A 173,342-nucleotide genomic window follows, 5' to 3' on the forward strand; every position below is an offset into this window, starting at 1 on the left:
AACTCCAAAGCGGGCTGCCTGCTATAGGGTTGTCGCCGGGGATGCTTCCATCCAGGTTTATACGCTGAATTTTACCGGCGGGGTTTGTTTTATCCTGCGCCCTTGTGTTTACCGAAGCATCGCCGCTGGTGATGAAAAGCTTTTTATCGGGCGAGATAGCCAAACGTGTGCCGTTATGAATATTTGATGCCGGGATGTTATCAAGCAAAACTACAGGATTGATCAGGGTGCCTCCGCTGTAAGTAAATTTTACTATTTTTTTAGTGTAGGTACCGCTCTTTTCATAATTGTAGGCCACAAAAACTTCGGGTGTGGTAGCAAAATCCGGGTGAAGAACCATGCCGAGCAAGCCACCTTCGCCACGCGAAACTACCTCGCTTATGGTTTTTATTGGGGTAATGGCCCCGGTAGCCGGATCAATGCTGCTTATTTTACCGCCGCGCTCGGTTATCCATAACTGGTTGTTTGGTCCCCACAATACTTCCCATGGATAGGTGAGTTTATCGGTTACTACTTTATCGGTAAGGTCGGCAGTATTGCCGGGGTTATTAGGGTTGTTGGGGTTGTTTGAAGACGAACTTTTTTTACAGGTACTCAATAATAAAAGACCCGCTATAGCTGCCAATGTTATGCATGTTTTCATATCCTTATTATTAGTGGGATAATAATTAATAACATGAATATCAGGGAATTGTTGTATTGCCAGTCCCTTAAAAGGGCCGGTAAATCTATTTGTAACCCTCTTTTATCCAATCGCTTTTGTCGATGGCATTTGTATCTACTGAAGTTTCCAATTTAAAAAAAGGAGTTATTGGCCGTTTAAGTACAATTTTATAATCGCCGGGTTCTGTACCACCACCACCAGCCCCCAGGTCTATATAGCGACTAACTATTTTTACCTCCGGGTTGTTCTTTTGATAATATAATGTACCCCTATCAACCCATACCGCCAAAATCTTTGTTAAGGTAATAAACCCAAAAATCAAAATAGATAAAGACATTATGCAGACGGTATAAAAGGTTGTGCCAATCCGATTCTTTTTTTGAGGCGAATAAAGTTGGTGGACAGAGGTAATTGTGACAGTAATAACGGTAACTGCAAATAATGTAAAGTAATAAGGAATAATAAAGCTGTGGAAAGTAAAATATATGGGAATGAATTGGCCGACAGTAAAGCAAAATACGCACAATAGCATCACCAATAGGATGATCTTAAAAAATATCTGCGATTTTGGAAGGTGTTGGCTCATGACATCAAAAATGGGAAAACTTTAAGAGATATTAAGTTACCCCAAACTTTTAAACTCATACCCCTCCTTACTCCAGTACTCCATTGCCAAAGGCAATGCGTATTCCAGCTTATGAAATGCTTTTACACTATCGTGGAATAATACTATGGAGCCATCCTGCGCATTCTTTAATACGTTCTTTAAAGCCTCTTCGGGCTTAAGGCTCAAGTCAAAATCTCCGCTTAGTACATCCCACATAATTATTTTAAGGTCGGGACGGGCATTTTTTAGTAGTTTTATCTGTTCCCTTTTAATGCGCCCATACGGCGGGCGAAACAGGGGGGTGTCCAATATTTTGTCAGCCTGTAAAAAATTTTCCAGGTAGGTTTGGCTGTCGGTTGCCCAGCCTTTAAGGTGATTAAAAGTATGGTTGCCAATAGCGTGGCCGTCTTTTTTTACTTGTTCAAATACATCGGGGTGCTTGCTTACGTTATCGCCAATGCAAAAAAATGTGGCCTTTGCGTTGTGCTGTTTTAAAATATTTAACACAAACGGTGTAACAATGGGTATAGGGCCGTCGTCAAAAGTCAAATAAATGCAACGGGCACCTGGTTTAGCATCCCAAATTAATTCGGGGTATAATTTTTTAAGCAACCAGGGGGTTTTTACCAGGTACATTTAATAAACTTATAAAGGTTTTACCATTAACACAAAATAGAGCTTGCAAAGTAATTACCAGTTACTTACAATTGTATACATTTTATTATGAAACTAAACTTACAGATCACAAAAGTAACTATTGCTTGCATCATATTACTTTCAACAGTTAACTTAACTGTAAAAGCACAAGAAGTTATTACTCTGCAAAAAGCCATAGACCTTGCTCTTGAACGTAACTTAACTATAAAGCAGGCGCAATTCAGCGAGGCTTTATCAGAAGAGAACCTAAAGCAATCTAAATATAACATGCTGCCAAATTTAACTGCAGGCCCACAGGCTTCATTTAACTTTGGCCGTAATATTGACCCTTCTACCAACCAGTTTACCAATCAGCGTATTTTTGCATTGAACGGTACCCTTAGTTCGCAGGTAACCCTTTTTCAAGGCGGGCAATTACGTAACCAGATCATAGAGAATAAGTTATTGCTTGGCGCGGACCGCAGCTATACAGCTAAAATTAAGAATGACCTTATATTAAATGTAGTTACCCAATACCTGCAAATATTAACAAACCAGGATCTGGTTACCGCAGCACAACAGCAAATTGATATCGCCAAAATAACATTAGACAGGTCTCAAAAAAGCTTTGATGTAGGTAACCAAACCCAGGCAGATCTATCGCAGGCAAAAGCATCGCTATCAACTGCCGACTTGAATTATACCAATGCCGAAAACCAGTTAGAATTATCGATACTCACCTTAAAGCAATATATGGAGATGCCATCGGCAACAAATATTACTTTTGAGAAACCGGATATCAGCAAGTTTAAAAATGTAAACACCCTTTATAACGCCGAAACTGTTTTACAAACCGCTTTAGCCGTTAACCCCGACGTAAAACTTGCGGAAATAAGGCAAAAAGCTGCCGAGCAGGATATTAAAGTTGCACGAGGTAACTACTTCCCAAGTGTTGTATTGTTTGGGCAGGTAGGTACAAATTATTCTGATGCACGCCGTTTACAGGGTGCGCCATTTGCCACCGGCAGAGTAGATACAGTAGGTTTTGTACAAAATAGCGGCAATGCTGTTGTAGTGCCAAATTACAGCGCGCCTATATTGCATTATCCTATTGGTAAGCAACTAAGCGATAACTTTAACCAGTCGGTAGGGATAAGCTTGCAGATCCCTATTTTTAACCGCTTTAACTCGCGCACTTTAGTACGTAAAGCAAAAATTACTAACGAGAACGCTATTGTTACCGCGCAACTGGCTAAGAACAACTTAAGCAAAATTATATACCAGGCAGTGTGGGATGTAAAAGCGGCCGACAAAAAATACCAGTCGACCCTGCAAACTTATAATGCCAATAAAGATGCCTTTAATGTAATACAACAAAGGTATAATGTAGGTTTGGTGAACTCGCTTGATTACAACACATCATTAACCAACTTAAACAAGTCGCAATTTGACTTGATACAGGCACAATACGAAGTTGTGTTCAGAAGCAAAGTAATTGACTATTATCTCGGAAACCCTATAACACTTTAAACACAAAAACAATCCTGAAAATCATCATGGGAAAAACTACTAAATATATTCTGATAGGCCTTGGCGCACTTATAGTCCTATTAATTATAGGCAAGGCAACCGGTATAATAGGCAAGCCGCAGTTAACGCAGGTTGCTGTTGAAAAAGCCGAGAGCCGCGACATAAACGAAACAGTATCGGCCAGTGGTAAAATAAAACCACACGTAGAGGTTAAAATAAGCCCGGAAGTATCTGGCGAGGTGGTTGAACTGCCAATTAAAGAAGGCGACGTGGTTAAAAAAGGCCAGCTGTTATGCCGTATCCGCCCGGATATTTTAAAATCTGGGTATGACCGCGCGGTGGCTTCATACAATACACAAAAAGCAAGTGTGGGTAATTCATCACAAATGCTAAAACAATCCGAAGCTACTTTTATCAACCAGGAATCGATATACAAACGCAGCAAGGAACTTTTTGATAAAAAAGTACTTACAGTAGCCGAGTTTGAACAAGCTAAAGCTAACTATGAAGGTGCAAAAGCATCTCTTGAAGCAGCCAAACAAAACGTGGTAGGTTCAAGATACGGTTTAGAGCAATCACAGGCATCAGTAAAAGAAGCGCAGGATAACCTGGCTAAAACAACAATCTACGCACCGGTTGATGGTGTGGTATCAAAATTGTCGATAGAGCAGGGTGAGCGTGTTTTAGGTACCCAACAGTTTGCCGGTACCGAGATCATGACCATATCTGACCTTACCAAAATGGATGTGAATGTTGATGTGAACGAGAACGACATTAACCGTATCGCAATAGGCAACCAGTCGCAAATTGAGATTGACGCGTTTTTGGGTAAGAAATTTACAGGTGAGGTTATTGAAATAGGTAGCTCTGCCAACGTAGTAGGTACCAATGCTGATCAGGTTACAAACTTTACAGTGAAAGTTCGCATTACGGCGCAATCATATATTGATCTGCTTAAAAAGAATGCAGCCAACCATTCACCCTTCCGCCCGGGATTAACGGCTACGGTTGATATACAAACCAACCACGTAAAAGCATTATCGGTACCTATCCAATCGGTTACCACCCGCGACGAGAAAAAACCTGCCCCGGCAACAGGCGATACACAAAAAGACGATAAGAAAACTACAACAACCGCACCTTCAAAAGAATATGTATTTGTTTTGCAAGGGAATAAAGTAAAACAGGTTGAAGTTAAAACCGGTATACAGGATGATACCTATATCCAGATACTATCGGGCCTGAAAGGTGGCGAAGAAGTTGTATCGGCACCGTTCGCGGCTATATCAAAAACATTGAAAGATGCTATGATAGTTGAGAAGGTAGATAAATCGAAGCTATTTAGTGGCGATGCCAAGAAATAAACCTTTTTAGATAAAAAACTTACTGAAAAAGGACAAAGGATTAAAAGCCTTTGTCCTTTTTTGGTTTTGTGGGCCTGTCATGGTGAGCCTGTCGAACCATTAGCCGCTTTGCAGATCTGTTGACAGCATGATATTTATCTTTTGTCTTTATTCTTTCCATCCTTTCTCTAAAACACCTTTCATCTTTTCGCATAATATTTCATTAATTTGTACCACCGGGAAAACCAATTACCGGCTGGGACATTTACTACTTAATGCTTAAGCAAAAAAACAAAATTGCTGTTGTGGGCGGCGGAAGCTGGGCCACCGCTAATATTAAAATGCTTACCGATAACACCGTCGAAAAAGAGATTTTTTGGTGGATGCGCAACGGTGAAGCTGTAGAGCACATTCGCAAATTTGGGCACAACCCTAATTATCTGAGTTCGGTTGGGATAAAAGTACCGGCACAAAACATATCTACCGATCTTAAATCGCTTATACAGGGTGCAGATTATATACTGCTAAACGTACCCGCGGCATTCTTAAAAGAAGCCCTGGAAGGTATAACCCCCACTGATTTAAAAGGCAAGAAAATAGTATCGGCCATAAAAGGCATAGTACCCGATGAGAATAAGATCATTGGCGAATTTTTGAATGAGAACTACGACGTGCCCTTTGATCATTTCCTGGTAATTAGCGGCCCCTGCCACGCAGAAGAGGTGGCGTTAGAGAAACTTTCTTACCTGACCATAGCATCGCAGGATGCGGAACTGGCGGCCGAATTTGCCGGAATGCTGAGTACACGCTACATTAAAACTATAGTATCTGACGATATATACGGTACCGAATATGGTGCAGTATTAAAGAACGTTTACGCCATTGCCAGTGGTATTTGCCACGGTGTGGGTTATGGCGATAATTTTCAATCGGTGTTAATATCAAATGCTATCCGCGAGCTGGAACGTTTTGTTGACGAAGTGCACCCTATAGACCGCGACATAAAAGAATCGGCCTACCTGGGCGATCTGCTGGTTACCGCCTATTCGCAGTTTAGCCGTAACCGTACTTTTGGTAATATGATAGGGAAGGGCTACACCGTAAAATCGGCACAGCTGGAAATGAACATGATAGCAGAGGGATATTATGCAGTAAATTGCCTACACCAGGTAAACAGGCAGTACAAGGTTGATATGCCCATTTGCGAGGCTGTTTATGCTATTTTATACAAAAAAAGCTCCCCAACTATTGAAATGCAGAAACTGGCAGAGAAATTGAGTTAGTTATTATATACTAAACAAAAAACTGCCAGATGAAAAAGCTATTTAAATCGGCAATGTTTGCTGCATCGTTATTTGCAGCGTCAGTAAGCTACGGCCAAACGCATAAAGACACTACAGTAGGCCAAAAGGTGGGCACTACGGCCAAAAAGGGTTGGCATGCAACCAAAAAAGCTGCCAGCACAGTAGGGAATAAAACAGCAGAGGTGGCCTCAAAAGGCGCATCGGCTGTGTCTGATAAAAAGTATGATACCAAGGTAGGCCCGCAGGGCCAAACCATTTATATCGATAAAAACTCTTATTACTATTACGTAAATAAAAAGGGCCGCCACATTTATGTGCCAAAAGCCCAGCTGGTTGATAAACCTGTTAAATAATATTTTATTAAAGCACCTGCAAAACAGGTGCTTTTTTATTACCTTATCAGCAATGAAAATGAAAAGATACAACTTAATATTTGTGCCGGTACTGGGGGCATTTATGCTGATTGCTGCCTGCGATAAAAAAGAGTCAAATACCAAAATTAGGGGTAGCTGGAAATCAAAAGATGCGAATGTTACCCTTAAAATAACCGATAAGAAGTTTATTATGGACGGCGATGAGCAAAACGCCGAAGACTATTTTACAAAAGGTGATACCATTTTTACCTCGTTTGAGGGTAACCAGCCCTACACCAAATTTGTAATACAAAAACTGGACGAGCACCAGATGAATTTGCTGTATCCCGACTCGCTTGTGGTTGAATTTAGCCGTTAAACAAAAACCTCCCGGATGATAAACAAACGAGAGGCTTTGTAAACAAAACTAAACTAAAACTATGCTTCCGTTAACTACTCGGAAGCTCTTATGAAACTAACTAATTAGAATCTTCTGCGGCGTTCCGGGCGCTCTTCGCGGGGTTTGCCAGAGAAATCACGGAAACCACCGCCGCCGCTGTTGCCGCCGCCGCTATTCCTGTCCCTGTTAAAACCACCTTCGCGGCGTCCGCCACCACCACTATTCCTGTCGCGGTTGTAACCGCCGCCGCCTTCGCGTCTTTGGTAACCACCTTCGCGTCTTTCGCCACCGCCACTGCGGCTGCTGCTGGTGCCTTCGCCAGATATTTCTATCCTAACTTCGCGGCCCTTAAATTCAACGCCTTTAAAATTGTTCACTACCTGGTCAACATCGCCGTTGCTTACTTCAAAGAAAGAGTAAACACCTTTAACATCAATTTTACCAACAGTGCGTCCGCTTATTTTAGAGTTGTTGCAAATGTAACCCAGCAAATCGCCGCGGTTAAACTCATCAACACTACCTAAGTTGATAAACAAACGAGTATATTCTGATTTGCCACCTGCATCGCGCATACCGCGTTCGCCTCTTTCGCCATCTCTGCGGAAATCATCTGCAGGAGCGTTAAGGTCAGGAGCATTACTGTAATAATCTAAAAAGCGGTTAAACTCTAATGATGCAAAACGTTTAATAACTTCTTCTTTTTCAAGATCTTTAAACTCATCCATAATACGAGGGATGTATTGCTCAATTTGCGCTTCGTTAACTGTTACGTTATGTACTTTATGTACAAGGGCAAACAATTGTTTTTCGCAAACATCAAAACCTGTAGGTATTTCAGCTTTTACAAACTTTTTACCTATGGTGCGTTCTATCTGGCGAATTTTACCAAGTTCTTTGCTGTTGATGATAGCGATAGATACACCTGTTTTACCTGCACGGGCTGTACGGCCGCTACGGTGGGTGTAATTTTCTATCTCATCAGGTAACGAGTAGTTAATAACGTGTGTAACATCATTAACATCAATACCACGTGCGGCAACATCTGTAGCAATTAATAATTGCAGGCTGCGTTCGCGGTAGCGTTTCATCACCTTATCGCGTTGTTGCTGTGAAAGGTCACCGTGTAAAGCATCGGCATTATAACCGTCTTTAATAAGTGATTCAGCAATTTCCTGAGTTTCAATTTTGGTACGGCAAAATACGATACCAAAAATCTCGGGGTTGTTATCAACAATGCGTTTAAAGGCTGCATATTTATCACGGGCACGTACAACGTAGTACTCGTGGTCGATATTAACATTACCTGTATTTTTCTCGCCCATAGTAAGCTCGAAAGGGTCGGTCATGTATTTCTTAGCGATCCTTCTAACTTCAGAAGGCATAGTGGCCGAAAACAGCCATGTTTTTTTCTCTTCCGGTGTGGTAGATAAGATACTGTCAATGTCTTCCTGGAAGCCCATGTTGAGCATCTCATCAGCCTCATCCAATACCACAAACTTAACCTGCGAAAAATTGATCGCTTTACGGTTAATAATGTCAAGCATACGGCCCGGGGTAGCAACAACGATCTGTACACCACGTTTAATTTGGCGTAATTGATCCTGAATGCTTGCACCACCGTAAACGGCAACAACATTAACGTTGTTCATGTGCTTGGCGTAGTTCTTAATGTCGTTCGTGATCTGTAAACAAAGTTCACGTGTTGGGCATAAAACAAGCGCCTGCGGATGATTTTCTTCGAAATCGAGCAGTTCTAATAGCGGCAGTCCAAAAGCAGCTGTTTTACCGGTCCCTGTTTGGGCTAATCCGACAAAATCGTTGCTGCCTGTTAACAATACCGGAATTGACTGTTCCTGGATTGGTGTAGGATTTTCAAATCCTAACTCAGAGATGGCATTAACAATATCATGACGGATTCCCAGATTAATAAATGGGTTCATGAATTAAAATAACGTATTTGGCTACATCGCCAAATCGGGTGCAAAAGTACAACTAATATTCCGCATTTCAAATGCTGATTTTATTATTTGTAATAATGGCAAAATTAAAGATTCGTATTGCCGTAACTTGCTAAAAATCAATGTGTTTTTTACGTTAATGGTTTTGGCCTTAGTGTGTGTTATACAATTGACGGTTTTTAGCGCTTGAAAAAATGGGTTAAATAACAGCAATAGCTTTTATACGCTCCATTACAATTTGGCTATTATTTATACCTTTAACCATCAGTAACTATCGCAAAAAATGAAATTATCTCTACCATTTATCACATCGCTTATTTTATTGTTAACTACTTCGGTATGCTCTGCCCAAACTTTTGAAAAAGACATGGATACTACCCTGTATGGCCGCAATAAAGCCGTAGGTAAATATGCCAAGCTGCGCGGTATTAAAATGTACTACGAAGTGTATGGCAAAGGCGAACCTTTGTTAATTATACATGGCAACACGGGATCCATCAAAAACTTTGTATACCAGATCCCTTATTTTGCTAAAAACTACCAGGTGATACTGGCCGATAGCAGGGCACAAGGTAAAACCATAGACCATGCCGACTCGCTGAGCTACGAGATGATCAGCGACGACCTTAATGCGCTGCTGGAGCACCTGAAGATAAAAAACGCCAATGTAATAGGTTGGAGCGACGGCGGAATAGAAGGCTTATTACTGGCCATGAACCATCCCGACAAGGTGAAAAAACTGGCAGTAACAGGCGCCAATTTATGGCCGGATAGCACCGCGGTTGATCCGTTTGTATATAAAATGATGATGGACATTAATATTAAAGGGGTTGACTCATTAAAGCGGATGAAAAATCCAACGCCCGAGATGAAGAATCAGCTTAAATTGATGCATCTTTTATCCTACGAGCCACATATTAAATTAGAAGCATTAAAGAAGATAACCTGCCCAACGCTGGTAATAGGCGGCGACCACGACGTAATAGTAACCAAACACACTGTGGCCATAGCCGAAGCCATAACAAATTCATACCTGTGGATACTGCCAAACTCGGGCCATGGTACACCGGTAGTTTATAAGGATATGTTTAATCAGGTAGTTGGCGACTTTTTTGTCAAACCCTTCAGGAAGATAGATAAGTACGGAAGGTTTAGGTAAAAAATAAATTTGGTATATTTGAGTATAGGAGATAGCAATATGAGTACTGCAGAACTGAAAAACGAATTACACGAAAAGATAGATCATGCAGATGATGCCCAGATAAAACAACTGTACGGTTTGATGTTAAATTATTTTAATGGATTGGATAATATGGAGGAGTGGGATAACTTACCACAATATCAACAAGAGCAAATTAGTGTAGGGTTAGCACAAGCAGAGGCCGGATTTGGAAGTCCTGCAGCAGAAGTGATAAGGAGCACACGCGAAAAATATGGTTTAAATGGCTAAAGAAGTTATTTTAACTCCATTAGCAAAGTCAAATATTGATAGTATAGTTAATTATTTAATCAACAATTGGAGTGCTAAGGTCGCTAAGCATTTTTTATTCCGTCTTGAAAAAGTATTCGTTCTGCTGTCAGAAGCCCCTGAAATTTACACCATAGTTAATAAAAACAAGGGTATAAGGCGAAGTATAGTTACAAAACATAATACCCTTTACTTTATTGAAACATCAAAAAATATTAAAGTTCTTTCAATTTTTGACAGCCGCCAAAATCCAGATAAGTTGAAAAAGATTATTTAATATTACCTCAATCTGTCTGCCGATTTTACCAGCTTCTCATCCCTTTGAATTGCTTTTACAGCAAAGATGATAAGGATGATACTCAGCGAGGTTAGGAACAGGCCAATACCCATGTTTTTATATTCCAGCGTGATAGGGCCTACAACTTTTTTAACGGTTTGCGCCATCCAAAAACTATAACCAATCAGCAATAATATAGCGCCATAGCATAATGCTATTTGCTGTTTGCGGTTCTTGTAAAGGAAAATTACCACAAGCGGTATTAAGGCCGCTATTACCGTAATAATGGTTAGCGCCAAAAAGGGTTGTAATTGTTTGTCCTCCCCGTTAACAATTTCGTAGATGCCGGTTACGGTTACATTCACCAGTTTGCCATCCACAAAAATGTTATGTGCCAATGGGAAAAGGAATAGCGCGAACAGCACTATAGAAGCGAATAGCAGGTATATACTTTGGATTCTTTGTAGCATTTTGTTGATTATGAGTTACGACAAAGATAGAATCGTAATTGGTAAATCTAAAATCGTAAATGATGTTAACTTTGCCACGTGGCAAACACCCAAAGATATTTTATTGAACTGGCTTATGATGGCACCAATTACCATGGCTGGCAGATACAGCCAAACGCCGTAACGGTGCAGGAACTGCTTGAAAAAGCCCTTACCATACTGCTGCGCCAACCCATGGCAATTATTGGTTGCGGAAGAACAGATGCAGGGGTACATGCCAAAGAATATTTTATGCACCTGGATGTTGAGACCATGGACCATAGACCATGGACCATGGATAAACGCAGCTTAAACGCCCTGCTTCCCTATGATATCGCCATTAAAAATATCATCCCCATACATGCCGATGCGCATGCAAGGTTTGATGCCACTTTGCGTTCTTATGAATATCATATCCACTTTGAAAAGGACCCGTTTTTGAACGGGTATTCGTGGTTGCTGCGCGATAAGCTAAATTTAGATTTGATGAACCGGGCGGCGGCAATTATCATGGAATACACAGATTTTAGCTGTTTTAGCAAATCTAATACGCAGGTTAAGACCAATAATTGTAAAATTGCAAAAGCAGAGTGGGTAGAAACAGCAAATGGCATAGTTTTTCATATATCTGCCGATAGGTTTCTACGTAATATGGTTAGGGCTATTGTGGGTACATTGCTTATGGTAGGCAAAGGCGATATGCAGCCGGAAGCTATCCGCCAGATAATAGAAAGTAAAAACCGCAGTAATGCAGGTACAAGCGTACCCGCCTGCGGCTTGTATTTAACAGAGATAAAATATCCGTATTTAGATGAAATCAATAATTCACTAAATCAATAATTCGATAAATGGCATCACAAGTTACAGGTAAAGCGCTCGACTGGAAATTACTGGGCAGGGTTATGCACTATGTGAAACCGTATAACGGCAAATTCATCATAGCAGCGTTTCTCACCATCTTTTTGGCGGCCATTGCTTTGGTGCAGCCTATCCTTATTCAAAAAACACTGGATAAAGATATTTTGGGTAACGACTATAACGGCCTTGTGTTTATGGTTGGGCTGATGATAGCGCAGCTGGTTGTACAAACCGTTGCGCAGTATTATCAAACTTATTTAACAAACTCGCTCGGTCAATCGGTAATTCGCGACCTGCGGATTGATATTTTTAACCATATCACCAGTTTGCGCTTAAAATATTTCGACCGCACACCTATCGGGATGCTTATTACCCGTACCGTATCTGATCTGGAAACCATCGCCGATATATTTTCGGAAGGGTTGATCTCCATCATGGGCGATCTGCTGCTGGTGATAGCTGTTATAGGCTACATGCTTTGGCAGGACTGGAAACTGGCCCTCATCACCCTGATACCTATGCCATTGCTTTTTGCATCAACATATGTATTTAAAGAAGCTATAAAATCATCCTTCCAGGAAGTGCGTACCCAGGTGGCACATTTAAATACCTTTTTGGCCGAGCATATTAGCGGTATCAGCATTATTCAGTATTTCTCTCGCGAGGAGCAGGAGATGCGCAAGTTTAAGGCGGTGAATATGAAATACCGCGACGCTAACATCCGCTCTAACTGGTACTATTCCATTTTCTTCCCGGTGGTTGAAATTTTGTTTGCTATTTGTATGGCCCTGCTGGTTTGGTATGGCTGCAAACGGATCCTGAACGATCAGCAAATGCACGCGTTATCGGCATCGCCAAATGGTATTACGCCGGGTGTGATAACGGGCTTTATTGTTTTGCTGAACATGCTTTTCCGTCCAATACGCCAACTGGCTGATAAATTTAACACCCTGCAAATGGGTATGGTTGGTGCCGACAGGATCTTCAAAGTACTGGATACCGACGAGGTGGCTACCGATAACGGCAAGCTCGCACCGGCAGAATTACAGGGCGAGATAGAATTTAACAATGTTTGGTTTGCCTATAACGACGAAAACTGGGTACTGAAGGATATCAACTTCCACGTAAACCCCGGCGAAACACTGGCTTTGGTTGGTGCTACAGGCGCGGGTAAGTCATCTACCATAAACATCCTTAATCGTTTTTACGATATTGGTAAAGGCGAGGTTAAAGTTGATGGCCGGGATATCAGAGAGTACAAAGTAGATTATCTGCGATCAAAAATAGCTACGGTTATACAGGATGTTTTTCTGTTTACCGATACAATAGGTAATAATATCAGTCTGAATAATGCGGAGATCACCCGGGAAGAAATTATCGCGGCAGCAAAAGATGTTGGCGCGCACGAGTTTATTGAACGTTTACCCGGCGGATACGATTATAACGTGATGGAACGTGGCGCAACCCTTTCGGCCGGGCAGGCGCAATTGATCTCTTTTATCCGCGCCTTGGTTTATAACCCTGCTATTTTGGTGTTGGACGAAGCCACATCATCGGTAGATACCGAAACAGAATTGCTGATACAGAATGCCATTAACAAGCTGATGCAGGGCCGTACCGCCATTGTTATTGCCCACCGCTTATCTACCATACAAAATGCGGATAAGATAATAGTGCTTGACCACGGCGAGATTAAAGAAATGGGTACCCACCAGGAATTGCTGCGGATAGATAACGGCTATTACCGCAAACTGTACGATCTGCAGTTTAATTCGGCGGGTATTGCTAAGCCGTTAGAATAATTTATTTCGATTCCAATCTGCGGGCGTCATCATCAGACGCGTCGGGCTGATCTTTCTTGGGTGGGTTTTTCACCGGGTGAACCGGTTGTTCACTGTTTTCATAATACTTAGCCACGTTTTTTTGTTCAGGTTCATCGGCATGGTATTGCTTATCCTCTTTCTTCACTACACTTTTATGCCCCTTATCATTAGGCCTGTGGGTAGGGGTATCAGATGGAGATGGTTTGTCGCGGTCGTTTGCAGGTTTTGTCATAGTGGGATAACAGGTGAAAAACTGTTTTGTTTATAGCTTAATCCAACCCCGTCATGCCATGCAAAGTTCGGAGATTGCTTCGTACCTCGCAATGACGGTTTTAAGACTAAGCGGCCACCCTTCGTTAATTATTGTTAATTATACGCCATAAACTTTTACCTTTAGGGCTGGTTTGTTAATTTCGCAAATTATCTATTAAAACGCATGGAAGAATTTGAAGCAAGCGCATCGGCAAAAAAAACAAAAACGATATACATATCTACCGTTTTTGGAATTGCCATGGTTTTATTAATGATAGGGCTGCTGGGGCTTATATTGGTGCATGCCAATAACCTGTCGCGCTATGTAAAAGAAAACATTGTGCTGAATATTTTTATGGATGATTCGGCCCACGAAACCGATGTGCTGCAGCTGCAAAAGCAACTGGACGCAAACGTAATGGTAAAACAAACCCAATACGTAAGCAAGGAACTGGCCGCGCGCAACCTGCAAAAAGACCTGGGCGAAGATTTTGTGAAGTTTTTGGGTTACAACCCGCTATCTCAATCGCTTGATATATACCTAAAGGCAGATTACGCCAACAATGCCGGCATCGAGAAATTTAAAGCCGAGCTAATGAAGAATAAGCTGGTTAAGGAGGTGAAGTACCAACAATCATTGGTAGACCAAATGAACGCCAACCTTACTTCCATCAGCTTAATTATACTGGGTTTTGCCGGGATATTTATTATCCTATCGGTAGCATTAATAAATAACACCATCAGACTGGCCATATATTCGCAGCGGTTTTTGATCAAATCAATGCAGTTGGTAGGTGCTACAAAAGGGTTTATCCGCAAGCCATTTATACTTTATGGTATCTGGCACGGGTTATTAGGCGCATTAATATCAGTAGTGATATTAATTGGCACCCTGTACCTGGCCAACAAACAGATCCCTGATCTGGTTATACTGCAAAACTACACTGAGTTTGGTATTGTGTTTTTAGGTATAATAGCCCTGGGCATATTTATATCAGCCTTTAGCACGTTCCTGGCGGTTAATAAGTTTTTACGTTTAAAAATATACGATCTATACAGATAGTTCATTAGTTCACTGGTTCATTAGTTTATTTGCAGCTAAGTGCCAGTCACTAAATCACTAATTCAACAATTCACTAATTAAAAATATGGCACTGCAACAATCAAAAACAGCTGCAAGCAAAACACAGGCACCGGTAACAAATACCACTACGCCGGGTCAGTTTATATTTGGTAAAGAAAACTACAAATGGTTAATTATCAGCATAGCTGTGGTTGCATTTGGTTTTGTGCTAATGAGCGGCACTACAGATATTTACAGCACTACAAAAATTGTAATAGCGCCAATAGTAGTGCTTGCAGGCTTTGGCTTAGGTTTTTACGCAATTTTAAGGAAGCCTACTGGTAAATAATGAACATCATTCATGCAATTGTCCTTGCTATTATCGAGGGCATCACGGAGTTTTTGCCGGTATCGTCAACAGGTCATATGATCATCGCTTCATCTGTAATGGGTATCCAAAGCAATGATTTTGTAAAGCTATTTACAGTTGCAATACAGTTAGGGGCTATATTATCCGTAGTGGTTTTATACTTTAAACGCTTCTTTCAAACCATCGGGTTTTACTACAAATTGTTTGTGGCCTTTATACCAGCGGCGGTATTTGGTCTGCTATTTAGTAAAAAAATAGATGCCTTATTAGAAAGCGCTTTAACTGTAGGTATAACTTTGTTTATTGGCGGTATTATATTGCTTTTTGTAGATAAATGGTTTAACAACCCCAATGTTAAAGAAGAAAAAGAGATAAGCTATTTAACCGCTCTAAAGATCGGTTTCTTCCAGTGTTTATCTATGATACCCGGTACCTCCCGCTCCGCAGCAACTATTGTAGGTGGTATGGCACAAAAGCTAAGTCGCAAGGCCGCTGCCGAGTTTTCTTTCTTTTTAGCAGTACCAACCATGTTTGCCGCTACAGCCAAAAAACTATACGATTTTTATAAAGAAGGCCACACAATTACCGGCGAAGAAATTAAGTTACTGGCTATTGGTAACGTTATTGCATTTGTAGTAGCCCTGTTGGCTATTAAAACATTCATCAACTTTTTAGAGCGCCGCGGTTTCCAGTTATTTGGCTGGTACCGTATTTTAGTAGGAGGGGTAATTATTGCCCTTTATCTAAGCGGCCATAATTTACAGGTGATATAGATATGGTTTTCTTAAAACCCTATCTTAAACAAACTCTTCTGTTAAGCTTAACTTTTTTATTTTATTTGAGTGGATATACTCAACAATATAAAACTGACGACTTTAGTGAGGTTATGCCACCAAAATACCCCACAAAGGAATGGCTGGAGCTTAATCGTGCGCCTCTAAGTTTCAAGGTTGTCATCGTGAATAATGTACTTGCAATAAGTAAAGCCACAGAGCGACATCAAACTCAACTTGATGTAGAAGGTGGGACACTAATCGGTATTAACCGTGGCGAATGGGGTGGAGTGTTGCTTTACAAAAATAGAGTCTCAACCGATACAATTAAAGGTGGTAATATCGTTAAAATCTTTAAATTTCAAAATCAAATATATTTTCTCGAAGGACTTGCTCATATGTCTTTCAATAGTGGTAGTCTTTATAAATTAAATAAACAAAGCAATAAATTTTCCTATGACAAAGTATTAGATTTTGAAGATGCACCTGAAAGTTTTACTATTTTAAACGACAAAATTTTCGTGGCTGGATTTGGTAACTTTTACATAGTTAAAAATGAAAAGTGTGAAACCATTTTCAAAGGCATGTTTTGGGAATCTTTATACCCAAACTCTGTTGCCGCTTTAAACGATAATGAGGTTTATTTAGGAATTAAGGGCGGGTATGTGAAATTAAATATTTCGAATAAAACGCTCAAATTTTACAAATATAAGCACTTGTCCAAAGTTGTTGATCCGTGATGGGTTAAAATTATTGGCTTTTAAAGGCTACTTTTGCATTTTTAATAAGATGTTTCAATCTATACAAGACTTTGCCGACGGGCAACTCCTCCTCATCAACAAACCATTCGAATGGACAAGCTTTGATGTGGTAGGTAAATTGCGTAATGCCTTTAAGCCGCTAAAGCTTAAGGTAGGCCACGCAGGCACGCTCGACCCACTGGCTACCGGCCTGCTTATTATTTGCACCGGTAAAATGACCAAGCAGATTGATACTTTCCAGGCAGAAGAAAAGGAATATACCGGTACCATGGTACTGGGTGCAACCACCCCAACCTACGATCTGGAGAGCGAACCCGAAGCAAAATTTGATACCAGTCATTTAACCGACGAACAAATAAAAGCGGCATGCGCACAGTTCACCGGCGATATTCAACAATATCCACCTGCTCACTCAGCCATAAAGATTGATGGCGAGCGCCTTTACGAAAAAGCCCGCCGCGGCGAAGAAGTAGAATTGCGCTTGAGAAATGTTACCATATCAGAATTTGAGATAACCCGAATTGAATTGCCGGAAGTTGATTTCCGTGTAGTATGTAGTAAAGGGACTTATATCCGGTCGCTGGTAAACGATTTTGGTGCCGCATTGAATAACGGGGCCTACATGTCGGCCTTAAGGCGCACCAGAAGTGGTAATTACAGGATAGAGGATGCCCACGAGATACTGGAACTGGTAGATACAATACGCGCATTGAAGTCAGCCCCTGATTTAACAGGATTATAATTCTTACACAGATTAAACAAAAACCTTTCTGCTTTCTGCTTAGTCCTTTTACCTTTGTGCCGGCACGATGAAGATCTATAATCATATTGATGAATTTACACCAGTTAAAAACGCGGTGGTTACCATTGGCACTTTTGATGGGGTGCATATTGGGCACCGCAAAATTATATCGCGCATAAAAGAACTAGCTGCAGCTACCGGTGGCGAAACGGTTATCCTTACTTTTTTCCCGCATCCGCGGATGATATTGCATCCCGAGGACGAAAGCCTTAAGCTCATCAACACCATTAACGAAAAGGCCGGACTGTTAGAACAATTAGGGGTTGATCATTTAATAATCACACCATTTTCAAGGGATTTTTCTAACCAAACTGCCGAAGGTTACATCCGCGATGTATTGGTAAATAAAATAGGTACCAAAACCATAGTGATAGGTTACGACCATCGTTTTGGGAAAGACAGGCAAGGCGGCCTGCATGATCTGCTGGCCTTAGCGCCGGTTTATGGTTTTGAAGTAGTTGAGATCCCCGAGCAGGATATAAACGATGTAGCCATCAGCTCTACCCGTATCCGTACGGCTTTGCTGGCTAATGATATCCACATAGCCAATGAATGTTTAGGTTATCCATTTTTTATTACCGGTAAAGTTATCCGCGGCGATCAGTTGGGTCGTGAGCTGGGTTACCCAACTGCCAACTTACTTATCGAAGAAAGCTATAAGCTGATCCCTGCCGATGGCATATTTGCCGTGAAGGTAAAAGTCGCGGGTAAGGAATATTCAGGTATGGCTTATATCGGCCACCGCCCAACGGTTAACGGCATGACGCGGAATATCGAAGTAAACATTTTCGACTTTAGCGCTGAAATATACAATCAGCAGATCCGTATGGAGTTTCTGCATTTTGTACGCGGCGATGTTAAGTTTGAATCGCTGGAGCAATTGGTGGTGCAATTGGGCAAGGATAAAGAGGATGTTTTGGCGCTGTTAGTAATTGATGGTCCACAATTTAATACCTAACGGCTTTCACCTCAATTTCATAAATAAGCTATATTTTCCGGGTATATTGACTGTATTAAGTGTGAATTAATATTGTTTACTTTCACTTATTCGCATAAATTAGTACTCGTATCTATTAATAAATGGCTAAACTAAATATCGACAGGCAGGAAAGTGAGTTTTTGAATGACACCATTTCCCATTGGGAGAAAAATCATTTATTGGATGCTGCCCAGGCCGAAAAGCTGCGTAACTCCTATGAAGTAAAAGGTTTCGACTGGATGCGCCTCGCCAAGTATTCTATTTGGGTGGCACTGTTTTGCGGCGCTATTGCCATTGGTTCCCTCATTGTTGACGACGCCGTTATCAACTGGATAAAAAACCTGTATGATACACCGGATATTGTCATCAGTATTTTGTCGGGCGTTGCAGCCGCCGTCTTGTTTTATTTGGGCCGCAGGCGCGAAAGGCTTTATCCTGAAAAGATCTTTAGTAACGAAGCTACCATTTTTTTAGGCGTTTTTTGTACGGCCAGCTGTATAGCCTACCTGGGCAAAACGTTTGATAACGGATCAGGTCATTACTCTATTTTGTTCCTGATATCGGTATTTGTATATGGCGTTTTGGCCTATCGGATGAATTCAAGATTGATATGGCTCTTCGCGCTGGTATCATTGGGTAGCTGGTTCGGTACCGAAACAGGTTATCAAACCAATTGGGCGCTGTATTTTCTGGGCATGAATTATCCGCTGCGCTTTGTGCTGTTTGGACTGTTACTGGTAGGTGCCTGCCACCTGTTAAAAGGAAAAAAATGGTTCGCTTACTATTGGGAACTTACCTATGTGGTAGGGATGCTATACCTGTTTATGTCGCTTTGGTTATTGAGTATATTTGGTAACTATGGCAGCCTGGATGTTTGGTGGCAAATCAAACAGATCAGCCTGTTCTACTGGGGGATAATCTCGGGAGTTGTGGCGGGTGCGTTCCTGTTGTACGGCTTAAAATATAAAGATGTAATAGCCCGCGAGTTTGGTATCACCTTTTTGATCATATTCCTTTATACCAAATACTTCGAATACTTTTGGGACCATACCAACAAAACGCTATTCTTTTCTATCCTCGCGCTGTCGTTTTGGCTAATTGGACGCAAGGCCGAAAAAATCTGGAACATTAATGTGAAAGCTACACAAGCCGCTGATAGCGAGGCATAAATGTTAGTATTACTCATTTGGAATTTATAGAATTATGCACGAAATTTAATAACAATTAAACGGGCATAATCTTAAAGGTGATGAATGAAATAAAAAGTATTGCTGATTATTTAAACATCCTTTTACGATATGTTATAGCGGGCATTGTAACGGTGCTTGTACTTTGCTATGTAGATGACAAGTGCAACGCCTATTTTCATAACATAATTCTGTTATCTCCCTGGCTCCTCTTTGCAATTGCCTGCATGCTCGGCCTCCTCATCTATTCAATTCACCAGTCGTTGTTTGATTGGTTATTTCATATTATTTGTATCAGGATCTACAAAATAAGGCATAAGGTACCTGCCGATCTGGAAGATCAAATAAAGGCATGGCTTAAGGTGGCAAGAAAAGATATTAAAGACATCGACGCTAAATCAAAGAGTGTTACTAATATACGATTTGAGTTATTTAATCAAACTTATTTGCGAAGGGCATCAAAAAATAATCAAACCTTGATCATTCAGGGCGAAATGGATAAGAAGCTGGCGTTACTAAACTTTCTGTATTGCGCAACTTATTCGTTAATGCTGTCGCCGCTTATGTTATATATTAAATACCATTTTATCGACGGGCATCAAATAAGCCAGATGTTTCAATATGGGTTTCACCTGTACAGGCTTCAGGGGGTATTTATTTGTGGCTTAATTATTTTGTGTTCGGCTGTGTTTTTTGATTACCGAACCACCAAAAGAGAAATTTGGGCGAGTATATATTTCTTTCAGGAGATAAAACCATGAAAATCCACTTGTACAAAAAACGCAGGCTTTAATGTGACAAGTGGATCATATTGATATTTTTAATGGGCTACCCAAGCTGTACCATTATAAAATACGGGGGTTACTACTGTGCCACCACCAGTTAAAACCCCTAAATAGGTGGGTGCAGTGGCATCGGTTACATAGGCCATCATACCAATAGCTCCGGCTGGTAAAGCAGCAACTGTATACCCGATTAATTTAGGCGTGGCAAGGGTTTTATTAGTTAGGGTGATTGTTGCCGCCCTTTCTGCAAATAATGCCTCGCTTGTAGCTATGGTAGTATTATTTGTGCCTGCTGCTTGTGTTGTTGTTGTTGGGTTACCTCCCAATGCTACAGAGCCTTTAATAGCCGTCACCCCTGCACTTGTAACAGTTACATCACCGGTGAGTGTTTTATTAGTGTAATCAGAGGCCCCGTTGCCAATTGGCACTTGTCCGGCCGCAGGCATACCCACACCGGTAGTTTGAACAATATGTTTTATAGTTCCCCACGTGCCACCATTTCTCGGCTCTAAAAATATACCGTTGTTAATAGACTGTGAAGTTGTATACGGCCAGTATATCTTCAATAAATTACCAAGCCCTGTTTTGCTTAAGTATTCTATATTCATTACCTGAGATGATCCACTATTGGTATAAGGCATATTGGTATGAGTATTGCCGTTCTGTAATTGCGGGACTAAGCCAGGCATATTATTAGCTATATTATGCGCGTCAGTATTGCCAGTGGTATAAAAAGCGCCCCATATATTATAAACGTCGGAGGCATAAACGTTTTTTATTTTAATCTTTTTATCAATAGCATCATAACCAACAAATTTTTGTGGGGAGTTTGGTGCTAATGTAGAGGGTTGTTTTTTAATCTTTAAATCATTACCTACAGTAAAATCCCAATAAGACTCACCGGCACCAGCAATGCTTAAGGCCGGGTTGTTGTCTGAGATAGTTGATATATATGTTTTTAGATAATTATATAAACCATTTGCGGCTATCGTACTACCGGTATTTGTGGGGTGTAATACTACTGCATCTAATAGTGTTGGTGTTGCCAACCACAATGTTTTAAATGTTTCAAATCCGTCATATAGGAGCGTTCCTTTTGCTGTAGCAACAGCTTGTGCTTCTGCTAATATCTGAGCGTGCCTGCTTTCTATATGCCCTGATGATGGTTGGCTTGGTGGATTAAAGTAAGCTATAGAAGGAATTAATACAATATGATCAGCCGGATATCCTTTACTTAATTGAGCGTCTACCCAGGCTGTTAATTGTGTGTTATAAACAGCCGGCGTATATATCGTACTATCTTTTACAGCGTCGTTAACACCACATTCACAGGCGATATATGACCCCGGCGTATAATTTGGTGTTAGAAATCGCTTAGAATATGCTGAGCTGTCACCAACTGTTAACTGTACTAATGTTCGGCCGCTTAGCCCATAGTTAATAGTTTTAATCCCTTGCAGGTTGCTGTATTTAAGTACATATCCACTATCGGGATATGTAACGCCATATGCGCCGGTCGGCCCGGCTCCATACGTTATGCTGGTTCCTACAAACGTTACTGATATGCGCCTGGTGCTATCTCCTACAACTATTTGCGCATTACTTTTAGGTATATAGTTTTTCAAGTCGCTGTATTTAGCCGCCCGGTGCCAACCATATTGGGGCCCCTTATAGTGATATAACAGCGTATCGCCATTAACTACCTTTACAAAAAACTGACTATTTACAGCATCGGGATTTGACGGTGCCGGCTCCTGAGCGAAAACCGCAAGCGTTGTAAAAGCGGCCAATAGCGTTAGTGTTATTTTTTTCATCGTGATATGGTTAGGTTAAATTGTATGTCAATTATCAAAGTCGATTAACGACAGCGTGTCGCCTGTGTAACTGCTGGCGCCTGATTAATTACCCGAGCACCGCCCCTGCCTCCCGACAAGCATGGAATAAGATTTTGAACGGCAACTTTTTAATTTGTCATCCTGAGGAACAAAGGATCTATTCACAAACCGTGCTATCGCCGAATAAATACTTCAAACGTTTTCAAATCCCCCTTTCAGGGGATCGGGGGATTAATGGTGCTTAAAAAACACCAGGTACACCTGCTTAAAAACATGGTAAGCAGCAAAGGCAAAAAACAGTATGGCAATGCTGGTATCAATAACCCTTGTACTTAGTTCAAACTTACTCTGCAAATACTTAGCAAATTTGGCGTATAAAAACAGGGCTATAAATGCACCCGCTGCCGAGCCTACACTAAAGATAATTAGGGCCAGCCAGCTGTCTTCTATCCATTCGTGCGTTATCAGGTAGGTGCCGGTAACCATCCAGAACGGGATCTGCATAGGGTTTATAAAGCCCAGCAAAATGCCGTATTTGATACTGGCATGGTTAGAGTATGTTGTTTTTGGTGGTTTGTTTCTGTTTAGCCAGGTAATTGTGCCCAGGGTGCCAAAAAGTACAACCATTATCCAGTCAATAATGGTATCCAGCCTAACCTCTTCAGATAACCATTTAGCGCCCTGCATTACCACATAGGTAAAAAAGAATTCGACACATGAAAAAGCTATAATGAACTGAAGGGCTTGTTTCATGCCCCTGTTTATGGTGATCTGTACTAACGTAAGGTTAATATTACCGGGCGGTACGTAACCTATAAAGTTGGCAATTACCCCGATGAAAAAGGTTAGGAATATCATTTACGCAAAGGTAATATTTTAGCGGGCAATAATATCAGGATGAACTTATAGGAATGTTATTTGAGCGTTGCCTTCGGCCGGGCTTTACGCTCATACGCGCACGGGCATTAGGCGCAGGGCCGGTATCCGCTCCCATCCCTAACGCATGGGACGGCGTGGCAGGGGACGCGAAGTATCGCGTCTCTACTTTATTGTATCCCGTAGAGACGCGATACCTCGCGTCTTTGACAACTATTCCTCTATATTTCGCATATTTGCACTGCAATTAAGTTGGCAGTTTGTAGTAGGCAGTGGGCATAAAGCCATGCAAACTGCAAACTCAAAACTGCAAACTGAAAAAAATGTCTCATAAAATAGTTTCATTATTACCCGCCGCTACCGAGATAGTATGTGCCTTAGGATTGGAAGCCAGCCTGGTTGGCCGTTCGCACGAGTGCGATTATCCTGAAAGCATTACGCACCTGCCCATCTGCTCAGAAGCAAACTTCCCTGATGGATTAAGCAGCGCCGATATCGATGTAAAAGTAAAAGAGATACTGGCCGATGCCTTATCGGTATACACCGTTAAACGCGAGGTAATAAAAGAGCTATCGCCTGATGTGGTGATTACCCAGGCCCAGTGCGAAGTTTGCGCCGTATCATTAACCGAAGTGGAGCAGGCGCTGGAAAACTACCTGGATAAGCAAGCGCAGATCATTTCCCTGCAACCCAATAGTCTGGATGATATATTTAACGATATAAAAACTGTAGCAGAAGCCCTTAATGTAAAAGAAGCTGGCGAGCGGTTGTTGGAAGATTTAAACGAACGGGTAGACATTATCCGCCATAAGCTGAAGTTTATGGAGAATAAGCCAACTGTTGCCTGTGTAGAATGGCTGGAGCCCATGATGATATCCGGTAACTGGATCCCAGAACTGGTTAGCATAGCAGGTGGCACACCTATATTGGCGCAGCCCGGCAAACATTCCCCTTATGTAAGCTGGGATAACATCCGCGAAAGCGACCCCGAAGTTATCCTGTTAATGCCTTGCGGGTTTTCTATTGAGCGTACCATGCGCGAAATAAATATCCTGCTGGAACAGCCCGGTTTTGGCGAATTAAAGGCCGTGAAAAATAATCGTATTTACATTGCCGATGGTAACCAATACTTTAACCGCCCCGGCCCGCGCATTGTAGATTCTGTTGAAATACTGGCCGAAATACTCCATCCCAAACAATTCGCGTTTGGATATGAAGGCGACGGATGGATAAAATTTGCACTTTAAAAAATATTTTAAAAAGTATTTCCACATCTTAAATTATTATATTTACGGTTATAAACCCTAAATATAAATCTGATGCGTCGTTTTTCTACCCTGTTGTTGTTTGTCGTGGTTAGCATAAAAACTGTGGCAGTTATGGCCGATGTGCCAAATTTTGATGTTAAAAACCTGCACCTGACCTGGGAAGTTGTAGATAACAATTACCAGAACAAGCAGCAGGCGCTAACGGCTTTAACCATCACCAATAAGGGTAAACAAACTTTACCTGCCACCGGCTGGAAGATCTATTTTAACTCGTCTCGTAATTTTACGGCCGATGCGGTTAGCGGCAACGCCAAAGTATTACAGGTAAACGGCGACTTATACAGCATCAATCCCAATGATAAAATGCAGGATGTAAAACCCGGCGAAAGCATCCGCATTGAGTATATATGCGAGGCCCCGGTAGTAAACTTTACCGATGCTATTGAAGGCCCATACCTGGTTTGGGACAGCGAACCAACAAAAGGGTATTCCCCCGGCGATTTTACCATCAAACCATACATCCCAACTTACCAGGGCTTGATTACACCCGAGATATTGTATAACCAAAACAAGATCATTCAGGATATCCAGGCATCGCAACTGCAAAAAATAATCCCTACGCCGCTCAGCTATACTGAAAGCACTGGCAATTTTGTTATAACCAACGCGGTGAGCATAGTAAGCGACCCGCTGTTTGCTAATGAAAAACGTTACTTTATAACCGGACTGGAAAAACTATTAGGCAGCAAGTTAAAGGGCACATCAAAGGATAAAAAGATCATCTTTAAGAAAAATGCAAGTTTAGGTGCGGAGGCTTATACATTAAGCGTCACGCCAAATGATATGACCATTACGGCATCAACCCCGGCGGGTTTGTTCTATGGCATCCAGTCGTTCAAAACTTCTATTTCTGCTTCGCCGTGGATGAAGGCCCAGGCCAGCATCCCTGTTCCGTGCATCAACGTAAAAGACGAGCCCCGTTTCCCGTACCGCGCGGTAATGCTGGATGTAGCACGTAACTTTCAAAGCAAGCAACAGGTGCTTAAACTCATCAACCTGATGGCGGTTTACAAGCTGAACACCCTACATATGCACCTTACCGATGATGAAGGCTGGAGGATAGAGATCCCGTCATTACCAGAGCTTACTGCCGTTGGTTCTAAACGCGGGCATACGCTGGATAGCAAAGCATTTCTGCCGGCATCGCATGGTTCTGGTCCCGACTTTACCAATACAGCCGGTACTGGTTTTTATACCAAAGCCGATTATATCGAGATCTTAAAATATGCCACCGAGCGCCACGTAACCGTATTGCCCGAAATTGAAACCCCCGGCCATGCCCGTGCATCTATCAAAGCAATGGATGTGCGTTACGATCGCTTGCTTGCCGCTGGTGATAAAGCCGGTGCCGAACGTAATTTGCTGCGTGACCTGAATGATAAATCAGACTATCGCTCGGTGCAATACTGGAATGATAACGTAATTGATGTTGCCCTGCCATCAACCTATAACTATATAGAAACCGTTGTTGGCGACCTCGTAAATATTTACAAAGAAGCCGGTGCGCCACTGCCTGCCATTCATTTTGGGGGCGATGAGGTACCCGCGCATGTTTGGGAACAATCACCCGCCTACCTGGCTTTAAAAGCAAGCAACCCCGAAATACAAAATACCGGCGACCTGTGGTATTATTTTTATGGCCGTGTGAACGATATTCTGAAGAAACGTAATATCAGGCTGTCCGGCTGGGAAGAAATGGCCTTGCGCAAAACCGCTGTCGATGGGCAAAGTACTTATGTGCCTAACCCACAATTTTTAGGCGAAAAAATGCAGGTGGATGTATGGAACAATGTTTTGGGCGATGGACAGGAAGATCTGGCTTACAAACTGGCAAACGGCGGCTACAAAGTGGTGCTTACCTGTGTAACCAACTTGTACTTTGATATGGCCAACTATAAATCGTACGACGAGCCGGGTTATTACTGGGGCGCGTTTTTGGGGATAGATAAGTTCTTCTCTTTTATCCCTTACGATTACTTTAAAAATGCCGACGTAGATAAAAATGGCAGACCTATCAATCGCAATTTGTTTTTAGGTAAACAGCGCTTAACAGATTATGGTAAAACCAACATTATAGGTTTACAAGGCGCGCTATGGGCCGAAACGGTGAAAACGCCCGAGCGCATGGATTATATGATCTTCCCTAAGCTGATAGGCTTGGCTGAGCGCGCCTGGGCAAAAGACCCGGCATGGGCTACCGAGCGCGATACGCTTAAAGCCCGCGAATTATACAACGCAGATTGGAGCAAATTCCTGAATATTTTGGGCAAGCGCGAGCTGCCACGCTTGGCTTATTACAACGGTGGTTATAACTTCAGGATCCCTAAACCGGGTGTTATTCTGGAGGATGGAAAATATAAAAGCAATATTCAATTCCCGGGGATGACCATACGCTACACCACCAACGGTAAAGAGCCTAATGAGAATAGTCCGATTTATGAAAACCCTATCCCTGCCAATGGCATTATCAAGTTTCGCGCGTTTGATGTAAAAGGGCGAGGGGGTAATGTGGCCGAGGTGCAGAATAAAGAGAATCCTGCGATGTAAGTTCATAGTCCATGGTCGATAGTCCATAGATAGGTTTAGTCCATTGTCAATAGTAGGACCATAAAAGTTCAGCTATGGACTATGGTCTATTGACAATGGACTACATATTCACATTCACCCCAAAAAAGTAATTCCTTGGGGGCGATGGGTTATAGTATCGGTTACCCACAGCGTTCAAATCGTTGCCTAAACTGTATTTTTGGTTCAGCAAATTATCAGCCCCGGCATAAAGCTCAAAGCGAACCTTACGGCTGATGCCGTGCTGCCACGATGCTTTGGCCTGTAGTAGGTGATATTTGGCTGCATACACCGTATTAGCGTCATTAAGCGGGATGGGTGAAGTGTAGTTATGCTGCACAAACAAAGCGAAGTTTTGCGGAAACAAAGTTTGTATCGACGATACGATAACCTCGCGCGGAACGCCCGTTAAACGATTGCCTGAATAATTTGCGCCTATCACATTATAATCCCTGAATTTGAAACGACTAACCGTAAGCGATGTGTTGAACTGCAGGCCACGGATAAACTGGGTATTATTCTGACGGATAAGCCAATCGGTAAAAGCCAGCTCAAAACCGGGCTGATTGGTGCCGCCGGAGTTGATGTAATATTCGGTTTCGTCCGGGTTTAATTGGCGAACGATGGATTTATCCAGTTTATAATAAAATACAGATGCATCCAGGAACATGCTTTCATCCTTGTTCCTCAAACGGAAACCTGTCTCATAATTCCACCCTAATTGAGCCTGCAGGCCCGTGTTGATGATATTGTTTGTCGGTCTTATCTCGGCAGTGGTAGGTGTTGAGTACCCGCGACTAACCGATCCGCGCCATATAAAATCGTTAGTTATCTTGTAAGATAGGGCCAGCCTCGGCATCACCACAGCATCAAAACTGCGGTTGGTAAAATCAGTCTCGTTAAGCGGCTCCAGGTTACGGAATTTGTAACCGTAATAATTCAGGCTTATCGCTGCTTCTACATGCAGGCGTTTAAACAGATCGGCCGCATAACGGGCAAAAAAGAAATGCTGCCCCGTGTTTATCTTATCTATCTTTTGCACATCGCCTTTTTCGCCGGCATTATTATCGTAATTACTGATAAGGGAATTTGTTTGCTGCCATTCCATACCCAGGTTCAGCTTCCAATCGAAGTTTTCCTTCGGGATGGCAGTCAGCTCAAAATAGGTGCGCATGCCATATGTATTTTCGCTGCGTTGCTCATAATTGGTGATGAAGGGGTTGGCAAAATCTACATGGTTACCAAAAACGGCAAGTACGTTACGGATACGGTCGGTTAGTTGGGCATCATTCACCAGCCCACCTAAAAGCAATTTGGTATTAATGCGGATCTTCTGATCAATAGCACCCGGTAGGGTCGCAGTTGGTAGCCTTGCCGACCGTGGATTAGCCTGTAGCTGCGCCAGGTTTAAACCGCCGGGAGTTTGGTAATCCAGATCGGAGTACATAATTAATGCTCTCAGCTCACTTTTTTGTCCGTACTGGTAAGCATCGCCTGCCTGCAAGTAGTTACGGTGCATGCGACTGTTTTGGCGATAACCATCGTAAGTTTGGTACGACTGATTAAAGTTGAACCGATTTTTTGAACCGGTATTTTGTAACGAAACCTTCTCGTGAAACAAACCATATGAACCTGCGCTTATCCCAGCCGACAGGTAATTACTATCGGCCCGGTTAACGGGGCTAAGCAAAACCACACCGCCCGAGTTAGCGCCAAACAAACTGCCATCGGGGCCTTTCAAAATTTCTATATGGCGTATGTTGCCAATATCGATAGCGTTTAAATAAGTATTGCCGCCTGCATCGGTAAGGGGGATCTCATCAAAGTAAATCTTCACATCCCTCACCCCAAATGGCGAACGCAGCAAGCTGCCCCTTAATGATAAACGGTAACTACCCGGCGACCGCTCTTCGGCACGCACACCCGGCACGGTATTCAGCGCGGTAACAAAAGAATTATCGGGTTGTAGCTTTAATTGCGATGCGCCTAATACGCTAACAGATGCCGGTACACTCAGTACAGGCTGTTCGGATAAATAGGCTTTAACCGTTACGGGTTTTAACTGGCGTAAAGTATCGGTTTTATTTGTAGCAGACTTGCTTTGGGCAAAGGCATTACCGGTAATAATTATTAAAGAAAGTAAGGTTAAGTAACATTTTGTCATAAGCAGGGCTAAACTACGTAAAAATAGCCCTTTACACATTATTGGGCCGTCCTTGTCAAAAATATTACAAAGCTTTATTCAGTACTAACGCGCCAGATGCGGTTACTGGTATCATCGGCAACAAGTAGCGAACCATCTTTGGCTATAGCCACGCCAACCGGGCGTCCGTACACTTCCCGCTTTTCTAAATTGGCAACAAAGCCGGTTAAAAAATCCTCCATTTGCGGGGCTGGCTTATTATTAACAAATGGTACAAAACCAACTTTATAACCAGATATCACCGACCTGTTCCATGAGCCATGCTGACCAATGAACGCGCCATTTTTATACCTTACCGGGAACTTATTGCCATTGTAAAATACCAGGCCTAACGATGCGGTATGCGGGCCTAAAGACAGATCGGGGGTTAGGGTCTTCTGCACCATATCGGGCCGTTTAACTTTCAATCGTGGGTCTTCATGCGGGCCGAAGTATGCCCATGGCCAGCCGTAAAACCCGCCTTGCTTTACGCTGGTCAGGTAATCGGGTACCAGTTCATCACCCAGGTCATCACGCTCGTTAACTACCGTGTACAACACATCCGTCCCTGGCTGAAGATCAATGCCTACAGGGTTGCGCAACCCGCTTGCGTAAATGCGTTCGCCTGTGCCATCCGGGTTTATTTCGAGTATATTGGCACGGCGCATCTCGTTCTCCAGGCCATGTTCGGCAACATTACTGCCCGAACCTACCGAAATATAGATCTTTGTACCCGTGCTGTTGGCGCGCAGGTTGCGTGTCCAGTGGTTGTTATACCCACCGGCAGGTAAAGCCAATATCATTTTACCCGGTGTAGTGATCTTTGTTTGCCCGGTATTATAATCATATTTCCAAAGCCCATCGGTATTGGCCACGTAAAACGAGTTGCCTAAAATCAGCATACCATACGGCTGGTTTAAATGGCTCAAAAATACTTCCCGTTTATCGGGGATGCCGTCGCCATTGCTATCGCGAAGAATAGAGATCTGGTTGGCGCTTTTGCCCAGGTTTTGCGATGCAGCTACACCTATTATTTTGGCACCTATCTTTTTTATCCCTTTAACCTCGGTATTAGCTTCTGATACAAAAATATCCCCGTTAGGGGCCACATAAATATTGCGTGGGTTCCTTAAGCTATCAGCAAATAAATTAACCCTGAAACCGGTGGGAGCTACCGGCATTTTACCTGCAGGCCAGCCAATCACCTTGCAATAATTACTTACCGATTTTGTTCCATACGGTGCCGGGAGCTTAACCTCCTGCTTCGTAGGTGTATTGACCGCCGCGGCCTTAGTTTGATCTGCCTTTTTTTGTTTACAACCCGCCGCCAGTAAAACAATGCCGGTTATATATAGTAAATAAGTTTTCATGATGGTGCTTTAGCTGGATAAATAACCTATTGGCATATTTATTTGTTTTGTAACTGCCTAAGTGTAAATGCCTTTATTACAAAGATTAAGGCAATAATCTGACAAAAAAATATATTTTTGGATAAGCCTGTATATCAGCACCAATGCTAACCAATAAATGCCTGCTATTATCGGTATTTGCCATATTTTTCACCCTAAAGGTGGGGGCGCAAAACAGCCTGGGCGACCCTGTGCTTAACGAAGACTTTGGCTTTGGTACTAATTATACACCGGTAGGCCGCCCGCTGAACGATGATTACAGCACGATGAAGGCGGGCGGCGACGGCGGCAGGTGCCCAAACCCGGGGGCATATTTGATACTGAATAGCTCGGCAGGGTGCTACGGGGATAGTTTTAAAACCATCAATTTTGACCACAGCGGCACAAACCCATTTGGCTATTTAATGATGGTAAATGGGGATAGCAAGCCTGTAATATATTATACCCGTATTATTGAGGGAGGTAAATTTTGCGGCGGTGCAAAATACCAGTTCGCCGCTTACCTAAGCAATATCAACATAGGTATGCCGCGGCCTGACGGATATGTTGATGCCGATGTGAAATTTACCGTTAAATCATCTACCGGTGCGGTTTTAGCTACTTATAATACAGGCCCGCTTAACCCGGATGATAGCTTTAAGCAATACTATGTAGACTTTATCGCCCCTAATGATGGAAAAGGTGTTACCATAGAACTAAGTAATAATGCCTTGACCGGTACAGTTGGTAACGATTTTGCCATGGATGATATTACCGTTAAGGCCTATGGCCCGGTAATAGATATTGGTATTGGCACTGTGGCTGGCCCTGCGGCAATAACACAAACCCAGTGTTTAGATGCCGGCCCCCAAACATACCTTTTAAAGTCGTTTGTACATAACATTGCTTCGCCGCAGTACCAGTGGCAATCAAACATTAATAACGCCGGATGGACAAACATCACAGGGGCAAAAAGTAAAGATTTTAACCTGGCAACAGAATTTAAAAACCCCACCGTTGGCAAATATCAGTATCGTATAGGGATTTTAAGCGCGCCCGGGGCATCATTAAACTGCCAGACATTCTCGCTGCCCATAACTATTGATGTAGTTAAAAACCCAAGTTTTACGCTTCCTGATACAATATCGGTTTGCGAAGGAAAAAATTTGTCGTTACATGCTGACGGCGGTACCTCTTTTCTATGGACATTGCCTGATAACAGCACTTCTGGGCAGCATTTCTTAGAGATACCTAATGCTTCAAAAAGTAATGAAGGCCGTTATATAGTGGTTATTACCGGGGATAACTGCACATCTATAACCCAAACGTGGGTGGTTGTAGGGAAACCTATTTTTGCTGCAGTGGACGATACAAACCCCATAATTTGCGAAGGTGATGCCGTGCAATTAGGGGCTAACGGGGGCACAACTTATAAATGGACACCATCTATCGGTTTAGACCATGATGACGTGGCTAAACCAATGGCCAGCCCCACTATTACTACTGAATATAATGTTGTAATAAATAATGGCGCTTGCGAAGAATATAGAACAGTTACGGTTAAGGTAATTAAAAAGCCAAAGGCAGATGCCGGTAAAGATAAGGCTATACAAGAAGGAGACGCCGTAAAGCTTGATGGCGCAATTGTTGCCGGTAATATTGCTAATTATTATTGGACATCGTCTGATAATACAAGCTATCTTACATCGCTTACGCCTGTGGTAAACCCTACCGAAAGCACAACTTATACCCTCCACCTCGAATCGAGCGACAATTGCGGGACGGCAAGCGATAACGTTTTTGTGCGTGTGTTTAAAAAACTAACCATCCCCACAACTATTACACCTAATAACGATGGCGTAAATGATATATGGAATATTGATAAGTTAATTACCTATCCCGAGAGCGTGCTTACTGTTTATACGCGGGATGGACATGAGGTGTTCAGGACTGTGGGCGATGCAAAACACTGGAACGGAATTTATCAGGGCAGACAACTCCCGGCCGGGGTGTACTATTACGCTATCGACCTTAAAAATAATTTGCCAAAAAAAGCGGGTTGGGTAATGCTGGTACGGTAGTGGCAATATCCTATTAAATAATTTAATTTGAGCTAATTGTACAATACACATACAACATTGATAAAAAGATATATTTTTGAGCCCCTACTGTTTGTACAACAGCACCTATGCAATTTAAACTGAAGTTTTTTTTACCGGTACTTTTGCTGCTTTTTAGTGCGCCGGTATTTGCACAGGTATCCCCGGGCAGTTTAGGCGACCCGGTATTTACGTTCGATTTTGGGTCGGGAAATACGCCCCAGTTTCCCATAACATCTTATACTTATGTGGCAGGTTCATGCCCCGAGGATGGTAGTTACTCGCTGTCAAAAACCGAAACCGGGTGCCATGATGATACCTGGCATAGGGTGTTAAAAGACCACACCGGGAATGATGGTTATATGATGGTAGTGAATGCAGATACTGCAAAAGGGAAAGAATTTTTTAGTAAACAATCAACTATTGAAGGGACGAATGTTGGAGTCCTATGTGAAAATACTAAGTATGAATTTTCTGCTTATATCTTGAACCTGATCAAGGCTGGTCAAAATGGCTTTATAGAGCCAAGGATCTCTTTTATTTTTGAAACATTGGGTGGCGAGCGTATTGGTTTTCCTTATACTGTAGATGTACACGCAACGAGCGACCCCAATGGTTGGCTTAAATACGCCACCTATATTACTACACCGCACGGTGAGACCGCGGTTGTCGTAAAAATGGTTAATGATGCTCCGGGCGGCAACGGTAACGATCTTTTGCTGGATGATATAGCCTTTAGGCCGTACGGTCCAATTGTGCAGGCCGGGTTTGATGGTAAGGCAACTGCAACAGAGCAAAAAGCATGCGAGGGAGATATGGCAACAGACACAATAAAAGCTGATGTTGGGCCGGAATATACTGCACCTGCTTATCAATGGCAAAACAGCACTGATGATGGCTATACCTGGGCTAATATAACTAATGAGACAAATACAACACTTATTATACCACCTCATCCATCGCAACTAGGTAATTACCAATACCGTTTAGTGGTTGCTGAGGAAGGTAATATTAACTCTTTAAGCTGCCGCGTGTATTCTAATCCTGTTACCATAAAGGTAACTTCTTATCCAAACCCACCCGAATTTCCCCCGGTACCTGTTTGCGAGGGCGATGTACTAAGGCTACCGGCAACAGGTGGTGTTAGTTATAAATGGACACTGCCTGATAGTTCGGTAATTACCCAAAACCCGCTTATAATACCGTATGCAAGCATGGCTGATAAAGGCCTCTATAAGGTAGAGATAATATCCGCGGCAAATTGTTCAACCTTCCGGGATGTAACTGTTACGGTTAACCCCAAACCGGTTGTTACTATAGACCCGATCCAGCCCATTTGTAAAGGTAGCAGCGGTACCCGGTTAACGGCATCCGTAAATGAAGCGGGCCCGTATACCTACAGTTGGTTACCTGCTACAGGTTTATCAGATGCGAATGCATCCAACCCAATGGCCAGCCCCAATATTTCAACGCTTTATACCGTTATTGCAACCAATAGTATTACTACTTGCTCCGACACCACGCAAATACGGGTGGAGGTGCTTGATCTGCCGGTTGCAAATGCAGGTAATGATAAAAAGATCTTTGAAGGGCAATCCATAAAACTGGATGGCACCGCAACAGGGGATATTGCAACTTATACCTGGTCGCCGCCCGATTACCTGGACGATCCGCATTCGCCAACGCCCATGGCATCGCCACCGCATAATATGCCCTACCTGCTTACCGTAACATCAACCAATGGCTGCGGTACCGATGCAGATGGGGTATTTGTGAGGGTATACCAAAAGATTGTTATCCCCAGCACCTTCACCCCCAATAACGATGGGGTAAATGATATATGGAATATTGAAGCTTTAGAAACCTATCCGCTGGGCACTATAACAGTTTATACCCGCAATGGGAAACAGGTTTTTCAGAGCAAGGGTTACGGCAAACCCTGGGACGGAAAACTTAACGGGGCTTTGCTTCCAACGGGCACCTATTACTATGTTATCGATCTTAAAAATGATACCCCAAACCTATCGGGCTGGGTATTGCTGGTGCGGTAGCGTTTAAAACTTGATAAACTTATCCATCTGCTCGTTAGTATAACGCAGGGTATCTTCCTGGGTAAGGTTGCCTTCGTCATCCATTTCTTTACGGATAGACCCGATATGAAGTTTTAACGGCATAACATGCAGGTTAAGATAATGGCATACTCCTGTAAAATGGTCAATACCACGAATATTGCCATACTTGCCAGAGGATAGGCCAACCAGTGCCGCCTTCTTATCATAAAAGCTTTCGGGGAAGCTGCAGGCATCAACAAAAACCTTTAAAATGCCGGGGTAGCTACCGTTATACTCGGGTATAATAAACAGGAACTTATCGGTTGCCGTAATAATGTTTTGTATTGTTGTAAAGGCTTCGCTGCGTTTGCCATACAAGTCGGTCTCCGTTATATTTGGGGGTAATTGGGTCAATGATAGCAAACTGGTTTCCATACCCTTTGCGGCCAGCTGTTTTTTATAATATTCGGCAAGTTTTAAGGTTGAGCTTCCGGGGCGGTTAGTTGATGATATAATGGTGACCATTTTTATTTATTGATTTAGTGATTGATTGAATTATTGAATAATAAGATGGATCTTGGTTGATAGACAGCCTGTTACAATCAATAAATCTATAATTCAATAAATCAACAATTGCCCCCAACAATGTTTGTAAGTTGGCAAAACTGTTAATTTCTCAATTGTTTAAATCCGTATCTTTAGCGGCGGATAAAAAAACAGTACAAACATAGAAATTTCTATTCCTGTTTTTCGTTGTAATAAACCGCTTTATAAATTTTTTGTAAATACATAATGGGTAAAATTATTGCTTTAGCTAATCAAAAAGGTGGCGTTGGGAAAACAACATCATCAATAAACCTTGCCGCGAGTTTAGCAGTGCTTGAATACAGGACTTTACTGGTTGATGCCGACCCGCAGGCTAACTCAACTTCGGGGATAGGTTTTGATCCGCGCAATATCAAAAACAGCATTTACGAATGTATTATTAATGATATTGATCCGCATGATGCTATCCAGAAAACCGAAACACCAAACCTTGACCTTTTGCCCGCGCATATTGACCTGGTTGGTGCCGAAATAGAAATGATAAACCTAACTAACCGCGAGTTTAAAATGAAAGCGGTTTTAGAGAGCATACGTAACGAGTACGATTTCATCATTATAGATTGCTCTCCATCGTTAGGCTTGATCACAATTAATGCCCTAACCGCTGCAGATTCGGTTATTATACCCGTACAATGCGAATATTTCGCGTTAGAAGGTTTAGGCAAATTATTAAACACTATAAAAATTGTACAATCGCGCTTAAATACACAATTACAGATAGAAGGTATATTGCTTACCATGTATGATGTGCGTTTAAGGTTATCAAACCAAGTGGTAGATGAGGTGCGTACCCATTTCGAAGATATGGTGTTTGATACCATTATACAACGCAATACCCGCTTAAGCGAAGCACCAAGCTTTGGCGTATCAGTAATTATGCACGATGCAAACTGTAAAGGAGCCGTAAACTATTTAAACCTTGCCCGCGAGATCCTTCGCAAGAATGGTTTGGTTAATAACGAAGAACTGGCCACCACAGTAACAGCTTAACAAAAATGAGTACAGAAAAAAGAAACGCTCTTGGAAAAGGGTTAAGCGCCCTGTTAAACGATTCTCCGAACGTAAATCCCAATAAAAATAGCTATTCCAACCCATCTAACCCGGTATCAGAACTGGATAGTTTGGGATCGGTAAACGAGATAAAGATAAGCGAGATAGAGGTTAACCCTTTTCAGCCGCGTACCGAGTTTGATGAACAGGCCCTGGCCGATCTATCAGCCTCTATAAAGCTGCAGGGGTTGATACAGCCCATCACTGTAAGGCGGGTTAATTCGCATTCTTATCAGCTAATATCAGGCGAGCGCAGGCTGCGTGCATCAAAAATGGCAGGCCTTAAGCAGATACCTGCTTATGTACGTACCGCTAACGACCAGCAGATGCTGGAAATGGCGCTTATAGAGAATATACAGCGCGAAAACCTTAATGCCATTGAGGTTGCCCTAAGCTTTCAGCGAATGATTGATGAGTGCAGCTTAAAACAGGAAGAACTGGGCGATCGCGTAAGCAAGAACCGCTCTACCGTTACCAATTACCTGAGGCTGTTAAAATTGCCGCCAACCATACAGGCATCTATCCGCGATGGCGGTATTAGCATGGGCCACGCCAAGGCTTTGCTGGCTGTTGAAGACCCAACCGTTCAGCTTTATATCCATCAGCAGATCATCAAAAATGAGCTGTCGGTACGTAAGGTAGAGGAGATGGTTAGGGAGATACAAAAAGCACCTGTAAAGAAAGAAGGCAAGCAACCCGAAACGTTATCTTACCAGCTGCAAAAGGTTGAAGATGACCTGGCATCAAAGTTTAGCACAAAGGTTAAGCTTAAAGTTAACAGCCAGGGCAATGGATCAATAGAAATACCGTTCTTATCCGAAGATGATCTGGGCCGTATACTTGAAATGCTGGATTGGTAAAACATGTTCAAACAATTTTTAACTACTGTATTATTTTTAAGTTTCGCCCTTTTAGCAATGGGCCAGAATCCTGATACGCTGGCAAAAACCAAGGCGGATACAGCTGTTAAAAAAATTGATACTGTAAAAAAAACCTCCTTCGCGCCAAAAATTAAAAAGGAAAAAGTATATCATCCCGATAGTACCCACATACCAAGCCGTGCGGTAAAGCGATCGTTGATTTTGCCCGGCTGGGGGCAGGTGTATAACCATAAAATATGGAAAGTACCCCTTATTTATGCTGGTTTAGGCATGTTAGGTAACGCCGTTATTGTAAATTTAAAACAATACAAGATATTTTTAGCACTCGGCAAAATAACCAGAACAGGAGAGGTTCCCAGGGAGGGCGATCCCTTATACTCATCGTACATAAAGTATAAGAGGGAGTATGACCTGTATGTTGTAAATTACGGTGCATCAAACCCTGATCTTGAAAACGCGGCAAACGGCTATCAGCGTAACTTTCAGATAAGTATTTTAAGCATACTAGCCGTATGGGGTGTGCAGGCTATTGATGCCTATATCGATGCGAAGTTCATAAGCTCGTACACGGTAGATAATAACCTGTCTATGAAAGTTACCCCAACGCTAATGAACCAACCTATGTTTGCATCAAATTTTAACACTACATTTATTCCGGGTATAAAATTTACCTTTACGCTTTAAAATAAAAACAAAAGCATACAGCTAATAAACTTACGGATGAAAATTGCATTGTTAGGTTACGGAAAAATGGGTAAGATAATCGAAAAGATAGCCCATGACCGTAAACACGAAATTGTATTAAAAATAGATTATACTAACCTTGATCAACTTACCACCGAAAACCTGCAAAAGGCGGATGTAGCTATTGAGTTTAGTACACCGGCAACCGTTTTAGGTAATATAGAAAGCTGCTTTAAAGCGGGTGTACCTGTTGTGGTGGGTACTACCGGCTGGCACCACGAAATGTCGCAGATAAAAGAGCAATGCGAATTCAGTAAAAACTCCTTGATATATGCCACCAACTTTAGTGTTGGGGTAAATGTGTTTTTTCATGTAAACCGTATATTAGCCAAGCTAATGAACAATTATCCGTATTATGATGTGCAGGTAGAAGAGATTCATCATACCCAAAAAATGGATTCGCCAAGCGGTACCGCTATAACCATTGCCGAAGGGATACTGGATAATCTTGATGCTAAAAAGGACTGGGTTAATGTTTTAAGCGGCGATGCTGCTACTGATGATAATATCCAGGCCGATCAGTTACTGATAGAATCGCACCGGATCGATAGCGTACCGGGTACCCACACCGTTATATACGATTCTGAAATAGATACGATAGAGTTTAAACATACCGCCCATAATCGTAATGGCTTTGCCTTAGGGGCAGTATTGGCCGCTGAATGGATAAAGGATAAAAAAGGTTTTTATTCTGTTGAGGATATGTTTGATTTTAATAAATAGTAACCTAAATAATAGCACAGTGAACGTAGTAGAATTTGTAATTGCCTTTATAATATTAATTATTCTGCCTTATGTAGGCTTATATAAACTTTTTGAGAAAGCTGGGGTAGCAGGATGGAAAGCCCTTATTCCTATTTACAATATATATGTAATGATATTATTAAGCGGTCGGCCAAAATGGTGGATCTTATTAATGTTCATACCCGGAGTAGATGTTTTAGTGGGCATAGGAATTACCATCGACTTTATAAAATCATATGGTAAACTTAGTTTGCGCGAGCAGCTTGCCGGTGTAGTTTTGCAATTTATCTACCTGCCCAAATGGGGATTTGATAAAGAAACAAAATACCTGGGGCCATCGGCTACAGCTGAGTTTAAAAATAAATATCAAAAGAATTTTGTTAAATCTTCTTCAAGGGAGTGGACAGAAGCTATCATATTTGCAGTTGTTGCCGCTACGCTGATCCGTACACTTTTTATAGAAGCCTATACTATCCCAACACCATCAATGGAGCGGTCGCTTTTAGTGGGCGATTTTTTGTTTGTGAGTAAAGTAAATTATGGTGCCCGTACACCAATGACACCTATTGCTTTCCCGTTTGCGCATCATACCATGCCTATAATAGGGACTAAGGCTTATTGGGATGGTATTAAATTGCCGTTTTACCGTTTACCTGGTTTAAGCGAAGTTAAAAAAGGCGATGTGGTAGTATTTAACTACCCAATGGAAGCCGATTCACCATACTTTCGCCCGGTTGATAAACGCGAAAACTACATTAAACGCTGCCAGGGTACCCCCGGCGATACGTTAAGCCTTATAAATGCGCAGGTGTATGTGAATGGCAAAGCAGCGCCGAACCCTCCGGGAGAGCAAACAGATTACACCCTCACCACTAATGGCATGGATGTAAACCCACAGGTACTGGCAGATCTGAATGTATCAAACTACGATAATGTAGCATTCCCTACTATGACAAAGGATGCCGCTGCTAAATTAAAAAGCTACTCGAATGTTAAAGCTATAACGCCCAATTACAAACCAGCCGGCATCGCCGATCCACTTAACCCGGTGTTCCCGGCGGCGTATCCAAAATATAAATTAAACCAGTTAAATAAAGATCCTGATTGGAACGTAGATAACTACGGCCCTATTATTATCCCTAAAAAAGGATGGACAATTAAATTAGATAGCTTAACCATGCCATTGTATGGCCGTGCCATTGAAGTTTACGAAGGCAATAAATTGCAAATTGAGAATGGTAAAGTGCTGATAAACGGCAAGGAAGCTACTACCTACACCTTTAAAATGAATTACTATTGGATGATGGGTGATAACCGCCACGACTCGTTAGATTCGCGCTACTGGGGTTTTGTACCCGAAGACCACATAGTAGGTAAAGCCCTGTTTGTATGGATGAGCTGGGATGATACCGCATCATTCTTCAGCAAAATTCGTTGGAGCAGATTATTTATGGGGATACACTAATTCTCCCTGCTAAAATATTTGAAAGCCCTGTTTGAACGAACGGGGCCTTTTTGTTACCCGCCATGTCATTTCGAGCGAGCGGCGGGTGGGGAGAGCGGGGGCGCGACGAGAAATCTTTTACATCATGCTATCAACTCATCGCTTGTAAAAGATTTCTCGTCGCGCCATTTCACAGGCCTGCCCCTCTGCTCGCTCGAAATGACATAGCGTAGAGCTGTATACTTACTCCCCAATAAACTTCAACCCCACAATACTTCTTGCATCATCAATCATTTTGATCATCTGCCTCGACATTTCATGGGTGATGATGGAGCTTTCAACTTCACCGGCTTTCATCAGCTCTACAAAATGTTCTATCTCGTAATTTAATCCGCCTGTTGTAAACGGTTCATCAATTTCAACAATGCGGCCATCAAGATAACTGATGGTTGCTTTTGCCGGGTTCCACCAGTTTTTATGGATAGTGACATGGCCTATGGTACCGCATATCAAAGCATCGCCTTTGCCATGCAGATCGAACCCGCCATATAATTGCGCATAACCGCCCGCGTGCCGGGTTTGGAATATGCTGAACATATCTATCTCCATCCCGCTAAAGCGGCCCATAGCTTGCACCTCTTCAGTTTTACCAAGCCAATCAACAGCCAGGAAGGCTTCATAAATACCTATGCCCATTAATGCGCCACCGGCCAGCTTGTAACTAAAATTGGGATGGTCGCGACTGATATCAGCCACCGATGAACCCGCCCTAACGTAGCCCACCGGGCCAATAGGATCTTGCTGTAAATATTCTTTTAGTTTTTTATATAGTGGATAAAAGGGCGGCTTCATCCCTTCCATAAATAATAGGCCGCTTGCTTTGGCCACGGACAATACTTCTTCCAGTTGGGGCAGGTTTAGTGTAGCTGGTTTTTCGCATAAAACATGCTTGCCGGCTTTTAAAGCTTTAATGCTGTAGTCGGCATGGGTGTTAGGTAGGGTAGCTATGTAAACAGCGTCTATATCGCTTGCCAGGAGCTCTTCCGCGCTGCTACGAGGCTTGCCACCGTATTGGGCAACAAAGGCATCCACCGTTTCCGGTCTGCGCGAATACGAGGCTGAAAGCGCGTTATCGCGCAGGGCATTTAATCCCTGCATAAAACGGTGTGCAATACGCCCGCAGCCAATAATTCCCCATTTAGTCATGCTCTTAAAAAATTAAAATTCAAAATTAAAAAAGCCTTAAGCTGAAACAACTTAAGGCTTGTATTTTATGTGTAACCCCTAATTATTGGTATTGAATATAAATAGGGTATGGGCTGTATCTTGATAATACCTCTGCCGGTAATAGCATATGGTGAGGTGCTTTCTTAATATCGTTTTTGTAAAATAATTTAAACCCTGTAAACTGTACCGGCTCCTGGTTTATGAAATAGCGGTAAGTACCGGTTTTAAGGTCAGGCTCACCCCATCCGTCCATATCCATTACTACCTGTACCTCTGGGCGCAGTTTAATGTTTTTATAGTTGGTTACCATTTTACGGGTAAAGCGGTGTACCACTAAAATTTTTGGAGGCAGGCCATTCTTTTTAACAATGTTGGCTAAGTAACCGGTAACATAGTTTATGTCGGCAGCATCATAAGTGCCTATTTTTTTACCCGGTTTGCTACCATCTTTCATAGAAAATTCAGGATCCATACCAAAGTGTACCTGTGGCATTTTTAAGTATTTTTCAAATAAAGGCAATTCGGCCTGTATGTTACTTAATGCTACCTGCACGTCTAAGAAAACAATTGCATGTGCCTTTTTAGCTAACACCAATATGCTGTCTATCTGTTTAAACGGCATACGGTAACGGTATTTACCATCTTTACCACCATCGCCCTGGGCAACTACTGCAATGTAATGTAATGCAGGCTGTACAGGTGTTTTAGGATCGGCTTTTTCCCATGCTTTTACTTCGCCTTTTAATTTGGCAAGCATCTCGTTCGGCGGCAATTCGCCAAGGATACCCATCTTTTTAGAATACAGGTTACCGTAGAAAGATACCACACGTTTAAATGGTAAAATAGCGCCACCCAATGGGTAAGGCTGATTTTTTACCGGCCATCTGCCGCTGGTATCAGAGTGCGCGTTAAATTTCAGTAACGAATCATAAAGGGCTTTATCGGTTGGTGGATAAGTTGATTTTACAACGCTTAAAGTGTCGGCTTCTTCGCCTTTAGCTTTTGCAGAGGTGTCGCCGGCTTTTTTATTAGCCACTTTACTGCCATCGCTTTGGCTGCATGCCGAGAATAATACTAACGAGCTGAACGCGAACAGTGCAGAAAATAATACGCTTTTTAATTTCATAGGGATCGATGGGGTATTTGAGTGTGTGCCGGCGTCGCACCGGCTTTTAATATTTGGTTAAATATAATGCTTGTTAATATAAGTTTGGTATTTGATTAGCTTTTATTTTTGTAAAATTTTCCAAACACGCCCAATGGTAACTTGGAGCCTGCTGTGGCCTGCAGGTAAAGTTCGCCTATCTCCAGGTTCTCTACTTTAGGGTATGCATTTTTGATCAGGTTCTCGATAATTACTGATGAAAAACCAAGCGAGTAAGTATTTAATATCAGGAAATGTTCTTCGGGATCAAGCAATTGCATTACATCGCTCATCATCTCGTTAATGTTATCTTCCAGTTTCCATTTCTCGCCATTTGGGCCGTTGCCATAGGCAGGAGGGTCAAGTATTATGCCGTTGTAAGTTTTACCACGCTTAACCTCGCGCTTAACAAACTTAAGGGCATCCTCTACCATCCACCTAATATCTTTTAAGCCAGATAATTCCTGGTTTTCGTTTGCCCAGGTAACCACCTGTTTAATTGAATCTACGTGTGTAGTATCGGCACCCGCTGCCCGGGCAATTAACGATGCACCGCCGGTGTAGGCGAACAGGTTAAGCACCTTTGGCGTAGGTGTTTTAAATTTTTTGATGTTGTCTGATATATAATCCCAGTTAACAGCCTGCTCGGGGAAAATGCCCAAATGCTTAAACGAGGTTAACCCCAAACGGAATTTAATGGCTACGTCATTGTTTTTGTATTCAACGTGCCAGCGGTCGGGTGTTTTTGGGTCTTTCTTTACCCAGTCGCCCGCGGTTGCGCTGCGGCCTTTAAACTTAATATGGTGCAGGCGCTGCCATTCGGCGGGACTTAATGCTTTGCTCCACACAGCCTGTGGCTCGGGGCGTATCAGTATGGTATTGCCAAACCTTTCCAGTTTTTCAAAGTCGCCGCAATCAATCAGCTCGTAATCTTTCCAGTGGGTTGGGGTGAGGAGTTGGATCATTTTTTATCAGTTGGCAGTTTACAGTTGGCAGTTATCAGTAATGCCGGTATAAAACTATTTTCCGCAAATATAAGTATTATCAATTTAGGGGTGCCAACTGCAAACTAAACACTGCGAACTATAACTTTTCCTTCGCTGCCTGCATAAACTTGCTGGCAAACACAAAATCGTTTAGTTCTTTATTATCGGAATGGGCTATGTCTTTGTTAGAGCCTTCCCACCATTTTTGGCCTTGATGCAAAAATATGATGTTGTCGCCAATTCCCATTACCGAGTTCATATCGTGAGTAACAATAACGGTTGTCATCTCGTATTCGGCAGTAAGCTCGTTGATCAGGTCGTCAATCAGGATAGAAGTTTTTGGATCGAGGCCGGAGTTGGGTTCATCCACAAACAAAAATTTAGGCTGCATGGATAAGGCGCGGGCAATACCCACACGTTTTTTCATACCGCCCGATAGTTCTGCGGGGTAAAGTTTGTTCTTATCTTTCAGGTTCACACGTTCCAAACAAAAATTAGCGCGTTCCTGTTTCTCTGCTTTTGATTGGGTGGTGAACAGGTTTAGCGGGAACATAATGTTCTCTTCAACCGTCATAGAATCAAACAGGGCCGAGTTTTGGAAAAGCATACCAATTTGCGTACGGATGGGTACACGCTCGGTAAAGTCCATATCGGTAAAATTTTGATCCTCAAAAAATACCTGGCCTTTAGTAGGCTCGTGCAGGCCTACAATACACTTAAGTAAGGTAGTTTTACCCGAGCCCGAGCCGCCTATAATGAGGTTGTTTTTACCTGTTTGAAAAGTAGCAGTAATGCCTTTAAGCACTTCGTTATCACCAAAAGTTTTATAAATGTCTTTAATCTCGATCATAGCATTAAACTGGTGATCATAAGGTCAGCAAATAAGATCCACACGCAGCTGTAAACTACACCCGCCGTTGCCGACTGGCCAACTTCAAGCGCGCCACCTTTTGTATAAAACCCCTGGTAAGAACATATGGAAGCGATGATAAAGCCAAAAACAAAAGCTTTCACCAATGCTACTCTGACGGTAAGGCCATCAAAGCCTTCATTTACACCCATTAAGTAGTCTGCAGGTGTAATGTCGCCGGTTATTATACAGGCAATATAACCACCTGTAATACCCAGGCATATGGAGATAATTACCAGCATAGGTATCATGGTTATACTGGCAATAATTTTTGGCGATATCAAATATCCCGGCGCGTTAACACCCATAATTTCAAGGGCGTCAATTTGCTCAGTTACCCGCATAGTGCCAATATTTGATGCGAAGTTTGAACCTACCCGCCCTGCCAGTACCAGCGATGATATGGTTGGGCTAAACTCTAATATGTTAGAGTCGCGGGATATACTGCCTGCAATACTACGGGGTACCAACGGGCTTGATAGCTGAAAAGCTACCTGAATAGTTGTTGCTGCGCCAATAAACACCGATATGATACTGATAATACCCAGCGAGCCTATCCCCACAGATACCATTTCACGCATCACCTCGTTCCAGTAAACACTGAACTTTTCGGGCTTTTTAAAACTTAAACGCAGTAAGAATATATATCTTCCTAAGCTTTGAAACATTTGTAATTGTGAAAATTCGGTTAAAAATACATTTTTTAATATTAAGCCTATATTGCTTGTTCTAATTCAATCAATTAAATTAGATATTATTATATGAAAAACGCCCTAATTACCGCAGCAACTAAAGGCATTGGCCGCGCTGTTTCAATCGCTTTTGCTAAACAAGGAATAAACCTGTCAATTTGTTCTCGAAATGAACAAGATTTATCAGATTTTAAACAAGAGCTCCAGAGCATCAACCCCAAAATTACTGTTGTAACCATGGTTACCGACTGTAGTAATCGCGATGAATTGAAAAATTTTGCTTCATTCACCGAGAAAAAGCTGGGTTTCGTCGGCATTATTGTGAATAACGTGGGTATGTACAAGCACGTTTCTATACTTAACGATAGCGAAGATTCCTTCCAAAAACAGATAAATACCAACCTTATGCCGGCCTACGAACTGTACCGTTTCTTCGGTAAAAGTATGGTTTCTGTCGGTGAAGGGCATATATTCAACATATGCTCTGTTGCGGCTATAAACCCCATAGCAGAGGCAGGTGTGTATAGTGTAACTAAATATGCACTTTTAGGTCTTAATAAGGTAATGAGGCTCGAAATGCAGGGACATGGTGTTAAGGTAACAGCAGTGATCCCGGGGTCAACATTAACAGATTCGTGGAAAGGCGTTGAAGTTGATAAAAACACAATGGTACTCCCCGAAGATGTTGCATCGGCAATAGTAAATATATTAAGTATGAGCGCCGGTGCCAATGTTGACGAACTGATCATAAAACCTGCACCGGGCCAAATTTAATAACCAAACACTTAAACTATAAGATAATGGAAAAGAAACTTTACAGAGACGAACATCACAAAACAATTAGTGGTGTTTGCGCAGGCTTAGCCGAGTACTTCGGCGTTGATGTATCAGTAGTACGGGTAATATTTGTATTAGCTGTATTTTTAAAGGGTATAGGTATTTTACCATACATTGTATTGTGGATAGTATTACCTAAACGCCCTTACAATTATATGGATCCAACCTTTAAACCAGGCGTTACGCCGGGCTTTAACCCTCATTATAACCCGCAATTTAAAGATGTGCATGTAGATTATACTGTACCTAAGCCACCATTCCCGGGCGAACCTTTTGCACCATACCAGCCGGTTAAAAAAACCTCAAACGCAGGTGTTATATTCGGTGTAGTACTTATTGCACTTGGCTCAATATTTTTACTTGATCAGTTTGAATTTATCCCCGATTTCGATTTTGAAAAACTATGGCCGGTAGTATTAGTGGCAGTAGGTGCAACCATGCTATTTACAGGCAAAAAGAAACCATGGGAAAAAGATGACTGGCATGCCGAAAAGAAAGAGGCAGAATTTAAAGCCGATGCCGATACAGAAGCAGCCGAAGACAAACCAAACGATAACCCTCCAACTATATAATCATGAAAAGCGAAAAAATTGTACCGGGTCTTATCCTGGTTCTGTTAGGAACGGTGTTCCTGTTAGATAATTACCATGTAATTGATTTTCACTGGGGTAATATATGGCACCTATGGCCTATATTTTTGATAATGGGTGGTGTAAACCTGGTGTTTGCCAACAATAAAGCACCATGGGCAACAGCCCTTAAAATAGGTGTGGTTATATTAGGCTTTTGCTTATTAGTATTTGGCCACTTTGAAAACCGTTGGTTTTCTCCGTTCAACAATCATTGGAATTTTAATGATAATGGATGGCATAGAAATGGTGACTACGATAACGATGATGACGACGATAACGACGGCGATAGCACTGGTATAGTTAAGGTAGAAGGCAGCAGCACTTACACCGAGCCTTATGTGGCCGCAACATCAGCAAAGCTTATAATAAGCGGTGGCGGTACCCTTTATACGCTTAAAGATACCACAAGCCAGTTGTTTGAAGCCATAACCAAAGAACGTTACAACCGCTATATCTATACGCACACTATGGAAGGCAATGTGCCTGTTGTTGAACTGCGGATGAAAGATAAAAAAGGCCATATCCAATGGGACACTGATAACGGTAACGCGGCTACCATGAAGCTTAACACCAAACCCGAGTGGGACATAAACGTCAAAGCAGGCGCAACCGAATTGGATTTTGACCTGTCGCCATTTAAAATTAAAAACTTTATAATAAACGGCGGTGCAGCATCATTCCATGTTAAACTTGGACAGCCACTGGCAACTACCAATGTTGAAGTTTCAACCGGGGTATCTGAAGTAGAAATTAAAGTACCCGCAAACGCGGCCTGCCGTATCACTTCAGATTCGGGTTTGTCATCAAACGAGTTTACCGGGTTTGATAAGAAAGCCGACAATACCTACGAAACACAAGGTTTTGCTGCAGCCCCTACCAAAATACTTATTCACTTAAAAGGCGGTATATCCGACTTTAAGGTGATCAAATATTAATTGTTTTATTGCCGGATGGTTATGTGTAATGTTTAAATTTGAACCTATGCAACCATCCGGCAATAAAACTTTACAGCCAACTGCCAATGATGAATATATACTGGTCATCAATGGCAAACCCCAGGGCCCCTTTAGCATTGCGCAATTAAGGGAGCGTAAAATTAAACCCGGCGATTTTGTAAAGACCGCCGCCATGGACGATTACAAGGAAGCCCATGAAATAGCTGCGTTAAGGCAGCTTTTTGGTTTTAATAAGCAGCCATTGCCCTTACAGTATTTCGGTAGTTTTGACCAGCGCCTGCTGGCCGCCGTTATCGATTGGCTTATTGTAGCCGCGGCGTTTGTTCTGGTAGCATTTGTTGTAATGCTTATCCTGTTGCTGGCACTGCCCGGCGATGATTATAAAATTATACGCATTGGCATCAGCATAGGCATAGTGTCGTTTACTCCTATCGGTAAGATCATTTATAATGTAATGATGGAAAGCGGCCCCAAACAAGGTACCTTTGGCAAGCAACTGCTAAAAGTTCGGGTTTGTGATATTTATGGCGAACGGATAAATGCCACGCAAGCGCTACTGCGTAACCTGTTCAAATATCTTTCGGTAGCCACATTATTCATAGGCTATCTGATGGCCTTCTTCAATAAAAAGCAGCAATGCCTGCATGACATGCTGGCTGATACACTGGTTATTAAAGACCGGCTGGACAGCTAAATAAGACATTTGTTAAAAAATGTTAAAACTCTACGAAGATTTCGTAACATGACTAATTTATTAGTTATGTTTGTGATGTATTTATAATCAACCTTAATTTTTTAAAAATATATCACAGTGTTATGAAAAAGTTATTTCCCCTGTTTTTATGCATATGTGCTTTTGTATTGGTAGCCAAAGCACAAAAGCCAGATAGCACGAAAGCCATAGTGCACTATAAATTTTCTCACCTGCGGGATACTACCAAGCCAAATGATATTTACACCGAGAACATGGTGCTTTTTTTAGGCAAAAGTGCCAGTGTCTACAAAAGCTTTGACCGTAAAACGCAGGACGCCATGATTAGGAAACAGGTAGCCGAACAGGTAGCGGCAAGTGCAGGCGGACGTATAAATGTAAATGTTAAGGGCGGCCGGGCCAGTAATACCGAGTACTTTACATTTGCCGATCAAAAGAAATTCATCAGGAAAGAAAAGCTGCTGGTGAACAATTACGTGATAGAAGAACCAATGCCTGTTATTAAATGGCATATAACCAGTGATACCGCAAGCTTTTCGGGCTTAAAATGCCAAAAAGCTACAGGGCATGTTGCCGGGCGCGATTATACCGCCTGGTTTTGCCCCGATGTGCCTTTTCAAAGCGGGCCCTGGAAACTAATAGGCTTGCCAGGCTTAATTGTAGAGGCCTACGATACTAAAAAACAGATAGTGTTTAAGTTTGATGGATTGGATAATGCCGATAAACTGGAAAAAGCTGCACCGGGCAGCGAGCCCGGCGCCATCCAAACCGGTGGTACGGTTGTTAAGCTGATTGGGATGGCCGATGATGTTGATGACCCGGCTGTAATTACCCTGCCATCAACAGGTATTAAAACCACCGAAAAGGAGTTTACCAACCTTAAGGAAGCCCTGAAAAAAGACCCGCAGGCTTTTATGCAATCGGCAATGGCTGGCTCGGGTGCAACCTTTAGAATGGCTCCCGGCGGACCCAAAGATAAAATTATGATTTCACAAGGCCCGGTTATTAATAATCCCTTGGAGTTACCCGAGAAAAAATGAGGCAGGTATATAAGTTTAGTGTAGTGTGCATTTTTTGCATGCTGTGCTCTGCAGTGGGCATTGCCCAAACCCTTAAAGGCACAGTTACTGATAGTTTGGGTAAGGCTATATCTTTTGCAAGCATCAATTTAAAAAGCAGTGGTAACCTTATAATTGCTTATGCCCGTAGCGATGATAAAGGAAATTACACACTACAAATACCTGCTGATGCCGATAAAACCGGCTTAGCATTAGAGGTAAGCTGTGTGGGCTTTACCAAACAGGCAAAACCGGTTACTAACACGGTAAACGCTTATAACTTTAAACTTGCCAAATCGGTTAATCAGCTACAGGCGGTAACCATAAAGGAGAACCGCCCGAGGTTGCGGGTACATGGCGATACTACCGACTATAAAGTATCAGATTTTAGCAGTCCGCAGGATAGGGTTATTGGTGATGTGATAAAAAAGCTGCCGGGTATTGATGTGGCTAAAGATGGCAAGATCAGTTATAACGGTAAATCTATTTCGGGCGTGTACATAGGCGGGGATAACATGCTGGATGATAAGTATAACATTGCTACCAATACTATCCCACATGGCGTGGTAGATAAGGTGCAGGTAATGGAGAACCATCAGCCTGTGAAAATGCTTAGGGATAAAGTGGTGAGCGAAGATGTAGCCCTTAATCTTACCATAAAAAAAGATGCCAAGTTGCAGTTAATAGGGCAGGAAACTGTTGGCGCAGGTTTGCCTGATAAATACTATGCCGACCTTAATGCCATGATGTTTAAGGATAAGTATAAGGCCATAAACTATTTTAAAGCCAATAACACCAGTAATGATGTTGCGGGCGACCTGGTATCGCATAACCTGTCAAGCTATTTGTCCAGATTGGATAATGATAAACCAGGCACTGTGCTTTCATTAGGTACAGCCGGCGATCCTGACCTGCCACGAAACCGATATCTGTTCAATCAATCGGGTATATTGAATTTGAATAACCTGGTTAATTTGAAAAAGGATGTACAGTTAAAGGCAAACATATCTTACCTGCGGGATAATCAGAAACAGAGCTATAGCAAGTTTAGCGAATATTACCTGCCCAATGATACCATTCGCTATGCGGAAGTGCAAAACAACAGGCGTCGGCCGGATATTTTGCACAGCCAGCTTTCGGTAAATGTAAACAGGGATAAGTATTACCTGAGCAATAATTTTATTGCCGATTATAGTCGCAATACGGGCTACTCGGCGTTGAATACCAACGGCACACCGGTAAACCAGGTGTTTAAGGATAACCTGATGGATATATCCAACGAGTTTAGCCTGATGAATACGTTTAAAAGTAATAAAATAATAGAGTTTTACAGTTACCTGAACCGCAGCACCGAACCCGAGAACCGCATAATAGACCCGGGATTAAACCCCGATATTTTTAACAATGGCGTGGCTTACAAGCAGCTTACCCAAACGGTAGATATACCCACCTGGTTCACCAATAACTACGTTGGCTTTAAAATACCGGGCAACTTAATCACGCAAAGTTACAAGGCGGGTTTTAGCTTACAATCGCAAAAATTACAGTCGGATCTAAATATAACACAGCTGAATAATTCGGTGAACCGGGTATCAGATAGCACAGTGAATAACCTGGACTGGCAACGCCGTAAGGTATATACCGAAGCTGTGTATGATATTCCGGGGGATAAAATTAAGGCGAATATTTCACTGCCGTTAAACCTGCAGCAAATAAGCTATAAGGATAGTTACTATAACCTTGATAAAGATTTGACCCGCTTGTATTTTAACCCCCGGGTATCTATAAAATACCAAACCGCGGTTGAAAATTATATAACGGTGGCTTATAACTTCCGTAATGATATTGGGAACATACAGGATGTGTATAACGGATCTATCCTTAAAGATTACCGATCGCTTTACGCCAACAATGCCGACCTGACCGAACGCAAAACGCAGAATGCCATGCTGGGCTTTAATTATCGTAAAGCTATAACCTTGTTCTTTTTTAGCCTGAATGCATCTTATACGCACATGAATGCCAATAACATCGCGTCGAGCATATTAACCAATAATATTCAGCAGCGCATTGTGTTACCGTTTGATAACAATATAGATTCGTGGATGGGTAATGGTTATGTTAGCAAATATGCCTTTGGTTTGCGTACTACCTTTAGCGCGGGAGTATCGGTACAAAGCACCAAACTTAACCAGATCCAGAACGGTATTATATTGCCTTATAATACCATCTCGACAACTTTTAGCATTGGTGCCGATACCAAGGTAAGCGACTATGTGAACTTTAGCTACAAAGCAAATTACGATCAAACAAAAAGCAAGTCTTCGGCGGTTGCCACCTCAAGTAAGTTTGAGCGCTTAACCCAGCAAGGTTCGGTAAATTATAACCCGCTAAGCAATTTATTTTTTAGTGTTGCTGCCGATCATTACTACACCCACCAACAACAGGCTAACGATCTGAAATATATTTTTGCCGATGCATCTGTGAAATACAAGTTCAACAAAACAAAACTTGATCTGGAACTAACCGTGCAAAACCTGTTTAATACCAAAACTTATAGCGCGCTGTATTTATCAGCAAATACATTCACAAGCAGTTCTTACACTATACCGGGGAGATTCTTGTTGGTTAAGATGACGTTTAATTTGTAAATTTATTTAAGGATAAATCAAACGCATCCTTAAATAAATTATGGATTATCTTAAAAAACTCATTACCGATATCGAGATACAATCAGTTACTGGTATACAGGAATGTTTTGATAATGGCATAAGCCCCAATGACCAGTTCAGGGGCAAACCCCTTATTTATGAAGTATTAACCGAATACCCGCGTGGCCCCAAATTTAAGCAGTGTGTTAAAGTTTTTGTTGATAACGGCCTTCAGTTTGAAGATAAGATCCTGCTCGCAACTTTATTAGATGAGGCCGCATGGCTTAATGATCAGTTAAAAACGGAGCCACAGAAGATAAATATCAGGTACTCGATAGACTGCGCTTTTACGCCTTTGCATGATGTTACTCTGCTGCATATTTGCGCTGAATATAACCATATAAATTGTGCTAAAATCCTTGTAGAACATGGTGCGGATATTAATGCAAAAGCAGGATATGATGAGCATGGGTTTGGCGGGCATACCCCCATTTTTCATACAGTAAACCAGCATGCTAATGCCTCTGTTGATGTGATGGATTTTTTACTCTCCCGATCGGTTGATCTGGAAATAACCGTTAAAGGGCTTATATGGGGAAAGGGTTATGATTGGGAAACCTTTATTCCATCTGTAAATCCAATTAGTTATGCAATGATGGGCCTGCTTCCACAGTTTCAACGTAAGGAAGATTTGATTTATGCCAATGTTTCTAAACTGCTTAAAGCTGCTTACGGAATTGATTATTTGCCGGAGAATGTCCCTAACAAATATTTAAACAGCTAAGGAAAAGGATTTGATTCCTTATTCCCTCCTTGGGGAGGGGGGTGATTGATTTGTGTTGGCAGGGAGGGGCTAGTCAACCTCAATTGCGAATCAACCTCTGCATCCTTCTTCCCCAAGGAAGGGCATGTCATTGCTGTCATAAGTCCGCGATGGCATCATTTCCATTGGACAAAAGCAACTAAAGTATGAGGCGTTTATCCGTCCAATTATACATGCGGAATGTTGGACGGATAAAAACATTAAAGCTGTTCTTTATCTAATTTCCTACGGTATAGATAATCAGCTATTTTAAATATGGCGTAACTCTTTTTGCTAACCTCAGTATTTTCAAAAAAACGACCGCCGGTTATCTTTTCAACCTGTTGCCCAAATTTAATAGAACTACTTTTGAATTTAAGCCCATTGTACGTAACCACCCAAGGTGTAAATAAATAGTTGGGCTTATAGTCAAAATTTTCGGCTATCAACTTTTCGCCATTCTTTAATACAAATATTACCCGTCTCCAAACAGTGGTAGTGCTAAAAATACTTTCTGATCGTAAAAACACATCGTTGATATCTTGTTCGGGTATAAATGATAATGAGTCAGCTACATTTTTATAAAATTCAAGATCTATGTCGTCACCCGGGAATGCGTAAAAATTGTTGAAATCAAAACTTGGGACTTCTGATTTTTTAATTTTCTTCTTTTCGCCATCTATTATTTTCTTGTAAGCTAAAATATCGGCAGCTGATATATTTAGGTCGGTTAAAGAAGCGTTTAATGAGCGGGAATTATCTATAATGCCAGCCAGGGTAAAAACTTCCTCTTGCGTAAATATCGATTTTATATTCTCAAGGTATGCAGGCGTACTTGTTTTTTGCCTTAAAACAAAATTGCCGCCCTTTTTGATATATGACCGTATTGAATTACCTGAAGCAAAGCAACCTTGGTAGCCTCGTTCGAAGTGCATTTCAACTATTTGATCAGGATCATATAAAGTTTTGGGTAGATCGAAATCTTCAATTCGTTTGTTTGTGACATCAACACGATAATATTGCTTAAGACTACCATCAGCGATAATAAGATTGCGATTTAATGTACAGGCGTTTGCTATGTTAAAATTTACCGTCATGAACCTATACCACTGCTTTTTATCCTTGTCGAACCGCAGAATATCACTACCTGAAAAACCATAATCTTCACCGGTTAATGTAACTTTTAGGTCTGGTTCGGGGATAGGTATCTGGTTTGTCAACAGATCTGAAGCAATAAATTCCTTAGGGCTGATGTTATAAATTTTATCTGAATCGTAAGCGAACAGTTTTCCGTGTCTTACCGCAAGGGCAACCGGCTGTTTATCCAAGTGTTTAGCAGAATCCCAGATTTTATTAAATTGAGGGTCAAAAAGACTTACTGAAAGATCTTTGTTTACGACGTATAACTCATCTTGTTCAGTTACTTCAAAGTTTGCTGCATCAGGTAAATATTTCCAGTCGATAATATTTGATTTAGTAATAAAAACCCTACCCTGTTGATTAACAACAGAATAATCTCCAATTATTCTTACTTTATAAATTTCAGGCCTTTCATTGCTATTAATGCGTTTATATTTTTTTTGAGTAAGTGGAGTAGGGATCTTTTGCCAGGTTTTACAATTATCGGTCGTTTTGTATAGTACATTCCATGTAGAGCCAAACAGACCGGTAATTTCATCTTTAGCAAAATGTACGGTTACAAATCTGAGGTTACCCGTTTGTTCTACTTTGTCGAAAGATTGCCAGGTTTTCCCTTTGTCCGACGTGTAATAGATCAACTGCGAACTGCCACTCATCCAGGCCTTGCCATTATCATTTATATAGGCCGCATCAATCCAACTACTCGCGCCAAATATTATCTTTTGCCAATCCCGGCCATGATTACCCGACCAGTAAACAAAGTTTTGCCTCCCATCCTCCTGGATAAACCCCGAAATCATAAGATCGTCTTCTGAAAAGAAATTGATCCTTTCAAATGTCATACCTGAAGTGGTACTTACAAAATCTAACGAGCCATAAGGCCCAATGTCCCAGGTATCGCCAATGTGCTTTGTGAAATAAACATTGCCGGCTTTTGTCGCGATCCAAATTTCTTCGGATGGCGAAACGCCAAGCTCTGTCACCCAACCGCTAACCGGCAATCTTGCCGAGTATTTATCCTGGCAGAAAACTGAAACCCACGGCAGTAAGAAGAATAATAAGGTTAAGGCCTTTCTCATGTCACTTAAAAAAAAGCACAGGTGCGCAATAAGATTCTACACCTGTGCTAAAGATTCTACACCGCGTCAGATAGCGAACTAAAAGTAAAGTCCCTTATACGCATTGGTGGTATCAGGGCGCTTTGGCTGCTTTCGCCACTTACTGTGCGTTCTGCTTTGCCAAGTGCATCCAGATTGTTCAGCATAATAACCGGGCTCTCGTTAAACCTAAAGTTTTTGATCGGGAATTTTATCTGTCCGTTCTCAATATAAAAAGTACCATCGCGGGTTAGGCCAGTGTAGAGCAGTGTTTGCGGGTCTACCGGGCGTATGTACCATAAACGGGTTACCAATATACCTTTTTCAGTGCCTTTTATCAGGTCTTCTAAACTCTGGGTGCCACCCTCCATTATAAAACCATTTGGGTACGGAACAGGTTTAACACCTTTCTTTTGCGCCCAATAGCGTGAATAGGTAAAGTTTTTTACCACACCTTTTTCTATCCAGCTCATTTTTTGCAATGGTTGCCCGTCGCCGCTCCAGCTGCTGGTTGGCAGCTCTGCATTTGCCGGGTCAGAGTAAATATTCACTCTTTCATCAACCAGTTTTTCGCCAAAGCGGGTTTTGCCACCGGGCTTACTTAAAAAGCTGCGGCCTTCATCAGCACTGCGCGCGTCAAGGCTGCCGTATAATTGTTCAAGTAATACAATGCCTGCAGCAGGTTCCAATATCACAGTGTATTTACCGGGCTCAATTGCCCTTGCAGCAGATGAGCCTGTGGCTTTTTGAGCCGCTATTTTAGAGAATGCAGCTGCATCCAGCTTGGCAACATCATTATAATCTTTTGTAGAATAGCCAGATCCCTGACTATCGGCAGTACGTAAGGTTACTGAAAAGTTGATATCCGTAGATTTATTGTAGGCAAACAAACCTTTAGAGTTCATCATAGCGGCAAAACCGGCGCTGCTTTGCAGGAAACCTGCCGCGGTAAGCTTATTATCTTTTGCTATTTGCAAGCTTTGCGCTACCATAGTAGTACGCTGTGCAGGCGTCATAGCTGCCGTTTCGGGCACAAAGGTTTTGGCTGCCGGTGCATAAGTTTGCGGACCTAAAAATGGCATATACTCCGGGTTTTCAGGTGCCAGTTTGGCCAGCTCTTCTGATTTCCTAACAGCGCTTTCAATAGCGGCATCGGTATATTCGTTAAGAGTGATAACCCCCAATTTTTTACCAAACGCCGATGATATGGCCATAGTGGTACTGCTTATAGCGCCACTTGTTGATACCGTATTACGTGCGTACCTTATATTGGCCGAATCTGATCCGTTCAGGTTTACTTCACACTCGTCGGCTTTTGAGTAGCTGAGCGCTTTTTTCATTATCGCGCGGCATTCATCTTCACTTAAAATAGCCATAGGTTTATATTTTTCTTGCTGTATTAATTACGTTAACCCCGTTAAAACGGGCTGTAGATGAACCGTGCGATACCGCGCTTGCCTGCATTGGCTGGCCTTTTCCGTCAAAGAATGACCCGCCTAAACGGTAATCATTTTTATCGCAAACTGCCGCGCATGAGTTCCAGAATTCCTGGGTATTGGCCTGGTAAGCCACATCGTTTAGCATGCCCACAATTTTGCCGTTCTTTATCTCATAATAAAGCTGACCGCTAAACTGGAAGTTATAACGCTGCTGATCGATAGAGAATGAGCTATCGCCAATAATATAAATACCCTTCTCTACATTCTTGATCATATCTGCCGGAGAAAGGGTTTCCTTACCGGGTTGCAGGGAGATATTTGGCATGCGCTGGAACTGCACATCCTGCCAGCTTTGCGAGTAGCAGCATCCTTGTGATTCTTTTAGCCCTAAGATATGCGCCTGATCGCGAATGGCCTGGTAGTTTACCAATATCCCGTCTTTAATGATATCCCATTGTTTGGTGCCCACGCCTTCATCATCATAACCAACCGCACCAAGCGAACCCGGCTGTAATTTATCGGCCACAATATTTACGTTTTTGCTGCCAAAGTTAAACTTGCCCGTTTTCCACTTATCTAATGTAAGGAAACTGGTACCGGCAAAGTTGGCTTCGTAACCCAGTACGCGGTCAAGTTCTGACGGGTGCCCAACAGATTCGTGAATGGTTAACCAAAGGTGACTTGGATCAAGCACCAGGTCGTATTTACCGGGCTCTACCGTTTTTGCTTTTAGCTTTTCTGCTGCCTGCAATGCCGCCGCCGATGCATCTTCATGCATATCGTAACGGTCGCGGTATAGGGTGGTCTGACTTTTTATTTTGTCGCTTTCACGGGGCATCATGTATTCGTAACCCATTCCGCGCGGCGCGCTTAACGAGTTGCGGGTCTCAAACTTGCCGGTTTTATCGTCAACCTTGGTTACCCCAAATACAGGCCATATCCGGTGGATATCCTGGTCAATGTATGAACCATCGGTAGAAGCAAAATACTTTTGCTCGTTCACCATAAACAGCACCGAGTTAACGTAATTGGCACCGTTTTTAAAAGCGGCATCATTTACAGACAATAACAGATCGGTCTTTTCTTTCATGGGTACCTCAAAAGCATTACGCTCTATAGGTGTTTTCCAGCTTACCTCGCCGTAACCTTTCTGCGGTGCAAGCTGCACCGGGTCGGTTTGTATACGGGCATTCTCTTTTGCTATAGCAACGGCAGTTTCTGCAGCGCGGGCAATGCTATCGTTATCCAGCTTGTCTGTGGCGGCAAAGCCCCAGCAGCCATTGGCAATAACGCGTATCCCCATTCCGTACGATTCCGTGTCAACAATGTTTTCGATGTTTTTATCGCGGGTAACCACAAACTCGTTTAGGTAACGGCCAAGGCGTACATCGGTATAAGTAGCACCTTTTGCACGTGCGGCATTTAGGGCCACATCAGCCATACGTTTTTTAATGGCTACATCAACGTCCCGCATGCGGGTGCCGGGCACAATGGGCGAGCCGGTAGCGGTAAACCTGCTAAGCATAGAGGCACTTATGCCCATGCCGGTAAGGTAGAGGAAGTCTTTTCTTTTCAAAGCAGTATTATTATTTGTCTAATATAATAAATATAAGAAACAGGTTTACAAAAAATTATTGGTTGCGGGTAAGTACGTAGGTTTTAGCTATTTGATCGTGCCAGGCCTGACGATGTTCGCTCCATAAAATGTTAAGATAACCTATGCCGAGTGCTATGCTTGATAAAAATTTGGTGAAATTTCTCACCAATGCCCTGCCAAAACTTAAACCTCGGCCATCCGCGTCAACTACAACAAGTTTGCATAGTTTTTTACCTATACTGCCACGCATGGGGGTAGCTTCACATATTGAATTGTATATGGCCGATATAACAAAAATGACGAGGTTGAATTTTAGCCGGACAATTTTAGCCTCGAGCGTATCGGGCTCCATAGCGGCTATTGTTTTCAGAAGATAGCCCGATGCAAAAATGGAAATGAGAAAGGATATTAAAATTGAATCTATAAGATAGGCAAGCAATCTCCACCAAAAAGTGGCCAGGTTATCCTCGGTAGGGAAGTAAATTCCTTTGGCTTCAAAATATTCAAAAAACTCCGGCAGGTCTGATGCCCGCTGCCAATCATCCGCCAGTGGCGATAACACCATCGTATCAACATCAAGGCCTGCTTCTATTACTTCTTCTAAAGTAAAAGGGCCTTCTTCCTGGTTATTCTTAAAAATGAAATAGCTATCTGTCATGTAAAATTTAAAACTAAGCGAAAGGTAATAATAATTGCAATTACCTATCAGGAATTCATGGCATAAACAATAATGTTCACACCAAACTTGGTATTATCTTCGGCCAGGAAACGTTTATTGCGGAAATCGTAGTCCCATTCGCAACCATAATCCTTACTACTATATAAAACACCTATACGGCCGTTAATCTCAATGGCCTTAAGATAATCGTGCACCAGGTCATCGCCCCAGCCGTTCAGCTCAAAAGAAGTGGTTGGCGGCCCCTTATCAAATTTGAAAAAGGAGTGGTATAACTTATGGTTGTTGGGGATCTTTTTTAACGCGTTAGGCCCAAACAAGGCCGCCATTTGCGCCTCAAATGATTTTGCAAAAAGCCCGTCGATATCATGATTGCAATCGTCTACAAATACAAAGCCGCCGTTTTGCACATATTTTTTAAAATTGGCCTTCTCCTTTGCGTTAAACTGAACCAGCTTGTGGCCGCTGAGGTAACAAAAGGGGTAGGAAAAAATATCGTCGCTGCTTAAGGGGATGACCTTTTCGTGTTCATCAATAGGTATAGTAGTATACTCCAGTAGAGAGTTGAGCAGGTTTGACGGCATGCGCTGATCGGTATCCCAATCGCCACTGTGATAACTTAACCTTGTGAAAGTGAATTTTTGCCCGTATGCCATCTGCCGCTAAAAGTCTAAAATTAAAACAAAAATATTGCCCGCATCCATTAATAAACCTAACAAGTTGTAAAGTTTTAGATACTTTATTGTGTTTTTGACAAAAAAGCATGGTATTTAATTAAAAGGGTAATATCTTGTAGCCTCACCCCGGCCCTCTCCAAAGGAGAGGGCCGGGGTGAGGCAAAAACGCTGATAGGTAAAATTAAAAACAACACATTGGAACTTACCGAAAAAAACATAAAAGCCCTGCTCGAGAAATTACCGCAGCTAAAAGCCGAGATACAAAAGGTAATTGTTGGGCAGGATGCTATATTGGATGAATTACTTGTAGCTTTTTTGGCTGGCGGCCATTGCCTGCTGGAAGGTGTACCCGGACTGGCAAAAACACTGATCGTTAAAACCATGTCGCAAGCACTGCACCTGGCATTCAGGCGCATCCAGTTTACACCCGATTTGATGCCAACAGATATTATAGGTACCGAAATATTGGAGGAGGACCATGCTACCGGCAAACGTTTCTTTAAATTTAATAAAGGCCCGTTGTTTGCCAATATTATTTTGGCCGATGAAATAAACAGAACCCCACCCAAAACGCAGTCGGCCCTGTTGGAGGCCATGCAGGAATTTGAGGTAACTTATGGCGGGCAAACCTATCCATTGGATAAACCCTTCTTTATATTGGCTACCCAAAATCCTATTGAACAGGCAGGGACCTATCCGCTGCCTGAGGCACAGCTGGACAGGTTTTTACTGCTGATAAAAATTGGCTACCCAACTCCCGAAGAGGAGTTTGCAATACTAAATCGCACTACCGGCACTAAAAAAGCTGATGTAAAAGCTGTTATTACGGCCGAAGAAATTATACAGGCGCAAGACCTGGTTAGGCAGGTAACCATTAACGAAGACCTAACCCGCTATGTAAGCGAACTGATCCGTGCTACGCGCCCGGATACTACTATTACCGCTTACGTAAAAGAATGGGTTAGATGGGGTGCTGGTCCAAGAGCGGGGCAGGCTTTGATATTAACCGCTAAGGCGAGGGCGCTGCTAAAAGGTAGATATTCTGTTTTGATGGAAGATCTCCACGCTATGGCGCCGGCCGTTTTAAGGCACCGTATATTAATGAACTTTAAAGCCGAAGCCGAAGGGATTACATCAGATAAGGTAACCGCGGAACTGATAAAGGTAATAGAACGTAAAGGCTCTTTGTAGCCTCACCTTGCCCGCTTCAAAGGAGAGGGTTTTGATAATTAATCGGAATAAATCCGAAATCTAACATCTAAAATTCAATCGTGCTTGATCCCAAAGTATTAATGACCATTAAGGATTTGCCATTGCTGGCGAAAACGGTTATTGATGGCTTTATGAATGGGTTTAATAAAAGCACCGTTAAGGGGCCCGGACTGGAGTTTAGTCAGTACCGCAGCTACCAGCCCGGGGATGATCTGCGCTGGTTAGACTGGCGGATGTTTGCCCGCAGCGACAGGTACTACATCCGCGAATCGGAGGTGGAAACCAGTATATCTATTAGGTTTTTGGTAGATGCCAGCGCATCTATGAACCATGATGACAACGGCGTTAAGAAGATAGAGTATGCCAAATTTCTGGCGGCATCTTTAGCCTACCTTGCTAATTTACAGGGCGACTCGGTAGCATTGAATATATTTAAACATGGCGAGCTTTTCTCCATGCCCTCTAAACCTGATCCGCAGCATTTGCAGCGGTTATTTTATCATCTGCAACAGGTAAATCCGGCTGGGGCCTTTACAAAACCTGTGCACTATAAAGAGCTTTTTGCCGGAACGGGGCGTAAAGAATTGCTGATATTTATAACGGATATGTACCAGGCAGATGGGGAGATAAACGCGTTGCTCAACTCACTATCGGCGCTAAAACATGAAATAATTGTGTTCCACCTGATGGGGCAAAACGAACTGGATTTTGATTTTAAAGGGTTCTCTACATTAGAAGATCTGGAAACAGGCGAAACCATACAAGTAAATACCCAAAGGGCGAAAGATACTTATCATGAGAAATTGCAGGAGCATTTGGCAGCTATAAAAAGCAACCTCACGGGTAAGCGCATCGTATATCAAATGGTGAGCACATCGCAGCCGTTAGATGAAGCTTTGAGAGCATTTTTGGTACAGCGTAAAAAGGGAGCGAGATAGGCGGTATGCAGTTTTTAAACCCCATATGGTTTTTTGCATTAACCGCGGTGAGCATCCCGGTTATTATACACCTGTGGAATGTGCGCCCGGGTAAAACGCTGAAGGTAGGCAGCATATCGCTTATTACCGAAGCATCGAAAAGTACCCGCCGCAGTTTTAAACTGCTGGATATTTTATTGCTGATATTGCGTTGCTTATTGCTTGCATTGCTGGCCCTGTTGTTAGCCTCGCCGGTTTGGCAAAATGCTGCTTCTTTGCAAAAAGCAAAAGGCTTGCTATTTATCCCCAAAGAGAACCTTAAAGAAACCTATACCAAATTTAAACCCCAGATAGATTCGTTGAACAAAGCCGGGTACGAGTTCCATTATTTAAATAGTGGTTTCGCTAAGAATGATCTCACCAAAATATTGGCTGATAGTAGCTTAAAAGATACTACCGGCAAGGCAAACTACTGGACTTTAATAAAAGCTTTAGACAGGCAAATCGCTGCCACCACACCTGTCTATGTGTTTACACCAAATGGCATCAATCATTTTAAAGGCGGCAAACCTGCAGTTGATCTGAACCTGCACTGGCAAACTTACACCGTTGCAGATTCTGTAAGTAAGTGGATAGCATCGGCAATATTAACAAATAGCGGTACTATTAAAGTAACATTGGGGAATAGCAGCCCGGCGAGGGTATATTATACTGATCAGATCCTTCAAAGCGGAGGCAGTGATGATATTACCGTTAATGTACAAAACGGCTTGCCATCGATAAGTTTGAAAAATGCAGGTCAAGCGGTGTTTCCTGTTGATACAAGCGCAATGCGTATCGCCATTTATACAGATAAGCATGCGATTGATGCCGGCTATTTAAAAGCGGCGCTATCGGCAGCGGTTAATTTTAGCGGGAGAAAATCTGTTATTAAACAATACAATAACCCTGCGCAAATATCCGGCGGGCAAACCTGGTTGTTCTGGTTGTCAGAGCAAGCAGTAAGCAGGGCTAAAAACAGTAAGAATATTTTCAAGTATGAGACCGGTAAGGTTATTGATGTTAATACCTGGATGGAGCCAAGGCATATCGCGCTGGCAAAGTTGATTAACCCGAAAACCGGGGAAGAGGCTATCTGGAAAGATGGTTTTGGTAAACCGGTGTTGGGATTTGATGATAATACTTACCATTTCTACAGCCGTTTTAATCCGCTTTGGAATGACCTGGTTTGGAGTGATGATTTTCCAAAGCTGATCTTAAAGCTGATCAATAATGCGCCTATTGGGATTCCCCAACAACATGATAAGCGGATATTAAGCAACGCGCAAATACAACCGGAGATTGTTAAAAAGAACAAAGCGATAACCTCGGTTAAAACTAATGGGCAAACAGATCTGTCGCGCTATTTTTGGTTATTACTTGTAGGCGTATTTATTGCCGAGCGGATCCTGTCGCACAAAACTAAAATAGTAAATAATGGCTGAGCAGGGCAGATCATATAAAATACAAAGCTTACGCCGGCGCTGGATAATTTACCAGGTGCTGGAGGATGTGTTGTATTCGCTATATGCTGCTTTGTATGTTGGCGCGTTGGTGTATTACCTGTTGTCGCCCTCTTTATTGTGGGGAATTATCACCTTCCCGGTAGTGCTTGCTATTATGTTGGCTGCGAACCGCCCATGGCAAATGAGCGATGAAAAGATAGCGGCATTTCTGAATAAGGAGTATCCGGAATTACAGGAAAGCAGTCAGCTGTTATTGATCCCTGCTGAAGAATTGAACCCACTGCAGGTTATTGCTTCTTCAAAAATAGCGGATGTTTTAGCCGGACTGAAAGTATCGCATAAGCCTTTTGCTAAGCGTTTGGTGGTTGCTTTTGTATCGCTTATTGTAGCAACAGGTTTTATATGGGCACTTGGAAAGATCTTCCATATCGAACGTATCTTTTATGGCCCTGACAGGCCCGTTGCTGTTTGCGCGCCGGGAGCTATGGCCGAAAAGGTTTTGCCGCAAATAAATAGCGTAGAGGTTAGCATTACCCCGCCTGCATATACAGGTAAAGCAAAACGGACACAGGATAAGTTTAATCTATCTGCAGAAGAGGGCGCTACCGTTACCTGGAATATAAAAACTAACGTGGCCATCAAGAAAGCTTCGTTGCTATTTAATGATAAAGAACAAATTACTTTAAAGAACAATAATAAACATACTGAATGGTATGTTTCTAAGGCGATTGACAAACCCGGCTTTTACCAGGTAAGTATTGATGGAAAATTATCAGACCTTTATTATGTACAGGTTATTAAGGATGGTGTACCTGTGATACATATTAAATCGCCAAAGCAATATACTTACATTGATGCAGGCGAAGCACCCAAGGTTACTATTAATGCTACGCTGAATGATGATTATGGCATTTCAAATTCCATTATCATGGCAACCGTGGCCAAAGGCCGTGGCGAGGGCGTAAAGTTTAAGGAATATAAACTCAATTTTATGCAAGGTTTTAATGCGCATAAACCTCAATACGATGTGCAGAAACTGATTGACCTGCCAACCCTGAATATGGAGCCGGGCGACGAATTATATTTTTATATACAAGCACAAGATACGCACAAGCAATTGAGCCGTACTGATGTATATACCGTAAGCATACAGGATACCGCCGAATTGCTGAGCATGAACGGCGTGCTTTCCGGCGTGAACATTAAGCCGGAGTTTTTCAGGAGTGAGCGTCAAATTATTATCGATGCTGAGCAGTTACTGAAAGATAAGGACAGCATCAGTGTAGAAAAATTTAATGCCCGCAGCAATGACCTGGGTATCGATCAAAAATTGCTGCGCTTGCGCTATGGTAAGTTTTTGGGCGAGGAAGGTGAAGATGCCATTGGTGCGCCCAATAATGACCCCGCCGACCCGGCGGATTTTAGCAATGCCAAAAAGATACTAAAAGAATACACGGATGACCATGATAATGCCGAGGATGCAGGTTTCTTTGAGCCCGCTGTTAAAGCCCAGCTAAAAGCTACCCTTACCGAGATGTGGAAAGCCGAACTGCAATTGCGCTTGTATAAACCACAGGCCGCCCTGCCATTTGCCTACAAAGCATTGAGGTTATTAAAAGATCTGCAGCAAAAATCCCGCTCGTATGTGGCTAAAACGGCCTACAACCCACCGCCGCTGAAAGATGAAAAACGTTTAAGTGGTGAACTGGATAAGATCATCCAGCCCATAAATAAGCAAGATATAAAACCGGCCGCCGACCAGTTAGACGCGCTGAAAAAAGCAGTAAATGTATTAGAAGCCTTAAAAATTAATCCGGTGCTAAACCCTGCTGATAACAGGGCGCTTCAAGCGGCTAACCAGCAATTAAGTTTGAGGGCATCGGCACAGCCGGGAGCTTACCTGCCCGCCTTAAATGCTATGCGGCGGATTTTATCGGCGCAAAAAGTAAATATTAAAGATGTAAATATCGTAGAAGGCGCTTTACAAAAAACATTGACCTTTCTCAAAAAGATGCCATCGTCTGAAAGCAACGCCACGGATATGGGCCTGTCAAAACAGTATTATAAAAACCTAAAACAAGCTAACCGTTAATGCAAAGCAACTGGCCATTTATTGTTATCGCGCTTTGCATATTGCTGGCTTTAGGCTTTATATGGCTGGAGTACAGGCGTGCTAATAATAGATTTTTGCTCTTGCGAATTGTTGCGGCTATCATCGCCACGGCAGCATTAGCTTGTATTATTTTGCCCATAACCTACAATAGCAGTGTCACCAAAAGAGATGATCATAAAGCTGTTTTGCCAACAAATGGTTTTGATGCAGATAGCATTGGTGACGACTCCGCTATCTTCACTACAGATTTAGCTATTAAAAAAGCATACCCAAAAGCTAAATTGATAAATGGCTTAGACGAGTTAAGCCAAACAGACCGATTACACGTATATGGTTATGGGTTAAGTAGCGCTGAATTGCAACAGTTGGATAGTCTGTCACTCGTCTTTCATCCCTCAAAAGTTCCTGCAGGTGTGACACAGGTAAACTGGAATGGCCGATTAAAAGCAGGCGAGGCATTACATATACAAGGCCAATACAATAATACATCGGCACAAAAAATAAAACTGGTTTTAAGGGGATTGAATACTGGTTTAGATTCAGTAATACTTTCTCCCAATGTGCAGTCGTCGTTTGACTTAAGCGCCATCCCCAAAACAACTGGCAAAGTAGTATTCAGTCTTTATGCCGATGCAGCGCTTCAAGGTAATATCCCTGTTCAAATAGACGCAGTTAAGCCGCTAAAGGTTTTAATGCTTTCGGCTTCGCCGGATTTTGAGAGTAAGTTTTTAAAGAACTGGCTCAGCGAAAATGGATATGCGGTGGCTCTGCGCTCTGCAATTAGCAAGGATAAGTTTAACAGCGAGTATATTAATATCGATCAGTTTAACCTGAATAAAATATCAGAGCAAACATTGGGTAGGTTTGATGTGGTGATTGGCGATCTATCGATATTAAACGCGCTGAGTCCCACCGAAAGTGGCGCGCTAAAGCAAGAGATAGCCGACAAAGGTTTAGGCCTCATTGTACGTGCGGATAGTACGGGCAAAACATCGTGGCTGCAAAAATATTTTCCTGTGGATAGGGCATCGGGTAAAGAATCCGCTCCAGCTCCGCTTATTATAAATGGTAACAAAAGTCAGTCGAAATTAAGTTATGGCCTGGCGCATATTGTTTATCAGAACGGTACACAGCCACTGGTTAAAACTGCTCAGGATCGTGTACTGGCAAGCAGCGCTATATCCGGTTCGGGCAAAGTTGTTTTTACTACTTTAAATAACACTTTTAGCTGGATGCTGAGTGGGAATAAAGGTGATTATTCTGCATTATGGTCGGTATTAATAACCAAAGCAGTGCGTAAAAATGATGCTGTAGAAATCGGTATTGAGCTTTTATCTCCGCCGTATATAAGCGACCCCGTTACTTTACAGATCTCTCAGGGCAAATCATCACCAATAATAATAAACGGTCAGGAGGTAGCATTGGTACAAAACCCCTGGATCCCTTTTGAATATGATTTGTTGTATTGGCCACAAACAGCCGGGTGGCAAAGCTTAAAGCAAAACGACCAGGCAAGTAGTTGGTATACCTATGCCCGGCAAGATTGGAAAACGGTTCAGAATGCAGACAAATTATCGGCCACAAAAAAATATGCTAATACGCACAAAATAAGTGATATTGTAACAAAACAGATACAGCAAAAAATTCGGATTGATGTACCGAAAATATATTTTTATATCTTGCTGCTTGTGGCATGCACTTTCCTTTGGATAGAAACAAAATTTTCATAAAATAACCGTCTTCCCCGGTTGGGAATTAAATTTTTGGAGGACAAACTTTGAGAAGAAGAGACTTTATTTTTTTAACCGGCGTTGGCGCAGGGGCTATGATGCTCCCTTCGTTAGATAGCTTTGGTAAAAACATTGATGTACAACAAGCGCTTGAGGGCGTTGATGTACGTATTAAAAAAGAACTGGCCGATGCCGGACTTAACGCTGCTAAAAGCGCAGGAGCCAGCTACGCGGATGTGCGTATCGGGCGTTACCTTAACCAGTTTGTTATTACCCGCGAAAACCGCGTGCTTAACGTTGCCAATACTGAATCGTATGGTATCGGTATCCGCGTTATTGCTAACGGCTGCTGGGGTTTTGCCGCAACAAACGAGGTAACTAAAGAAGGTATTGCCAAAACCGCCCAACGTGCTGTGGCTGTTGCTAAAGCTAATGCCAAACTGGGCAGCGCGCCGGTACAACTGGCCCCGCAAAAAGGTTACGGCGAAGTAAGCTGGAAAACGCCTATCGAAAAAAATGCTTTTGAAGTGCCTATCAAAGAAAAGGTAGATCTGCTGCTGGGTGCAAATGCATCGGCTATTGCAGGTGGCGCCAACTTTGTAAACTCAACCATATTCGCGGTGAACGAGCAAAAATATTTTGCTTCAACTGACGGTTCATACATTGATCAGGATATTCATCGCCTTTTCCCGTCGTTTACTGTTACAAAAATAGATTCTGCTTCAAACTCTTTCCAAACCCGTCGCTCTTTAAGCTCGCCGGTTGGTATGGGTTATGAATATTTAACGCCATCGGCGTCTGAAACTATTGCAGGTGTAACCCCTCGTTATAAAAAGCGGTACGATATGCTGGAGGATATGAAATTTGCCACCAAACAGGCGGCAGAAAAAATAACTGCCAAAACGGTAGATCCGGGTAAGTACGATCTGGTGCTTGATCCAAGTCACCTGTGGTTAACTATTCACGAGTCTGTTGGCCACCCAACCGAGCTGGATAGGGTATTAGGTTACGAAGCCAACTTTGCCGGTACCAGTTTCCTTACCCTGGATAAATGGAAATCGGGCAAGTTTAATTTCGGCAGCAAGCAAGTAAACGTAACCGGCGATAAAACCGAAGTAGGTTCATTAGGCGCTGTAGGGTATGATGATGAAGGTGTAGGCACCAAAAAGTGGGATATTATAAAAGAAGGTACACTGGTAAATTATCAGGCCATCCGCGATCAGGCCCATATTATTGGGCTTAAGGAATCTCAGGGGTGCTGTTATGCCCAAAGCTGGCAGGATGTGCAGTTTCAGCGGATGCCAAATGTGTCATTACAGCCAGGCAAAACCCCGTTAGCGGTTGACGATATGATCAAAAACGTTGAGAAAGGTATCTATATCATTGGTGATGGTTCTTTCTCTATAGATCAGCAACGCTATAACTTCCAGTTTGGCGGGCAATTGTTTTACGAAATTAAGAACGGTAAAATTGCCGGTATGCTAAACGATGTGGCCTACCAGGCCAATACCCAGGAATTCTGGAACTCCTGCGCGGCAGTTTGCGATAAAAATGATTACCGTTTGGGTGGGTCGTTTAACGATGGTAAGGGTCAGCCAAGCCAAAGCAGCGCGGTATCGCATGGCTCATCAACAACAAGGTTTAACGGTGTTAATGTAATCAACACAAAAAGAAAGATCGGATAACATATGCCTATATATACAAAAGAACAAGCACAGGCTTTATTAAAGAAAGTGCTTAGCTATTCAAAAGCCGACGAATGCGAAATAAACCTTGGCGGAAGCGAAGGTGGTAATGTACGTTATGCGTTAAATGCGGTTTCAACTGCTGGCGATATCAGCACTGTTGGGCTTAGCGTAACATCTGTTTATGGTAAAAAAGCAGGCTCGGCTACTATAGATCAGTTTGATGACGCTTCTTTAGAACGCGTTGTACGCCGGTCGGAAGAGTTGGCACAGCTGGCACCCGAAAATTCAGAATATATGCCAATGCTGGGCCAAAATGAATTTAAAGAAGCCATAACTTATAACGCTAACACAGCTGCCATGACGCCCGAAAGCCGTGCCGAAATGGTTGGCCAAAGCTTAAAGGTTACCAAAGATGCCAAGCTGTTTGCAGCAGGCTTCCTGGAAAATTCAAGTGGGTTTAATGCCATGATGAACTCTAAAGGGTTGTTTGCTTACAACAAAAATAGTGATGTTACCTTCTCGGTTACCACCCGTAACGAAGGTGGCACCATATCCGGCTACGCAGCACGTGGTTTTACCGATGTATCTAAACTGGATACCGCATCAGCTACCCGTGTGGCCACAATGAAAGCCAATGCCTCGGTTGGTGCTAAGGCTATTGAACCAGGTAAATATACAGTGATACTGGAGCCTGTTGCGGCCACTTATATGCTGGAAAATATGTTCCGTTTTGATGCGCGCAGCGCTGAAGAAGGCCGGAGCTTTTTAAGTAAAAAAGGTGGTGGTACCCGCTTAGGCGAACAATTGATGGATCCTAAAGTCACTATCTATTCTGATCCATTTAACCCTGACCTGCCCGGTGCAACCTGGGGTGGTGACGGCTTGCCACGCGAAAAAACCGTGTGGATTGATAAGGGCGTGGTGAAAAATCTTTCTTACTCGCGTTTTTGGGCTCAAAAGAAAGGTGTAACGCCTGTTCCCAATCCAAGCAATATTATTATGGAAGGCGGCGACGCTACCTTAGAAGAACTGATAAAAAGCACCGAGCGTGGTATCTTGGTTTCAAGGTTGTGGTACATTCGTATGGTCGACCCACAATCGTTACTGCTAACAGGCCTTACCCGCGATGGTACGTTTTATATCGAAAACGGTAAAATTATGTTCCCGGTTAAAAATTTTAGGTTTAACGAAAGCCCCGTAATTATGCTGAATAACCTGGAAGCCCTTGGCAAACAGGAACGCAGTATTAGCGTAGAAAGTTACCGCAGTTACCTTATTCCGCCTATGAAAATAAGGGACTTTACCTTCAGTTCCCTGTCAGACGCTGTATAGAATTATAAATAATATCAAACGCCATTGCAAAAAGCAATGGCGTTTTTGTTTCTTTGTAGTTAAACCCTATTATCATGGAAATTTTCCCCGTTAGTAATTCAACACTATCAGCAGAAAATGTTGGTTTGTTATTACAGCACAGGTATGACCTTAGCACAAGTGCGATTTGCAAATTGTTAAAAACAGGTATCAACCATAGTTATTCAATTACAGATGGTGATAGAAAGTATGTATTCCGGATATACAGCTTAAACTGGCGTAAAACAGAAGAGATCTCTGAAGAAATAAGACTGTTGAATTTGCTGCGCGACAGTAGTATCCCGGTATCCTATCCTATAATTGATAACCTCGGTAATTACATTCATGAATTAAAAGCGCCCGAGGGTTACCGCTACGGCGTACTGTTCTCTTATGCCGAGGGAGAAAAGATGCTTAACTTCCCGGCCGATCTGCACTATAAAGTTGGTGAAATCATGGCGCAGTTACATAAGGTAACAAACGAAATTGAGCTGCAACGGGTTAACTATACGCCGCAAGTGATTTTGCAAGATTCGTTTGAGCGATTAAAGCAATTCCTGCCTGCTGATACCGATGAAATGATCTGGATGGCGTCGACACAAAAATATTTATTGGGTGAATTAGAAAAGGCTAATACTGAAGAATTGAGGACTGGAGCCGTTCACCTGGATATCTGGTTTGATAATTTACATATCACTAAAAAAGGTGACATTACTTTTTTTGATTTTGATTTTTGCGGAAATGGCTGGCTGTGTTATGATATTGCCTATTACATTTTGCAACTGTATAGTACCGAAAAGGTAGAAACAGAGCGGGATGAGAAAATAAAAAGCTTTTTAGATGGATATGAATCTATAAACAAAATTAACTCGGAAGAGAAGCGACTGCTACCTGTACTTGGTGTAAGCCTGTATTTCTTTTACCTGGGCATCCAGTGCCAACGGTTTGATAGCTGGTCGAATGTTTTTTTAAACGAAACGTATTTGAAACGGTTTATTAATCTACTTGTTAAAAAGTATTTTGACGAACAGGTTCTAAAAGCATAATAAATGAACACAACAAAAATTGGTTGGATAGGCCTTGGTTTAATGGGTAACCCCATGTCACAGCGATTGTTAAAGGCGGGGTACCCGCTTACTGTATACAACAGGCATAAGGATAAGGAAGCGGAGTTAAAAGAGCAGGGCGCAGGCACCGCATCAACCCCAAAAGAGCTTTTGCAGCAAACTAATGTTGTAATTATAATGGTGACCGATGATAAGGCCATCCGCGAAATATTTACGGGTGAAAATGGTTTACTAAGTGCCTATGCTACTGATAAGATCATCGTCAATATGAGCACGGTATCGCCGGCTATAAATAAAGAGATGGCAGAGTTGTGTAAGCAGCAGGGTAACCATTTTCTGGATGCGCCGGTATCTGGTAGCGTTAAACAAGCCGAAACCGCCCAATTAGTTATTATGGTTGGTGGCGACGCAGCTATATTTGAAAAGGTAAAACCTGTACTGGAAACCATGGGCAAAATGGTTGTAAACGTTGGCGCCATAGGTACAGGAAATGCAGCCAAACTGGCAATAAATACATTGTTGAGTTTTTACACCCAGGGATTAGCCGAAGCCGTTATCCTCGCCAAAAATAACGGGATACAACCCGAAACGTTATTGAACCTTTTAGGGAATGCCGCTATTGCTAATCCATACACCAAACTAAAGGGCGATTCTATTATCAACAACAATTTTAAGGCAGCGTTCAGTCTGAAAAATATAGTGAAAGATCTGCAGTTATCGAGGGATATTGGCCTTAATACGCCATTAGGCCAAACCGCATTAAAAACTTTTGAGGATGCCCAGCAACGGTTTGGCGACGAAGACCTGATAGCGATTTATAAGTACCTGGATACTTCTAAATAAATTACTCCCTTTTCTTTTTTAAAGTGTAGGAGGGCTTGTTAGATTTAATTTGTTCGGCATCGTTGTAAAGGGTTAAAGTCCTTTTATTGATAATGAACGAGTAAACCTTTTGATCTTTGGTATTCAAATTAAATATGATCTGATCATGGCCGCTGCGCTCGGAGGCTACTATTAAATCGTTTTGAATGTAGTAGGTGGTAAGCCCGGCTAAACCCGATACCTTCCCGTTGTCATAAAATACAGCGCTGATCTTTTTACCTGTAGCATCGGTCCCTTGGTATTTTCCCGATAGCATGGCATGGTTGATCATGTAGTTCATAGCTGAAGCTAAGCCATCAGCAGGCTTGGGTTGCAACGCTCTTATATATTGCGTAGTAGTAGTTTCTTTAGTTTGCGAATTATAGTTATAGATGATAAGGGTAGTATCATCGTTTTTTACTTTGTAACTTAGTTCATCATCACCAAACTCAATAGTAGTTGTGTTTTTGCCCGATTGAAACCTTAAAGCAACGGTGCTGCCCTCGTGGTTATTTAAAATTATGGGCACCATTATACTGTCCCCTTTAAGCTGGGCGGTATCAATATACATAACGGTAATGCCCTTGCCTTTATCAACGGCTTCCAGTGGCGATTTGCTCTTTTTAACTTTTTTAATGTAGTCTTTCTTAATCCACACGCCATTTATCAATGGTTTAAACTGTTGCAGCAAAGCCTGTGTTTGGTCGAGCGGTTTGCCGGCAGCGGTGGTATCCTGGTCATTATCACCGGTTTTACTTTTACACGATAGGAATATACTTAGTATAAGTAGGAGGTAGCTAATTCTTTTCATGGAAGTGTATTATTATTCCTAAGATAGTTAATTATGACCTGATAACAACGTTTTAACTTCAAAGTTCTTTCGTATTTTTGCATCTTATCAATTCCACCCGTGCATGAATGCTGATGCCATTAAGATGCTGCAAGGCCGTTACTGTAATTCACTAACTGAATATTCCCGTTTTGTGACCCGCGAGGTTGCTATTGGCGATGTGCCAATGGGCGGAAGTAACCCTATCCGCATCCAAAGCATGACCACTACCGATACCATGGATACCATAGGTACGGTTGAGCAATCTATCCGCATGGTTGACGCTGGCTGCGAGTATGTTCGTATTACCGCGCCCAGTATTAAGGAAGCCAACAACCTTGCCGAAATAAAAAAACAATTGCGCCTGCGCGGATATAATGTGCCCCTGGTTGCCGATATACACTTTACCCCAAACGCTGCCGAGGTAGCTGCCCGTATTGTTGAAAAGGTACGTGTTAATCCGGGTAACTATGCCGATAAAAAGAAATTTGATACTTTAGATTATACCGACCCTGAATACCAGGGAGAACTGGAACGCATCTTCCAAAAATTCACTCCATTGGTAAAAATTTGCAAGGAATACGGTACTGCCATGCGTATCGGTACTAACCATGGTTCGCTGAGCGACCGTATTATGAGCCGTTATGGCGATACCCCGCAAGGGATGGTAGAAAGCGCTATGGAGTTTATCCGCATGTGCGAAACACTGGGCTATTACAGTTTGGTGGTAAGCATGAAAAGCAGTAACCCGCAGGTAATGGTGCAGGCCTACCGTTTATTGGTACAAACTATGGCTGCCGAGGGTATGAACTATCCGCTGCATTTGGGCGTAACAGAAGCCGGGGATGGAGAAGATGGCCGCATTAAATCTGCCGTTGGTATTGGTACTTTACTGGAAGATGGCCTTGGCGATACCGTTCGTGTATCCCTAACCGAAGAGCCGGAAGCCGAAGCGCCTGTTGCAATTGCGCTGGTGAAAAGATATATTATGAGGAGTGAAGTTGCAGGAGCGAAGAGCGAAGAGGGGAAAATCACCTCGCACCTCGATCCTCAAAACCCGCACCATTCCCCATACGAATATAAAAAACGTGAAACCTACGAAGCGAACGCTTTTATAGGCGGACATATGGTGCCAAGGGTAGTGGTTGATCTGTCGCGGGCTAATCTAAAAGACCCTGCGGTACTGAGTGATGCGGGATACCTGTACTCGCCCTTGCTGGATAAATATAATATGGCCGAGCAATCGGTAGATTTTGTTTACCTGGGCGATAGCTTGCCATCATTTGAGTTGCCGGGTAATTTAAAGCAATTATATAACTACCCAACCTGGCAAAAGCTCACTAACAAAACGCTTTGCCATCCGGTATTTACTTTAGATGAGTATGTTTCTGCGGATAATCGTACATCAGCCTTAAACCTTGTTCGTATAAAAAATGCTGATCTGGATTCGGAAGCATTTGGATTAATCCCTTTAGATAAAACATTGGTTTTTGTACTGGAAACAGACGAAGGCCATGGCATGGCAGATCAGCGTGCCTTTTTCCTCAAATTACAGGAAATGGAGCTGGATGTGCCTGTGATAATGAAACGGAGTTATGCTTTCGCAGACCATGGACCATCGAGCATGGACCATGGACAAACTGACCTCACTACTAATTTACAACTTTACGCTGCTACCGATCTGGGTGCTTTGCTTGTTGATGGTTTTGGAGACGGCATCTGGATAGATGCACCGCAGGTAGCGACAAACGTTATTACTTCAACCGCTTTTGGCATACTGCAGGCAACCCGCTCGCGCATTTCCAAAACAGAATATATTTCCTGCCCAAGCTGTGGCCGTACCTTGTTCGATCTGATGATCACCACGCAGATGATCCGCAGTCGAACAAGTCATTTAAAAGGGTTAAAAATTGGTATTATGGGCTGCATTGTAAATGGCCCCGGCGAAATGGCCGATGCCGATTATGGTTACGTGGGCTCGGGTACTGATAAGGTGACTCTTTATCGTGGTAAGGAAGCCGTGAAAAAAAATATTAGCTCTGCAAATGCTTTAGATGAACTCATCGGGATCATTAAGGGTGATGGCAACTGGATAGAGCCGGCCGAATAAAACAACAAAGCCCGCAAATTTGCGGGCTTTGTTGTTTTATATTATGTTCGCGGCAGCTTAAAAATAAAGCGCCCTTCGTCATTAACAGAGATTTGCTTAAAGCCCGCCTTTATCAGTATTCTTTGCGAAGGATAATTATCCGCGCCGGTATCGGCCCAAATGGTTTTTACATCGGCGTTGATAAATCCCCATTCGCAAATGCGTTTCAAGGCTTCGGTAGCGTAACCCTTGTTTTGGTGGTTTTGGTCAAACGAGTAGCCGGTTATAGCCTCGCCATTCTCATCGGGGTAGCCAATTCCAATCCCTCCAATACTTATATTATCGGTTTTTAAAACCGCCTCCCAGTTGGTGTACCACTCAAATTTATCCGGGTAAAGCAAGGTTTTGGGGATAAACCAATTCTCTAATGCGTCGGCCACCTCTGCTTCCCAGAAAGGGTCGATAAGCATATTCGAAGGATTTAATCCCATTGATAGTTCCATTTTTTCGCGACTTTCTTTCCATAACAAAAGCTGCGTATGTGTTAACGGTATTAGTCGTAACCGTTCAGATTCGATAAAAAACATTGTGTGATCTTTAATTTGTATAACAATAGAATTTTAGTCCACTTATTTAAGTGGTGGGGTTTTACAGCCCTTGCGGCAGGCTGTTTGTTATACAATTCCAGGCAGTGTAATATGCCTGTTTAGGGTGTTAAATAACAGAGGCTGTATTTTATGTTGGCACAAATATAATGCAGATATTAATATCAATTAGTAATTTTATTTTTAATGACCATTCAGCTCGTTATATATAATGTCATCTGTGTTAGCTTCTTTCTGTTAACGCTTGTCTCGTTTTTTAATCCAACCAAATTAAATATCACCGCTAACCGGTGGTTCGGCCTTTTTATGTTCTCGGCAGGATGTATGGTGCTGAATGCTATCATTTATAAGGCAGGTGCCGAAGCGCAATACAAGCAACTTATCATATTTAATGAACTTTCCCGGTTTATTATTGCCCCTGCATTGTATCTCAGTATTCTACATTTTACATCGCCGGATAAAGTTTTAAAACGAAGGGAATACTTGCACTTTATACCCTTCGCACTATTTGCGGTTTACATTATCGCGTTTAGTACAGGTCATCAGTTCTTCCATCTGCCCGCGGTTATAGGGAGGGCATTAGCACTGCTTATGGCTGTTGCAGTGCAACTGCAATTATTGGTTTATTGGGTGCTGGCATGGGCTAAACTTAACCGGCATCAGAAAAACATCCGCCTTGTTAATTCTAATACCGAAGCTGTTAATCTTAACTGGTTAAGGTATATGTTGATAGGCATTGCTTTTATCATCGTAACCTGGCTTGCCGCACAAATACTACAAATGCATTGGATAACTGTCAGTACACCGATCCTGTATCTGGCGGGCACGCTTTTTATGGGTTATTACCTACTGGCCCAAAAAGAAGTATACCCCTTTGAACAACCCGAACTGGAACAAATAGCCGAAGTAATAAAACCCGAAAGCAAGTCGGTTAAACAAAGATTGACAGAAGAACAATCCACACAACTTAAAATGCAGTTAGAGCATTTAATGCAAACTGAAAAAGTGTACCTGGACAATGAGCTGAGCCTGCCCCAACTGGCAAAAGAAATGGATATGTCAACACATGATCTTTCTTACCTGCTGAATGATGTTATCGGCATCAGCTTTTTTCAGTTTGTAAATGCCTGCCGGGTGCAGGAGGCCAAGCAACTGATGCTTTCAGACAAACACCACCACCTTAATTTATTGGGCATTGCTTATAGCGCCGGCTTCAATTCAAAAACTACTTTTAATACAGCATTTAAAAAGGAAACGGGCTTGTCGCCGAGTGAGTTTATGAAAGGTAAGGATTCCTTTTCGATCGATGTATCAGTCCGGGCTTAATGTCAGTCTGAGCCTGTCGAAGACCTAAACACGTTCGTTTGGATAATCCCGAACGACCCGCATTACCCATTCGCCTAACATTGTGCAACTAATAAACACAATGTATTATGGAACGTAAACCTTTTTCACCCCTTGCCTGGGCGGCTTTTATTGCTGCCGTATTAGGCGCTATTGTTTTTACTCGCGCCACCCGTATTGCCTTAGGTGAGGATATATCGCCGCTGGTATTGTATGGCATAGTGCTTATTTATTTGCTTACTGTTTTAATGCTGACTTTTGTTTGGAAAAGCAAAGCCACAAAGGGTGCTATCGATGTTACCAATTATACCGCTTTTTGGCAAAACGCCGTGCGCTATACCCTCGCGCTGGATATGATGATGTTTGGTTGTCAGAAATTTTGCCACCAGCAATTTTACGTGCCACTCGGTATGCTCGACGACCCTTTTACAGCCATACCTAACGAAATGCTGATGTGGGCATTCATGGGGCGCTACCATTCTATGGTAAATATTATAGCCTCGCTCGAAATTCTTGGCGGCGCGCTGCTGCTATTCCGCAAAACCCGATTGGTGGGCGCTTTTATGTTGTTGCCCATGCTGCTGAATATTATGTTGCTTGATCTCTATTACCTCAACTTATTGGTACAGGTATACGTTGCCCTCGAGTTGCTTGCCGTAATATACCTCATCCTGTTGGAGTACCGCCGCCTTGTGGAATTCTTCCTTATCGCTAAAGGTAACGCTCCATTGTATAACTTCCGCGGGCAATGGGTTGGTTATGCAGTAAAAGCATCGGTAATTATTATACCCGCGCTTGCCTTATCCATGCATCATTACCAAACCAACTACACCGAAATAACCGGTAAATATGAAGTGAAGCGTGTTTTCATAAACAACACCGATCAAACCCAGCCACCCTGCCGCGATAGCGTGCTCGCTCATGTATTTATTGACCGCTACGACCTTGTTTTGGGCTACCCCGATTACCGCAACAAAGTAATTGGCGGGTACACATACAACCCGGAAACCAAACAGATTACTGTAGCATTTCATTACCCCATGAAAGATACGCTTACAGCCACCATCACTCCCGGCAATGGCGAAATGAAAACGCTTGTTGGAAAAATGGGTAGTAAGGAATTGAGGATTGAGATGGAAAGGGTAGCCCCGGTAAATAATTGAATAATGTTTTTCGTCGTCGCAGGGTTTCTTGAAAAGGACCTTGCGACTCGTCTCATTATTTGGAGTTACTAATAGTCCTAACCTCTGATCACTAATTCCTGCCAACATGTCACCGCAAAGTAAGTTAGCCTGACGGTTTGTAACTTAACTGACACCCTACCATTATTTTTCCTGCCAAATGCATATTGGCACAGGCATTGATAAATAGCTAAGTAAGCATTAATTATCAAGAAAAAAATAAATCATAATATGTCTAAAATAATTGGAATTGACTTAGGAACAACAAACTCCTGCGTATCAGTAATGGAAGGTAACGAACCTGTAGTTATTGCTAACAGCGAGGGAAAACGTACTACGCCTTCTGTTGTAGCTTTTGTTAACGACGGTGAGCGTAAAGTGGGCGACCCGGCAAAACGCCAGGCAATTACAAACCCTACAAAAACTATTTATTCTATAAAGCGCTTCATGGGTAACAACTTCAACGAAGTTACACAAGAAGTTGGCCGTGTACCTTATAAAGTAGTTAAAGGCGACAATAACACCCCACGTGTTGAAATTGGCGATCGTAAATATACCCCGCAAGAAATTTCAGCGATGATCCTTCAAAAAATGAAGAAAACTGCTGAAGACTTTTTGGGAACTGAAGTTACTGAAGCGGTTATTACCGTTCCGGCTTATTTTAACGATGCACAACGCCAGGCAACTAAAGAAGCCGGTGAAATTGCTGGTTTAAAAGTTCGCCGTATTATAAACGAGCCTACTGCTGCTGCCCTTGCCTATGGTTTGGATAAAGCACATAAGGATATGAAAATTGCTGTTTTTGACTGTGGTGGTGGTACGCATGACGTATCTGTACTGGAGTTGGGCGATGGCGTTTTCGAAGTAAAATCAACTGATGGTGATACTCACTTAGGTGGTGATGACTTTGACCAGGTTATTATTGACTGGATGGCTGATGAGTTTAAGAGTGACGAAGGTGTTGATCTGCGTAAAGATCCAATGGCTTTGCAACGCTTAAAAGAATCTGCAGAGAAAGCTAAGATTGAATTATCAAGCTCAACTCAAACAGAAATTAACTTACCATACATCACTGCTGGTGCAGAAGGCCCAAAACACTTGGTTAAAACTTTAACCCGTGCAAAATTTGAGCAATTAGCTGATAGCCTGATCAAACGTACTATTGAGCCTTGTAAAACTGCTTTGAAAAATGCAGGTTACAGCACTTCAGATATCGACGAGATCATATTGGTAGGTGGTTCAACCCGTATCCCGGCTATACAGGAAGCAGTACAAAAATTCTTTGGTAAAGCGCCATCAAAAGGTGTTAACCCGGATGAAGTTGTTGCTATTGGTGCAGCTATACAAGGTGGTGTGTTAACCGGCGAAGTTAAAGATGTATTGTTGTTAGACGTTACCCCGTTATCATTAGGTATCGAAACTATGGGTGGTGTAATGACAAAATTAATTGAGTCTAACACAACTATACCAACTAAAAAATCAGAAACATTCTCAACCGCGTCTGATAGCCAGCCATCTGTTGAGATCCACATATTACAGGGTGAGCGTCCAATGGCAGCGGGTAACCGTACTATAGGCCGTTTCCACCTGGATGGTATACCACCAGCACCTCGCGGTGTGCCTCAGGTTGAAGTAACATTCGATATTGATGCAAACGGTATATTACATGTATCTGCAAAAGATAAAGCTACAGGTAAAGAGCAAAAGATCCGTATCGAAGCATCATCCGGCTTAACTGATGCTGAGATCAAAAAGATGAAGGACGAAGCTGAAGCTAACGCTGAAGCGGATCAAAAAGCAAAAGAAGAAGTTGAAAAACTGAACTCTGCTGATGCCCTTATCTTTAGCACCGAAAAACAATTAAAAGAATACGGTGATAAGATCCCTGCCGACAAAAAAGGCGCTATCGAAGCTGGCTTAGAGAAATTGAAAGCCGCGTATTCTGCTAAAGACCTTGCAGCTATTGAGCCTGCACAGGAAGAATTAAATGCTGCATGGACTGCTGCATCTGAAGATATGTACAAAGCATCTGCTGATGGTGGTCAACAACCGGGTGCTGACGCAGGTCAGGCTGCAGGTGATGGTCAACAGGCAGGCGGTGCTGATAACGTAACAGATGTTGACTTCGAAGAAGTAAAATAATCAGCCCTATATATAATGAAAAGGCCGGTACAATTTGTACCGGCCTTTTTTATGATAAATTATTTGCGGTTAAATAAATAGGAATATAATCCTGCTGAAGCAAAACCTATAGCTATTATAAGATAAGTAATAACTCTAACAGATTTAGTATCCCACTTAGAGCCTTTTACCTGGTTGTATATGTTGTCGTAGTTAGATTTGTTGAGATAAATAAAATAAAAGATAACTAAACTCGATATGAAACCTATTAGACAATTAACCTTTGATATTCGCAAATCTGTTATTACAGAATAAAATGTGGCTATTAACGAAATTAAAAGGCAAGTAAACGAACTTGCTGTAATCCCATAGGCTGTAAGCCAAGGTATATCATTAGTGTAATGGCCATCTCTATAATATAAATTGTAGATGTGGAAATATATTACTTTAAAAAAAAGCATCGCATTGTTATCTGGCCAAAGATAACCTAACTTATCAAATTATTCACCTTCTCAACCAACTCGGTTAAATCAAATGGTTTGTCAATAATGGCATCACATCCGTAAGCAAACAGGTCAGACTCGCGATTAATATAGGCCGAAAATATAATAACCGGCACGTTGTTGAATTTAGGGTGTGATTTTATGGAGCGGCAAAGCTCGCCACCATTTTGGCCGGCTACCCGGTAATCCAGTATAACCAGGTCTGGCTCAAAAGCTTCTAACAGGGGCATAACATTATCGCTTTCGCCGGTGCTTTTCACCTCGAAATTTTCGTAGGTCAGGGTCTCATGAACAATGTCAAGAATATCCTGGTTGTCATCCAATACTAAAATACGCTTCAACATAAACAGGTTAATCAATTAAACTAAATAGCAACTTAGGGGTATTGAAGTAGCGTAAAAAAATGTACTCAGGAACGGTGTAAGGGCTCGGTATATAATGTATTAGAATTTTGATTGGCCGTTAATCAAATGTAGTATAATATAATTATATTATAAAGAAATATTACAAGGGAATTTTTCTCTTAATAGTAGAGAAACATAAATTATATATTACCGTACAGGCTATTTACAAAGCTTAATATTGAGTAACAAAAAAACCCGCGGCTAAAAGCGGGTTTTAATATTATTAATAAGGATATGCCTTACCGGGGTGCGCACGTTTCCATGCCCTGCGGCGCTCCAGCCATGCAGCATGTTTCTTTTTTTGTTCGCGTCTGCGGGCTTCGTTACCTATAATATAACCGCCACCTGCGCCTATTGCGCCACCAACTACTGCACCGCCAACGCTTTTACCTATTAAGGCCCCGGCAACTGCACCGCCGGCACCACCAATTATGGCACCCTTGCCTTGTTTACTTATGCCTTTCTTTTTTTCCTGTGCCTGAGCATTAGGTGTCACACCGGATGTTAATGCTAATAATAGGCTGCTAAATATGATCAACTTTTTCATTTGTATCTGCTTTTGGTACTATTACAACCTATGCAAATAATAAGCCGAAGATCATAAAGCAGCTTTAAAGCAAAGAGAACAGAGTTTTTTTACAAGCTTATTTCAAAAAATCAATTATTGCCGATGCAAACTGTACAGTATTGCCTGCAGTATTATGGTTGCCCGGCACGCTAACCATCTTTGATCCCGGTATTAATTTTTGCAGATCGTTTACGTCGCCATTGGTGGTGTCCTCGGTTCCGTCGATAAGCAACACCGGTATTTTAACAGTAAATAATTCCTTTTTACTGGTAGATGGCTGGTGTTTTTGCTGATAGGCCAGCGCCAGGTTATCGAAATTATTTTTGCGGATCCAAACCATCATGTCGTCTACATCATGCATGGTGGTATCGCCCATTAGTGCTTTATAGGCATGGATCCTTCTTGGCCATTGAGGGTTGGTATAATCGGCACCCATTCCGCCCATTACAGCCTTGTGGATGCGCTTATCTAAAACTATTAACCTTGAAGTGATAATAGAACCGCGCGAGTAACCTACCGCGTCGTAATTTTTAAAGCCAAGGCTGCTTGCCAATCCCATAATATCTTTTGCTTCGGCATCATTAGTATAACCTGCATCAGTATGTGGTTTATCCGACAGGCCGTTTCCCCGCTGGTCAAGAATAATAACTTTAAAGCCTGCGGTAAGCAAAGCCGGGTATAAGGAGCCGTGTTTCCATCCCAGGCTGGTACCGGTAAAACCATGTACCAATATCACCGGGTATCCCTCACCTTTTACTTCGTAATAAATTTTTGTACCATCAAAAGATGTAAAGAATTTGCCTTCCGGTTGTTGCGCATGCAAGCCAAGGGTGCATGCTATGATTATAACAAATACTGATAATATCTTCTTCATGATATTAAACAAATAGGTTTAAAATTAACACACCACCTAAGCCGATAATAGAAACTAAACTCTCCATCATTGACCACGAGCGGAAAGTATCTTTTATACTTAGGTTAAAGTACTCTTTAAAAAGCCAGAAACCAGAATCATTTACATGCGAGAATGCCAGGCTACCTGCACCAATGGATAGTACCATCAAATTAGGGTTTACATTTTCGCTTACTACTAATGATGATACTATGCCTGCTGCAGTTAAGCCGGCAACAGTGGCCGAACCCAGGCTAATGCGGATAATAGCGGCTATTACCCAGCCTAATACAAGCGGTGGCATATTAAAAGCTTTTAAGCTGTTGGCAATTTCGTTACTAACGCCACTGGTGGTTAACACTTCTTTAAACGCGCCCGATCCTGCTATAATAAGCAGTATCAGGGATATATCTTTTACAGCATCAATATAGTTAACCCCTAACTGGCCCATATTACGGCCTTGTTTTATGCCAAGCGTATAGGTAGCCACTATCAGGGCTATTAACATCACGATGGATGGGTCGCCCAGAAAGGCCATGATCTTTAAGGCTTTCTCATCCTTAATGCCTAAAAATGGAAAAAACGCGGTAAGCATTAAAAGCATTACCGGCAGTAAAGCGGTAAAAAAACTAATAAAGCCACTCGGCAATTTATCGGCAGGCATTTCTTCTGCACGGAAGGTAGCCAGTGGTTCTGACGGTATTTTTTTGAGGAATTGCGCGAATACCGGTCCGGCGAGAACAATGGCCGGGATAGCTATTATCAATCCATAAATAAAGGTAGTGGCCATATTAGCATGAAAAAGCGCTACTAATGCCGATGGTGATGGGTGCGGCGGCAAAAAGCCATGCGTAACAGATAGCGACGCTATCATGGGCAAACCAATATATACCGCAGGCAATTTATACTTATATACTACCGAAAATATAAGCGGTACCATTAGCACAAAGCCTATCCCATAAAAAAGAGGGATGCCGATGATAAAACCCGCGGCAACCAGGGCCCATTGAATATATTTTTTGCCAACGGCATTAACCAAAACTTCCGCAATTTTTTGAGCAGCACCACTTACGGCAACCAGTTTCCCCAGCATAGCGCCAAGGCAAATAATAATAAGCAGTTGCCCCAAAATATCGCCCATGCCTTTTTGTACCGATGCGGTAACCTTGTTAACAGGGATGCCCAGCATTAAACCCGCGGCAATGGAAACTAACAGGAAAGCTAAAAAAGGGTTCACTTTTGCCCAGCTAACCAAAAGTATGAGCAATACTATACAGAACGATATAACCAGCATAGTTTTTTAGATTCAGAAGTTTATAATTAGTATTTATACCGGGAAGCCGGTGCACCTAAAGTAATAACATTAAATGACATAGGGGTAAATAGATTTTAACCGATTGAATAGATTAACCACAGAGAACATTGAGGATTGTATCTTCATTACACGAGAGCGCAGCAATTTTCTTTGCGATCTCTGTGTTTTCTCTCTGTACTCTCTGTGGTTAAATACCTAAAAGTCAAACTATTTTACATTTAGCTTACCGCGTAAGCCGATTAAACATCGTTCTTTGGGGCAATGACAAGCAAACGCTACTTTTTACTTATAATGATATTAGGCTCGCTAACTGCATTAGGGCCTTTTTCTATAGATATGTATCTGCCGGGTTTCTCGGATATTGCCAAATCACTGCATACAACGACCGAAAACGTAGCGCTTTCTTTATCGAGTTTCTTCATTGGTATTTCTGCCGGGCAATTACTTTATGGGCCACTGCTTGATAAGTACGGCCGTAAGCCGCCGCTGTACGCTGGTTTGGGTTTATACATTATCGCCTCGGTGGGTTGCTACTTTTCGGACAGTATTGAAATGCTTATTGTAATGCGCTTTATACAGGCAATTGGCAGTTGCGCGGCTACTGTGGCATCAATAGCCATGGTGCGCGATATTTTTCCTGTGAAAGATAGTGCCAAGGTGTTTGCCCTGCTAATACTGGTTTTAGGTGCATCGCCCATGATAGCTCCAACCGTTGGGGGATACGTAACTGCTGCTTTTGGCTGGCAGCTAATATTTATTATACTGGCTGTAATTTCGGTGCTTATAACACTGGCCGTAATATTTTTCCTACCCGAAAGCTACCGGGCCGATCCATCTTACTCCTTAAAGCCCAAGCCTATTATTACTGGCTTTATAGCCGTTATTAAAACGCCTCAGTTTTATACCTATGCCATTAGTGGTGGTATAGCTTTCTCGGGTTTGTTTGCCTATATATCATCGTCGCCGGTTGTGTTTATGGAGGTGTTTAAAATAAGCAGTAAAACATATGGGTGGATCTTTGCCCTGCTATCGGTTGGTTTTATAGGCTCCAGTCAGATAAACAGTATGTTAGTAAAGAAGTATAAAAGCCAGCAAATTGTAAATGCCGCATTAATAGCCATGGTTATTATATCTGCCTTGTTCCTTGTTGGCTCAATGCAAAATATTTTAGGCCTTGTTGGTACCATCATTATGATATTTTTAGTGTTATGCTGCATAGGTATTACCAGCCCTAATACATCGGCATTGGCTTTGGCGCCATTCGAAAAAAACGCAGGTACAGCATCTTCCCTGTTAGGGGCGTTTCAAATGTGTATAGGCTCGGTGGTATCGGTAGGCGTAAGTTTGTTCAATAGCCAGTCTTCCATACCTATGTCGGCTGTTATGTTGGTAGCATCATCTGTTGCCTTATTGGTATTGATAGTAGGGAGAAAGAATATTAAAACCCGCGTAGAAGCAAAAAACGCCGAGTTTGTGTCGCACTAATAAATTTCTCCCTAAATTTTAAAGTATAAAAAATCTGTCTATATTTATAATTGTATATTTAACAATTATAAAATAACATGAGAAGGATTTTATTTTTAGTACTCACTTGCTTTCAGCTTAATGCCTTTGCACAAAGTAACGCCAGCATTAGTATAAGCAACACAGATTTAGTTATCAGCAGGCATATTTACGGGCAGTTTGCCGAGCATTTGGGCCGTGGTATTTATGATGGCTTTTGGGTTGATAAAAACCTGCCGGTTCAAAAGCAGGACCGCATTCGCCTGGATGTGGTTAATGCCTTAAAAAAAATAAAAATACCTAATCTACGCTGGCCCGGTGGTTGTTTTGCCGATGAATATCATTGGCGTGATGGTATTGGCCCGCGTACGCAAAGGCCTAAAATGGTTAATACCAATTGGGGCGGCGTTACCGAGGATAATAGCTTTGGCACACACGAATTTTTAGCGTTGTGTAAACTGCTTGGCTGCGAGCCTTATATTGCCGGCAATGTTGGCAGTGGCACGGTAGAAGAAATGTCTAAATGGATAGAGTACTTAAACTCTAACAGCAGCAGCACGATTGCACAATTGCGTAAGCAAAACGGTCATTCCGAACCGTATAAAGTGAGCTTTTGGGGCGTAGGCAACGAAAGCTGGGGCTGTGGCGGTGAAATGACCGCTAATTTTTATGCTGATCAATACAGGAGATATGCGGCTTATGCAAGAAACTATCCGGGCACGCCGTTAAAAAAAATTGCCAGTGGCGCCAACTCTGATGATTATAACTGGACAGAAGTATGCATGAAGAATATACCCAACCACACCATGTGGGGGTTATCGCTGCATTATTATACACTGCCGACAGGTAATTGGAATAAAAAGGGGTCGGCTACAAGTTTTTCCGAAAAAGAGTATTTTAATACCATGGTTAACTGCCTTAAAATGGAAGAGCTGGTAACCAAACATTCAGCCATTATGGATAAGTATGATCCCAATAAAAAGGTGGCCCTGGTAGTTGACGAATGGGGTATTTGGACCGACCCGGAGCCAAACACCAACCCGGGATTTTTATACCAGCAAAACAGCCTGCGCGATGCATTAATTGCTGCTACCACGCTAAATATATTTAATAACCACTGCGATCGCGTTAAAATGGCCGAACTGGCACAAACCGTAAACGTGCTGCAGGCATTAATACTTACCGATAAAACCAAGATGCTTTTAACGCCTACCTATCATATATTTGATATGTACAAGGTGCACCAGGATGCTAAATACCTTGCTGTTAAATTACAGGCGCCCGATTACAATGTAGATGGAAAAAGCATACCTGCGGTTAATGTATCTGCTTCGCAGGATGCAACTGGCAAGATCCATATTTCGTTAGTTAACCTGGATCTGAACAAATCAGTAAGTGTAAGCACACAATTAAAACAAATACAGTGGGCGGCAGTTAGCGGTCAAATATTAACCTCTGCTAATATTACTGATATTAATACCTTTCAGCAGCCTTCAAAACTGCAGATACATAATTTTACAGGGGCAAAAAAAGATGGTGATAATTTGTCTGTTACCATTCCGCCAAAATCGGTAGTAATGCTCGAGCTTAAGTAGATTTTTTTGCTGCTTTATTCGTCCGTCTTTCTGCTTTTTTTACTTCGTCCTTTTCGCTAAGGGGGAGCTCGGTCTCCAGATCATTATTATCAGATGATAATGATTTGGGGGCCGTTTTTTTTGAAGCGGCCGGTTTCTTTTGTGAAGTTGTCATGATGTATATACCTCCTGTATAAACAACTTATGGCAACACAAAAAGTTTAAAAAATCGTAGATTTTAAGCAGGTTTAAACACCTATCTTAAAGATATGAATCTATTAATACCCTTGGGGTTTTTACCCACCAAAAGTTAATTTAAGTTAAATATGGAAGGCAAATTGTTTAAACCCGGCGGGTTTATATAGTTTTAAATCATATGTATCGCTACCTGCTTTTAATTTCATTGTTTTTAACCTCATCGGCGTTTGCCCAAAGTGACTTTAAAGGCAGGGTGCTGGAAAATAAAACACGTATTGGCTTAGTAGGTATCAGGGTAGATAACTTAACCAGCAAAAAAACTACCCTTACCAATAATGACGGGAAATTCACCATCCCCGCAAAAAACGGCGACCTGCTTGTTTTTAAAGGTTTTGCTTATCAGATAGATACGATGCTCGTAACAGATTTGCATGAGAAAGAGATATTTCTTGAACCTGTAACCCACGAACTTGACCAGGTGAACATCAGAAGTACCGAAACAAAAAACCTGAACACCTATTACGACCCGATGTTTCATGGCCAGCCGGTTGTTTATGCACGGGATAAGAATTTGAATTATAAGGGTGGAATTGTATTACGCCTTTGGTATTGGAAAAAAGACGAGAAGAAACGGGCCAAACTTGAAGCTCTTGAAAGGAAGTATGCCATTATGGATAAGATAGCAGCTGTATTTCAACCTAAGATCATCGCCCAATATTTACCATTAACCGGTGATGATTTAAATAACTTCATTAACCTGTATACACCAACGCCTAAAATAGTTGCGGCGAAAGATTTTAACCTGCCAAATTACCTTAATGCCTGCTTTAAAAAGTACCAGGCTTTACCGCCCGATAAAAAGCAGCCGCCTAAATTAGGTGAATAGCTATTTGCTTAGGAGTTTAACACCACTGCTGTAGGCAAAGGCATCTTGAAACGCGTTAGTAAATTGCGGGATCACATCAGGGAGTTTATCGGCATGCTTACGCAGATAGAAACCTGCTATGCCTGTTACCAATGCCGCTGCCCCGCCAATTAACATGCCCTTTAATATACTTTGCTTGTTTTTTCTGAAGATAGCTGCCCCGGCAAATGCGCCGGATGCAATATGTAAGCTCAATGCCTGCAGATCTAAATCCTTAGTTATTTTAACGGTTTTCTTTCTTTCATTTTCCGCGGCAGATAATAATGAGATAGCAATACTGGTAACCGGCGATTGTACAAACCTAACTATGCGTAGAGAACTGGGTTGATACCCATTGCTGTAATAGTTTGCAACAGCCGGCGCCGCGCTTGCCCGTACACCTGCAACGGCACCCAATCCTAAAGTTTGCCAAACCGATTTCTTGTAACTGAGCATATTGTTTCCTGTTGATCTTATAAAGCAACAGGGAAGTACGGGGATGGTTTGGAGTTAAGCAGATTAAACAAAAAAAGCGACAGGCATTAACCTGTCGCTTTCAGTATTATATTATTAAGCAAGCTTACATCGCTTTCTTAATACTATCCTGTTTTGCTTTCTCTCTTTTCTTAAAAAAGCCTTTTAATAAAAAGCTGTGCTGTACTGCTTCCAGATCGTCGTTTAATTTAACCGTGCTTTGTTGCAGGTAGTCAAGCGTGCTTTGTACTTTGGCCGCGCCTTTGGGGTCGTTCAATAAAACCCCCATTATATTATCGGTACTATTTAGCTTATTACTGGCCTTGTTTAAATTATCGGTAAGGATGGTTGCATTATCTGCAGCTTCTTTTAAGCGGCTAACAGATGCACGGATCCTGTTAAAGGTAACCGTATCGGTAAGCAGGTTATCGGCGAAGCCACCCTTGGTATTCATTTTATTACTAAAATTATTTAGCTGGGAAGACATATTAGCCGCATTTTGTGTAGCAGCCTGCAAGTTACGCATGGTTTGCTTTAATTGGTTGCCCATAGTGCTGTCGGCCAGTAATGCACCCACAGTTCCCTTACCTGCCAGTATCTGGTGACTAAGCGATTTAAAATCGGTAGTAATAGCTAACAGATTTTGATTATTCTGTTGCAGAGTTTTCATTATATCATCGGTAGATAATAGCTTTTCTGATTGCAAAACATCGCCATCGCGCACCATTGGCGCTTGCGGGCTACCGCCATCAATTACAATGATCTTGTTACCAATAAACCCGTCAGAGCTAATGCGTACACCTGCATTGCGGTGAATGTATTGCTGGGTGCTGGCATCAATGCTCATAATAACATCAACCTGTGATGGGCCGGTAAAGTGGATATTTTTAATTGTGCCCACTTTTACACCCGAAAACCATACGTTGTTGCCTTTCTTTAAACCCGAAACATCGTTAAATACCGAGCTAATGTGTATGCTTTTTACAAAACTTTTTTGTTGTCCACCAAGGGTAAGCACGCCAATTACAAAAACTGACACGCCAAGCAGGACAAACACGCCTACTATTATTGATCTTCTATTTTCTGCTGTATCCATTATAAGGGGTACTAATATCTATTGTATAAAATTATAATCATAAAAAGGTTTTACCCGGCCATCATCGGTAGCAAATACCTCGTCAAATGTGCCTACCCGCTGAAACTGGCCGTCCAATAACATGGCTATACGATCGCCGGTCATTTTGGCGCAGGTAAGGTCATGCGTAATAATGATAGATGAAGTGTGGTAGCGCTGCTGTACCTCATTTATCAGGTCGTTAATCTCAATACAGGTAATTGGGTCAAGGCCGGCGGTTGGCTCATCATAAAGCATAATCTCCGGGTTTAATATCAGTGTACGGGCAATACCTATACGTTTACGCTGCCCGCCCGATAGTTCTGCCGGCATCTGGTTAATAGTTTGTGAAAGCCCAACGGCTTCAAGCACGGTTTCAACAGCGGTGTTAATTTCTTTACGGGTAATGCCTTTACGATTACGTACCAGCGGGAACTCCAGGTTCTTACGCACAGTCATACTATCATAAAGGGCACTGTTCTGGAAAGAGAAACCTATCCGTATGCGCAAATCTTCTAAAGCGCGTTCCGTTATGGTGGTAACCTCGTTGCCTAAAACCTCTATAGTGCCTTCATCAACGCTTAATAAGCCTGATATCAGCTTAATTAATACAGATTTACCCGTACCTGACCGGCCAAGCACCACAAGGTTCTCGCCCTGGTACAGGTCAAGGTCAATACCACGTAATACATCATAATCGGCAAAAGATTTTTCAACCCCCCGTATTTTGATGACCGTGTTACTTTTATCGATATGTGCCTTTTGTTTTTCCATTTTATATTAGCGGAACCATCCGGCTATCTGTACAATTAAAACTTCTTCTATAAACACCAAAAACATAGCGGTTACAACGGCGCCGTTAGCGGCTTTACCCACACCCTCGGTACCTTTGGTAGAGTTATAACCCTGGTAGCAGCCAACAATGCCTATGGTAAAGCCAAAAACAATTGCTTTAATGAGCGAAGCCCAAAAATCAATAAAGGTTAAGGGCTCAAAAGCCTGGTCCATAAAAACAGCGTATGTAGTGCCTTCGTTCTGGCTTACGTTTAAATATCCACCCAATAAAGCAATAAAAGCGGTATAGGTAGCCAGCAAGGGTATAGTAATAGTTGTTGCGATAACGCGTGTACAAACCAAAAATTTAAAAGGTTTTGTGCCCGATACTTCCATGGCGTCTATTTGCTCGGTAACCCGCATAGAGCCTAACTCGGCACCAATGCTTGAACCTACCTTGCCGGCAGCTATCAAAGCAGTAACCAGTGGGGCAAGGGCTTTCATAATGGCTATAGACACTAAAGATGGCAGCCATGATGTGGCGCCAAAGTCGGTAAGTGACGGGCGGCTTTGCTTGGTAAAAATAACCCCTACAATAAAGCCTGTTAGCGTTATTAATGTAAATGATCGTACGCCTGTTTCATAACATTGGCGTATAACCTCTTTAAACTCATAAGGAGGTAAAAATACTTCCTTAAAAAAACGCAACACAAAGGCATAAACCCGGTGCAGCATCAAAAAGAAATCTGCCAACTTGTTGCGCGTTTTTCTGATACGCGACGGTGCAGGTCTGGTTGAACTATTTACGCTATCCATCAATGGGGCAAAGGTATAACTAATGTAAGATATAGATAAATCAACATCCTAAAATGTTTTAAAAGATATTCAGTGAAATGTAATAATTACTTAAGGTAGGCAATAAACTTTTTAAACCAGTTTATTAACTGAAAAAAACAAAGGGCAAATTTGAAATAAAAGTATTATAATATATGCTGCTAATATTTAGTGTTTTATGCACAAACAGAAGTCGATTAGCACCCTGCGTTGTTAAGTAACCATCAGGAAATGTAAAAATAGTATTACCTGATACTTTTTAATTTGGTTAGCTTTGATATACCAATTATAATTACGCTATCAATTAAAACCAGGGTTAACCTTTGCTACCAACGTAGGGGGCACTATCAAATTCATTATTGTGAAGGGAAAAACGACTTGCAAAGCGTTTATGCTTACGCTTTTAGCGCTGTTTATAACAGTTGCTGTTTTAGCGCAGAATAATGAATTTCAATTTTCTAAGTTAGATATCACCAATGGCTTATCGCATAACCAGGTAAACGCTATTTTAAAAGATAGCAAAGGCTTTATGTGGATAGGCACCCTGTCGGGTTTAAACCGGTACGATGGCTATAAATTTAAAGTTTACAAGCACATTGAGGGCGATACCACCAGCCTAAACGATGATTTTATTGTCACCATTTCCGAAGGGCCTGATAATAAGCTCTGGATCGAAACCCGAAACGGCTATAATATTTACGACCCGGCTACAGAAAGGTTCAGTCATGATATTGGGCGATACTTGAGGTCGTTAAACATCCCGGCTATCGGCATAACCGCAATTAAAAAAGACAGGTTTGGGAATTTCTGGTTTCTGAACGCTAACACAGGTATTTACAAGTATCAGGCATCCACAAAAGAAACTACACATATTAGCTATAAGGCAGGTATTAGCGCATCTATTTATAGCAATACCGTTGCCGACCTTACTTCCGATTCGAAAGGTAACATTTGGCTTGTATACAACAAAGGTATTTTGGAACGGATAGACCCGCTGAACTATCGTGTTAACTACCGTAAGCAATTAGATGCATTACCTGCAGGCTTAAATACGGGGTATCGGTTTTTTATTGATAAGCAAGACGATATATGGGCTTTTGTGCCCACCTATTCATCGGGTGTTTATTATCTTAATGCTACCCTTAGTCTGTTTAAACATATCGATAAAGGCAGCGGCCCCGATGGATTAAATACAAATGTGGTATCAAACCTTATACAGGATGATAAGGGGAGAATATGGATAGCGACTGACCATGGCGGTGTAAACCTGCTGAACAAGCAGGGCTTTAAAATTAAATATATCACCAACCGCGAGGACGATAATAAAACCATAGGCCAAAACAGCATTATTATGCTGTATAAAGATGATACCGGCATCATATGGGTGGGTACATATAAACGCGGCATTAGTTATTACCACGAGAGTATTATTAAATTCCCGCTGTACACGCATCACCTGTCAGACCCGGGTAGTTTAAGCTTCAGCGACGTAAATAAGTTTGTTGAAGATAAATTAGGGAACCTGTGGTTGGGTACAAATGGCGGCGGCCTGGTTTACTTTAACCGTAAGGATGGCAGCTTTAAAAAATACCTGCACGATGCTAATAACCCCAACAGCCTAACCAATAACGTAATTGTAAGCATGTGTCTTGATCATGAGCAGAAGCTTTGGATAGGTACATATTTTGGTGGTTTGGATTGCTTTGACGGGAAAATATTTAAGCATTACAAACACAATGATGCTATCTCGGGCAGCTTGTCTGAAGACAGGGTATGGTCAATATTAGAAGATAGCGATAACAACCTTTGGGTAGGTACGCTTGCCGGCGGCTTAAACCTGCTCGATCGTAAAACCGACACTTTTAAACACTATAAATTGAAACAGGGCGACCCGCAGTCGCTTTACTCTAACTACATATCGGCACTTATAGAAGATAAGCGTAAAAACCTATGGATAGTTACTTCTTATGGTGTGGATGTGTTAAATAAAAAGACCGGAAAGTTTAGCCATTATACACATGATGATAAGAATCCTAATAGCCTCGTAAATAACAACACCAATAATATTTTAGAAGATAGTAAAGGGTTGATATGGATAAGCACACGCGAGGGTATAAGTGTGCTCGATCCGCTGAAAAATAAGTTCACCAATATTACCCGTAACGATGGCCTGCCCGATAATACCATTATAGAGATGCGCGAGGATGATAACCATAATATTTGGGCAAGTTCACCAAATGGCTTGTCAAATATTATTGTAAACCGCGGTGCAGATAAACTCAGTTTCGGGTTTATTAATTATAACGAACGTGATGGCTTGCAGGGCAGAGAGTTCACCATGAATGCATCCTACAAAACCCGAAGCGGCGAGTTGATATTTGGCGGAGGCAACGGCTTCAATATTTTCAGGCCGGCCAATTTGCATACCAGTAAGAACATTCCGGCGCTGATTTTTACCGATTTTCAGGTGTTTAACAAAAGTGTGGCTGTTGGCGAAAAAGTATACGGCAAAGTGCTGTTGCCTAATGCTATTACTAATGCAAACCAGATTCAGTTAAAGTATAACGAGAATGTTTTTGGGATAGAGTTTGCCGCGCTTAATTACTTTGACGCCGATAAGGTAAAATTTGAATATACCATGCAGGGCTTTGACAAAGGGTGGATAACTGCCGATAACATAACCCGCAAGGCTGTTTATACCAATTTAGATGCAGGTGATTATATTTTTAAAGTGCGTGCATCAAACCCCGGCTTTTGGAAAAGTAAAGAGATCTATCTGCATGTTACCATATTGCCGCCCTGGTGGAAAACAACCATCGCTTATATATTATATGCTTTGGCTTTTGTTGGTGCGTTATTTTATCTGCGCCATAGGGGTATCCAAAAAATACGCGCTCAGTTCCTGTTAGAGAAAGAACGCGAGGAAACCCAGCGCCTGCACGAGCTTGACCTGATGAAGATAAAATTCTTTACCAATGTAAGCCACGAGTTTCGTACGCCACTATCGCTGATCATGGCGCCGGTTGACAGGATAATTAAACAGATCCAGGAGCCTAACATTCAAAAACAGCTTTTATTGGTTAACCGCAATGCCAAGCGGTTACTCAATTTGGTTAACCAGTTACTCGATTTCCGTAAGATGGAATACCAGGAGCTAAAGCTGTATAACCAGCCGGGCGATATTATTGGGTTTATCCGCGACCTATCGTATTCCTTTACCGATGTGGCCGAGCAAAAAGACATTGGTTTTGTATTTGATGCCGAGTTAGATGAGTTTCATACCAGCTTTGATCAGGATAAAATTGAACGCATTATATTCAACCTGTTATCAAACGCATATAAATTTACCCAGACGGGCGGGCACGTAAGTGTACTACTAAACTTTAGGGATAACGCTATTGCATCACAGCGTCAACTGGAAATAAAAGTAATAGACACCGGTATAGGCATCCACAAGGATAAGCTCGACAGGATCTTTGAACCGTTCTTTCAGAACGATATCCCCGGCTCTATGCTTAACCAGGGCAGCGGTATTGGCTTATCAATCACTAAAGAATTTGTAAGGCTGCATGGCGGCGAGATAATGGTAGAAAGCGAATTTAATCAGGGTAGCTGCTTTACCGTATTGCTGCCTTTACAGGAACTGGATGGGCATTTATTTACCGATACGCCCCTGTTATTACAGCATACCGGTGATGCCCTGTTTGATTTGAAAGTTAGTAAGGCTATTCAAATTAAAGAAACCCGCGATGGTAAAAAGCCTACTGTGTTGTTGGTAGAGGATAACGACGATTTCCGCTTCTATATAAAGGATAACCTGAAAGAGGCCTTTAATATTATTGAAGCCGAGAATGGCAAAAAAGGTTGGCAAAAAGCATTGGCCCAACACCCTAATCTGGTAGTGAGCGATATTGCCATGCCCGAAATGAACGGCATCGACCTTTGTTTAAAAATAAAGAACGATACCCGTACATCGCATATCCCGGTGATACTGCTAACCGCGATGGCAGGCGAGGAGCAGCAGCTTAAAGGGTTGGGCACAGGTGCCAGCGATTACATGACCAAGCCTTTTAACTTCGAGATATTGCTGTCGAAGATCAAGAATATATTGAGCCAGCAGGAGTACATGCGCAAAACCTATCAAAAGCAGGTAGAAGCCAAGCCTACCGAAATGCATGTAGAATCGCCCGAGGAGCTGTTTATTAAAAAAGTTTTGGTACTGATAGATAACAATATATCCAATCCCAACTTTTCGGTAGAGGAGTTGAGCAGTGATATGTGTGTTAGCCGCTATACACTGTACAAAAAGATCTTGCAGATGACCGGCAAAACCCCTAACGAACTGGTGCGCCAAATGCGCCTTAAACGTGCCGCACAATTACTGGAAACCGGCCACCTCACCATCTCGCAGATCTGCCATAAGGTAGGGTTTAAGAGCCAGAAATACTTTGTTAAAACCTTCAAAGCCGAGTATAACACTATTCCATCCCGGTATGCGGATAGTATGGTGGTTGGTGATTAGTTAATAGCGGTTAGGAAGCTCACCGAGCTATCGTCTATAAGAAAGCATTCTCTTCGCCAAATTCATTGCCGTTGGCTTCAGCCAACGGAACATAATCAACCCAACAAGCGGCTTTAGCCGAATATGCCCACCATTAATGTCTACCATCTGTCGCTTCCTATGAAGCGGGCTTTATAACTTATCTATACCCGGCAGTCTTCGCGTCTCTACGCCTTTGCGATAAATAACTAAATAAAGAAATCCCACAAAATATAACACCTCCAGTCCCTGCATTGTAATACTATTTATGCACTTTATAAAGTACCTGAAATTAGCTTATAGGTGCACATTTGTAATTAATAGCCTTATCAGTATTCTTTTTTCATATTAATTATCTGTAAATCAGTATGTTAATACAGGTTGACATTTGTACCCCTATATATCCACAACAGGGCTTTTAATAGCATATAATTTTAACCCCAGAATAACCAATACTGCATGGGTAGCAATTACCACAGCACTATTATATAAACCAATTAAACCAGTTTTTAAAATTATTAAATAAGGCGGGGTAGTAATTACACCTGGAACGTGAATGCCAACGGTGCATTTATGTGGCATTTTACCGGCCTGTTTTTAAATGCGTACACCAATTAAAATCAAATATAAATCAACCAAAAACTAACAAATCATTATGGGAAAAATTCTACGAATAGCATTGCTGTTTGCTTCCTTTTTCATTTGTGCTTCATCCATGGCGCAAACCGGGGGCACGGTAATCAAAGGAACAGTAAGAGATGAGACCGGCGCCCTGCCAGGGGCAACCGTATCTGTTAAAGATGGTAAAGGTGTTGCGGTAACCGATGTTAATGGCAAGTATACTATTACCGTTGCAGCGACGGCAAAAGTACTTGTCTTTAAATTCATCGGGCTCGAAACCCGCGAGGTTGCAATAAACGGCCAAACGGTTATTGATGCCACACTTAAAGCATCAAACACCTCACTTAACGAGGTTGTAGTAATTGGTTACGGTAGTATTCGCCGTGCCAATATCACTTCATCAATTTCATCAGTGGGCGAAAAGGACATCAAAAATTTACCCGTTGCCGGTATTGACCAGGCTATACAGGGTAAAGTTGCCGGTGTAACCGTGATGAACAACTCCGGTCAGCCGGGTGGTGGTGTTTCGGTTCGTGTGCGCGGTGTAACCAGCGCCACCGGATCAAACGAGCCACTATATGTAATAGATGGTGTACAGTTTGGCAGCGATAACAATACCAGCCTGAACCAGGATTTCCTGGGCGGCGGATCGGGACAGACAGGCCAGAGCGTTCTGGCAACACTGAGCCCATCTGATATTGAGTCTATCGACATCTTAAAGGATGCTTCGGCACAGGCAATTTACGGTTCGCGCGGTGCAAACGGCGTTGTTATCATCAATACCAAACGTGGTAAAGCAGGCCAAAGCAAACTTAATTACGATGCTTATGTAGGTTTTTCTGAGATCCCTAAAAAGCTGAAAGTAATGGACCTTAGGCAGTATGCGCAATACCGTAACTCGTTAGTGAACGAAATACGCGCGGTACCGGGAAGCGGACTGGATAGCACCCTGGAGTTTAAGGACCCATCGCTGTTGGGCCATGGTACCGACTGGCAGGATGAGATCTACCAGAGAGGGGTTGTAACCAGCCACCAGTTATCAGTATCGGGCGGTACCGAAAAAACACAGTTTTATTTTAGCGGTGGGTACTTAAACCAAACCGGTACACTTATTAAAACCGGTTTTGACAGGTATACCCTACGTGCAAGTATCGATCACCAGGTTAACAACTGGTTAAAAGCGGGCTTTACTACTAATTTGTCAAAAAGCAGCCAGCAAATTGGTTTAAGCGATGGGTTTGATGCGGTAACCAGCACGGTGTTATATAACACGCCTGTATCACCTGTGCGCGATATTTATGGTAACTACATTACAAATGCCAACGTTGGCGGTTACCAAATAAACTTAACCAATAATCCGGTTACGCTGGCGCAAAGCCGCGATGTTAGAACAGGTAACAGCAAAGCATTAGGTGCGGTATATGCAGAGGTGAAAATTATAAAAGGGTTAACGCTAAGAAACGAGGCTAACTACAACTTTAACCTGGAAAGCAGCAGGGCGTATCAGCCGGAGATAATAAACAGTGTAACCGGCGACCTGATCTTATCGCCAAGCCGCATCCGTGAGCAGCGTACCCAAAGTTTATACTGGGACGTTAAAAACTTCCTGAACTTTGACCGCTCTTTTGGCAAGCACAGCATTAGCGCTACCCTTGGCCACGAGATTCAACGGTCTGATTACGATTACATAAACGCCAACCGTAACGGCTTGGTAGCAAACCTGCCATCGTTAAACGCGGGCCTTGCCGATCTTACTCAAGGTATTGGCGCGGGTGCAGGCACCTGGAGCATGGAATCGTACTTTGCACGTGCAGGTTATACTTTTAACGATAGATATGCTATATCGGGTACTGTACGCCGCGACGGTTCATCAAGCTTTGGTCCCGGTAAAAGGTGGGGTACATTCCCTGCGGTTTCTGCATCCTGGACAGTAACCAACGAAGACTTTATGAAGGATATGAAAAACCTGAGCTATTTAAAACTACGCTTAGGTTATGGCGAGGTGGGTAACCAAAGCACATCTGCAAATGCGTTTGTGTCAAACATTCAGTTATTTGGTACCGCGCCGTTTGGCCCGGGTAGCCTTCCATTCAACGTTGCCAACCCTGATCTGGGTTGGGAAGCTGTTAGAACATACAATGCCGGTATCGACTTAACCACGCTAAACAGCAGGGCCGAAGTATCTATCGATGTGTATAAAAAAATAACTACAAACATGCTTTTGGCAAGCCAGTTGCCATCTTTCTCGGGTTTAGGAACTAATTGGAACGATATCCAGTCGCCAATTACCAATGCCGGCGAAATGACCAATACAGGTATCGATATAGGTATCACTTCGTACAATATCCAAAACAAAAATTTTAACTGGAAAACCAATATCACCTTCAGCCATTACAAAAACACGCTGGTAAAATTAAATAACCCAACAGCCACCTTAACAGGTATTTTTAACGAGTATGGTGCAAGCAATCTGGTTTCGCTAACCGCGCCGGGCAGCCCAATTGGCAGCTACTATGGCTTTGTAACCGATGGTTTGTTTAAAAGCCAGGAAGAATTAGCCGCAGGGCCAATACCTGTAGGCTTAAATGTTTCCCCGGGTTCGTTATGGCTGGGCGATATCCGCTATAAAGATCTGGATGGCAACGGCATTATCAATGATAAGGATGCACGCGTTATTGGTAACCCTAACCCTAAATTTACTTACGGCTTTACCAACACATTCAGCTATAAAGGGATTGATCTTTCGGTGTTCCTGTATGGTAGCTATGGCGGTCAGATATTTAACTATACCCGCAGGCAAACCGAGGCAATGTCTAATTCAAACAATAACCAGTTGGTTACCGTGTTAGACAGGTACACTGCTTCGAACACCGGTTCAAACATGCCAAGATATAACCAGTGGACCAACAACAACACTAAAATATCTGACAGGTATATAGAGAGTGGATCGTACCTGCGTATCCAGAACGTAGCATTGGGTTATAATATTCCCAAAAGTATTATGAACAAGCTTAAGATCGCGTCTATAAAACTTTATGCATCGGTACAAAACCTTTACACATTTACCAAGTACTCGGGCTACGACCCAGAGTTAGGTGCTATTAACAGTACAGTAGGTTTTATGAACGTAGATAATGGGCACTACCCAATACCACGCACCTTTACGTTTGGCACCAATATTCAGTTTTAATTATAAAAAATAAGCAAAATGAAAAGAAAGATAATATTCCTGTTAGGTGCAATAGCTTGCTTTGGTATTGCATGTAAGAAGGATTTCCTTAACCATCCATCAACAACCGCCCCTACAACAGATAATTACTATAACAATGCCGAGCAAGTGAACGGCGCTACCGGTATTTTATATAATGCTGTTTGGGGAGATTGGTTCGACAAAGCTTTTACATCAGTAGGCGATCTGTTAGGCGGCACCGTTACCGGTACACAGGGTAACGACCAGTATAACTCGTTTTACAACTTTAATATCCAGGGTACCGATGGTTTGGTATCAAGCACCTGGAACTCCTGCTACAAGGCAGCGGGCCAGGCATCGGTACTGATACAAACATTTAGGGCTAAGAAAGAATTGCTTGGTGGCGCCAACACCGAGTTTTTAGACAGGGGCATAGCCGAGGCCAGGTTTATCCGTGGTTTCGCGTACTTCTACATAGGCCGTGCATTTGGCGATGCGCCAATAGTTGATAACCCCTTAGATCTTACAAAACCGGGCGCTTACCTTGTACCTAAGTATCACCAGAAAGATGTTTTACGCTTTGCCCTGGAAGACCTGCAGGCAGCGGCAGATAACCTGCCAGAAATTGCAGCACAGGATGGACGCGTAACTAAATACGCAGCCCTGGGATTGCAGGCAAAGATCTATCTGTACATGAAAGATTACCCTAATGCTGCTGCTAAAGCAAAGCAGGTAATTGATTATGCCAATGGTGCCGGTGCAAGTGTATTGGGGTTAAATGACGATTACAACGCCATGTTTACAAGTTCTACCGTTGCAAATAAGAAAAACAAGGAAAACCTTTTTTCTTTAAGATGGCTTTCAGAAATGGGCTGGAATGGTGGTAACCGTTTCTCTATCTACGCTGCTCCACAACCGCTTGTGCACCCAAAACCAACAGGTGGTAGTGGCTACTCGGCAGTTGTGCCTTCGTTTGATATGTTAAACCCGGCTACAGGTTACGAAACCGCTGATAAAAGACGCGGCTGGTCGGTAATGCAGCAAGGTTTTCATAGAGATCTTTGGAAGAACGATAGTTTCCCTAATGGATTTACTTACGATACAACCGGCAGGGCTACAGACGATCACTTTATTTTTACCGGCACACGCTCAAACATCCAAAAGTATATTGTTGGCCCAAACCGCGGTGCCGACGAGCCTGTTACACCTGATGGCCACACCAGCATGCCAACCTATATTTTACGTTATGCCGATGTATTGCTGATTTATGCCGAAGCTGTATTAGCTGGCGGCGGTTCAACATCTGATGCAGGAGCGCTTGAAGCATTTAACAAAGTGCATAACAGGGCAGGCTTAACCAGTTTAACCGTTTTAACAAACAAGGATATTTTACACGAGCGTAAGGTGGAGTTTGCTTTTGAAGGCGATTACTGGTTTGATATTCAACGCCAGGGCTTTAATGATGCAAAATCAATTATCGCATCGCAGGAAAGAGGTACATTGAACAGTAACGGGCAGCTTACCAGCTTTAAGGCAACTTTAAGTTCGGCGGCGCAATTGTTCCTGCCTATTCCGCAGGCCGAAACCGTTCAGGATCCTAAACTGCTTGAACCGGCTGTTGATTATTATAAATAAATGATAACGTATTAAAATCATTATTGATCATGAAAAATATATATAAATTATGGATGGTACTGTTCGCGTTTATTGCCGCGGCATCTGTCATCACATCATGTACAAAAGAGAATGCCAAACCGGCTGCGGCATCCTCAAGCCCAAAGGCTGATAAAATTCAGCCCGACTCTGCCAAAGGCGGCGATATTTTAACGCTTACGGGCAGCGGCCTGGGCGAGATCCAGTCGGTAGTGTTTGAAAAAGGCAATGTGCCGGCCCCATTCAATACGGTGTTTAACACAGGTAACGCCCTTATTTTCCGCGTGCCTGATACAGCAAATGGCGGTAAGCAAAACATTATTATCACCAATAAAATTGGTAAGCAGGTATTGGTAAGCTTTAATGTTATAGCGTTGCCGGTTATATCAACGGTATCAAACTACAACTTTACAGGCAATACCGAGATCACCATTACCGGTAATAACCTGGCCGATGTTACATTGGTTAAGTTTAAAGGGTTTAACGATATAATAGACATTGTATCGCAAACCAAAAAAGAAATGGTTATAAAAATGCCGGCAAACAGTACAGTTCCCGGCGCACCTCTTGAAATTACAAATGCAACCGGGCCGGTAACAACCACGCAGGTGTTTGAGAATATAGATATGGCGTATAAGATATTTACCGATGGTTACGGCGCCGATGGATGGGCAAACAACTCATGGGGGCCGGCAACAATATCTACTACGGTATCTAAATCAGGCACAGCTTCTTTTGCTGCAACTTATGGAAAGGGTAACTGGTCTGCAGATGGGTTCTCTAACTGGTGGCCTGGCCTGGCTTCTAAACCCGAGTATCAGTATTTAACATTCTGGGTAAAGGGCGCATCGCAGGATTATACGCTATATCTTACGGCTGATAAACGCCCTAAGGGTTATGGTAATAACGATGAAACAACCCCGCTTACCATTCCGGCCAATGTGTGGACCTACTTTAAGATCCCGGTTTCAACGGCCGCTCTTTGGAGCACAGGTAACACTTTAAATACCCTTGGCTTCTGGATAAAAGGACCAAATGATAGAGACGAAACTTTCTATTTTGATGATGTCATTATTGTAAATCAGTAATGTTTTAACCATCCGGCAGGCGGCCCAACGCCGGCCGGGTGGTTATTTCTATGATTAATTTTAATGCCGTTAATTATTGATGTGAGGTGGATGGCTGTGTTAAACAATTAAATATTTATACAATAAATGTTAAATTCGTATCAGTGTTCCCAGTTGAATAAACCAATAATTATTTATTATGCCAAATAACGTTATGCGTGAGATAACACCGCTTACTCCGAGCGATTGCTTTACTATTTTTTCGCGTGTAAAAAATAAGTTTGATTTCCCGCTTCATTACCACGAAGAGTACGAGTTAAACCTCATTATAAATGCCAATGGCGCCAAACGCGTTGTGGGTGGGCATATAGAGGTTATTGATGATCTTGAACTGGTGCTGGTGGGGCCAAACCTTTATCACGCCTGGTTTACACACCAGTGCAAAAGCGAGGCTATAAACGAAGTTACCATCCAGTTTCATAAAGACCTTTTCGACGAAAAGTTTCTGCGCCGAAACCAGCTAAGCTTTGTGAAAAGTATGCTGGAGCGTTCGCAGCGGGGGATTGCCTTTTCGCCGGAAACTATAGCAGCGTTGAAAGACAGGCTCTTATCGCTTGATAAGAAGAATGGGTTTGATGGTGTATTGGAGCTATTATCTATTCTGCACGACCTTTCTATTTCCCGGAATATGAAGACGCTTTCAGATCCGAGCTTTACAAATGAGAAGTTTTATTACAATAGCCGCCGCATAGAAAAGGTGTTTGAGTTTATGAATAACAACTACAATAAACCGGTAAGCCTGGCCGAAGTTGCCCGCATAGCTAATATGCCCGAGGCATCTTTCAGTCGCTTTATAAAGAAGCGTACAGGCAAAACGTTTATTGATAGTTTGAACGAGATTAGGCTTGGTCATGCCTCGCGCATGCTCATAGACAGCACTACTACCGTAGCCGAGATCGCCTATAAATGCGGCTTCAATAACATCTCCAATTTCAACAGGATCTTTAAGCGTAAAAAGTTTTGTATCCCCAAAGAGTTTAGGGAAACGTACACCGGCAACCGCATATTCATATAGGTTTATCGCCTTATTTTAACCAAATGCAAAATTTAAGGTTAAAATAGTATTATATATAGGGTAATTAAATCGTCTATTTTAGCGGGTACCAATTAAGACTAACTATTAACTAAATGAGATTATCCTTGATCGATATTTCCATTATCGTACTGTACCTGCTAAGCACCATATTTATTGGTTTTTGGTATCGTAAAAAAGCCCGCGAAAACAAGGATAGCTATATGCTTGGCGGTAAAAGCCTGCCCTGGTACAAGCTTGGTTTAAGCGATGCTTCAGATATGTTCGATATAAGTGGCACCATGTGGATGGTGAGCCTGTGCTTTGTATACGGTATGAAGAGCATCTGGATCCCCTGGCTGTGGCCGGTATTTAACCAGGTGTTTTTAATGATGTACCTGTCGCGATGGCTGCGCCGTTCAAACGCCACTACAGGCGCCGAATGGCTGGCAACAAGATTTGGAAAGACCGGAGCAGGGGTTACCAGTTCGCATCTGGTAGTTATCGCATTTGCCCTGCTAAGCTGCCTGGGCTTTATGGCTTACGGTTTTATAGGTTTAGGGAAATTCATCGAAATATTTGTTCCCTGGGATTTGATCAAAGGGTATATCCCTTTTGATGTAGCACCGCAATATGTGCCGCATATTTACGGTATCATATTCACCCTTTTTGCTATGTTCTATTCTATCATAGGGGGTATGCACAGCATCGTTACGGGCGATATAGTAAAATACGGCATCATGACTGTTGCCTGTATCTGGATAGGTTTCATAGCTGCAGATCAGGTAAGCAGTCACCATTTAAATGTGCCCGGTGGCTGGTACAGTCCGTTTTTTGGTAAACATTTAGGCCTGAACTGGACGGGTATAATAAACGAAGTGAATAAAAAAATAGAAAGCGATGGTTACTCACTGTTTGCCTATTTCTTTATGATGATGACCTTCAAAGGTTTCTTCGCTGCTTTAGCCGGCCCTGCGCCAAACTACGATATGCAAAAGATCCTTTCCACCCGTTCGCCCGAGGAGGCCAGCAAAATGAATGGTTTTGTAAGCGTTATTTTATTGCCTATCCGCTATACGTTAATTATCAGTTTAACCACATTAGGACTTATCTATTACCGCCAAATGAACCTGGCAGATGGTAACGGCGCTATTGATTTTGAGCGGATCCTGCCTGCAGTTATCAATAACTTTTTGCCGGTAGGTTTGGTAGGCTTGCTGCTTGCAGGTTTATTAGGCGCATTCATGAGCACCTTTAGCGGCACCATGAATGCGGCGCAAGCTTATATTGTTAACGATATCTATCTTAAATACGTTAATCCGGCGGCATCTACCCGGAAGATCATCACCATGAATTACCTGGTAGGGGTTATTGTGGTGGCAGTAGGCGTAATACTTGGCTTTTTTGTAAAGGATATAAACAGCGTATTGCAATGGATAGTATCGGCCTTATACGGTGGCTATATTGCTGCCAACGTGCTTAAATGGCATTGGTGGCGCTTTAACGCCAGCGGCTTTTTTTGGGGGATGCTTGCAGGGATAGTAGCTGCAATGGCACTATCGTTACTGGTGAGTTTTGGATATATCCCCCAGGGACAGCTATTGTTCTGGTTCCCGGCGCTGTTCCTTGTATCGCTGGCGGGCTCGGTGTTTGGTTCATATGCAACGCCGCCAACAGACATGGGGGTGCTGCAATCGTTTTACACCAACGTAAGGCCATGGGGGTTTTGGGAACCGGTTAAGCAGATCGCGATAGCAAATGACCCATCGTTTCAACCAAACAAAAATTTTAAACTAAACATGTTTAACGTGGTGATTGGCACCATAGCTCAATGCTGTTTAACCATACTGCCCATGTACCTGGTGCTATGGCAAAAAGCGCCGCTGTTAATTACCATAGCCATTTTGGCTGTAATGATGGTGATATTGAAAAGAACCTGGTGGGATAAATTAAAAGAATATTAAAAAAAATGACACAGCAATTTAAAGAGAGATTAGCGGGTTTAGAGGAAGCGTACACGCAGCTGATCAATATAAATAATGAGATAGAGGGATTGGGTAACGGTGTTTTCGACCGTTATAAATACCCTGTTATTACTGCACAGCATGCTCCATTGGCATGGAAATATGACCTTGACCCTGCGACCAACCCACACCTAATGGAGCGTTTTGGCATTAACGCCGCTTTTAACGCGGGGGCTATCAAATTCAATGGTAAATACATAATGGTGGTAAGGGTAGAGGGTGCCGACCGTAAATCATTTTTCGCGGTAGCCGAAAGCCCTAACGGGATTGATCATTTCGAGTTTTGGGAACGCCCTATCACCATGCCTGAAACTAATGAACCTGATACCAACCTGTATGATATGCGCTTAACCGCGCATGAGGATGGCTGGATCTACGGTTTGTTCTGCACCGAAAGGCGCGACCCTGCTGCTCCCGCCCACGACCAAAGTATGGCTATTGCGGCTTGTGGTATTGCACGTACCAAAGATTTGCTTACCTGGGAACGACTGGCAGATCTGAAAACAAACTCACCGCAGCAGCGTAACGTAGTTTTACACCCGGAGTTTGTTAATGGTAAATACGCTTTGTATACCCGCCCGCAGGATGGTTTTATCAGCGCGGGAAAGGGTGGAGGTATAGGTTTTGGCCTTTGCGATAGCATGGAAAACGCTGTTGTTGATGAAGAAACCATCATCGACAACAAACAATACCATACCGTTTACGAAGCTAAAAACGGACAAGGCCCAACACCTATTAAAACCGAAAAGGGTTGGCTGCATCTGGCTCATGGAGTGCGGAACACGGCAGCGGGCTTGCGGTACACGCTATATATGTTCATGACAGATCTGAACGACCTGACTAAGGTTACCTACAAACCCGCAGGCTATTTTTTAGCACCTGAAGGGATAGAGCGCATTGGCGATGTATCAAACGTTGCATTTTGCAACGGCTGGATCCAGGACGAAGATGGCAGGGTATTTATCTATTATGCATCGTCAGATACGCGCATGCATGTGGCAACAACTACAGTTGATAAATTGGTTGACTATGTAATGAACACCCCGGCAGACGGCTTGCGTTCGGCAACATCGGTGAATACCATAAACAGTATCATCAATAAAAATAAAAGTCTTTTACAGATACAATAACAGGAGATGGAAACAAGGGCGGGGCATACCATAAAACACCAATTGGATATCTATAAAAAAGAATTGGCCGATGAGTTGGGCAATATTCTTAATTATTGGATGGCCAATACTGTTGATGAGCAGGATGGTGGTTTTTACGGTAAAATAGATAACGATAATACGGTTATCCCGGCCTCGCCAAAAGGATCTGTTTTAAACGCGAGGATCTTGTGGAGTTTCTCTGCTGCCTATAATCAAAACCAGGATGCAAAATATCTGGCCATGGCAAATCGCGCTTATCAGTACATCATCAAACACTTTATTGATGCCGATTTTGGCGGCGTATACTGGACGGTTGATCATCTGGGTAATCCGTTGGATACTAAAAAACAAGTGTATGCCTCGGCTTTTACCATATATGCCTTGAGCGAATATTACAAAGCATCCGGCGTAGCCGAAGCCAAAAATTACGCGGTTGATCTGTATAAATTGCTGGTTGATAAAAGCTACGATAAGGAAAGAACCGGTTACCTGGAAGCCTTCACCAAAGAATGGCAACCTATAGCCGATTTGCGCCTGAGCGCGAAGGATGCCAACGAAAAAAAGAGCATGAACACCCATCTGCATGTGCTGGAGGCTTATACAACGCTTTACAGCATATGGCCGGAAGCAGAATTGCGCGTGCGGATAGAGACCCTGATCAATAATTTTCTTGACCATATCATAAATAGCGAAACCAACCATTTGGTGCTGTTTTTTGATGAGGACTGGAATAAGAGGTCAGACACGGTTTCGTATGGGCACGATATTGAGGCCACCTGGCTTTTGCTGGAAGCAGCAGAGGCTATCGAGCATCATGGGTTAATTGAAAAAGTAAAACAACAATGCATCAAAATATCCGAAGTCACTAAAAAAGGTTTGGATACCGATGGTGGCCTTTGGTACGAGTACGAACCAGCCGAAGATCACCTGATAAAAGAAAAACACTGGTGGGTACAGGCCGAAGCTATGGTAGGCTTTTACAACACCTGGCAAATAGGTAATAACGAGGAATATCTTCATCTGTCGCTCCGAAATTGGGCTTTCGTTAAGCAACATTTATTAGATATTAAGAACGGTGAATGGTTTTGGGGCATATACGCTAATGGCGATGTGATGCAAACCGAAGACAAAGCCGGAATCTGGAAATGCCCTTATCATAACAGCAGGGCATGTATCGAATTAATTAAACGAATAAGCAGACAGTAAACCAATGAAAAAACATTTCTTGAAAACAGGCATGGCGGCATTAGTCGCACTGGCCCTCCTGCAATCTTGTAAAAAGGATAGCACCCCAAAAGGCGGTGGAGATAACAATGGCGGCGGTACAGATAATGGCGGTTCAACCGTTATAATCCCGCCAAATAATCCGGATCTTGCGGCAACCCAGGGTTTCTTTTTAGACGGATGGCAGGCCAAAACATTCGCTACACCCGTATCGCCAAAAATAGTTGCTAAACCGGCAGCAGGTTCGGTAACCGCAACGGTTGATCTTAGCCAGGTAATAACCAAGGTGTCAAAAAACCTGTTCGGCAATAATACCAATCCGTTTATGGGGCAGTATGTAGATCAGCCTGTTTTAATGCAGCAGTTAACAGATCTGTCGCCAAATATTCTGCGTTTTCCCGGTGGTAGCTTATCTGATATTTACTTTTGGAACGGAAGTAACAAAGCGCCCGATGATGCCCCCGCGCAATTATTAAATTATGCGGGCACATCTGCATCTGCAGGTTACTGGTATGGCAACAACACTGCCAACTGGACTTTTACCCTTGATAATTATTACAAGGTTTTACAGCAAACCAATAGCACCGGGTTAATCACGGTTAACTATGGTTACGCCCGATACGGCACAAGTGATAAACCCGCCGAAGCCGCTGCCCACCTGGCTGCCGATTGGGTACGCTACGATAAAGGACGCACCAAATACTGGGAAATAGGTAACGAAAATTATGGTAACTGGGAGGCCGGCTATCGTATAAATTTAGCAACTAATAAAGATGGGCAACCGGCTATACTAACCGGCGCCCTATATGGCATCCACTTTAAAATATTTGCCGATTCGATCCGGAAAGCCGCAGCAGAAGTAGGCAATACAGGTATTAAAATTGGTATGGTAACAACCGAGGCTGATGAAAAGGACAATACATCAACCATAATACAAGGCTGGAACAGCGGCGCGATGACAACATCAGCCGCATCGCCCGATTATTATGTGGTGCATAACTATTACACTCCTTACATGCAAAATTCATCGCCCGAGGTAATATTGGCTACTCCACAACCCGCAACTGCCAATATGATGAGTTGGGTAAAAACATCTCTCCAAAATGCCGGCCTAACCCAAAAGCCTGTGGCATTGGATGAGTGGAATATTTTCGCTACCGGTTCTAAACAAATGGTATCAAATATTGCCGGTTTGCACGCGGTTATGGTGCTGGGCGAATTATTGAAAAATCAATACAGTATGGCCAGTCGCTGGGATCTGGCAAATGCATGGGATAACGGCGATGATCATGGCATGTTTAACAACAGCATGAATAGTAGTAATACGGAACTCGGCGCACCAGCCTGGAATGCGAGGCCGGCATTTTATTACATGTATTTTTTCCAGAAATATTTTGGAGATCGTATGGTAAGTTCATCGGTAACGGGCAGCCCTGACATTATTAGCTATGGCTCATCTTTTCAGTCTGGCCAGGCGGGCGTAGTGCTGGTTAACCGCAGTAGTTTAGACAGGGCGGTTACCGTTAACATCAAGAACTTTGCAGCGGGCGCAAACTATTATTACTACACGCTTAGCGGCGGAACAGATAACGTGCCATTCTCGCGCAAGGTATATGTAAATGGCGCTGGCCCGGCAGGAGATTCGGGCGGACCGGCAGCCTACAAAACCATTGCTGCAAATTCGGCAGCTATAGCTGGTGGTATAATTGTTACCGTACCTGCCCGTGGAAGTGTATTTTTAGTAGCCGAAGGAAAAAAATAACAAATTAGACATCCAATATAACATGAAAAATATTTATCGCTGCGTTGTTACCGCTCTGCTGTTAAATTGCAGCATCCCGGTTATGGCACAACTATACAACCCCTGCGACAAGCAGGCCACTTACGAAACCAAACAACTGTTTTATAGTATGCAACGTTTGGTTGATGCGGGTATAATATTCGGGCACCATGATGCTACTGCTTATGGTGTTGGCTGGCGCTACGAGCCAAACCGGTCTGATGTGAAAAGTGTTACCGGTTCTTATCCGGCTATGTACGGATGGGATCTGGCAAAGATAGAGCACGACAGCGTGCGCGATATTAACGGAATACCTTTTAAACTACAGAAAAAACTGGTCCGCGAGGCATATGACCGTGGCGGTATCAATACTTTTTGCTGGCATATGGATAACCCTACCAATGGCAAAACCGCCTGGGATACTACCAATGGTACGGTTAAAGACCTGCTACCCGGCGGTGCTTATCACGATGTTTATGTAAAATGGCTTGAAAAAGGTGCGAATTATATGGCCGGTTTGAAAGGAGAGAACGGCGAACAGATCCCGATTTTATTCAGGCCGTTTCATGAGCTTACAGGTAACTGGTTTTGGTGGTGCGCTAATACCAGTACCCCCGAAGAATTTAAAGAGCTATGGCGATTTACGGTTGATTATATGCGGGTTACTAAAAAGCTGCATAACCTGCTCATTGTATTTTCGGTGGCTGATTTTAACAGCGAAGCAGATTTTATGCTGCGGTATCCGGGTAATGATTATACCGATTTTATTGGCTTTGATAATTACTGCTACAAAAGCGTACCCGATTATCAAAAGAAACTGGATATGCGCCTGGGGATCTTAGATGCCATTGCTGCCAAAACCCATAAATTGGCCTGCCTGCCAGAAACCGGGTATGAGCAGATCCCCCAAGCCGACTGGTGGACAAAAGTTTTATTACCAACCCTGACTAAACATAAAACATCATATGTAATGGCCTGGCGCAACGGACGGACTGATCATTATTATGCCCCATATCCCGGCCAGGTAAGCGAGCCGGATTTTAAGAAATTCTTTGCCAGTCCGCAAACATTGTTCGAGAACAGATTAGCACCACTTGGGGTTTATGGCAGGCGTGCAGGCCGGTAAATAAAAAGATAAAATCCCTCCCTCGGGAGGGTAGGGAGGGGTTAATAAATGGATAATTAACAAAGCGTTTAAACCCCTCCCTGCCATTACACATTCCATCGCTCCCCTCCCAAGGGAGGGATTGAGAAAAGAACCTTCGAACACCCTTAAAACTTAATCTCACCCTACCTGTTCTACATTCAAATTAGAATAGTATGAACGCGTATCAGCAAAAATGGTTAGACGTATTGCGGGCTGTAGGCCTCAAAGATTGGAAAATTGAACCTCAGGGCGATGACATAGCGATTGAAATGCCCCACGTAACCGACCTGAAATTAATAAGAGATAACCTGCCAACTACCTTAGGTGCAATTTCGTTGGATATTAACCTGCCACACGAGCGGTTAAAGTTTATCTTCCATAACGGGTACGAGAATTTTGAGTACGTTTTAAACCCGAATGCAGCCGATTTGAACAAGGGATAGATTAGATCTTTGCCTTAGTAGAAAAGATAGTTACGCAAATACCCATGGCTGCTATTAATGTAAATGATGCCCTTAGTGTGGCAATACCTGCTATAAAACCAATAACCGGCGGCCCTATTAAAAAGCCCATAAAGCCAATGGTTGATACAGCTGCCAACGCTACCCCCGGCGACATGGTTTTTGACCGCCCTGCCGCGCTGTAAACCAGCGGAACTACAGATGATACGCCAAAGCCTACTAATAAGAAACCCAATAAGGCGGTAGATAAATAAGGGAACACCACTGCTATAAGTAGGCCCGAAGCGGTGAGCATACCGCTTATTTGCAATGTGCGTTTTAACCCAAAACGGTGAGCAAATTTATCGGCAATAAAGCGGCCGGTGGCCATGGTAAACATAAAGGCTGTATAACCCGCGCCTATCCAGGCGTTTTGGGCAAGCACTACTTTTTTGAAATAGATAACGCTCCAGTCAAACATGGCGCCTTCACAGATCATCGAGCAGAAGGCTATTACACCAAGCTTTATTAAAGAGCTATCGGGCATTACAAATACCGGCCCTGCGCTGGTTGGTTTATCGTTCTTTAGATATCGCGAAGTAAAAATTACCGAGACAATAACAATTGCCATTATCAAACTAAAATGCTGAAACGGGATAACATGATTACCTATCATGAATGTGCCGATAGCAGCTCCTGCAAATCCGGCGAGGCTCCACAAACCATGAAACGATGCCAGTATGGGTCTTTTATAAAGTTCTTCGGCGGCTACTGCCTGGGTGTTTACAGAAATGTTTACCGCGTTGCTGGAGAAACCAAACAGCAGTAAACAGGCAATTAACTGAATAGTGTTTTGTGCGATACCTAACGAAACCAGCGACAAACTGTAAACCACCAGTGCGCTAATAAGTAAGTTACGGCTGCCAATGCGGGTAATTACCCAGCCGGAAAATGGAAGCGAGCACATTAAACCTACGGGTAATGCAAATAATACACCGCCAAGCCCGGCATCGCTTAAATTAAGGTTTTGTTGTATAGTTGCAATACGCGATGCCCAACTGGCAAAGCATATCCCGGCCATAAAAAACATAGCGCCTACTGCAATACGCAGGGTTGTTCTTGCAAAATTGTAAGAAGGAGTTACAGCTTCCAATATCAGTTAATTCTTAGTGTTTGTTGCACACTAAGATATAAAATATTTTTTACTATAATCTTAAAGCTTTTGTAACGCCTTAAGCAAGTGCAATTACATCGTAATGTTAAACGACCCTGAAATATCTTTTTCTCCCCCACCTGAAAGGTCGGATACTTTTCCTGTAAATGTGCCCTTTACCGTTCCCTTAACTCCACCGGGCACATTTATTTCGGTAAATGTTACCGTGCCTTCGCCCAATAAAGATCCGACCATTATCATATCGGCATCAAATGTGCCGACAACAGTGGTTTTGGCGCCTAATGAAAACATATTCTGAACGTCGGTGCCACCAGCTATTTGTGTGCTGCCATTCGGCGGAAGTTGCGTTGAAGATATTACCTGGAAAACCGCGGGTTTAAGCGTAGTTGTTTTACCATCCATAACATAAGTTATATTGCCGCCGATTGTAACACCGCCATCAGGATTAGCAACTGTTCCTTCCGGGTAAATCGGGGGATCCAGCTTACAGCCGCTTATCGCCACTGCAAGAAATAGGACCATAAACAATTTATAGTAGAGTTTATTCATATAGTTTTATTGCATTAATCAGGTTATAAATATATAATATATTTAGCGTTGATTAAACCGATAACAACACTAAATATTTATACTTATACGGCTGATTAGTATATAAGTTAGGGGTATATAAAGGAAATTTAATGGCTATCAGCAGTCACCATCGGGGCCACAGGTTGGGCCTTCAATAATATCAAGTTTTGGTTTGGCCTGCTCCGCATCCCATTCTTCAAAAGCTTTTTCGAGCGTTTGGGTAAATACGGGTACAGCCTGTGCGCCTGATACGCCATATTTGCTGTTCATCACAAAAAAGGGAACGCCTTTTATGCCTAAATATTGGGCTTCGGCAATATCGTGTTTTACAGCATCGGCATATGCATCGGTAGCAAGGGTTTGCTTAACCTCTTCGGCATTAAGGCCAATTGAGGTGCCTAATTCAATAAGGGTATCGGTATCATCAACATTTTTGCCATCGGTAAAGTAAGCTTTAAACAAAGCTTCTTCGGCATTGGCGCCAAGGCCATGTTTTTTGGCCAGGTGGGTAAACCGGTGGGCGTTAAAGCTATTGGCAACAACGGCGTTATCCATATGGTAGGTAAGGCCAACTTCGGCTGCCATTTCGGTAACATGGTTGTTCATTTGTTGGGCATAGTCCAGTGTCCAGCCTTTGGCATCGGCAAGATATTGGTTAATATTAACCGATGGATCGGTCACCATATCGGGGTTAAGCTGGAAGCTTTTCCACTCTATCTCCACACTATCTTTATGCGCGAATTGCTGTAAGGCATCTTCAAATCTACGTTTGCCAATATAGCAAAACGGGCACATCACGTCAGACCAGATCTCAATTTTCATCATCTAAAATTTGGTATAAAATTACGCCAATCGGCCATCATTCGCGTAAGCATAAAGTCACAAATGCGGATAAGCAAAATTATAGCTAAATTGAACCACCCAAACCTTTTTATGAAGAAGTTATTTTTCCTGATATTGCTGCTACCCTTGATGGCATTTGGCCAGCTATTACCCGCAACCTTCCATGCCGACGCTAAACATACCGGTGTATATACCACCAAAAACTACAGCGCTTTCGCCGGGCTAAAATGGAAGTTTACAACTAATGGGAAGGTGTTTTCTTCGCCAGCCGTAAGTAATGGCACAGCCTATATAGGCAGCGAGGATCACAGCCTGTACGCCATCGATACTAAAACGGGTAAAAAGATCTGGGAGTTTTGCACGGGCGGGGCGGTACATTCATCGCCATCAGTAAATAAAAATGTGGTTTGCTTTGGCAGTTATGACGGGTACTACTATGCCTTAAACGCCCGTACCGGCAAACTGTTATGGAAGTTTAAAACGGGTGGTGAAAAAAAGGTGGGTGCAAAGGGTTTGTGGACCATGCAGCCAAAGGATGAATACATGGACGACTTATACGATTTCTTCCTGTCATCACCCATATTCAGCACTAATGCTTCAACGGTATATTTTGGCAGCAGCGACGGTAAACTGTATGCGGTAAATGCCAGCACCGGTAAATTAAAATGGAGCTTTAAAACCGGCGGACTGATCCATACTAACCCGGCACTGTATAACGGCAAACTATATGTGGGTAGCTGGGATACTTATTTTTATGCGATAGATGCCGTAACGGGTAAATTAGTATGGAAATTTAAAACGGGCATACAACCCGATTATCATGTGCTGGAAGGGATCCAGGCATCGGCAACCTGCAGTAACGGCATGGTTTATTTTGGCGCCCGCGACGGCTTTTTCTACGCTTTGAATGCTGTAACCGGTAAACTCAACTGGAAATATGCTGCCGATAATTCGTGGATCTTAACTACTGCTGCTATACAGAACGGAAGGGTGTACATAGGCACGTCTGATACCTATTTGTTCCTGGCTTTTGACGCCATTACGGGCAAACAACTTTTTAAATATAAAGCCAATGGATACTTATATTCATCACCCGCGTTAACGGCCAGCACCGCTTTTTTTGGCGATTTTACAGGGAAAATGTTTGCTGTCGATTTAAAAAGCGGACAATCGAATACCGCGTACGCTGTGCCCGGCAGGCTTAGGAACGCAGCAACTGTTTTACGAAGCGATACCCTGGACTATAGCTACCTTACTAAAGATAAAGACAACGCGCTTTACAGCACCAGTGTAAATACTATGGATAGGTTTTATACTCTGGGGCCTATAGTTTCATCGCCTGCAATAAGCAAAGGTGTTATTTATTTTGGTAGTGCCGATGGCTATTTGTATGCCGTTAATTTGAAATAAGTTAGTTGAACGGAATCGCCAAGTCAAGCGTCCACGCTTGACTTTCAATATAATCAGCGTCCACGCTGATCCATGAGCGTGGACGCTCCTAACCTGCTTTCATTCAAGCGTGGACGCTTGAATGGGCGACGAAAAACCTATTTACCCGTCGTATCCCGTTCTGCCAGATCCATGCCGCATTTAGAGCAGGTGCCGGGCTTGTCTGATGTAACCTCGGGGTGCATGGTGCAATAATATTTGCCTTTTGGTTTTGCGGCTTCTTTATTGTCTTTTTTAGCGCTGGTATTGCAGGCGGCTGTTCCTAACAGCAGGCCTGCGAATGATAGTATGATAAATGTTTTTTTCATTGTTTATTTGTTTTTAATAAATGCGGCAAAGCCGAATAAAGATACAACCAATACACCCAATGCGGCCAGCATGCTCACTATATCGCGGATGTTTTTACCGGCCCAGCTCATACCGAAGTACTTGTGTAAAAATATAAAAGATAAACCTTCGGCCCGGTCAATGCCCGCGACTTTTGTGGCCAATTGCGATGTGGTAGTTTCTATGTACCAGTTTTCTCCGTCGGGGTAACTCACTTTTTGTACCGGCAGGCGTTTGTTAATAAAGCCATATTCGTTATCAAACTGGCGGATCTGGGTAACATTTACCCGGCGATAAACTTTCTCGGGCTTGTGCCTGTCATTATAAAAATTGGCGAGTTGCCGGGCATATTGTACATCACCATCGGCCAGTTGGGTTCCGGTTTGGGTATTAAAATATTTAATGTTCTTTTTAGTATCACTAACCTGGTAATAAGCACTATCTTGATACCTCACCAATGCAATATTTTTGACACTATCGGCAGGTAATTGCAGGTTAGAAAAAGCCAGTTCTTTACGGTTGATCAGCTGTGTATACGTTTTGCCCTGCGGATCGATATTATGCAGCTGAACTATTAAATGGAAAGCGCCACTTGTTACAAACGTGAGCATCACAAAAGATACTATCAACCCTATTTGCCTATGAAAACGGTGCACAAAGCGGGTATCTTTCCGGTTATCGGCTTTGCGGTTTTGTTGGGCAGTTTTAAATTTCTTCCAGAACAATGCATAAATGGTTAGTCCGCTTAGTAACGACAAAAACATAACACTAACAACGATCAGCAGCACCACAATACGGAACTGCTCGCCACCAATATCTGCCAAAAAAGCCCAGGTATGCAATTGTTCAAATACAGTAAGCATAGCCTTGCGGGTATGGTTATTAAATGTCCCCATTCGGCTTTGACTGGTTTCTACGTAGATATCCATGCCATCGGGCCTGTCGAACGCTATCTTCCAAACCGGCAGCAGGTGGTTGATGGGTTGGTAATGACTATCGAAGGTCTTTTGCAGGGTGATGCTTTTTACCTTAGATGTGCTATCCTGCGTAAAATAGCGGGCCAGGTAAGTGGCGTATTGTTTGTCACCATCTTTTAGTAAGTTGCCATTTATGGCCGAGTAATAATTAGCGGTGCTATCCTTACCTAATATTTGATAATAAGCCTGCTTATTAAAAGTTATCAGTCCAAAATTCACTAACTCGCTTATGCCGTTTTTATCTAAAACCTGTTGTAAAGATAATGCTGGTTTTATGCCTTTCTGAGCCGGTTTATACACCTCATTGGCAATGGTTGGCCTAAACCAGTTTGACATGAACGGATGCGACAAGCCGCTTAACGTCCACATGATGACAGGGATAAGGGCGGTTAAGCCCAATATCCGATGCCATTTATAAAAGTTTTGTTTTGCTGTTGCCATGGTTAGTGTTTTGCAAATGAATAACTGATGCCCAAAGTATACACCCGTGGCGGGGCCGCGTTATAAGTATCGCCGTACTGGTTGCTGGTTACCGTTGTGGCGTAAAGCTTATTGGTAACATTTAGTACGTTGAACCAAATACCAGCTCCTTTTAATACCCCACTTTTTACATCAAAACCGGTACGTACGTTGAAAATATCGTAGCCTGCATAAGTTTTGGTATTGGCCGGATTAGTAAAGTACGAGTTGATGTGCTGCCATTCGCCCGCTATCCTGAACCCGTTAAGGTATGCCGGTTTGTAAGTAAGCTCGGAGTTGGCTATCCAGCTTGGTGCATTGTTCATGCGGTTACCATTGTAAACGGTAACGGTGCTTACCCCAGTGCTAAAGTTGGTAGCTACCTCGCTATAATCAACATAGGTATGTTTTGCGTTGGTGCCGCTAAACCTAAAGCTTAGTTCGCTCACCGGCGCATAAGCAACCGAATACTCTATGCCCCGGTGACGAGTAGCACCAGCGTTTTGGTTTTGGGTAGTGTTATCGGGTAGTAATTGATTAATGATCTCGTTGCGGCCTTCCAGATCATAAAAGGTCACTTCTACATACATCTTTTTATTGAGAGCGGTGAACCAACCGCCGGCTTCATAATTATTAAAGGTGGCTTGCTTTAACGGGGTTAACTGGCGCGCGCTATATAAATCGCCTGTTTCGGGTGGCTGGAAGCCTACGCTGTAATTGGCGTACAAACCTTTGTTATTACCAAAATTGTAGGTTAGCCCTAATTTGGGGGCAACAATGTTAAAATCGTTTGTTTCCTGTTGTTTGTATTTGGTATTGCCGGGGGCGATGCCGTTGGTGAAGTTATAATGGATGCGATCGTACCGTAAACCCATTACAATGCGTAAAGCTTCGGCAGGTTTTATTTCATACTGGGCATAAGCGGCAGTGTTAAACAGCTTTATGCGGTAGTTATCAATATAATTACCGGTGTTGGTATAGCCTGTATAAAAGTTGTTGGTTACATCCTTTTGGATATCCAGGAATTTAGCATAGTACGAGCTTGGGCTGTTATCGGCATAAACACCAACAATTAACCGGGAATGCAAGAAATCCAGATCCTGCCTGTGCTGCGCCAGTAAACCAAGGCTGTGAAAGCTTTGATCGTTCTCCTGCCCGTTAGAGCTAAGGTAATTGCCGGCATTATCCCTTACATCGGAGATGTAATAACTTGGTAGCTGCGCGGTAGAATTGTTACGGTAAAACAAGGTAAGGAAACTGCTGCTTTTATCGTTCCAGGCATGTTCCAGCTTGGTATTCGCTCTAAAGGCTTTTACCTTACGATAAGTAAAACGCTGGTTTGCGCCATAAGTGCGACTATAAAATTTGGCGCTATCCAAACTTCCCGGTGTTTGGGTGTTCAGATAATTATAAGCTACGGACGTGGTTAATCGGGTAGCGGCGTCAAAATCGTAAGTGGTTTTAAAATTGCCCGAGTATTTGTCAAAGTCGGTATAATCCTGCCAGCCGTCGCGCTGCTTGGCTATATAACCGCCCACATATAAACCAAACTTGCCCGTGCTGAAGCCGCCATCGGCATCAACCCTGCGGTAGTGGTAATTATCGCCCTGTACAGATACATTGCCTGCATAACCGGCGGGAGGGCCTTGTGTAATAAAGTTAATGGCGCCGCCGATAGCATTACTGCCATAAAGCGAGGAGGCAGGTCCTTTTATCACCTCTATATCCCGCACACCACTCATATTGATCTCGTAAAGCGAGTTGTGATTAAATATCCCCGTAGGGCGAATCGGCAAACCATCTTCCAGATATAAATACAACGCATTGTAAGTAATGGGCTGACGGATGGCCATGGTATGTTGTTCATTTCCCAGATCTACCATGTAAACGCCGGTTACCTTGTTCAGTAACTGGTAAAGGGCGGTGGCTTTGGTATCATGGATCTGGGTAGCGTTTATTTTGCTGATAGCGATAGGGGCATCCTGCCGGGCCTGCCGTTCCCTGCTGGCAGATATTACTACCTGCTGCAGATCGATAGTTGAAGGCTCCAGCACTATCTCGATTGATGGCGTGCCTGTAAGCGGATAGATTTTATCATTAAAACCTATCATGATAAAACGCAGGGCTTTAATTCCCTCTGTTTGTAATGTGAATTTGCCCCTGACGTTGGTAGTAGTAAGGGTTTTGCCATTATCAGCATTGCTGATCAGCACACCCGGTATAGCTTCGTGGGTGCGGGCATCGGTAACGGTTCCGTGCATATTGCTTTGGCCAAAACATAAGGCAGGCGCAAAGCACAGCAGGATATATATATATAATAGTGTAAGTAGTTTCATAAAAACGTATAGGTTACCCCAAACTATTGGGGCATAAATAAATTACAGCGCATGCAAAAGCATAGCAGATAAAGGCTTTAGGCCGTTATCAAAACTGTATGAATAAATAAGGCGTTTTTATGCGAGCCGTGGGGGCTGGAAGATGGTTGCCGCTTGTTGTGGCAGTTGGATACGGAAGTTGGGAACCTTGGTTACCGATAATAAAACCGAGTAAAACTTAACCTTGGCAGGCTGATTGTAATTGGCCTCCTGGAACAGGTTTTTTTGTGCCTGCCTGTCCTCGGTGTTCTGCTTTTCTTCGGCTTGTTTTACTTTTTTCATGAAGTAACACTTGCCGTTGCAATGCAACTGGGGTTTATTACGGTTCTCACAAAGTTTCGTCGCGATGTAATTCCTGTTCAGCTCAAAGCCCGCGTATATAAAAAAGCGCGAAAAGTTGGCCGATACCAGGGATACAATTAAAAGATATGCGGTTAAACGTTGTAACATGCGGCGCAAAGGTAAGTGTTGCGCGTTATATAAAAAATGATTATACTCACTATACGCTAAAAAAAAACCGCCGGTTGGGCAGGGTTCTTTAAATCTTTATTGATATTGTTTGCTTATTTATCGCGCTTTACAACAAAGTGTGAGCTGTTTCCGCCAAAATCAATATCCATAGCGCACGAATCGGCATACGCTTTACCTTTATGTGGGTAGTCGGTACCTGATACATTTACGCTGAATGAAAATTCATCACCTTTAATTTTACCATTGTCAATAGGAACTTCGCCCATTTGCGACACCGCGGTACCGGTAAGTTTTTCGCCATCAACTTTAAAGGTATAAGCTACATCAATAGCATTGCCGTCGGGGGTAGTGATAGCACCTTTCCATTTACCATTCAGGTCAGCAAATACAGCTGCCATACATATCATGAAGCAGCAGGATAACAGGGCCGTTGTAAAAATCTTTCTTTTCATATATGGGGTTAGTTTATAGTCCTAAATATAGGGTTTTTATTAAAACAAGCTATTATCAAAGTGTTAATTTTCATCATTATACCTATAAGAGGGTAACTGCATAACCCTGATATAAAAATAGCGGGAGATGCACCACATCGTCCCGCCATCCAAAAAAGCAATACCAATAATTAACTATTCAAACTTATCGGCTACTACTTGTATTTTTTTACCAACCGATTCTTCGGTTTCAAAGGTTAAAGTTACTTTACCGTCTTTACCCTCAATTGTAAGGGTAGCGTGTTTTTCATCGCCGCTATTGCCGCTAACGGTGCTTTTAATAACAGATTTACCTTCTTTAAAAGGTATTTTCCAGTCGCATGTTTTAGAGGTGATCTTACCGGTCATTTTATGATCATCATCACCCGGAACAATGGTTAAGTCGGTTGGAGTAATGGTAATAATAACATTCTCCTCTTTGCTTCTTTGTACAACGCCCTTGTCATCCACGTAATTTGTGGTTGATGAAGTAAGGGTTGCTGTTTTATCGCATTGCGCGAAAGCTGCGGTACTGCCTGCTACAAAAAGGAGTAGGGTCAGTATAGTGGTTTTGAAGTTAAATTTTGTTTTCATCTTAGTAATTGTTTTAATTTCTATAAAGATATATGTTTTATATAGTATTATGCAATACATAGTACTATTAATTATTGTATTATCTTGATAATGAGGCTGATAATTTTAGCTTAACAAAATTTGGATGCTTAATAGGTTATTAGTGGTGCTATACCATTTTGGCAAGATATAAGAAGCAATATACGGTATATTACCATTATGCTAACTGATATGTAATAAATTAGGGTAATATATGGGTAATATCAGGTAAAAATCCATTAACAATCGGTTCAATTTCCTGTACTTTTGATTAGCTTAAAATTTCAACCATCCATCCATGAAAAAGCTTTGTTTAATAGTTTTCATTAGTTACAGTGTTTCTGCTTTTGCGCAAAAGCAGGACTATCCCATACAACCGGTTGCTTTTACCAATGTGAAATTAAGCGACCACTTCTGGACGTCCCGCATCGAAACTAACCGCACGGTAACCATTCCGGCATCATTTGAGCGTTGTGAAAGTACCGGCAGGGTAAAAAACTTTCAGATGGCGGCCGAGCGGAAGGGCAAGTTTTGCACTACCTATCCGTTTGACGATACCGATATTTATAAAACTATAGAAGGGGCATCTTATTCGCTTGCCCTGCACCCCGATAAAAAGCTGGATCATTACGTAGATTCAATGATCACCATAATAGGCCGCGCACAGGAACCTGATGGCTACCTGTACACCGCCCGCACTATTGACCCACTGCATGTTGGCCCCTGGCTGGGAACCGAGCGTTGGGTAAAAGAGCAGGAAAACAGCCACGAATTATATAATGCCGGGCATATGTACGAAGGTGCTGCAGCCCATTTTATGGCAACCGGCAAACGCAATTTTCTGAACATCGCCCTTAAAAACGCCGATTTGCTGGTGCGCACGTTTGGGCCGGGCAAAAGGCATGTGGCGCCCGGCCACCAGGTGGTAGAGATGGGTTTGGTGAAACTGTACCGCATTACCGGCAAAAAAGAATACCTGGACCTGGCTAAGTTCTTTATAGATGAACGCGGCCATAAAGAATATAACAAAAAGAGCAAAAGCGTTTACGAGAACGGCGTTTACTGGCAGGATGATAAGCCTGTAATTGAACAGGACGAAGCCGAAGGACATGCCGTACGTGCCATGTACCTGTATTCGGGTATGGCAGATGTTGCCGCCCTAACCGGCGATAAGGAATACCTGGCTGCCATTGATAAGATCTGGGATAACATGGTGGGTAAAAAAATGTATGTGCAAGGCAGCATAGGTGCTGTTGGCGATGGCGAACGTTTTGGCGCTAACTACGAGTTACCAAACGCTACCGCCTATAACGAAACCTGCGCGGCCATTGGCAATGTGTTTTGGAACGAACGCATGTTTTTACTGCACGGCGATGCAAAATACATTGATGTGCTGGAGAAAACCTTGTATAACGGTTTAATTTCGGGAGTTGGCTTAGATGGAAAATCGTTTTTCTATACCAACGCCATGCAGATCCACGACGGATTTAACCACCCGGATATTGAGCGTGAGCGTGCGGGCTGGTTCACCTGTTCGTGCTGCCCTACCAATGTGGTTAGGCTGATGCCATCAATTCCCGGCTATATTTACGCGCAAAACGGCAACGATGTTTTTGTGAACCTGTTCATCAGCGGCACCGGAGATATTAAAGTAAACAATAAAGCTTTACAGATAACCCAACAGAATAATTACCCATGGGATGGCGCGCTGGCATTTACTATTAACCCGGCAAGCAGCATGGATCTGAACCTGAAGATCCGGATCCCGGGTTGGGCTCAGAACAAGGCTATCCCGTCAGATCTTTACGCTTATCAGCAGGCATCTACCCAAAAAGTAACTATAAAACTGAATGGCAAACCGGTTGATTACCAAATGCAGAACGGCTATGCGGTTATCAGCAAAAAATGGAAAAAAGGCGATAAAGTAGAAATGAACCTGCCGATGGATGTGCATCGTGTTATTGCCAATGATAAATTGCCCGAAGATGGCGGTAAAGTTGCCCTGCAGCGCGGCCCTATCATGTATTGCGCCGAGTGGAAAGATAATGACGGCAAAGCTGCCAATATCATTGTTCCTAAAACCACAACATTTACATCCGAGTACAAAGCTGATCTGCTAAATGGCGTAACCGTTTTAAAAGCTAATGTAAAAAGTGTTAATATTGATGTAGCAGCGCAAACCGTAAGCACCGAAAACAAAACCATGACCGCCATTCCTTATTACAGCTGGGCAAACAGGGGCAAGGGAGAAATGACAGTATGGTTCTCTGAAAAGGTTACGGATGTTGAGTTGATATCCAAATAACCCTTATTAACATGAGAAAGACTTTTTTACTAACCTCCCTGGCCGCGGCCTTGTTTTGCAACGTTTCGGCACAGCAAATTTCTATCGATAAAGAATGGAAATTTGCCGTCGGCGATTCGACTCAGTGGGCATCGCCAACCTATAACGATACAAACTGGAAACCTGTTAGCCTGGCTCATAGCTGGGAATCGCAAGGGTATAAAGATGTTAATGGCTTTGGCTGGTACAGGTTGCAATTGGTTATTCCATCTTCATTAAAAGAAAAATCTTACCTAAAAGATAGCTTACGAATTACCCTTAACGATGTTGATGATAATGACGAAGTTTACCTAAACGGCCAGCTGGTAGCCAAATACGGCGGCAATAGCGGCGACATAAAAACAGGGCATTACGGCCCGCGCAGCTATACAATAGCCGCTAATAACCCCGCTATTTTATGGGATAAACAAAATGTACTGGCTATACGCATATTTGATACCGGCGGCGATGGCGGCTTGTATGGCGATAAATTTACTATGGCCATGGCCGATGTAATGGATCCGGTTAGTATTAACACCGATGCCGATTTTGTTGATGGCGCTAACAACAGTTTAAGCAAATCTATTAAGCTGATTACAACCAGCAATTATATTTACAAAGGCAAATTAAGCTTTAAAGTAACCGATCCCGAAACAAACGCCGTAATTTATAACAAAACAAACGATGCCTCTTTTACGGCAGGCAAACCTTTTACCTATAACTTTAGCATTGCCCGCCTGCAGCAAAAATCGTATACGGTTAGCTATACTTTTACCGAAGAAAAGTCGGGCAAAAGCATCACCAAAACCGATGGCACGCCCTATGTGCTTACACCAGCCCCGGCCCTTACACCAAAGGTTAACGGGCCCGATGTTTATGGTGCAAGGCCAGGTAATCCGTTTTTATACCTGATACCGGCCAGCGGGCAAAAACCGCTGATTTATGCTGCTCAAGGCCTGCCAAATGGCTTAAAGCTTGATGCTAAAACCGGTATTATAAGTGGTGTGGTTAGCCAAAAAGGCAATTACCCGGTAACCCTTACGGTGAAAAATAGCCTGGGTACCAATTCAAAAAATTTCACCATAAAAATTGGCGACCTGATTGGCCTTACGCCCGCCCTGGGCTGGAATAGTTGGAATGCTTTCGGTTTATCTGTTACCGATGAAAAGGTACGCATAGCCGCCCAAACCATGATTGATAAGCTAAGCGCACATGGCTGGAACTATATAAATATTGATGATGGATGGGAGGCCGAAAAACGTTCGGCAAGCGGCGAGATAGTAACCAACCAAAAATTTCCGGATATGAAGGCTACTACAGATTATGTGCATAGCCTTGGTTTAAAAATGGGGATCTATTCATCGCCCGGCCCGCTTACCTGCGGTGGCTACTTAGGTAGCTGGCAGCACGAAGATCAGGATGCAAAAACTTATGGCGATTGGGGTATTGATTATTTAAAATACGATTGGTGCTCTTATACCGAAGTTGCGCCAAAAAACCTTACCCTGGATGATATGAAGAAACCATACCAGGTAATGCGTGCATCGTTAAATAAAGTTCCGCGCGATATTATGTATAGCTTTTGCCAATACGGGATGGGTAAGGTATGGAACTGGGGCGCCGAAGTTGGCGGTAACAGCTGGCGCACTACAGGTGATATTACCGACACCTGGAAAAGTATGACGGATATTGGTTTTAGCCAAATGGCTGCCGCGCCACACGCGGAGCCCGGGCACTTTAATGATCCGGATATGCTTATTGTTGGTAAGGTTGGCTGGGGCGATAGTCAGCATAATACCCGCTTAACCCCCGACGAGCAGTACACGCATATTAGCTTATGGAGCCTGCTTTCATCACCTTTATTAATAGGCTGCGATATGGGCAAGTTGGATAAGTTTACGCTTGGCCTGCTCACTAATGATGAGGTGCTGGCCATTAACCAGGATGCCTTAGGCAAGGAAGCAACACAGGCTGTAAAAAACGATAACTACCAGATTTGGATAAAGGATATGGCAGACGGGGGTAAAGCCGTGGGGATCTTCAATACATCAGATAAGTATCAGGCCATCACCCTAAACCGCGACGAAAACGGCTTAAAAGGATTAACCAAAATGCGCGATGCATGGAGGCAAAAAGGTATAATAGCAGGAGCAGGTAATTACACGGTTAATGTAGCCCCGCATGGTGTAATGCTGGTAAGACTTAACAAGTAAAATAAAATTGAGAACACAAAAAAGAATAATATGAGCATAGTATGGAAAGGGGTATTCCCTGCGGTAACCACAAAGTTTACCGAAAACGATGAATTTGATTTTGATGCCTTTGATAAAAACATTGAGGCACAAATAGAAGCCGGTGCAAGCGGTATAATTATTGGCGGATCCTTAGGTGAAGCAAGCGTTTTAACTGACGACGAAAAGATTGAGTTGCTTAAACACACCGTAAATGTAGTTGCAAAACGTGCTTACGTGGTGCTGAACATCGCGGAGCAAACTACAAAAGCAGCCTTGCTTTGTGCCGCCAATGCCGAAAAATATGGTGCCGACGGATTAATGATGTTGCCGCCTTTGCGTTACAAGGCAGATGTGGAGGAAACTGTTAAATATTTTACAGATGTAGCCAAAAGCACTAAGCTGCCCATCATGATCTACAACAACCCTTACGATTATAAAATTGAGGTTACACTGGATATGTTTGAGCAATTATCTGCCTACAAGAATATCCAGGCGGTTAAAGAATCAACCCGCGATGTAAGTAATGTGACCCGTATGATAAACCGTTTTGGCGATAGGTTTGCTATACTTTGCGGAGTAGACACGCTGGCGTTGGAAAGCTTGTTTATGGGTGCTGATGGCTGGGTAGCCGGTTTGGTTGATGCCTTCCCGAGGGAAACGGTTTCAATATATCGTTTGGCTAAAGAAGGCCGTATGCAAGAGGCACTTAAAATATACCGTTGGTTTTTACCGGTGCTGGAATTAGATATCCACCCAAAACTGGTACAATACATAAAACTGGCGGAATCTGTTACCGGGTTAGGAACAGAAACCGTACGCTTGCCGCGTTTAAAAATTACAGGTGAAGAGCGCGATACGGTTTTGGGTATTATAAACCACGCCGTTAAAAACCGCCCGGAACTGCCTGCGGGTAGCTGGGGCGTAGAGGCTGAAGTGGATGTAACCGGCGTTAGCTAAGAAGAATTGTCAGTCTGATTTTTAAAGTCAGCGACCTATAAATGTGAAATGACATTATCTTTATGAATGGTGGCGGTATTTTGTCAGTAGCCTATTTTTTAAGTTGCTGATTATTAACTGTTTGTTTATGTTCACGGGCGTTCACGGCAGTGAACGTGAACACTTTCATCACCATTAGAGGTTTGTTATTAAAAAAGACTATACTATGGAAACACAAAATTTAATTGGTTACCAATACATAAAAGGCGGCAAATCCTTCAGGGCGATAAGCCCTGCAACGGGAGCGGAACTGGAAGCAGAATTTAATGCCGCCAGTTTAGCCGATGTTGATAAAGCTATGCAATTGGCCGATAAGGCATTTGCCACTTACAGCCTTACCGATGGAAAAACCAAAGCGGCCTTTTTACGCAGCATTGCCGATGAGATAAACGCCATTGGCGATACGCTGATAGAATGTGCTATGGCCGAAAGCGGCTTGCCTGCGCAACGCCTGCAAGGCGAACGCGGGCGTACAACAGGTCAGCTAAATATGTATGCTAATTTGCTGGAAGAAGGAAGTTGGGTAGATGCTGTTATTGACACCGCCATACCCAACCGCACACCGTTGCCGCGTATAGATATCCGTAAAATGCTGACCGCTATTGGCCCTGCAGTAGTGTTTGGGGCAAGCAATTTCCCACTGGCATTTTCTGTTGCCGGTGGCGATACCTGTTCTGCTTTGGCGGCAGGTTGCCCGGTAGTGGTAAAGGCACATCCAGCGCATCCCGGTACCAGTGCGTTGGTTGGTGAAGCTATTAAAAAAGCTGCTCAAAAGCATAACCTGCACGAGGGTGTTTTCTCACTTTTGTTTGATGATGGTTACACCGTTGGCGAAGCATTGGTTAAACACCCCAAAACTAAAATAGTAACTTTTACAGGATCGCTTAAAGGCGGTATGGCGCTGGTGAAAATGGCGCAGGAGCGCGATGAGCCTATCCCGGTATTTGCCGAAATGGGTAGCGTTAACCCTATCATATTATTACCAAAAGCCCTTGAAAACCGTGCGGAAGAACTGGCGAAATTATCAGCATCTATAACCACCAACGCGGGGCAGTTTTGTACGCAACCGGGTTTACTGCTTGCGGTTAAGTCTGAAGCATTAAATAAATTTAAGAAAGCGCTTGCTGTCGCGATAGCTGATGTTAATTCGGCAACTATGCTTACGCCGGGTATCTGTGCCAATTTCAACAAATTATCAAATAGTGTAATAGCCGATGACGCCGTTACTATAATAGCAAAATCAGATAAGCTTGATGCCGGTAACGTAAACCAGGGTGTTGCCGTAGTTACCGAAATAACCGCATCAGCTTTTTTGGCTGATGAAAAATACAAGGAAGAGATCTTCGGGCCATATTCTATGCTGATAGTAGCGGATGATGTTGCGCAGCTGGAGCAAGTGGTAAATTCATTACACGGGCAGCTAACCGCTACCGTAATGGCCGAAAAAGAGGAGCTTCCGCAGTATAAAACCATTACAAATAAACTGGCTAAGCTGGCAGGCAGGGTGATATTGAACGGCCCTCCAACGGGGGTTGAAGTAGGTAATGCCATGCAGCATGGCGGCCCATATCCGGCAACGTCCGATAGTCGTTTTACATCGGTTGGTACAGGCGCTATAAAGCGTTTTGTACGGCCCGTATGCTGGCAAAATTGGGATAACGATCTGCTACCCGATGAATTGAAAGATGGCAACCCACTAAATATATGGCGCTTGGTTAATGGGGAAATTGCGAAATAAATAAGAGTGCGGGGGGCGGGTGTGAGGAGCGAAGATTCAAGCCAACATTTAAAAAATAAGAGAGAGAGCGGAGAGAGTGGGTGTGATGTGCGGTCTTGCAAGTGTTAACCGCACATCACACCTCGCTCCCCAATCCACAAATACAATATGAACAAAACATTCTTCTGCATAGATGCGCATACTTGCGGTAACCCCGTAAGGCTGGTTGCCGGTGGCGGCCCCAATTTGGTGGGCAGCAACATGAGCGAAAAACGCCAGCATTTTTTAAAAGAATACGACTGGATCCGTAAGGGCCTGATGTTTGAACCGAGGGGGCATGATATGATGTCGGGTAGCATATTGTACCCGCCTCACGATCCACAGAACGATGTGGCTGTGCTGTTTATTGAAACCAGCGGCTGCCTGCCTATGTGTGGGCATGGTACTATCGGCACTATCACTATCGCTATTGAAGAAGGACTAATCACCCCAAAAATACCAGGCATTGTACGTATGGAAGCGCCTGCGGGATTGGTTTTGATCTCTTACAAACAGGAAGGTAAAAAAGTGAGGTCGGTAAAACTGGTTAATGTGCCAAGCTACCTGGCTGCCGAAAACCTGCAGGTGGAATGCCCTGATCTGGGTATGCTAACGGTTGATGTAAGCTACGGTGGAAATTTTTATGCAATTATTGATCCGCAGGAAAACTTTGGCGGACTGGAAAACTATACTGCCGATCAGCTGATATCCTGGAGCCGTGTTTTACGCCAGCGGATAAATGAGAAATACACATTCATCCACCCCGAAAACCCAACTATAAACGGTTGCTCGCATATTTTGTGGGCTGGCAAAACCATATCGCCGGAAGCAACCGCCCGCAACGCTGTTTTTTATGGCGATAAAGCGATAGACAGGTCGCCATGTGGTACAGGTACATCGGCCCGTATGGCGCAATGGCATGCCAAAGGGTTATTAAAAAAAGGTGATAAATTTATACATGAAAGCATTATCGGTAGTCAGTTTATTGGCACGGTAGAAGATGAAGTGACACTTGGCGGCAAGCCGGCCATTGTACCCGGTATTGAAGGCTGGGCAAAGGTTTACGGCTATAATACCATCAAAATTGATGACGAAGATGACCCGTACGCGTTTGGGTTTCAGGTGATATAAAGTCGTGACATAATAAAGAATAAGACCGTCATTGCGAGGTACGAAGCAATTTCTTTAGGACATGCGGCCATGCAAGGCGGGAATGCACAGTCAGGAGATTGCTTCGTACCTCGCAATGACGGATTGGAACATTAAAAATAACAAATGAGCAAAGCAATAATAATAGGTGGTGGAATAATAGGGCTATTCTCGGCATATTACCTGAACAAATCTGGTTGGGAAGTAGAGATATTGGAACAGGGCGACCTTACCGACAATGCATCCTTCGGTAATGCCGGGATGATAGTGCCCAGCCATTTTATACCGCTGGCAGCGCCGGGTATGATAGAGCAGGGCATCAGGTGGATGTTTAACAGTAAAAGCCCGTTTTATGTAAAGCCGTCTTTAAACCCCGAGCTGATAGGCTGGGGATGGAAATTCCTGAAAGCGGCCAATAAACACCATGTAGAGCGGTCGGCGGGGGCACTGCGGGATCTGTCAATGCTCAGCAAAAAACTTTACCTGGACCTGGAACAGGATGCAGACTTTGATTTCGGCTTTGCCGATAAAGGCATATTAATGCTTTTTAAAACCCCCAAGTTTGAAGAAGAGGAACGCCACACCGCCGAAAAAGCTACTCATTTAGGCCTCGATGCGCAGTACCTTACTGCCGATGAATGCCGCAAGCTACAACCGGATATTGAACTGGATGTACTGGGCGCCGTACACTACCATTGCGACGCGCATTTATATCCCAATAAACTAATTGCGGGCTTGGTAAAGCATTTAGAAAAAGCAGGCGTTAAGATCCATAGAAACACACCTGTTACCAATATGGAACAGGCCGGTGGCCAAATAACCCAGGTTATCAGCAATGATAAAAGCTTTACGGGCGATGCTTACCTGTTAGCAGGCGGCGCATGGTCGGCGGGGATAGCAAAGTTGGCCGGGTTAAACGTTCCGTTAATGCCGGGTAAGGGCTATTCTTTTATGGTAGATGAACCACAAAAACGCATGACCATCCCGGCGCTGCTTTGCGAGGCAAGGGTATCGGTAACACCTATGAACGGTAGTATCCGCTTTGGCGGCACTATGGAAATAGGCAAGGTAAACCAGCAGATTAATATGAACCGGGTGGCAGGCATCGTGGAATCAATCCCTCAATATTTTCCAGATTTTACGCCTGCCTTACCACGGCAAAAAGATATATGGTTTGGTTTTCGCCCTTGCTCGCCGGATGGTTTGCCATACATTGGCTTATCGGGCAAGTACAAAAACCTGGCTGTCGCCACCGGGCACGGCATGATGGGATTAAGCCTTGCACCCGCAACAGGTAAGCTGATAGATGACCTGCTAAACCAGGCCACACCATCAACAGGTATAAGCCAGTTTTCGCCGGACCGCTATGCCTAATTAGTGAATTATTGATTTAGTGAATTAGTGATTAAAGAAGACCTTGAAAATCACTAATTCACTAATTAAAAACTACCTACGCCGATACTGTTAAGGTACTTCCTGCAACCGTTACGGTATACTTTCTAAGCGCCGAAGTTGCCGGCCCTAAAACCACCCCGCCCGATGTATTAAACTCGCTGCCGTGATTAGGGCATATAAATTTCCCCTGGTTAGTGTTGTAGTTAATGCTAGTGCCCTGATGTGTGCAGGCAACCTGTACGGCGGTAAACGCGCTTGCAGCCACACCCGCTGCTAAACGCACCAATATAATTCCGTTTGATATTTTAGAGCTGCCTACGCTTTGCAGGTCGGTGTTTAAATCAACAGAGAACACATTGCCACTGCCTGGTGCAGGAGGAGGTGTGCCGCCTCCCGGTGCCGGGTCGTTGCCTTTAGAGCCGCAACCTATTAAACTACAGCCTGCACATACCGCAGCCATGCTTATGCCAAATTTTGCTAAAAATTCATGTCTTTCCATTTTAGTAGGGGTTAATAAGGGTTAATAGCCTGATTTATGTTTTTTGTTGAAATCGAATATTCTTGATATGGTAAAACCTAAACGGAACTGTCCCTTGCTCCACTTTGATTCGGTATCGTTTAGATAATTAAATTCGGATATAGCCTGGGCATTGGTGAAGTTGATGGTGAATACGTGCCCGCCGGTCTCAATTTCGAGGCCTATACCAAGTCCGTCATAAAACCTGGGGTCAACGTTGTTATCTCTGAAGTTAGAGAAGGGGTGAACATAATCAAGCACAATACCCATCCGTTTGGTAAATTTTAAACGGCCTGCCGCAGATAGCGAGAAAAACTTCTTTTCGTTGCCATACAAAAAGGGATAGGGTGCATTGTTAATAAGGTACATTGGTGATACCTGCAACGATAAGGCAGATGAAAATTTACGTGCGATAACAGCCTGTGCCAGGTAAGAGAAACGATTGGTGTAGTTGTCAAATATAGGCGTATTGGCATGATAGGTTTTGAACCCGGTTTTACCAATTAAGGTAACAGCCACGGGTACGCTATTATCTGCTTTTTGATGCAGTATGTTGTATTTTAAACCCAGCTCAAGTAACGATTCAAACTTGCTGCGGCCAAAATCAATGTTCAGGTTATCTGTAAGGCCATATTCAAAACCAATGTAAATATCTGTTGAGTTATCAAGTCCCCACATGGTTTTACCTCCGCCGTTTGAGCCGGCAAGATCACCAAAGCGGTGAATCACCAAAAAGTTCAGTTCTTTCTTTTTAACGGTTTCGGTGGTTTGCGATAGTATCAGGCGGGTGGCCTTAAATGTGGCAATAACCGGCTCATCTTTGTCAGATTTGCTCAGGGTTTTCATAAGCGCATCGGTACTACTGGCGGTTGTATCGGTAGTTGGGGTTTGGGCTTTTAGTAAGCCTGCTGTTAAAAACAGCGCGATGAATAAGAGGGATTTTTTCATGATAATGTATTGTGTTAGGGGTTTTTATTTATAAGGTGCGTAGGTTGCATTTACCTGCACCCTTATGTTTTCGGCAATGTTGTAGAATACCAGTTTAGGGATCTCGATCTGATGATCTTTACAGGCCACCATAAACTCTGATGACAGGTTGATAGCGCCGCCTTTTACCATGAGTTTGCCGGTAATTGTGCGGGTTTGTTTTACCCCATGCACCTCAAATACGCCGGCAGCGGTTACCGGGTAAGTGCCATCTTTGGTAACGTCGGGTTTCCCGTTAATTTTACCTTTAAACGTTGCCTGCGGATACTTATCGCTCTCCATGTAGTTTTCGTTAAAGTGCTCCTGCATGCGGGCTTTATCAAACTTAAAGGAACGTATGGGCACACTAAAGGCCAGCTCGCCGGTGGCGGTATTAAAAACTGATGTCCCTTTGTCAGACCGGGCATCAATATCTTCAACCGGCGCTTTCGAATAAATGGTTACAACTGCATTTTTACAGGCATAGATATCCTGTCCCGCCTGATTTATACTAAACCAGGCGAGTAAAATTACTCCGATATATTTCATGTTTTTACTAAGGTTTTATTCTTGTATTAATGTTCCACGTTACACCCACGGCAACCCCTGCCGATTTTAGATTAACCTGCCCATAGCCAATACCCGTAAGAGGTACTTTAAAATATGGCTGAACAGCAACGCCAAATTTTGAACTTACCTCGCGCTGATAAGTCGCATTCAGGTTGAGCACACCCATTATATGTTTGTTTTTGTTCCTGATATTATAGCTTGTTGGCCCACCCGGATATTCACCTGCATAATTGAACGTGTAATTTTCGCGCAGCATAAAGTACGACGAAAGGCCGGTGCCCAAACTAAACTTATTGCCACCGCTGTTATAAAGCTGATACCCAACATTTAAAGGGATATCTAATACAATACAGCTTGCACTTACACTTGTAGGGTTTGTATTGAACTTGTAAGCACTGGAGTAATTGGCAAAATCAGTTAAGTAAGGTTTATCAGCATAAATAGCACCTGTAGATATACTCCATTTTTTTGATACGCCCACGGTTAGCAACAGCCCGGCATTAGTACCCACCTTGTTTTGCGAAAACCCTTTCACGCTGTTAATATCAGGCGATGCAATAAAGCTTAAGGCAAAGGTTGGTTTAAAGCCCATTGATGACGGTACTCCCTTTGTTTTTTTCTTTGGCTTAATATCATCCACTACCGATGCCAGCACTGGTTTTTTAGGCGCAATAACAGTATCAGCCTTTGCACTATTGTTTGCCAGGTTAGCCGCTGCTTTATCGGTAACAATAATGGTATCAACCTTTGTTTTATTAACCGCCATATTGTTAACCGCTTTATCTGTAACAATAATGGTATCGGGCGATGTTTTTACGGTTGGCAATTTAGGTGCAGCATCTATTTTTGCAATTTGACCGGCAGCTTTACGGCCGCCCGAATCAGCAGATAAGGTAAAGAACGATTTGCCCGGGCGGTTTTTTGCGGGTGCATTGTCTACAATGTTATTACCTGCCGCAGGCGTTTGTGTTTTGCGGTCTGCCAGTTGTTGATCGGGCGTGCCGTACTTGCCGGAATCTTGTTTTGCCTGCGGTTTTGTTTTAACAACTTGCGGGGTTGTCTTATCAGGTTTTTGTGCAGGGTTTAAAAACAACCAACCAAGTACAAGCAATAGCAGCGCGGCAATGCCACTTATTATATACGCCAACTTGTAGATGATGCCTTTGGGTTTCTTACCCTCCAGCATGCTCTCCAGCGCGTCCCAGTCCTCTTCCCGGTACGATGCATTGCTTCCGGGGTCTTTTAAACCCTGGCTAAACAATTTATCAATACTGTCTTCTTTTTCGTCTTTCATTGTTTGTTAATGTTTTTCACAAAAGATGGGGATAAGTCTGTGTGCGTTATTGATACTATATTATTTGAATTTGATTGTTGTCTGTTATCTAAGCCCGGCATTTTATTGCTCTTAGCTATCATTATTTTTAGTTTTTCTCTTGCCTTATGCAAGTTTGATTTTGATGTGCCTGTGCTGATGTTCAGCATGTCGCCTATTTCTTCGTGTGTGTAACCTTCAATGGCAAATAGGTTAAATATGGTGCGGTATGCACGCGGTAACTGACCTATCATATCCAATAACTCATTGTAATTTAAATTCCTGTCTGCCAGCTCCGTATCATTAATATGTTCGGCCTTTTCCAACTCTTCTGTATAAGCTATTTTTAAGTTCGACCGGTAATAATCTATTGATGTATTTACCATAATACGGCCAAGCCAAGCCTTAAAAGGCTTGGTAATATCATATTTAGTTAAGTTTTTGAAGACTTTATAAAACCCCTGGTTCATGATCTCTGAAGCCTCATACCTGTTTGTAGCATACCGTAAACAGATACCCATGGCAAAGCCATAAAAAGCCTTATACAACAGCTTTTGACTCAACCTGTCATCCTTTAAACAGCCCCTTACCAGTTGATTTAGTTCTTCTTCGCCCATATTAGGGTTCCCTGTTTATCCTTAAATTTGCTACCTTATCTGCATACATCACGGTAAATGTTACGCAAAGGTTGCCAGCCCCGTGAAAAAATTATTGAATTATTGATTTAGTGAATTATTGAATTATACATGGAAGTTAATAAATATGCAGGATATTAGCATCTGCAATTAAATAATCAATCACTAAATCAATAATTCACTAAATCAGTAATTGTTAATAATCAGTAATTGTTAATAATCAGTAATTGCCGCATGAAAGTACTTCCCTTTACCATTCCTGTACCGCATGGCAAAACTATTATAGTGCAGGAAGAAATAATGCCGCATTTTTATCCGCATTTGCACCGACACGCTGAGGTGCAGATAACCTGGATAAAGACGGGGGAAGGCACCTTGCTTGCAGGGAATAGCATGCATGCCTTTAAGGCCGGCGAAGTATATGTGCTGGGGGCAAACTTGCCGCATTTATTTAAAAGCAACCCCGAGTATTTTGATGACGGTAGTACCCTGATCATAGAGGCACTAACGGTTTTCTTTGACCCGGTGGGGAAACTGGCCGCTATGTTTGATTTACCAGAGATGAAGGCCGTACGTTCTTTTTTTGAACAATGGCAAACAGGGTTTAAAATACCAATAGAAATGCTGTCGGTATTTTCAGGTTTTATTGACCGTATCCAGCTCAGCAAGGGCGCTTTGCAAATGTCGGTGTTTATTGAGATGCTAAACGCGATGAGCGGGCTGACGGATATTCAGCCCTTATCTGCCGATAGTTACACCCATTCTATGACCGACCCCGAGGGGATGCGTATTGCATCGGTATACAACTATATTATGCATAATTATGGCAGGGCTTTAACTTTGGAAGAAGTTGCCCGCCAGGCTCATTTAACGCCAAATGCTTTTTGTAGATATTTTAAAAAACATACCCGGGTTACCTTCACTGCGTTTGTAAACAAAGTGCGGGTAAACCAGGCCTGCAAATTATTGGTAAATGGCAATTTGAATAACATTGCCGATGTTGCTTATAACTGCGGCTTTAGCAGTATAACTAATTTTAATTATACTTTTAAGAATATTACAGGCAAGGCGCCGCGAGATTATGTGAATGATTATGTAGGAACGGTGAAGATCAAAAACGGGATAAAATAATTATATTTAGGTAATGAAAAAGCTGATATACATATTGATCCTGTTCTCGGCTTGTAAAAGCCCGGAAAAAAAAGTAGTTACAACGGCAAAAGAAGCTAAACCTATCGATACCGTTTATATTGAAAAAGATACCACTAAAGATTATTACCATACGGTCTATGTCGAAAAGGACAGATCGGCAAAACACTACAAAGCGTTGCTCGACTTTAAGTATGACCATGATGATAGTATAGCTTATAACGCAGGATACAAAGTTTTAAAAGTGCGCTACCCTAAACCACTTAAGAAATATAATATTGCCGGGTTACCAAAAGAATGGTTGCCGCTCTACCTTTATAAAGGCAGTTATTATCTCTATTCGCCATGTAATGCGGCTAATATAGGTATGCGGGTACTTACAGATAGCACTCTGACCTATTATAGCATGGAAGGCCCCGAGCCTAAACCCATACTCAATTTTAAAAAGCTTAACGCGAATAAATACGCGTTAAAATCACTTCCAATTTATCAGTTTGTTAAGTCATCAAACATTACTATCTATATTATCGACCCCGAAAAAATGATTGCCGTATGGGATGATAAAAACTTACCCGAACCGTACAGATACCAGCTGTATGTTGCAAAAGAAAACGCGGGTAATTTTGATATGGTGGTTAACCAGTCTGTTAATCCCAAACTGCCCGAGTATCAATTTGATAAAATAAACTTTAAAGCGTTGTTGAAAGGTAAGTAGGGGTATTTACGTTGCCGGAATGGCATTTTAATTCCCCGGCGTTTTATAATAATAAATAGGGGCATACACACCCTCGCTGGTGGTATAATAACCTTTGCCATCGGGTGTAAAGGCAATGGCTTCACCTTGTTTTTCCTGCTTATAGGGAAGTTCGCGCGGGGCTTTATGCAGGGTTTGCCAAACAGGTTCATTACCTGTGCGCTGCCAATAGTAAACCCTCTCGTAACTTTTAACCAAAATTTGTTTGCCATCATGAGATACATCAGCCGCGGTTATCCATTTAAAAGGTTTTATCCCCTCAAAAAACAGCCTGCCCCTAAAGGTGAGGGTAAGTGTATCGTTAGCTTTATATTTAATGGGCGATGAATACACTCCAACACTATCTCCCCGTTTGGTAACAATATACAACAGCTTTTCTATAGGGTCTATCATCATGGCTTCCGCGTCTTTTGCACCATCAGGGTACTTTAAGTGAAGCGGTACGGGTACAGTGTGGGCAACACTATCCTTGCCCCATGTGCGTTTTTCTTCGGCGCGATAAACGGTAATAAATTTCCTGTTGGCACTATTATCGCCAATGTCGCCTATATAAACGTAGCTTTTGCCTTTAACAGGGCCTGGTCCAACAGCTATATCTTCACAATCGCGAACGCCTAACTTCGCGGTGGTATCGCCGGTATAATTTATGATGGTTTTTAGTTTACCATCAGCCGTAATGGCAAAGAAACGGCTGGTGTCGCCGCTATCATTATGGCCATAATAAATATCAGGGTTTAATCCTGAAGCCGCCAGTCCCGAGGTTTCATCCATCAGTTTAGAATACAGGTGGCTTTCGGGCAAATGCTTATTATCAATTAAGCGGTGTTTGGCAAACGCTGCTATAAACACCAGGCACAGTATGGGGACAAATATTTTTAACGCTCTACTTCTAAACATAGTTAAGCTATAAAACAAAAAACGGCCCATATTATTATGGTCCGTTTTATAAATGCTTTTAAATTGACAATTAAGAATTTTGCGGGGTTAAGCTTTCTTCCTTGGTAAAGCTCATTTCTGCATCTGGTTTTGATACATCTGTTATCGCTACTTTGCCTCTTTCCTTACGCAATATCCTGTTGAATAATGATATCTCTCTATCAAACAAAAACTGGAAGAATAATTTTGTCCACGATGTGTGATAGTATAAAGTTTCGTAATACTCTGGCGCTGTTTTTTTAATTAGCGGCAGCTTGTTCCATGGTATTGATGGAAAATCGTGGTGCTCGTTATGGAAACCTACGTTAAAAGCTACCGCGTTTAAGTTACCGTAATAGCTATATGTTTCCTGCTCAACGCTGTGGGTTAAGTAATGTTCCTGGATCCAGCGGGCACCAAGGGGGTGCAGGCCTACCGAGAACGAGAAGCTTAACAACAGAAATGCTACTGCAGGCCATCCCATAAAGTAATAAATTACACCGGTAAAAACTATCTGTAGTAACCAGTTGGTTAATATCCAGCCATCAAAGGGATGTATCTCGCGTAAACGCGATAAACGGAACAATTGAAACACCGGGAAAAACAATAACCATAATGCTTTACCCAAAAAAGAATTGCTGATCAGTTTTGCTTCCCAACGGTTCGGCAAATCGGCATCTAGCTCATGTACGCCCTGAAAAGAGTGGTGTTTAATATGATATTTTTCGAATGATATAGCGCTTGGCAATATTTGCGGTAAGTTGGCAAACATGGATGCCCAGCGGTTGGCATTACGGTTTTTAAATAATAATTGGTGGGTACACTCGTGTATCATTACAAACAGGGCATGGTCTGCAAAGGCGCCTAATAAATAAGCCGCGCCAAATATCAGCCACCACGATTGGTCGCGCAGAAACCAAGCCAGTGTTACCTGAAAGGCCACCAGGCCAACTATAGCCCAAATGGTTTTAGGGTTTTTTCCTATTAAATTCCGCAATTGTGGAAACTGCTTTAGTATCTTCTTAGTACGTATGCGGTGCGGTTCCGATTCCTGGGAATAAACAAAATCAGTTTTCATCATATTAGGTTAAAACGATGAAGATAAGAATAACGTGTTAAAAAAATGAATTTCTTGTAAAATTTTTCCAATTTTTGTTGGAAAACGATTAACAATATTAACCTTTGAGAAATTATTTTCTTTTAACGGGTTGTTAAATCAATCAGTTCAATAATTATTTAAATCCTTAGAAATTTATTTATGTGGTGGGTATATGCTCTATTATCGGCACTATTTGCCGCTTTAACTGCAATTTTTGCTAAAATTGGCATAAAAGGGGTTGATACAGACCTGGCTACCGCCATACGTACGGTGGTTATCTTATTAGTAGCCTGGGCTATTGTGTTGTATAAAGGTACTAACCACGGCATAAGCGGCCTTAGCAAACTAAACTGGACTTTCCTGGTGCTTTCCGGATGTGCCACCGGCTTGTCATGGATCTTTTATTTTAAGGCTTTACAGTTAGGTAAAGTATCGCAGGTGGCGCCGGTGGATAAGTTAAGCGTAGCCTTAGCCATTATATTATCTGTGGTGTTTTTGGGCGAACCACTCACGTTAAAAACAGCTTCGGGGGCATTACTGATAATTGGCGGTACGCTGGTTTTAATATTTTAATTGTTACATAGTGTATATGTAACAATTACGAAACCTTCGGGGTTAATCCAAAGTTTCTTGGCAATTTTGTACCTCCAAAGTTAGAGGGGTTTATCATGCGATCGTTTTTTGTTCTTATTATCTTATTAATTTCCACAATAAATATTAATGCCCAAATGGCAAATGCCGGTAAGGGTAAAATAAGTGGTAAGGTTACCGATGCTGTTAGTAAACAGCCGGTTGACTATGCCACGATATCGCTATTTAAACAAGGCAGCACAAGCCCGTTCAACGGAATGAGTACTGATCCTAAAGGAAACTTTTCTTTGGATAATATTACCGCTGGTGATTACAAACTGACCATTGACTTTTTAGGCTATAAACGCCATACTATAGAACATGTAATTGTTACCGATGGTGGTAACCTGGCTTTAGGCAATATTTTGTTAGAGCCTGTTCAAAACCAATTAAAAGGGGTAGATATTGTTGCCAAAGCGCCGATTATTGAAAACCGGATCGATAAAATGGTTTACAATGCGGCTAATGATCTAACAGCGCAAAGCGGGGCGGCTATTGATGTATTAAAGAAAGTGCCCCAGGTTACTGTAGATATTGATGGTAATGTAGAGCTGCAGGGCAACGCCAATATCCGTTTCCTTATAAACGGTAAACCAAGCAGTATTTTTGGCGCAAGCCTGGCCGATGCATTACAAGCTATACCCGGCAGCCAAATAAAAAGTATTGAAGTAATAACCAGCCCGGGAGCTAAGTATGACGCAGCAGGTACGGGTGGTATTATTAATATTATATTAAAAGACAGCAAGGTACAGGGTATAAACGGCAGCGTTAACCTTACCGCGGGCACCAGGCAGGAAAACGGATCGCTAAACTTAAATGCGCGTAAAGGTAACTTTGGGGTAAACGCCTTTTTTAGCGGCAATGCCATGCTTAACTCAACTGTGCTAAGCACTAACAACCGTAGATCAACCAATACCGCCGGTGATGTAACCCGCCTGTTTCAGAATGGCAGCAGCGACTCTAAAAGAAGCGGCTATCAATCGGGGATAAATTTTAACTGGAGTATTACGCCTAAAGATGAATTGACCGCCTCTGTTGGTTTTGATCATTTTGGTAACCATAACAGCGGCTTAACTAATCAACAGCAAACCATAACCGATGGAGCCGACAATATACTTTCAGATATTTTAAGCCTGCGTAATTCTGATAGTAAATTCAGTGCTTACTCAACAGATTTGAGCCTGGATTATAAAAAGACATTTAAAAAAGAGGGCCAGGAGCTTGAAGTGTTGGTTACCACCAGCAACAGTAAAAACACATCAAACTATTTTCAGCAGCAGGATTATTTAAACAACGATGCCGTAACTACGGGTATCAGGGGCAACAACCCGGGTAACGATAGGGAAACCAATATATCTGTAGATTATACGCACCCTGTAACCAAAACTTTTACCATTGAAGGTGGTGCAAAAGCGGTATTAGAAAATTTAAAGAACGTTACCAAAACAGATACCTTGCTGGCCGATGGCTCATATATTAATAATGCCGATCAAAGCTACGCGTTCAATTACAAACGTAATATCTACGCTGTTTACCTGTCAACTTCGGCATCGTTATTTAAAAACTTTTTAGATGTTAAACTTGGGCTGCGTAACGAGTACACTACTACAAGCACCGATTATGGCGGTGTGGTAATTCCGGGTTACAACACCCTGGCCCCATCGGCTGTTATATCACATAAAATTAGCCCTACGCAAAGCGTTAAGCTAAGCTACTCTTACCGCATCGAGCGGCCGGACTATGGTGAGATAAACCCTTTCTATAATATCAGCGACCCTAACAACATTAGCACAGGTAACCCTAATTTAAAACCCGAAAAAAGTAACAGTTTTGAGTTAGGCTACAACCAGTCGTTTAATAGCGGCGCCAATTTTTATATAGGTAGTTTTTACCGTCGCAACAACGATGATATACAGCAGTTTACAACCCCTTATGATGTTTTAACCATTAACGGTAAGGAGTATACAAACGTGCTGCTTAGTCAGCGTGCCAATTTGGGTACGCAAACAAGTATTGGGGGTAATATTTTCGCATCGGTACCTGTTACGAGCAAGCTAAACCTGCGTAGCAATATCTTTTTAGTGAGCCGAAATAATAATGCCCCGGGCATTAACAATATTACTGCATTTCAGTATCGGGTTAATTTGAACGCCAGTTACCAGTTTCCGTCTAATTTTATGGCCGAGGCTTTTGGTAATTACAATTCTTCAACGCGTACCTTACAGGGTACCCGCCCCAAATTTTTCTGGTACAATATTGCTGTACGCAAGCAGTTTTGGGATAAAAAAGCCAGCATTGGTTTAGTAGCAAGTAACCCCTTTAGCAAGTACATTGACCAATACTCAACCACATCGGGCCCTACGTTTAACCAGTCAAGCTTAAGGCAATTGCCGTTCCGCTCGTTTGGTATAACGCTTAGCTATAAATTTGGCAAGCTGGAGTTCTCGAAGGATAAAGGCAAAGAAGGACGCGAAGAGGGCGATCAGGGTATGCCAAACGAGCCTGCAGGCAAGTAATTTTAAAAACAATCTGCCGTTAAATAGTATTATAATAATGATATTAAGCATTATCATTATGAATGCTGCAGGCAAACATTATAAATTCATAAACAGTAAGACTGGGTATGTAATTTTCTATTCATCATTAAAAAAAGATCTGAGCCCCGATGAGGCAAAGGCCGAGCTGGACAAAATAAAAGCACAGGTTGCCGCTAAAAACTGCATTTACCAGGAAACCATTTATTGGGAAGAAATGAAGGATGAGTAGATATAATACTCCTCATCTATTTATTTCGCGGGAAATAGTGCAGACAGCCGGTTATTCGGGGGATAAAATCTTGAACAATATTCAAGATGCTGACGATCCCTCCGCATAAGCTTGCCTTATACTTTCGTTTGTATACTACAACATAGTTTTTAAGCAATGGCGTTGCCTTTGGCCGGGCTTTACACTCATACGCCTGCTGGCCTTGGTCACGGGCAGGTATCCGTTCCACTCCCTAACGCGGAATGTTTTTTAGAAAATTTTTCCATTTGCACTATTCTGCTGAATATCAGTATATTTATATACCAATTATAAGCGGGTTATACCCCCGTTTTTTATCGTATTAAATATCTCACAGTATGAAAAAGCTTTTTTTAATGTTGTTTGCAGTCGCGTGCTTTAATGCCGCGTTGCATGCCCAGGTTGCGCCTGTAAAAAACGAGGGCACTATAAAAAATGTAGTAACCCGGCTTCAAACGCTATCAACAGACAGGGTAATTGAAAAAGCGTACTTACATTTCGATAAGCCTTATTACAACCCCGGCGATACCATCTATTTTAAAGCCTATGTAACCGCAGGCGAGGGTCACGAGCTATCGAAAATTAGCGGTGTGCTGCATGTTGACCTTGTGAGCAAGAACGATTCCATTATGCAATCGCTGATATTGCAGCTAAAAAACGGGCTGGCCTGGGGCGATTTCGCGTTACCTAACTACTTGTCGAAAGGTAATTACAGGGTGCGGGCATATACACAGTGGATGCAAAACGCGGGGAATACTTATTTCTTTAACAAAACAATTGGGGTTAATGGTAAAAGTATAGCACAGCTATCCCAGGCAAAAGCCGCCGATAATAAAACCGATGTGCAGTTTTTCCCTGAAGGAGGTATGCTTGTAGCAGCGGTGCCCAGTCGCATCGCTTTTAAGGCGGTGGGCAGTAATGGCATGGGTGCCTATATAAGAGGCATTGTAGTTGATAATAATAATGTAGCTGTTGCTAAGTTCACGTCCACGCACCTGGGCATGGGGCAAGTATTTATTACGCCCGAAGATGGCAAAACTTACAAAGCCAAAGTAACATATCCGGATGGATCAACAAATACGATTGACCTACCAAAAACCGAGGCAAAGGGCATGTCGCTATCTGTTAACAACAGCGACCTGAATAAGCTATCAATAGATATCAACGCCAACAAGCCCTATTACTTAGAGAATAAGAACAAAGAAGTATCGGTGGTTATTTATTCGGCAGGGATTGTAAAAACCGTAAAAACGGTATTAGATAACCAGGTAATAGGTTTCGATCTGCCAAAAAAAGACCTTAAATCGGGCATCACCCAAATTACCTTGTTTTCGGAAAGCGGGATGCCGTTAAGCGAGCGCCTGGTATTTATACAAAATGCCGATGAGCTTACCTTTACCGTGAACAGTGATAAAACAACCTACGCGACCCACGATAAGGCCCATATCACACTTAACGCTAAACTACCGGAGAATAAGGCATCGGTAGGGAATTTTTCGGTATCGGTTATTGATGAAAGTAAAGTGCCCGCAAATGAGGATAAAGAAAGCTCGATATTTTCAGATCTGCTGCTTACCTCAGATCTGCGTGGTTATGTTGAACAGCCCGGCTATTACTTTAATAATGTAAACACCGATACCCGCAACAACCTTGATATTTTAATGCTTACCCAAGGCTATCGCCGTTTTCAATGGAAAGAACTTTTAAATGAACCCATCGCCCCAATTGCCTATAAGCCGGAGTTTGGCATGCAGTTAAAGGGTACAATGGTAACTAAGGCGGGAGCGCCGGTACCAAATGAAAAGGTTACCCTTATGCTACCTGCAACCGGGCAAAGTACAACGATAACAACAGATGCTGCCGGGAAGTTCAGTTTCACCAACATGGAATATGTAAACGGAACCCAGTTTTTGTTAAATATCGAAAATAAATCACTTCAGAATAAAGCAAAGATCCGGTTAGATGAAACCAATACAGCGCTACCCTTAAGCGCTAATAATTCGCCCGAAGGTAAGGTGGGCGAAAAGCTACCCGAATATACCGCCGCAATTGCCGACCAGCCCAATACTGTTGGTTCAAGAGTCTTGAAACCTGTTTATGTAAAAGAAAAATCAAATTATAAAACAGCAAGCCTTGCAGGTGCCGGCAATGCCGACCAGGTAATATTTAACAAACAGTTTAAAAATCATCCCACACTTTCGCAAGGTTTAACCGGTATAGCCCGCAATATGTATTTTAGTTATGGCAAAGCCTATTTAAGAACAAATACTGCAACAGCGGGCGGGGAAACAGTGGTAGAGCCCATGATGATAGTTGTTGATGGTGCAATTACTTCGGGGGATATTGATAATATACCCCCCGGGGATGTAGAATCGGTTGAAATTTTAAAAGGCGCAAATGCTTCCATTTATGGCCAGGGTGCAGGTGCAGGCGTAATGATTATCAATACCAAACGTGGGGGTGATACGGGTGAAATAAATAAAGAAATGACGCCCGGGCTGGTATCAATTACGCCACAAGGATTTTACCGGGCACGTGAGTTTTATTCGCCGGTTTACGATGCGGTAAAAAAAGGCCCTGCAGAAGGGCAGACAACAATATTTTGGAAACCTAACCTAATAACCAATGAGGCGGGCAACGCCGCGTTCGATTATTTAAACGACGGCCCTGGCCAGTATCGTATCATAATTGAGGGTATTGATAATGGCGGGAATATAGGCAGGGCGGTTTATAAGTATAATGTACAGTAAGCTATTTACTTATCAGGTATACTTTGGCCAATACCTTATGACGGGTGGCATGGTTTACAAATGCGGGTAAAATGTTTTCCTGCGGATAATCGGTAAAGGTTTTAATGATCTTAAAATCAGCATGGGTATTTGTAAGTTGATCCAGCATGGGTTGGCTTACAAAAAAGATGGCCCTGCCTGTTGGCTTAAATGCGTTAAAATCTTCGGGAGAGATAAAGTCAACGGGTTTGTTACTATAAAACTGGAACATGTTGTTTGCCATCCTCAGCGAGTAAATATGGGCGTCGTTAAATTCGGGCCGGTTAATATACTTGCCCGCGCTTACCTGGCCGCTATATGACGCTATAGTTGGGAAAAGAACGGTGTTTAAATAAAAGTTGGCAAATAACACCGCGCAACAGGTAAGCATAAAAACCCGATAAGCAGGTGCCCTTACTTTTATAATAATGAGCGCGGCCACCAATCCAAACAATATACAATCAATTACAAACAGCAGGTTAGATACAGGTTTAAGATAAATGTGTATCACAATAATAACTACCGGCAGTAATACCGCAAATATCAGCAGCACTATTTTTCGGTAATATTCGCCGGCACGGCTTAGCTGCTTAAAGCAATAGGGTGCGGTTATTATGGCAAACAACGGAAACAATATATTGGTATAAAATGGTAGCTGAAAACGCGAAAGAGAGAACAATACCAGCAACAGCAAGCCACCGCTTAAGGTGTAATACTCTGGCAGGTTAACCTTTTGCCAGATGTTTTTTAAGCTTTTATAAACAGCATAGTAAAATAGCAGGCACCAGGGTAAAAACGCCCATAACATGGTATGTATAAAAAAGGACGGATCGCCGGATGCTTTTTGTTTAATAGGGCCATTGTTTACAAAACGGCCAAACTGGCTATCCCACAAAAACCAACGGATCCCGCTTACATTATGCCTGTCAAAAACGGTTTTTTCGGGGTGCAGATCAAACTGTATGTAAAGCGCATAAAACTCGGGCAGGGTAAAAACAAAGGTAAGCAGGTACAACAACAGCCATTTGCCGTAAAATATATGCAGAAACTTTTTCTGATAAATAAGCTGACCCAGCAAGCTGCCGTAAATAGCCACTATCACAAACACGCCCTTGGTCATGATAGCGCATGCTGTAAGCAGGGCGGCTAATAGCAAATGTTTAACCACCGGCTTATCGTTATAGCGGGCAATATGATAAATGCTGCCAATTAGCAGGCCCATTAAATAAGGCTCGGCCCTTACATCAAGGTTTGATAGAATGATGTGCTGGGCCGTAATCAATATTAAAACAGCAGTCAGGGCAATTTCTTTAGTGTAAAACCTACGGGCAAACAGGTAAGTATAAAGCGCGCTCAGCAAAAAGAATAGCAGGGCTGGCAGCCGGTATGCCCAAACACTTACGCCAAACAATTTAAAACTTGCCATAGCAGCCCAAAAGGGGAAGTGTGGTTTATCCAGCCAGTCGCGGTTGTAAGTAAATAGCTGTAGCATATCGTGCTTGTACAGCATGTTTTTGGAAATAGACGCGTAAAGCCCGGGGTCGTCGGTAAAAAAATCGGTAGTAATACCAACAAAACTAACCAACAGTGCCAGTATAAATAGTAACAGGTAAAAAGGCTTATAATTATTGGTCATCCCGACACAAATATAAGTTTAATGGGGGCGAAAACTTATCAGGTAATTTCATAAAAAAACCCCCGCCTTTCGGCAGGGGCCAAAAACTCACAACAATTGTTTAACCTTTCGGTCAATTCCTAACTGCAATGCGAGCTCTACTTATATAACGTGCTGAAAGCGTGAAAGTTTTATTGCCCTGAACTCATTAAGTAAATTTTTCAAATGTTTTAGGTTAATTCATTTATCTTTATTGCAAATAAACCACAAGTAATACTATCATGAAAAAAACTATTCAATTAAAAGCGGCTGCGCTGTTTGCATTCGCTATGCTGTTTTCGGTTATTACATTTGCGCAAGATAAGCCAGTTGCAAGTCCACGCGATAGCGTAAGCGGCAAAATTAACGGTGCTACAATAAGCATTAATTATGGCAGCCCATCGGTAAAAGGCCGTAAAGTATTTGGCGAATTGGTACCTTTAGATTCGGTTTGGCGTGCCGGTGCAAACGAGGCCACTGTGTTTACAACCAGTAAAGATATTACCGTACAAGGCAAAAAACTGCCTGCAGGTACTTATAGCTTTTTTGTTATACCAACTGCAACCACCTGGACAGTTATTTTTAACAACGTAGCCAAACAATGGGGCGCTTACAAGTACGATAAAACGAAGGATGCTTTGCGTGTAACCGTTACGCCTGTAAAATCTGCAATGAACGAGCGTTTGGTTTATAAAATAAACGCAAAAGGTTTCTCATTAAACTGGGATAAACTTTCGGTACCGGTAGCTGTAAAATAATTGTTGGCTACTAAAAATATAAAACCCTGGCTATGCCGGGGTTTTTTGTTGGGCTATATTAAAATAAAGAGCAATATTTGCCGGTATTTTAACATTATATTTACCACCATACATGCAAAAACAGCAAGGTAAGGCTTTTATAAAAAGAGGGTTAATTATACTCGCCCTTATATTGGCTGTTAACTTGTTAATGGTATTTGCAGACCATCCGCAGGCGGTTGAAAAATATTACTCCGAGGGGCTTTACCTGTTTGTTTGCCACGTACTCCATCCTGTATTTAATATCTTCCCGTTCAGCTTTGGCGATGTAATATACTTAATAGTAATAGGCTATATTATATATGCACTAATAAGGCTTATCGCATTATGTTTTAAAAAGAAATTTATGCAGGCCGGCATTTTTACTGCCGGCATTGTAATTAGTATAATGGCGGGTGTATTAATGTTTTACCTGTTTTGGGGATTGAATTATTTTCGCCCGTCGGCAGGGGAGCGATTAAACCTGCGCGATAGCACCTTCACTACTGCCCAACTGCAAAAGGTAACTGCCATACTTATTGATAGTGCAAACGCCAGCAGGGCCAGGGTTACACCGCAGGACTTAAAGCAAGGCAACGATTCTATTTATAAAACGGCTATCAGAGCGGTGCTTAAACTTTCGGGCACATCAAAAGAATATCAAACCCATAGCCCGGAGATAAAACCCTCATTACTTACCCCCTTACTTAACTACATTGGCACATCTGGCTATTACAACCCCTTTACCAGCGAAGCACAGATCAATTACCAGATGCCGGTGTTTAACCGCCCTTTTGTAGCCTGCCATGAAATGTCGCACCAGATGGGTTACGGTGCCGAGGATGAAGCAAATTTTGTAGGCTTTGTGGCCGCTATTGGCTCGCGCGATAAATTGTTGCGCTACTCGGCCTATAACCTGGCGGTTAACGAGTTTATGCATACGGTGCGGTATACCGATACCGTGCTGTTTAAACAACTAAAAACACAGATCTCCCCAGCAGTTTTGGCCGATTTTAAAACCGAACGCCTTTATTGGCTCTCGTACCAGAATAAAATAAACACTATTACAAGTGTGTTTTACGATAACTTTTTGAAGGTGAACAATCAACCCCAAGGATTGGAGACCTATAACCGCATGGTATTGCTGGTGATGGCTATGTACAGGAAGCAGATCTGAGAAAGCCTCCTGCTGCGCAAAGAGGAAAAGAAGAGGTTGCATTGCCGTTGGCTTTAGCCAAAATTGATAAAGCGGTATTTGGCTAAAGCCATTTTTAGGCGTTTGCTATTCCGTCCCTTGAAAGGGACGGCAATGATATGCTTAGCAAGTAATTTATTCACCCCGACATCGCAGTGATGAAGATGAGATAGATGCCAAATCCCGGCGAATAAGAGTGTCTCCTGCCAAAAGAACTTGACAAAAAAAAGTGCGTTCCGTATCTCACCCCGGAACGCACACAACATCATTCAAATAATGTTGATCAACTAAACCTCAGATAACATGTTTTATTACCTAAGTTCTTTATGCAATCCATTGCGGGTTGCTTATTAATTCTTTAATGTATTCTTTATGTGTAAGTTACAGAGCAATAAGTGTTCCTAAACTTTTTAAAGTTTAATTAGGCGGCAAAGATACGTGCTGAAAAGCTGTCTTTATAACATTATATGTTATAAGTCGCTTCAAATACATAAATGTTACATAAATATGTTTGTTTATTTTTTAACTTATACGCATCATTTTTCCATAGTGCTACAGCGCCTATTGTATTATTAATATTGGCTATTGTTAAAAATAGTGAGGCAGCATGGACTATATTATAGACAGTTTTTGCTAAACTGTTTTTAATAAGGGTTTTAGTGGTTTATCGGTTTAGCGAAAATGGCTTTTAGCGGATAGTTTTAATGGAGAAAAGTTTAATTTAAATTATAAACATTAATATATCGTTTTGAAAAAATTATTCACCCTGTTTTTACTTTATATGTTAGGCGCTAATGTTAACACACAGGCGCAAAAATCCTCAACTAGCGATATTAACCGGTATAAACAGCAGGCTAAGGCAGTTACCATTATACGTGATAATTATGGTGTGCCGCATATTTACGGCCAAACAGACGCTGCAGTAGTTTTTGGCTTAATGTACACCCAATGCGAAGATAATTTTAAAGGTATTGAACGTAATTACCTTTATCAGCTGGGCAGGCAAAGCGAAGCCGACGGTGAAAACCGCCTGTTTGAGGATGTACAACTCCAGCTTATAGCCGATAGCGCCGATGCTATAAAGGATTATAACCAAAGCCCGCCGTATTTTAAAAAGCTGATGGATGCTTTTGCCGATGGGATAAATTATTACTTATATAAACACCCCGAGGTAAAGCCACTTGTATTTACGCGTTTTAAGCCCTGGTATGCTTTAATGTTCACCGATGGCAGTGTAGCTGCTACCGAAACCGGAGGGATCTCTCCACGTGAAACACAGGCGTTTTATACCGCCGATAATAAAACAGGATCGGTTTACAAATCAAAGCCGCTTATAAAAGACGATGAGGAAAGGGAGATAGGATCTAACGGGTTTGCTATTGCGCCCTCGCGCTCTGCATCGGGCCACGCGCTGCTTTACATTAACCCGCATGTGCCTTTTTATTTCAGGAGCGAAGTGGGGCTGAACAGCGAGGAAGGGTTACGTGCTTATGGCGCTGTTACCTGGGGGCAGTTCTTCATTTATCAGGGCTTTAACAACCATTGCGGATGGATGCATACCAGCAGCTATGCCGATGTGGGCGACCTGTATGCTGAAAAAATGACTGAAAAGGATGGCAAATGGTTTTATGAGTATGATGGGAAGCTTAAACCGGTAATTATCCGCAAGCTTAAATTGAATGTAAAACAGGGCGATAAATATAGTCAGCGCGATATAACAGCTTACTATACCCACCATGGCCCGGTAATAGCAAGCAGGGATGGCAAATGGCTGGCGCTGAAACATAATAACCGTTCCTATAACGCCCTGCTGGAATCGTGGCTTATTACCAAAGCAAACAACATGGCCCAATATAAAAAAGCGATGGGCTTGCTAGCCAATACCAGCAATAACACTGTTTATGCCGATGATAAGGGCAACATTGCTTTTTGGTATGGTAATTTTATGCCTAAGCGCGATGCTAAACTTAACTGGAACCTCCCGGTTGATGGCACCAGTCCCGCTACAGAATGGAAGGGTTTGCACGGGGTAGATGAAGTAGTACATGTATATAACCCGACAACCGGTTACATACAAAATTGCAATTCCACGCCGTTTACATCATCGGGTGCTGCCAGTCCTGATAAAACCAGATATCCTGCCTACATGGCACCCGATGGTGAAAATTATAGGGGGATTACTGCTATAAATTTATTAAGTAATGCAAAAGATATCACCTTAGATGGCCTGATAGCGAAAGGTTATGACAAGTACCTGGCTGCTTTTGACGATCTGCAGCCTTCGTTATTTGCCGCTTATGATAAAGCGCCGGATAGTGTTAAGGCAAAACTTGCAGAACCCATAGCCTTATTAAAACAATGGGACAGGCACACTTCTGCATCATCAATAGCTACCACTATAGCTATAGACTGGGGTACATTAATGTTTCGGGCTATTACCCCTGCAAAACCCGGCGAAGGCAGTTACCAGGTACAAAGGGTTAAAGAAATGCTGCAAACCTTGCCGGCAAGTCAACAGCTGGAGTTTCTTAATACCGCTTTGCAAAACCTGCAGAAAAAATTTGGCACCTGGAAGATGGCCTGGGGTGATATAAACCGATACCAGCGACCGGCGGATGGGGTAACCTTTAGCGATGAGCTACCAAGTTTGCCTGTGGGGGCAACCTCATCGCAATTTGGGCAGTTGCCGTCATTCGTGAGTCGTACTATGGAAACCAATAAGCGTTACGGATATTCTGGTAATAGTTTTATCGCTGCGGTTGAATTTGGGCCAAGGGTAAAAGCAAAAACCATTATAACGGGCGGCCAATCGTTTAACGCAGCGTCTAAACATTTTACAGACCAGGCACAGGGGTATATTAACGGCGAATTTAAAGACGTGCTTTTTTATAAAGAGGATGTGCTGAAGCATGTCGAAAAAAGCTATCACCCCGGGCAATAGTGAGCTATTAAATATTATATTTGCTTTACCCTAAGTAAATGAAAAAGTACTGTTTAGTAGTATTACTGTTTTGCCTTTGCCTAAAAAGCTACGGGCAAAGTATTTCTTTTTTCGACCTTACCAATTTGACCAATCTTAGCGATGGGCAGGCGCATACCTATTTAACCCTGGGGAAGGTTTTTAAGCAACGGTACATACAAGAGATAGACGGGAAAAAGATTGAACGTTTCCGTTCGATATCTAACAAGGTTAAGGAGCAAAGCATCACAATAGGTGAAAATGCCAAGCTATCTAACGGTACAATTTTGCGCACGGTAACCTATGATACTGCCGACCCGCGGCATATTGTTAATTTAATTGCCCAGGCCCGCAGGTCAAAACTAATTATGAAGTTTCAGGGGCAGGATGCCTACAACAACATCTATAAGTTTGATAACGATTTTTACTTTATTACCATGACGATAAGCGCTACCGAAAACAAAGGCCAGGTAGTGATTAAACAAAAAGAATTTATAGAGTATTGATCTTAGAGCTTCTAATTTTTTAGAAAAAGAATGGGCCTTTTCCTTCAACTTACACACCTCTATAAAATGTAAAAAATCCCCGACATTAGCCAGGGATTAGTAAAAGGTTGGATCTTATTTGCTATTTCCCGATCAAAGCCGGGTCAAATACGCTTTTATCTATAGGTTGGTTGGCTTTTATATCCTGGTAAGTTTCGGTTTGCAGCAGCTTATCGTTAATAATAAACTTGCAGAATGTTTCGCTCCAGGCGCCTCCTACCAGTTTGTGCTCTTCAAAAGTGGCCTCCATTTTGCCATGTGGGTCATATTTAAAATAACGTACGGCCACCAATTTTTCTTTATCTATCCATAGCTGGTTTACTTTCTCATCGTCGGTTGCCGCGCCTAAAACATATACGGCCTTGCCTTTCCAGGTGCTTTCGTGGGCTTTAGTCAGGTCGAAATGCAGTTCGTTAAAGTGGGTGAAAACCTGGTCAAGCGGTTTAAAATACATCCCGCCTAAAAAGAATATCAGCTCGTTCTCGTCCTTAGCGGCACGCACCACCTTATTATTGCGGAAACTGTAAGAAGAATCGCCCCGGTAAATAACGCCGTTCCCGCTTTTTTCATCGCCAAAATCAATCCGCAGCATATCGGGGTAAACAATACGCTCGTGCCAGGTATCATTTTTTATCAGGCTATCGTTACGGTAGCGGCCGGTGGTTTGTGTAAATGTTAATGAGGTATGCCATTTGCCATGATAGCGGCTATACATTTTTTTAATTACATCGGTAGAGCTTAACTGCTTTGGCGGGGTAAAACCCCATACCGAAATTAGGATAATAGCGGAGGTGATGATAGATAATGGGTGTTTCATAATAAGCGGTGTTTATTAGTTAGATCGATATTCTCAAATGCTAAATTTAACCGGTCACATTATATTTATACATAATATCTGACCTTAAAACGTATTTAATACCATTAATCAGCTTTTCGCCTTCGTGGCGCAGGCTGTGTTCAAAAATAAGTGCTGTGCCTTTTTTAGGTGATACGAATTCACCAGAGTGAAATTTAGTTTGCCCTCCTTCATAGTCATCATTCAGGTAAATCATGAAGGTATAATAACTAAACTCTGTTTCATTGCGCTCATAACGGCCATCCCGGTGCATCTTAAACCGCTGACCCGGGCTATACTTATAAAAACGAAACAGCTCATTAAGGCCTATCGCGTAACTATTGCCTATCTCCGGTTTAATGTAAGCTTTTAGTCGTTCCCAAAATACTGTTGCATAAGTAGGGTCTTCATATAATATCCTTTCATTGTCGCGGATCATTTTCATTATAGTTTGGCCACCGTCGACATTTACTTTGGCTTCCGCAAACCCAATGGCTTCGCTTTTTGCAATCAATTCATCGCATTCTTCGTCGCTCAGAAAATTATCGATGAGGTAGATCTCGGAGGTTTCATTGATGTTGTTCACAATGCAGTTTAATTAGGCTGTTAGTTCTTCGTAAGCAGCAGTAAGGCCGCGTTGTATACCATCGCCCTGCCAATCGGTTACACCCGGTATCGCGGTAGCGCTTAAAATTTGTTCTTTGGTTTTGCCGGCCTTTATGCTGCTATCAACAAAAGCCACCAATTTTTCCATGAAGTTTTGCATAGCCTTAAGATCGTCTATAGTACCGGTAACTTTTACCGGGTCAAATGCATGGCCGTATACAAATATGGTGTCCTTATTAAATTGCTTTTGTGCCGATTCTAACGCTACTATCCAATTTCTGCATGATGCACCCGCGCTTCTATCAATGTACGGATACATGCGGTTAAATACCTGGTCGCCGCAATGTACTACGTTAGCGTTTTCAAAATGGATAAAACTATCGCCATTGGTGTGGCCCGGGCCAAAATAATGCGCGCTTATCTGTTCGTCGCCTACCTTAACTTTCCAGTTGGTGGTATAAGTAATATCCGGGTAAAGCTGTTTGTCTTCCGATTTTTGTTTCGCGGCGCTTGCCTTTTGGTTTGTTAACGAATTGGCATGCGCCGCAACGTTTTTTACCAGCCCTTTAAAAGAAATGTTGCCACTGGTATGGTCGCCGTGGTGGTGGGTGTTTATCAGCCATTGAAAAGGCTTGTCCGATTTCTTTTTCAACTCGCTAATCAAATGCGTTGCCGGGTCAGGGAATTCCGCATCAACACAAACAATACCTTCCTTATTCACCATCCAGATAATGGTGCCGCCTTGTTCTGTAAAGATCCCCACGTTGTTGCGTAAGGGGGTAAGTTTATAGTCGGGCGCAGCCAGTATAGCGGCTAAACTTTTATTCCCTAAAAAAGACAGCGAACCCGCTGTTAAAGCAGTGTTTATTAAAAATTTACGACGTTCCATATGGGTGCTATTTTTCAGTAAGTTGTGTGTCTAAAGTTAAAGTTATTTATACTTAAAGGCTTAATTTTAGTCGTGTTATGTTAAACATATTATTAAATAATGCTGATTACTATTTCATCATCATTTACTCTTACCAATGCAATTTCGGGGGTGTTTTCGGGTGTTAAAACAACCTCTTTATTCAAGGCTTTTGAAAGCCCCTTCATATAAAGCATTAAACAATGATGGTCATTTATAGACCTGATATCCATTGGCGTGATATCATTTTCAATAAAAGATTCCGCAAAAAAGTAAGTTTTAATTTCAATGGTATCCAAGAATACTGATGCACTTAAACATTCCTCTTGTATCCCATCCCAATAGTTAACAACTTCTTTTAAATCTATCTGCTTTTTTGTAATGGGGGACACATAGTTATTAAACAATACGTTATAATTTTCGTTTACCAAATTTGCCCATTTTTGCCAATCTTCAATATTTGTATTGAAAACACAAATATCGCGTAATGATCCATCCTTAAAATAAATGTTCTCTTCAAGTTCTTGCCAGCTTTCCATCTACCAAATCAATACTGATGAAACGCCTGCGACACAAACTCCAATACGTTTGGTAACGATGCCCGCCAGTATGTCCAGTTATGGGCCCCATCACGTACGCGGTATTCATGTGGGATCTCTTTCTTACGCATCAGGTTATGCACTAAGCCGTTGCCTTCGTATAAAAAATCGTCATCGCCAATATCCATAAACCAGCGCACAGCTTTCTTTTGGTCATCTGGTATGGCATTCACTAAAGCCAATACGCTATAGCGGTTGTAATAGTTGCTTATGGTGCTATCCGGCAGGTTAGGCGTGTTTTTGCTGATAGCAGCCTTTGCGTCATCCAGACTCAAAAACCCCGTAGAAGCACTCAACGGGCAAGCCGATGAAAACATCTCCGGGTGATGCAAAGCATACACAAAGCTACCGCCGCCACCCATGCTCAGGCCTGCTATTGCGCGGTAACGCTTATCGCTTTTTATGCGGTATTTTTTCTCTACAAAAGGCACCAGTTCGGTAAAAAAGAAATCTTCATAGTTCCAGTCGCCTTTAATATCGTTGTAATAACCACGCCTGCCGGTATTAGCATCGGGCATAACAATTATCATGGGCGTAGCAATGCCATCACGAATGGCTTTATCGGTAATGTTAAGCACCTCGCCAAACTGCACCCAGCCGGTTTGGTCGTCGCCCCCGCCATGCAGCAAGTATAGCACCGGGTAACTGCGGCCGCTGGTTTCATAATCGGGCGGCAGGTAAATGGCATATTTGCGCTCGCTTTTTAGTGTTTTACTGTTAAGCGTTAAATTATCATATACCTTACCGGTTTGCGCGAACAACACAACGGGGCAAAGCATCAGCAGTACAAGGGCTAATTTTTTCATGAAGGTTTAATTTGGTTAAGCAACAGGGGTTATTGCCGGTTGGCTAAATTTAGAAATAAAATTTAAAGTTTGCGAGGGTGGTGGAGGTTGATTTTTGGTGCTATGTATGTGTAGATTTTACCGATTGTTTTGATTGCACCGATAATAGCGTTGCCTGCGGCCCGGGCTCATACGCGCACAGGCATTAGGCGCAACCCTAACGCAGGGAATGCCCTCTTTGTCATGCTGAACATCGTGAAGCATCTAATCGCCGACATGCAATTTCGATAGGCAAAGTTCGCTATTAGATCCTTCGCTATCGCTCAGGATGACAAGTAGAGAAAGGTGTGAGCTTCCTCCACCGTCGGCAAAACAGCTTCGGGCGAAAGCGGGAAGAACGATGGTGGCCTTGTGCGCGGTAGGGGCATAGGAAATTTTGCTGAAGCGAGGGCCAATGAGCGAACGCAGTGGGGAAAAAGATTCCAGCCCGTGGTTCTGCCCGATTTGCAGGGCAAAGGCCTTGTGCGGCAAAGAAGCCTTTTTGCCGACTTGATTTTTTGTTACTTTTTGATCAAACAAAAAGTAAAAGCCCTCCGCGGCAATTGAGCGGGCCAATTAATAGTAGTACACTAAGCATGAGAGATGCAGAGTTGGAAGGCATGGTGTAAAAGATTTCTCCTCGTACCTCGTTCGAAATGACAGCATGGTTTTGTAAGGCGTCATTACAATGACCTTCCGTTTTAGCTCTTCACAAACATTTTTACCCCAATACCCAATTTATACCCGCATCTCATTAACTTTACCACCCAATGCAGCAATCACCAACCGCCGATAAAACCAAATGGCTTTACCTTTTTATAGGGTTGGCCGTTCTGCTCAACTTCAGTGGCTTATTTATCCCCATATTGGGCCCCGACGGTATGCTGTACGCTGTTATTGCCAAAACTATGGTGCAGCGTAACGACTATGTACAACTATTTGTACATAACGCCGACTGGCTGGATAAACCGCATTTTCCATTTTGGGTAACTGCCTTTTCGTTTAAGTTATTTGGCTTTACTACCTGGGCTTATAAGCTCCCCGGCATCCTGTTTATGCTGATGGGTGCGGCTTACACCTACCTGCTGGCAAAAGAGCTTTATAACAGGCAGATCGCCTTATGGTCGGTACTGATATTGCTTACTTCGCAACACATCATCCTGTCCAATAACGATGTACGTGCCGAGCCTTATTTAACCGGGTTAATTATAGCATCGGTATATCATTTTTATAAAGCATATACCCGTAAAAGCTTTGGGCAACTGGTACTGGCATCGTTGTTTGCTGCCTGTGCTATCATGACAAAAGGGATGTTCGCCCTGGTACCTATTGGTGGCGCAATTGTGGGCCATTTAGCTATTACCAAACAATGGAAACAGCTTTTTAACCTGCGCTGGCTAGTGGCTGCGGTGCTGATATTGATATTTATCCTGCCCGAAATTTACTGCCTGTACCAGCAGTTTGATGCCCACCCGGAAAAGGTGGTGTTTGACAGGCAAGGCGTATCGGGTATCAAATTCTTTTTTTGGGATAGCCAGTTTGGGAGGTTTTTTAATACCGGCCCCATTAAAGGCCACGGCGACCCCAGTTTTTTTGTGCACACTACCTTATGGGCTTTTTTGCCCTGGTCCTTAGTGTTGTTCGCGGCTATATGGCACTTTATCAAAACAGGCATCAAAGATGTACAGAACCGCGAGTGGCTTTGCATCAGCGGGGCCTTACTTGCGTTCCTGCTATTTTCGGCTTCAAAGTTTCAATTACCGCATTATCTGAATATTGTGTTCCCGTTCTTCGCCATAATTACCGCGCAGTATTTAGCGGGTTTGCAGTCGGATAAGACTATAAAAACCATTAGGGTTGTGCAAATAGGGGTAGTGGTTGTTTTATTACTGGCGATAGGAGCCTTACATTATTTTTTTAAACCAGAGGTGTTTTCCTGGCACATGGCGTTCGCTTTGTTCATATGGCTTGGGGTGCTGCTTATCCTTCCCGGTAATTTTGTCAATACAGATTATCGGCAAACTGCTTTCCGTACATTGATAGTGGCTTTTGTGGTGAATGTATACCTTAACTTTTCATTCTATCCGTCCCTGTTAAAATACCAGGCCGGGAGCGAGGCCGCTGTCTGGATAAATAATAATAACCCAACAAACCTGCCGGTAGTGCAAAGTTGGGAGGACGCGAATTACCCAATGGAGTTTTACCTAAACCAGCCCATAATTGTAGTGGGCGAAGATGGCAGTGGAAAATTACCCACAGCACCTTTTATATTTTACGGCCCCGCTACCGTAGCATCATCATTTACTGCAAAAGGGTATAAAGTAGAGCATCTGGCATCCTTTCAGCGCTATTGGGTATCACGTCTAAAACCCGCCTTCCTGAACAAAGCCACACGCGATAAACTGGTAACCAATATGGAGGTGGTCAGGGTAACTAAATAACCCTGCCCATCAACGGATCGGAGAAGCCGGACTTGCCTGTTTCTACCCGGCCTGCATATCGTTGCTCAAAACTATCATAACCATGCACTTTTATACTGAAATCGTACCAGTTATGGTTTTTGCTTAGGTCGATCTTCATGGTTTGTGGTGCAAAACTTTCCCGCTGTATGGTCATTCGTTTTGTCCCGGTTTTGTACGAATTGTCGATCACCTCAACCGTTAAGGGCGCTACGCTGCCAAACAGCGAGAAGGTTAGCACAACATTGCCGGTTAGTTTCTTGTTTGCCATTTGGTAAGCAAAATCTACCATAAGCCCGGGGTCTTTAACGTTGCCTTTAAATGCGCGGTAAAAGCCATTTGGGCCGTAGGTGCGCAGGTAGTAGTTGTTGTTTTCAAACTCGTTTAGCGGCCAGGTATCTGTAATTGTATCACCGACTTTGGCAGCATAGCTCCAGGTGCGTACCGCTTCCATTTTCTGCGGATCGTTAAGCGACGCGTATTTACCCGGCGCATAAACATTAAAGGGTGCGCCAACAGCCCCGTCGCCAAAAACGTTATTGCCCGCTTTAAACCTGATCTCGAAGGCGGTTTTGTCTTCATTTAACCGGCCATCAGCATAAAGCTCGTAAGGCAGGGCGCATGATGGTTTTATGCCCGGTTCCTGCTTTGGCATGTAGGGAGATGCCGAGGGGTGCTTTTTGATCAGCGCGATATCGTCGGCAGATAATAATTTATAATCGGTAGGGAGCTTCTTAAATTGTGCCTTATGGATCCCCTCTGCCGATGCTTCTTTGTTCAAAAATTTAAGGGGTGCCAATTTCTCGCCATTGTACGGCCTGAATACCGAGGTTAAGTCCCCGCAAACGGTTCGCCGCCAATCGCTGATATTGGTTTCTTTAATTTTCTTGCCGGTTTTTTCAGTAATGAACTTTTCAAGAAATTGCAGACTCGATGTATGATCGAAAACCTCCGAGTTTACAAACCCACCCCGGCTCCATGGCGAGGCAATGATCATCGGTACCCGGTAACCCAGTCCGATCGCGTTTTCGCGGTCGTAATTATTGGGGAATCCTTTGCGTTCTTTTTCTTGTTCTGAGGTTACAAACTCAACGCGCGTATCTATCCCTTCAGATACCTTTCCGGTGCCGTTTTTGTGCGAATGAGGGGCGGTAAAAGGCGGTATATGGTCAAAATATCCGTCGTTTTCATCGTAGGTTAATATGAAAATGGTTTTTTTCCAAACCTCGGGGTTATGGGTAAGTATATCCAAAACTTCCGACAGGTACCAGGCCCCATACCACGGTGCACCCGGATGGTCGGAGAAGTTTTCTGACGCGGTAAGCCAGGATACCGTTGGTAATTTACCTGTTTTTACATCCTGCCTAAACTGGAGCAGCACATCTCCTTTTGGTATCTGCATTTCGCGATGGATGCCATTGTCGTTGTATTTTAACGTGGTCAATTTGTGGTAATTAGGGTCAGCTTCATTGGTGGTAAAGGCTTTAAAGTGCAGGCTTTTTTCGCGTGGGGTAAGCTTGTCAAACGCGCCGGGTTCTAAAATAGCCTTGTTGTTATTAATGCCATCCAGTTCGTCTTGTAGTTGTTTTAGCTGCTTCTTAAGCTTTACCCGGCTGGTATCACCGGCAGGCAGATTATCCAGTTTTGCCTGTGTATCAGTAATTTGCTTTGGTAATACGGTTAGCTGCCTTTTTAAATGTGCAATGTGCTTATCGTGCAGCTTAACATTATACTGTTTAAAAAATTCCAGGTTGTTATCGGTAAAGTTGGATAGCCATGCATCTTCCTCGCCTTCAAAGCCAACACCAACCGAGATCTCGTTTTGGTAGCATTTCCAGCTTATGCCATTGTCTTCCAAACGCTCGGGGAAGGTGGTCCAGTCAAGTGTCTCAAAATCAGCATCCTCGTTCCACACATTTGGACGCGAGTTTTCATTTTGCTCCTTACGGATGGTACCGCTCCACAAAAAATGGCGGTTAGGGGTAGTGCCGGTTAACGACGAGCAAAAATGCTGATCGCAAACGGTAAAAGCATCTGCCAGGGCGTAGTTAAAAGGGATATCCTCGCGTTTATGAAAGCCCAGGGTTAAGGGCATATCCTTGTACTCTTCATTGCCCGACCGTTTTTCGTTTAGCCATTGGTCAAACTTGCCATCGTTGCGGGCATTTACCTGGTTGTTCCAGCTATGCGGCAACGAATTCATCCAGGTAGAACGCGTGTTTTTTATATCAAGATGGAACGGCGCGTAGGTTTCGCCCTTTTTGTTAGATTGCAACCAAACCGGGTTTTTGTTTGGCAGATCAATAACACGCGGATCATTAAAGCCCCTCACGCCCTTCAACGAACCAAAACAATGATCGAAAGAGCGATTTTCCTGCATCAATATTACCACATGTTCGGCATCTGCCCAGGTGGTGCCCGGGGCGGGGTTAATTGCCATTGCCTTTTGAATAGAAGCGGGTAATATATTAGCCATACCGGCCGCGCCGGTAAGCATTGCCGCTTTTTTAAGGAAATCTCTGCGTGTATCTGACATGGTGCTAAATTATAAAACCTGCTTTAACTGGCTGTATTGTTTGGTAACGTTTGTATTATGTTATTGTAAACTGAGCTTATAAAGCAAAAGTGTTTCGCTCTCGGGCGTGGTTACTAAACCTGTGCGCGTAAAACGACATCTTTCTAGTAAACGCTGTGAGCGTAAATTATCTGTTGTTGTTGTGGCATATAAAGCATCAAGATCATAATTTTCCTGTATATGCGTCAATGATGCAATGCTGGCTTCATAGGCTAAGCCTTGGCCTTCAAATCCCGGCAGATAGGCAAAACCCAGGTCGGGCTTATCCAAATAATCGCGTTTAAAAAGGCCGCACATACCAATGGGCTGTTGGCTGTCTTTTAAGGTAACCAGCCACGCGCCATAGCCATATTTATTATAATTGGTTAAAGGGCCGTTCAGGATATAGTTTACCGCATCCTCACGGCTGTTAATATTTCGGTCGCCAATAAATTGTTTCCAGGCGGGGGTGTTCAGCAGTTCAAAAATGAAGGCATCATCACTGAGGTTAAAGCGGCGCATATTAAGGTTGGCAGACTGGAAAAGCATAGTATTCATTAACGACTAAGCTATGAATTTTAAAATATTCAACCAAAAGGACGATAGCAAACGGGACACAATATTTAACCACAGAGCGCACAGAGTTTTCACAGAGGTCACGGAGATTAAAAACTCTGTGACCTCTGTGCATTGCCAATACTGCAAATTTCTGTGCCCCCTGTGGTTAACAATATACTGTCTATCTTAAATCGGCAAAAGCCTTGCTTTTACCACAAACATTTCCTTACTTGTGTTACCAATTAATCATCTGCTCACCACAACCTTTAGCTATGAAAAAATACTGCCTCACCCTCAATCTTAAAGATGATGATGATTTGATAGCCGAATATGAAGAACATCATAAAGCAATTTGGCCCGAGATAGTAGATAGCATTACTGGTTCGGGCATTACCAATATGGAAATTTACAGGCAAGGTACCCGCCTGGTTATGTTCATAGAAGCCAACCCCGATTTTACCTTTTCAAAAAAAGCCGCAATGGATGCAACTAACCCCAAAGTGCAGGAATGGGAAGATCTGATGTGGAAGTATCAGCAGCCCATAAAGGGCGCGCTTGCCGGAGAAAAATGGGTTTTAATGGATAAGATATTTCAACTATAAACCATCAATATGAAAAGAAAACTATTAATACTGTGTTTACTTATGGCCGTAACCACTAACTATTTAGCAGCACAAGGGATTTATACGCCTACAGCTGATAACCTTGCACAAAGGCAAAAATTTCAGGATATGAAGTTTGGGCTTTTTATTCACTGGGGTATCTACAGCATTTTGGGGGATGGTGAATGGGTAATGCATGAAAAGAAAATTCCTTACGATAGCTATAAAAGATTGGCAGGTTTTTTTAATCCGCAGGATTTTAATGCGAAAGAGTGGGTTGCCTTTGCTAAACAGGCCGGTATGAAATACATTACCATTACCTCGCGCCATCATGATGGGTTTAGTATGTTCGGCACAAAAATGTCGCCCTATAATATCGTTGATGCCACACCTTACCATAAAGACCCATTGATGGAACTGGCTAAGGAGTGCGAAAAGGAAGGCATCGAACTACACTTTTACTACTCATTGCTGGATTGGGGCAGGCCCGATTATGCTTTTGGCAGCCAGATTGTTGATGGCAAACCTGTAAAAGGCGACTGGGATAGCTATATTAAATTCATGAAAGACCAGCTAACCGAGCTAATTACAAAATACCCCGGGGTTAAAGGTATTTGGTTTGATGGCGATTGGGAACGCACCAAAGTTAACTGGCACTATGATGAAATTTACGCACTCATACATAAATTAAACCCGGCTATAATGGTGGGGAATAATCATCATGTGGCGCCAAAAAACGGCGAGGATTTCCAAATGTTTGAAAAAGATTTGCCGGGGGCTAATACCTCAGGCTTTTCAGCCGACCAAACCATTGGCAAGCTACCGCTGGAAACTTGCGAAACCATTAACAATAGCTGGGGATTTAATATTACCGACAGAAGCTTTAAATCATCAAAACAGATCATCCACTACCTGGTGAATGCCGCAGGGCGCAATGCTAATTTTTTGCTCAATATTGGCCCAATGCCAAATGGCAAGATCCAATCTGAGTTTACAGATACATTGGCTATTGTAGGCGCATGGGTGCAAAAAAATGGTGAGAGCATTTATGGTACACGTGGTAGCAGCGTACCGCCACAGCCATGGGGTGTTGCAACTGTTAAAGCAAAAACTATGTATGTGCACATTACTAGTCCGCAGGGCGGGCCATATATCTTTATCCCGCAGGTAAAAGAAAAAGTGAGTAAAGCAATATTACTAAGTAATGACAGCACGGTTAAGTTTAAACAACAACCTGAAGGGGTATTTATTTATACTGCCGGATTGGCTATTGATCCGAACGATACGATAATTAAATTGACGGTAGATTAAACCCTCCATGTCATTTCGAACGAGGGACGAGGAGAAATCTTTTACACCTTGTTAGCAATCACGCAAAGTTGAATTGCCTGTGTAAAAGATTTCTCCTCACGCCTACGCGCAACCAGCCCTTGTTCGTTCGAAATGACAATCGGGAAAGCAAAGGATTAAGCTTCTACCTCTGCCGATTGAAATGTTGGCTCATCGGCACTTGGGCCGTAGCTGCCGGGTATAGGAACGTTTAACAGGCGCAGATAAACTCCCAGCTGAGCACGGTGGTGAATGATCTGCGATAGCGCCATGCGGATAATTTCGCCTTTAGTGCTTACACTATGGATGGTATCTCCGCTGCGCAGTGTCCATTTCTCATTAAGCTTGCTTTCATTTTCAGCTGTTAATTGCGAGCGGCCATCAACCAGCGATCTTTCAAACAGCTCCAGTAATTGCTCTGTCGTATCCAGGAAGGTTGATTCATAGCTGTTATTCTCAAAATCGAGTTCATCGGTAGTTAAAGCCATTGTTATCCAGGTTGGCAGTTCAGCAATGTGGGTAGCCAGGCGACGCACATCCATGCTTTTTACATGTGGTGTCCAGTCATATTTCTCGTTAGGCACGCGCGACAGCATTTTGCGGGTGGTTACTGATTCTTCATTCAGTTGTTTCAGGAAAAATTCAATTTGTGACATAGTGATGTGTTTTTGATTTATATTCAAAGAAACAACCAGCTAATGACAGCCCTATGTCAGCAGGAAAAAATTAATTAAAAAAATATTATTTGCTATGCATGCATAATAAATTTAACTTGTGGCGTTTAAAGCTATTATTTGTACCATATACCGTTTTGTTATTGATTTGAGGGCTAAAACAGGTAAACCAAGTGGGCAAATTAATCGTTAGTTTTACAGCAAACCAATATAATATAGTACTTTAAAAATGGACAATTTATTAATGGATAGCCCTACAGGCTATGACTTCTCTATAAGTGACAATCAAAAAATGATAGGCCAGATGGCAAAAGATTTTGCCGAAAAACACATCAGGCCAAATGTATCGGCTTGGGACGAAGAGCAGCATTTTCCTTTAGATCTTTTTAAGCAATTAGGCGAAACAGGCATGATGGGCGTGCTGGTTCCGGAAGTATATGGTGGCTCGGGTTTTGGTTATGCAGAATACGTTACCGTTATTGTAGAGATAGCAAAAGTTTGCGGGTCGATAGGTTTATCGGTTGCCGCGCATAACTCTTTATGTACCGGTCATATCCTTGCTTTTGCCAATGAAGAGCAAAAACAAAGATGGCTGCCCAAATTGGCTACTGCCGAATGGCTTGGTGCCTGGGGGTTAACAGAAGCTAATACAGGCAGCGATGCGATGGGTATGGCTACAACTGCCGTTTTAGACGGAGACCACTATATAGTAAATGGTTCTAAGAACTGGATAACCCACGGTAAAAGTGGCGATGTTGCTGTTGTGATGGTACGCACAGGTGAAAAGGGTGATTCAAAAGGGATCTCGGCTTTGGTAATTGAGCGGGGTATACCGGGCTTTAGCGCGGGTAAAAAAGAAAATAAGCTGGGCATGCGTGCATCAGAAACCACCGAAATGATATTTGATAATTGCCGCGTACCAAAAGAAAACCTTTTAGGTGTAGAAGGCGAAGGCTTTAAACAAGCTATGAAGGTATTGGATGGCGGGCGTATCTCTATAGCGGCCTTATCGTTAGGGATTGCTAAGGGAGCATTTGAGGCGGCGGTTGCTTACTCAAAAGAACGCCACCAGTTTGGGCAGCCGATTAGTAATTTCCAGGGGATAGCATTTAAACTGGCCGATATGGCTACAGAAATAGAAGCAGCCGAACTGTTAATTATGCAGGCTGCCGATCTGAAAAACCGCCATTTGCCGGTTACCAAGCAGTCGGCAATGGCTAAGTACTTTGCATCTGAAGTAGCAGTACGCTGCGCTAACGAGGCTGTACAGATCTTCGGCGGGTACGGCTATACCAAAGATTTCCCGGTTGAGAAGTTTTACCGTGATGCCAAACTGTGCACCATAGGCGAAGGAACTTCCGAAATACAGAAAATTGTTATCAGCCGGGAAGTGTTAAAATAAGAAACTATACTGATCTATTATAAACCTAAGTACGCCTGCAGCTTAACCACTGCAGGCTTTTTGTTTATCGATTTATTCCTGCAAGATATTAATGCAATTCATATCCATCATGCGGGCAACAATGCCCCAACCATAAAAATAGTTGGATACACCTATTACCAGTTGGTTATCGCCGGCTTTAAGCGGGACATCAAAAGTGGAGTTTGCAATATCCAGCCGGCCATCGGGATATTTGCGGATGGGTTGCGGGTATTGGTTCTTATCTGCATAAATTAAACCGCCGTTAATAAACACATATACTTCATCGCTAAAACCAAGCTGAATTTTTGCTACCTGTTCCTTTGCCGATTTGATAGTGGTTTTAAGCCACACATAGCGGTTTTTATTTTGTACGCCGCCACCTCTGTTCTCCATTCCGCCAAATTTTCGGGTAAGGTTAATTAAGCCGCGACGTTCGGCAACTATAGGCTGCCATTTGGTTGTATCTTTTGGCAGGTCGTCAATAATAAGTTCGCGGCCCTTTTCTAAAAATTGCGAGGCTGATACATCCCACCGGCGAATATAATTTATATCGTGATTAGTAAGGTCTGTGCCTTCTGTTGGCGATAGCCATTCAGTTTCGTTTGGTTTGATAACCAGGTTGGCAAAATAAGCCTGGCCGTCAAAAGCTATAGCGCCAGCGCTTGCAGTACCCTCTAAACGGGGGATCTCTAAGGTGGGGCGCGTGCTGTTGTTTAAATATACGCGCATTTGCAGCCCCGATATTACCAGTTTAATGTGGTTCCAGTCTGTATTATGGATAAGTGCGGGTGCCTGAAACTGGCCCATTATATCCCACAGGTTTACACCATGTAATATGGGGGCGTATTGTATGGCATCGTTACGCTGCTCTGTTTCGTCGGGTTTACAGCGCAGGTAAACAAGTTCGCTTTCACCAGGGTTTTGCTGCCTGAAGTATATGCTTAAAAAGGCACCACGACTAACATCTACGGGTTGGGTATCAAACTCAATAGTACCGTTGGTAAAATTGAAGCCCTTAAGAATTACCTGTTTGTTGCCCGGCAATATCTTCATGGCTTTAACACCTTTATACGTTGTAAATTCTACCTTTTGTAGTGTGGTATCAAACCGTGTGGCTTCAAATGGGATCTGAATTTCTTTTGATTTAGGCTTTTTTGCATTGCTTACCTGTGCATAGATTAAGTTACTTATCAACAGTAAACAGAGCATTAAAGTAATTACTTGTTTAATTTTGGGAGGATAGGGTTTATTTTTCATCTTTACTTTTGTTTTCCCTAAAGGTGAAATGATATCCTCAAAAAGCCATATTCAAGTTCATTCAAATACATTCACGGGCATAAATAATGCAAAAAGAAGGTTTATACATTAGTAGCTGGCGAACATTAGCCGAAGGTGAGCTTGGCTGGGGAGATAGTGCGGAATGGAGCGATCAGGATTTTGAAAAGCTAAGCGCGCGTATTTTTGAGAAAACCGGCACCATGCTCAGCATAACCACATTAAAAAGATTGTGGGGCCGGGTTAAGTATGATAGTTCGCCCAACGCCGCTACATTAAATGTAATGGCAAAGTTTATAGGTTTTGAGGATTGGCGCGGTTTTAAAAAGCATATAGATGAAAAGCAGCCCAGCGTTACAGTCTCTGCTCCGGATGTAAAGTCAAGAAAAAAAACATACCTGCCTTTAATTTTAACGGCAATTTTAATAGTTGTTATTTTAGGAGTAACTATTTCCCGGAGTATAAAACCCAAACCCATTGAAAAAATACGGACTAACGCGGCTGTTAAATTTGAAAGTGAAAAAGTGGCCGATGGCCTGCCTAACTCAGTGGTGTTTAATTATGATGCATCTGGTTTAGGGGTTGATAGTGTTACGCTGCAGCAATCATGGGACCCATCGCGCAATGAGAAAATATCGGCACAGGGAAAAGAGCATACCTCTATATATTATTATCCGGGCTATTTTACCGCAAAGCTGATAGTGAACGGGCGCGTGAAAAAAGAAAGCCCCGTATTTATAAAAACAAAGGGCTGGGCTGGCATAATAGACAAATACCCAACCCCTACTTATTTAAGCGCTGCCGATATGCATTTGGCCGGCGCTTTGGGAATCAGCGGGAAAACACTCGCGCAAAAAACCGGTTCGCCAGTGTTTAATAATCAATGGGTTAGTTTTAGTAATGTAAGAGAGTTTGGCGGACTAAACGGTAGTGACCTTACGTTGGAAACCACCCTACGAAATACTTCTAAACCAGATGAATCATCGTGTCGTAGGGTAATTATTTACATATTGGGGAAAAGCAACGCCATGGTTATTCCGCTTGCCGATAAGGGCTGTATCTCTGCATTAAACATGTACACATCATCCGAATGGATAAATGGGAAAGATAGAAACCTGAGCGCGTTCGGCTGCGATTTTAATCAGTTTCAGTTTTTTAAATGTAATGTACAGGATATGAAACTGAATATTTCCCTAAACAATAAGCAAATATTTACCGCACCTATAACACAAACAATAGGCGATATAGTAGGGCTTTCCATCAGGTTTGAAGGTTCGGGCGAGATAAGAAACCTTAAACTTGGTAACAAGAACAAAACGTTTTTAGAGGAAAAGTTTTAATCCCCCACGCGTCGTATTGATAGTCGAATCATCCTGGTAAAAAGAAAGCAGGCTTGGCCTTGCGCTATACCTGCTTTCCATACTTTTTTAATTAACTAATAACTGACAGTTTGATTAAATCTGTTAGTTATAGCAAATATAATTAATTGTACTTTTAATTTAAAAAATATCTTACAACTTAATAGTTAAAAGCAACCCAATGTTTCAATTGGATAACAACTAGCTGAAATATAGAAGGTTACTGGGTAACCTTTACAGGTATAGGCGTTACATAATAAAAAGCGCCTCTATCTACATTTTTGATGTTCACATCCATTGTTTCATTCATTTTATTGATGTTCACATTTATACTGCCATCGGCATTAACCGGCAGGGTAACATATTTTTTTGAATCGGCCATGGCAGGGGTAATACTGCTTTTAACCAGGTTAAGGGTTAAGGCAACTGCGATAATGGTGAGGATGATTTTGGTGTAAAGGTCGGTTTTCATGTGGTTTTAGTTTAGGGTTTGAAGATAAATAAACCGACACACTTTAAGGGGCATAAATAAAAAAATCCCTTCGGTATTACCGAAGGGATTTGAGCGAAAGACGAGATTCGAACTCGCGACCCCGACCTTGGCAAGGTCGTGCTCTACCAACTGAGCTACTTTCGCGTTGGGGTGGCAAAAGTATAATTTTAGTTTAATTGGCAAAAAAATATTTTGAAATAGTTTTTGTTAGATTTGACAACTTTTTAAAAGTTGTCAAATCTGCATATGGCGCGAAGTGTTCACGTTCACGGCCGTGAACACCCGTTAACATAAATAAATAGCTGATAATCAGTGATATTTAAATTTGGCTACTGGCAAAATATTGTCACCATTTTCTTTAGTGTAATTACTAAGAGGCAGTCCCGATGGGGCACAGACCCTGCCAACTAAACCCGATTGCAGCGTATACCGGCCCTGCGCTTAAGGCCTGTGCAGTATGAGCGAAAAGCGGGGGCTGGCGGGAGATAGCAGCACAGCAATTGCTTTTCAAAATTATTTAAGCTGTACTTGCATGCTACTTAAGCAAAACTCTATTACAACTGGTATAACGATAAATGCAATTAGCCAAAGATAAAATTTGTAGTTGTTGGTTTCATAGGCATTAACTAAGCTAATTATTATAAAAACTATGGCTGTAAAAATCCCTGCTAACACTAACAGGCCACCCTCTCTCATAGGATGAAAAATTAAGCCATATGTGCTATACCAAAGCAAGCAGTAAATAATATAAAATATTACTGAGGTAGGGTGTTGTTTTATACTTTGCCAGATAGCTTTCATGCTGCGCTTTAGCATTGATACCTGAAAAATGGAAAAGGTAACCTGTCGCCCGGTTTTAGATCCTTCACTATCGTTCAGGATGACAAGTTGATAACCTAAGATCATACATTGTTACCCACTCCCTCCATCTAATCAATTCATTACAAAAAACTTTTTCACCCAAGCCCTTGAAAATCAAAAAATAGTACCTACCTTTGCAGTCCTTAAAATAAGGATAAAACTGTAAATACAAAAAAGCAAAAATGCCTACTATTCAGCAATTAGTTAGAAAAGGTAGAGTAGCTCTGGTTGACAAGAGTAAGTCGCCAGCGTTGGACAGCTGTCCACAGCGAAGAGGCGTGTGCACCCGTGTGTACACCACTACCCCTAAAAAACCAAACTCAGCAATGCGTAAAGTTGCACGTGTGCGCCTTACAAATGGTAAAGAAGTTAACGCCTACATCCCTGGTGAAGGTCACAACTTACAGGAACACTCTATTGTTTTGATCCGTGGTGGTCGTGTTAAAGACTTACCGGGTGTACGTTACCACATCATTCGTGGTGCGTTAGATACTTCTGGTGTAGCCGGTCGTAACCAACGTCGTTCTAAATACGGAACTAAACGTCCTAAACCAGGACAAGCAGCTGCTGCTCCAACAAAAGGTAAAAAGAAATAATTAAAGGAGGATAGTAAAAATGAGAAAGTCAAAACCGAAAAAGAGAATCCTTCTTCCTGATCCAAAATTCAATGATATTTTGGTAACCAGGTTTGTAAATAACATGATGTTTGATGGTAAAAAATCTACCGCTTACACCATATTCTACAATGCAGTTGAGATAGTAGAGAAAAAAACAAGCGAAAACGGGTTAGATACCTGGAAAAAAGCTTTGAACAATGTAATGCCTGCTGTTGAAGTAAAGAGCCGTCGTGTTGGTGGTGCTAACTTCCAGGTTCCTACAGAGGTTCGTCCGGAGCGTAAAATAGCTTTGGGTATGAAATGGTTAATTAGTTATGCTCGTCGTCGTGGTGAAAAAACCATGATGGAGAAATTGGCTGGTGAGATCATATCTGCCGCTAAAGGTGAAGGTGCTGCTGTGAAGAAGAAAGAAGATACGCACAAAATGGCTGAGGCTAACAAGGCGTTCTCACACTTTAGATTCTAAAAATAATTAGAGATTTATCGAGTTATTGAATTGTTGATTTGGTAATGTTAAACTAATCAATAATTCAGTAATTCGATAATTCAATAAATAAAAAAGAAATGTCAAGAGATCTAAGATATACAAGAAACATAGGTATTGCCGCTCACATTGATGCCGGTAAAACCACAACTACAGAGCGTATTCTGTATTACTCGGGTGTTAGCCATAAAATTGGTGAAGTACACGAGGGTGCAGCTACAATGGACTGGATGGCGCAGGAGCAGGAACGTGGTATTACCATTACATCTGCTGCTACTACTATCGACTGGAAATACAGAGGCCAAAGCTACCACATCAATATTATTGATACCCCGGGACACGTGGATTTTACCGTTGAGGTAAACCGTTCGTTACGTGTTTTAGATGGTTTGGTTTTCTTATTTAGTGCAGTTGATGGTGTTGAGCCACAATCAGAAACCAACTGGAGGCTTGCTAACAACTATAACGTTGCCCGTATAGGTTTCGTTAATAAGATGGACCGTTCTGGTGCCGATTTCTTAAACGTTGTTAAACAAGTAAAAAGCATGTTAGGCAGCAACGCTGTTCCGCTTCAATTGCCAATTGGCGCTGAAGAGAACTTTAAAGGTGTTGTTGATTTAATTAACTGGAGAGGTATTGTTTGGAATGAGCATGATAAAGGTATGACCTTTACTGAAGTGCCTATCCCTGAGGATATGATCGAGGAAGCAACTGAGTGGAGAGAGAAATTACTTGAGTCAGTAGCTGATTACGATGAGAGCCTGATGGAGAAATTCTTTGATGCACCAGAATCAATCACCGAGCGCGAAATTTTAGATGCATTGCGTAAAGCAGTGTTAGATGCTAAGATCGTTCCTATGGTTTGTGGTTCATCTTTCAAAAACAAAGGTGTACAAACCATGCTTGATTACGTGATGGAATTACTTCCTTCACCTATGGATGTTGATGGTATTGTTGGTACTAACCCTGATACAGGCGAAGAAATTATCCGTCAACCATCAGAAAAAGAACCATTTGCAGCATTAGCGTTTAAAATCGCGACGGATCCTTTCGTAGGTCGTTTGTGCTTTATCCGCGTATACTCTGGTAACTTAGAGGCTGGTTCATATGTACACAACATGCGTTCAGATAATAAAGAGCGTATCTCTCGTATATTCCAAATGCACGCTAACAAGCAAAACCCTATACCTAACGTAGGTGCAGGTGATATTGCTGCGGTAGTAGGCTTTAAGGATATCAAAACAGGTGATACACTTTGTGACGAAAAACACCCTATCGTGTTGGAGTCAATGAACTTCCCTGAGCCGGTTATTGGTTTAGCTATTGAGCCTAAAACACAGGCGGATGTAGATAAATTGGGTATGGCTTTAGGTAAATTATCTGAAGAAGATCCAACCTTCCGTGTAAACTCTGATGAAGAAACCGGCCAAACCGTAATTAGCGGTATGGGCGAGCTTCACTTAGATATCATCATGGACCGCTTAAAACGTGAGTTTAAAGTAGAGGTTAACCAGGGTGCACCACAGGTAGCTTACAAAGAGTCTATCACAGGTACTATACAACACCGCGAAACATACAAGAAACAAACCGGTGGCCGTGGTAAATTTGCTGATATACAAGTTATATTATCACCAAACGACGAAGGTAAAGAAGGTTTACAGTTTGTGAACGAAATTAGCGGTGGTTCAATCCCTCGTGAGTTTATCCCATCTGTAGAAAAAGGCTTTGCAGCTTCAATGGCAAACGGTGTATTAGCCGGTTTCCCATTAACAAGCTTAAAAGTAAGGTTAATTGATGGTTCGTTCCACGCAGTCGATTCAGATGCACTATCTTTCGAGTTAGCTGCTAAGATGGCTTACCGTGAGGCATTGCCAAAATGTAAACCAATGTTGCTTGAGCCGATCATGAAAATCGAGATCTTAACCCCTGAAGAAAACATGGGTGATGTTATCGGTGATATGAACCGTCGTCGTGGCCAGCTTTTAGGTATGGATTCACGTGCGGGTGTTCAGGTAGTAAAAGCTACTGTACCACTTTCAGAAATGTTTGGTTATGTAACCCAGTTACGTACTATTACATCTGGCCGTGCTACTTCAACCATGGAGTTTGATCACTATGCAGAAGCGCCACGTAACGTACAGGAAGAAGTAGTTGCCAAAGTAAAAGGCAAAAAAGCTGCTGCTAACGCGTAATTAGAGATTAGTTGATTGGTGATTAGAGAATAGTTGCCAATCAACTTTTATAATAAACAACCGGTTACACTAACAAATAGCTCTTAGTGTAGCTATAAAAACAAACAAAATGAGCCAAAGAATCAGGATCAAATTAAAATCGTACGATTACAACTTGGTTGATAAATCAGCCGAGAAGATCGTTAAAACAGTAAAGCCGACAGGCGCTGTAGTTAGCGGACCGCTTCCGTTACCAACCGAAAAGAAAATTTTCACTGTTTTACGTTCACCACACGTTAACAAAAAAGCACGTGAGCAATTCCAATTATGCTCTTACAAAAGGCTATTGGATATCTACAGCTCTAACTCTAAAACTGTAGATGCGCTAATGAAGCTTGAATTGCCAAGCGGTGTTGAAGTTGAGATCAAAGTGTAACTGTACCGGAAGATCTATAGAAAAAGCCATTCTTGAAAAAGAATGGCTTTTTTGTTGCTTGTGTCCCGTCCTGAAATAAGTTGACAGCTAAGTTGACTTAATATGAAAAAACAGGAAAACAGTATCACAAGGCGCAGTCAGCGCGATTACAGTATTGCCTTTAAATTGCAGGTTGTTCAGCAAG

Annotated in this window: 148 protein-coding genes and 1 tRNA gene (1 of these 149 only partly in view); 87 read left to right on the forward strand and 62 right to left on the reverse strand. The window is 42.6% G+C overall.

The annotated features are described in order from the left end of the window. The 3 genes from NPE20_RS19225 to NPE20_RS19235 form a co-directional block, all read right to left on the reverse strand. On the reverse strand, positions 1–643 hold the 5' portion of the coding sequence (locus tag NPE20_RS19225) for a PQQ-dependent sugar dehydrogenase (protein WP_256540323.1). It extends 473 nt beyond the left edge of the window; the window shows 643 of its 1,116 coding nt (coding positions 1–643); it begins with the start codon at positions 641–643; its stop codon lies off the left edge, out of view. Positions 644–728: 85 nt separating this feature from the next. Further along, entirely contained in the window at positions 729–1,001 is a 273-nt protein-coding gene (locus tag NPE20_RS19230) for a hypothetical protein (RefSeq protein WP_256540324.1), read from the reverse strand. A gap of 285 nt (positions 1,002–1,286) precedes the next feature. After that, the gene (locus tag NPE20_RS19235) at positions 1,287–1,907 is read right to left on the reverse strand and encodes a polysaccharide deacetylase family protein (protein WP_256540325.1); all 621 of its coding nucleotides are present in this window, start codon (positions 1,905–1,907) and stop codon (positions 1,287–1,289) included. Positions 1,908–1,994: 87 nt separating this feature from the next. Between NPE20_RS19235 and NPE20_RS19240 the strand changes: the two genes are divergently transcribed. The 5 genes from NPE20_RS19240 to NPE20_RS19260 all read left to right on the forward strand — a co-directional run bounded on the left by NPE20_RS19240 (position 1,995) and on the right by NPE20_RS19260 (position 6,816). Continuing rightward, a complete protein-coding gene (locus tag NPE20_RS19240) occupies positions 1,995–3,437 on the forward strand; it encodes a TolC family protein (protein ID WP_256540326.1) in 1,443 nt (480 codons plus the stop codon). Positions 3,438–3,463: 26 nt separating this feature from the next. Then, on the forward strand, positions 3,464–4,801 hold the full coding sequence (locus NPE20_RS19245; protein WP_256540327.1) for an efflux RND transporter periplasmic adaptor subunit: 1,338 nt from the start codon (positions 3,464–3,466) through the stop codon (positions 4,799–4,801). Between the two features lie 254 nt (positions 4,802–5,055). Continuing rightward, the gene (locus tag NPE20_RS19250; RefSeq protein WP_256540328.1) at positions 5,056–6,063 is read left to right on the forward strand and encodes an NAD(P)H-dependent glycerol-3-phosphate dehydrogenase; all 1,008 of its coding nucleotides are present in this window, start codon (positions 5,056–5,058) and stop codon (positions 6,061–6,063) included. Between the two features lie 29 nt (positions 6,064–6,092). Continuing rightward, positions 6,093–6,437: a hypothetical protein gene (locus tag NPE20_RS19255; RefSeq protein WP_256540329.1), complete on the forward strand. Its 345-nt coding sequence runs from the start codon at positions 6,093–6,095 to the stop codon at positions 6,435–6,437. A 58-nt stretch (positions 6,438–6,495) separates the two neighbouring features. Next, complete coding sequence (locus NPE20_RS19260; protein WP_256540330.1) at positions 6,496–6,816, forward strand: hypothetical protein; 321 nt, start codon at positions 6,496–6,498, stop codon at positions 6,814–6,816. A gap of 104 nt (positions 6,817–6,920) precedes the next feature. Here NPE20_RS19260 and NPE20_RS19265 read toward each other — a convergent pair whose 3' ends face one another. Beyond that, positions 6,921–8,777 (reverse strand): DEAD/DEAH box helicase, encoded by a 1,857-nt coding sequence (locus NPE20_RS19265; protein ID WP_256540331.1) that lies wholly within the window; start codon positions 8,775–8,777, stop codon positions 6,921–6,923. A gap of 301 nt (positions 8,778–9,078) precedes the next feature. Here NPE20_RS19265 and NPE20_RS19270 point away from each other — a divergent pair, with 301 nt between their 5' ends. The 3 genes from NPE20_RS19270 to NPE20_RS19280 are packed head-to-tail and all read left to right on the forward strand — an operon-like array spanning position 9,079 to position 10,540. Then, the gene (locus tag NPE20_RS19270) at positions 9,079–9,954 is read left to right on the forward strand and encodes an alpha/beta fold hydrolase (RefSeq protein WP_256540332.1); all 876 of its coding nucleotides are present in this window, start codon (positions 9,079–9,081) and stop codon (positions 9,952–9,954) included. 39 nt (positions 9,955–9,993) lie between these two features. Further along, positions 9,994–10,245 (forward strand): hypothetical protein, encoded by a 252-nt coding sequence (locus NPE20_RS19275; RefSeq protein WP_256540333.1) that lies wholly within the window; start codon positions 9,994–9,996, stop codon positions 10,243–10,245. Continuing rightward, on the forward strand, positions 10,238–10,540 hold the full coding sequence (locus NPE20_RS19280) for a type II toxin-antitoxin system RelE/ParE family toxin (RefSeq protein WP_256540334.1): 303 nt from the start codon (positions 10,238–10,240) through the stop codon (positions 10,538–10,540). Before NPE20_RS19275 ends, NPE20_RS19280 begins: the two co-directional genes overlap by 8 nt. 2 nt (positions 10,541–10,542) lie before the next feature. Here the strand turns inward: NPE20_RS19280 and NPE20_RS19285 are convergent, their stop codons facing one another. After that, the gene (locus NPE20_RS19285; protein ID WP_256540335.1) at positions 10,543–11,010 is read right to left on the reverse strand and encodes a DUF4293 domain-containing protein; all 468 of its coding nucleotides are present in this window, start codon (positions 11,008–11,010) and stop codon (positions 10,543–10,545) included. 78 nt (positions 11,011–11,088) lie between these two features. Between NPE20_RS19285 and truA the strand changes: the two genes are divergently transcribed. Next, a complete protein-coding gene (gene truA / locus NPE20_RS19290) occupies positions 11,089–11,868 on the forward strand; it encodes a tRNA pseudouridine(38-40) synthase TruA (RefSeq protein ID WP_256540336.1) in 780 nt (259 codons plus the stop codon). A gap of 8 nt (positions 11,869–11,876) precedes the next feature. Then, positions 11,877–13,688, forward strand: coding sequence for an ABC transporter ATP-binding protein (locus NPE20_RS19295; RefSeq protein ID WP_256540337.1), 1,812 nt, complete (start codon positions 11,877–11,879; stop codon positions 13,686–13,688). A gap of 1 nt (position 13,689) precedes the next feature. Here NPE20_RS19295 and NPE20_RS19300 read toward each other — a convergent pair whose 3' ends face one another. After that, positions 13,690–13,941 (reverse strand): hypothetical protein, encoded by a 252-nt coding sequence (locus NPE20_RS19300; RefSeq protein ID WP_256540338.1) that lies wholly within the window; start codon positions 13,939–13,941, stop codon positions 13,690–13,692. Between the two features lie 204 nt (positions 13,942–14,145). Here NPE20_RS19300 and NPE20_RS19305 point away from each other — a divergent pair, with 204 nt between their 5' ends. The 8 genes from NPE20_RS19305 to NPE20_RS19340 all read left to right on the forward strand — a co-directional run bounded on the left by NPE20_RS19305 (position 14,146) and on the right by NPE20_RS19340 (position 20,657). Continuing rightward, entirely contained in the window at positions 14,146–15,024 is an 879-nt protein-coding gene (locus tag NPE20_RS19305; RefSeq protein WP_256540339.1) for a cell division protein FtsX, read from the forward strand. An 85-nt stretch (positions 15,025–15,109) separates the two neighbouring features. Next, the gene (locus tag NPE20_RS19310) at positions 15,110–15,373 is read left to right on the forward strand and encodes a DUF3098 domain-containing protein (RefSeq protein ID WP_256540340.1); all 264 of its coding nucleotides are present in this window, start codon (positions 15,110–15,112) and stop codon (positions 15,371–15,373) included. After that, positions 15,373–16,167, forward strand: a complete 795-nt coding sequence (locus NPE20_RS19315; RefSeq protein WP_256540341.1) for an undecaprenyl-diphosphate phosphatase — start codon at positions 15,373–15,375, stop codon at positions 16,165–16,167. Before NPE20_RS19310 ends, NPE20_RS19315 begins: the two co-directional genes overlap by 1 nt. Before the next feature lie 65 nt (positions 16,168–16,232). Continuing rightward, positions 16,233–16,907: a hypothetical protein gene (locus tag NPE20_RS19320; RefSeq protein ID WP_256540342.1), complete on the forward strand. Its 675-nt coding sequence runs from the start codon at positions 16,233–16,235 to the stop codon at positions 16,905–16,907. A 49-nt stretch (positions 16,908–16,956) separates the two neighbouring features. Beyond that, the gene (truB, locus tag NPE20_RS19325; RefSeq protein WP_256540343.1) at positions 16,957–17,670 is read left to right on the forward strand and encodes a tRNA pseudouridine(55) synthase TruB; all 714 of its coding nucleotides are present in this window, start codon (positions 16,957–16,959) and stop codon (positions 17,668–17,670) included. Positions 17,671–17,737: 67 nt separating this feature from the next. Beyond that, positions 17,738–18,688 carry a bifunctional riboflavin kinase/FAD synthetase gene (locus NPE20_RS19330; protein ID WP_256540344.1) on the forward strand — a complete coding sequence of 317 codons (951 nt, stop codon included), beginning with the start codon at positions 17,738–17,740 and terminating at the stop codon, positions 18,686–18,688. Between the two features lie 122 nt (positions 18,689–18,810). After that, positions 18,811–19,878, forward strand: coding sequence for a DUF2157 domain-containing protein (locus tag NPE20_RS19335; RefSeq protein ID WP_256540345.1), 1,068 nt, complete (start codon positions 18,811–18,813; stop codon positions 19,876–19,878). Positions 19,879–19,958: 80 nt separating this feature from the next. Continuing rightward, entirely contained in the window at positions 19,959–20,657 is a 699-nt protein-coding gene (locus NPE20_RS19340; protein WP_256540346.1) for a hypothetical protein, read from the forward strand. A 59-nt stretch (positions 20,658–20,716) separates the two neighbouring features. On the opposite strand, the gene NPE20_RS19345 is transcribed toward NPE20_RS19340, so the two are convergent. Together NPE20_RS19345 and NPE20_RS19350 are read right to left on the reverse strand one after the other, a co-directional pair. Further along, positions 20,717–22,495 (reverse strand): SGNH/GDSL hydrolase family protein, encoded by a 1,779-nt coding sequence (locus tag NPE20_RS19345; RefSeq protein ID WP_256540347.1) that lies wholly within the window; start codon positions 22,493–22,495, stop codon positions 20,717–20,719. A gap of 252 nt (positions 22,496–22,747) precedes the next feature. Next, positions 22,748–23,374, reverse strand: coding sequence for a LysE family translocator (locus NPE20_RS19350; protein WP_256540348.1), 627 nt, complete (start codon positions 23,372–23,374; stop codon positions 22,748–22,750). A 341-nt stretch (positions 23,375–23,715) separates the two neighbouring features. On the opposite strand from NPE20_RS19350, the gene NPE20_RS19355 reads away from it, so the two are divergent. Both NPE20_RS19355 and NPE20_RS19360 read left to right on the forward strand, forming a co-directional pair. Then, a complete protein-coding gene (locus NPE20_RS19355; RefSeq protein WP_256540349.1) occupies positions 23,716–24,639 on the forward strand; it encodes a cobalamin-binding protein in 924 nt (307 codons plus the stop codon). Positions 24,640–24,711: 72 nt separating this feature from the next. Then, positions 24,712–27,267, forward strand: coding sequence for a family 20 glycosylhydrolase (locus NPE20_RS19360; RefSeq protein WP_256540350.1), 2,556 nt, complete (start codon positions 24,712–24,714; stop codon positions 27,265–27,267). 100 nt (positions 27,268–27,367) lie between these two features. Here the strand turns inward: NPE20_RS19360 and NPE20_RS19365 are convergent, their stop codons facing one another. Next, the gene (locus NPE20_RS19365; RefSeq protein ID WP_256540351.1) at positions 27,368–29,449 is read right to left on the reverse strand and encodes a TonB-dependent receptor; all 2,082 of its coding nucleotides are present in this window, start codon (positions 29,447–29,449) and stop codon (positions 27,368–27,370) included. Positions 29,450–29,523: 74 nt separating this feature from the next. Next, positions 29,524–30,837 (reverse strand): PQQ-dependent sugar dehydrogenase, encoded by a 1,314-nt coding sequence (locus NPE20_RS19370; protein WP_256540352.1) that lies wholly within the window; start codon positions 30,835–30,837, stop codon positions 29,524–29,526. 143 nt (positions 30,838–30,980) lie between these two features. Between NPE20_RS19370 and NPE20_RS19375 the strand changes: the two genes are divergently transcribed. Further along, entirely contained in the window at positions 30,981–32,936 is a 1,956-nt protein-coding gene (locus NPE20_RS19375) for a T9SS type B sorting domain-containing protein (protein ID WP_256540353.1), read from the forward strand. A 107-nt stretch (positions 32,937–33,043) separates the two neighbouring features. Continuing rightward, entirely contained in the window at positions 33,044–35,005 is a 1,962-nt protein-coding gene (locus NPE20_RS19380; RefSeq protein ID WP_256540354.1) for a T9SS type B sorting domain-containing protein, read from the forward strand. A gap of 3 nt (positions 35,006–35,008) precedes the next feature. Here the strand turns inward: NPE20_RS19380 and NPE20_RS19385 are convergent, their stop codons facing one another. Beyond that, positions 35,009–35,530: an NADPH-dependent FMN reductase gene (locus NPE20_RS19385; RefSeq protein WP_256540355.1), complete on the reverse strand. Its 522-nt coding sequence runs from the start codon at positions 35,528–35,530 to the stop codon at positions 35,009–35,011. A gap of 267 nt (positions 35,531–35,797) precedes the next feature. Between NPE20_RS19385 and NPE20_RS19390 the strand changes: the two genes are divergently transcribed. From NPE20_RS19390 to lepB, 5 genes are read left to right on the forward strand one after another with little or no spacing between them, the layout of a single operon-like run. Beyond that, on the forward strand, positions 35,798–36,601 hold the full coding sequence (locus NPE20_RS19390) for a ParA family protein (protein ID WP_256540356.1): 804 nt from the start codon (positions 35,798–35,800) through the stop codon (positions 36,599–36,601). A 5-nt stretch (positions 36,602–36,606) separates the two neighbouring features. Beyond that, positions 36,607–37,521, forward strand: coding sequence for a ParB/RepB/Spo0J family partition protein (locus NPE20_RS19395; protein ID WP_256540357.1), 915 nt, complete (start codon positions 36,607–36,609; stop codon positions 37,519–37,521). A gap of 3 nt (positions 37,522–37,524) precedes the next feature. After that, complete coding sequence (locus tag NPE20_RS19400) at positions 37,525–38,226, forward strand: DUF5683 domain-containing protein (RefSeq protein ID WP_256540358.1); 702 nt, start codon at positions 37,525–37,527, stop codon at positions 38,224–38,226. A gap of 36 nt (positions 38,227–38,262) precedes the next feature. Beyond that, complete coding sequence (gene dapB, locus NPE20_RS19405; RefSeq protein WP_256540359.1) at positions 38,263–39,009, forward strand: 4-hydroxy-tetrahydrodipicolinate reductase; 747 nt, start codon at positions 38,263–38,265, stop codon at positions 39,007–39,009. A 19-nt stretch (positions 39,010–39,028) separates the two neighbouring features. Beyond that, positions 39,029–40,495, forward strand: coding sequence for a signal peptidase I (lepB, locus tag NPE20_RS19410; protein WP_256540360.1), 1,467 nt, complete (start codon positions 39,029–39,031; stop codon positions 40,493–40,495). 222 nt (positions 40,496–40,717) lie between these two features. Here lepB and NPE20_RS19415 read toward each other — a convergent pair whose 3' ends face one another. The 5 genes from NPE20_RS19415 to NPE20_RS19435 form a co-directional block, all read right to left on the reverse strand. Next, positions 40,718–41,680: a Gfo/Idh/MocA family protein gene (locus NPE20_RS19415; protein ID WP_256540361.1), complete on the reverse strand. Its 963-nt coding sequence runs from the start codon at positions 41,678–41,680 to the stop codon at positions 40,718–40,720. 82 nt (positions 41,681–41,762) lie between these two features. After that, complete coding sequence (locus NPE20_RS19420; RefSeq protein WP_256540362.1) at positions 41,763–42,827, reverse strand: ubiquitin family protein; 1,065 nt, start codon at positions 42,825–42,827, stop codon at positions 41,763–41,765. Positions 42,828–42,922: 95 nt separating this feature from the next. Then, positions 42,923–43,810 carry a class I SAM-dependent methyltransferase gene (locus tag NPE20_RS19425; RefSeq protein ID WP_256540363.1) on the reverse strand — a complete coding sequence of 296 codons (888 nt, stop codon included), beginning with the start codon at positions 43,808–43,810 and terminating at the stop codon, positions 42,923–42,925. A gap of 118 nt (positions 43,811–43,928) precedes the next feature. Continuing rightward, positions 43,929–44,681, reverse strand: coding sequence for an ABC transporter ATP-binding protein (locus NPE20_RS19430; protein ID WP_256540364.1), 753 nt, complete (start codon positions 44,679–44,681; stop codon positions 43,929–43,931). After that, positions 44,678–45,409, reverse strand: a complete 732-nt coding sequence (locus NPE20_RS19435; protein ID WP_256540365.1) for an MlaE family ABC transporter permease — start codon at positions 45,407–45,409, stop codon at positions 44,678–44,680. Before NPE20_RS19435 ends, NPE20_RS19430 begins: the two co-directional genes overlap by 4 nt. Positions 45,410–45,502: 93 nt before the next feature. Here NPE20_RS19435 and NPE20_RS19440 point away from each other — a divergent pair, with 93 nt between their 5' ends. The 7 genes from NPE20_RS19440 (at position 45,503) to NPE20_RS19470 (ending at position 53,063) form a co-directional block, all read left to right on the forward strand. Further along, positions 45,503–46,207 (forward strand): SDR family oxidoreductase, encoded by a 705-nt coding sequence (locus NPE20_RS19440; RefSeq protein ID WP_256540366.1) that lies wholly within the window; start codon positions 45,503–45,505, stop codon positions 46,205–46,207. A gap of 26 nt (positions 46,208–46,233) precedes the next feature. Then, complete coding sequence (locus NPE20_RS19445) at positions 46,234–46,842, forward strand: PspC domain-containing protein (protein WP_256540367.1); 609 nt, start codon at positions 46,234–46,236, stop codon at positions 46,840–46,842. Positions 46,843–46,844: 2 nt separating this feature from the next. Further along, the gene (locus NPE20_RS19450) at positions 46,845–47,837 is read left to right on the forward strand and encodes a toast rack family protein (RefSeq protein WP_256540368.1); all 993 of its coding nucleotides are present in this window, start codon (positions 46,845–46,847) and stop codon (positions 47,835–47,837) included. Positions 47,838–47,883: 46 nt separating this feature from the next. Beyond that, the gene (locus NPE20_RS19455; RefSeq protein ID WP_256540369.1) at positions 47,884–48,552 is read left to right on the forward strand and encodes an RDD family protein; all 669 of its coding nucleotides are present in this window, start codon (positions 47,884–47,886) and stop codon (positions 48,550–48,552) included. Between the two features lie 122 nt (positions 48,553–48,674). Continuing rightward, the gene (locus tag NPE20_RS19460) at positions 48,675–49,610 is read left to right on the forward strand and encodes a GLPGLI family protein (protein WP_256540370.1); all 936 of its coding nucleotides are present in this window, start codon (positions 48,675–48,677) and stop codon (positions 49,608–49,610) included. Further along, positions 49,607–52,279 carry a TonB-dependent receptor gene (locus NPE20_RS19465; RefSeq protein ID WP_256540371.1) on the forward strand — a complete coding sequence of 891 codons (2,673 nt, stop codon included), beginning with the start codon at positions 49,607–49,609 and terminating at the stop codon, positions 52,277–52,279. The genes NPE20_RS19460 and NPE20_RS19465 overlap by 4 nt, the downstream gene beginning before the upstream one ends. Before the next feature lie 40 nt (positions 52,280–52,319). Next, the gene (locus NPE20_RS19470; protein ID WP_256540372.1) at positions 52,320–53,063 is read left to right on the forward strand and encodes an ankyrin repeat domain-containing protein; all 744 of its coding nucleotides are present in this window, start codon (positions 52,320–52,322) and stop codon (positions 53,061–53,063) included. A gap of 239 nt (positions 53,064–53,302) precedes the next feature. Here the strand turns inward: NPE20_RS19470 and NPE20_RS19475 are convergent, their stop codons facing one another. The 5 genes from NPE20_RS19475 to NPE20_RS19495 are packed head-to-tail and all read right to left on the reverse strand — an operon-like array spanning position 53,303 to position 59,686. Then, positions 53,303–55,300 (reverse strand): VPS10 domain-containing protein, encoded by a 1,998-nt coding sequence (locus NPE20_RS19475; RefSeq protein WP_256540373.1) that lies wholly within the window; start codon positions 55,298–55,300, stop codon positions 53,303–53,305. A 56-nt stretch (positions 55,301–55,356) separates the two neighbouring features. Further along, complete coding sequence (locus NPE20_RS19480; protein ID WP_256540374.1) at positions 55,357–56,694, reverse strand: TldD/PmbA family protein; 1,338 nt, start codon at positions 56,692–56,694, stop codon at positions 55,357–55,359. Positions 56,695–56,698: 4 nt separating this feature from the next. After that, complete coding sequence (locus NPE20_RS19485; protein WP_256540375.1) at positions 56,699–58,333, reverse strand: TldD/PmbA family protein; 1,635 nt, start codon at positions 58,331–58,333, stop codon at positions 56,699–56,701. A gap of 55 nt (positions 58,334–58,388) precedes the next feature. Next, the gene (locus tag NPE20_RS19490; RefSeq protein ID WP_256540376.1) at positions 58,389–59,012 is read right to left on the reverse strand and encodes an RDD family protein; all 624 of its coding nucleotides are present in this window, start codon (positions 59,010–59,012) and stop codon (positions 58,389–58,391) included. Positions 59,013–59,059: 47 nt separating this feature from the next. Beyond that, entirely contained in the window at positions 59,060–59,686 is a 627-nt protein-coding gene (locus NPE20_RS19495; protein WP_256540377.1) for a DUF4159 domain-containing protein, read from the reverse strand. Between the two features lie 216 nt (positions 59,687–59,902). Between NPE20_RS19495 and NPE20_RS19500 the strand changes: the two genes are divergently transcribed. The 9 genes from NPE20_RS19500 (at position 59,903) to NPE20_RS19540 (ending at position 72,132) form a co-directional block, all read left to right on the forward strand. Then, on the forward strand, positions 59,903–60,898 hold the full coding sequence (locus NPE20_RS19500; protein ID WP_256540378.1) for an AAA family ATPase: 996 nt from the start codon (positions 59,903–59,905) through the stop codon (positions 60,896–60,898). A gap of 80 nt (positions 60,899–60,978) precedes the next feature. Continuing rightward, entirely contained in the window at positions 60,979–61,857 is an 879-nt protein-coding gene (locus NPE20_RS19505) for a DUF58 domain-containing protein (protein WP_256540379.1), read from the forward strand. Positions 61,858–61,862: 5 nt separating this feature from the next. Then, positions 61,863–63,320: a BatA domain-containing protein gene (locus NPE20_RS19510; RefSeq protein WP_256540380.1), complete on the forward strand. Its 1,458-nt coding sequence runs from the start codon at positions 61,863–61,865 to the stop codon at positions 63,318–63,320. Next, entirely contained in the window at positions 63,313–65,433 is a 2,121-nt protein-coding gene (locus NPE20_RS19515) for a DUF4175 family protein (protein ID WP_256540381.1), read from the forward strand. Before NPE20_RS19510 ends, NPE20_RS19515 begins: the two co-directional genes overlap by 8 nt. After that, positions 65,433–67,184, forward strand: a complete 1,752-nt coding sequence (locus tag NPE20_RS19520) for a hypothetical protein (RefSeq protein WP_256540382.1) — start codon at positions 65,433–65,435, stop codon at positions 67,182–67,184. Before NPE20_RS19515 ends, NPE20_RS19520 begins: the two co-directional genes overlap by 1 nt. 47 nt (positions 67,185–67,231) lie before the next feature. Next, complete coding sequence (locus tag NPE20_RS19525) at positions 67,232–68,869, forward strand: TldD/PmbA family protein (protein WP_256540383.1); 1,638 nt, start codon at positions 67,232–67,234, stop codon at positions 68,867–68,869. Positions 68,870–68,872: 3 nt separating this feature from the next. After that, a complete protein-coding gene (locus NPE20_RS19530) occupies positions 68,873–70,204 on the forward strand; it encodes a TldD/PmbA family protein (RefSeq protein WP_256540384.1) in 1,332 nt (443 codons plus the stop codon). A gap of 74 nt (positions 70,205–70,278) precedes the next feature. Next, complete coding sequence (locus tag NPE20_RS19535) at positions 70,279–71,268, forward strand: phosphotransferase (protein ID WP_256540385.1); 990 nt, start codon at positions 70,279–70,281, stop codon at positions 71,266–71,268. A 3-nt stretch (positions 71,269–71,271) separates the two neighbouring features. Then, positions 71,272–72,132, forward strand: coding sequence for an NAD(P)-dependent oxidoreductase (locus NPE20_RS19540; RefSeq protein ID WP_256540386.1), 861 nt, complete (start codon positions 71,272–71,274; stop codon positions 72,130–72,132). Between the two features lies 1 nt (position 72,133). Here NPE20_RS19540 and NPE20_RS19545 read toward each other — a convergent pair whose 3' ends face one another. Then, a complete protein-coding gene (locus tag NPE20_RS19545) occupies positions 72,134–72,961 on the reverse strand; it encodes a hypothetical protein (protein WP_256540387.1) in 828 nt (275 codons plus the stop codon). Positions 72,962–73,064: 103 nt separating this feature from the next. Between NPE20_RS19545 and ispG the strand changes: the two genes are divergently transcribed. Continuing rightward, a complete protein-coding gene (gene ispG, locus NPE20_RS19550; RefSeq protein WP_256540388.1) occupies positions 73,065–75,089 on the forward strand; it encodes a (E)-4-hydroxy-3-methylbut-2-enyl-diphosphate synthase in 2,025 nt (674 codons plus the stop codon). A gap of 41 nt (positions 75,090–75,130) precedes the next feature. Here ispG and NPE20_RS19555 read toward each other — a convergent pair whose 3' ends face one another. Next, positions 75,131–75,655, reverse strand: a complete 525-nt coding sequence (locus tag NPE20_RS19555) for a GNAT family N-acetyltransferase (protein WP_256540389.1) — start codon at positions 75,653–75,655, stop codon at positions 75,131–75,133. 204 nt (positions 75,656–75,859) lie between these two features. Between NPE20_RS19555 and NPE20_RS19560 the strand changes: the two genes are divergently transcribed. From NPE20_RS19560 to dnaK, 3 genes are all read left to right on the forward strand, one after another. Beyond that, positions 75,860–76,999 carry a helix-turn-helix domain-containing protein gene (locus NPE20_RS19560; RefSeq protein WP_256540390.1) on the forward strand — a complete coding sequence of 380 codons (1,140 nt, stop codon included), beginning with the start codon at positions 75,860–75,862 and terminating at the stop codon, positions 76,997–76,999. A 107-nt stretch (positions 77,000–77,106) separates the two neighbouring features. Further along, a complete protein-coding gene (locus tag NPE20_RS19565) occupies positions 77,107–78,180 on the forward strand; it encodes a hypothetical protein (protein WP_256540391.1) in 1,074 nt (357 codons plus the stop codon). 249 nt (positions 78,181–78,429) lie between these two features. Continuing rightward, the gene (gene dnaK / locus NPE20_RS19570) at positions 78,430–80,340 is read left to right on the forward strand and encodes a molecular chaperone DnaK (protein ID WP_256540392.1); all 1,911 of its coding nucleotides are present in this window, start codon (positions 78,430–78,432) and stop codon (positions 80,338–80,340) included. 466 nt (positions 80,341–80,806) lie between these two features. Here dnaK and NPE20_RS19575 read toward each other — a convergent pair whose 3' ends face one another. From NPE20_RS19575 to NPE20_RS19590, 4 genes are all read right to left on the reverse strand, one after another. Continuing rightward, on the reverse strand, positions 80,807–81,166 hold the full coding sequence (locus NPE20_RS19575; protein WP_256540393.1) for a response regulator transcription factor: 360 nt from the start codon (positions 81,164–81,166) through the stop codon (positions 80,807–80,809). A gap of 283 nt (positions 81,167–81,449) precedes the next feature. After that, on the reverse strand, positions 81,450–81,773 hold the full coding sequence (locus tag NPE20_RS19580) for a YMGG-like glycine zipper-containing protein (RefSeq protein ID WP_256540394.1): 324 nt from the start codon (positions 81,771–81,773) through the stop codon (positions 81,450–81,452). A gap of 97 nt (positions 81,774–81,870) precedes the next feature. Then, positions 81,871–82,668, reverse strand: a complete 798-nt coding sequence (locus tag NPE20_RS19585; protein WP_256540395.1) for an alpha/beta fold hydrolase — start codon at positions 82,666–82,668, stop codon at positions 81,871–81,873. Between the two features lie 4 nt (positions 82,669–82,672). Continuing rightward, positions 82,673–83,980, reverse strand: coding sequence for a gluconate:H+ symporter (locus tag NPE20_RS19590; RefSeq protein ID WP_256540396.1), 1,308 nt, complete (start codon positions 83,978–83,980; stop codon positions 82,673–82,675). A 282-nt stretch (positions 83,981–84,262) separates the two neighbouring features. Between NPE20_RS19590 and NPE20_RS19595 the strand changes: the two genes are divergently transcribed. Together NPE20_RS19595 and NPE20_RS19600 are read left to right on the forward strand one after the other, a co-directional pair. Next, entirely contained in the window at positions 84,263–85,486 is a 1,224-nt protein-coding gene (locus tag NPE20_RS19595) for a multidrug effflux MFS transporter (RefSeq protein ID WP_256540397.1), read from the forward strand. A 77-nt stretch (positions 85,487–85,563) separates the two neighbouring features. Next, positions 85,564–87,099 (forward strand): alpha-N-arabinofuranosidase, encoded by a 1,536-nt coding sequence (locus NPE20_RS19600; protein ID WP_256540398.1) that lies wholly within the window; start codon positions 85,564–85,566, stop codon positions 87,097–87,099. Here the strand turns inward: NPE20_RS19600 and NPE20_RS19605 are convergent. Continuing rightward, positions 87,092–87,253 carry a hypothetical protein gene (locus NPE20_RS19605; RefSeq protein WP_256540399.1) on the reverse strand — a complete coding sequence of 54 codons (162 nt, stop codon included), beginning with the start codon at positions 87,251–87,253 and terminating at the stop codon, positions 87,092–87,094. The genes NPE20_RS19600 and NPE20_RS19605 overlap by 8 nt on opposite strands. Positions 87,254–87,454: 201 nt before the next feature. Between NPE20_RS19605 and NPE20_RS19610 the strand changes: the two genes are divergently transcribed. Continuing rightward, complete coding sequence (locus tag NPE20_RS19610; RefSeq protein WP_256540400.1) at positions 87,455–88,162, forward strand: hypothetical protein; 708 nt, start codon at positions 87,455–87,457, stop codon at positions 88,160–88,162. On the opposite strand, the gene NPE20_RS19615 is transcribed toward NPE20_RS19610, so the two are convergent. The 4 genes from NPE20_RS19615 to NPE20_RS19630 form a co-directional block, all read right to left on the reverse strand. Next, entirely contained in the window at positions 88,163–88,636 is a 474-nt protein-coding gene (locus NPE20_RS19615) for a hypothetical protein (RefSeq protein WP_256540401.1), read from the reverse strand. 124 nt (positions 88,637–88,760) lie between these two features. Further along, entirely contained in the window at positions 88,761–89,750 is a 990-nt protein-coding gene (locus NPE20_RS19620) for an MlaD family protein (RefSeq protein ID WP_256540402.1), read from the reverse strand. An 18-nt stretch (positions 89,751–89,768) separates the two neighbouring features. Beyond that, positions 89,769–90,542, reverse strand: a complete 774-nt coding sequence (locus tag NPE20_RS19625; RefSeq protein WP_256540403.1) for an ABC transporter ATP-binding protein — start codon at positions 90,540–90,542, stop codon at positions 89,769–89,771. A 6-nt stretch (positions 90,543–90,548) separates the two neighbouring features. Then, the gene (locus NPE20_RS19630) at positions 90,549–91,277 is read right to left on the reverse strand and encodes an MlaE family ABC transporter permease (RefSeq protein WP_256540469.1); all 729 of its coding nucleotides are present in this window, start codon (positions 91,275–91,277) and stop codon (positions 90,549–90,551) included. Positions 91,278–91,767: 490 nt separating this feature from the next. Between NPE20_RS19630 and NPE20_RS19635 the strand changes: the two genes are divergently transcribed. The 11 genes from NPE20_RS19635 (at position 91,768) to NPE20_RS19685 (ending at position 111,288) form a co-directional block, all read left to right on the forward strand. Then, positions 91,768–95,898 (forward strand): hybrid sensor histidine kinase/response regulator transcription factor, encoded by a 4,131-nt coding sequence (locus NPE20_RS19635; protein ID WP_256540404.1) that lies wholly within the window; start codon positions 91,768–91,770, stop codon positions 95,896–95,898. Positions 95,899–96,571: 673 nt separating this feature from the next. Beyond that, entirely contained in the window at positions 96,572–99,727 is a 3,156-nt protein-coding gene (locus tag NPE20_RS19640; protein ID WP_256540405.1) for a SusC/RagA family TonB-linked outer membrane protein, read from the forward strand. Between the two features lie 18 nt (positions 99,728–99,745). Continuing rightward, positions 99,746–101,362, forward strand: coding sequence for a RagB/SusD family nutrient uptake outer membrane protein (locus NPE20_RS19645; RefSeq protein ID WP_256540406.1), 1,617 nt, complete (start codon positions 99,746–99,748; stop codon positions 101,360–101,362). Between the two features lie 29 nt (positions 101,363–101,391). Next, the gene (locus NPE20_RS19650; RefSeq protein ID WP_256540407.1) at positions 101,392–102,468 is read left to right on the forward strand and encodes an IPT/TIG domain-containing protein; all 1,077 of its coding nucleotides are present in this window, start codon (positions 101,392–101,394) and stop codon (positions 102,466–102,468) included. Positions 102,469–102,646: 178 nt separating this feature from the next. Next, positions 102,647–103,522, forward strand: coding sequence for an AraC family transcriptional regulator (locus NPE20_RS19655; RefSeq protein WP_256540408.1), 876 nt, complete (start codon positions 102,647–102,649; stop codon positions 103,520–103,522). A gap of 113 nt (positions 103,523–103,635) precedes the next feature. Further along, positions 103,636–105,483: a sodium:solute symporter family protein gene (locus tag NPE20_RS19660; RefSeq protein WP_256540409.1), complete on the forward strand. Its 1,848-nt coding sequence runs from the start codon at positions 103,636–103,638 to the stop codon at positions 105,481–105,483. Positions 105,484–105,488: 5 nt separating this feature from the next. After that, entirely contained in the window at positions 105,489–106,673 is a 1,185-nt protein-coding gene (locus NPE20_RS19665) for a glycoside hydrolase family 130 protein (protein ID WP_256540410.1), read from the forward strand. Positions 106,674–106,679: 6 nt separating this feature from the next. Next, the gene (locus NPE20_RS19670; protein ID WP_256540411.1) at positions 106,680–107,900 is read left to right on the forward strand and encodes an AGE family epimerase/isomerase; all 1,221 of its coding nucleotides are present in this window, start codon (positions 106,680–106,682) and stop codon (positions 107,898–107,900) included. A 4-nt stretch (positions 107,901–107,904) separates the two neighbouring features. Beyond that, entirely contained in the window at positions 107,905–109,680 is a 1,776-nt protein-coding gene (locus NPE20_RS19675; protein ID WP_256540412.1) for an alpha-L-arabinofuranosidase family protein, read from the forward strand. 22 nt (positions 109,681–109,702) lie between these two features. Continuing rightward, positions 109,703–110,824, forward strand: a complete 1,122-nt coding sequence (locus NPE20_RS19680; protein ID WP_256540413.1) for a glycoside hydrolase family 26 protein — start codon at positions 109,703–109,705, stop codon at positions 110,822–110,824. A 194-nt stretch (positions 110,825–111,018) separates the two neighbouring features. Continuing rightward, positions 111,019–111,288, forward strand: a complete 270-nt coding sequence (locus NPE20_RS19685; protein WP_256540414.1) for a hypothetical protein — start codon at positions 111,019–111,021, stop codon at positions 111,286–111,288. 1 nt (position 111,289) lies between these two features. Here NPE20_RS19685 and NPE20_RS19690 read toward each other — a convergent pair whose 3' ends face one another. From NPE20_RS19690 to NPE20_RS19700, 3 genes are all read right to left on the reverse strand, one after another. Next, positions 111,290–112,438, reverse strand: a complete 1,149-nt coding sequence (locus NPE20_RS19690) for an MFS transporter (RefSeq protein ID WP_256540416.1) — start codon at positions 112,436–112,438, stop codon at positions 111,290–111,292. A 93-nt stretch (positions 112,439–112,531) separates the two neighbouring features. Continuing rightward, positions 112,532–113,008, reverse strand: coding sequence for a hypothetical protein (locus NPE20_RS19695; protein WP_256540417.1), 477 nt, complete (start codon positions 113,006–113,008; stop codon positions 112,532–112,534). 138 nt (positions 113,009–113,146) lie between these two features. After that, the gene (locus tag NPE20_RS19700) at positions 113,147–113,854 is read right to left on the reverse strand and encodes a DsbA family oxidoreductase (protein WP_256540418.1); all 708 of its coding nucleotides are present in this window, start codon (positions 113,852–113,854) and stop codon (positions 113,147–113,149) included. 108 nt (positions 113,855–113,962) lie between these two features. Here NPE20_RS19700 and NPE20_RS19705 point away from each other — a divergent pair, with 108 nt between their 5' ends. Further along, positions 113,963–115,282: an outer membrane protein assembly factor BamB family protein gene (locus tag NPE20_RS19705; protein WP_256540419.1), complete on the forward strand. Its 1,320-nt coding sequence runs from the start codon at positions 113,963–113,965 to the stop codon at positions 115,280–115,282. Positions 115,283–115,419: 137 nt separating this feature from the next. Here the strand turns inward: NPE20_RS19705 and NPE20_RS19710 are convergent, their stop codons facing one another. The 6 genes from NPE20_RS19710 to NPE20_RS19735 all read right to left on the reverse strand — a co-directional run bounded on the left by NPE20_RS19710 (position 115,420) and on the right by NPE20_RS19735 (position 120,994). Then, on the reverse strand, positions 115,420–115,629 hold the full coding sequence (locus tag NPE20_RS19710) for a heavy metal-binding domain-containing protein (protein ID WP_256540420.1): 210 nt from the start codon (positions 115,627–115,629) through the stop codon (positions 115,420–115,422). Between the two features lie 3 nt (positions 115,630–115,632). Continuing rightward, entirely contained in the window at positions 115,633–117,066 is a 1,434-nt protein-coding gene (locus NPE20_RS19715) for a PepSY domain-containing protein (protein ID WP_256540421.1), read from the reverse strand. A 2-nt stretch (positions 117,067–117,068) separates the two neighbouring features. Further along, positions 117,069–119,420 (reverse strand): TonB-dependent receptor, encoded by a 2,352-nt coding sequence (locus NPE20_RS19720; protein ID WP_256540422.1) that lies wholly within the window; start codon positions 119,418–119,420, stop codon positions 117,069–117,071. 117 nt (positions 119,421–119,537) lie between these two features. Beyond that, positions 119,538–119,909 (reverse strand): hypothetical protein, encoded by a 372-nt coding sequence (locus NPE20_RS19725; RefSeq protein ID WP_256540423.1) that lies wholly within the window; start codon positions 119,907–119,909, stop codon positions 119,538–119,540. Between the two features lie 113 nt (positions 119,910–120,022). Then, complete coding sequence (locus NPE20_RS19730) at positions 120,023–120,382, reverse strand: hypothetical protein (RefSeq protein WP_256540424.1); 360 nt, start codon at positions 120,380–120,382, stop codon at positions 120,023–120,025. 174 nt (positions 120,383–120,556) lie between these two features. Beyond that, complete coding sequence (locus NPE20_RS19735; protein WP_256540425.1) at positions 120,557–120,994, reverse strand: hypothetical protein; 438 nt, start codon at positions 120,992–120,994, stop codon at positions 120,557–120,559. A gap of 316 nt (positions 120,995–121,310) precedes the next feature. Here NPE20_RS19735 and NPE20_RS19740 point away from each other — a divergent pair, with 316 nt between their 5' ends. From NPE20_RS19740 to NPE20_RS19765, 6 genes are all read left to right on the forward strand, one after another. Further along, a complete protein-coding gene (locus NPE20_RS19740) occupies positions 121,311–123,317 on the forward strand; it encodes a glycoside hydrolase family 127 protein (protein WP_256540426.1) in 2,007 nt (668 codons plus the stop codon). 11 nt (positions 123,318–123,328) lie between these two features. After that, entirely contained in the window at positions 123,329–125,548 is a 2,220-nt protein-coding gene (locus tag NPE20_RS19745) for a putative Ig domain-containing protein (RefSeq protein WP_256540427.1), read from the forward strand. Positions 125,549–125,578: 30 nt separating this feature from the next. After that, a complete protein-coding gene (locus NPE20_RS19750; protein ID WP_256540428.1) occupies positions 125,579–126,526 on the forward strand; it encodes a dihydrodipicolinate synthase family protein in 948 nt (315 codons plus the stop codon). A gap of 205 nt (positions 126,527–126,731) precedes the next feature. Beyond that, positions 126,732–128,303, forward strand: a complete 1,572-nt coding sequence (locus NPE20_RS19755) for an aldehyde dehydrogenase (NADP(+)) (RefSeq protein ID WP_256540429.1) — start codon at positions 126,732–126,734, stop codon at positions 128,301–128,303. 147 nt (positions 128,304–128,450) lie between these two features. Continuing rightward, positions 128,451–129,452, forward strand: a complete 1,002-nt coding sequence (locus tag NPE20_RS19760; protein ID WP_256540430.1) for a 4-hydroxyproline epimerase — start codon at positions 128,451–128,453, stop codon at positions 129,450–129,452. 144 nt (positions 129,453–129,596) lie between these two features. Beyond that, the gene (locus NPE20_RS19765; RefSeq protein ID WP_256540431.1) at positions 129,597–130,844 is read left to right on the forward strand and encodes an NAD(P)/FAD-dependent oxidoreductase; all 1,248 of its coding nucleotides are present in this window, start codon (positions 129,597–129,599) and stop codon (positions 130,842–130,844) included. A 76-nt stretch (positions 130,845–130,920) separates the two neighbouring features. On the opposite strand, the gene NPE20_RS19770 is transcribed toward NPE20_RS19765, so the two are convergent. Genes NPE20_RS19770 through NPE20_RS19790 form a run of 5 tightly spaced genes read right to left on the reverse strand, consistent with a single transcriptional unit; the run spans position 130,921 to position 134,847 of the window. Beyond that, entirely contained in the window at positions 130,921–131,364 is a 444-nt protein-coding gene (locus NPE20_RS19770) for a QcrA and Rieske domain-containing protein (protein ID WP_256540432.1), read from the reverse strand. Between the two features lie 21 nt (positions 131,365–131,385). Further along, positions 131,386–132,330 carry a DUF5777 family beta-barrel protein gene (locus tag NPE20_RS19775; RefSeq protein WP_256540433.1) on the reverse strand — a complete coding sequence of 315 codons (945 nt, stop codon included), beginning with the start codon at positions 132,328–132,330 and terminating at the stop codon, positions 131,386–131,388. A gap of 24 nt (positions 132,331–132,354) precedes the next feature. Beyond that, positions 132,355–132,897 (reverse strand): YceI family protein, encoded by a 543-nt coding sequence (locus NPE20_RS19780; RefSeq protein WP_256540434.1) that lies wholly within the window; start codon positions 132,895–132,897, stop codon positions 132,355–132,357. Between the two features lie 7 nt (positions 132,898–132,904). Next, entirely contained in the window at positions 132,905–134,212 is a 1,308-nt protein-coding gene (locus tag NPE20_RS19785) for a porin family protein (protein WP_256540435.1), read from the reverse strand. Continuing rightward, complete coding sequence (locus NPE20_RS19790; RefSeq protein ID WP_256540436.1) at positions 134,209–134,847, reverse strand: RNA polymerase sigma factor; 639 nt, start codon at positions 134,845–134,847, stop codon at positions 134,209–134,211. Before NPE20_RS19790 ends, NPE20_RS19785 begins: the two co-directional genes overlap by 4 nt. A gap of 252 nt (positions 134,848–135,099) precedes the next feature. Between NPE20_RS19790 and NPE20_RS19795 the strand changes: the two genes are divergently transcribed. Beyond that, complete coding sequence (locus NPE20_RS19795) at positions 135,100–135,996, forward strand: AraC family transcriptional regulator (protein WP_256540437.1); 897 nt, start codon at positions 135,100–135,102, stop codon at positions 135,994–135,996. 13 nt (positions 135,997–136,009) lie between these two features. Further along, complete coding sequence (locus NPE20_RS19800) at positions 136,010–136,729, forward strand: hypothetical protein (RefSeq protein ID WP_256540438.1); 720 nt, start codon at positions 136,010–136,012, stop codon at positions 136,727–136,729. A 27-nt stretch (positions 136,730–136,756) separates the two neighbouring features. Here the strand turns inward: NPE20_RS19800 and NPE20_RS19805 are convergent, their stop codons facing one another. Together NPE20_RS19805 and NPE20_RS19810 are read right to left on the reverse strand one after the other, a co-directional pair. Further along, positions 136,757–137,665, reverse strand: a complete 909-nt coding sequence (locus tag NPE20_RS19805; RefSeq protein WP_256540439.1) for a hypothetical protein — start codon at positions 137,663–137,665, stop codon at positions 136,757–136,759. 70 nt (positions 137,666–137,735) lie between these two features. Next, positions 137,736–138,764, reverse strand: coding sequence for a fatty acid desaturase (locus tag NPE20_RS19810; protein WP_256540440.1), 1,029 nt, complete (start codon positions 138,762–138,764; stop codon positions 137,736–137,738). A 177-nt stretch (positions 138,765–138,941) separates the two neighbouring features. Between NPE20_RS19810 and NPE20_RS19815 the strand changes: the two genes are divergently transcribed. The 4 genes from NPE20_RS19815 to NPE20_RS19830 all read left to right on the forward strand — a co-directional run bounded on the left by NPE20_RS19815 (position 138,942) and on the right by NPE20_RS19830 (position 144,946). Next, on the forward strand, positions 138,942–139,355 hold the full coding sequence (locus NPE20_RS19815) for an EamA family transporter (RefSeq protein ID WP_256540441.1): 414 nt from the start codon (positions 138,942–138,944) through the stop codon (positions 139,353–139,355). A 155-nt stretch (positions 139,356–139,510) separates the two neighbouring features. Further along, complete coding sequence (locus tag NPE20_RS19820; protein WP_256540442.1) at positions 139,511–141,928, forward strand: TonB-dependent receptor domain-containing protein; 2,418 nt, start codon at positions 139,511–139,513, stop codon at positions 141,926–141,928. Positions 141,929–141,965: 37 nt separating this feature from the next. Beyond that, positions 141,966–142,178 carry a hypothetical protein gene (locus NPE20_RS19825; protein ID WP_256540443.1) on the forward strand — a complete coding sequence of 71 codons (213 nt, stop codon included), beginning with the start codon at positions 141,966–141,968 and terminating at the stop codon, positions 142,176–142,178. 356 nt (positions 142,179–142,534) lie between these two features. Further along, entirely contained in the window at positions 142,535–144,946 is a 2,412-nt protein-coding gene (locus tag NPE20_RS19830; protein ID WP_256540444.1) for an MG2 domain-containing protein, read from the forward strand. 1 nt (position 144,947) lies between these two features. On the opposite strand, the gene NPE20_RS19835 is transcribed toward NPE20_RS19830, so the two are convergent. After that, positions 144,948–146,600: an ArnT family glycosyltransferase gene (locus NPE20_RS19835; protein ID WP_256540445.1), complete on the reverse strand. Its 1,653-nt coding sequence runs from the start codon at positions 146,598–146,600 to the stop codon at positions 144,948–144,950. 260 nt (positions 146,601–146,860) lie between these two features. Between NPE20_RS19835 and NPE20_RS19840 the strand changes: the two genes are divergently transcribed. The 4 genes from NPE20_RS19840 (at position 146,861) to NPE20_RS19855 (ending at position 152,054) form a co-directional block, all read left to right on the forward strand. After that, on the forward strand, positions 146,861–147,376 hold the full coding sequence (locus tag NPE20_RS19840) for a DUF2911 domain-containing protein (RefSeq protein WP_256540446.1): 516 nt from the start codon (positions 146,861–146,863) through the stop codon (positions 147,374–147,376). Positions 147,377–147,488: 112 nt separating this feature from the next. Continuing rightward, the gene (locus NPE20_RS19845) at positions 147,489–148,571 is read left to right on the forward strand and encodes a DUF3810 domain-containing protein (RefSeq protein WP_256540447.1); all 1,083 of its coding nucleotides are present in this window, start codon (positions 147,489–147,491) and stop codon (positions 148,569–148,571) included. A gap of 766 nt (positions 148,572–149,337) precedes the next feature. Continuing rightward, complete coding sequence (locus NPE20_RS19850; RefSeq protein WP_256540448.1) at positions 149,338–151,530, forward strand: penicillin acylase family protein; 2,193 nt, start codon at positions 149,338–149,340, stop codon at positions 151,528–151,530. Positions 151,531–151,568: 38 nt separating this feature from the next. Next, positions 151,569–152,054 (forward strand): hypothetical protein, encoded by a 486-nt coding sequence (locus NPE20_RS19855; RefSeq protein ID WP_256540449.1) that lies wholly within the window; start codon positions 151,569–151,571, stop codon positions 152,052–152,054. Positions 152,055–152,175: 121 nt separating this feature from the next. On the opposite strand, the gene NPE20_RS19860 is transcribed toward NPE20_RS19855, so the two are convergent. The 6 genes from NPE20_RS19860 to NPE20_RS19885 all read right to left on the reverse strand — a co-directional run bounded on the left by NPE20_RS19860 (position 152,176) and on the right by NPE20_RS19885 (position 156,404). Beyond that, a complete protein-coding gene (locus NPE20_RS19860; RefSeq protein ID WP_256540450.1) occupies positions 152,176–152,910 on the reverse strand; it encodes a LolA-like protein in 735 nt (244 codons plus the stop codon). 46 nt (positions 152,911–152,956) lie between these two features. Next, positions 152,957–153,514, reverse strand: coding sequence for a 2OG-Fe(II) oxygenase (locus NPE20_RS19865; protein WP_256540451.1), 558 nt, complete (start codon positions 153,512–153,514; stop codon positions 152,957–152,959). A gap of 12 nt (positions 153,515–153,526) precedes the next feature. Continuing rightward, complete coding sequence (locus NPE20_RS19870) at positions 153,527–154,423, reverse strand: MBL fold metallo-hydrolase (protein ID WP_256540452.1); 897 nt, start codon at positions 154,421–154,423, stop codon at positions 153,527–153,529. Positions 154,424–154,515: 92 nt separating this feature from the next. Further along, a complete protein-coding gene (locus NPE20_RS19875) occupies positions 154,516–154,980 on the reverse strand; it encodes a hypothetical protein (RefSeq protein ID WP_256540453.1) in 465 nt (154 codons plus the stop codon). A gap of 8 nt (positions 154,981–154,988) precedes the next feature. Continuing rightward, complete coding sequence (locus NPE20_RS19880; RefSeq protein WP_256540454.1) at positions 154,989–155,846, reverse strand: alpha/beta hydrolase; 858 nt, start codon at positions 155,844–155,846, stop codon at positions 154,989–154,991. 243 nt (positions 155,847–156,089) lie between these two features. Next, positions 156,090–156,404, reverse strand: a complete 315-nt coding sequence (locus NPE20_RS19885; RefSeq protein ID WP_256540455.1) for a hypothetical protein — start codon at positions 156,402–156,404, stop codon at positions 156,090–156,092. A 230-nt stretch (positions 156,405–156,634) separates the two neighbouring features. On the opposite strand from NPE20_RS19885, the gene NPE20_RS19890 reads away from it, so the two are divergent. Further along, positions 156,635–158,305 carry an ArnT family glycosyltransferase gene (locus tag NPE20_RS19890; protein ID WP_256540456.1) on the forward strand — a complete coding sequence of 557 codons (1,671 nt, stop codon included), beginning with the start codon at positions 156,635–156,637 and terminating at the stop codon, positions 158,303–158,305. On the opposite strand, the gene NPE20_RS19895 is transcribed toward NPE20_RS19890, so the two are convergent. Continuing rightward, positions 158,298–160,859: a phosphocholine-specific phospholipase C gene (locus NPE20_RS19895; protein WP_256540457.1), complete on the reverse strand. Its 2,562-nt coding sequence runs from the start codon at positions 160,857–160,859 to the stop codon at positions 158,298–158,300. The genes NPE20_RS19890 and NPE20_RS19895 overlap by 8 nt on opposite strands. A gap of 60 nt (positions 160,860–160,919) precedes the next feature. Next, positions 160,920–161,435 (reverse strand): GNAT family N-acetyltransferase, encoded by a 516-nt coding sequence (locus NPE20_RS19900; RefSeq protein ID WP_256540458.1) that lies wholly within the window; start codon positions 161,433–161,435, stop codon positions 160,920–160,922. 272 nt (positions 161,436–161,707) lie between these two features. Here NPE20_RS19900 and NPE20_RS19905 point away from each other — a divergent pair, with 272 nt between their 5' ends. Both NPE20_RS19905 and NPE20_RS19910 read left to right on the forward strand, forming a co-directional pair. Then, positions 161,708–162,037 carry an L-rhamnose mutarotase gene (locus tag NPE20_RS19905; RefSeq protein ID WP_256540459.1) on the forward strand — a complete coding sequence of 110 codons (330 nt, stop codon included), beginning with the start codon at positions 161,708–161,710 and terminating at the stop codon, positions 162,035–162,037. Between the two features lie 9 nt (positions 162,038–162,046). Then, positions 162,047–163,348, forward strand: coding sequence for an alpha-L-fucosidase (locus NPE20_RS19910; RefSeq protein WP_256540460.1), 1,302 nt, complete (start codon positions 162,047–162,049; stop codon positions 163,346–163,348). Positions 163,349–163,503: 155 nt separating this feature from the next. On the opposite strand, the gene NPE20_RS19915 is transcribed toward NPE20_RS19910, so the two are convergent. After that, positions 163,504–164,022 (reverse strand): DinB family protein, encoded by a 519-nt coding sequence (locus NPE20_RS19915; RefSeq protein WP_256540461.1) that lies wholly within the window; start codon positions 164,020–164,022, stop codon positions 163,504–163,506. 247 nt (positions 164,023–164,269) lie between these two features. Here NPE20_RS19915 and NPE20_RS19920 point away from each other — a divergent pair, with 247 nt between their 5' ends. Then, positions 164,270–165,442 (forward strand): acyl-CoA dehydrogenase family protein, encoded by a 1,173-nt coding sequence (locus NPE20_RS19920; RefSeq protein WP_256540462.1) that lies wholly within the window; start codon positions 164,270–164,272, stop codon positions 165,440–165,442. Positions 165,443–165,514: 72 nt separating this feature from the next. Here the strand turns inward: NPE20_RS19920 and NPE20_RS19925 are convergent, their stop codons facing one another. Continuing rightward, positions 165,515–166,657: a hypothetical protein gene (locus NPE20_RS19925; protein ID WP_256540463.1), complete on the reverse strand. Its 1,143-nt coding sequence runs from the start codon at positions 166,655–166,657 to the stop codon at positions 165,515–165,517. Positions 166,658–166,806: 149 nt separating this feature from the next. Here NPE20_RS19925 and NPE20_RS19930 point away from each other — a divergent pair, with 149 nt between their 5' ends. Next, the gene (locus NPE20_RS19930) at positions 166,807–168,078 is read left to right on the forward strand and encodes a hypothetical protein (protein WP_256540464.1); all 1,272 of its coding nucleotides are present in this window, start codon (positions 166,807–166,809) and stop codon (positions 168,076–168,078) included. 238 nt (positions 168,079–168,316) lie between these two features. Here the strand turns inward: NPE20_RS19930 and NPE20_RS19935 are convergent, their stop codons facing one another. The 3 genes from NPE20_RS19935 to NPE20_RS19945 all read right to left on the reverse strand — a co-directional run bounded on the left by NPE20_RS19935 (position 168,317) and on the right by NPE20_RS19945 (position 169,390). Next, positions 168,317–168,568 carry a hypothetical protein gene (locus tag NPE20_RS19935; RefSeq protein ID WP_256540465.1) on the reverse strand — a complete coding sequence of 84 codons (252 nt, stop codon included), beginning with the start codon at positions 168,566–168,568 and terminating at the stop codon, positions 168,317–168,319. Positions 168,569–168,660: 92 nt separating this feature from the next. After that, positions 168,661–168,733 (reverse strand) — tRNA-Gly (locus NPE20_RS19940). A gap of 369 nt (positions 168,734–169,102) precedes the next feature. Then, positions 169,103–169,390: a hypothetical protein gene (locus NPE20_RS19945; RefSeq protein ID WP_256540466.1), complete on the reverse strand. Its 288-nt coding sequence runs from the start codon at positions 169,388–169,390 to the stop codon at positions 169,103–169,105. Between the two features lie 242 nt (positions 169,391–169,632). On the opposite strand from NPE20_RS19945, the gene rpsL reads away from it, so the two are divergent. The 4 genes from rpsL (at position 169,633) to rpsJ (ending at position 173,158) form a co-directional block, all read left to right on the forward strand. Next, positions 169,633–170,046, forward strand: a complete 414-nt coding sequence (rpsL, locus tag NPE20_RS19950) for a 30S ribosomal protein S12 (protein WP_100340149.1) — start codon at positions 169,633–169,635, stop codon at positions 170,044–170,046. Between the two features lie 19 nt (positions 170,047–170,065). Continuing rightward, positions 170,066–170,533: a 30S ribosomal protein S7 gene (gene rpsG, locus NPE20_RS19955; RefSeq protein WP_256540467.1), complete on the forward strand. Its 468-nt coding sequence runs from the start codon at positions 170,066–170,068 to the stop codon at positions 170,531–170,533. A 98-nt stretch (positions 170,534–170,631) separates the two neighbouring features. Further along, positions 170,632–172,743 (forward strand): elongation factor G, encoded by a 2,112-nt coding sequence (gene fusA, locus NPE20_RS19960; protein ID WP_256540468.1) that lies wholly within the window; start codon positions 170,632–170,634, stop codon positions 172,741–172,743. 109 nt (positions 172,744–172,852) lie between these two features. Next, on the forward strand, positions 172,853–173,158 hold the full coding sequence (gene rpsJ, locus NPE20_RS19965; RefSeq protein WP_022830652.1) for a 30S ribosomal protein S10: 306 nt from the start codon (positions 172,853–172,855) through the stop codon (positions 173,156–173,158). Positions 173,159–173,342 lie beyond the last annotated feature (184 nt).

The sequence above is a fragment of the Mucilaginibacter aquariorum genome, assembly GCF_024498135.1.
GTDB classification, from domain to species: Bacteria; Bacteroidota; Bacteroidia; order Sphingobacteriales; family Sphingobacteriaceae; genus Mucilaginibacter; species Mucilaginibacter aquariorum.

Excerpts from the sequence above, each read along its gene's own strand:
- NPE20_RS19650 (WP_256540407.1), top strand. The coding sequence starts at position 101,392 with ATGAAAAATATATATAAATTATGGATGGTACTGTTCGCGTTTATTGCC.
- NPE20_RS19305 (WP_256540339.1), top strand. The coding sequence starts at position 14,146 with ATGGAAGAATTTGAAGCAAGCGCATCGGCAAAAAAAACAAAAACGATA.
- NPE20_RS19635 (WP_256540404.1), top strand. The coding sequence starts at position 91,768 with ATGCTTACGCTTTTAGCGCTGTTTATAACAGTTGCTGTTTTAGCGCAG.
- NPE20_RS19240 (WP_256540326.1), top strand. The coding sequence starts at position 1,995 with ATGAAACTAAACTTACAGATCACAAAAGTAACTATTGCTTGCATCATA.
- NPE20_RS19330 (WP_256540344.1), top strand. The coding sequence starts at position 17,738 with ATGAAGATCTATAATCATATTGATGAATTTACACCAGTTAAAAACGCG.
- NPE20_RS19875 (WP_256540453.1), bottom strand. The coding sequence starts at position 154,980 with ATGGAAAGCTGGCAAGAACTTGAAGAGAACATTTATTTTAAGGATGGA.
- NPE20_RS19465 (WP_256540371.1), top strand. The coding sequence starts at position 49,607 with ATGAGGCAGGTATATAAGTTTAGTGTAGTGTGCATTTTTTGCATGCTG.
- NPE20_RS19915 (WP_256540461.1), bottom strand. The coding sequence starts at position 164,022 with ATGTCACAAATTGAATTTTTCCTGAAACAACTGAATGAAGAATCAGTA.
- NPE20_RS19470 (WP_256540372.1), top strand. The coding sequence starts at position 52,320 with ATGGATTATCTTAAAAAACTCATTACCGATATCGAGATACAATCAGTT.
- NPE20_RS19425 (WP_256540363.1), bottom strand. The coding sequence starts at position 43,810 with ATGATCCAACTCCTCACCCCAACCCACTGGAAAGATTACGAGCTGATT.
- NPE20_RS19455 (WP_256540369.1), top strand. The coding sequence starts at position 47,884 with ATGCAACCATCCGGCAATAAAACTTTACAGCCAACTGCCAATGATGAA.
- NPE20_RS19895 (WP_256540457.1), bottom strand. The coding sequence starts at position 160,859 with ATGTCAGATACACGCAGAGATTTCCTTAAAAAAGCGGCAATGCTTACC.
- NPE20_RS19540 (WP_256540386.1), top strand. The coding sequence starts at position 71,272 with ATGAACACAACAAAAATTGGTTGGATAGGCCTTGGTTTAATGGGTAAC.
- NPE20_RS19745 (WP_256540427.1), top strand. The coding sequence starts at position 123,329 with ATGAGAAAGACTTTTTTACTAACCTCCCTGGCCGCGGCCTTGTTTTGC.
- NPE20_RS19555 (WP_256540389.1), bottom strand. The coding sequence starts at position 75,655 with ATGTTTTTTATCGAATCTGAACGGTTACGACTAATACCGTTAACACAT.
- NPE20_RS19820 (WP_256540442.1), top strand. The coding sequence starts at position 139,511 with ATGGCAAATGCCGGTAAGGGTAAAATAAGTGGTAAGGTTACCGATGCT.
- NPE20_RS19780 (WP_256540434.1), bottom strand. The coding sequence starts at position 132,897 with ATGAAATATATCGGAGTAATTTTACTCGCCTGGTTTAGTATAAATCAG.
- NPE20_RS19440 (WP_256540366.1), top strand. The coding sequence starts at position 45,503 with ATGAAAAACGCCCTAATTACCGCAGCAACTAAAGGCATTGGCCGCGCT.
- NPE20_RS19380 (WP_256540354.1), top strand. The coding sequence starts at position 33,044 with ATGCAATTTAAACTGAAGTTTTTTTTACCGGTACTTTTGCTGCTTTTT.
- NPE20_RS19725 (WP_256540423.1), bottom strand. The coding sequence starts at position 119,909 with ATGTTACAACGTTTAACCGCATATCTTTTAATTGTATCCCTGGTATCG.
- NPE20_RS19495 (WP_256540377.1), bottom strand. The coding sequence starts at position 59,686 with ATGGCATACGGGCAAAAATTCACTTTCACAAGGTTAAGTTATCACAGT.
- rpsG (WP_256540467.1), top strand. The coding sequence starts at position 170,066 with ATGAGAAAGTCAAAACCGAAAAAGAGAATCCTTCTTCCTGATCCAAAA.
- NPE20_RS19890 (WP_256540456.1), top strand. The coding sequence starts at position 156,635 with ATGCAGCAATCACCAACCGCCGATAAAACCAAATGGCTTTACCTTTTT.
- NPE20_RS19640 (WP_256540405.1), top strand. The coding sequence starts at position 96,572 with ATGGGAAAAATTCTACGAATAGCATTGCTGTTTGCTTCCTTTTTCATT.
- NPE20_RS19280 (WP_256540334.1), top strand. The coding sequence starts at position 10,238 with ATGGCTAAAGAAGTTATTTTAACTCCATTAGCAAAGTCAAATATTGAT.
- NPE20_RS19535 (WP_256540385.1), top strand. The coding sequence starts at position 70,279 with ATGGAAATTTTCCCCGTTAGTAATTCAACACTATCAGCAGAAAATGTT.
- NPE20_RS19595 (WP_256540397.1), top strand. The coding sequence starts at position 84,263 with ATGACAAGCAAACGCTACTTTTTACTTATAATGATATTAGGCTCGCTA.
- rpsJ (WP_022830652.1), top strand. The coding sequence starts at position 172,853 with ATGAGCCAAAGAATCAGGATCAAATTAAAATCGTACGATTACAACTTG.
- NPE20_RS19840 (WP_256540446.1), top strand. The coding sequence starts at position 146,861 with ATGAAAAAAACTATTCAATTAAAAGCGGCTGCGCTGTTTGCATTCGCT.
- NPE20_RS19295 (WP_256540337.1), top strand. The coding sequence starts at position 11,877 with ATGGCATCACAAGTTACAGGTAAAGCGCTCGACTGGAAATTACTGGGC.
- NPE20_RS19645 (WP_256540406.1), top strand. The coding sequence starts at position 99,746 with ATGAAAAGAAAGATAATATTCCTGTTAGGTGCAATAGCTTGCTTTGGT.
- NPE20_RS19775 (WP_256540433.1), bottom strand. The coding sequence starts at position 132,330 with ATGAAAAAATCCCTCTTATTCATCGCGCTGTTTTTAACAGCAGGCTTA.
- NPE20_RS19265 (WP_256540331.1), bottom strand. The coding sequence starts at position 8,777 with ATGAACCCATTTATTAATCTGGGAATCCGTCATGATATTGTTAATGCC.
- NPE20_RS19450 (WP_256540368.1), top strand. The coding sequence starts at position 46,845 with ATGAAAAGCGAAAAAATTGTACCGGGTCTTATCCTGGTTCTGTTAGGA.
- NPE20_RS19545 (WP_256540387.1), bottom strand. The coding sequence starts at position 72,961 with ATGAAAAGAATTAGCTACCTCCTACTTATACTAAGTATATTCCTATCG.
- dnaK (WP_256540392.1), top strand. The coding sequence starts at position 78,430 with ATGTCTAAAATAATTGGAATTGACTTAGGAACAACAAACTCCTGCGTA.
- NPE20_RS19585 (WP_256540395.1), bottom strand. The coding sequence starts at position 82,668 with ATGAAGAAGATATTATCAGTATTTGTTATAATCATAGCATGCACCCTT.
- NPE20_RS19255 (WP_256540329.1), top strand. The coding sequence starts at position 6,093 with ATGAAAAAGCTATTTAAATCGGCAATGTTTGCTGCATCGTTATTTGCA.
- NPE20_RS19855 (WP_256540449.1), top strand. The coding sequence starts at position 151,569 with ATGAAAAAGTACTGTTTAGTAGTATTACTGTTTTGCCTTTGCCTAAAA.
- NPE20_RS19675 (WP_256540412.1), top strand. The coding sequence starts at position 107,905 with ATGAAAAAACATTTCTTGAAAACAGGCATGGCGGCATTAGTCGCACTG.
- NPE20_RS19670 (WP_256540411.1), top strand. The coding sequence starts at position 106,680 with ATGGAAACAAGGGCGGGGCATACCATAAAACACCAATTGGATATCTAT.
- NPE20_RS19245 (WP_256540327.1), top strand. The coding sequence starts at position 3,464 with ATGGGAAAAACTACTAAATATATTCTGATAGGCCTTGGCGCACTTATA.
- NPE20_RS19935 (WP_256540465.1), bottom strand. The coding sequence starts at position 168,568 with ATGAAAACCGACCTTTACACCAAAATCATCCTCACCATTATCGCAGTT.
- NPE20_RS19435 (WP_256540365.1), bottom strand. The coding sequence starts at position 45,409 with ATGTTTCAAAGCTTAGGAAGATATATATTCTTACTGCGTTTAAGTTTT.
- NPE20_RS19930 (WP_256540464.1), top strand. The coding sequence starts at position 166,807 with ATGCAAAAAGAAGGTTTATACATTAGTAGCTGGCGAACATTAGCCGAA.
- NPE20_RS19800 (WP_256540438.1), top strand. The coding sequence starts at position 136,010 with ATGAAAAAGCTGATATACATATTGATCCTGTTCTCGGCTTGTAAAAGC.
- NPE20_RS19420 (WP_256540362.1), bottom strand. The coding sequence starts at position 42,827 with ATGAAATTAAAAAGCGTATTATTTTCTGCACTGTTCGCGTTCAGCTCG.
- NPE20_RS19560 (WP_256540390.1), top strand. The coding sequence starts at position 75,860 with ATGACCATTCAGCTCGTTATATATAATGTCATCTGTGTTAGCTTCTTT.
- NPE20_RS19580 (WP_256540394.1), bottom strand. The coding sequence starts at position 81,773 with ATGAAAAAGTTGATCATATTTAGCAGCCTATTATTAGCATTAACATCC.
- NPE20_RS19755 (WP_256540429.1), top strand. The coding sequence starts at position 126,732 with ATGGAAACACAAAATTTAATTGGTTACCAATACATAAAAGGCGGCAAA.
- NPE20_RS19345 (WP_256540347.1), bottom strand. The coding sequence starts at position 22,495 with ATGAAAAAAATAACACTAACGCTATTGGCCGCTTTTACAACGCTTGCG.
- NPE20_RS19790 (WP_256540436.1), bottom strand. The coding sequence starts at position 134,847 with ATGGGCGAAGAAGAACTAAATCAACTGGTAAGGGGCTGTTTAAAGGAT.
- NPE20_RS19705 (WP_256540419.1), top strand. The coding sequence starts at position 113,963 with ATGAAGAAGTTATTTTTCCTGATATTGCTGCTACCCTTGATGGCATTT.
- NPE20_RS19530 (WP_256540384.1), top strand. The coding sequence starts at position 68,873 with ATGCCTATATATACAAAAGAACAAGCACAGGCTTTATTAAAGAAAGTG.
- NPE20_RS19630 (WP_256540469.1), bottom strand. The coding sequence starts at position 91,277 with ATGCTGCACCGGGTTTATGCCTTTGTGTTGCGTTTTTTTAAGGAAGTA.
- NPE20_RS19370 (WP_256540352.1), bottom strand. The coding sequence starts at position 30,837 with ATGAAAACTTATTTACTATATATAACCGGCATTGTTTTACTGGCGGCG.
- fusA (WP_256540468.1), top strand. The coding sequence starts at position 170,632 with ATGTCAAGAGATCTAAGATATACAAGAAACATAGGTATTGCCGCTCAC.
- NPE20_RS19260 (WP_256540330.1), top strand. The coding sequence starts at position 6,496 with ATGAAAAGATACAACTTAATATTTGTGCCGGTACTGGGGGCATTTATG.
- NPE20_RS19880 (WP_256540454.1), bottom strand. The coding sequence starts at position 155,846 with ATGAAAAAATTAGCCCTTGTACTGCTGATGCTTTGCCCCGTTGTGTTG.
- NPE20_RS19685 (WP_256540414.1), top strand. The coding sequence starts at position 111,019 with ATGAACGCGTATCAGCAAAAATGGTTAGACGTATTGCGGGCTGTAGGC.
- NPE20_RS19400 (WP_256540358.1), top strand. The coding sequence starts at position 37,525 with ATGTTCAAACAATTTTTAACTACTGTATTATTTTTAAGTTTCGCCCTT.
- NPE20_RS19510 (WP_256540380.1), top strand. The coding sequence starts at position 61,863 with ATGCAGTTTTTAAACCCCATATGGTTTTTTGCATTAACCGCGGTGAGC.
- NPE20_RS19480 (WP_256540374.1), bottom strand. The coding sequence starts at position 56,694 with ATGGCTATTTTAAGTGAAGATGAATGCCGCGCGATAATGAAAAAAGCG.
- NPE20_RS19680 (WP_256540413.1), top strand. The coding sequence starts at position 109,703 with ATGAAAAATATTTATCGCTGCGTTGTTACCGCTCTGCTGTTAAATTGC.
- NPE20_RS19715 (WP_256540421.1), bottom strand. The coding sequence starts at position 117,066 with ATGGCAACAGCAAAACAAAACTTTTATAAATGGCATCGGATATTGGGC.
- ispG (WP_256540388.1), top strand. The coding sequence starts at position 73,065 with ATGAATGCTGATGCCATTAAGATGCTGCAAGGCCGTTACTGTAATTCA.
- NPE20_RS19235 (WP_256540325.1), bottom strand. The coding sequence starts at position 1,907 with ATGTACCTGGTAAAAACCCCCTGGTTGCTTAAAAAATTATACCCCGAA.
- NPE20_RS19770 (WP_256540432.1), bottom strand. The coding sequence starts at position 131,364 with ATGGAAAGACATGAATTTTTAGCAAAATTTGGCATAAGCATGGCTGCG.
- NPE20_RS19520 (WP_256540382.1), top strand. The coding sequence starts at position 65,433 with ATGCAAAGCAACTGGCCATTTATTGTTATCGCGCTTTGCATATTGCTG.
- NPE20_RS19430 (WP_256540364.1), bottom strand. The coding sequence starts at position 44,681 with ATGATCGAGATTAAAGACATTTATAAAACTTTTGGTGATAACGAAGTG.
- NPE20_RS19655 (WP_256540408.1), top strand. The coding sequence starts at position 102,647 with ATGCCAAATAACGTTATGCGTGAGATAACACCGCTTACTCCGAGCGAT.
- NPE20_RS19830 (WP_256540444.1), top strand. The coding sequence starts at position 142,535 with ATGAAAAAGCTTTTTTTAATGTTGTTTGCAGTCGCGTGCTTTAATGCC.
- NPE20_RS19490 (WP_256540376.1), bottom strand. The coding sequence starts at position 59,012 with ATGACAGATAGCTATTTCATTTTTAAGAATAACCAGGAAGAAGGCCCT.
- NPE20_RS19730 (WP_256540424.1), bottom strand. The coding sequence starts at position 120,382 with ATGAAAAGAAAGATTTTTACAACGGCCCTGTTATCCTGCTGCTTCATG.
- NPE20_RS19615 (WP_256540401.1), bottom strand. The coding sequence starts at position 88,636 with ATGCTCAGTTACAAGAAATCGGTTTGGCAAACTTTAGGATTGGGTGCC.
- NPE20_RS19845 (WP_256540447.1), top strand. The coding sequence starts at position 147,489 with ATGCAAAAACAGCAAGGTAAGGCTTTTATAAAAAGAGGGTTAATTATA.
- NPE20_RS19740 (WP_256540426.1), top strand. The coding sequence starts at position 121,311 with ATGAAAAAGCTTTGTTTAATAGTTTTCATTAGTTACAGTGTTTCTGCT.
- NPE20_RS19795 (WP_256540437.1), top strand. The coding sequence starts at position 135,100 with ATGAAAGTACTTCCCTTTACCATTCCTGTACCGCATGGCAAAACTATT.
- NPE20_RS19270 (WP_256540332.1), top strand. The coding sequence starts at position 9,079 with ATGAAATTATCTCTACCATTTATCACATCGCTTATTTTATTGTTAACT.
- rpsL (WP_100340149.1), top strand. The coding sequence starts at position 169,633 with ATGCCTACTATTCAGCAATTAGTTAGAAAAGGTAGAGTAGCTCTGGTT.
- NPE20_RS19285 (WP_256540335.1), bottom strand. The coding sequence starts at position 11,010 with ATGCTACAAAGAATCCAAAGTATATACCTGCTATTCGCTTCTATAGTG.
- NPE20_RS19335 (WP_256540345.1), top strand. The coding sequence starts at position 18,811 with ATGGCTAAACTAAATATCGACAGGCAGGAAAGTGAGTTTTTGAATGAC.
- NPE20_RS19735 (WP_256540425.1), bottom strand. The coding sequence starts at position 120,994 with ATGAAAACAAAATTTAACTTCAAAACCACTATACTGACCCTACTCCTT.
- NPE20_RS19475 (WP_256540373.1), bottom strand. The coding sequence starts at position 55,300 with ATGAGAAAGGCCTTAACCTTATTATTCTTCTTACTGCCGTGGGTTTCA.
- NPE20_RS19665 (WP_256540410.1), top strand. The coding sequence starts at position 105,489 with ATGACACAGCAATTTAAAGAGAGATTAGCGGGTTTAGAGGAAGCGTAC.
- NPE20_RS19710 (WP_256540420.1), bottom strand. The coding sequence starts at position 115,629 with ATGAAAAAAACATTTATCATACTATCATTCGCAGGCCTGCTGTTAGGA.
- NPE20_RS19805 (WP_256540439.1), bottom strand. The coding sequence starts at position 137,665 with ATGTTTAGAAGTAGAGCGTTAAAAATATTTGTCCCCATACTGTGCCTG.
- NPE20_RS19870 (WP_256540452.1), bottom strand. The coding sequence starts at position 154,423 with ATGGAACGTCGTAAATTTTTAATAAACACTGCTTTAACAGCGGGTTCG.
- truB (WP_256540343.1), top strand. The coding sequence starts at position 16,957 with ATGTTTCAATCTATACAAGACTTTGCCGACGGGCAACTCCTCCTCATC.
- NPE20_RS19385 (WP_256540355.1), bottom strand. The coding sequence starts at position 35,530 with ATGGTCACCATTATATCATCAACTAACCGCCCCGGAAGCTCAACCTTA.
- NPE20_RS19355 (WP_256540349.1), top strand. The coding sequence starts at position 23,716 with ATGTCTCATAAAATAGTTTCATTATTACCCGCCGCTACCGAGATAGTA.
- NPE20_RS19300 (WP_256540338.1), bottom strand. The coding sequence starts at position 13,941 with ATGACAAAACCTGCAAACGACCGCGACAAACCATCTCCATCTGATACC.
- NPE20_RS19315 (WP_256540341.1), top strand. The coding sequence starts at position 15,373 with ATGAACATCATTCATGCAATTGTCCTTGCTATTATCGAGGGCATCACG.
- NPE20_RS19810 (WP_256540440.1), bottom strand. The coding sequence starts at position 138,764 with ATGATGAAAACTGATTTTGTTTATTCCCAGGAATCGGAACCGCACCGC.
- NPE20_RS19825 (WP_256540443.1), top strand. The coding sequence starts at position 141,966 with ATGATATTAAGCATTATCATTATGAATGCTGCAGGCAAACATTATAAA.
- NPE20_RS19815 (WP_256540441.1), top strand. The coding sequence starts at position 138,942 with ATGTGGTGGGTATATGCTCTATTATCGGCACTATTTGCCGCTTTAACT.
- NPE20_RS19350 (WP_256540348.1), bottom strand. The coding sequence starts at position 23,374 with ATGATATTCCTAACCTTTTTCATCGGGGTAATTGCCAACTTTATAGGT.
- NPE20_RS19700 (WP_256540418.1), bottom strand. The coding sequence starts at position 113,854 with ATGATGAAAATTGAGATCTGGTCTGACGTGATGTGCCCGTTTTGCTAT.
- NPE20_RS19415 (WP_256540361.1), bottom strand. The coding sequence starts at position 41,680 with ATGACTAAATGGGGAATTATTGGCTGCGGGCGTATTGCACACCGTTTT.
- NPE20_RS19395 (WP_256540357.1), top strand. The coding sequence starts at position 36,607 with ATGAGTACAGAAAAAAGAAACGCTCTTGGAAAAGGGTTAAGCGCCCTG.
- NPE20_RS19340 (WP_256540346.1), top strand. The coding sequence starts at position 19,959 with ATGAATGAAATAAAAAGTATTGCTGATTATTTAAACATCCTTTTACGA.
- NPE20_RS19660 (WP_256540409.1), top strand. The coding sequence starts at position 103,636 with ATGAGATTATCCTTGATCGATATTTCCATTATCGTACTGTACCTGCTA.
- NPE20_RS19275 (WP_256540333.1), top strand. The coding sequence starts at position 9,994 with ATGAGTACTGCAGAACTGAAAAACGAATTACACGAAAAGATAGATCAT.
- NPE20_RS19360 (WP_256540350.1), top strand. The coding sequence starts at position 24,712 with ATGCGTCGTTTTTCTACCCTGTTGTTGTTTGTCGTGGTTAGCATAAAA.
- NPE20_RS19900 (WP_256540458.1), bottom strand. The coding sequence starts at position 161,435 with ATGAATACTATGCTTTTCCAGTCTGCCAACCTTAATATGCGCCGCTTT.
- NPE20_RS19835 (WP_256540445.1), bottom strand. The coding sequence starts at position 146,600 with ATGACCAATAATTATAAGCCTTTTTACCTGTTACTATTTATACTGGCA.
- NPE20_RS19910 (WP_256540460.1), top strand. The coding sequence starts at position 162,047 with ATGAAAAGAAAACTATTAATACTGTGTTTACTTATGGCCGTAACCACT.
- NPE20_RS19860 (WP_256540450.1), bottom strand. The coding sequence starts at position 152,910 with ATGAAACACCCATTATCTATCATCACCTCCGCTATTATCCTAATTTCG.
- NPE20_RS19390 (WP_256540356.1), top strand. The coding sequence starts at position 35,798 with ATGGGTAAAATTATTGCTTTAGCTAATCAAAAAGGTGGCGTTGGGAAA.
- NPE20_RS19760 (WP_256540430.1), top strand. The coding sequence starts at position 128,451 with ATGAACAAAACATTCTTCTGCATAGATGCGCATACTTGCGGTAACCCC.
- NPE20_RS19750 (WP_256540428.1), top strand. The coding sequence starts at position 125,579 with ATGAGCATAGTATGGAAAGGGGTATTCCCTGCGGTAACCACAAAGTTT.
- NPE20_RS19590 (WP_256540396.1), bottom strand. The coding sequence starts at position 83,980 with ATGCTGGTTATATCGTTCTGTATAGTATTGCTCATACTTTTGGTTAGC.
- NPE20_RS19625 (WP_256540403.1), bottom strand. The coding sequence starts at position 90,542 with ATGGAAAAACAAAAGGCACATATCGATAAAAGTAACACGGTCATCAAA.
- NPE20_RS19945 (WP_256540466.1), bottom strand. The coding sequence starts at position 169,390 with ATGAAAGCTATCTGGCAAAGTATAAAACAACACCCTACCTCAGTAATA.
- NPE20_RS19460 (WP_256540370.1), top strand. The coding sequence starts at position 48,675 with ATGAAAAAGTTATTTCCCCTGTTTTTATGCATATGTGCTTTTGTATTG.
- NPE20_RS19720 (WP_256540422.1), bottom strand. The coding sequence starts at position 119,420 with ATGAAACTACTTACACTATTATATATATATATCCTGCTGTGCTTTGCG.
- NPE20_RS19920 (WP_256540462.1), top strand. The coding sequence starts at position 164,270 with ATGGACAATTTATTAATGGATAGCCCTACAGGCTATGACTTCTCTATA.
- NPE20_RS19375 (WP_256540353.1), top strand. The coding sequence starts at position 30,981 with ATGCTAACCAATAAATGCCTGCTATTATCGGTATTTGCCATATTTTTC.
- NPE20_RS19620 (WP_256540402.1), bottom strand. The coding sequence starts at position 89,750 with ATGGATACAGCAGAAAATAGAAGATCAATAATAGTAGGCGTGTTTGTC.
- NPE20_RS19250 (WP_256540328.1), top strand. The coding sequence starts at position 5,056 with ATGCTTAAGCAAAAAAACAAAATTGCTGTTGTGGGCGGCGGAAGCTGG.
- NPE20_RS19575 (WP_256540393.1), bottom strand. The coding sequence starts at position 81,166 with ATGTTGAAGCGTATTTTAGTATTGGATGACAACCAGGATATTCTTGAC.
- NPE20_RS19905 (WP_256540459.1), top strand. The coding sequence starts at position 161,708 with ATGAAAAAATACTGCCTCACCCTCAATCTTAAAGATGATGATGATTTG.
- NPE20_RS19230 (WP_256540324.1), bottom strand. The coding sequence starts at position 1,001 with ATGTCTTTATCTATTTTGATTTTTGGGTTTATTACCTTAACAAAGATT.
- NPE20_RS19565 (WP_256540391.1), top strand. The coding sequence starts at position 77,107 with ATGGAACGTAAACCTTTTTCACCCCTTGCCTGGGCGGCTTTTATTGCT.
- NPE20_RS19695 (WP_256540417.1), bottom strand. The coding sequence starts at position 113,008 with ATGAATAAACTCTACTATAAATTGTTTATGGTCCTATTTCTTGCAGTG.
- NPE20_RS19365 (WP_256540351.1), bottom strand. The coding sequence starts at position 29,449 with ATGACAAAATGTTACTTAACCTTACTTTCTTTAATAATTATTACCGGT.
- NPE20_RS19600 (WP_256540398.1), top strand. The coding sequence starts at position 85,564 with ATGAGAAGGATTTTATTTTTAGTACTCACTTGCTTTCAGCTTAATGCC.
- NPE20_RS19605 (WP_256540399.1), bottom strand. The coding sequence starts at position 87,253 with ATGACAACTTCACAAAAGAAACCGGCCGCTTCAAAAAAAACGGCCCCC.
- dapB (WP_256540359.1), top strand. The coding sequence starts at position 38,263 with ATGAAAATTGCATTGTTAGGTTACGGAAAAATGGGTAAGATAATCGAA.
- NPE20_RS19610 (WP_256540400.1), top strand. The coding sequence starts at position 87,455 with ATGTATCGCTACCTGCTTTTAATTTCATTGTTTTTAACCTCATCGGCG.
- NPE20_RS19310 (WP_256540340.1), top strand. The coding sequence starts at position 15,110 with ATGGCACTGCAACAATCAAAAACAGCTGCAAGCAAAACACAGGCACCG.
- NPE20_RS19445 (WP_256540367.1), top strand. The coding sequence starts at position 46,234 with ATGGAAAAGAAACTTTACAGAGACGAACATCACAAAACAATTAGTGGT.
- NPE20_RS19515 (WP_256540381.1), top strand. The coding sequence starts at position 63,313 with ATGGCTGAGCAGGGCAGATCATATAAAATACAAAGCTTACGCCGGCGC.
- NPE20_RS19765 (WP_256540431.1), top strand. The coding sequence starts at position 129,597 with ATGAGCAAAGCAATAATAATAGGTGGTGGAATAATAGGGCTATTCTCG.
- NPE20_RS19785 (WP_256540435.1), bottom strand. The coding sequence starts at position 134,212 with ATGAAAGACGAAAAAGAAGACAGTATTGATAAATTGTTTAGCCAGGGT.